This is a genomic window from Amphritea atlantica, from assembly GCF_018860855.1.
Classification (GTDB): Bacteria; Pseudomonadota; Gammaproteobacteria; order Pseudomonadales; family Balneatricaceae; genus Amphritea; species Amphritea atlantica_A.
Window position 1 is genome coordinate 1 of the sequence record NZ_JAHKQE010000044.1, and the last position, 185234, is coordinate 185234.

Genomic DNA, 185234 nt, shown 5'->3' on the forward strand with positions numbered 1-185234 from the left:
TTGTTAACTGATCGCTTACCAAACTGTTAGAACAGCACCAGCTAAAAGAATGCAGTAAATTATTCCCAAATTTAATCATAGAGCAGCTTTCATTTCATGGATCGAAAGGTAAAGAAGCTGATTACGTCATTGTTCTAGGGCTGGAACGTGGAAAGCATGGATTCCCCTCCCGAAAGGTGACTCACCCCTTGCTAGACGCATTGCTGCCCCAGTTAGAAAAGTTTCCTGATGCTGAAGAGCGGCGATTGTTTTATGTAGCCCTTACTCGCGCTAAAGATAGAAGTTATCTTCTCACGGACATGACAAATACTTCGGATTTTGTGAAAGAACTGATAAACGATACCTACCCGATAGGAACAGATGCCTTTGACGTAAGCACCACACAGGTCTCAGCTTTAGAGAGACATTGTCCTAGTTGCAAGACGGGAACAGTCATAAAAAGAACAGGGCCTTATGGCGTGTTTCTATCCTGTAATAATTACCCATTGTGTAGCTATAAAGACAAGGCGTGCCCAGCCTGCCAAAGTGAGATGAAAACAGAGGGCCGCTTTAAAATTTGTATAAATGACCAATGCCAAAAATGGGTGCCTATATGCCCTTCGTGTAAAGGAGAGCTAAGATTGCGAGATGGGCGAAACGGTCAGTTTTGGGGATGTATAAATTACAGGCGTAGTGGTCAAAGCTGTAGTCATACAGAAAATTATATAGAACCTCCGGTGAAACAGACGTTTCAGACCGCTGGCTTTCAGCAAGCAGCCGAACTGTGATTCGGTATGTATTGGCAACGTTTTCGTATGGGCGAGTTATGCTTACGTTGTTCACTTATAGTGTTCACTAGCGAATAAGTGGACACTGTCATGACGCCTGTAGTACCAGGCTCAAGATGGGGTTACCGGACGCTACGGATTATCCACCTTCAATTGGTCAGGATTACCGGTATTATTACCTTCGAGATGGACAGACATCATCCTGTAGGCGGTACATGAGCGAGGTGTCGAAAACTCGACAGGTATCACTTTTCTCAGCGGCCTGTCCGACCATGAATAGGGTGTCGAAAACTCGACAGGTATCACTTTTCTCCGCAGACTATCTGGCAATGAATGGGGGTGTCGAAAACTCGACAGGTATCACTTCTCTCCGCAGCCTATCTGGCAATGAATGGGGGTGTCGAAAACTCGACAGGTATCACTTTTCTCCGCAGCCTATCCGGCAATGAATGGGGGTGTCGAAAACTCGACAGGTATCACTTCTCTCCGCAGCCTATCCGGCAATGAATAGGATTCGAAACCTCTTAGAGCCGTTTATACTGCTTTATTTCACGCCATAAAACATTCTCATAAAAACCATAAAATCCATAAAATCCATAAAATCCATAAAATCCATAAAATCCATAAAATCTATAAAAAACAATTATTTATAACTTTAAAAGAAAGACTGAAATGATATTAGCTGATTATAAAGAACTACTACTATTTATATTACACTGACACGGGCTAGTCGTGGTTTTTACATCCCAAGTAATCAACAACGCCCATCTTTTGAATAGGCATACGGATCCATAACTTATCGCGGAAAACATCGACCCCATCAATAATAATCAGCCTGTTTTCTCTCGATATTTCTTAAAATTCTCCGCCTGTTCCAAGATCTCTTTGTAAGCATCATCGTTGGCCACCGGTGGATAACCGTATTTGGCCAGTAGCAAGATCAGCTTCACTTGCAGCTCGGCTTTGATATCTTCTCGTTGGTTCCATGCGGGGAAGCTGGCAACGCTATCAACCTCTTCCTTGGCGTGTTTCGCCAGTTCGATCATCTTATCTTCGGGATAGGTGAAGTCATACTTAATCGACAGGGATTTCAAGATGTCGTAAAACGCTTTCTCTTCAAAATCGATGCCCATATCGGCAAACGAGGTCATTTCGTTTTTTAGGTCATGGTACAGGTCGATAATTTCATTAGAGAAGTCTTCCAGCACGCTACTGACAAGCACATCGTCTTCTTTACGTTCGTTGTATTTATCCACCAGCGCTTTGAATTTTTTAGAGAAATCGACCCCTTGCATCTTGTTGGTTTTCGAGACTTCGCCAATGGCTTTTTCCAACAGCTTTTGCAACAGCTTAATCTTGGTATTCGGTAGTTTAATCTTGTCGATTTTAGCTAAATAATCTTCATCAAAAATATCAATCGCGCCCTCTTCAGCTTCATCACCCAATTTGAAGATCTCTTCGACACCATCGCTTTTAATCGCTTCGGCGATCATATCGCGCACTTTGGCGTTCATCTGTGCCGTATCCGGTGCTACACCTCGGGTTAGCTTGTGGATAATAGAGCGGATCGCCATATAAAAGTGAATATGGTCACGCTCATCTTTGCTGATCTGCTCGTTACCACAGCAGATGTCATAGGCAGCCTTTAAGCGCTTGGTAATATCCATGAAGCGCTTTTCGGTTTTTTCCGTTTGCATTGCATATTCAGCGGCTTCGTTGAGACAGTTTAACTGGCCAACAGGATCACCGGTGAAATAATCTGAGCTATCAAAATGATAAAAAGCCTTGTTGAGTAGGTCTAAGTGGTTACGTACCTCAACAATCGAGGCGGCAATATCTTCAAAATTATCACTGCCACTGCCACCAAACTGTTTTAGCGCTTTGTTCATCTGGGTTTTAATGCCGATGTAATCCACCACCAGCCCTTTGCTCTTGCCAGCAAACTTGCGGTTTACCCGTGAGATCGTTTGTATCAAGTTATGTTGTGAAACAGGTTTATCTATATACATAGTATCGAGAAACGGTACATCAAAGCCGGTCAGCCACATATCCACCACAATGGCGATTTTAAAGTTAGACTTAGCTTGCTTAAATTGGCGATCCAGCTCTTTGCGATCATCTTTACTACCAAGCAGATCCCACAGCGCTTTCTCATCATCTTTATTGCGCGTCATCACCATGCGCACCCGCGCAGAGGCTTTTATCTCCTTACGCTCTTTGTCACTAAGTGATTCACCCTTGGCGCACTCCAGCACCTCAAACCATTCAGGGCGTAAGACCTGTAACTCCTGATACAATTGATAGGCAATTTGGCGAGAGCTACTGACAAACATCGCCTTGCCCGCCACAGTAGCGCCTTCAGCCACGCGATCTTCATAGTGCGCTACAAAGTCCTTGGCTAAGGCATGTATACGGTCAGGATCGCCTAGAATCGCCCCCATGCTGGCCATCGCTTTTTTACTATCGTCTATCTGGTAATCGCTCGCGCCATCGTCGGCACATTGTTGATAGTACGCTTCAATCTCTTTCAGCTTACTGTTATCAAGAACCACTTTTGCCGCACGGCCTTCATAGACAATGCGCACGGTAATCTCATCCTTAACGGACTCGTTCATAGTGTAGCTATCAACCACCTTGCCAAACACATCCAAGGTGGCATCAATGGGTGTGCCGGTAAAACCCACATAGGTGGCGTTCGGTAGAGAGTCATGCAGATATTTAGCAAAGCCGTAGGTTTTCTTAACCCCTCGGTTTTTGCCTTCAGTCACCACCGAGATTTTTTGATCGAGGTTAACTTGGCTACGGTGGGCCTCATCGGAAATGCAGATCACATTACAGCGATCCGTTAACAGCGCCACATCTTCAGTAAACTTATGAATCGTGGTTAAGAACACACCGCCACTCTGGCGGCCCTGCAATTTAGCGCGCAGATCAGTACGGGAGGTCACTGTTTCAACAATCTGATCGCCAATATAGGTTTTGGCATTGGTAAACTGCTTAGAGAGTTGATCGTCTAAATCGGTACGGTCGGTAATCAACACAATGGTGGGGCTGGCAAAGTCCACGCTCTTCATCAACAGGCGCACTAAAAATTGCATGGTAAAACTTTTACCGCAACCGGTGGCGCCAAAATAGGTGCCGCCCTTACCGTCGCCGATAATATCACCTGCACTGTTAGGCCGTTTCTGATGCGCTTTAATGCTTTGGTAGAGTTTAGTGGCCGCATAATACTGCGGATAACGACAAACGATTTTGATCTCTTGATGGCTCTTATCAGGAAAATAGATAAAGTGCCGGATCACCTCACGTAAACGCTGCTGATCAAACAGCCCTTGCAGCATACTGGTGAGCGAGCTGATACCGTCCTTTTCCGCCGTCTCATTGCCGTTGACCTTGCGCCAGCCATAATAAAACTCATAAGGCGCAAACAGTGTACCCATCTTATTGTTGACGCCATCACTGATCACACAGAGAGCGTTATAAATAAATAACTGGGGAATATCACGCCGGTAGCGAGTGCAGATTTGCACGTAAGCATCGTGGATGGTGGCCTCTTCACGGATAGCGCTTTTAAACTCAAACAACACCAGCGGCAAACCATTAATATATAAAATACCATCGGGAATACGCAGCTCCCCACCACTGGCCGAGGCTACGCCTTCAATCTCTAGCTGATTAACGATTTTAAAAAGGTTATTGGTGTGCGGCTGAGCCTGATAGTCTGCGCCTTTTTCGGTAACAATGGATAGCTGATCCACCTCATCTACCGTTGGCACACGCATCGCCGCAAGATCGCTGTAATCGATCAGCTGTATGTAAATGTCTTTATCATTAGGGTCTTCGCGCTTGAGTAAAAACCCATCACTCAACCACTTACAGAAGGTCTTGTTACTCTCATACAGATCACTCGCCGAGAGCAACTCTAACTGACGGATAATGCCGTCGATCTCATTATCGGTGATACCTTCACTGGCATATTGCTGACTTAAAAAAGCACGCAGATCCGATTTGATCAATACCTCAGTGGTTCCCCGCGAAAGATCACTGCCCAACACATGGGGATAACCCTGCTCCCCCAGTAGTTGGATAATGGCACTTTCTAATTGGGCTTCGGTAAATTTCACGGCACGACATCCTGTTGTGTTTTATCAGCGTTGTAGTCTTCGCTGTTGCTTCAATGTAATTGGGTAATACAGGGTTTAATCACTGCTGGGCAAGTTTTTCAGCATACGATCAAAGTCAGATTCGATAGGCTGCCGTTTATTAAACTTCTCGTATTCAGCATGAGCCTTTTCTTTCGCTTGATCCCGTGTAACCGTACCATAGCCTTCCAGCACTTCGTATTCGTTAAAGCTTAAAAATTTCTCCACACTGAGGGCAAAATTTTGCATCGTAAAGCTATTACGTCGTTCAATAATACGTTCAATATAATCAAAAAAGCCCGCCACGGCGGCCTCTAACTGTTTGATCTCTTTTTCACTTAAATAGTTTTTACCCACCGTAGTATCAGACTTTAAAATACGGCCTTCAGGCGCATGTTTAAACGTATTCATCCCCATCAATGGCTGAGTGCTATCGGCTTTATTGTAGATAAGCTCGCTAGATGTATTACCCGTAATCGCAAAATGAAACTGATCTTGCACATGAGCATAGAACTGACGGGTGGTATCTGATTTCGGGTCATAATCAATACTGCACTCCGCAAAAATATCCGTGATTTGCTGGTAGATACGTCGTTCGCTCGCGCGAATAGAGCGAACCCGTTCCAACAACTCACGAAAATAGTCTTTACCAAAGTAGCGACCATTTTTAAGGCGCTCATCATCCATGGCAAAGCCTTTGATGATGTACTCTTTAATTAGTGCCGTCGCCCAAATTCTAAACTGAGTGGCTTGTACCGAATTGACCCGATAGCCGACCGAGATCACCGCATCGAGGTTATAGTATTTTGTGGTGGTTTTTTGTGTTTTGCCCGCTATAGCGCCATGGGCAGTGGTGTTTTCCAAAAAGGAAACAACCACTTTTTCATCTAACTCACCGCTTTCAAAAATATTTTTTAAGTGCTTTGAAATAGCAGGCACACCCACGGCAAACAGCTCTGACATTCGTTTTTGTGTCAGCCACAGGGTTTCGTTATTCAACAACACCTCTACCTTCACATCACCACTCGGGGCGGTGTAAAGTAGAAACTCAGTGCTTTGATCTTGCAGGCTGAGGGATTTATCACTCATAAGCAGTCTCAGGCGGGTTGGTTTCGCTATCGAGCAGAGACTCTGGCAGGCGCAGTTCGCCGGAGATCAGTTTAGGGAGAAGGGTGTTACGGAGTTTAGACAAGCTTTCACCCTCAGAGTAATTCACACCTAACTTCTTTAAATAACTCCCCGTTATTAACTGAAATGAATCAAGAATCTCACTTGAAGGAACCAAACAACAGAAATTTGTTACTACTTCAGGCTTGATCGCAGGGTAGGCTGCGCCATCTGCTAACCGCGCAAACTCATCAATAACTTCATCTCTAGTAAGATGAAAGTAAAGGTATGCTCTCAAATTTTCACTCTTAGGACTCATCACAACGAAACCGGTACTGCCAGTTAAGCCGCATCTATGAACATAAGCAAATGACCTGTTACCCGGCCTCACAAGGCCAACAATAGTATCATTGGCATTCATTATACGTTTTGCTCGGCTTGGAGCTTCCGTATATTTATAACGTTGAAATTCGTTAATTCGTCCATTTTTAGCGTTTCCCAAATCAACATATTCAACAAAGTCAGGTGCGTTTTTTTTAGACCAAGAGTTAAGGTTTGTATCTGCAATAAATGCCGTCGTTTCGCACCTCCACCCCTTCGGCACCCAGCCTAGCGCTTCGGTTTCTTCAAACTCACTGGGGAATAACTGGCGCACATCATCGGGCAAGGGTTGGTGATCCGGTTTGGCGAGTTGCTGCTGGCGGCGTTGGGCGCGTGCTTGCAGTTCCTCGGGAATAGGATTACCCGCGGCTAAGGCGTTGTCGATCACGGGGTCGAAATCCACAAACCAGCTTTTAAACAGGGCTTGCGCCATCTGCTCTAGGGTTTGGTTGGTTTGGCGGTTGAGTTCGATTTTGTTGTCAAATATCTCAAGCGAATGCCCAATATACTTTTGAACCTCAAAAGGTGGTAAACAAAAAGAAAATTCACCTAATTTTTTCACAGGAAGTCGGGCTTGATTTGCACTCCCTCCTGCATTATTTGAGGTATGCCATGAAAAATCTTCCAGCTTCAGCCTGTAATAAAGAAACTGGTTGTCCAAAACACCGTCATTAGGGAGGATACTGCACGTATTTTGATTTTGTATAGATCCTTTAGCATCAAATGGAACCCGAACAACTTTACCAACAACCGAAGCCCAATTAGGAGGCCAAGAACCAACTGTAGAAACAATTACATCACCTTCATCAAGAAAGTGCTCTTTCCACCTTTCAGCATGAGTTTCCTCAACATATTTACAATCTGTAATATCGATTGAATCCTGAGTAAAATCAGATACTCTAATTAAAGGTATCCCCACATCTGAGAAAAATTGTTGTTTTACTCCTGCTCCATTCCTAAGAGTTGCAACATCACTTAAAACTACAACAGGCCACTCACTCCCCATAACCCAGCACCTCCAAGTTCTGACGAATGGTTTTATCCAGCGCTTCGGCTTCTTTCATCTGGCGATACAGGGTTTGGCTGAGTTCGCGCATCTTATCTTCAAAGGGGATGCCATCGTCTTCGATATCCGCCGCGCCCACATAGCGACCGGGGGTGAGTACATAATCGTTCTTTTGAATATCCGCTAAGCTGGCCGCTTTGCAATAACCGGCCACATCTTCGTATTGCGCCAGTGTGCCACTGCCATCCTGCGTTTCACCGCGCCATGCGTGGTAGGTGCCGGCAATTTTAGCCAGATCATCCGGTGTCAGCTCTTTATGAATACGGCTGGCCATGGTGCCCATCTGACGGGCATCGATAAACAGGGTTTCCCCTTTGCGGTTACGATAGCCTCGGGTTTTATCTTCACCTTTGTTTTTGGTAAGGAACCATAAACACACGGGGATCTGGGTGGTGTAGAACAGCTGCCCCGGTAGCGCGATCATGCAATCCACATGGTCGTTGTCGATAATCTCTTGGCGAATAGTGCCTTCGCCACTGGTGTTAGAGCTCATGGAGCCATTGGCCAAGACAAAACCGGCGGTGCCGCTTTCGCTGAGTTTACTGAGTATATGCAGTATCCACGCATAGTTGGCATTACCGGTGGGCGGTACGGTGTAACCGGCCCAGCGTGGATCATCCACCAGCTCATTGTCGGCGCGCCACTGTTTTTGGTTAAACGGCGGGTTAGCCATAATGTAATCGGCTTTCAAATCAGGGTGCTGATCTTTAAAGAAGGTATTGCCTGCAACATCCCCCAAGTTGCCGTTAATCCCCCGAATCGCGAGGTTCATTTTGGCGAGCTTATAGGTTGCGCTGGTGTATTCCTGCCCGTAGATCGAGATCTCTTTTTGGTTGCCGTTGTGACTGTTCACAAACTTGACCGATTGCACAAACATGCCGCCCGAACCACAGCAAGGGTCGTAGATTTTACCTTTGTAGGGTTCCAGCATTTCGGCCAATAGTGCCACTACCGATTTAGGCGTATAGAACTCGCCCCCGCCTTTACCTTCACTGGCGGCAAATTTACCGAGGAAGTATTCATACACCCGACCCACCAGATCTTCTTCGCTCATCTGGCATTCGTTGGCCAGCGTATCAATATTGTTAATGGTATCGAGCAACGCCGCCAGCTTGCTGCTTTCTAAGCCTAAACGTGAGAAGTAGTTATCCGGCAAGGCACCCGCCAGCGATTTGTTGGTTTTCTCAATGGTGTGCAGGGCGGTATCGATTTTAAGGGCGATATCATCCTGCTTGCTGTGTTTGATCAACGTCGCCCAACGCGCCTCTTCACTCAGGTAGAACACATTGCTCTGAGCATAAAACGGCACCATATCAACAAACTGTTCTTTACCATCATCAATGAGCGCTTGGCGATGGGCTTCAAACTTGTCACTAATGAATTTAAGAAAGATCAAACTCAACACGATGTGTTTGTATTCAGATGACTCTACGCTGCCACGTAGTTTATTGGCGCTGTCCCAAAGGGATTCTTCAAAGGAGGTGTTTTGTTTTTTTAATGATTTAGATTTTGTGGGTGCTTTAGCCATTGCAGAAACGATTCCATTGTATGAATGCCTTACCCATCCGGGGTATTATTGTGTGGGTAAGGTCGAACTTATGATCCTAATTTTGGCAGAAATGAGTGTCCCTGTCGTCGGTGATTTTACACGTCAGCACTTGGGCGTGACTTGCATTATTTTTTTTAGTGGCAAAATCCCTTTATCAACCTGATAAAGAGGTTCTCAATATGAAATCACTTTACATTCACTTACTAACAACAGCATCTGTTTCAGCAACTGCTTTGATGCTCTACCTCATAACTACCCTGCAACTTATTCCCATATCGTTCAATGATGTTTTACAGGGACTCAGCATCCTCATTCTGACGAGCGACACCAAGAAGCTTTTTTTTCCTGATTAAAGGTACATTGCCGCGTCGTTTGCATTTTTTAATCGCCTCACGCGCAATCGCCTTACACACAGCTGATAAGTTAAGTGTGTTATTAGCAATCAATGGAGACGTAACATGAACTCAAACCCTACTGTGCTTCCTAAATGGGTTAAATCCTGCCTATACACAAAGATCTCTGGGCTAACCGTTGATGCCCTAAAGGGAAAAAGGGTCAGTGGAGCTTGGCAAGAAGGTCTGCACTGGCAAAAAGCACCTGATGGCAATATCTACTATAACTGGCAAGCCATTGATAAGTGGATTGAAAATGGCAACCCATAATCAACCAACAGGAATTGAGGTTCGTGCTGACACGATACGTATCACATTTACGTATCGTGGTCAGCGCTGCCGAGAATCCCTAAAAGGACTCAAGGTTACAAAAGCGAATATTAAGTTTGCCGCCAATAAACGTGCAAGTATTCTTCACGATATAGCCATCGGCAGCTTTGATTATGCTGAACACTTTCCCGATTCACCTAAAGCAAGGTTGTTCTCTGGCCGTGCCAATGAAAGACGACTCGTCAAAGATGCCATTAAGCATTGGCTGGCCATTAAAGAAGCCACCTTAGCGCACAGCACCTTTGTCAATTATCGATCAAAAGCCAACACACATATTCTGCCGGCCTTCGGTCACCGCCCTATCCGCTCTATTACTAAAACAGAGGTTGAGCAATGGGCGGCGGTCTATCTGAACAACCTTAAAAATAAAACCATTAATGAAGTAATGATCGTGTTTAGAGGCATTTTTAAAGATGCTGTAGCCGATGGCGTTATTACCACCAATCCACTCTCACTCATTGAAAACCGCAAGGTAATGAAGCAGGAGCCCGATCCTTTTCTTAAATCTGAGATTACCAAGATACTCTCAACCCCAACCCAGCGTTATCAGGAAGTCACTATGATGAAGTTTGCTTTCTGGACCGGCGTGCGCGTCTCGGAACTCATTGCGCTCGGTTGGGATGATATAGATTTCGATAGAGGCGTTGCCAAAATACGCCGAGCGCGGGTTAAAGGCTATTTCAAAGTGCCTAAAACTCGCGGTTCGGTGCGTGAAGTCGAGCTGTTAAAACCGGCACTTGAAGCGCTACAGGAGCAACAACCACATACCTATCAAACCCCGCCCGAGGAGATTCAAGTGACTCAGGAAGATAATCGTACCGTGAATAACGAAATCTGGCGCCCCATCTGGAGAAATAGCCAATCCGGTGTACCGCATGTGAGTGATGGTACCGTGCGCGACCGATTCTGGAAGCACCATTTGATCAAAGCGGGAGTACGCTATCGCGGCCCTAACCATGCACGACATACATTTGCATCGCAGCTATTATCAACAGGTATGATATCGAAAGATTGGATCGCGCAACAAATGGGACATACCAGCACTAAAATGCTAGATGATCACTATGCTAAATGGATACCAGAGGATGCTCCGCCGATGGCGAATATGATTAACAAGATAATGGGGTTTTCAAATCAGACTGCCCCACAGATGCCCCAAAAAAAGAAAGAAACACTGTAAGTCATTGAAATATAAGATAAAAAATGGCGGTGAGGGAGGGATTCGAACCCTCGATACCTTGCGGTATACACACTTTCCAGGCGTGCTCCTTCGGCCACTCGGACACCTCACCACGTTTGATGTTTACACTCTGCTTGCTGTAAACGCTCTGAGAGCCGATCTCAGAGGTCGCGTACTTTAATAGAAATCAGGGGTTAAATCAAACATATAGATGGCTTTTTAACGACTTTTTTCGGATTCCGTCAAAAACGAGCCTAGTGATGATAAACGAAGCAAAAAAGACATCCGCCGAGGAAGGGCTCCATCAGCGGGGTCTGTTTAGTGCTTTTAAAAACAAGGGACGGGACAAATCCCTCTAGGCGATTTATTAGTCAGCCTGACGACGTAAAAATGCTGGGATATCCAGAAATTCCATATCATCGGTGCCGGTTTTACGTGAATCCGCAACAGGCTCTGACTCAACGACAGGGTTGTCCTGTGCACGTACAGAGTCATTACGATTACGCATCACTGTCGGCAATTCTAACTGACTATAGTCGCTGACTTTCGTCGCTGCACGACGGGAGCCGGCCACGGATGCGCCATTGCTAACAACCCGAATATCTTGTGGTTCAGCACTATCCAAGCCAGTTGCAACAACAGTCACTTTGATCTCATCGGTCATTTCAGGATCAATAACGGTACCGATAACGACCGTAGCGCTATCAGAGGCAAACTCTTCGATCACCTGGCCCACATCACTAAATTCACCCAAGCCTAAATCCAGACCCGCCGTGATATTAACCAAGATACCGCGAGCGCCCATCAGATCGACATCTTCCAATAGCGGGCTACGAACAGCCGCTTCAGCCGCTTCGACGGCACGGTTTTCACCCCGAGCAGAGCCCGTACCCATCATCGATGTGCCCATTTCTGACATCACGGTGCGCACATCGGCGAAATCGACGTTGATCATGCCGGGACGGATAATCAGGTCAGAAATACCCTGTACCGCGCCTTTCAGCACATTATTAGCTTCATCAAACGCTTTCATCAGGGTGCAGTTTTTACCCAACACCTGTAGCAGTTTTTCGTTAGGCACGATAATCAATGAGTCAACATGTTCAGACAACTCTTTGATCCCTTGCTCGGCGATCAACATGCGTTTCTTGCCTTCAAATGGGAATGGCTTAGTCACCACGGCAACCGTCAAAATGCCGAGTTCTTTAGCCACTTCAGCCACAATTGGTGCCGCACCGGTACCTGTACCACCGCCCATACCCGCGGTAATAAAGACCATATCAGCACCGCTAAGCATCTCGATGATCTGATCACGATCTTCGAGCGCCGCATCGCGACCGATATCGGGATTCGCGCCAGCCCCTAGCCCCTTAGTGATCTCGCCACCAAGCTGCAGAACATTGCGTGAGCCCATATTATTCAGTGCCTGTGCATCGGTATTCGCACAGATAAATTCAACCCCGTCTACTTCTGACGAGACCATGTGTTGAACAGCGTTACCGCCGCCACCACCAACGCCAATCACCTTAATGACAGCGCTCTGTGCAATATTATTAACTAATTCAAACATGTCCCTTCCTCCAGGTTCAGTGCCCAACCCGCACCTGTTGTATTGCGTATTATTACGTTCGATTTATTATCTATCACATCCTGTGAACATCTAGGTCTCAATTAGGCAGACCTTTAACCTAGCACAGGAGCGCTTCTTAAAAATTCCCCTGAAACCAGGTTTTCATCCGTTTCAATATATGGGGTTGCTCACTGCTATCCTTAACAGGCACTGCTTCAGTCAGATGCTGATTATCCTGTTTGGCGTATTGCAGCAAACCAATGCCGGTGGCATAGATGGGACTATTCAGTATATCCCCCATCCCGCGCACACCTTTTGGCAAAGCTAACCGTACCGGCATATGAAAAATCTCTTCGGCCAACTCGACCGCGCCTTCCATCTTCGCCGTGCCGCCGGTCAGGACGATACCTGCCGCGACTAAATCTTCAAATCCGCTGCGCCGCAACTCCGACTGTATCAATGTAAACAGTTCGTCATAGCGAGGTTCCACCACCTCTGCCAGTGCTTGGCGAGATAGGTCTCGAGAGGGTCTATCACCGACACTCGGCACCTTAATGGTATCGTCCGCACTCGCCAATTGAGCCAGTGCGCAAGCATACTTAATTTTAATCTCTTCTGCGTACGGTGTCGGTGTGCGTAACGCCATGGCGATATCATTGGTCACCTGATCGCCAGCAATCGGGATAACCGCTGTATGTCGAATAGAGCCGCCGGTAAAGATAGCGATATCCGTCGTGCCGCCCCCCATATCGACCATGCAAACACCGAGTTCTTTTTCATCTTCCGTCAATACGGAAAAACTAGATGCTAACTGCTCTAACACCGAGTTATCCACCGCTAAACCGCAGCGTTGGACGCATTTTTCAATATTCTGTACCGCGTTCACCGCACCAGTGACCAGATGAACCTTGGCTTCCAAGCGTACACCGGACATACCTAGTGGCTCGCGGATACCTTCCTGATTATCGATCACATATTCTTGCGGCAGGATATGCAGAATCTTTTGATCAGCGGGTATGGCCACGGCTCGGGCAGCATCGATGACCCGATCTAAGTCATGCTCCATCACTTCACCCTCGCGAACCGCAACAATGCCGTGAGAGTTCATACTTCTAATATGGCTACCCGCAATACCCACCGTCACCGAATGAATCTTGCAACCGGCCATCAGTTCGGCTTCTTCCACCGCCCGTTGAATGGAATGTACCGTAGATTCAATATTCACCACGACGCCCCGCTTGAGGCCGCGGGATTCATGGGAGCCAATGCCAACGATATCGATCGTGCCGTCTAGGCCAACCTCGCCTACCAGACACACCACTTTCGAGGTGCCTATATCCAGAGCTACGATCATATTGCTCGCCATTGCTATATCCAGTTACATTTTAAAATCTGTTGTTCTGTTACAGAACAGACTCAAGTTATCAGGCTGATGTTTATAACCGTCCTGAACAGTATTCAACCAACTCCGGTTTTTTTTGGCCCGGTTAAACCATTCTTTTTACAACGGTCGCCATTATTGTTATCTACAACAAAAAATAAACCCAACAATGACTAAAAATGAGTATTTTCTTACGAATAAATTCACAACAACAAAATACCAGCCATAAAAACGGTCTATTTATCTATATCGGCAGTCTTATGACAACTTTAGTAGCAAAAACCTTGCTACAACGGCTATTTCAGCAAATATAGCACTTATTAGACAACCTCTCTATTTTTATCATAGATCGCCTCTTTTTTGTACAAAAAATATACAAAAATCAAAATTAAGTTTTGATCAAAAACATAGCAATCATTATTTAATCTTGATGATTTTAAGAATTTTCAATATTTAATATTGACGATTTAGAGAAATTTCAAAATTAAGTTTTGATTTTTCAACAGAAATCAAAATAACATTTTGATATAAAACCAAGTGCTAACAATGACGATATAAACTCGGATTTAATAGCTCAACACTATCACTCATTACCTGTGCGGTAGTTATAACCCGTATTAACGTTGCGCCAATCCTGCAGTTCCTCAGACTGCTGTAGATAGGTTCTAATCGACGTTGTGCCATCAGCAAGAAAGCTGCTATCAAGAAAATTATCCAACACCGCTTGGCCCTGAGAAGCTACGGCTTGTAGGCAGAATGCCAGATAACGGGGAAACGGTAGAATATCATCACGCCAGAGAGGGCCATGATAAAAAGCTCCAACTCGGCGCTCATACTCCTGCGGAGTAATACACTTATTCAGCCGGTAATCGAGATCATTATAAGCGGTACACATGCGTCCCACACGGGGCTCTGCAGGATTTATCAAACCATCAAGCCGAGAGGTCTTTACTTCGACCCACCGAAATCGGTGTTCCCGTTCATAAAGCGCAGTAAAGTCATCGACCGAACACTCAAACTGGCTGCAGATAATCTCTCCGGTTTTTACGGCCTGTGTAGAACAGGATGCTAATTGTAGGCTCGCGGGGTCGGCACCAAAGCGACTGATAAAAACGACACCGACTTTATTAAAAATACGCCGATAACCGGGCACCCGCACTAGCCGAAAATTTTGCAGCGCAGGCACGGTTTGCAAAGCCGACCGCTCGGATAAGAGCGAGCCATAACCCACCACCGACATCATCACTCAAGAATTTCCAACTGTTCAGCATCGGGATCAGAATCGAGGGCTTTATCGGCCAGCTTTTTATCCAACGCTTTCTTACTCTTAACCCCAAGTTTCTGCAGTGAAGCTGCTTGGCTAACCAAATTACCCCGTCCAGTGCTGAGCCGTTTATGGGCCGTTTCATAGGCTGCCTGTGTACGCCCCAAGTGACGCCCCACATCATCTAACGATTCCACAAAACCAACAAACTTATCATGCAGCTCACCACCCCGTTGGGCGATCTCTTGAGCGAAACGGTTTTGTCGTTCATAGCGCCAAATATTATTGATGGTGCGCAGCGTCACTAACAGGGTTGAAGGGCTGACTAAAATAATATTGCGTTCATAAGCGAAGCTGAAAAGCTCTTTATCCTGTTGCAGCGCCAGCAAAAAAGCCCCTTCCACAGGGATAAACATCAAAACAAAATCTAAGGAGCGCACCCCTTCGAGGCTTTGGTAAGCTTTATCACTTAAGCCTCGTACATGGTTGCGAATGGATTGCAGATGCGCGGCTAATGCCTGCTCCTGCACCCGGGCCTCATCGCTGGAACAATATTTTTCATAGGCCGTTAGTGACACCTTAGCATCGACAATGACATCTTTATCATCCGGTAAACGGATAATCACATCGGGCATATAACGCTGCCCCTCTTCGTTCAGAGAGACCTGTGTTTCGTATTCATACCCTTTGCGCAGCCCCGATTGTTCCAATACCCGTTCAAGGATAACTTCGCCCCAGTTCCCCTGGGTTTTACTTTCACCTTTAAGGGCATTGGTTAGATTGACCGCATCGGCACTCATTTGCTGATTTAACTCCTTCAGCTGGGTAATCTGCTCATATAACGAACGCCGATCTTTAGCTTCTTTGTCGTAAACATCATCAACACGCCGTTTAAACTCGCCAAGCTGATCTCTTAAAGGCGTCAGCAAAGAGCCAAGAGAATCTTTATTAGCAGTGGTGAATTTAGCCGATTTCTCTTCGAAGATTTTATTCGCTAGATTCTGAAATTCACTTTTCAGCTGATCCCGCGCTTCGGTGAGCAACTGTAGCTTTTCAGATTGCGATTCTCGCTCGCTTTCAAGCCGACTTTCTAATTCTGCAATTCGAGCCTGCCGTTGACTCAGTAAGCGCTGCAGATTATCCACCTGCTCATGTTGTTCGGCCAACTCATCGTCTTGATGGTACTTTTGCGCTTCAACCTGTTGCAGCCGCACTTGATCTAACTCTAACTCTCGTACTCTGGCTCGACTCTGTTGTTGCTCTCGCTCAAGCAACTGGGCGCGTTCAGCCGAGCTATTCAGTTCAACCTGAAGACGCTCAAGTTGCTCCTGGGCTTTAAGTCTCTCGGTTTCGTAAGCCTGTAACTGCTGATTAAAAAGTCCTTTGAGTTTCACTTTGTTTAACTGAAACAACAGCACACCCAAGAATAAGCCAAACCCGAGGCCAATAATCGCAGTGACCAAGGGATCGTTGAGTAATGCAGTGAGAGTCGGTGCCATTGTTGCTCCTTAATAATCGGCGATGAGAAGCGGGTTTACCAAAAATAATACAACAGACCGGCAGACACGAGCGTCAGCGGCAACATAATAGACAGATTGAGCTTGTCACCGAACAGACGTTGAGTAATGCCCACTGAGATCGCTGGAAAAGAGATAAAGATACTACTCAGGGGTATCCACCATTCTAATAATCGAAAACCATAAGCCAGTGAGCCAATCAGCGTCAACGCCGCCACATTACCCGCCATAACAACCATCACAGCCCCGTTTCGACTCTGCAGGAAAGCTGATTTCTCGGCCTCTGGTAATTTATTCAGTTGACCGGCGCTGAGTGCGGCAGACATTGATACAAAACCGGTAATAAGAAACAGGATCAGGGGTTCCAAAGGACTACTCCACTATGACAGATATTTAAGAAGCCCATTGTAAGGGATTTTTCCTCTTCAACCTATGGTCACGCGGTCCTGACAGTGGAAAAACAACTGATTAACAGCCTAGCGACAGCGTCACAATGCAATTATCCCTAAAGCCTCTGAAAGTGATATTATGCACCGCCTATTTTACTCCGCAGCGGATGGCATCGACGCCAGTAAGCTTCGGCCCTGACCCGCCATATTGAGAGACGCAGAATGACCCAGTATCTGGTTGATGAAGCCATTGAAGATTACGCCTTTATCCATACCGGTGAAGAGCCGCCCCTACTTCGGGAGCTCATCGACCAAACCAACGAGAATATGGGCTGGCCACAGAAATTATCAGGCCGATTAGTGGGTCGCACGTTGAAGCTGCTCAGCGCTATCCACCAGCCTAAAGTCGCTTTAGAGATCGGTATGTTCACCGGTTATTCCGCCCTCTCGATTGCTGAAGGGATGCCCGATGACGGACGCCTCATCTGCTGCGAGACCAACCCTCGGGCGATTGAATTCGCGCAAACATTTTATGATCGCAGTGAGCACGGCCATAAAATTGAAGTCATCTTTGGCCGAGCACTGGAAACCATCGAGAAACTCGATCTCGAACTCGATTTCACCTTTATCGATGCCGATAAACGTAATTACCTCAACTATTACAACCGCGTCAAAGAGATGACTCGTCCCGGTGGCCTGATCGTACTCGACAATGTGCTCTGGTCCGGTAAGGTGGTACAACCGGAATCTGACATCGATGATGTGTTGGTAGAAACGAACCGCGTTATCGCTGAAGACCCGAATGTGGAAAACGTTTTCCTTACTGTGCGTGATGGTCTCAACATTGTGCGCAAAATTCGCTAATACTGCCCTGAAAAAATAAATTCACAGGACACCATGACTATGCGTTTTATCATTCGCACCGATGGCAGTGATGTCAGCGTTGAACATTCAGACCAACAACTAAGCCTAATGAATAAAGAGGCAACAGCGGTCAGCGCCACGGCAACAGAACAGCGGATAGATAGTGCTGACCAGCTACTCAGGCTTTATGTCGCAACGGATCGTGACGCGTCACTGTATCCAGCGCTACAACAGCTTAGAAACTATTTTTTGAATGACCTTGATGCCATTGAATCCCCAGCAGAGATCTACGGTCTGATACACTGGCTATTGGGCGATCATGGTATTCGAACCGACGGCTCATCCCTAGAAGAAACCGCTGATCGACTCAGTGATATTGATATTGCCGCCGACAGTGATCAATATACACAGGTCATTTTTCATCTGAAGGATGCGATCGACCGGCTCTACGAAATGGAACTGGATGATATTTAACTTAGATACGTATTAATCAACCCTAGGAGAACCGAATGCGTAAGCTACTGATTGCAACCGTTCTCCTCGTCTTTCTTATCACCGGTTTATATCTCGCCCTGCCGGCCATTGCCGAATACAGTGTCCGCCAAGCCCTGACCGAACAGCAGATCGATGCCAGCTTTGTACTGCAACGTCCGAGCTTCAACCGCGTCGAAGTACGTGAACTTAAGCTGAAAAAAAACACCGCCGAACAAGCCTTTACACTCACCGCCGATTCCATCAGCCTCGAATTTAACCCTTGGCAACTGTTCAATACCGGTCGCATTAACACTGTGGATATTGAGACCCTAACACTGAATCTGACCCTTAACCCACACAGCAGCGATACGGATCAAGCCAGCACACCGATACAGCTAGGCTTCCTACCGTTACCCTCTTATATCCTCAGCCAGATTCCCGCAGAAAAGATCAACCTATCTCACTACAGTGCGATAATCGAAACCAGTGGTAACCAATCAACCCAGCTCGCGTTTTCAGGTAACGCCAGCGCAAGCAATGAACAGCTCTCGATAACCGTCGACAAACTCGACAATGCTCCCGGAATGCGCCTCTCGCTGACACTGGATCAAAAGGACCAAGCCGCATTATCGATTTACACAGATGAAGCCACCGCCCTGCAAACAGAAGCATCGCTGTCATATCAACAGCAACAGTTGAAAATTGAGAGCCAGAGCACCTTACATCCAGAACAATGGCATTCACTACTTCAGCAGCCACTGTTACAAGCTTTCGTGGAATGGCCAGAGATCCCAACAATGATATCCGGCACCGTCATGCTGACAGGTGTTAGCCAAATCCCTCTTGATGATTTAAGCAGCGCCTTTCATCAATACCACCTGAATAGCCAACTCTCCACTACCCAACTGACTGACCTAAGCCGCCTGTATTTCCCTCAATTAAACTTAGCTGAACTGAATCTACAGCAGGATGCGAACCTGACACTGAACGGCGATGATCTGACATTCACGTTGAATAATTTATCGGTCGAAGGACAACAACTCCATCTTGATCCAGAACCCAAGACAGCCCAGATCAACACAGCAGCCATGCGCGTTAAACTACTCAAACCTCTGACATTAACAACGCGTATCGAACAGTTCAATCAATCGGGCCTTAACGCGATCCAACTTCCGGATACACCGTTGCAGATAGACCTAGAGCCGATTACTGTTCAGATAACCGACCAACCAACGATATTACTGCAACCGGAGCCGCTTAAACTGGCGCTTTCGCAGATCAATCTTAATGAGGTCGGCTTTCAGGTTAACCTCACGACAAACAACCTCAAAGGATTTTACGACGGCCAAGCACTACCCCAGATATCATTAAGCAACCTCGCCTCGGTCTCCCTCAACAAGATCACCAACCGTTTTAATATCCAGCTTAAAGACCCTTTACTCGCGGGTGATACTCAGGTTAAGGGCTCAACCACCACGGATACACAAACAGGCGTTACCACTGGATCTTGGCAAGCGTCTCTCCCTCTCAACGGGATAGAAAAACTGATTCGCCGCTTTACTAAAACACTGCCTCCTGAATTAGTCTTCACGGGTGGCACCTTAAAACAGCAAGGCTGGTTGGATATAAATAAGACAGGTACCGCGCTGCGATTATTAAATCAGACAGCGCAAGCGAACCTCAGTTATGATCAGACCCACCTATACGATATCAACTGGCATTCAGAAACCATTAAGAACCACCGCGGTAAATTAGAAGATGACGGCGAACTAAAGGTTGCCTTTATTGATGTCGGTGTGCCACTAGAGAACTTCTCAGGTCGCTATCGCTTTGAACGCAGTACTGCTGGACAATCGACAGTTCATTTAAGTAGTAACACGGTTGATCTATTAGGCGGCACTGTGACTACCTTGCCTCTGACGCTATCACTGGACGATCCTAATTTCACAACCGCAGTTGCCGTTACAGGGATCGATCTAGCCCAGCTAATCGCGCTGGAGCAACAGGAAGGGTTGAGCGGTACCGGTACTCTGAACGGTCAGATGCCCATTCAGGTCTCTAACGGTGAATTTAGTATTACGGGAGGGCAGATCATCAGTACCTCAGAAGGGGGCTGGATTCGGTATGAACCAGAGCCTGAACTGCTGGCACTGACCAAAACCAATCAAGCACTGGGCGTCGCCTTTGATGCTCTGCGTAATATGCAATATGACAGTTTAGGTATTGAGCTTGATTATCACCCCGATGGTGAAGCCCTGTTGAAAACTCATCTTAAGGGCCGAAACCCCAGTTGGAATAGTGCTCAGCCGGTAGATTTCACGATTAATATTGAGGAGAATATCCCCAAATTGTTACAAGCACTTCAATTTACAGACAAATTAACGAAATCCTTAGAGAAACGGTACCGTTGACGGGTTACAATCACCTAATACAGCTACAACAACGGCATCACAAACATGCTTACTATTGACGGAGAACAGCATATGGCTATGCCAAAAATACTACAATCGCTGGTCTTCAGCAGCCTAATGGCCATGGTGGTGGCTTGTACACCAACGGTACAGGTTGCTGTTCCCAATGAACCGATCACCATCAACCTTAATGTTAAGATTAAACATGAGATACTGATTAAAGTTGATAAAGAGATTGATAACCTGTTCGAAGAAAACAGTGAACTATTCTGAGGTGTAGCAACATGAAACAGATAAAAACTATCCTGACCTTCGCCACCCTTCTGCTAAGCTTAGTTTTCACCTCTGCTTGGGCTATCAGCCTAGACGATGCCAAACAACAGGGCATGGTCGGTGAACAACTAAACGGTTACCTTGGCGTTGTAAAAAGCTCCTCTGATGTTAACGCCTTAGTTAAAAAAATTAATAGCAAGCGACGTGAAGCGTATGCCGAGACCGCCCGAAATGCCGGCGTTGATATTAATATTATTGAGCTACGCATTGGTGAGCGGTTGATTAAACGCGCCCCTGCTGGACAATACATCCAAACACCTAATGGGCAATGGTCCAAAAAGTAAACACACAATAAGAGCAGGATATTCATGTGAGCAACTTTGGCGTATCAGGTAAACCCTCATATCGTTCAAACAACGCATTAGGCTTTTTTATCTGTGTCGCCAGCCTTGCGGTCGCACAAGCCTATATCGATCCACTGATAGCACAGAGCGACTGCGCGCTGTGCTCTGTCATCCGTATCATTCTGCTGCTGATGTCTGGCTTATTTTTAATTAGCTTTCTCATTAATCGCAGCGTTTATTTTCAACGATTTGTCGCCGTTATCCACCTGTTATTAATTACCGGTGGCGTCATCACGACCCTACGTAGTCTATTTGTTGATCCCGACAACCTATCGTCGAGTTGTGAGCTCAGCACCTCATCGCTGTTAGAGCAAGGCAGCTTTAATTCATTCTTAACCACGCTAAACAATGCCGCCACCTGCCCCTATCCCGACTGGCAAGTTTATCAACTAAGCGTGGCCCACCTATCACTGATTCTCATGCTCGTTTTACTTGTCATCGTATGGAAAATTGTGATCAAAAAACCACAGAGAAACCTATTCTTCTGATGAAAAAACCAGCCATCCTACTTTCCACAGGGCTTTTGCTGTCGACGCCTCTACAAGCCCTTGAGCTACCTCAGGGCGACAAAAGAAATCCGGGCACATCGACCTTCTATCTAGAAAACGATCTCTTCGCCGAAACCGATCAACAATACACCAACGGTATTCGCTTTTCGTGGACATCACCGGACCTAACCAGTTATCTCAATGATGAAAGCCTACCGACGTGGTCCAGACGCTATAACCGCTTTATCACATCACCCCTAGGACTATTTGACGACACACCGCCAAAACAAAGTGAGATAGTACGTAATCTAGTGATCACACTGGGGCAGCAAATGTTTACCCCTCAAGATAACACGCGCACCACCGTTGATCCCGATGATCGGCCTTATGCCGGCTGGCTCTATCTTGGTATGGGCTACCACCTGAGATATAAACAACGCATGGATTCCGCCATTCTTAATATCGGCGTCATCGGACCGGCATCAATGGCCAAAGAAGCTCAAGATCTGATCCATGATATACGGGGTATCGATAAGTTTGAGGGTTGGGATAATCAACTCAATAATGAATTGGGACTGCAACTGGTTTATGAGCGTAAATACCGCACCCCCTCTCGACCGCTTAAAAGCGGCCTCGAATACGACATTATCTGGCATGGCGGCGCTAGCTTAGGTAATGTTGCGACCTATCTAAACACCGGCGCAGAGCTTCGCCTTGGCTGGTTCCTACCGGATGATTTTGGCACTTCAGCCCTACGCCCCGGCGGTGATAATAGTGCACCCGGCAGCCAAGACCCACGCACTCAAAGCGCGACGGGGTATAGCAGTGCGCAAAACTTCGGCCTGCACGGTTTTATCGCCCTCGATGCACGCTGGGTACTCAGAGACATCTTTCTCGACGGTAACACCTTCAGTAACAGCCACTCGGTGGATAAGAAAAATCTGGTCGGTGACTTCAGCATCGGCGCCAGCATGCTAGTTGAGGATTGGAAGTTCTCTTACGCACGGGTATTCCGAAGTAAAGAGTTTGATACACAGGACGGCACCCATAGTTTCGGCTCGTTCTCCGCATCCTATAGTTTCTAAGCCTTCTCTAAAGGCAAATCAGAGCATGCTCTGTCTGCCTATTTCAGACCAAAGCCGGACCTCTCAATCCGGCAAAATAAGAGCCTTAACCCGATAAATCAGAATGACTGGCTCACCCGAATCCAAGCACTACGGCCAGGTTCAGCCACTTGGAATGGATCAGGATTGACTGAATCATCACGGCTTTCGTGTACGGTATAGGCTTTATCCATCAGGTTATCCACACCGGCTAACAGACTCAAACCATTGTTAAACTCATATTGAGCGTGCACATTAACCACGCCATAACCCGGTGATTGACGTACATCCTGACCACCGCAGTTAGAACTGCCTGACAGGCAGATATCATTCTGACTAGCCACCAGTTGCCACTCGACGCCCATCTGTAACCGGTCTTGCTGATAATCCAGCGAAGTGTTCAGCTCTAATGGGGCGATACGGGATAGGCTGGTATCATCATCCAAATTATTACCCACGGTCCATGCCAGTGCGCTGCTCAACTGCCAGTTGGCATTTAACGGATAACTCACATCCACCTCAGCGCCATACAGCTCGGCATCGACATTACGATAGATATCACGGCTTTTCGAGCCTGCCGCAACCGTCTGACGCAGAATATAATCGCTTACTCGGTTATACCAACCGGTCGCCGACCAGTTCAGGGAATCAAGATCCCCCTGCAAACTCACCTCTAACTGATGATGCTTTTCCGGTTCCAACAAGGGGTTACCGATCCAGTCGCTCGTCATCGTCATCCGCGCCATATACCGTTCAGTGGCATCGGCCGTCCGCACACTACGGGATAGGGTTGTTTCAACACTATATTGATCATTTAAACGGTGGGTCCAGCCAACAAAACCACCGACGTTATCTTCACTGCGCTGTTCTCCCGCATCGGTAGGTGCACCCGTCATCGACCAAATGGCCGCAGGCGTCATACCACCTACAATCTCATTCGCGCGGGTCGCTTCAGCGGTAACGTGATCATAACGTGCACCGGCACGTACAACATCATCGCTGTTTAATACCTTTTCTCCTTCAACAAACAACCCTGTTTGATCAATTTCAACACCTGGCCAAAGCAGACGACTGGCCACACCGGTACTGTCCTGAAGTTCTGCATCACGATCATTGTTCTGCACATCTACACCAAAGGTCCAGGCGATATCCGCGGCATGGGCATCAAAAATCAGCCGACCACCTTCGGTGTCTGAGGTCGAAGGAGCCTGCATTTTCATCATGCCTGCAGGGCGAAGACTGTAATTATCCATATTGTGTTTAACGTCTGATTTATACAGTTGCAACTGCACTTGCTGTAACGCACCGCGCTCAAATTCATGAGTCAATTTCAAGCGCGTAGTATCGGCATCCGCATAGGGTGAATCCATTCCCGCACCGGCAAATAGCACATCATCCTCTTCTTGCTTTTCATAGCTAGCTTCGATGGTTGTCAGATCGGTTAGGCGATAACCCACTAGAATAGATTTAGACAAACTTTCAAATGATGAACGCACCTCGTTACCATCGCCATCATCATAATTATCAGCTTCGGTTTTATGGCCGATGATGCGAATATAGCCCTCATCAGAACCGGCCGCGACATCCGCCCCCAGCTCATAGCGGTTACCGTTACCCTGATAGCCTGCGCTTAATTCTCCGGTGTAGTTTTTTTCATCAAATTGCGGCCATTGACGTTCAAATAGAACGGTACCACCGGGCCCTCCACCGCCGTAAACGACGGTTCGATTACCCTTAATGACGGTCACGCTATCGTAGCTATCGACTGAGGTGTAAGACGTCGGTGGATCCATGCGGTTAGGGCAGCCACCGTGTATATAGGCGCCATCGAGTAAGATATTCAGTTGCGTTTGACTCTGACCGCGAATCACCGGATCAATTGCACGTCCACCCATGCGGATACCCGACACGCCACTCAGACTCTGTAGCAGCTCACCGCCATCCGTTGTCGGTGAGGCCTGAACAGTGGCCGTCTCACTGTGCACGGTATTTTCAACCTGAGGCAAACCTGACGTTATTTCGATCACCAGCGTTTTATCATCATGGCCAGCGAATGCCTGAGCCGAAATAGTCGCAGCAATAGCCAGCGATAGCGTTGTTTTGATCATACAGCGTTCCTTAGCAGCAGAGAGTTGTAAAAACTGCGGCTATTGTAAAGAGACGGCCCGCTGCTGGGGTGTGACAGGATGCCGCAGAAACCGTGACATAATGACGCACCTATTTAAGGGAACTTCTTAATAGAGCTTATTAATAGAGCCTCGTTGATGGCTCAGAGCGTTCAGTCGCGATCAAGCAGGCGATTGTACGATAACGCTTCTCGCTTGACCGCCGCGACCGGATTCTATTAGTTCATCACGCGATACCGGCTCTCCAGTTCACTGACCCCCAGCCCGCTCTTTTTAATCACTCTCAGCTGCGCGGGGATACGCTCTTTCATCGCTTCAATATGGCTGATCACACCAATCATCTTGCCTGAAGCATTCAGGTTATCCAGCGCATCGAGGGCAATATCCAAGGTTTCGCTATCCAATGTACCGAACCCCTCATCCAAAAATAACGAATCGATACTGGTTTTATGACTCACTAGGTCGGAAAGCGCTAATGCCAATGCCAAACTCACCAGAAAGCTTTCGCCTCCGGACAACGTTTTAGTATCCCGTTCGGTATCCCCCTGCCAAGTATCCAGCACACTGAGTTCCAGACCGGCATTTTCTTTTCGCTTCAGCAGATAGCGACCATGAAGCCGTTCCAACTGCTGATTGGCCAGATGGACTAGGTTATCGAGGGTTAGCCCCTGCGCAAACTTACGAAACTTATCCCCTTTCAGTGAACCGATCAGCGAGTGTAGATATTGAATATCATCATACTGCTCGGTATACGCTTCAATCTTATCAAACAGGGCCCGCTGACTTTCACGACGCATCCCATCGGAGGTCAACTCGTTATTGATCTCGCCCCCTCTTTTAACCAGCTGCTCAACCCTTGTATTCAGTTCACTGATCTGAGCTTCGATAGCCGTTTGTGGCACTTGCTGATACGCCCCAGAAAGAGGGTTTGCCAGCACCTCTGTCAGTGACTGCTCGGCACTTTCGAGCAATGCTTTGGCACGCTCCAATTCGCTGTCTAGCTTTTGCTTCTTATCAAGAAGAGTCTTACGTTCGGACTCGGGTAACAAGGCTTGCTGGAATGCCGTTTCGGTAGCAAATGGGCTTTCAGCCAACACTGCTAGCCAATCAGTCTTCAGCTCTTCCTGCCTATCTTGCAACTCCTTCAATCCTTGCTGCTGGCTTCCTAACTCGGCCAGCAGCTTAGTATGAACGCTGGACAATTTCTGACTACGATCCTGCGCTGCGTTACAATCTGCCTCTACCGATTGAAGATGCTGTAAACTCCTTTGACGCTCTTCACTAACCTGTCGGCCAGCAAAAATACCTCGCCGTTGCTCTTGCAGTGAGAGCAATGACTGGCTGAGCTGTTGCTGTTCATTCTGTTGTTTAATCAGTTGCGATGCCAACTCGTTCAGTTGCTGTTGGCAATGCGCCTGTTCGATCTCGAGGCGATTCAGGTCACTACTAAGTTGCTCTTTTTGACGACTGTAGCTATCCCACTGTTTCGCATCCGACTGTTTAGCCTCCAGCCAGACGTGCAATGTGTCTGGCTCAGGTGATGGATAGCCCTGCTCGGTAAGTTGCGCGGCGAACGCACTTCGTAGCTCGCTAATCCGCTCTAAAAGCTTGTTTTTTTCCTCTTGCACGGCAATCAGACGGGTAGAGCTATTAATCAATGCCTGTTCGTTCAACGTTAGTTTGTTTTTCAGCTGTTCCGCATCACGTTCTACAGAATCCCAGCGCTGTTTCGCCTCATCGCTGTGTTGATGCAACGTTTTAAGTTGCTGAATCGCCGCTAAACACTGTTGCCGTTTGCCTTCTTCAGCGACTTCATACTGCTGTAAACCTTGCTGATCCCCAATCGGGAACGGAAGTTTAAGATCGTTCGATTGCCACTGCTGTTCGAGATGAGACTGTTCATTGCGGATCGCACTGAAGCGCTGCACTAATTCCTGCAGGTGACGTCCAAGCGACTCCAGCGTATTTGCAGCGTTCCGCCCCTGCTCGGTTATCGTGGTCAACGTCTGTTCAGCTAAATCTCTCTCTTTAATGGCCTGAGATGGATCCGAGAAGTTATTTCCCTGTCCGTGATCGAGCTTGGGATGCTCATGGGCACCACACAGAGGACACTCATCCCCGGCTTGTAGAGCAGCACGGAACTGGGCGAGTTGTTCATCCTGACTGACGAGTTGACTCAACACCTTCACTAGCTGCTTCTGTTGTTCATACTGTTCTCGCAGTTGCTCACGCGTCTCTGTTAACGCTGTCTGCTGTGTTTGCTTATCCTTGTGCTCTGCTTGTTTCGTAAGCCGTTCAGTTTCGAGATCTCGCCAGCGGCGACTAAGTGACTGCAACGCCAGTAACCGAGTGTAATCGGCATTATGTTGTTCCCGCTGCTGCTCTAGTGTGTCTAAATCGCCCCGTTCACTGGCTTTCAAATAGTCGCTATTGGCCTGCTGCCAGAGCTGTTCGAGTTTGCCGGCCTCTGTCACCACAGCTTGATACTGTTGCTTTTGCGCTGCATGTGAAAGCTGTTGTTGGTTCAGTTGTTGCTGCAGCTGAATCTCTGTTTCACACTGGGCCTTTAATAAGCGTTCATCGGTGAGAATCTGCTGGGCCTGATACTGCCACTGCCCTAAATACTGTTTTAACGATCCATCCGCCTGATGCTGCTGTAGGTATTGTTCAATGCCACTCAGCGTCTCAGCCTGAGTTGTTATCTGTGCATTGAGTGTCGTTAATTGCTGCTGGCTGCTATCCCTCTTCGCAACAAGCTCGGTAAGCTGCTGGTCTTTATCCTTGAGTTTGGCCTGTTCAGCACTGATCTGTTGATCCAGCGGCACAACCTGTTCATTGATGAGACGTTCTTGCTGTTCGTGGCGCTCTTTAGCCTCATTTAACAAAGCCTGTTGTTGGCTTAAAGCGGCCACGGCGGCGTCCTTTTGCGCTTTGGCTTGCGGCTCTAAGGCCTGTTTTTCGCTATAGCGTGCCTGAGCGGTTGTATATTGCGATAGCGCTTCCTGCCATAGAGTAAAGGGCGTTCTAAGCTGCTCCGCCGGTTTACTCTGCTCTAACCGCTCGAGGTCGGGTTGCGCTTGACGCAGTTGTTGTTTGACCGCCTGCAGCCGTTCGGTGTTAACAATGATCGCCTGTTGTCCGCGATCATGCTGTCGCCACCACTGTAGATGGGCGTCGACCGCGACAACTTTAGCTTTATGCGCTGACTGTTGCTGCTGTAACTGGGTTAATTCCTCCTGAAGCCGCTGCTTATCTTCGTCGGAGAGTAGCTGCACCCCTTTCGCTTGAGAATTAAGCTCTGCCAACGTTTGCTTTGCCTCACTAAAATGCAGATGCACCCGCTCAGATATTTGACCGTAAATTTCGGTGCCGGTTAACTCTTCTAACAACTCAGCACGTTCGGCTTCTCGGGCATTCAAAAAGGCGGCAAACTCTCCCTGAGACAGCAGCATTGATTTGGTAAAGCGAGAGAAATCTAGGCCGGTGATCCGTTCGATCTCATCACTTTTTTGTCGAATCTGCGTGGCTAATACATTACCAGTCACGACTTCTGCCAACTCAACATCCGCCTGCTGCAAATTACCATCAGCTTTACCGCGAGAACGACGCATACTCCAATGAGCGCGATACGCCTTACCTTTCACTTCAAATTGAACTTCCGCCGAACAATCAGCGGTGCCTCGGGTCATAATTTCATTCGTTGATGATGAGACCTGACCTAACCTCGGCGTCTGATGATAAAGCGCCAAGCAGATCGCATCGAGCAGTGTCGTTTTACCCGCTCCGGTAGGGCCGGTAATAGCAAATAAACCATTGTCGATAAAAGGCGATTGAGTGAAGTCGATCTTCCACTCACCCTTCAGAGAGTTCAGGTTTTTAAACTGGAGGCTTAAGATCTTCATGCGTTTTGCTCTCCATCCTGAACTTCCGCCAAGATTTGCCGAAACTGTATTTTTATTCTCTCCAATCGCTGCTGCTCCACCTCTCCTTCAAAGCTCTCTAACTCCAATCGTTTGGCAAAGACATCTTGGGGTGTTAGCTCGGCTAAGGTTTCCCGAGCGGTCTGTGTTAACCCCTGTTTAGCCGTATGACGTGAACGTCGCAGCTGCAATACCTCAACGGGAAGCCCTTCGGTCAGGCTTTGAATCCGTTGCGGTAGATCGGTTAGATAATCTTCGACCTCAACCTCAATACAGAGCCATACCGATGACGCCCCTTCACCAGCACCACTGTTCGCCAAAGTATTCAACTGTGTTTCGATCGAACTAAGATTCCCTTTGATTATCGCCATCGGCTGAAACATCGGCACATCAAGCGGTGTAATCGCGACTCTTTCAGCGCCATTAAACGTCACCATTATCACTTGTTTGGTCGTTTTTAACTCATCAAAGCTCAATGGGATGGGCGAGCCGCTGTAACGAATATGCTCTGATTTAGCGACAATTTGCGGTCTATGAATATGGCCTAAGGCGATATAATCAGCCGGTGGAAATCCATCCGCAGCAAAACCATCTAACGTACCGATATAGATATCCCGCACCGAGTCGGACTGACTCACCCCCAACGCCGTCAGATGTCCCGTAGCGATAATAGGCACATCGAGCTGCTTCGCCTGTCGGTCAGCCAACGCGGCTTGATAGAGCTGATGGTAATGCTCTTTAATCGCCTCACCCAGTGCTTGGCGTTTTTCCAAGCCCGATTCACCCGCCCGACTCTGAACTACATCGCGGGGGCGAATAAAAGGGATCGCACATAAAATAGCGCCTATCTTCCCCCCACGATCCTGCAGTTCAATAATCTGAGGATGCATCTCATCCGGCGCGGCGCTATCGGCGGCGTTATTTAGCGCCCCATTTAGTTCAGCGTTTAACGGACTATTCGGCACCACCTGAGCAACAACATGGGTATTAAGACAGGCCACCAGTTGCTTCGATTCATTCAGGGTAGAAACCGAATCATGATTACCACCCAACACCACCAGCGTACAATTTAGCTGACTTATGTCTACGATAAACCGGTTATACATCTCTCGGGCATAGCTGGGCGGCGTGCCTGTATCAAAAATATCTCCAGCCACAATCACCGCATCGATATCATGGGCGGCCACCTGCGCCAATAACCAGTTAAGAAACGACTGATGCTCAGCTTTACGACTTTTAGTAAAAAAACTCTGACCTAGATGCCAGTCAGAAGTATGAAGAATTTTCATTACGGTCGCCCATCACTATCAAAAAGATCCATAGATTATCACAACGGCCTCGCGCGCAAGATCGATTTTTAGTTAACCTAAGAAACTTTGTGTAAAATCAAATCCTCGTGGATATTTCTGTTTCAGAGGCAGCGCTTATGCCTTAAGATTGCAACATTATTCATGCAAATTCACAGGCCTATTGTCCCAGCCCAACAACCGACCTCAGGAATTTCTCCATGGCATTTGATATTACCGCAGCAGTCAACATCATGGGTCTTTCCGCTGTGGCGGTATTTGCCATTTCCGGTGCGCTTGATGCAGCCCGCCAGAAGATGGATATTCTCGGTTTTCTACTGATCGGTACGGTCACAGGGCTCGGCGGCGGCACTGTGCGCGATCTGTTGCTTGGCAAGTTACCGGTGTTATGGATACGAGAACCTGTTTGGATCATTGTCTGTCTAACCGCCTCGGCCATCACCTACTTTATCGCCCCCAAATTGGCATCGCGAACGCGTGCCCTACTCTGGATGGATGCCGTAGGGATTGCCCTATTCGCAGTGGTCGGCACCGAGATAGGGCTTAAGTTTGGTACCTCTCCTCTCATTGCTGTCTGTATGGGCGTGATGACTGCAAGCTTCGGCGGTATCGCCCGTGACCTACTCTGTGGTAGTAACCTAACACTGATGAATGAAGAGCTCTATATCACCACGATGCTGGCAGGCTCAGTAACCTATCTGACACTCAATTGGCTCCAGCTGCCCAATAACTACGACTTGATCGGTGGTTTTCTAGTCGCCTTTATTTTGCGAGCCTTAGCTATTATGTTTAAGGTCAAACTACCCAATATTTATCGCTAATAGCCCTTCCGATATTCACAAAATCATCTCCACAACATTGGCCAAAAGCCAAACGGACAGGCGAATAATAGAAAATACATTTAACTAAAAAAAACCAGCGATAGTGACATCGGATTAACGATTTAGGAGAACGATATGGATTTCATTCAAACTCAACACCCAGACTTTAAACTCCGGCACGGTACCCCTGATGATGCTGCCTTAGTGGTCGACTATATGAAGAAATTGGGTGCCTATCAAAAAATGCTGGATAAGATCACCGCCACCGAAGCAAGCATTCGCCAGTTGTTAAGTGATGGCAAGGGAGAAGCTATTTTTGGTGAACTGGATGGCGAAACCGTCGGCTTTATCTATTTCTATCAAAACTCTTCTGCGTTTACCGGCCAATCCGGCCTGTATATAGACGGTTTTTTTATTGATCAACAGGTTCAATCAAAAGGACTGGGTCAGATCATGATCACTTACATGGCAAAACTGGCGCTACAGCGTGGCTGCCAACGCTTAGAGTGGGGCTGTCTCGACTGGAATGAACCCGCCATCAATTTCTATCGAAAAATGGGGGCTTACAGCGTTGATGAGATGACTATTTATCGCTTCTTACCCGACCAACTAGAGGAGAACGCAGCCCAGTTTTAAGCGGGCTGCGTGACACATCCTTTAGATCGGCCTAAAACACTAATCTAAACGTAAAACTTAAGCGCCTGATCTTAGCAACTACTGTTTTTCCGCCTGAGCTAACTGCTCGGCCATCTGGTTTTTAATCAACGCCACCTGCTGTTTAAAGGCGCCGCGCTTATTACGGGGAATCGTCTGTACTACCGGAATCGGTGCCGTCATCGCATTCACCGGACGACCATTAACATGCAATTCGTAATGCAGATGCGCACCGGTCGAGCGGCCAGAATTACCCGATGCGGCTATCTTTTGCCCACGGGAGACTTTCTGCCCTTTACGCACATAGGCTTTGCTCAGGTGCAGATAGCGGGTTTTATATTTACGGTTATGCTGAATCTCAATATATAGGCCAGCATAGCGATGCTTAATCACCCGACTGACTACGCCATCACCGGCGGCCAGCACCGGCGTACCAACACCCACAGCAAAGTCGGTGCCGTTATGGGGTCGGATCAACTTGGTGATAGGGTGCCTGCGTTTAGGGTTAAAACCTGACGAAATACGATAGCGTTTTGCCAAAGGAATCCGCTGAAAGGCTTTTTCTAGACTCTCGCCATCCGCATCAAAGTAGTTATCATCAAACAGAAACGCTGATTGTTTACGTATCGCTCCATCGTAAACAAAGCCCTCAATAATACTGCTGCCGGTGTATTCACCGTTAACATACTGACGCGAGACCGCCAACTGGAACTTATCACCCGCCCGCAGGTGGCTTCTGAAGTTCATCCGTTCTTTGAGGAGGTTAGTCACCTGATAGGCTTCAGCAATCCGCGCACCGGCCCGTTTCATCGACCTTGGCAGATCGCCTTCTACCGTACCGCTAATAATCTCCCGACGATAACCACCCTTCTCAATATACTCTTTAAATTCAAAATCGCCTTTTTCTCCGCGATCAAAGACCACTTTATAGGTTAAGCCTGAGCGAAAGATAAACTGTTTCAGTCCATTTTCATCAAAATTGAAGCCTAACTGATGGCCTGGCTGAATAGTATCCAACGCCAGCAAGTTAAGATCGGCTTCCATTAATTTATAAAGGGTTGTTTGGGAAATATGTAAAAGACTAAAAATCGTGCTCAGCATATCCCCTTTTTGCACCACATAACTAATGGCAGGGTTCTCATCTGAGCGAGGGCCTTGATGGGTTTCGGTTTGCTCATCAAAGGTAACCGCTGGCAACTCATCGAGCTCAAGGGGAAGCGTACTTCTGAATTGACCCGGAGGAACAGGCACCGCAGAGCTATTTTCCGATAGCATCACAGACACCAACACAATAAAAAAAACACTTCCCAATACAATACGATGAGGAGTAGGAAGGTGACTCAACAAAATTTTGGCTGAGCTAACAAGCGACTTAAGTCGCGCAATAATATTACCAATTTTCAAACGCTGTCACTCTAACTCAATGCTGCTTAATTATAATCTTCATCCCACGCTGATGGTCAGACCATCAATGCCGGTGATTGTTCCATGAATTATGCCTGAAATATGGCAGAATTTCCCCCGCCCGATAGTGGTATGAACGCTTTCTGCTACAATAGCCCCTTGATATCCAGAGTTTCGGAGAAAGTTCTTTGACCCAGTTTCGCCCCTGTATCGACCTGCACCAAGGTCAGGTAAAACAGATTGTTGGTGGTAGCCTGAATGATCAAGGCGCAAAGACCAATTTTGTCAGTCAACATGATGCAGAATACTACGCAACGCTGTATCACAAACATAACCTGACTGGAGGCCATGTCATCGCGCTAGGGCCAGGGAATAAAGAGCAGGCGCTCAAAGCGTTGGCCGCCTGGCCTAAGGGTTTACAGTTTGGCGGTGGCGTTAATAACAGTAATGCCGCGGAGTTTATTGAGGCCGGTGCATCTCATGTCATCGTCACCTCCTACCTCTTTGATGGTGGGCAGTTCAGTTGGCATAAGCTCGATAAGATCAAAGCGGAAACCGGTGCTGAGCACCTGATTTTAGATCTTAGTTGCCGCCGTACCGATAACGGCTGGCATATCGCTACCGACCGTTGGCAAACAGTGACCGAAACGCCGGTTAATGCTGAAACACTGGCAGAGCTAAGCCAGCACTGTGCTGAGTTTCTCATCCATGCCGCGGATGTCGAAGGTCTGCAAGGCGGCATTGATGAAGAGTTAGTAAAACTACTGGGTGAAGCTTGCCCTATACCAGTGACCTATGCGGGCGGTGCGCGTTCACTTGACGATTTAAAACTGGTAGACCGATTATCCGCAGGACATGTCGACCTAACCATCGGCAGTGCACTGGACATTTTTGGAGGCACAGGCGTCACACTGGAGCAATGCATTGCTTGGAACAACCGTTAAAGCCGCATTCATTATACTGCTGCTGACTATCAGCGGTTGTAGTGATCAAACCGAGCTGAAATATATCCCACCGGAGGGCGTGATTCTCGCCTTTGGCGATAGTCTGACACAGGGGGTTGGCAGTTCCACTGGCGGTGACTATCCAGCCCAACTCCAACAGCTCATCGGTCGCACCGTCATTAATGCTGGGATCTCGGGTGAACTCAGTGCCGAAGGCTTACAGCGTCTGCCCGCACTGCTGCAACAACACCAACCCAACCTTTTAATACTCTTAGAAGGCGGTAACGATATCCTCCGTAATCTGGATCAGGCCAAACTGAAACGCAATTTGGCACAGATGATCTCCTTGGCACAACAGCAGCATATCGAGGTTGTTCTCGTCGCCGTACCGGAGAAAAAACTCTTTTCCGATAGTGCACCGTTATATAGAGAATTAGCTGAAGAATACGCCTTGGTCTGGGAATCTGAGATCATTGCCAACCTGCTACGCAGCCCACAATATAAATCTGACGCGGTGCATTTCAATAATCAAGGTTATCAGGCACTATCTCAGCGCCTAGCCTCGCTGCTAAAAGAGCATAACGCTTTATAATTTATGGAATTTTTCTGTAATTATAGGGTCTGACTCTGAAGTTCACGTCTATTCAAACCACTATTTAAAACCGGACTGTTGTAAAATCTATGTTGCTACGAACATCGTCAATTATGCTGTGCGCTATACTGACCGGCCAGTGCTATTCAGCCACACAAACGAGTCAAGAAAACCTGCAGGTAACTCACGCAACCCTCGCTGACTTTCGTCAGCTATCTATCCGAGTGCTCGCCGCGTATAAATCGCCTCCCCGCTATATCGGCTCAACCGCTAAATGGCATCTGTTTTTAAAAAAAGAAACTCGCCAGGCTGTTGATAAACAGTTCAGCAGCATCTTTGGCTATAAAATTCCGCGCAATAACAACGATATTGAGAATGGCTGGGACCTATCACTTCCGATCCGCATTAATCCGGATCGGTGTCCCAATGTAAGCCACTATAGCGATGACAAACGTCGTTTTAGTCTGCCATCAAATGACGAGGTTGCAAACCGCTGCATTAGCCCTGATTTAAATTAACAGCCGAACCCAGTTAGCCTTTAAGCCACATAAGTGATGAATCAACACTCAACCATATAATAAAAAAGCCGCGTCTCGCGGCTTTTGATCCCCTTCAAATCCAGCATTGTTAACTCAACTAAGAATTAACAACCCCGCTGAATCATTTAAGACACCTTACGTCCTAGCATCCGTTGCATCGTGCTATCTTTAGTGAATAACCAAAGCTTAACCGCCGCAGCGACATGTAACAGAATAGCCGCGATCATTATTTTACCTCCCAGCCCATGCAAGAGATGCCCGAGGTCACCCATCCATTCAATCTCACCCTGAGCCGGAATCACTTCCAAACCAAATACCGCCACTGAATGGCCGCCACCAACCGACATAAAAATACCTGAGATAGGCATAAGTACCGTGCCTGCCAACAGAATAAGATGCACTAGCGTTGCTGCTTTTTCCTGCCAGTCGGCCACTGGCGTTAAACGTTGAGGAAAACCGTTGCGGATACGCCAGTAGATTCGATACAGCGCCACCACTAGAATTAAAACACCAATCGATTTATGAATACCGATCAATGCGCCCTTATCTGGGCTGCCCGGCAGGTCTTCTAGGTAAAGCCCGAAACCAAGACTACCGATGATCGCCAATGCAATAATCCAATGTAGAAACACCGTTGTTTTGGTGAGCTGAGCACGACTGTCCATGATGAAGTACACCCTCAAACTAATAATGCGGATACTTTAAAACTTATCAGTAGAAAAAATAAGACAGGCTAGCGTTAAGAAAGGTAAAGTTTTGATCTGTAGACTTATAACCGTTAATTTTCACCTTCATCAGCATCCTCTGCCATAATTGTTAAGGTTATTTTAAGTATTAGTGATTAAACTGAAACAAATTATTAGTCATCCCGTACGGAGTACACATTATGCGTAAAGCAACTCTCGGCAAAGTCGGCATTACACTGCTTTCTTGCAGCATCACAGCCACCGCCTTTGGCGGCTTTGGAGATTTACTCAAAAAAGTAGAAGAAAGTGGCAAGCAGCTCATCGAACAACAAGATACGTCCTCTTCGTCCTCCTCAACCAGTATGGCTGACAGCAACCTCGACTATGACACCATCATTGCGGGCCTAAAAGAAGCACTCGAAGTCGGTAGCCGGCAGGCCATTGAATCAGTGAGCCAAGAAGATGGCTACTTTAGCAATGATCTGATAAAAATCCCGTTACCCGACCAGTTAGAACAGGCAAGCAGCCTGTTGAAAAAATTCGGCCTCGGCTCACAGGTGGAAGCATTTGAACTCAGCATGAACCGCGCGGCAGAACAAGCGGCACCCGAAGCAACCGAAATATTGGTCGGTGCGATTAAAGAGATGAGTATTGAGGATGCCCGTACCATTTTGAACGGCTCGGATGACGCTGCAACCGAGTACTTCCGCGAGAAAACCTCAAGTAGTCTAGAAGCACTCTTTCGCCCATCAGTCAAAAGCTCTATGGATCAAGTAGGCGTTACCAAGTCCTATAGCGACTTAACTAAGCAAGCAGCACAGGTACCGATGGTTGGCGATTTTGCTGAAGACTATAATCTTGAAGACTATGTGACTGAAGGCGCATTAGATGGCTTGTTCACTATGTTAGCAGCAGAAGAGAAAAAGATTCGCGAAAACCCTGCCGCACGTACCACTGATCTACTGAAACAAGTATTCGACTTTTAAGGAATCATAATGTTTAAGAAATACCTACTATCGATGTTACTCAGCGTAACGCTTTTCAGCCCAGCGTTTGCCGATGATCTCAACCCTGTCGTGGTAATGACCACCAGCGCGGGCGTTATCGAGCTAGAGTTGATGCCTGAACAAGCACCGTTAACCGTCGCGAATTTTCTGCGCTATGTTGATAGTGGCTTCTTTACCGATACCATTTTTCATCGGGTTATCGACAACTTCATGATTCAGGGCGGCGGCTTTAGCGCTGATTTAGAGCGTAAGGACACACTGCCACCGGTCCGTAATGAGTCGGCTAATGGTCTGCCCAATATGCGCGGCACCATTGCCATGGCCCGTACTAACGATCCTGACAGTGCAACATCACAGTTCTTCATCAACCTGAAAAACAACGATTTCCTGAATGCAAAAGGCCCTCGTCCTGGTTATGCGGTGTTTGGTAAGGTCATCAACGGTATGAATATCATCACTCAAATCGGCCATGTGCAAACCGGTCGCCAAGGGCCATACAGCGACGTACCTGTTGAGCCTATCGTAATTCAGAATATGGCTTTGAAATAAAAGCAGCTATCCGAGGTCCGAACGCTTCGTTTGTTTGGACTTCGGACTTCGGACTTCGGACTTCGGACTTCGGACTTCGGACTTCGGACTTCGGACTTCGGACTTCGGACTTCGGACTTCGGACTTCGGACTTCGGACTTCAAACAAGTCTCTCTTTCTATAACCTTTAAGCAACACTCTACGACAGTCTTTCCACCGCCACATAAGCACCGGCAAGCGTCATAGCCACCGTATCTCCCTGACGAATCTCAACATTAAGGTTAAGGCGACCACGACCTTTAGCCTCTAAATAACTCATAAAGAGATCCAACTCCGCTTGCTCAGGTAATACCGTTACAGCGGTAAAATCACCGGTCACTGGCGCTAAATATTTCAACTGACTATCGCGGATCATCACATCACAATCCCGTCCCTGCTCACGCAGATACAGAGTCACTATCGCCCAGCCACACAACGTTGCTAATGTCGCCAATGAACCACCAAAGCCGGTGCCTTTATCATTCACATTAGGCGCCAGCGCTGCCCGCAAGGTCAGAGATCGACCGTCATAAACAGGCTCACCTATTCCCATATGGCTAATCAACGGAATTTGATCTTTAAGCCAGACTTGGAAGGTTTCTGCGGTCTGCTGGTGATTCATTGGCTTGGTCATGTCTGTCACTGATCGATTAACCCCAATCGCTAACAAATTTATCAATTTCAGGCTGAGGGGCGGTGCGCTGTCGCATTGGCGTTCCTACATATAGGTAACCGACGATCTCCTCTCCCTCCTGCAAGCCGAGGCCATCCATCACGACCGGATGATAAGCCAGTTCACCGGTACGCCAAATAGCACCTAACCCCTGAGCATGAGCCGCCAATAACATATTCTGCACAGCACAACTGGCCGCGATAACTTGTTCAGAACGAGGCACTTTAGGGTGATCTTTAGTCGATGCTATCGCCACAATAATCAGTGGCGCTCGTAAGGGCATGTTTCTAAATTTAGTTTGCTGTTCGGGAGAAAGTTCCTGATCCGTGGCCATTGCACGCAGATACAACTCACCCAATTTTTGACGCGCATCACCGGCAATATTAAGAAAACGCCATGGCTGGATAGCCCCATGATCAGGGGCCCGCAATGCGGCACGATACATATTATCCAATTGCTGTGAAGTCGGCCCTGGGGCTTCCAGCGCAGCGATAGAAACTCGCTGATGCAGGTTACTCAATGCGTCCATGTTAACTCCTGTTATTGGCGGCTTAAACGAAGATTAACAGGCTGCCCTGCTTCACTGCTACGCCATGGATTAATATCCAGTCCACCCCGTCGTAAATAACGCGCATAGACCGTTAGCTTTTCTGGCTGGCAACGCTGCCAAATATCCATAAAGATCGATTCGACACACTGCTCATGAAAATCACCGTGCTCACGGTAGGAGATTAGGTATTGTAACAACCCCGCCCTATCGATCATGGGTCCACGATACTCAATCGAGATACTCGCCCAGTCCGGCTGTCCCGTGACGGGGCAATTAGATTTCAACAAATGACTGTATAAGGCCTCTTCGATTACTGCCCCCGTAGCGCTAAGACGCTGTGGTGCAGGGCTATAATCACTGACCTCAACATCCAACTCATCCAGACACTCACCATCAAAATGGCTGATCGCATCACTGTTATCCACGGACCGTAATAATACCTCTACAGGCCCACCAGCCCTCGCGGAAAGGTCTGCAACCATCCGCGATTTCACCTCAGCTTCCGTCGCAAAACGCGTTAGATTAAAAGAGTTAAGGTAGAGTTTGAACGATTTTGACTCAATAATATGAGTACTGCTCGCTGGAATCCGAAACTCTGCCAACCTGACAACCGGTTTCCCCCGACTATTCAGCCAAGACACCTCATACGCATTCCAAATATCACAGCCTTGAAATGGTAATGCGGTACGTTCAATCCCTTGTGCCTGCCAGTTCAGGTCTCGGGCAATAGGGTATAACAGTGATGCATCATATTGGTTTACATACTCGGTATCCGCGCCTAGAGGGGCATGATCCAGAGCACTATGTTGATCTTTCATCTGACGACCTCTCTATTGTCGTATACCTTTACCGGTATTGAGCAAATACATGGAATAACTAAACAGTACTACAATCACACCGATGATCATGGCATAAGCCAGACCGATATTAATATCACTCACACCTAGAATGCCATAACGGAAGGTGTTGACCATATACAGTATCGGGTTCAACTTAGAAACGCCCTGCCAGAAATCAGGCAATAAATTAATGGAGTAAAACACCCCCCCCAGATAGGTCAACGGCGTTAATACAAAGGTCGGTATGATCGATATATGATCAAAGCTGTTGGCAAAAACAGCATTAATAAAACCACCCAATGAAAACAGAATCGCCGTTAAAAAGACAACCGAAGTAATAACCCAAAAGTTATGTATATGTAGGTCGGTAAAAAACAACGATAGGGTCGTCACGATCAAGCCCACTAACAGTCCGCGCACTGAGCCACCCAGCACATACCCTGCCAGAATAATCCAATTAGGCGTCGGTGACACCAGCAACTCTTCGATATGACGCTGAAACTTAGTACTGTAGAAAGATGACACCACATTACTGTATGAGTTGGTGATGACCGACATCATAATCAAGCCGGGCACAATAAACTGCATATAGTCAAAGCCACCCATCTCACCAATGCGTGAGCCGATCAGATTACCGAAAATAATAAAATAGAGCGTCATGGTGATCGCAGGTGGCAGCAGTGTCTGTGCCCAAATACGGGTAAAACGACGCACCTCTTTTACCAGAAGTGTCCAGAAGGCGATAAATAGTTGCTTGTTACTCATTGTTTTCACCCGCCTTAGCTTTCTCGGGAAGGGTTTTATCCACCAACGAAACAAACAACTCTTCCAACCGATTACTCTTGTTACGCATACTGGTCACTTCGATCCCCTGCTCACTTAACTGGCTGAATAAGCGATTCATCCCCTGAGATTTTTCCACATCGACCTGCAATGTATTACCCCCTTGAATAGTGACCGCATAATCCTCCAGTACCGGACATTGGCTCTGTGACGGGCTAATATCAAGAATGAAAGTTTCAGTATTTAGCTGTTGTAGCAGATCTCGCATACTGGAGTTTTTAACAATCACACCCCGATCGATAATACCGATATTACGGCAAAGGCTTTCCGCTTCTTCAAGATAGTGGGTAGTAAGAATAATGGTGGTCCCGCTGGCATTAAGTTCCTGCAAGAACTCCCACATGGAACGTCGCAGTTCAATATCAACCCCCGCTGTCGGCTCATCCAAAATGAGCAAGCGAGGCTGATGCACCAATGCTCGGGCAATCATCAAGCGCCGTTTCATACCACCAGAAAGGCTTCTCGATGGCTCATCTCGCTTATCCCACAACCCTAATTTACGTAGATAAAATTCGCTGCGTTGTTTAGCTTCAGCGGCCGGAATACCGTAATAACCAGCCTGAGTAACCAAAATATCTTCAACTTTTTCAAACATATTGAAGTTAAATTCTTGGGGTACAACACCTAACTCACACTTCGCTTTATCGGCCTGACTATCGAGGTTATAACCAAATACCTCGACCTGACCGCTGGTTTTATTCACCAGAGAAGAAACGATACCAAGGGTCGTGGATTTTCCTGCCCCATTGGGTCCTAGTAGGGCAAAAAAATCACCTTCCTGTACATCAAAAGAGATACCTTTCAGTGCTTCAAAGCCATTACTGTAAACCTTGCGCAGGTCTTTAATGGAGAGTGCAGTTGTCATGCAGTGTCCTGTGGAATATCTATAGGAGGGAAATACTTGAAACGACTAAACAGCATAGATTGGGGCAAGTATCGATAATTTCAACGGTTACTGCCACTTAAATTCTGGGTTAAAATGGCGCTTTGCAATCGCCTATAACAGCACCGGACCACTATGACACCCTATCAGTTTCATCACCTTAATTTTCTCAAAATTGCTTACAACAATTTTATCCGCCAAGAACCTTTCACCCTTGAGGAGATCTCGGCAGAAGAGGAACAGTTCATTCTTGATTTCCAGCAGTTGATCCACAATTTTGAGCAAGGCGATGTACAGGTATATGAAGAGGGCGAGCTATTTCTCGACCGCGCATTTCGTATGTACCCTCAACTAGCACACCTTATCGCCCGCGACCTGCTGTGGTTTTTCGGTGGCAGCTGCTTACATAATATGGCAGATATCGAATTAGAAAAATTTCAACGTCTCGACGAACTGCGCTTTACCGCCGAAGAACAGGGCGAGGAGTTTGACTACATCAACACCCGTGCCAGTATTTTCGGGCAAAACTAATCAAGGCCTGCCATCCATCGTGACCCGACCGCCTTCGCTGTTAACGGATATCTGTTAAATCAGATACCCTTCAACTGCTTCGCGTGAGAGATATATTGCCAAAAGTCCTCGGGAGGCAGAGGCTTACTAAAATAATATCCTTGAATAATCTGACAGTTATTATCTCTCAGGAAGTCTAACTGTTCACTCGTCTCAACCCCTTCCGCTACAACCTCTAGCCCCAGTGTATGACACATCGCCAGCGTTGCTTTAATGATTGATTCATCGCTGCGATCGATCCCAATATCTTTAACGAAACTCCGGTCAATTTTCAACCGATCAATCGGTAGCTTTTTCAGATAACTAAGCGACGAGTAACCCGTACCGAAATCATCCATCGCCAGTGTAATACCCTGCTCCCGCAGATAGGTTAGCTTACCGATCGCCACTTCGGGCTGACGAATCACAAAGTTTTCAGTCACTTCTAACTCAAGACACTCGGGACTCAACCCTGAGGCCTCTAGCGCCTCTTCAACACTTTTAATCAAACGTTCATGGGCTATCTGTTGGCCGGCCAGATTAACCGAGACTCGCATGTCGGGAAGACCCACCTCTATCCAAGCCTGCATCTGTCGACAAGCTTCGCGTAATACCCACTCACCCAGCGGAACAATCAAATCTAACTCTTCTGCCAACGGAATAAAGCGGTCAGGGGGCAACAAGCCAGCAGTAGGGTGCTGCCAACGAACCAACGCTTCAACGCCCATCACCCGATGCGTAATAGCATCGACCTGTGGCTGGTAATGCAGCACCAATTCATTATTCTGAATCGCCTTGCGCAGATCAGTCCCCAGTGAGAACCGCTCAAAACGTTGATGATCTTTCTCAACATCGTAGATGTAATAGCAGTTTTTACCCGCATCTTTAGCCTGAAACATCGCCACATCGGCATGTTTAATCAGCGTTGCGCCATCGACTCCGTGATCGGGGAATAGACTGATACCGATACTCACCGTCACCACGATCTCATACTCACCGATCCAGAAGGGTTGCTGAAACGCCTGAAGCACTTTACTGGCAACTACTTCAGCGCCTTCAAGATCGCGGATACTGGTCAGCAAGACACTAAACTCATCGCCCCCTTGCCGAGCCAACAAGTCAGTATCGCGAATACACTCACTGATACGTCGGGTTGCCACTTTTAGCAACTTATCACCCACCGTATGACCCAATGAATCATTCACCTCTTTAAACCGGTCTAGGTCGATAAATAGCACCCCGACATGACTTTCCGGTCCGCGTTTCTTTTCAATCGCATCATTCAGGCAGCTGAGAAAGAACAACCGGTTGGGCCGCTCGGTCAGAGGGTCATGATTAACCAGCCACTGAAGACGGCGTTCAGCCAACTTACGGTCGCTAATATCCACCCCGATACTCAACATCAGCGGCTCATCATGGGATTTTCTCAGCCGCACATGCAGCCAAGAAAGATCATGCCGAGTACCACTACTGTCCAACAACACACTATCGGTGCGAACTTCGGTTTCCAACCCTTTCATCAACCGCTCAGTGTTGGCCAGAAAGTCGAGGCGTTCATCTTCACGTTGTAACGTATCGATAAAGGTCGCTTTACGGAAAGAGTGACTATCCAAATCCATCAGCTGCAAACCAAAGTGATTAACGCTGCGCAGCTGCCCCTTACTGTTCTGGGTGATGATAACCAGCGGTGCCGTTTCCAGCAGCCCAAACAGAAAATCACGCTCTTGCGTTAAGGCTTGTCGGCTTTTCTCAAGGCTATCCGTACGCTCAGCGACTTCATCTTCAAGCCTTTCAAGCTGTTCACTCAGCTGTATCGAACTACGAACTAACAGATCCCGCTCATCTTCACCGAAAATTTTATCTCGATGTCGAAATTGCGCCAGCGTCTTACGAAATTCACTAAACTCCCCCTGGCTTAGCAACGACATTTCGTTCGCTAACTCGGTAAAAAACTGAATCGGCTTTTGCAACAGCCATGACAACAACACCAGCGCCGTTAAAATCCCCCCTACCCCAAGCAGTAGATAATTCAGCAAACTCTGGCGAATACTGAGTAGATGGCCGGAGATATCATCCAGAACGACCCAATAAGCACGCCCTTCACTCACACCTTTCAACGGTGAAAAAAGCACTTCAAAATAACGGTCGTTATGCTCTAAAACATAACTACCACCGGCTGGGTTAAAGGTTTGCTGCAGACTTAGTTGCTCTAATAGCTCTTGATTTTGTGACCGATTGGTCAAGGAGTTGATCAGCAATCCCCAATTACCTAACTCACCGACCCCCTCAGGGGCTCCTAAGGCTAAACCAATGTCCAGTTTGGTCTGCTGCTTGATATCATAAATCACATCGTAGAGAAAACGGCCCACCATCAGCACGCCTAGCTTTTCTCCGCCCATCTGAATAGGGATAGCCACATAGCGTAAACATACCGACGTACAAACCAGTTTTCTCAGCGGCCGCTCTGTATCGTAGACCGTTTGAATATCGGCCGTGTCGATACTCACCCGCTCCCCCCACATCCCGACTGTACGAGCCTGGCTATCAAAAAGGTAAGCGGCATTAACGGAACCGGTCAATTGAAAGGCGTCGAATTTAAGATCAATCAACTCAGTCAACTGCGCTAACGGATCACTGTAGTATTCTTGCCGACGACTATCGATCAGAGGTAATAGCTCTGCGACTTCGAGCAAACGCTGATAAGAGGCATCAACGGAACCATCTAGGCGGGCGACTTCAGACAGGTTAATTTGTTCACGTTGTAACTTGAACTGATCATTGAGTTGCGATAACGAAAAAAAAGCGTACATCCCTTGCACCCCAACCAGTACGACCACTAGTAGGATGAAAATTTTCCATCGGATGCTTAAAAACTTTCTGCGGGCGCCGACCATCATGTTATCCCTCACAATACCATTGCTTAAAAACGGTAGGTCGCTTGCAAAGCAAAGATATTCCAGTATTTGCGTAACGCATACGAATCAGGATTATCCTGCTCCGCTGCCCAACCTGTGCCCTCCACATTGTGAAGTTCTGCCCGAAACAGCCAGTCAGCGTTGGGGCGCCAACCCACACCGAGGGTAATGTCTTTACTATAGAAATTATGCGCCTGACGGAAAGGAAACAGCCGACTGTTAATTTTTCCTTGAGGGTCATCGCCATCTAACATCAAATCATCATAGCGTAGTAGCAAGTCCCAATTATAGTTCAGACGGTATTGGAGCTGCAGATAATACGATGTTAAAGGGGTTTTGGGGCGTGCAGCGTAAATACCGCCTAATTCCGTCCAATCAATATCATGCACCATATACTCACCGGTTAAGCTCCAGTGCTCGGTATTGTACTGTGCTGACAGCATCGCCACGTTTAGCTTCAAATCACCTTTATTGAACTCAAAGGGATATGAACCACCGCCAGGCTCATAGCCCAAACGATATTCAGAAACCGTAGCACCAACCCTGACCCGTCCGTTATCTGTATTATAGACAATACGGCCCATTAAGCCTTCTGATTCTTCGAACTTCCCCGCAGCATCCATCGCTAAATAAGCATACTCAACATTGGTATCCTTTTGTGGGCTACCATACAGCAGATCGATATCAAGCCAACCACCCGGCACCGATAAGGATCCATACAGAATCGCACCATCAATCGAGAGCTCTAAATCCCGTGCCTGATCAAAGTAAAGCGACTGCGGTAAAATAATGCTGGGGCGAGTAAAGGCTACATCACGGGTTTCATTATAAAAACCAAAGGGGACTTTCAGCCGACCAACCCGCACACCAATCGCATGTTCGATGGAATCGGTGAAACGATAGTCAAGCAATGCATAATCGATCTTAGGCTCTCCGTTATCGACCTCACCGGCTTGACGTGACATCAACTGAACCGCGCCACGTAGCTTTGGGGTAAAACGATAAGCCGTATTTAAGCCGATCTCATGAAAGTCAAAGCTGCCGTGATCGCTACTTTCACCATAGACATTATTGTGATCGGTGTAAAAAAAGCCTTGCGTGATAAAGCCATTAACCGAAAAATCATGATCTGAATCATCCGCATAACCGACGGAACAAAATGCACTAAGCCCTGACACAATAAGGGCGGGGAGATATTTAAAACTCATCGACCACCCTCACTTTCTCAAGATTTAAATTAAATGACTCTTCAATATAGCCAATTGCTCCCTTATTTTGGCTGACTTTGCGATACATCTCTTCCATGGTATCCACCTGTTCAGGTTCAGAGCCGGCACCAGTAAAAACCTGGCGATCCCACTTATTTCTTAACTGATAAGGAAAAATTTGCAGATGCTGCTTAACAAACAAACGATGTAGGGGGTTTCTGTCAGGTAACACAAAGACCCGGATTGGCCTTCCATCTGGCCAACGGGTAACACGCATTGAAAAAACTGCGAAAAGAAAATTTCTGTTGAGTGTTTGCTCTTTAACGTCTTGAGAGACGATCACCGAATGCGCTGAAACATTTCCTACCGAAAAGCTCAGTACGACAACGAAAAGCAGTGATATCCTTATCAGCCAGACCATTAAATGATTACCCATTAAATCATTAAGCTACTGAGTATATACGAAGCTCATAGGACAAAAAATATTCTGCATCAAAAAGCTGGATATAATTAGATAAAACTAGGGGATAAAACAAGAAAGATAAAAAAGTGGCGTCCCATAGGGGGTTCGAACCCCTGTTACCGCCGTGAAAGGGCGGTGTCCTAGACCACTAGACGAATGGGACGCATATGATGAACTGTATATTGGAGCGGAATATCGGGCTCGAACCGACGACCTGAACCTTGGCAAGGTTCCGCTCTACCAACTGAGCTAATTCCGCGTTACAAAAGGTGGCGTCCCATAGGGGGTTCGAACCCCTGTTACCGCCGTGAAAGGGCGGTGTCCTAGGCCACTAGACGAATGGGACAAAACACTTTTTGCTTCTCTCCTCGTCATCAGAGGAGGCGCGTATATTAATGACTAACCCCACCTTCGTCAAGAAAAAATATACAAAAAATTCATTCAATCGACACAACTGCAGCACGATAAATAGTTGAGGCTAACGCGGGCAAAAATAATCACGATAGCGAGAAACGTGCAGCCATGCACTGAGTGTAAAACTCAGCCACTAAAGCAAACGTAGATGATGATTAAACATTAAAGAGGGAACCGAGGCGTTCGCTGTTAATCGCAAGACATTGAGCAATAAAGATATGAATAGAATCGGTATGCTAAAAGCTAAAACAATAAAGAGAGGATGATATCGAGAATGGAGCGGAATATCGGGCTCGAACCGACGACCTGAACCTTGGCAAGGTTCCGCTCTACCAACTGAGCTAATTCCGCGTCATAAAAAGTGGCGTCCCATAGGGGGTTCGAACCCCTGTTACCGCCGTGAAAGGGCGGTGTCCTAGGCCACTAGACGAATGGGACGCTGTGGCTCTGTTTCCAGAAGACGGGGCGTATCTTATTGATCTGACCCGTTTCGGTCAACCCCTTTCCAGCAATTTTGTAATATTTTTTCAGTATTTCTGAAAAATAAAGGCCCACGTCTTCAGCCCTGTTAATTCAGCGCGCCTAAGCCGTTGCTATATCAGCCTCAGCGCCGTTAAGTGGCTATCAATCGCACTGTTTAAAGCACTATTAAGAAGCGCTACTAAAAAGTACCAAACAAAAGCACCGTACAAAAATTCACCACTTTCAAACTCGCTATTTACAACGGAATCGCAGTACTAAACTTATCCCGCCGTAGTGAAATCAGTGTCCGGAACTTACTCAGGTTGGCATCAGTTGAGAGATATTGCCGAGTAAAGCGCTCATAACTCTCCATATCCTCCACCATCAGTATCAACATAAAATCGACTTCACCGGTCACCTGATAGCATTGGGTCACTTCAGGAATAGTATCCATCTTACGCTTGAAAGCATCATAGATATCCAGCTGATCACGGACCATCTCCACTTCGACAATGACATTAATATAGCGTCCCACCAGCCGAGGGTTAATCAGCGCTACTTCCGCCATAATGACCTCCTCTCTCAAGCGACGAACCCGACGCAAGCAGGCGGGCGGAGATAAACCGACTTTTTCGGCCAATGCCTGATTACTGATCCGGCTATCTTGCTGCAGGAGATTGAGTATGCGTCGATCGGTGCGATCAAGATCAAATGACATAAAAACAGCCTATAGATTAATTTATAAGAACATTTAGCTTAAAATTTGCAATATTATTTCGTTTTAACCCATTCATTGAAATCATAAGACAAGATTCTCATTTAGACTAGCGTCTATTATTCAGGCTGATCGGAACTCTCTAATGCAACGCGTGCTCAATTCTTTTATCTACCAGACACTGCCCCAGCTAGCGCGGGAGATCTATGAGGTCTGCTTGCTACTGTTTAAGCTGATGATTCCAATATTAGTGGTCGTCAAAGTGTTGGAAGAGATCGGCGCGATTCCCTATATCAGTCGAGCGCTGGAACCGGTCATGCAACTGGTCGGCCTACCGGACTCGATGGGGTTAGTCTGGACCACCACTCTATTAACCAATATCTATGGCGGCATGCTGATCTTTTTTCAGCTAGCCCCACAGGAAAACCTCACTGTCGCCCAAGTCACCGTTATTAGCACGATGATGCTAATCGCCCACAGCCTGCCACTCGAGCTGCGCATTGTACAAAAAGCGGGCGTTAAGTTGATGGTCGCCCTGCTCATCCGCATTCTCTCCGCCTTAGTGCTCGGAGCTCTGCTGCATTACAGCTATAGCTGGGGAAACTGGCTACAACAGCCGGTCGTACTTATGTGGCAACAACCCATTATTGATGACAGCTTATTAAGCTGGGGAATCAATCAACTGCAAAGCTTCGGGATGATTATTCTCATTATCACCGCCTTGATGAGTTTGCTGCGTTTTCTGCGCTGGATACATATAGAACGGCTAATGATCTGGCTACTACAACCCCTGCTCAAGTTGCTGGGCATTAGTACCCAAGCAACCTCGTTAACCATTATCGGTGTCACGCTAGGGCTGTCTTTTGGCGGCGGCTTATTGATCAGAGAAGCGCAGAGTGGCAAGATCAGCGCGAAAGATTGTTTTTCCGCCCTCTGCCTACTCAGCCTGAGCCATAGCATTATCGAAGATACCTTACTGGTGATGACACTGGGGGCTGATCTATCCGGTGTACTCTGGGCACGACTGGCCTTCAGTTTTATATTTGTGGCCATCATGACCCGGCTATTAAACCAAACCTCTGAACACACACAACAACGCTGGTTACTTCACCCAGTGGCTAAAGATTAAGGATAGCTGTATGACCATCGATACCGGCGAGCAACGCAAAGGAATATTGTTCGCACTCGCCGCCTATGGCATGTGGGGCTTAATCCCCATTTACTTTAAATTAGTGGATAGCGTTAGCCCCTTTGAGATAGTCGCTCACCGGGTCATCTGGTCGGTTATTTTTCTGGCTATATTTATGGCGGTAACGGGACGCTGGCAAACACTGATGCACAATCTTGGGCAGAAAAAACTCTTAGTCAGCCTCAGCGTTTCGGCCGTGATTATCTCGCTTAATTGGTTGGTGTTTATCTGGGCTGTCGGAGAGGGGCGGATTCTGGAAGCCTCGCTAGGCTATTATATCAATCCCTTAATCAGCCTGCTGTTAGGCATGATCTTTCTTGGCGAGCGACTACGTAAAGTCCAATGGCTAGCCATTCTTATCGCGGCCGCAGGCGTTGCCTATCAGCTGATATTACTCGGCAGTTTGCCTTGGGTTGCCCTAGCATTGGCCTTCAGCTTTGGCATCTATGGTCTATTACGTAAGAGCATCGTCGTCGATCCCTTTTCTGGCTTGCTGATAGAAACGCTGATTCTCAGCCCTATAGCCCTGTTTTACCTACTTTGGCTCAACCAGCAGGATCAACTCGCCTTGCTGAATAACGGCAGCGATATCATGTTATTGCTCATCGCCTCCGGCATTGTTACCAGCTTACCCCTTATCTGCTTTGCTGCCGGTGCCCGTCGACTCACGCTCACCATGAATGGATTACTGCAATATGTCGCACCCAGCATCGCCTTTATCTTGGCCGTATTTGTTTATCATGAGCCGCTTAACAGCGATCGCCTGATCACCTTCGCACTCATCTGGTTAGGTTTAATTCTGTTCTCATCGGAAGGCCTCTGGCGCAACCGTAAAGCCCGTCTGAAACCCGTCGCCTTAAATCCATAGCCGGCTAGCCCCCACAATCAAAAAAGCATCGTCAATAGCGATGCTTTTTTGATTTATCGAGGCCAGGCTGACAACCTCAACGCTGCGATAACCGAGCAAGCAACGAATCCGATTGAACACTTGGGTAGCCTGAAACCCCAGTCGTTAGTATGAACTTCCACAAATCTCTTTCTTGCCTTAAGACGTGAAAAACATACACGATCGCTTGCTCAACCAGATAGAAAAATCGACCAAGATTAATCACGACTTCTCGGCAGTTCAGCGCCTCAATCTCTTCAGGAACGCTTCCCGACTCAGATAACCGTTAAACATTGACTACACGTATTTACTACACGTTGCACCACCAAGCCTGTCTAACGAAAACGAGAACCGCTATTGCGCTTGATACAGTTTCTCTAAGTTAGGGATATTGCGCTCCCAACGGGGAATGGGGTCGCCGATATAGTGACGAGCAGCATCCAAAAACAACCGCGTACGCACCGGCAAATCACGATGTGGATAGACCGCATATACCGATTTATATTCCGGCAACTGCACATGAGGAAGTAGAGGTACAAGCTGATCAATATCGATATTATCAGCAAATAGAAAGGTCGGCGCCGTAAAGAAAGCCGTATGAGAAAGCACTTTATCAATCAATATTTCAGCATCATTGGCGCGAAACACCGGTTTGATCGTCTGCTCCTGAGGCTCTCCATTTTCATCAATATAGTGGATAGATTCATGACGAAAGTGTGCGCTACTATAGGCAGCGGCGGGCAGATTGGCCAAATCAGCCATCGTTTTTGGCTCGCCATAGGTGTCGATAAATTGCTGTGTGGCCAGTAGTAACATCCGGTTGCGTCCCACTTTACGTGCGATCAATGATGAATCTCGCGGCTCACCCACCCGAAACGCCAAATCAAACCCTTCGGCAATCATATCCACCAAGCGGTCATCGAGGCGCAGCTCCACACTCACCTGCGGAAAACGCTTTTGAAAATCATTAATCACCGGCAATAAATAATGCTTACCAATAAAACTGGCGGCGGTGATACGCAACAGACCACGCGGCTCTTGATGGTAGTTCTCGGCCAGCTGCACCGTATCTTGTAAAAGCAGGCGCAGTTCCGCGGCCTTCTTGACCATTTCGGCCCCTGCAGCGGTGAGCGAAAACGAGCGAGTGGTGCGGTTTAACAAGCGCACCCCTAGATCATCTTCAAGTTTACTAATCTGCTTTGATATCACCGAGCGATCGAGATGCCTTAACTCCGCAGCCTTGGCAAATGACCCCTGCTCGACCACGTCTAACAACATGATTAACCGACTCGTTGTATCCACACGCTACTCCCAATTGACCCACCTGCTCATTGGTGCAATTTTGGCATTAATATAATCCAAAACATACTATTTTTATCTTCAATGACAGTGCGTAGGATTCACGTAACTCACTTTGATTGGAAATCGTCATGAAGAAAATTAGCTATACACTCGGCGCTGTTGCACTGACCGTGCTATTGACCGGCTGTGACCAGTCAAGCGCACAACAGGGACAAAAACCGCCACCACTGACCATCGATGTGACGGAAGTGCAGCTTAAAGAGGTGCAGTCTTGGCATACCTTTACCACACGTCTCGAAGCCCCCCACCGGGTGGTGTTAAAGCCTAGAGTCTCAGGTCAAATCGATAATGTGTTGTTCAAAGAGGGCGAATACGTTCAGCAAGGCCAGGTGCTATTTAGTATCGACCCACGCCCATTTAACAGCCAAGTTGCCAATCTTGAAGCACAGCGAGTAAGCGCCGAAGCCGCACTCGAACAAGCCCGCGGTGAAGCGCAACGGGCTAAACGTTTGCTGGCTAAAAAAGCCATGTCGACAGAACAAGCGGATCAACGGGCCGCCGCCTTACGCCAAGCCATTGCCGGTCGTAACGCTATCGCTGCGCAGCTGCAATCAGCCAAACTCGATTTAGAGTTTAGCCAGGTAGCAGCGCCCATTTCTGGAGTGATCTCCCGCGCTATCGCCACCCAAGGTAACTTTGTCACCGCAGGACAAACCACACTCACAACCCTTGTTTCCAACGAGAAAGTGTACGCGTATTTCGATGTTGATGAACGCACTTGGAATCAAGCTTTTTCTACTGTCGAAGCCAAGGATAGCACCCCAATCATTTTAACCCGCATCAGTGATAACCAACCCGTACCCGGTTATGTGGATTTCATTGATAACGAAATCAATCCCACTACAGGCACCCTGCGTGTACGTGGTGTGTTTGATGCACAACGCTATCACCTTAAGCCGGGGGCATTTGCCCGTATATCACTGGCGGCGAACGATGCTAAAGCCATGGCCATTGTGCCAGAGCGCGCGATCGGCACCGACCTCAAAAACCGCTTTGTGTTAGTGGTCGATAGCAATAACACCCTGCAATACCGTCTTGTCACACTCGGGGAACGTTACGGTGCTTACCGAGCAATCACCTCTGGACTGGAACAACATGACCGCATTGCCGCTAATGGACCTGCCCGCGTTGGCCCCGGCATGCCTATTACGCCTAACGAAGTGAGCTTTGATTTTGACAGCACCCAGTTTGTACTCAATCAAGACCCGCAAAGTGACACTCTATTGAGCGTGGCACCATAAGAGACCCCTATGAACTTTTCACATTTTTTCATTAGCCGGCCCATATTTGCAGCGATGCTATCACTGGTGTTTGTGATCACCGGTGCGATCTCCCTGTTTCAATTGCCTGTCAGCGAATACCCAGAAGTGGTGCCGCCGACCGTGGTCGTTAGCGCCACTTACCCCGGCGCTAACCCCAAGGTTATCGCTGAAACAGTTGCCACTCCGCTTGAGCAAGAGATGAACGGCTTGGAAAACATGCTGTATCACTCATCACAGGCTACCAGCGATGGTCGGCTAACGCTCACCGTCACCTTTGCCTTGGGCACCGATCTAGACCAAGCTCAGGTGCAGGTGCAAAACCGCGTCAGCAATGCCCTGCCACGCCTGCCCGAAGAGGTACAGCGACTCGGCGTCACGGCGGAAAAATCATCGCCTAATTTGGCCTTGGTGGTACACCTATTCTCACCGGATGACAGCCAAGATACATCCTATATGGCCAACTATGCCGACTTATACGTCCAAGATGAGCTAAAACGCTTACCCGGCGTAGGTGATATTCGTCTGTTTGGTGGCTCAAAATATTCCATGCGTGTTTGGCTTAATCCGGATGCCCTCGCGGAACGCAACCTCACCGCCAGCGATGTGGTTGCCGCCTTGAGCGAGCAAAACCAACAGGTTGCCGCAGGCTCACTGGGTGCTCAACCATCGTCATTAGACAACCAATTCCAGATACTCCTGAATGTTAAAGGCCGTCTATCCAGCATCGAAGAGTTTGAAGATGTGGTGTTGCGCGTCGGTGCTGATCGACAAATTACCCGTCTCAAGGATGTAGCTCGTATTGAACTTGGCCAGGAAAGCTATGCCTTACGGGCGATGCTGGATAACAAAGCCGCACTCGCCATACCGGTTTTTCAACGCCCCGGCTCTAACGCCATTGAGCTTTCCAATAGCGTGCGTGACACCATGCAACGACTGTCGGAAAAATTCCCCGAGGGCATGGAATATGAGATCGCTTATGATCCAACCGTCTTCGTACAGGGATCGATCGATGCAGTCATCAAAACCCTGATTGAAGCGATTCTCTTGGTAGTCGTTGTGGTGGTGCTGTTCTTGCAGACATGGCGCGCCTCCATCATCCCCTTGATTGCCGTGCCGGTATCATTGATCGGTACCTTCGCCGTGATGCAACTGCTCGGGGTTTCGATCAACACTCTGTCACTATTCGGTTTGATACTCGCGATCGGCATCGTTGTCGATGACGCCATCGTGGTAGTAGAAAACGTAGAACGTAATATCCGTGAGGGTCATAGCCCCATTGAGGCGACTAAAATCGCCATGAGTGAAGTCACTGGGCCAATTATTGCTATCGCCTTCGTGCTGTGTGCGGTCTTTATTCCAACGGCCTTTATCACTGGACTTTCTGGTCAATTTTATAAGCAGTTTGCCTTAACCATTACCATTTCAACACTGATCTCAGCGTTTAACTCGTTGACCCTATCACCGGCGCTATCGGCTATCTTGCTGAAGCCCCATGATGCGCCCGACGACTGGCTCACCAAGGTACTCAATAAGCTCTTCGGTAACTGGTTATTCAAACCCTTTAACCGCCTGTTTGATAACAGCGCGAAAGGCTATGAAGCGTTAGTCAAAAAGCTGATCCGCCTGAGTGTTGTGGTTGGCGTGGTCTACCTTGGCATAGTGGGATCAACCGTCGGTTTATTCAACGCGGTGCCCGGTGGCTTTATTCCACAACAGGATAAGCAATATCTGGTCGCCGTGGTACAGCTACCCGATGCCGCCAGCCTTGATAGAACGCAATCGGTTGTCGAACAGATCCAAGAGATCGCCCTAGATGTACCGGGTGTAGCACATACCGTCGCGTTCCCCGGCTTATCTGTTAATGGATTCGCCAACAGCACCAACAGCGCGGTGATGTTTACACCGTTGGATGATTTCTCGCAACGCACCGATCCATCGATGTCAGCGAACGCTATTGCTATGCAGCTCAACCAGCGCTTCAGCGTCATTGATGAAGCCTTTGTCGCGGTATTTCCACCACCGCCTATTTTAGGCCTTGGCACTACCGGTGGGTTTAAGCTACAGCTAGAAGATCGAGGCAACAAAGGCTTTGAAGCCCTGTTTAGCGCCTTACAAGGGACCATCGGAGCGGCACAGCAAAATCCGGCCTTAACCGGTTTATTCTCGAGCTACCGTATCCAAGTGCCACAAATGGATATCAACATCGACCGTGAACAAGCACTGATTCAAGGCATCGCCCTGAATGATGTATTCACAACGTTGCAGGTGTATCTCGGCTCCGCGTATATCAATGATATTAACCTGTTTGGTCGCACCTATCAGGTGAACGCTCAGGCCGATGCTCAATATCGTAGCAAGCGCGCGCAAATCTTAAACCTTAAACTGCGTAACGCGGCCGGCGAAATGGTGCCGCTAGGCTCGGTGGTCACTGTCGAACCAACCACCGGCCCCGATCGCGTTCAGCACTACAATGGTTATGTCACCGCTGAACTTAACGGTAGCCCTGCACCGGGCTACAGCTCAGATCAAGCAAAACAGGCCATTGAACAGGTGCTAGCTCAAGCGTTGCCCGACGGTATCACCTATGAGTGGACCGAAGTCACCTATCAACAGATCCTAGCCGGTAACACTATGGTGTATGTGTTCCCTCTGGTTGTGCTGCTGGTGTTTATGGTGCTGGCTGCCCAATATGAAAGCCTACGCTTGCCGCTGGCGATCATACTGATCGTGCCGATGACGATTTTCTCCGCCTTAGCCGGGGTCTATATGCTTGGAGGGGATAACAACATCTTCACCCAAGTTGCCCTGATTGTATTAGTGGCGTTGGCCTCGAAAAATGCCATTTTGATGGTTGAGTTTGCCCGCGACAAACACCTCAAGGGAGCCAGCCATATGGAAGCCATTATTGAGGCCTGCCGCTTGCGCCTACGCCCCATTTTGATGACGTCAATCGCCTTTACTGCCGGTGTCATACCGCTTGTGCTCGCCACCGGAGCGGGAGCCGAAATGCGCCAAGCGATGGGTAACGCGGTGTTCTTCGGCATGATAGGTGTCACCCTATTCGGGTTGCTGTTTACCCCTGTATTTTACCGAATGCTCACGCCTAAGGAGCTGTCACATGAAGACCGTTAAACTGGCGTTATCGTCGTTAACACTGGCCGTTCTAGCAGGATGCGCCAGTACCCCGCTAGAACAGGAAAAGGCACAAGCCACGCAACAGTTCATCGCTCAGGTGCAGCAACATCAGAGAGTCCAATCGATTGTGCAACAAAGCGAATTAGACTGGTGGCAACAACTAGGCGATGAGCAACTGAATCGTTTAGTGCAACAAACCTTAACCCGTAACCAAAACCTCCAAGTCTCGGCAGCACGCTTGCGTGCTTCCCTGGCGCAGTTAACGGAGCAACAACGGGCACAATGGCTGCAAGGCAGTGTGGATATTACTGGCGTTCGTGGGAATACCATCAGCACGCAAAATCCAAACGGTGAAACCAGTAGCTACACCACCGGCAATGGGAATTTCACTTGGCAACTGGATCTATCTGGCCGTCTTCAGGCGCTAAGCTTAGCGGCAGAAGCCGTCGCACAGGACCAGCAGGGGCAGTATCAAACCCTCGTGGCTGAACTCGTTAGCAGCACGGTACGCAGCTATCTACAGTGGCAGAATCAAAGTTTGCGCCTTGAACTGACCCAGCGACAACTGGCCGCCCTAGAAGACACCATGACCATCTTACAGGTGCAACTTCAAGAGGGCATTGCCACCGAACTCGAACTCAACCGCACCCAGTCACAATACTACGAGCTCAAACAGCAGTTACCACAGATTGCCACTGAACAAGCGCAAGTAGAGCAAACGCTAGCTGTACTGCTTGATACACAAGCGGGCGAATTAACGCTCAGCCCGATAAGCGCCAATCAATACGATCAGCAAAGTATTAACGTCGCAGTGCAATCCCCCGAGGATGCATTAATGACCCGTGGCGATGTACAATCAGCGGTAGCGCAGCTCACGCAACAAAGCCAACTGGCTAACAGCGCAGCACGGGCACTGTATCCGGACATCAGCCTAGCAGCATTTGCCGGTGTGCTCAGTGCACCCGGTTTGAACTTCGATAATAGTCAGTCAAACTGGCAGATAGCTCCGACGCTAAGCTGGTCACTGTTCAGTTATCCACAGCTGTTAGCCCAACTGGATGCACAAACAGCACTCAGCGAGGCAAGCTACCATGCGTATAAACAGACCTTGACCCAGGTCTTGTCAAAAACGGAGTTATCTCTGCGTGCCTTGGTTCAGGCTAAACAACAGCTAAGCTATGCTCAGGCGCGGGTCAATGCTGCACAGCAGGCCTATCGACAAGCGAACCATGAATATCAAGAGGGGCAGTTAGCCTATCTCGATTTACTCGATGCCCGACAAGATGTTTTAGCCGCAGAACAAGCGCAAATGACGATTCACAACCAATGGTTAAGCGCAGCCGTCAGCGTTTACAGCGAACTCAATGGACAGTGGTCGCAGGCATTATTGGCGAGTCGTTAATGCTCGCCCTTTAACGCACAAGCGAAGAACAAGGAGCCAACATGTCAACAGCCATCATGAACGCCATCGAGCTACGCCAGTGCGGCGCCGAGTTTGACTTGCACATGTCACAACGGCCGATACCGATACTCGGTGATAACGAGCTATTGATCGCCATCGAATATGTAGCGATCAATCATCTCGATGCACGTCTTGCCAGAGATGGTTTTTGCCAATGGCAATATCCTCATATATTAGGCTCAGATGCTATCGGCACGGTGGTGGATGCCCCCAAAGGTGTGTTTCCAAGCAAGGGCTCTCGGGTGCTATTTAATAGCAGCTTAGCCGAGCAAGGGATGCTTAAAGAGTATGCGGTGGTTCCCAACTTCGCGGTCTCTGAAGTACCCGACAGCATTGCCAGTGAGATCGCCGTAGCCCTGCCTAATGCCGGCATGACCGCCTTATTAGCCCTTGAAAAACTACAATTACATGAAGGCCAATCATTTGCGATTAACAGTGCTCAGGGGGCCGTCGCGCACTTTGCCGTACAATACGCTAAACGCAGAGGCGCGCAGGTGTTTGCCGTAGCCGAAAAAGCGCACCACAAGCGCCTTACCAAATTAGGCGCTGATTTTGCGTTTGACTGTCATGCCGACAACATCTGCAACCAGATTAAACGCGAACTCGGGCCAGGTGGCTTTGATTGCATACTCAATACTCAGGGCGGAGATAGCTTTATCGACGACCTCAAACGCTTACGTTTTTGCGGTCATATTGCCTGCCTCAATGGCTTTAGCGATATCAGCGAAGCGTTATTATTTGAAAAAGCACCTCAGATCGGGGTGGTCTCACTCAGTGGCGCATGGTTGGCCAATAGCTTATGTGCGCAGCAGCACTTGAGTTTTATGGGGTCACAGCTATTACAGGATGTCGCCAGTGGAGACATTATCCCCCCTGAAGTGATACAGATCCCCTTTTCAGTGGATGCCGTGCGGGATGTGTTAACCCTTATGACCCAGCACACCTGCCCCAAACGACCGGTGGTGAAAATCCAGTCCTAGTTTGAACTCACTGGGCTCTCCCTAACCCCTTAATTTAAGCATTTTAAAGATGGCACAGAACAGCGCACGAGTTGATATCAAGGATGAATCCTAGCGAAAAAAAATCCCTCTTGGTACTGTCGTCATCTTTCCAACATCGTAGGTTAAACATGAGAGGAATCATCCTATTAAGCCTGCAAACAACAGGCTCAATCTATGCTAAGCGAAACCGAAGGGGAGCGCAGCATGAGTAAAAATAGTGACCATCATTGTTACGACTAATGACCAGCGACAATCAATAAAGGGGCCGAAGCCCCTTATATTTTACCCAAGCATACGTTAGCGAGCACTTCGACCAAGCATATGCTTGATATCGTCGTTGATAGGCAGTTTAAAGTCATGAGAGCCAAGCACAATATTGTCAGTGCTTCTAACGATCCGAACATTAACATAGAGGTTCTTACCACCAACAGCGTAAGTACCTAAAATAACCGCTTGAGCATTATGAGCTTTCGAAATGCTTTTAACCTGACGAGAAAGCATGAATTCACCAGCTCCCTGCTTTATAAAAAGGCTATCTCTCATCTTAACTTCGATAACTTGATATCCCCTTTCAGTAAGCCCGGCAGATATAATCTCAGAAGCCATTCGACCGAAAGTAGAAGATTCTGATAGGTTATCAATGTTCGCAAAGCTTGCCGCGATGAGAGGCTGATCCTTCTCAAGCGGGCTAATCAAATGATCTAGAAGTGGTTTTCGAGCCTGTTTGAGCTCAGCGACGACATCCACCTGAGGATCTTTGTCTGCTCTATAGGAGTTAGAGCCATTATTAGCGCAGCCTGCTGTTACTAACACGACACCAATAATTAAACTTATAAAAAACTTATTCATTTACGCGTCCTCAACCAGTAACTTTAATATTTTTAGTCGTTTCAGGGGAAGGGGCGTAATGATCAGAATCTCCGCCGTTTATATAATAGATATTAGATGATGAATGTAATATCCGATCATTTTTAATAACTTTAGTCGTGATAATGACTTCAAAATCACTATTTTTAACCCAACTTCCACTTAAGAAATCCGCACCGATCGCCGCGGGAATAAGAAGTCTTGAAGTCTCGCCCCAGTAGTTAGCAGCGTGAGCCGCTACAGCAATTCCTCCGGCCAAAACAGTCCATGTGCCAGGCGCTTTTCGTATAGCATCACGATCTTTGTGTTTAACGACTTCAACATCATAGGAAACAGTCGCCGCATTATATTCGGTCGATTTTACAACGGCCCCTTGTTTAACCAGTTGGCTCGTAAGCAGGCTATTAAAGCCTCGATCAAAAGGCGTTTCTAAATGTTCATCGCTAACATGTAGAGCCGTTGAGTAACCTGCCAGTGAATTTGATATTAACTTAGCTTCATGCTCTGCAAGCACATCCCAGTGATGCGCTGATTGCATCTTTTGCTGATCAGAAATAGGGTAAGTAGTCGTAAGCGGGGCTTGCGATGTATTTACTTGGAAACAGCCAGACAGAAGGCCTACGCATGTTCCGCACAGTATAAGTTGTTTAACCATTGTGATCTCCTTGTCTGGCATCCAATGCAGACTCAATATTGACTCTAAACTATTTCTTAAAACAAGCTAGTAAAAAATGAATCGGATAATAACATAACTCCTATCACTGTCCTATCACTGGGCATTACCGGTATCTTTCGTCATGGGTATATTAAAGATATTCTAGGTTCAATCCTAGAGCCCCGCATCAATAGTCATTGACGATGGTCATCCGTCCTATCAAACACAGTGATGTAAGCTTGATGCGTCATAATTTTCAAGCCAGTCGAATAACAGCTGACAATCTTCGGTAATTGACTTCGTCTCGTTTAATACCAACCAGTAATTACGACCCGATAAAACACTGAAGTCTGAAACCCGACACAGCTGCCCATCCTGCAGTTTACTATCGATCAGATGACGGGTGCCCAAGGTAATCCCCTGACCTCGTTTTGCAGCATCAATCAACATAATATAGTTATTAAAACGGCTGCTAATGCTTAACCCTTCGGTATCAACTGAAAGCGCTTCGAACCAGACCTTCCAGTTAATCCAGTTCGGCTCGATACGATCAAAATCCAACAATCGGTGATTGAGAAACTCAGCAGGACTATCCCCGATAAAAGGAAAAGCTTTCAAATACTCAGGGCTGGCCACCGGAAACATCTCCTCTGTAAACAAGGTCTTCATTTTCCAACCGGTACGTTCTCCTGGTTCGTAGGCTATAGCGATGTTGACCTCATCACTAAACAGATCCTGAGTATTGTCAGAAGTAATCACCCGAATATTCAACACTCGATTACCATACGCCCGATGAAAACCATTGATCGCATGACTTAACCAGTAGTGGGATACCGCCGTATTAGCTGAGACGGTAATAGAGGTGGTGGTCACTGAGGCCACCTGTTCATCCACTGCATCAGCTAAATAATAAAGTGAAGCACCAACCTTTGCATACAGCTGCTCTCCCCGCGAAGACAAAGTAACACGACGGCCATGGCGCTCAAATAGAGGAAAGCCAAGATACTCTTCTAAATACTTAATCTGCTTACTAATAGCCGCTTGGGATACATGCAGTTCCTGCGCAGCCCGAGTGAAGTTAAGCGTTCGCCCCGCAGCTTCAAATACCATCAAACTTTTAAGCGCAGGCAATCGATGTCTTAGACTCTTCATAACTTTGAGTTATCAATATCCATAAGATTTTAATGGATGTACGGCCAAAAAAGCACAACCTATACTGGAATTAAGCAAGTTTAGCAGGAATTAGACGTTTTTCCGATCGAGAAGCCCTCTAATTATTACTTTTACATGAGCACAAGTAATAAGCAGAAACCCTAACTGCTTCAACAAAAATCAATAATATAAGGTAAACATATGACCACTTTGGATTGGCATGCCGAAAGAGCCGACTTATCAGGCCTAACACTCCTAGACCAAGCACCGGAAAGCCTAGGCATCGATCTAAAAGCCGTTCGAGAATATCGCCTTGGTCGCGTTCGCGGCGAGATGGAAAAAAGCAATATTGATGCGTTGATCATTTCGGACCCCGTCAATATTCGTTACACCTGCGGCGCACGCAACATGCAGATATTCTGTGCTCGCAACACCCCTTCTCGCTATTTACTCGTTACGGCACAAAAAACGATTCTATTTGAGTTTACTGGCTGTGAGCACCTTGGCCAAGGCTTCGAAACTATCGATGAAGTCCGTCCTTCGATAACCGCCAGCTTTGTTGCTGCAGGCTTGGACATTAAGCTGCGAGAACACCGGTGGGCACAGGAGATGAGCGCACTCATTACAGAGTTAGTCGGCCCTCATGCCCGGGTAGGTATCGAACGGATGAATGCTGGCACAGCAATCGCCATGTCAAAACAGGGACTGGATATCGTTGATGCTCAACAACCTATCGAGCTTGCCCGCTGCATCAAGTCTGACGAAGAACTAAAATGTGTGATTGCTTCACTGCGTATGACCGAACGCGCCGTCGGACAACTACGAGCGGCTATTCAGCCAGGTATAACAGAGAATGAACTCTGGTCGGTATTGCACCAATCAGTCATCGCAGGCAATGGTGATTATTGTGAAACCCGTTTATTAAGCTCTGGCAACCGCACCAACCCTTGGTTTCAAGAAACCGCCACTAAACGAATTGGTGAAAACGAACTGATCGCACTTGATACCGACGTTGTCGGCTGCCATGGCTATTACGCCGATTTCTCACGCACGTTTCACTCAGGCCCAAAAAAACCGACAGAGCAACAGCGCACGTTATATAAAGTTGCCTACGAACAGGTGCAGAACAATCTCGATATTATTCGTCCCGGCATGACCTTTAAGGAGTATTCCGATAAAGCTTGGAATATCCCCGAAAAGTATTATGCCAACCGTTATTACCTCTCATCCCACGGAGTCGGCATGACAGGGGAGTATCCCTATCTCTATCATCATGCCGACTACGCGGATGCCGGCTATGACGGTGTCATTCTTCCCGGCATGACGCTCTGCGTTGAAAGCTATATCGGCGAACAAGGTGGGGTTGAAGGGGTGAAGCTGGAGGAGCAAATATTGGTGACGGAAACAGGTATTGAGATCCTTTCCCAATTTCCTTTTGAAGAAACGCTTTTGAACTAACCGAAGCTGCCCTGTTTATCAGGGCAGCTTTTTTCTATTCAATTAAAAAACAGTGCTAACACTGATACAGGAGGTATAAAACTTACTTTATTTCCGTTGTACAGGCCAACACTCAAGACCCGATAAAAGTGGAAATCTAAAAATAAAGATGAGGTGAAAAATGCAAGATAGTACAAAATTAAAGATCGGGCTTTCAAGCTCTGGCTTCTACTCAGGACTCAATCCCATAGTAACCATTGTCAGTAAAATAATTATTGCGCTTCTGGTTATCTATACGGTTAGTTTTCCTGAAAAAGCGGTCACAATTCTGGGTGAACTTAATAGTGAATTATTATCGACGTTTAACTCCTACTACATCTACGTAGTTGCGCTGTTTCTCGGTTTCTGCATCCTTGTTTGCTTTGGCCGTTTTGGTCGAATAAAACTTGGCACAGATAATGAGAAACCAGAGTTTTCATTCTTTTCATGGTTTTCCATGATGTTCAGTGCTGGCATGGGCATAGGACTGATGTTCTACTCCATTGGTGAGCCTCTATATCACTTTCAGAACAATCCGGCTCTCATGCAGAGCGGTGCTGAAGGCGCCAATGCAGCGGCAGTACCCAGTGCTATGAGCTACACATTATTACATTGGGGATTACATGCCTGGGCGGTATATGCAACCGCCGGCTTAGCAATGGCGTACTTTTCTTATCGCAAAGGACTGCCACTAACCATTCGCTCAACGCTGCAACCACTATTTGGCGATAAGCTGAACGGCCCTATGGGGCACCTAGTTGATATCATAGCTGTAGTGGCGACAACTCTCGGGGTCGCAACAACGATGGGCGCGGGCGTCACTCAGTTAGTAGCCGGAATGGAGTTCATCACGGCGACTGGCAGCCTGATTAATAGCGACGGCACACCCACGGCCACAGCGTTGATTGTTACTCTACTGGTGGTCATGGGGCTGTCGATTATATCGGCGTTAACCGGCGTCGCCCGTGGCGTAAAATGGCTCAGCCAAATCAACATTATCCTATCCATTGCGCTATTAGGCTTCTTCATTCTGTTTGGCTCGACACTTTATGGCTTAGAACTGTTTGGCAGTAGCCTTGTGGATTATGGCCTAAACTTAATTCCGTTAACGTTCTCTGTTTGGGGCAGCGATACCGAAATTGGTAGCTGGCAAACCGGTTGGACCATTCTCTACTGGGCTTGGTGGATCGCATTTGCTCCTTTTGTCGGGCTATTTTTGGCACGCATATCACGCGGCCGCACAATCCGTGAATTCGTTCTTGGCTGTGTACTGGTACCAACACTAGCCTGCTTTGTCTGGATGGCATTCCTTGGAGGAACAGGGCTCGATCTTGAACTGAGCGGTGTGGCGCAGGGCGCTATTACTTCAGCGGTGAATGAAAATATCGCGTCGGTTTTGTTTGTCACGATCGATCTGATTAACTCAGGCTTTTTTGGCAGCATTATTAAAGGCGCCAGCATCATCCTGATTATTACTTACCTGGTTACCTCGGCAGATTCCGGAGTACTCGTATTAAATACCATTATGGCCGGCGGAAATGATAACCCTCAACCGATGCACCGTATTATTTGGGGCAGCATCCTCACGCTTGTGGTGGGGTCATTACTGTTAGCGGGTGGAATGGCGGCCATTCAGAAAGCGATGATTATCGGTGCCTTACCATTTTCAATGGTGATGGTCTTGATGTGCGTGTCTATGGCTAAGTCTCTTCTCAAATCCGAAACACCACAGCCTGTACCAGAACCCATAACCTAATCAACCAACAGGGTGCTGTCACGCAGCGCCCAAACCACCAACAGCCAGATTTACATTAACAACACTTTCATTAGTTGTGCTGATGGCATGTAGTGGTCAACTAAAACTGGCCACCGCTTTAGAGTTTTTTTATATTCCTGTTCTGCTACTAGTGGCCATATAGCTGATGTTTATTGATACTCACTTGAGCCCACTGGGTAATCACCTCCTCTAACTAGAAAGATTTACGAATTTCAGATTCCGAACGAGTAGCTTTCATATTAATGATCCTAGAGCGTATCTCCTGAACCATATAGAAAACGCCTTCCCTCTTCCAAACTAGCCGAGAGTAGGAACACTTTTTCTTATCGAAAACGTGACATGTTTTGTCGCTAGTCACTCTGTATTGAGGACTACCCCACTGGTCATAGATTCGAGACAGATGGTCGCCAACCCGAACATACTGACCATTAACATTCATTGAAGAAGCGCAAGCTAGTGTTGTCATAAACAGCAAAGATAATGCCAATAACATTTTTTGCATTGAAGAATTCCATTTCATATAGAAGTACAAGTACAAGTACAAGTACAAGTACAGCACTGTAACAAACCAGAGTGATAACAAGCAATTAGCAGGCTCGCATTATTGGGTTAATAAACCATTAAACTATTTTTAACTGACTCTTAATTATCTAATTTATTTTTCAATAAAAACCCTTTTTTATCAAAAAAATTAGATCAGCAAACATGAAAAATTTTCCATAGCACTTTGAGCTGTACTATCGCAATAATCCATTGAAGTTTTCACTCAACCCTCGCTCCCATGATGAATCGGGATGTGCGAAGTAAAAATCTATATTGAGCGCATCAGCTATCGCTTTGTGTTCGACAAACTCCGAGCCATTATCGGCAGTGATTGTTCGCACCGATGCAGCATAAGGCTTGAGCATATCTATCACGGCATCCCGTACGTCAACCGCTCTCTTAGCATCCACCTTTCGAACCAGATACATGCGACTTTTACGTTCCGCTAATGTCACCAACGCCCCAGTTCCTTGCTTACCCAGCACGGTATCGACTTCCCAATCGCCAAAGCGTTCTCGATTATCAACAACCTCTGGTCGTTCATCTATAGAGCGTGGGTCAGGTATTACGCAGCGTTTGGTATTCACGCCCAGCCCATAGCGTTTATGCCCTTGGCGTAACGCTTTGTAGAGCTTGCCGCCAGCGACTTCATCCGCTGCAATATGGCGGTATATCCACTCATGGCCTGCCTGCATATCGATCAAGCGACCAACACCACTGATCTGTTCAGGGCTCCAGTGAAGCGATAATCCTAGCTCAACATACTCAATGGTTAGCGTCGAAACTTTGTACTTGGTGGCAGCAGCCCTCCGCGCCATAGCTTGCTGCTGAGCCTGTTCTGGATGGTAATCATCATTCAATCCGTTTCGATCTAGCTCTCGATAAACCGTCGAACGATGAACATTAATTGTTTTAGCGATGTCGGCAGGCCGATAACCCTGCCCAAGAAGAACCGATATTTGGTATCGTTTCCCTTCGGTCAACTGTTGATATGTCATAGTGATACACTTTGTCTTTGGCGAGAAGAAGCGTACCACTGTCAGCAGTTGACCACCTCTCTCCCTTTAACAAAAAGTGTCGCACTTATTATATGAATCCCCAGCCCCCTACTGATAACGCTTTGCTAAGCGGATAAAAATGGTCGGCTATCACCGCGAAGCGATGACAATATTACCACCTACGCTGGTGTCCGGAATCATTACCCCACTACACTAAGCCAAGTTTAAATAAGAATACTCGTTTATGCTTCCCTCGGGTATTGCATGGATACCCATAACTATTTCATAGGATTTATTTCTTCAGCGTCGCTTGAAGTCGATCCTCTTTAACTTTTAATGCCCTTGGGGGTTAATTAGGTTTACTTTCGTAAAACGACTCCGCTTTATTTTCTTCGATTACCCTGCTTTTTAGGTAAGGCTAATCTTAGCTCCGTTCAAACGCAGCTTTGACCACTGGACATTTTCTCAACGCGCTAAACCTAGCAAGAGCACAGCACCTATCAGCATAAAATAACCAAGACATTCATATAAAAAGCCCATATAAAATAAGACGCTGCAGTGTTACCCCTAACGATTCTTAGGTACTATATGAATAACCTCTAATGTTTACTATCCAGCGTCAAGGTGCGAATAAAAAGAGAGCCGCTCACACTAAAGACTATTGGCTGCTATGGCCTACACCAGCTAAGCAAAGCAGGCAAAATAACACCGACCGAGGTTTACATGCGCATTATTTATGGAATCATCATTGTCATCGTGAGCATGGCGTCATTAATCGGCATGCAAAAGTGGCTAGGGCCTGTTTTGCCCGCCTTAACCGTCGAAACGCTTCCGCTTGAATTACGCATTGTGGCCAGCGGTGAAGTCCGCTATCAATCGCTTGCGCGCATAGGCAGTGAAATAACCGGAACCGTTGTGGCGCGTCATGTCCGCGAAGGTGATCAGGTAAAAAAAGGGGATTTACTCATAGAGCTAAACCCTAAAGAGCTGCAATCTCGCTTATCCCAAGCCAAAACTTTACTCGAGCAACTGCAAAAAAATAGTCGACCACAAGCACAAGCCGCATTAGTTGAAGCCAAGGAGAACTTACAACAAGCGAGCCGTGAAGCCCGACGCCGTGAAGCGTTAGCCAAAAAAGGCATGCTCCCTGCCGAGCAAGTTGAGCAAGCTCAACGCATAGAAAAAAACGTCAAAACGGCCTTAACCCGTGCGCAACTGGCCGCCGATGCCCTCGCCCCAAACAACACAGAAGAACACTTATTGCAGCAACGTGTGGCCAGCGCAGAAGCTGAATTAGCAAAAACACGGCTTTACGCCCCTTTTGCTGGGCGTGTACAAACACGCAATGTTGAGCCAGGTGATCTGGTTCAGCCTGGCAAGGTATTACTAGAGATCGCTCGCAGCGACGGTCTTGAAGTAGTGGTAGCCTTAGATGAAAAAAACTTTGCCCCAGTTAAATCAGACCAGTCTGTACAATTAATCGCAGATGCTTGGCCACAAATAACTATCCCTGGGATCGTCAGCTTTATCGCTCCAGCCGTAGACAGCGAACGCGGTACCATAGACGTTCACATTGACGTCCTACCCAATGACTCAAATGAAAAATACGCCCTGCTACAAGGCATGACAGTTTCGGCGAATATCATTACCGCAGAACGCGAACGCACTCTTGTCCTTCCCAATGACTACATCTTATTTAACTCTAATGGCAAAGCCCAAGTGGCACGCTGGCAAGGTGGCAAGGTGAACTTAGTGGATGTCACACTGGGACTACAAAATGCCACCCACAGTGAAATAACCTCTGGTTTAAAACAAGATGATGTGGTCGTACAAGCGGCTAATCCCAATGATAAGCTAACGAACGGTCAACGTGCCCGCGTGCATTTTGAGCAGGTGCAACATGTCATTCTTTAATGCCATTACCCGTTTGCGTAATTCACTTTGGATTGAATGGCGCATTGCCATACGTTTTCTGGCCGAAAGCCCATTACAAACCTTATTAATCAGTGTGGCTATTTCTGTTGGCGCGGCGGTAATTGTTTTTATTACGGCATTAATCATGGGTCTTCAAACTAATCTTATCAACAAAACCCTTGGCACTCAGGCTCATATTCGAATTGAAGCCACCCAACAGCACAATAACTTTTCAGAATTTCCAGATGGCAAATACGTTTGGATATTTGAAAACCCAAGAGATCAGCGTTTACAAACTATCAATAACTGGCAAGAAGTACGGGACACACTGGATCAATACTCAGCATTCAATACCGTCTCCCCATTAATTTCTGGGCCCGCCTTTGCAACAAAAGGCTCCGCACGGGCCTCGGTTGCATTAATGGGCATCGACCCTAAGCGTTATACAGGCATTATCAACCTTAAAGAATACTTAACCGAAGGACAGTTCAGCATTGAGGCCAGCGATATATTAATCGGTTACCAACTGGCGAAAGACTTAGGTCTACGTACCGGTGACAAGCTACGCATTGATGCAGGTGATAATCACCAATCTGTTATGAATGTTGCCGGAATTTTTGAATTAGGCGTACGCGAATTAGACCGCCGCTATGTTTACACCAGTCTAAAGCAAGCACAAACCCTGCTAAACTTGCCCGGTGGCATCACCATTTTAGAAATCAAAATCTTGGATGTTTTCAGCGCCGAATACTGGGCACAACGCATTCAAAAACTAACCGGTTTGTATGTACAAAGCTGGATGGAAAGTAATGGCCAGTTACTCAATGCACTCAACTCACAAAGCATGACCACTCAAATAATTCGCGTCTTTGTTGCCATGTCGGTCATCTTTGGTATTGCCAGTGTGCTAGCGGTCAGCGTGGTACAGCGCACCCGAGAAATTGGTATCTTGCGTGCCATGGGAAGCTCCCAGCAACAAATTTTACGGGTCTTCTTATTGCAAGGCGGTCTACTGGGGTTAACCGGTTCGTTATTAGGCGTACTCATGGGTTACACCTTAATTCAGATATTCAACGCGATCGACACCAAGTTATTTGTTATTGAGCTTGAGACATCCATGATGCTATCTGCCATCTTCATTGCCACCCTTGCCGGTGTACTAGCGGCCATGGTGCCAGCCCGTCGAGCAGCGAAGTACGACCCAGCCGTGGCCATACGTTATGTCTAATTCGCCAGTATTAATCACCCCAGATAATCAGCAAATCGTCTTACAACTCGATAAGATCAATAAGGTTTTTAATGAAGGCACGCCCTTAGCCAATCATGTTTTGCATGATGTCTCTTTACAGGTTAGTCGTGGTGAACTGGTGGCCTTAGTGGGCACCTCCGGTTCAGGCAAAAGCACCCTATTGAATATTATGGGGTTATTGGATCTGTATTCATCGGGCAAGTTGCGCATTCAAGGGCACCTCACCCAAGGCCTAAGCGAGCAACAACGCACCCAATTGCGCAGCGAATCCATTGGTTTTGTGTTTCAGTTTCATCACCTAATCAACGCATTTAGCACCATCGACAATGTGCTTATGCCCTTAATGCTGCGCTACGGCAAACCCAACCAAGAACAAACGGAATACGCACAATATTTACTAAACGAAGTGGGACTCGCTAACTACGCGCACACCGCCACCAACCGTTTGTCCGGCGGACAGCAGCAACGAGTCGCCATTGCCCGCGCATTGGTCACACGCCCAGCATTAATTTTAGCGGACGAACCCACGGGCAACTTAGACACCCAAACCGCCGACGAAGTCTTCGACTTGTTTGAACGCTTTAACCTCGAACATCAGTGCGCTATCGTCATCGTCACTCACGACCCGCGCTTAAGCGCACGCTGCCCACGCACTATAAGACTCACCGACGGGCGTATTGTCTATGATGGTGCGTCTGCAAACTTACCTAATGCATTTACAAAGGCGGTGTGAGGCGGCATAAGGAGCTCTTAGCAATTGAATTCGCGGGCTCAATAGAAAACGCCCTTTGAACAGAGGCGATTGGTAAGTGGTCACTTCAGCGTTGAGACACTGAATTCAACTCAAGTACAAAATGAAGCTATGCACCCAAGCTTAAGCGAAGCGTTCGAGCTTCAAGGCTCTATCAATGCATTTTGAGAGATCGACATAAACGGCTCGAACAGGTAACTAATCACCGTGCGGGAACCGACCAATATCGACACCTGTACGCGCACTCTGGGAATCAAACGGAACGACTGTGCGCCACGCAGAAACTCATACGAGTCCGGCTTCACCCTCACCTTATAGAAAGGCATGCCATCATTATCAACCATGCGGTCGGCACTGATCGAAACTACTTCACCGGTAAACCGATTTCAATCACATAGATGAAACTAGACAATGGGACAGCCTTGCAGGAGATACAAAAAAGCCTGCAGAAAGCAGGCTTTATCGATATAAGTGGTCGGGACAGCGGGATTCGAACCCACGACCCCTACTCCCCCAGAGTAGTGCGCTACCAGGCTGCGCTATGTCCCGACGATGAGCACTAAACACCTAAAGCGTTCAGCACTGCAACAGAGGTGGCTATATTACGCCAACCCACTGCTTCTGAAAAGCGATTTTAAAAAGTTTTTACTCTTTTATCTCACTGATTTCAGTAGCTTACGAATATCTTCAAGCTCTGCAATCGTCTGACGGATCAACTGCTTATATCGGGCAGTATCATCAACCGCCTGATCACCATTGAGCCACTGACGGGCTCCGTTGATGGTATAACCTTGATCATGTAACAAGCCTTGAATCTGCCGAATAATAAGCACATCCTGACGCTGATAATAACGCCGGCCACTGCGTTTAACCGGACGAATCTGCGGAAACTCCTGCTCCCAATATCTTAAAACATGTGCTTTAAGATCACACAACCGCGCTACTTCACCAATGGTAAAATAGCGCTTAGTTGGAATATTGGGCAGTTCATCCGAGACTGAATCAGTCTCCTTCATAAGCTTCTACACGTTCCTTAAGCTTCTGACCTGGACGAAAAGTGACCACTCGGCGTGCAGAGATAGGCACCTCTTCACCGGTTTTAGGATTTCGCCCCGGGCGTTCACGTTTATCACGCAGATCAAAATTACCAAAACCTGAGAGCTTTACCTGCTCGTTTTCAGCAAGGCTCATACGAATCTCATCAAAGAAGGCTTCCACCATCTCTTTTGCTTCGCGCTTATTCAGCCCCAGATCTTCATACAGGCGCTCAGCCATATCTGCTTTAGTCAAAGAGCCCATCAGAATACCCCTGTCGATTACACTCTTAATGTTGCACCGAACTCATTTTTCAGTGCAGACACAACAAAATCAATGACTTCGTTGATCTCTTCATCGTTAAGAGTGCGCGAAGGATGCTGCCAGGTCAAGCCCAAAGCGATGCTTTTTTGACCAGGTTCGACACCTTTACCCTGATAAACATCGAACAGGGTCACTGCTTGAAGATATTCACCACCGTGTTTCAGCGCAACAGTGCGAAGATCTTCAAAGGCAACAGACTCATTCACTAGCAAAGCTAGATCACGACGACTCTCTGGGAACTTAGACAAGCTGGTGAAACGTGGTAGACCACCATCCAATAGCTCGGACTGAACAATCTCAAACAGGAACACAGGACCGGTCAGACCAAGGCTCTTAACCAGCTCAGGGTGCAACGCGCCCATCAAGCCAACCGTCTTACCATTACGCTTAATTGCAGCCGATTGACCCGGATGCAGTGCCACATGACGCTCAGCTACAAAGCTGAACTGATCGGCACAACCGCCCAACGCTAACAGAGACTCAACATCCCCTTTCAGATCATAGTAATCCACTGGGGTGTTATCAGCACTCCAACCTTCAGACTGCCGTGGGCCACAAATCAGACCCGCAACAACATTCTCCTGAATGAGCTGATCACCTTCAGGCAAGAAACGTTGACCGGTTTCAAACAACCGCACCCGCGCTTGCTGACGGTTTTGGTTATACTGCAACGCTTTGGCTAGACCAGGCCAGATTGAGGTACGCATCACGGCCATCTCAGCAGAGATCGGATTAGCCAGTGCTTTCGCCTCATGCTTATCATCGAACTGAGCCGCTAAACCCTTTTCGATGAAGCTGTAGGTGATCGCTTCTTGATAACCCCGTCCGACTAACTGAGCCCGAACGCGATTCAGGGTCACTTTAGACTCATCATTAGCGATCATATTCAGTTCAGCAGTGGGCACTTTAACCGGCAGATTGTTATAACCATAAACACGCGCCAGCTCTTCAATCAGATCGACTTCAATACTGATATCAAAACGGTAAGACGGTACTGCGACAGACCACTGGCCTTCACCGCTACGTTCAATCGTCATACCTAAGCGGGTTAGAATCTCTTCGATCTCAAGCGCAGGCATCTCAAATGCCAATACCTGATTTACTTTACTTTGACGCAACGTTACCGTGCTTGCTGTTGGTAGGTGCTCTTCTGACACCGCCTCAACCACAGGGCCAACCTCACCGCCAACGATGTCCAGCAATAGCTGGGTCGCGCGCTCAGTGGCTTTACGTTGCAACTGCCAATCAACACCACGCTCATAGCGATGGGATGCATCGGTATGCAAACCATAGGAACGTGCCCGACCGGCAATATTAATGGGATTGAAATAAGCGCATTCAAGGAAAATATCTTTCGATTCTGCCGTTACACCGGTTGCTTCACCACCAAAAATACCGGCCATCGCAACTGCTTTTTCTTGATCAGCAATCACTAGCGTATTGTCGGTCAATGTAACTTCATTACCATCCAACAAGGTTAACTTTTCAGCGGGCTTGGCTTTACGTACGACGATGCCACCGCTGAGCTTATTCAGATCGAAGGCATGCATCGGCTGACCCAGCTCAAGCAGCACGTAGTTGGTCACATCAACAACAGGGTCAATAGAGCGGATACCACAGCGACGCAGCTTCTCAACCATCCACAGAGGCGTTTTCGCGGTCATATCGACATTGCGAATCACTCGACCCTGATAACGAGGACACCCTTCTGGGTCTTCCAGCGTGATCGGCAAGGTATCATCGATCGTCGGTACAACAAACTCAACATCGACATAGTTAACCGGCGCTTTATTTAGCACACCCACTTCACGAGCTAAGCCCGCAATGGACAAGCAATCACCGCGGTTAGGCGTCAGATCCACATCAATAACAGAATCATCTAAGCCTAAATAATCACGCAGATCAGTACCGACCGGCGCATCAGCGGCCAGCTCCATAATACCGGCGTGATTGTCGGAAATACCCAGCTCGTCATCCGCACAAAGCATACCGAACGATTCAACCTGACGCAGCTTAGCTTTTTTGATTTTGAAACTGCTACCATCTGGAGAGCCCAGTACTGCACCGACCTTAGCAAAGGCGGTTTTCAGTCCACCGCGGGCATTCGGCGCACCACAGACGATTTGGAATGTTTCATTGCCATCGGTTACCTGACATACCTGCAACTTATCGGCATTAGGGTGCGGCCCAGCGGAGAGGATTTCACCCACAACAACACCGCTAAATTGACCCGCAACCGGAATAATCTCATCGACCTCAAGACCGGCCATCGTGATCTGATCGGCAATTCCCTGTGTATCCGTTGCCGGATCAACCAGTTCACGTAACCACTTTTCACTGAATTTCATAATTCTGTTTCCGAAAATTCTTTATCTACTTTTAAACGACGTCGTTCTTTCTAAGACTCAACTCAACTGATTGCTCAGTTAAATTGGCCAAGGAAACGCAGATCGTTTTCAAAGAACAGGCGCAGGTCATTAACGCCATACCGCAGCATCGCCAGACGCTCTACCCCCATACCGAAGGCAAAACCGGTGTACTGCTCCGGATCGATATTGGAAGACTCAAATACTTTCGGATGTACGATGCCGCAACCGAGCACTTCCATCCACTTACCATCACCGCGGTCGATATCGACTTCGATAGATGGCTCAGTGAACGGAAAGTAAGAGGGACGGAAACGCACTTTGACATCTTCTTCAAAGAATTCGCGCAGGAACTGCTCCAACGTGCCCTTGAGGTCGGCAAAGCTGATATCTTTATCAACGATCAAGCCTTCAACCTGATGGAACATCGGCGAGTGAGTCTGATCATAGTCACAGCGATACACACGGCCCGGACAGATAATCCGAATCGGTGGTTGCTGGCTTTCCATTGTGCGCACTTGAACACCCGAAGTGTGGGTGCGCAGCAATGTATTCGCATTGAAATAGAATGTATCGTGCATCGCCCGTGCCGGGTGATGAGACGGAATATTCAGTGCTTCAAAGTTATGATAGTCATCTTCGATTTCAGGCCCTTCCGCCACGGAATAACCGATGCGAGCAAAGAACTCTTCAATCCGCTGTAACGTTTTAGTGACAGGATGCAAACCACCCAGTGACTGTCCACGCCCGGGCAAAGTGACATCAATCGTCTCTTCCGCCAGTTTCGCATCTAATGCGGCGGATTCTAAGCTAGTGCGACGTGCATTAAGCACATCCTGCAACGCCTGCTTTGCTTCATTAATTTTTGCACCCGCCTGAGGGCGTTCTTCAGCACTCAGTGCGCCCAGACCCTTCAATAGCTGGGTAAGATGACCTTTCTTACCCAGATACTGAACCCGCACCTGATCAAGATCCTGCGCGCTTGTTGCCTGTTCTGCAGCCTGTTTACCTTCAGCCAACAGGATTTGAATGTTTTCCATTTACCGCTCCAGATAAAAATAGGGGAAGAGTTTGCACCCTTCCCCTATCACAACGATCAATACTTACCAGAAGGTAAGGGTGTCTTACAGTGCAGCTTTTGCTTTTTCAACGATAGCAGCAAAAACTTGCGCTTCGTGAACAGCCAAATCAGCCAGCACCTTACGATCGATCTCGATAGATGCTTTCTTCAGGCCAGCAATGAAGCGGCTGTAGGACAAACCATTAATGCGGGCTGCAGCATTGATACGTGCAATCCACAGCGCGCGGAATTGACGCTTACGCTGACGACGGTCACGGTACGCATACTGACCTGCTTTAATTACTGCCTGTTTAGCTACACGGAATACACGGCTACGAGCGCCGTAGTAACCTTTAGCTTTTTTCAGGATCTTTTTGTGACGACGGTGTGCGATGACACCACGTTTTACACGTGCCATATTACTTTCTTCCTAACTTAGAATTTGTGGTTACTACGACTTAGATGTAAGGCAGCATACGACGGATCAGTTTCTGATCAGCCGCTGCAACTTGCAGCATTGGGCGAAGCTGACGCTTACGCTTAGTCGTTTTCTTAGTCAGGATGTGGCTTGTGTAAGACTGTTTGTGCTTAAAGCCCTTAGCAGTCTTTTTAAAACGTTTCGCAGCACCGCTGCAAGATTTCATTTTAGGCATTACTAAATCCCCACGCATTCGTTAATTATCTTTCACCCGAACAAACAACAAAACCCGTATCTGGCTCACAATGAGTCAGCACGGGTTTTACGCTGATGTCAGACTACTTTTTCTTTTTCGGAGCTATGACCATGATCAATTGGCGGCCTTCCATTTTTGGACGCTGCTCAACGACACCCAACTCTTCCAAATCTTTTTCGATCCGGTTTAATAGCTGCATGCCTAACTCCTGGTGTGCCATTTCACGGCCGCGGTAACGTAGTGTTACCTTGACCTTATCGCCACCTTCAAGGAAACGTATCAGGTTGCGTAGTTTTACCTGATAATCCCCTACTTCCGTATTTGGACGGAATTTTACTTCCTTAACCTGCATCTGCGTCTGCTTCTTCTTAGCAGCATTCGCTTCTTTTTTCTTTTCGTACAAAAACTTACCGTAATCCATCACCTTACAGACGATAGGATCAGAATCAGAAATTTGTACCAGGTCAAGGCCAACTTCTTGAGCCGCCTCTAGGGCGTCTTTGATAGGTACAACACCTATCTGCGTTCCATCTGGACCAATCAACCGACACTCGCGGGCGCTGATATTCTCATTTATAGGCGGCTTATTCCGCTCATTACGCCCTCTTCTGTTATCTCGCTTGATAGCTGTATCTCCAATCTATTAATTATTCTTTGCGGCCTTTCTGAGCAACGTCCTGCTTCAGATGCTCGCAAAACTCTTCAATCGACAATGTGCCGAGATCTTCTCCGGTACGGGTACGTACTGCCACGGTACCGGTCTCTACTTCCTTATCGCCAACAACCAGCAAATAAGGAACTTTCTGAATTGTGTGCTCGCGGATTTTAAAGCCGATCTTCTCATTTCTCAAGTCCGCAGATGCAAAGAATCCAAGTTCTGTCAGTTTTTCTTCAAGTTCACGGCAATAATCGGCTTGTTTATCGGTAATATTCAAAATAGACACCTGATTAGGTGCCAACCAAGTCGGCAAAGCGCCGGCAAAGTTTTCAATCAGAATACCGATAAAGCGTTCAAATGACCCCAAAATAGCGCGGTGAAGCATAACAGGTGTTTCACGATCACCGGATTCATTAACATATTGCGCGCCCAAGCGACCAGGCATTGAGAAATCTACCTGTATAGTACCGCACTGCCAGACTCGGCCCAAACAATCTTTCAGAGAAAACTCAACTTTAGGGCCGTAGAAAGCACCTTCACCCGGTAACTCATCCCAATCCAAGCCCGCCGCGTCGAGCGCATCGCCCAAAGCTTTTTCCGCTTTGTCCCAAACCTCATCGGAGCCCACCCGTTTTTCAGGGCGAGTCGATAGTTTGTAAATGATTTCGCTGAAACCAAAGTCGGCATAAACTTCATGCAAGAAATTGATAAACAACGCCACTTCATTCTGAATATCATCTTCAGCACAGAAGATATGTGCATCATCCTGTACAAAACCACGCACCCGCATAATACCGTGCAGTGCGCCGGAAGGCTCATTCCGGTGACAGCAACCAAACTCAGCCAAACGCAACGGCAGATCGCGATAAGAGCGCAGCCCCTGATTAAACACTTGCACATGACATGGGCAGTTCATGGGCTTGATAGCGAAATCACGGTTTTCAGAGTGGGTGGTAAACATCTCTTCTGAGAATTTATCCCAGTGACCGGATTTTTCCCACAGGGTACGTTCAACCACCTGTGGCGTTTTAATCTCATTATAACTATGCTGACGCTGTTTCGTCCGCATATATTGCTCGATTGTTTGATACAGCTTCCAGCCATCAGCGTGCCAGAACACCATACCCGGCGCTTCTTCCTGCAAATGGAACAGATTTAACTGTTTACCCAGTTTACGGTGATCACGCTTTTCTGCTTCTTCTAAACGGTGCAGATACTCTTTAAGGTCCTTCTTATCGCCCCAAGCCGTACCATAGATACGCTGCAACATCTCATTATTTGAATCACCACGCCAATAAGCACCGGCGAGCTTCATCAGTTTGAATACTTTGATGTGCCCCGTAGAGGGTACATGAGGGCCACGACAGAGGTCGATAAACTCACCCTGAGAATAGAATGACAACTCCTGATCCGCCGGAATCGCTTCCAGCAACTCAACCTTATATTTCTCACCCTTCTCTTCAAATAGCTGTACCGCTTCGTCACGGCTCATTACCGAACGGGAAACCGGGTAGTTGGCTTTGACTAGCTCTTTCATCTTCGCTTCGATCTTCTGTAGATCATCCGGCGTAAATGGGCGTTCGTAAGCGAAGTCATAATAGAAGCCGTCGTCGATCACAGGACCAATGGTCACTTGTGCCGTCGGAAACAGCTGTTGCACAGCCATCGCCATGAGGTGCGCACAAGAGTGACGAATCACTTCAAGGCCTTCATCATCACGAGGGGTAATAATGGCTAAGTCAGCGTCTTCGGTAATGGTGTAGGAGGTATCCACCAATTCACCATTAACTTTACCGGCTAAAGCAACTTTAGCCAGACCGGCGCCAATATCAGCGGCAACATCAAATACAGTAACGGCATTAGCAAACTCGCGCTTGCTACCATCAGGAAGGGTAATTACAGGCATTGTCTATTCCTATCTTTTGCTCAGGGCTGACCAGTACCACAGGCCACACTGAAAGTTATCTCGCTGCTACAAACCAAGTAGCAACATTCAAGGCGGCGTATTTTACCGGAAATGACGTCACAAAGCTATTTTGAAACGGTTAAATGAACTACGGCGAGGGTGATGTTTTTTTAGAAGGCGCACCCTACCCAACGGAATTTGGTTGGTAGCGGTAAATCGCGATAAAGGTGTCGCTCGCTACAAAAAATTCAGACCTGTGGGAGGCACTTCTAAGGGCGATTAAGCCTAATCAAAGATCAAAATGAGGCTTTATTTAAAATTTTATTCCGCGATCAACTAGTTAGTCGTTATCCAGATGCCGTCGGGTATAGAGGATATGTTCACTGGCGGCATGTCGGGCCGCCTCGGCATCTCGGTTCATGATGGCCTGATGAATAGCGCCGTGCTGCGCACGAATCCCTTCTGGGTAACGACCCGAGGTTTTCAGCGTCCGCGAGAGTACCCCGTAGATGGCATTAAAAAAACGGGTATAGAACAACTGACTAAAAGCGATAATCAGTAGGTGGTGGGAGGATTCCGCAATCATCATATGAAAGCGCAGATCCTCTTTCGCTTTCGCTAACGTCGTTTCCCGCTGTCCCCGCTGCTGCATCTTGCGGTATTCCGCATCCAACGCCTTTAGTTGATCATCGGTAGCACGCTGAGCTGTATAGAATGCAGCTTCTCCTTCCAGCATCGCCCTAACATCCAATACCTGCCGTTGAAATTCAGGATTATCCCCCAACGCTTTGCCTTCACCGAGGGGCATATTGAAATGAGGCTCAAGTAGATTTTTTACCCGCGTTTTCCCGCCATGTCGAACATCAACATAGCCTTGCGCTTCCATCTGCCCTACGGCTTCTCGTACTGTTGATCGAGACACGCCAAAAGACTCCGACATCCGCCGCTGAGACATTAGCTCAGCCCCCGGCAGTAACGCGCCGGTGAACAAACTTTCTTTCAATTGCTGCAACAGATCGTCACTCAAATTCGGCTTCATACAGAGATAATCCCAGGCTTTTGGTCAGACCAGTTTTGAGTGTAGCATTTCTTTCCTGCGCTTCATTAACTATCTTGAGTAGCAGCAACGCAATAATAAGACTTAGGCGCTGAGCAAATTTATCCTGCCCTTAAGTCAATAACGATAAAAAACGGTAACAACAAATGCCAAATACATCTTCGGGCCCCCGTGTCGGCCTGTTTGTCACCTGTCTAGCGGATATGTTTCGCCCATCAGTCGCTTTCGCCACCGTCAAACTCCTAGAACAAGCAGGTTGCACCGTCGAGGTGCCTGAACGACAAACCTGCTGTGGCCAACCCGCCTTCAATTCCGGCGATCGCAAAACCACGGCAGAGATTGCCCGGCAAACGATCGATGCCTTTGATGGTTATGAGTACGTGGTCGGCCCGTCGGGTTCCTGTATCGGAATGCTGCATCAATATCCCGATCTATTTGATCCTACCGACCCCTATTTCCTACAAGCCACAGCACTGGCCGCACGATCCCACGAAATCACGTCATTCCTATTTGATGTGTTGCGTTCCGATGCCCTTGAAGCACAATTAAAACAACTACAATTTGACCATAAGGTCACCTATCACGATTCCTGTGCTGGGCTGCGAGAGCTGGGGATTAAACAGCAGCCGCGACAACTGCTCAGTCATGTGCAGGGTGTCGAACTCGAAGAGATGGATGAAGCGGAAACCTGTTGTGGCTTTGGTGGCACCTTCTGTGTCAAATATCCCGAAGTATCCAACCGCATGGTCTCAAATAAAACCGATAACATCAGCAACACCGGTGCCCACACCGTGCTCGGTGGTGATCTAGGTTGCCTACTAAACATGGCGGGCAAACTCAAACGAGAAGGTAAACCCGTTGAAGCTCGGCATATTGTTGAGGTATTAGCCGGTATGACCGACACCCCCGCTATTGGCGAAGCCGATTACAATCTGGCACAACAGCTTTAAGGAGCGAGACCATGCAAATCAATACCCCGTTCTTTAAGCAGCGCGCCCATGATGCGTTAGCGGATGAAAACCTACAAAAAGCGTTAGCCAAGCTGAAAACAGGCTTCCCGGAAAAACGCGCCATTGCCGTCGACCGCATGCCTGAATTTGAACAGTTACGCGATGAGGGACGTGACCTCAAAAATCATATCTTGGAACATCTCGACCTCTACCTAGAACAGTTCGAAAGTAAAGTGATCGAAAATGGCGGTCATGTTCATTGGGCCAGAACCACTGACGATGCTAATCAGATCATTCTCGACATCTGCAAGCAGGTTGATGCCAAGACCGTGACCAAAGGTAAATCAATGGTCACCGAAGAGATCGGCTTGAATGATTTTCTTGAACAAAACGGTGTGCAGCCGATTGAAACCGACCTAGGTGAATATATCCTGCAACTGCGCCATGATCACCCCAGCCATATCATTGCCCCAGCCATTCATCTTAATTTAGAAGATGTATCCGAAGCCTTTCATGCAAATCATAACCGCCCGAAATCCAGTGATCCAGCGGTACTCATGCAGGAAGCTCGTGAGGTTTTACGGGAAAAGTTTGTTGCCGCCGATGTCGGCATCACCGGCGCTAACTTCTGTGTCGCCGAAACCGGTTCGACCATTATTGTCACCAACGAAGGCAACGGCGATTTAACGCAAACCCTGCCAAAAACTCATATCGTCGTCACCTCAATCGAAAAAGTCGTGCCGACACTAGAGGATATGACGCTATTTCTGCGATTACTGGCACGCTCCGCCACTGGGCAGGAGTTTTCAGTCTACAACACGCTATCGACTGGCCCCCGTCGCGAAGGTGATCAGGACGGTCCTGAAAACTTCCATGTGGTTTTAGTCGATAACGGTCGTAGCGAAATGATCGGCACCGAATTTCAGGATATGCTGCGCTGTATCCGCTGCTCGGCCTGCATGAATCACTGCCCAGTCTATGGTGCTGTGGGTGGGCATAGTTATGGCTGGGTCTATCCAGGCCCGATGGGCTCGGTACTCACGCCGCAAATGATCGGTATTGAGAAAGGCGGCATGTTACCTAACGCTTCTACGTTTTGCGGTAAATGCGAATCCGTCTGTCCGGTGAAAATCCCACTCCCCAAATTAATGCGCCACTGGCGTGAAGATGAGTTTGAAAAACACCTACAGCCGAAAGCCGCTCGTTATGGCTTAGCGAGCTGGGCCTTTTTGGCTAAACGTCCGGCTTTGTATAAACCCTATACCCGCATGGCCAGTTGGTTAATGAAAACCTGGGCCGGTAAAAATGGACGACTTAAAAAACTCCCCCTAGCCAGTGGCTGGACGGATTGGCGCGATATGCCTGCACCGCAAGGAAAAACGTTTATGCAAACGTGGAAAGAACAACAAAAAGCAAAAGCGGGAGAACAGCGATGAGCTCAAACAAACGGTCTCAAACCAGCCGCGCCGATATTTTCGCTAACATCCGTCGAGGGCTTAAACATGACATTTCAGAATCGCAGCGACAACAGGCGGTGGCCAATCGACTCTCCGACAAAGCTGACAACCTGATTCCGGCACGCTCACAACTCCCCGCCACCGAGCAGGTTGAGCTATTCAAAGTCATGGCGATAGAAGCCGCGGCAGAACTGATCGAGCTGGAGAGTATTGAGCAGGTACCTCAGGCCTGTGCCGACTGGTTGGCCGACAATCAGCTCAACGAACTGAACAGTGCCAGCAATGCTGAACTTAGCGCACTCGATTGGAGTCCGTTGGCACAGCAGCAGATCACCCGAAGCGAACGAGTCGCGCAGGCGGGTGATATTGCCAGCCTAACCTCCAGCTTTGCCGGTATCGCTGAAACCGGCACGCTAATGTTGCATTCCAGTGCACAAAGTCCGACTACACTCAACTTTCTGCCGGATAATCACCTCGTAGTGCTGCACCGTTCGGCCATTGTCGGTTGCTATGAAGAAGCATGGAAAAAACTGAGACAAACATTTGCTGCGGCACTGCCCAGAACCGTCAACATGATTACCGGCCCATCCCGTAGCGCCGATATCGAACAAACATTACAGATGGGCGCCCATGGCCCGAAAAAACTGATTATCTTACTGATAAAGGATTAACCCCTTCTCTCGCTGGCCAGCACTTGGTCAGCGAGTCACGCATCACAGCATTCGCCACTGTGTGCCTCATCTCAACCGCACGTTAAACGCTCACTTTAAACCTCTAGCCTCTCTTTAAACTAAAAAAATTGAAATGGCCATTGTAATAATCCCTTCCTGTTTAAAACAATTCTGAACAACAACAGCCTTAGCTAGATTTATAAAAAACAGCGAAATTCAAACAAAAAAACCTCTAAATTAGTGTTTCTAGCACACAGATCATGGTTAGCACTCTAAAAATACGTTAAAAAGGCCCTTCGTATTCAAACTAACGACCTGACCAAAAGGATGCCTAGATGCAGGCATTGCAGCAGTACAATCGGGCCATTATTCCCCGTCTGAATTTGAAGAGTATAGCGGTCACACTGTTGCTGCTACATACAACGGTGTCTGCAAGAGATCTCAGCTCAGAACCGATCACGCCTATCTTGCCGGTCAGCAGCCTTAATCAGGCAAAGCTTAATTTGGGTAAAGTTCTGTTCAATGATACTCGGCTATCGAGTGATAACAGTATCAGCTGCGCCAGTTGCCACGACCTGAGTTCTGGCGGGGCAGATAAAGGCGCGTTCTCCTTTGGAGTTAACGGTGCAAAGGGTGCAACCAATACGCCCACGGTATACAACACCGGCCTTAACTTTGTGCAGTTCTGGAATGGCCGAGCAGCGAATCTGCACGAGCAGATTGATGGTCCGGTTCAGAACCCTGTAGAGATGAATACCCACTGGCCGGAAGTGATTAAAAAACTTAACCAAGACACCCCATTAACACAGGCTTTTGAAACACTGTATCCCGATGGCTTAAATGCAGAGAATGTCCGTGATGCTATTGCCGAATTTGAACGTTCGTTGATCACCCTGAACGCCCCCTTCGATCGTTGGTTAAGCGGTGATGAAACCGCGCTCACTGAAGAGCAGCAACAGGGTTATCGTCTATTTAAATCCTACGGTTGTATCAGCTGCCACCAAGGCGCGAATGTGGGTGGGAATATGTATGCCTATTTTGGCGCGGTTAACGATATCTCGGCGTATTTTGACCGTCGAGGAACCCCATTGAGTGAAGCCGATCTGGGCCGTTATGCCGTCACCCATGAACCTATCGACCAATACTTGTTTAAAGTACCGAGCCTGCGAATGGCGGCTCATACAGCCCCCTATTTCCATGACGGCGCCGTTCAAGATTTAAACTCGGCGATCGAAATCATGGGCCGTTTCCAGCTTGGCAGAGAGATTCCAGAAAAACATATCGCATCCATTAGCGCCTTTATCCGCTCCCTGGCCGGAGAACATCCGGAGTTATCTGAATGATCTGGTTCAAAGCCCGTCTCTATCTGACGTCATTACTGGCCATCATATTACTTGGCTGCCTGTTTTTTTTAGTCCACGACGAACACTCAGAGCCCAACCAACAACGTTCAGAAATATTATTACAACTGCAAGCCTTTGATAATGCGCTGGATTTAGAAGTCTTAATCATCAGCTCGATGAGACAACAAAACTACGATGGCATCGTCAAACTCACCCAACAACTACAACAACAGGAAAACAATCCCAAAACGGCCGCTCTGTTTAATGACCTACCAACCGGTCTGAGCAATAAATTGCAGCAATACCGCAATACCCTGCATCAGCGAATGCAACTGGCCGAGCAGATCAAAACCCTTGCCGCCAAGGTCCGTAATGGATTGAACTATATTCCCATGTTGGTCAGCGGCATCGCCGAGAATGACAGCCAATACTTGCTCCCTACCCGAGAGATCGTCAGCCGCCTGTACCATTACCATATATTCAAAAGCGACCTAGATGCGGTCGCGTTAAAGAACGAGCTGAAACAGCTAACGAGCCAGTCCGCTAGCGTACAAGCACTTAAATTTCATATTAGTTCAAATCTAACTGCCCAAACGCAATTGAATCAGCTGTTGAATGACTATAAACAGATACCGAATAAAACCGCTTTCAATCAACTCTATAGCGCTTATCTCAGCCACCGAAATAACGCCACCCAGCAAACAAGCTATTTCAACTCTGCACTCATCGCGCTAACAACCATGCTGATATTACTGCTCACCTTTCTCTATCTACATTTGATTCGTTCCCACAACCAAACAGAGCAGGCACAGAGACGACTAAAAGACGGAGTCGATAATATTCGTGAGGCTTTTGCTCTGTTTGATGCCAACCAGAAACTTATTCTCAGTAACCGTAACTTTACCCATTATTACCCTTGGGTTAGCGAACTACTGCAACCCGGCACGCCAAAGGCGATTATTAAAGCGGCAATCGATGCCCAATGTCATTTCCAGAAAGACACCGATGCTGATCAACGTGTTATCCAGCAAACCGACGATGGCCATTATTTTCTGTGTAGCGATAGCCCCACTAACGAAGGTGGCGAAGTATGGGTACGGGTTGATATCAGCGAAACCCGGCGTAAAGAACAGGAGCTACGCAAGTTCTCTAGAGCGCTGACACAAAGCCCAGCTGCGGTCGTCATCACTGATATCAATGGCGTCATTGAATATATCAACCCGAAAGCTGAAGAGGTGAGTGGTTACTCACTTAGCGAAGTCATCGGAAAGCGCCCTAGCCTATTCAGCTCGGGAGATCTGTCCCCTGTTAATTATCAGGATATGTGGCAACAGATGCTCTCGGGTCAGGCTTGGCAAGGGAATTTTCTTAATCGACGTAAAAATGGCTCGCTTTATTGGGAAGCCGCAACGATCTCGGCGGTTAGAGACGCTCTCGGGGACATCACCCACTTTGTTGCCGTCAAAGAAGATATTACCGAACGACGCGCCACCGAGGAGCAGTTACGCATGAATGCGGCCGTCTTTGAAACCACCAATGAAGGGATCATGATCACCGGCCCAGATACCAAGATTATATCGGTTAACCCCGCCTTTACAGCGATAACCGGTTATACACAGGACGATGTGGTTGGTAAAACACCCAGCATGTTTCAATCTGGCCAACAGCCCAAGACGTTTTATGAAAACCTGTGGTTATCGTTACGAAAAGACGGTAGCTGGTCGGGAGAAATATGGAATAAACGCAAAGACGGCAGTCTTTATCCCCAATGGCTATCGATTGCGGCCGTGCAAAACCACGATGGTCTGCTAGAACAATATGTTGCTGTTTTTTCCGATATGACCCAGCGTAAAAATGATGAGGAGCAGATTCGTCAGCAGGCCAATTTTGATGCCCTTACCTCATTGCCCAACCGCACCATGCTCAAACGGGAGCTGACACAGATACAGAAACGTTGTGATCAGAAAGGTAGCCTGTGCGCTCTGTTATTCATCGACCTCGACCGCTTTAAATCGGTTAACGATACCCTCGGTCATTCAGTGGGCGATCAGATGCTACAACAGGTTAGCCTAAGGTTAAGCTCCGTTATCCGTGAACAGGACCTAATCTGTCGTTTCGGCGGCGATGAATTTGTTATTGTGCTGCAGGATCTCGTCGATGGCGAAGAGGCTGCCATCACGGCTCAACGGGTGATTGATATCTTACTACCGCCATTCCAACTGGCCGGCCGAACACTCTATATTGGTGCCAGTGTTGGTATATCCTGCTATCCCTTTGATAGCGACAGCGGTGAAGTGATGTTGCGCCATGCCGATATGGCGATGTACCTAGCCAAAGACAATGGCCGCAATCAGTATCAGTTTTTTAATGCACAGATGCGCGAAGAGGTGAAAAATCGTTCTGAGCTAGAACAAGCCATGCGGCAGGCGATCAATAACCATGAGTTTGAGCTTTACTACCAGCCGATCAGTAATTGCCAGCAACACAAAGTTGTCGCCGCCGAAGCACTGATCCGCTGGCACCATCCAGAGAAAGGACTGATCAGCCCCGCTAAATTCATTCCATTGGCGGAAGAGACCGGATTAATCCAGCCCATCGGGCTTTGGGTGCTTCGACAGAGCTGTGAACAGATTGTCAAATGGCAACAACAAGGTATCAACGATCTATCGATCTCCGTCAACGTTTCCAGCAATCAGCGCCTGCTCGGCTTTGATGCCAAGGTCGCCGCCGAGATCATGCAAAGCGTGGGTGTCGCCCCCAGTAAGATAATCTTCGAAATCACCGAAAATATGTTCCTGGAAAATTCAATGGAAGCCATTACTTGGCTCAGGGAATTTAAGGCACTCGGCTCTAAGCTTGCCATTGATGACTTTGGCACCGGTTATTCATCCCTAAGTTATCTGAAGCAGTTCCCCATCGATAAGTTAAAGATTGATCAAGCATTTATTCGCGACCTGCCCGATAATCAGGAAGACGCTACCCTCGTTCATGCCATTATTGCGATGTCTAAAAGCCTTGGGCTCGAATTGATCGCCGAAGGGGTAGAAACCGTTGAGCAGTTACACTACCTACATCAGCTAAACTGCCCCAACATTCAGGGTTTTCTCTTCAGTAAACCGGTGACAGCAGATCAGCTTCCGGCGGTTATCCAGCAGATAAAAGCAGACTTTCCTCGGCTGCTTCCCTACGATTATGAAATTTAATCTCAGCCATAAAAAAACCGCCCGAAGGCGGTTTAGAGATCAGATATCGTCCATCAAACGCTGACGTCGATGTTCAGCCCCAACGGGGAACTTGGATCGACCGGCACCACGGCAGCGCTTTCCAGCAGCTGCAATACCATATCACCTTGCAGATCGATATTGTCTTTCGCTTTGCCAGCCACCGCTAATGCAACATCCTGTTGTACCGAAGCTTGCTGATATGCCGACGCTGATGCAGCTGTTAATTCCATAAAACTCATCTCCAACGGGTTTATTCAAACAGGCATAAACTATATATCGGCCAGCACTGCTCAATGTTTACCTTTATCACGCTCAGCAGTCGATACTCTTCTCTTTTTAGCAAACAAAGTCACTCTTATTCGATGAATCTGCGAACGGCAAAAAAGCCAATAAGGGTACCGTTTTGAAATGAAGGATAATGGCTACTCTCTTAACATCACTTCGAAAAAACGTCCGATATTAGTCTTCGCTATCGTTGAAACCACGGCAGTAGCATTTACATGATAAAATACAGCTATTGTTAGCTGTATTTAAAACGCTGTAATAACACCATTTAGCCCACTCTTATTGCTTGTAGGGGTTGTATGTTTACTTCTTTAACGTTCAGCATGATTGCTTTCGGTGTTGCTGCCTTGGTGATTATCATGGCAGGTAGCAAGTTAGCGAAGCTCTCCGATTCATTGGCCGATCAAACCGGTTTAGGTGAGGCTTTATTTGGCGTTTTCCTCTTGGCCGGCGTGACCTCGCTGCCTGATTTTGCAGCGACATTGACGGCGGCAATAGACAACCGCCCTAATTTGGCCATGAGTAATGTTATGGGGAGTATGGCCGTTAATCTGGTGTTTCTTGCTGTGGCGGATATTGTTTATCGCAAAGCTAACTTGGAACATGCGGCAGCCTCTACGGTTAACCTTATGCTCGCAGGTCTGCTCATTGTTTTGTTAACGTTACCCTTGCTGGCGGTCTTTAGCCCCGCGATGACTTTTTTTAATATTCACCCCGTCACACCGGTGATTATTGTCGCTTATATCTCTGGTTTTCACTTGGTTCTTCGTACTAAAGCAAAGCCTATGTGGTTTCCTCGACAAACATGTCAAACCGTTGCAGACCAACCCGATGAGCATCATCAGGGTAACCTACCCTCGGTGTGGATAACGTTTACCTCCATGGCGGCTTTAACGGGGATTGCGGGTTGGGTTTTAATGGAATCAGCAAAACATATTGCAGATCAGACGGGTATTTCTGAAACGCTGATGGGTGGTTTTTTCACTGCACTGGCCACCTCGACACCGGAGTTAGTCACCACCATTGTCGCCATACGTATTAGTGCTTTAACCCTCGCCGTCAGCAATATTTTTGGCACTAACTGCTTTAATATGTTGGTGGTTGCCGCTGCAGATGTGGGTTATACCCAAGGTTCTATCTATCATGATATGGCGCCAGTTCAAGTCACATGGGCTTTGGTGAGTATCTTAATGACAGCGACATTACTGTTAGGCATGTTAAGACGCGAGACGTATGGGATTGGTAAAATAGGCTTTGAGAGCGCTCTTATTTTGGCTATCTATGGTATTACGCTGAGTGTGATCATACTGAATGATTAAAACGAAGACATAACCATGACGCCGTCTATACACTTATAACAAACTAGAATTCACTCACCTCTGACAGAGCGCCACAGCGCTGCTCCAACGCCAACTGAATAAATTCACGAATCCCCGGTAGGCTGCGGCGGTTTTTCATCCACACCACATGCTCAATCACCTCATCGGTCGCCTCAATAATCGGCACCACGATTAAACGTGGGTCGGGACGGATATCCTGCTCCAGCGAAAAACCGATGCCTAACCCATGACTTACCGCTTCAGACATATCCAGACGGCCATCCACCACCACATTACCCGAGACGGTTAGTTGCTGACGACCAAACAACTCTTCTAATAGCTGCTGGGTACAGGCTTCCGGCTTATAGATAATCAATGGCTCATCAGCCAATTCGCTGACCGAGACACAGGATTTCTCTGCTAATGCGTGGTCAGGCCGTAATACCGCCATTAGCCGGTGGGACGAAAATGCCAAACGAGAAAGCTCGCTACTTTCATCCTGCAGCGGAAACAGGCCAATATCCACATCCCGATTAAGCACTAACGCCCGACATTCCGAGGTCGTTACCGAGATGATTTTCAGGGTCGTTTGTGGAAAACGGCGACTATACTCGGCAATCAATGGCATGAAGATAATCGACGAGGCATTCGCGACTTTTAGTGTCATTTTTCCGGGCGATAGGGTCGGGTTCGATAATACCTCGATGGCCGCTTCAAGATCATGATACTGCCGAGTAATCTGATACAGCTGCCGACCTAAATCAGTGGCCTTTACCCCTTTGCTGAAACGTTCTAACAGAGGGGCGCTAAAGCGGGACTCTAATTTACGAATCTGTGCTGTGATGGCTGGCTGACTCACCGAGAGCAGCTCGGCTGCTCGGGTGAAGTTACCGGTTTTAAAAGTGGCATTAAAAGCGCGAATTTCCGCCATCGAATAATCCATATCAGACACCCTGCAACTGACACGCATTGACCGAGTCTTCGGCGATTTGCAGCAGGTCGGGTAAGCGTTGCTGACGCCCCTCGGATGAATGCAGCAGCGGAATTGAGGCAATCAGCTTTTGAGTATAAGCCTGTTGAGGTGCGAGGAATATCTGTCGCACAGTGCCCTGCTCCACCAGCTCTCCCTGTTTCATCACACAAACCCAATCACACAGGTTGGCTATGACACTTAAATCGTGAGAGATAAACATAATGGTCAAACCCAGTTCATCTTTTAGCTCTTTGAGCAGTTTTAAAATTTCGGCTTGGATCGATACATCCAGCGCCGCAACCGATTCATCTGCCACGATGAATTCCGGTTTACACACCAGTGCCCGAGCAATGCTGATACGCTGCCGCTGGCCACCGGAAAATGCATGGGGGAAGCGGCGTAGATGTTCCACCTCAATATGACAACGCTTAGCCACCTCAATCACTCGTTGGTCGGTCTCTTCGCGGCTTTTGGTCAGCTTCATCGCCTCTAACGGTTCGGCAATAATATCCCGCACCGTCATACGGGGGTTCAGTGAGCTATATGGATCTTGAAACACCAACTGGGCGGTGCGTGCCAACCGTTTACGTTTAATCGCCTTACCCGCACCAAATTTCACTTTCTTTTTAGTGTGATGATACTCAACCGTACCGGATGTAATCGGCGCCGCCCCCAACATCGCCTTACCCAGCGAGGTTTTACCAGAACCACTCTCGCCAACGAGTCCGATAATCTGTCCTTCAGGCAGATCCAAACTGATATTTTTAACGGCGGTATACATTTCACGCTTACGACCACTGCCCATGGTTGGGTAGCTAATCGACAGATCGGTCACCGACAACAGCGGCTCCGGTGTGTGCGCCGGCGCTTCCGGTAAATTATCGAGATTAGGTAGAGCATCCAGCAAACGGCGAGTATATGGATGTTCCGGCTGAAACAGTACCTGATCAGCTATACCAGCCTCAACCACCTTACCCCGTTGCATCACCGTCACGTTATCAGCAATTTTGGACACCACACCTAGATCATGGGTGATAAACAGCATCGCCATCCCTAACTGCTCTCGCAGTTCCATCATCAGATCCAGCACTTGTGCCTGTATGGTGACATCCAGCGCAGTGGTTGGCTCATCGGCAATCAAGAGCTTGGGCTGGGTCGATAACGCCATCGCAATCATCGCCCGCTGGCGCATACCGCCGGAAAGTTCAAATACATACTGATCAAAACGCTTCGCTGGATCAACAATCCCAACGCGGTCAAACAGCTCAATCCCCGCCCGCCGAGCTTGATCTTTGTCATAACCGAGATGGATCTGCATGGTTTGAATAATCTGATCGCTAATCGGAATCGCTGGCGCGAAACTCGCCATAGGCTCCTGAAAGATCATCGACACTGCATCGCCACGGACTAAACGTAGATCTCGGCCACGTAGCTTCAAAACATTAACCGCTTGGCCCCGATGATTCAGGGTAATCTGACTGGGGTGCTGAATGATGGCATTCCCCGGCGCTAACCGCATAATGCTCTTCGCCGTGATCGACTTACCGGAACCACTCTCACCAACCAATCCCATTACCTCACCGGGACGGATACTCAGGCTCAAGTTATCCACCGCCCGAACGAGACCCTCATCGGTATTAAAATCGATACTCAGATCGCGGATCTCAAGTAGGTTCTCACTGATTCTCTGATTAATCATCATGTTACTTTTTCTCCGAATAAGGGTCAGCCGCATCGCGTAAAGCATCACCGACAAACACAAACGCCATAATCAACACCACAAACACCAACACCGGAAAAAACTGCCAGACCATATTCTGCTGAATATCGGGGTCTTGCGCTTTCTGCAATAAAACGCCCAAACTATTAACCGGTTCCGTCAACCCTAACCCCAAAAAGCTGAGACTGGTTTCGGCCAAAATCACATAGGGAAAGTTAATCAGCGTGTCGACAATAATATAACTGGTGAAACTGGGGATCAGGTGCCGCCAGATAATCCGCCAGGTACTCGAACCGCACAGTTGCGCTGCCAAGACATAATCCTGATTTCGCTCGGTTAGGATATGGGTGCGCAGACGTCGCCCAAGGGTGGCGAAATCTAACGCACCAATGACCACCGCAATGGCAAAATATCGCTGTATCGGTGTCAGATCAATCTGCGACAATGCCACCGCACAAGCAAGGTAGATCGGAATCGGAGGAATCACTCGCACCGCTTCGGTAATACTCATCATAATGGTATCCACCCGACCGCCAAAATAGCCACTCACCCCGCCGACAAATAGCGAAACGACCAACTTCACCACCAGCGCTACAATCGCAATACTGATGGTCACCCAGATCGCATGCAGAGTACGGCTAAAGATATCTTTGCCATCTTCATCGGTGCCCATCAGATGGATCTGCCCTTGCTCAACCCCAAACAGATGACGGTCCCAACGGATATCCAGATCCAAACCGGCAACACTCAAATCGATCAGACTGTATTCCCAACCCTGAACAAAAAACTGTAGATAACGCCGCTGGGTTTTATCCACCGTAAATTTATTTTGACTCGATGAACTCAACGCGCCGCTGGAGGTTAATGCATCCAGCGCATCCAGCCCGCCTCCCGCCAGTGCTTTAAGATCAATCTTGCTCGTCGCTTTTTCATAGCTATAGCTAAAAGGCCGTAGAGAAAACCCCTGATCATCCCAGAAGAACACGACCTGAGGTTCACCCCGTCGATACTCCCCATCAGCTCCGCCAATAGTGGGGTCGGCCGGCGAGAAAAACGGGGCAAAAAAGCCCATCAACACTAGAGTGCCAAGAATCCAAGCCGCTACCACCCCAGAGGTTTTGCGTTTAAACCGCGCCTTGATTAACGCCAGTTGTCCCGCCGTATAATAAGACTCTTCATTTTTTGCTGGCTTCGCTTTACGCCCGAAGCGGGCTAATAGTGCATTCATCATCAGCTCCCTAACACACTCTTACGTACCCGTGGATCAATCGCGGCCAAGACAACATCGGTGATAAAGTTCATGCTGATCACCACCAATGCCACTAGAAACAGTATTCCCGCCGCCAATTCCTGATCATTCGTCATCGATAACGCTTCGATCAGTAGCGCGGCAGAGTCGGTGAGGCCGATCACCACCGCCACAATGGGTAGATCATTAAACACTCGCTGAAAATCAAAACCGATGGAGTTAAATAGCGGACTGATCGAATGGCGCACCGGATAACCGGCCCAGAGCGCCACCCCATCAACGCCTCGAGCACGGGCGGCATCGACATACAGCTTACTGGACTCATCCACGACCAATGCCCTTACCGTTTGCAACTGTAGAGCCGTTGCGGACCAACCAATAACAAAGATCGGTAACCAGATATGCCCCAAAAAGTCATACAGTTTTTCCATCTCAAACCCGTTAGGCCCAAACCAAGGAACACTGGCCCATTGGTCTGAAAACAACCCGGTGGGCATAGGTTCACCGGCAAACACGTACAACAGAATAATGGTCAACGCCAACAGAAAGTTGGGAAGTGCTAATCCTAAATAACTGATAATCCGTAGTAGTAGATCAAGCACTTTTTGCCCACTGAGCATCACCGTACCAATCCACTGTTCCACTTTGCTATGTTGCGGATTTTTATCTTTCCAAGGTTTATTGATGGTAAAAGCGGACAAAATACCAAATGGCACCGCGATCAGATAAGCAAACAGCAAACCGGCGATACAGAACATAAAGCTCATCCAGAAACGGTCGCCCAACGCCAAATTGACTGATTGGCGTTTAGCGCAACTGAATCCTAGATCACCCCTAAGCGTCAGATTCATTACCCAGCGGCCCCAGCGTTCAGGTAATGATTTATCCAGCCCCATGCGCACTCGTTCCGCTTGAATATCCGCCTGGGTGATGGTTTCACCCTGAGTATTTTTATAGGCGATATACTTTTCGGCACAATCGCCCGGCAACACCTCCATCAGCGAAAAGACAATGCCACTGACCAATAATAAAGTCGCCAGTGCCAGCCAATAACGGTTAAAAACATAGTGGAAATACTGGTTATCACGGCCACGCCACCAGAGCAGACCACCAATACTGAGAAGAATCCACAGCAACCAGGTATTCGAGAAAAATTGAGTGATCACAAACAAGCCCGCCCCAAAACTTACGCTAAAAATAATTAATCAGAACTGGTTAGCCGCGCCACAACCTCTGCTAGCCAGTGCTTACGAAAAATGTTTTGCCTATTGATTAACCCAATATCCAGCACTGGAGATTGGGTTAATCAACGGCGATAAACGACTAAAAAAGAGAGAGACATCGCCCCTCTCTTTTCGTTATCTGTGTTAATTATTTAGTGAGGTACCACTGCGATGGCAGGTAAGGGTACATCCGGTAAAATTCATACGAAGAGGTTTTAGGCACTTCAAAATTTTCCAGTGACTTACTGCGATAGACAGGGGAAACCGCTTTCACCGTACCGATGATAAACAGGTCATCAACCACCTTTTCAGCGATTTGTAGGCCCACTTTATTCGACGCGGCGGTGCCGGCTTTCAGCGTGACAAACTTATCGGTCAGCTTTTTCATCTCGGCAACGGTGGCCGGTGGCGCAACACCCTCAGCACCATTGGTCTCAAGATATTGTCCCCACAGCATCCCAGTACGCAGATCAAAGAAGCTGCCGTACGGTGGCACCAAGGTTTCAGTATTACTGGCGATATTGGCCAATGGACGGCCCATTACCCAACTCAGTACACTCAGATCGTTAGCGGTCTGGGAGTTACGATATTCATCGGAAGTGACCTCTTTGATGGTGGTTTTAACCCCGACATCGCTCCAGCTCTTAGCAACAATCTCGACCACTTCAGACGGTGTTCCTTGGGTCGCGTATTGAATAGTCAGCTCAAATTTCTTACCGGAGGGCAGATCACGTAGACCATCACCGTTCTTATCCACAACACCGGCTTTATCCAGTAACTCAACGGCCAGTTTCTGGTCAAACTGAATCCAGCTATTTTTCAGCTTCTCGGTGATAAACGGCGTAGTATCCGCATCAAAGGCGGTGTACTGAGTTGGCGTACCCAAACCAAAGTAAGCGATCTCGTTGATCTTGTTACGATCCATCGCAACGGACATCGCCCGACGGAAGTTCACATCATTAAAGACAGCCCGTTTTTCGACATCTTTATCCGTCAGGTTGAAGGCAAAGGTGGTTTGAGCGATCGTTGGACGCAGCGCTATCTCGTAATTACCCTGCTCTTTATTTTCCAACAGTACCGGTGCTTGAGGCAGGTTAACCGCTTGAGCCTTGTAATCAACTTCGCCAGAGATCAGCTTAGCGGTTTGAATATCCTCATCACCGATATACACCTCATTGATCTCATTGATATAAGGTAACTGATTGCCCGCAGTATCCACTTGGAAGAAATAAGGGTTAGCCACCAGATGACGTTTTTCCAGAGACTCTTCAACCACTAAATGTGATTCGAGGGTTGGCATAATCGCAGTGTAACCGGCTTTAACCAATCGCTCGCTGGCCGCTTTATCTTTCAGCAACGGTGTTGGAATATCTTTCCAGTCAGATTGACCATAGTAGAAATTAACCAGCGCATAACCGTCATCAAAGCCCAGTGACTTAGCTAGCTTATCGGCATCTTTATTAAAGGCTGGGTGAAACGTTTCTAACAGGTGCTTAGGTAGAAATGGCTGAGCATAATCCTGAGCAAAGTTATCTAGAAAGCCTGGGGCTGGCTCATTCATGGTGAACTGAACCGTGGTGTCATCCAGCACTTCTACTTTAATCGGCTTGCCGCCAGACAGGAAACGGTCCTTAGGCTTTTCGATAACATGGCTATCCATTAGGATATTGTTATACCAGAAGGCGATATCAGCGGCGGTAAACGGCGCACCATCAGACCACTTATGACCTTGACGCAGGTTCACTTTCAACACGGTATAATCCGCATTCCACTCCCAAGATTTAGCGACGTTAGGTACCACTGTCGCCAGATCGTCGCTGAAACGAACTAAATTGACATGGCGTATAGACAAGAAATCCGAGGTACCGGACTCCGTTGCTTTAGAGATGCCATCCAACACACCACCGTACTGACCAATACTCTGATAAGGCGCAATCACCAATGGCTCTTGCGGCAAACGCTGTGCCAGAGGTAGCAATTTAGGATTGCCAGCAATACGGCTATTCAGCTGACCGATCGACGGATTTTCATTGAAGCTCAGAGTACAACCCTGCTTCGATTCAAATTCAGTTTTTTCAAACAGGTGTGGATAAACACCACCTGCTTCAGGTCCGGTAACGGGCAGGCATGATGCCGCCATTACATTACCCGCCATCAATGCCGCAGCACCGGCGATGAAAAGTTTAGACATGGTTTAGCTCCTGTCGTGTTAAAGGTTGGTCTTGGGTTGGGGTGTTGTTCGTCGGCACACGCCATTGCAGTACCGGCCAGCGTCGCTCGATGGCAATTGCCATTAACCGAGAGTCGGGGTTAGCCGCCACTGGGTATTCAACCTGCTCTAACAGCGGCAGATCATTAATTGAATCACTGTAGAAAAAAGCCCCGTCTAGGCTTTCTTGCTGTTCGGTCAGCCAATGCTTTAACCGGCTCACCTTGCCTTCACGGAAGGTCGGTATGCCGTGGATATCGCCGTTATAAAACTGCCCTTCCGTGGCCAGCTGAATGGCAAGTAGGTCATCCACTCCCAGCGCCTCGGCAACCGCCTTAACAATAAATTCAGAGGTGGCAGAAATAATCAGCGGGCGCACTCCTTGCTGCTGATAGTTCGCCAATATTTGCTGCGCCTGTGGATAAATACGCGGGCTGATATAACGCTGCACAAAACGGGGCATTAGCGCATCAATCTCGGTGATCGATAGATGCATCACCGGCCCCGTCAGAAAGCGGATATATTCAGACAGCACCAGTGTTTGGGCGTGATAACGCGTCATCATCTGCGCGTCTTGTTGCAAAAAGTCTGGCGCAGCAATCCCTTCATCCACTAGGAACTGGCAAAACAGGGTGCAGCTATCACCGGCAATTAGGGTTTCATCCAAATCAAAAATAGCCAGACTCATGCGCCCGCGCTCCCGTTATCCAGATGCTCTATCTGCGTCCCGCCACTTAATAACGAGGTAGCCACCGGTTTTGCGTGATCCTTCAATCCCAACAGCTGGCAAACGGTACCGCAGAGTTCTAGTTGCGTCGGTTGCGCCGTGGGATCATGTGAAAAGCCCTCGCCGATTACAAACAGGGGGACATCTCGCTCTTCGGCCAATGTGCCGCCATGGCTTTTATCCACATTCATACCGTGATCGGCGGTTACCAAAACCTGATAACCTTGCTTTATCCACTGTTGCAGATGGGTCGACAGATGAGTGTCAGAATGGCGCGTCGTATTTCGGTAATGGGCACTATCGAGGCCTGCGCGATGGCCAGCATCATCGATATTCATCGGGTGAACCAACAAAAAGTCAGGATCATGCTGCACACGCAACCATTCAGCATCGAGGTAGAGATGGCTATCGGGGTAGTTATCTTGATGATAAAAGATGCCGTGCTGAATCAGCTGTTCTGGATCGTGGGTAAAACGATCCCGTACCGCGTCATAAGGGCTACGGTTATAGAGCTCACTAAACCAATGGTAGGCAGCCGCCGCGGTGGTTAAACCTGCTTGACGGGCCAAGCTGAAAACACTCTGCTGATTGGAATTACGGATAATATGATTATGAACAATGCCACTGTCGACTGGCGCAACCCCGGTTAGAATCGCCTCATACAGTGGTCGCGACATCGACGGCAACTCACATTGCACTTTATAAAGCGTTGCGCGCCCTTGCTCAGCCAGCCCTTGTAAAAAACCCATACACTGCTGTGCGGTCTCATAAGCCAGACCATCGAGCACCACCAGTATCACTTTATTTGACATACCATCCTGCCAGCTAATAATTTCGAATCATGGCTGAACAGATTACGTCCTCAATATGACTACCAGAGGACAGATAAAAGATATTTTTATTACAACTCGATAGAAACAACTGTGAGACAAAGTTTTAGTTATGGCTTTTCATAGAAATCAGAGCGGTGCAGGTCTGGTTTGAGCAGCCAGACTTGCTTCGGGATAGCCGATATTAACAACTGCAATATATTTAACTGAAAACGGCGAGCCTTTTTCAGATACTCTTTTCGGCAAAAGCTTAACGAACAAACACGAATAAACACGAATAAACACGAATAAACAGACATTAACGAACAGGGCTTAACATTGGATGGTTCAGCCATCATTCGTCCAACGTCCATGCACTATGCTAAGTGCCTGTACATATAGTGATTTAGAAGTAGTACGCAGAAGTACAGTTAAGCAGCTCTGGGCTCTCTGGTTTAAAATTGCAGAAATCGAGATGCGACTAAAAGAGGATAATTATCTAATTGAGGTATAGGTCTTCGACGATGACGGAAGAAAGGGTCATCCATATAAAGGAAAAATGATTAAATAAAGCCTATAAACCTAGTTTAGTATGATCGAAATACAAAAAAGCCCCCATCACATCGGTGATGGGGGCTTTTTTAATGTAGCTGGAATTATGCAGCTTCTTTCTTAGCAGGCGCTTTAGCAGGTGCTTTGGCAGCAGGAGTCGCTACAGATTTTTGAGCGGCAGTCAGGATAGCCTGAACTTCATCAAAGTAAGCTTTAGAGCTTTCTGCAGCTACTTTAGCTTCAGCTTGCATCTCTTCGATCTGAGCTTTAGCTTCTTCAGATTTAGCGGTTACAAAAGCAGTGAAAGCTTCAGCATCTTTAATTGAAGAGAAGGCTTTAAAATCAGCTTGTGCTTGAGCAACTTGCTTTTCGATTGCAGCTTTCTGCAATTCAAAAGCTTTTGTGAAAGTTGCAGTGTTTAGTTCGATCAGCTTCTGGATAGGAGCGCCAAAAGCAGAAAAGTCAGCAGTAGGAAGGTTCTTAAACATGATGTATACCCATCTATAAATGTGGTTGATGAAGTGATATTACATTCCGCTATGCTGCAGTGCAACAATTATATTTTAGGTTTTACTAATATTTCGATTAAGCTACTAATTTATAACACTATATATTTAAAAATAATTCTTGTGCGTATGCTAAATACGCCGATTTCAACAGTTTCTTAGCCAACAGCAATCTTGGCCTCTCTTCACGGTCGCGGTTACACCCATGCTGGGGACGAAACCGATCTAGAGCAAACGACTTATCTGATTCAAGCTTATCTGATTCAGACTAAAACCTATTTCTTTGCATAACGCTTTCGCGAATTCAACGCCTATAACGCCCCTTGCCATGATTATTTTTCGCCACTAGGGATCAAACTATCTCAACAACGACGCTAAAAGTTCGCAACGAGGCAATGGTTAAATTTCGCATCTGTCAGACTTCGATTTTATGGGGTAGCACCCTAAGTGGTTAGCCAATAAAGATCATTGTTGAGGCTACTCAACTGGACCTCATCAATTCAACGATAAGCCGGCAGTGAGCCGCCATTCAATCGGTATGGAGCCTGTGTAATGCGAATGACAGCCACTTTCGGCATAAATCAGATTATCAGCCACGGTTTTGGGGTGTTTTTATTTGCCGCACTGGTGCCCTTGATGCAGGAATCAATCGCCATCAGCCATTGGTATCTAGCAACCATAGGCGCGCTGACCCAGCTAGCCTATCTCGGTGGAGCGATGTTACTGGGACTCATTGGGCACCGTATTGATTCGGGCCGCTTAGTGCTGATAACCGGTGCTCTCACCAGTACATTACTGCTGATCATGGCCACCTTGGATGACCCTATGCTGGTGTTACTGGTATTAATCGCTCTGGCGGCCAGTGCCGCCATTAGCTGGGGAGCCATCGTTGAATTGATCACCCGCTATGCCCATCCCACATTTTGTTCCACCAGTTTATCCAGTGCCTCAAGCGGGACGGCGTGGGGTTATGGACTCAATGGCTTACTGATTCTACTCATCGTGCCACTGTTCGGCTGGCGCAGTGGCTGGTTATTGGCGGGAATGCTTGGCTGTACATCCGTCATCTTGACGATATTTCTCTTACGCCACCTTAAACAGCGCACCACCACATCATCAGGTGGTATTCAGGCGGCCCTGCCTGCGGGGCAACTGTTTCGTATTATTGCCAAAGAACGTGCGGCTTTTTTCGCTTGTTTAATCTGCTTTATGATTGGCTTTGCCACGATGCCATTCTCAACCTGGCTAAATACCTATCTGGCAGAATTAACCTTGCCTCCTGCGCTGGGAGGCTATACCTGGACGGTGTCGGGTATCACCGGCATGGTCGCAGGCTTCTTCTCGGGTAAACTGGCCGACAGTAAAGGCCATGGCATCGCATTATTAATTATTTTTAGTGGCTTCTGCCTAGGGCAGCTCGCCTTTATCTACGATCCCGCCTCTTTTGCCGTATTCGCCGGTTTTGGTTATGGCCTAATGTATTTCCCCATGTGGGGCATTATTGCTGGCTGGGTAAATCAACATTACTCATCCACCGCCACCATGCAGATCAGTGGTATAGGTATGGTCACCTTTGGCCTCGGTGGCGCACTGGGGAACCTGTTGGCAGGCTTTATCCAAAGCGCTAGCGGCAGCCTAGCAGGCGTCTATTGGATCATCAGCATTGATGCCGTCTTGTTGGTCGGGGTCGCTATCTATATTTGTCTGACAGAGCTGCCAGCCGTAAACCTAACGGCGCAAAACGATTTTCCCCAACGTCTTCCCGACTGACGGATGTCGACCTCCCACATCATAAACGCCTCCAGACGAATAGAGCGGGTAGACATATATAGACACATACGGGATCGCACAAAATATATGACGAGAAAGAGTAAAGTGTGAGCCCGCCATCGCTGAGCGCATACTGCTAGTAGGGTTTTAAATCGGCACTGGATACTGCTGATTTAACCTCCGCTGCTATTAAACGGAGCCATCGGCTTTTACTGGTAATAAGTGCCGTATTTGTACCGGATGATTCATCGATGAAGTAAATATAGCACCTGATACAATGCCCCTATATATTCTCTGTATGCAGACGATGCCTACGCAGTCTGTGCGCTTAGCGATGGGTTTATGCGGGTACATAGCTCCACTAAGAAAAGAGCTCCACCAAGAAAAGAGTTCCACTAAGAAAAGAACTCCACCAAGAAAACAGTTGAACGGAAAAATCTATGACGAAGAAAATAGTGACCTTTGAATATGAGAAAGAAACTAAAAATAGTGTGCGTTATAAAGAAGTGCCAGACGAGGGCACGGCACCTATCATTGGCTCTCTATATATTCAGAAATGGTTTGCTGGCAATAGTAAATCGATCGAGATAACCATTAATAAAAAGGATTAGGTGCCTTACGAGCACGACTATTGAGTCAGTATGGAAAATTACCAGCGCGTGCAACGGTGTTCGTCAGGCGCGCTGTAAAGCCGTATCACCCAGAGCAACTCCAGTAAAAACGAGCTTCATCATTGTGAACCAAAGCAGTTAATCGCACGTTATAACAAGCCGTTATCCCCTCGGTGGTGCCGGCTCGTAGCAAGAAAAAACAGAATCTTCGCACCCGCTAGCCGGTCAGACCAAGTAAGATAGCAACACTATCGTCCATTCGAGCTAGCTCCCTACTTGAGAAGCACTACCCGCGAAATACCACACACAACAGAGTACCGTTCATTTTTTTGCAAAAAGAACCGCTTCAACAAAACGAAAATAACTTCACTAAAAAACCAATTAAAACACAACAAAAACAGACTAAAATCTACAAAAATCAACTTTAATCGCCGTTGAACTCTCTCTGCAATCCAGCCAAAATCGGCTATTTTTGCCTCACCTTTTTCATCACCATCACCGGCAAGCCTAGACAATAAATTCCACGATAAATTCAATTTTTTTCAAAAAACACCTTGAAAAACAGAAGCACATAAAACTACAATGCGAATCATTCTCACTAACATTCATATTTAGGTTATGCTTTGAACACATCTTCTGACAACAGTCCCGTAGAGCAAACAACCGCAACACCCGACAATCCTGCTCTCCCAGAAACATCGACTGATACAGATGCCGTGACACAACAGATCGCTGATGCGGCCACCGACTTAAACCCGCCACTAGCCACTGTTTCAGGTGCTCAAGCCAATGGAGATATCCTCGCCAACGCCGCCACGGGAAGCAATACCCTCGGCCAAGAGATGAGTCAAAACCTAGCCAGCAACCATCTCGATCAGGTGATTAAAATGATCGAAGTTGGTGGTCCTGTCGTGTGGATATTGATCGCACTGTCGGTATTCTCTCTCAGCATCATTTTTCTCAAACTGTGGCAGTTTTCGGTTACCAAACCAGAAAGCACTGCAGACATTACCGAGAGTCTAAAAAAATGGCGCAACCATGATCCTGCCGGTGCAGTCACAGCACTAAAGACGAACCGCCCAGTATCACAGATCATCGCTTACGCCATGCAAGGGGTAACAGAACAACAAACCCCAGCGCTGCTTCAAGAAGAATTATCTCGCCAAGCTAACCAGTTGATCAATCAACTCAAAGCACTGCTTCGTCCACTGGAGGTCATCGCTAGCCTCAGCCCACTACTCGGCCTGATGGGCACCGTCCTCGGTATGATCGTTGCCTTTCAACAGATGGAAGCGGCCGGTAACAGTGTTAATCCTTCTGTGTTGTCGGGTGGTATTTGGCAGGCACTGCTGACGACCGCTGTTGGACTCGCCGTCGCCATTCCGGTGGCAACCGCTCACAGTATTTTAGAACGTAAAGTCGAGCGGACCGCCAACCTAATCAATGATTATGTGACTCAGGTGTTCACCTGCCCTCTGTATCAAGCCAAACCGGCTCCTGTAACACTGAAGGAACATCAACGTGCTGCTTGAGGTAACCCCACGCACATCACAATCGATCAGCATAACACCGCTGATTGATGTGGTGTTTATTCTCTTGCTGTTTTTTATGCTGTCTTCAACCTTCAGCAAAACCAAGCAACTAGAACTTGAAACAGCGGCCCCCGGCAGTCTGCAGAGCAGTGCGGTCCAACACAGCAAAATACTCTTGTTGGCGGATAATCAAGTTGAGCTAAATGGCGAGCATTACCCGCTGCATAGCGAGCATTTTGCTCAACAGCTGCAACGCATCGTGACAAACAAAGAGTCGGTGACGCTGGCTGCCATCGCAACGGTTAAGGTTCAAGACACCATTCAATTGATCGATATGCTCCGTGCTGCCGGTATTACCCAGCTGAATTTAAGCCCATCAGTGACGCCATGAATATTGTTACCACACACAACCGTTCATCACAGCGGAATAATCTCGATAACAGCATGATTCCGGCGATCAATATCGTGTTCCTGCTACTGATCTTTTTCATGTTAGCAGGGCATATTGAAGCGCAGGATGCACAGCTGAAGATTCCAGCATCAAGCAGCGAGAGTGAGCTAAAGACTTCCGAGCTAGAGATCAATATTTCTGCCTCGGGCAACGTCACTCTCAATGGCCAGCCCAGTCATCAAGACCTAAAGACCGCGCTGCGCAGCCTGACACTGACACCTGAAACGGTGGTGATCTGCCGTATTCACCGGGACCTGCCCTCCTCCGCACTCGATCCGGTACTGCAAGCCGTACAGCAATTCGGTATCAAAACACTGTCGATTGCAACGGAGCAGAGTTAATGATCACGCGCCGCAAAGTCACTGTCAGTATCGTGGCAGCCATCGCCGTACACCTAGGCGCATTAATGATCTGGATGAAGCCACTGGACACCGAAGGTGCCATCGCTGAAGGTCAAGATGGTCTTCAAGTCAGCGTTGGCTTGGCAGGTAGTTTCATGGAAACGCCAAATCAACCCAAAAAAGTCACCGACGAGACGCCTGTAGAAAAACCGTTAACTGAACCGGAATCAGAGCCCGAGCAGGAGCCTGAGCCAAAAACAGAACCCGAATTAAAACCAGAACAGGAGCAGAAACCCGAACCAAAAAGCGAAGTGCAAGTCGTACCGCTGCCTAAACCAAAACCAAAACCCGTGCAGCCAGCAAAACCAGAGCCCAAGCCTGTGCCAAAAACAGAGCCGAAGCCGGAAACAAAACAAAAAACGAAATCTGAGGCAGTATCGACCCAGTCTGAAACAACCCCTGAGTCAGACCAGGAACCGACTCCCTCGCAATCCCAAACAAGAGCAACAGGTGTGGGCGAACGTGTCGAAACTGGCGGCAATCCTGCCGCTCGGCAGAGCTATCTGACCCGAGTAATGGCCAGAATCGCACGTTTCAAACGCTACCCCCGCAGCGCCCGAAAAGACGGTGTTACCGGAGTAGTTGTCGTGAAATTCATTATCAGGAAGAACGGAAAAGTAGCATCATCCGAAATCATCAACAGTTCTGGTGACGCCCGCCTTGATCAGGAAGCGATTGATATGCTGGTGCGTTCCAGCCCCTTCGCATCGATTCCTGATGAGTTAAGCAATAGTCATTTAGAGCTAACTCTTCCCGTGGAATTTTCATTAAATCCAACCCGCAAATTGTTTTAAGGAACATAGATGAACAACGTCACTATGAATAATTCAGTGGTAGCACATGAGGCTATCGTGACAACGCCCAACCAGTCGATACGAAGAAGTAGAACCTCAGGTTTTGCTCCCAGTACCCTAGCACTGGCAATTTCGGGCGCCCTCATGGCAAACGTGGCAACCGCCGATGAAAACAGTATTGCGTTGGATAAGCTTAAGATTGAAGAGTCGGTCACCCCCGACACCAATCCTTATGCTGTTCCCGGTGCTCCTTATTTAGCAGAGCGAGTATCTGACCCTCGCCGAACTCGCTCTTTGGCTGAAACACCACAAACCATTACCGTCTTGACCGCGTCTGAGATTACTGATTCTGGCCGGACTGACCTACGGGACATTCTTGATGGTCAGCCGGGTATCACCCTAGGTACCGGTGAAAATGGTAACGCCTTCGGTGACCGCTATATTATCCGTGGACATGAAGCACGTAGTGATATCTTCGTCGATGGTTTAAGTGACCCCGGCATGACCACCCGTGAAAGTTTCGCCGTAGAACAGATCGAAATCAGTAAAGGGCCAAGTTCCACCTTTGCAGGTCGAGGCACCACCGGTGGCGCCGTCAACTCCGCCACCAAACGTGCCAGCACCGAATATGATTTCAGTAAACTGTCTGTCGGCGTCGGGACTGACAACTATCATCGAGTCACCATCGACACTAACCAGGTGATTAACTACGACACTGCTTTCCGTGCCAACATCCTGCATGCGGAAGAGGATGTACCCGATCGTGATCCGGCTGACAGAGAGCGTATCGGTGCGGCACTGTCGTTAACCCACCAAGCAACCGATAAATTAGAGATCACCGCCGATTACTATCACTTCGAAGGCACTGATAGCCCAGACTTGGGAACCTATATTGACCGTAGCACCGGTAAGGTTGTGAAAGATACTCCCGCCTATGTACAGGATGAAGACTTCCTCGAATCAACGGTTGATACCTTTACCGTACGTATGGGTTATGAGATCGATCCTAAGACCCGTATCGTTAACATGACCCGTTATGGCACCACCGATAATGGTTATGTCACCACCGGTGCCAGCGGCACGACGGCTTATCCAACAGATGCCGATGCCACTGCTGACACAAATGGTTACTCCTCTGTGAGCTTAAACAATCACCAAGGCTGGCAAGAAGTGGAATACTTCGCCAACCAATTAAACCTGATCACCACTCAGGAGATCGGTGGGTTGGACCATGAACTGGTCATCGGTGCAGAATACAGTAACCAAAGCGTTCTCAACGGAGTTTATGACACCACCAACACCGGTGCGACCAACTGCTCAACGAATGGCCGCGGCGGTGTCGGCGGCGCTTACTGTCTAACCGATGCTAGCGGCAACAGCGTGGGTGACATCAATAACCTGATGCAACGGGATATCAGTAAAGGGGATTCGGATTCCGACTGGAATGTTGAAACCATCTCCCTGTCATTGATGGATACCGTTGATCTGACAGATAAGTGGACCGTTTTTGGTGGTATTCGTCACGATTACTACGACTACAGCAACACTGCCAACTTCGATTTTGGCGATGGTAACGGCAGAGTACCGTACGAGTTCAAAGACGATGGCGGTTACTGGAACGGGCATGTCGGCGCTAGTTACGATATTACCCCTCGAGCGAATGTCTATCTCAGCTACTCCACCGCAACCAACCTCAACGGCGGTGAATCCGATGTGGGTACCAGCTGTGGTTATGGCGGCATCTGTGTCGATGACAGCGATCCAACTTTAGGTGATCCAGAACGTACCGAAAGCTGGGAACTGGGTACCAAATGGCGTCTACAAGATGATCGTTTGCTCGCCACCGCAGCATTGTTCCAGATCACCAAGCATGATGTTATAGAAAGCTCGAGTGGTGATTCATACAGCACCGAAGGCAGCTTGAATACCGGTAAAAACCGAGTTGAAGGTATTGAACTAGGGCTGGCCGGTAATTTGACTGATCGCTTAAGCGTGCAAGCGGGTCTTGCCATCATGAATGCTGAGGTGCTGGATTCAGTCATAGCGTCTAACGAAGGTAAAACGTTGGCTAACTTCGCTGATAAATCGGCATCTCTGCAGCTGAGATATCAAGCAACATCGGCCTTTTCCTTCGGCGGTACCGCCACCTACGAGAGTGCCCGCTATGTTGGCCAGCCGGATACCGCTGCCAATGAAGACTTAGGCGTTCCTTCCTACACAGTATACGATGCCTTTGCGACTTATCAGGTCAATCGTGATCTTAAGTTCCGTGCTAACATTAGCAACCTGTTTAACAAAGATTATTATCTGGCCGCCTATCGTTCAGGTTCCTTTGTTTACATCGGTGACAAACGTAGTGCACAACTGACTATGGAGTACAGTTTCTAAAGCAGCCACGGACATCCGTAACAGGGCGGCTTCGGCTGCCCTGATTTGCGTTTAGAAATCCCACAAAGACCATGAATAAGCCCAACAAAAGTCGAGCACCACTGGATTATATTCCGCCGGATATCGCCTGCGCCGCTGATTATGAAGCCTTAGCCCAAGCCTTTATTCCGGCTGACACATTGGCCTATCTTGCCGGTGGTAGTGGTCACGATATCACCCAGCGGAGCAACCAAGCCGCGTTTCAACACTGGGCTATGACACCCCGTATTCTAGCGGATCTTAAAGACGCGAATACCGCGCTACAACTGTTGGGACAGCATTTCCAACACCCTATTTTTATGGCACCGGTGGCCTATCAATCACTGGTGCACCCGCAGGGCGAACTCGATACCGCCCGGGCTGCTGAAGCCACCGATAGCTGTATGCTAACGAGCACCCTATCATCCGTCACCTTAGAGCAGATTGCTGCACGGGCCAACCCGTCACGCTGGTTTCAACTCTATTTTCAAACCCGTCCAGAGGACACATCCGCCCTCGTTCATCGCGCCATCGCCGCGGGTTATCAGGCCATTGTCGTCACCCTTGATGCTGCAGTACAGGCACCAGGTATTCGAGCCATCCGCGCCGGCTTTAAACTGCCCGACTCGGTTAAAGCGGCTAACCTTATCCACCAACGCCCTGACGCGCCCATCCCCCGTAACGGTCAAAGCGCTATTTTTAATCATTACCGACAGCACGCGCCCTCTTTGCAACAGTTACAACAGCTGATCAGCGAAAGCCCCGTGCCAGTCATTATCAAAGGGGTTATGCACCCCGATGATGCCCTGCAACTCAAAGCATTAGGCGCTGCCGGTATCATTGTGTCTAATCATGGCGGGCGTTCCCTCGATGGTGCCCCCGCAAGCCTATCGGTCCTGCCCGCTATTCGTCGCGCCATAGGCGATGATTACCCACTGCTGTTTGATAGCGGTATTCGCAGCGGCAGTGATATTTTCAAAGCGATCGCCCTCGGTGCCGATGCGGTGCTGATTGGACGGCTGCAACTCTATAGCCTCAGCGTCGCCGGTGCCTTAGGTGTTGCCCATATGATCAAACTGCTACGGGAAGAACTCGAACTCTGCATGGCCATGACCGGCTGTGCATCACTCGCGGCAATCAGAGCGACCAAGCTGCAGACTACGTTATCAGGATATTAATATGCTCATTACACTGCCTCAGATTTTAACGCCCGACGAAGTTAGGCAGTTCCGCGAACACCTCGATCACGCGGACTGGCAGGACGGCGTGAACACAGCAGGCACTATCGCCCGTAACGTCAAACAAAATCAGCAACTCGACGATACCCAGGAACCGGCCATTAGCCTCGGCAACCATATCCTAAGGGCATTATCCCGTACCCCCGCCTTTATCTCAGCGGCGCTGCCGGATCGTATCTATCCACCTAAATTTAACCGTTATGCAGAACGGGAAACCTATGGTGCACATATCGATGGCTCGCTGATGCAGATACCCGGCACCAACTTAACCCTGCGGACGGACCTCTCCGCCACTTTGTTTCTCGCTGACCCCGATGAATATGATGGCGGTGAACTCAGCATCGAAACCCAGTATGGCACTCAAACCGTCAAGCTGGCCGCCGGTGATATGGTGCTCTACCCATCCACCAGCCTGCACTCGGTATCACCGGTGACACGTGGGGCTCGAGTAGCCTCCTTTTTCTGGATACAAAGCATGGTACGGGATAGTCAACAACGGGAGATGTTATTTGATCTGGACACCTCGGTACAAAAACTCACCGCAGAACTGGGCGCGGCACACCCTGAAGTCGTCAATCTAAGTGGCATCTACCACAACCTGCTACGCCAATGGGCTAGCCCTTCCTAATCGCTATTCGTTTAATAGGTAACTATATGAAATCTCTAACCCGTACACTTAGCTTCTTATTGGCCACGACACTCTGTACTCCGCTGCAAGCGGCTTCAGAGATCATGGTTTATTCCACCAAAAATGCCACGTACCTCGCACCATTACTGGATCGCTATTCAGCAGAAACAGGCACACCGGTGGGTTATCTAGTAGCCCCCGCTACAGAACTAATCACCCGCTTAGAAGCGGAAGGCGAACAGACAAAAGCCGACCTATTGCTCACCACCGGTGCCGCCTCCTTATGGCTGGCCACCCAGAAAGACCTAACCGCCGCCGTTGATTCAACCACTTTAATCGATACCATCCCTGCCCATCTACGTTCACCCGATAACCACTGGTTTGGTTTCTCAAAGCGAGCACAAACGCTGATATATAACAGTGCGACGCTGGATAAAGATGAATTAAAGGGCTTTAGTGATCTAGCCAACCCCAAATGGGACGGCAGCCTCTGCCTGCGAACTTCACAACAACCCTATACTCAGTCATTGGTCGCGATGATGATTGATCGAGATGGCGAGCAGAAAACCCTAACCACACTTCAGGGTTGGGTGAATAATCTATCGGTTAGACCCTTCGCAGAAGATGCGCAGATATTTCCCGCATTGGAGCAAAACATCTGCGATGTTAGCATCGTCAATGCTTACTACTTTTCCCGCTATCAATATGAAAACCCCGAGACCCCATTGAAATTATTTTGGGCCGATCAAGATAGCAGCGGTGTTCATGTGGATATTACCGGTGCAGCCGTCACCGCCCATGCTCCGAATAAAAGTGGCGCAATAGATCTACTCGAGTGGCTGACTCGCAAAGAAACCCAAGCCCAATACGCCAAGCTGAGTCTCGAGTATCCGGTGAATAAAAAGGTCTACCCTGCCCGTATCGTCGGTCGTCACGGAAAGTTTATTGAAGACCAACACAATATCTCGGCCAGTGGCCGCTATCGTGACCAAGCCATTGCCTTATTAAAACAAGCCGGCTATCGCTAAAGGCAAAAAGATAAAGCAGGACGAGTGAATAACCGCTAAAACAGATCGATCTGAGGAGCGTGCAGCGCTTCGAAACTATCATCTAAAAACATCAGAATACTATCGGCCACCGGTGCGAGCTGCCGGTCAAGATAGTGTTGGTAGTCGATCGGAGAAGAGGCAAACAGCAACGGCTCTGGCCCATTCACGGTGATCAGATATTCGATAAACATCCCCGCTGAAAACGTCCGAGTCTTGCCCTCACGGCTAAACTGCTGACGCGCCTTCAACGCTGACTGAACATGAGGCGGCTTATTTTTACTATAGTCATCTAACGGCCGACGCAAGCGTTTACGGTAAACCAACTCAGCATCTAACTGCCCCGCTTTCAACTGCGCCACAATCTGTTTGAGATAATCCACATAGGGCGCATCGCTGAAGATCAGCCGATAAAGCTCCCGTTGCACTCGGCGAGCCAGCGGTGTCCAATCGGAACGTACCGATTCAAGCCCTTTGAATATCAACTCTTCTTGCCCATCGGGAAAGTGACGGATACCGGCATAACGCTTTTTAGTGCCTTTTTCTGAGTGGCGCATGGTTGGCATCAAAAAACGGCGGTAGTGGGTTTCATACTCCAACTCTAGATGACAGACTAAGCCAAAACGCTGTTGCACCTCATCCTGCCACCACTGATTGAGATACTGTTCTAGCTTGCGCCCCTCTGCGGGGGCGTCTTCAATTGGAAATTCATCTCCTAACCAGACAAACACCGAGTCGGTATCCCCATAAATCACCTGATAGCCAAACTGCTCCTCTATCTTCTCTTTAGTACGGGTAAGAATTTCATGACCGCGCAAGGTAATTGAGCCCGATAATCGCTGATCGAAAAAACGGCACACATCCGAGCCCAACACGCCATAAAAGCTGTTCATGATGATCTTAATCGCTTGGGATAACGGCGCATTATGCTCCGCCTTTGCCCGATCCCTAGCGGCCCATAAACGTTCAATAATCTCCGGCAGAATCGCCCGTTTACGACTAAAAATAGCGTGATTAAAACCCGGTACTAAATCATCTGCGGGACATTCAGTCCCCGTACCTTCAGCAAGTGCATAAGGGTCGACCATAAAGGTGCGAATAATGCTCGGATACAGACTTTTGAAATCCAACACCAAGACCTGCTGGTATAAACCTGGGCGAGATTCCATCACATAGCCGCCCGGCGCCCCCATCTGGGATTCACCGGAGGCATACACGGGAGCAACATAACCTTGACGGTGCAACCGAGGCAGGTATTGGTTATCGAACGAAGCGGCCGAACCACCCACCTTATCCAGTGGCAAGCCGGTTAAACGGCTGCGTTCGACTAAATAATGCAGTAGCTGAGCCTTTTCAAAGATATCCCACACCAGCTTACAATCTTCAAGGTTGTATTCCGCCAGCTTGCGGGGGTCTTCACGGTAAACCTGCTGAATCTCCTCACCGCGGTTCAGCCCTTCATCCATCTGGTGACCTAACAGCTTGCCACGGTCCAGCATCTGATGAGAGACATATTCCAACGAAAAACTTTCGAACTGATAGGTCGCGCCCTTAAGCGTATCAATACCATCCAATACAACCCGACCCGCCATCCGACAAAACCATTTACCATTAGCCGACTGAATCACCTGTATACGGCTACCATCACGGCCTAGATTCAGCGGAACCTGCAACCGCTTGGCACGTTCTTGTAATACTCGAAAATCAAAACCGACCACATTCCAGCCAATAAAAATATCTGGATCACAGCGTTCAACTTCACGTACAAACGCCTGTAACAGTGCCCGTTCATCGTTAACATACTCAAGCCAAGGTTCATTCGGCCCCTCACCGACGATCAATACCTTGCTTAGCTGAGCAGAATAGAGGCCGATAGAGAAAATACGATCCGCACGCATGGTGGTTTCAATGTCCACCGACAACATCGTTAATTGAGGCTCACAGATAATCGGTTGTAACTGGGCGGAATGCTGACTAAAACGCACACGAGCACTATCCTGAATAAAGCGTTCCATCAGGAAACGATCGACGGGACGGATATCCTCTTCAATCATGGGAATGGCGTAAGTCTGTAACAGATCGATCAGTTGACGATAGATCGCCAAGGATTGGCTGTATAAACCGTAAACCGGACGTTGTTGTAGGTCCTTCAGTGGCAATGATTGCAATCGCCATCCCGCTTTAGGTGATGACTCGGCGCCAGCCCCTGACTGTTTTTTTAATGCAGGAATAACCTGAGAGTCGAGTAACGATTCAATCCGTGGAACATCTTCTTCAAGGACAAAGAATACGCTTTCTTGACCCGTCACCGACACCGGAAAAGCCCCAGCCGTCGACTTAAGCCAGAATTGAAAACAGATCCCCTCAGGCGTATCAAGCTGCTGTCGCGTCAGCAGAAAGCCACTGGCTTCGGAGTGCTGACCCGCCTGATCCGGCGGATTGAAGCCCGTTGTCTCAACCAAAGGGAGCAATAACGTCCATATCGGGAAAGTATTGTTTTACGGCGGCTTCATTATCTGCCGTAAAGAGCAGCTTAAGGTTCGGCCCAGCATCCATCGTGAAATAAACCTCAACGCCTTCGGCCCGCGCTTGCCAAATACGCTGCATCGCGGCGACAGAATCGGGCTGCCAATACAATAACGGCGGCCACGCTGCAATCATAGTGGCATGCATCGATAGGGCGTTCTGTTCGGCGGTTTCACCCAGCTTCGTAAAGTTTTTATCGGCAATCGCTCGATGCAAACGCTCAAGATCCGCTGCCGCCTGTAAAGGCCAGCTCTGATACAGATGCGCGGTTTCCACCGTCCGGTTCATTCCCGAACGGGAATCGACTGCTTTTTCCGCCACACTGACCTTAACGAGACCGATACGCAACGCGTCCCAGTGACTATCGAGCGGTAACGCAACACTGTCCATTCCATCTTCCCGAACCCCCATCTGCCACTCAACAAAGCCGGTATAGAGTGAACGACTCGCGCTGCCACTGCCCATACGGGCAAACGCCGACAACAACTGAGGCTCAAGTTTCAGCCCATAAAAGCTATCGATGGCTAACATCAAGGCTGCAAAGCCGGATGCGGAAGACGCCAACCCAGCAGCGGTGGGAATATTATTTTGCGTATCGACTCTAACCGGCAGGCCATTAGCGCCTCGAAACAGGTCGATAAAGGCGATCACCTTACAGGCAAACTTATTATCCGCGGCCACCCGTTGGTCATTGAGCCAAACCTGATCTTCATCGCTGACCGAAATAGCGGTGTGACTACCTAGGTGTGCCAATGAGATCGACAGGCTACTGTTAATCGGCAGATTCAACTCGACATCACGCTTGCCCCAATATTTACACAGGGCAATATTACTCGGCGCAAAGACCGCATCGATACGCTCTGCGATTGGGGCTACTACGGTGGGCAGATAGTTCGCAATGACACTCTGTTTTGTTATCGACTCAGACATACTCAACGGTTACCCCCTGCGCGGACACGGCCACTGGAATCTGTTCATAATACTGTTCATCCGCGCCCTCATACGAACGCTTATAAGAGAGCGGAAGCTGCGTTGGGACACCCAGCGCCAAGACGCAATCCCCCAGTCCCGAGCCAGAAATTTTAGCCCCCAGCACATCGGGTGAACTGCGCAGCGAATAGATAATCTCGGCCAGGCAGGCGTCATTCACACCCAGTGCATCCATCAAACCCTGATAGATATTCATCAGACGACCGAGCTGCGTCCAGTCCGAGTTATCCACAGCACGTTCAGCTTGCTCACAGGTTTGCCCCATAAGCTGATATAAACCAGCATAGAGTTCGGGCGACTGTGCCGCAAACCCTTCCACTCGTTTAAGAACATCTGGGGTTTTCATTTTATAGCCTACGTAATACAAACTAATCGTCGGCAAGCCCTGTAATCGTCGGATCTGCGGCGCCATCTCAGTTGAGGCGATGGTATAACCCACCACACCGCCATAAACAGCCGCGACTAAATCGGTGCCTGACCCACGGCCATCCTGTACCTGATGCACCACCGCCAAAGCTTCCGCAAACAAGGCTTGCGGATCATGATCCCGTTCCGCTCCGCTAATCAACGCCTGCAATGCAGCCACCACGGCCGCCGTCACTGCGGCAGAAGAACCTAAGCCAACCGTATGGGAAAACTCAGAACGAATCCGCAGATCAAATCCCTGAGTTAAGCGTGGTAACTGACGCTCGATGGCCGCTAAAACAAAATTCAAAGCGGGTTCGGGAGGTAGCTGGTCGAGATTGGCAGAGTATTGTGCCAATGCCGAATCAATATTCACTATCCGATCAGCACGAGGGGTTAATAACACGCTGATGCGTTTATCCACCGCACATGCTAATGCCCGCTGACCAAACAGCACCGCATGCTCACCCATCAACATGAGACTACCGGGGGCGGTCACCTTAATCTTCAAGCCGAGCTCCTTGTTTATCTTCCTCAATCGCCATATAGCGATAGCCTGATTGCTGACACAGTTCGGCTAGATCAATATCAGGCAGATAGGCGATTAAGGCACCGCCGGTATCGCCAGCAACAGCACCGGCACCACTGACTTTAGCTGCACCACCAAGGCTTTCCAAATGCGTAATGAAGCGTTGCACCGGCGCCGGAACCACCCCAATATCACTCAGTAAACGGTGATTCTCCTGTATCAACTCGCGCGGATCTACCCCCGCGATAATCGCCGCCCGTAGCTGCTCGGTCAGCTTAGAAAACCCTTGCCAAATCCCTGTGTCACCGCAGCGACGGCGCACATCATCTACGCATTCACCGGTACCCACCGTCGGCGCACCCGTATGAATATAGTACCAATGGTCACCCAACTGCACCGGTAACTGAGCGACCTGCCCCTCTTCAACCTGCACCATACCGCCATAGCTGACGGTGGCTGCATCAATCAACCCACCGCGCCCATGACACAAACGCTCGCAATAGCGAACCCGTTGAAACATGTCGAAAGTATTTAGGGGAGTGGAAAAAAGATTTTGTGCCAAGCTCGTTACCGCAGCACTCAATGCTGCCGAGGAGCCCATACCTGAGCCAAGCGGTAACTCCGAATGGATCTCGAGGACAAGGCCGGTATCCGGATCCGTCTCAGACAAACATTGAGACAGTGCGTATAACGCTAATTGATGGGGAGCTTCAAGGATATCGCCAGCCCCAAGAAGGCCTTGTTCGAATTGCTGAAAGCGCTGATCTAGATGATCATTCAGATAACGTAGCTCCGACCAACCAAGCTGAACCTGCCAATTAAATTCCGGCAGTATTAGAGTCAGATCATGAGTAGAGGTAAATGAACTGTGACAACGAATATAGCGGTTGACCGCCAAAGCGATAGCCGGCGCCCCGTATACGGCTGAATGTTCTCCACTGAGAATCAGTTTACCGGGGGCACAAGCCTTCATGAAAGGAGTTCCTTAGCAGGCGATATATTCACGCTTATGATGGGAGATGCCAGCTAAGCGAAAACGACCGGTGGTACCTTCCGCTTTGGGATGAACCCCACCATCAATAGGATCGACATCGTTATACAGTGCTAGGTACTCATCGTAAGAGACTTCACTACGGGCATCCAGCATCGAGCGATGTTTATCCACGTGAAGGCATTTTTCATAACCATCAACGATTTTACCAGAGAAAAACTCAGCCACCGAGCCGGAGCCATAACTGAAAAAGCCTACCCGGTGACCGGACAAGTTATCCTGACAGTTTTCCAACAGCGAGGCTAAACCGATATACATCGACGCCGTATAGCTGTTACCGATAATACGGTTATAACGCAGAGTATCTTCAACTTGTAGATCGAGCATTTCTGGCGTCAATACACTCTGATTTACCCGCGCTAAATGCTTATGCGCTTTTTGCGCCATACGGGTAAACGGTAGGTGATAACAGAAATGCTGAAAGTCATTGAAAGCAAGAGAGCTGACTTCGCGGAAGTGTTCCCACGCATGTTTCAAAGATTGAAGATAGATTTTGGTGGAGTACTTACCATCCACCAAGGCGGTAGAACGATAATTAGGGCGCCAAAAGTCCATCACATCTTCGGTGTGATTTCCCACTTCAGGATCCAGTTCAACCAAACGGGGATTCGCCGAGATAAGCATCGCGACAGCACCGCAGCCTTGGGTCGCTTCACCAGACGTACCCAAGTCATAACGGGCCACATCCGAAGCGATCACCAGCACCTTCTTTTCCGGTTGGCGGGCCACGAGTCCACAAGCCATCTGAATAGCCGCCGTAGCGCTATAACAGGCCTGTTTCAGTTCGACGACACGACACTTAGACGTCAAGCCAAGCAAGCGATGTACATAAACACCGGCTGATTTGGATTGGTCTATCCCCGTTTCAGTAGCGAACATCACCGTACTGATAGCATCAGTGCCAACCCGCTCAATCAGAGGCAGGGCCGCATTTGCCGCCATCGTTACGATATCTTCATCCGGGGCAGGCATTCCCATTTTCTCCTGCCCGATACCCTGATAATATTTCCCAACATCAATCTCCTGGACCATAGCCAGGTTTTTTAGATCCAAAAAATAGTTGGAAGTGTAAAAGCTGATTTCATCAATACCGACGGACATACGTACTTAAAATCCTCAACGCTCGCCCAGAATGAGAGCCCGATTCATAAATAAACTGTTTACATCCGGCATTCCCAGCAAAAACATCGCTGTGGTGAATTCGCGCCGGCGTTGCTCTATTACCCTGACCACTGAATCGGCGGATTCCATTGCCGGTTTCAGGAACGGTGCGGCCATGCCGCAGAGCGAGGCGCCGAGTATAACAGATTTAACCATATCAATCCCATCCCTGAGACCACCACTGGCAATGAAAGCCGCACTATTTTGATACGGCTGAGCTAATTTTAATGCCTGAGGTGTTGGAATCCCCCAATCTTGGAAGCAAATACCGAGGTCATCACCGCTCTTTTCGCTGCGATGATGTTCGATACGACTCCATGAGGTGCCGCCGCATCCGGCGAGATCAAACCACTGAATACCCGCGACAATACCCGCTTCTATATCCGGCGGTGACAAGCCTGCACCGACCTCTTTCAGCAAGACCGGTTGCTTCAACTGTGCCGCCAAGGAGGCAATCTTCGCCTGTAAACCGACAAAATTGGTATCACCTTCCGGCTGGACCGCTTCCTGCAGTGGGTTCAGATGAAGATACAAACCATCAGCGTCCAACACATCCGCCGCTTGCTGACATTGCTCCAGTGAGAAACCATAGTTCAACTGCACCGCACCGATATTACCCAATAACACCGTGTTCGGTGCATAGGCTCGCAGATCAAAGCTTTCTCGTGCCGAAGGCTGAGTGAACATCACCCGCTGAGAACCCACCGCCAATGCCACACCGGTCCGCTCTGCTGCTTCCGCCAAATTTCGGTTAATGGTTTTGATTAAGGCGTGATCGCCACCGGTCATCGATGAAATCAGCAACGGGAAACTCAGCTTTTTACCGAGAAACTCGACCGAGGTATCAATCTGCTCCAGTGCTCTATCGGGCAACGCCCGGTGACAGAGTTGAATCTGATCAAAGAAACGACCGTCACGATCGGTTAAGGGATCTTTTTCGATGGCTCGAATATGTTCAATTTTACGATCGTTGGTCTGATCAGACATCAGCGTTCCAATTTAAGATGAGATTCCATCAACTCGCCCGGATTGGTCTGCGCCGCCATCAAGGATAACTCGCCACACAACACCGTCGCCGCACAGATCGCAGCCAAACGGCGTGCATTCGCTGCCGGCTCACGATCTTCTTTACACCCTAAGGCCGCTAAATTCTGCTCCACAAAATCGATCCCTTTACCATTACCCACGCTGCCAACAATCAGATTAGGTAGGGTGCAGGAGAAATACAGATCGCCATTACGCACTTCCGCATGAACGATCCCCTGAGAGCCTTCAATAATATTGGCGGCATCCTGTCCCGTGGCAAGATAGAAAGCCAGCAGCATATTGGCATAGTGAGCATTAGCACTGCGCAGGCCACCGGCCAGCATGGTACCGATCAGGTTTTTCTTAATATTCAGATCGACTATTTTTTCCGGCGTGGTTTTCAGGCGACGTTCACACAGGTCGCGGGGGATCAGAATTTCACTGATCACATACTTGCCTCGTCCCAGAATACCGTTAACCGCGGTAGCTTTTTTATCTGAACAGTAATTGGCCGAGATCGAGGAATAACGCAACTGAGGATATTCATTCAGAATCCATGGGATCAGCTTATCCGCCGCATTGGTCACCATGTTATGACCCGAGGCATCCCCGGTGGTAAATTCAAGCCGTAGATAGATCAAGTTAGCCACGATCTGGCTGTTCATATCGATCAGTTTGGCAAACCGGCTCGAGGTGGCGACAATCTCATTCAGCTCATCTTTTCGAGCTTTGATCGACTCCAGCGCTTTATAGGCTTCAAACGCATCATCGGCTTCCAACAGGATGGAACGGCTCATCCGCTCGTCGACCACCGTGGTTTTAATACCCTCTTCAGTCAATACGGAAACCCGAGCGCCGCGCCCTACTGATGGCCACAAAGGCGTTTCATAGGTGGCCAGTGGCACTGAAACTTTCTCATTCAGTATATGCCCACTGATTTTAATGGGCCCAACGGTACGCATTGGAATCGGTGCTTGATGAATTTTATGGGATTTCATAATCTCTCGGCACAATAAAAAAGGGCTGCCGCGATCATAAAAGCATGATCTGCATTGCAACCCTTTAGGAAGCTCGTTTAAGGGGTGGATTTTATATAGCCACTCAGCATTATGCAATCCAAGGGCCATCACCAAACCACTAGCAAAGAAAATCAATTAACGGCATTTGTACCCAAACTGCCAGCCCACACTTGACCCACCCAAAGAATCGCCGCCATACTTAGCTTTATTCAAATTATAATCTGTGGAAGTTTGGCTTATGTTGTATGCAATCAGAAATGAACAGGGACAGGTCACTTCATTGTCCGCACACCCAGCTGAACACGCGACGGTCGCCGATATTTCAGACCCTGATGTGATTCGTTTTCTATCCAGTAATAACAGTACGGAAAGCCCACAGGAGATTCTCGACAAGTCGGACACCGAAGTTAGCCGGATTGTTGAGGATTTGATCGATCTACTGATTGCCAAACAAACAATTCTATTTACGGATCTGCCGGAACCGGCACAACAGAAACTACTCTCACGGAAACTGGCACGCTCGGCCTACCAATCCGATGAAAACAGCTCACTCTCGGATAACTCCATTTTAAGCGATGACGATTCAATTTTACTCTGAAACCAACACAGTGCAGCCGGCATAGCTTAGATCGCCGGCACTCTCTACTACTCTTTTCCGTTTCTCGTTTCCACCATCACCCGAACCATATCAGCGCAGCGCTCCGACAACGAGAGATAACGTTTTTGCTGACGCAGACTCAGTGCACCATAGTTAATACCATAGAGAGCATTATCACAGCGCAACAATAACTCAAACCGCTCTTCACTCGGTGTCCGCGCCTGTTCAAGCGCAGCCTGAACAAGATTCAGCGTCAAACTAGGATTAGCCGGCAAAATGCCATCGGCCTGGACAAAAAAGCCCAACGCCTTTGCATAATTCTTCTTGCGATAGGCCAGCATCCCTTGCAGGTTTAAGCGTCCCCACTCGAGGGAGGCGCTGTCGCGATTAACACGCTGCTTCAATGCCTGAGCATCGGCTTCGACCGCCATCCCCTCCATACCCTCTAGGAAAAACTCAACCCACTCCGCTTTTTCCGTTAACTCCAACTCACAGAATAGATCAAAGGCATTACGGGCAGCTAAGTCGGCCCGATCTTGAGCACCGGCGCGCCGATAAACCTGCGCCACCATTAACCGAGATTTAAACTGCACAATCGCGGCATTAGGAAATGCCTGTATCACATCCTCCAGCGTTCTAATGGCACTCTCTTCAACCTCCCGATCAAAACTATCCCGCGCCAATAACGCCGCCACCAAACTGAAATAATAATCTTCTGACTGAAAGCAGCTTTGCCGAGCATACTGTATCGCCTTGCTATAGGCCTCTACGGCAACATTCCATTCCTGATTCTGAGCCGCGAGGCTACCTAAAGTACCCAGTAACTCCGGCACCGTTGGCTGCAACATAACTGCCTTGCGTAGCAAACTGATCGCCTCACCCCGTTCTCCTAATGAGCGGAATGTGCGCGCTAACCAGGTATAGGCTTCAACACAAAAATGGGATTCATCGATGACGTGCTGCAATACCTCACGCGCATTCAGATAATCACCTTGATGACACAAGGCTGCGCCTAAACCGACCCGCGCCCAAGGCTGATCCCGCTGTGTCACAATCGAGCTAAACAACTGCCCCGCTTTACTAAACAAGCCCTCTTGCAACAGAATAATCCCGCGAAACCGATTCACGTAAAGCCTTAACGCTGGATAGTTCTGTATTAACTGCGCGCACATCTGTAAAGCATCTTGCGACCGTCCCTGATCGAGCAGTTCATCCAACGGTTTTATAACCTGCTTTACCCGCATAATTTTTTCTAACCGAAAGCGCACCCTCGGTTCAGAATAGGGTTTGGAAATATACGTATCGGGTGAACTATCTAGAGAGCCAAATAGCAACTTAGAACGATCGGGATCGACGACCAGCGTAAAAATAGTGGTGAATTGACGGATCTGCTCAACCGTCGCTTCCTGAATTAACTGCAATCCATTCTTACTGTCTTTACCCAAATCGAAGACAACGAAACAGAGATCATATGATGTCTCACGCAACAGCGCCAACGCCATATTGACCGATGAGGCCACCTGAATGTCAGATACGCCCATATTGCCCAAAATCATCTTTAATTCGGCAAGATCTTCTAGGCGGTTATCAACAATCAGTACTTTTTTATCCGAGTAACTGATTTCCATAGGCTTTACATCAGAATAGAATTTATCAAAGTATCATATAAATCAGACAATTATCAAAGTACGACAGGCATAAAAAAGCCCCGATATGGGTACCATATCGGGGCTTTTCCAATAAAGACTACTTAATCGTTAAGCAGATCACGTCCTTTACTGGCTGCAATACGCATCCGTAGGGCGTTCAGCTTGATAAATCCAGCCGCATCTTTCTGATCGTAAGAACCTGCATCATCTTCAAACGTAGCGATACTCTCATCGAAAAGACTGTTCTCAGAGCGACGGCCAACAACGATGACATTACCCTTATAAAGCTTCAGGCGCACATCGCCATTCACATTACGCTGAGAGAAATCAATCATCTGCTGCATCATCTTACGTTCTTCAGACCACCAGAAACCATTGTAGATAGTCTTCGCATAACGAGGCATCAACTCATCTTTCAGGTGAGTAACTTCACGATCAAGTGTAATTGATTCAATCGCCCGGTGTGCACGTAACATAATGGTGCCCCCCGGAGTCTCATAACAACCGCGAGACTTCATACCAACAAAACGGTTTTCAACGATATCCAAACGACCAATGCCGTTTTCGCCACCCACTTTGTTCAGGTATTCCAGTACGGTTGCTGGGCTCATCTCTTTGCCGTCGATCGCAACAATATCACCCTTATCATAAGTCAGCTCAAGATAGGTCGCCTCATCTGGAGCCTCTTCAGGGGATACAGACCAACGCCACATATCCGCTTCAGCTTCAGCCCATGGATCTTCCAGAATGTCACCCTCATAAGAGATGTGCAGTAGGTTAGCATCCATAGAGTAAGGTGATTTCTTCTTATTGCTGGAGAAATCAACTGGGATATTATGTTCTTTACAGTAGTTCATCAGAGTTTCGCGGGAGGTCAGATCCCACTCACGCCATGGTGCGATAACCTGAACACCCGGTTTCAGTGCATAAGCACCTAGCTCGAAACGTACCTGATCGTTACCTTTACCCGTCGCACCGTGGGAAATAGCATCGGCGCCGGTTTCATTGGCAATCTCAATCAAACGCTTAGCAATCAACGGACGGGCAATGGAGGTACCCAGCAGGTATTCACCTTCGTAAATTGTATTGGCACGGAACATTGGGAAAACAAAGTCACGGACAAACTCTTCACGGAGATCTTCAATATAGATCTCTTTCACACCCAGCGCTTCGGCTTTGGCACGAGCAGGTTCAACCTCTTCACCCTGACCTAAGTCAGCGGTAAAGGTAACAACTTCACAGTTATAAGTATCTTGTAACCAACGAACGATTACAGAAGTATCAAGGCCGCCTGAGTAGGCCAGCACAACCTTTTTAATATCGGACATAATAGAGAGGCTCCAACGCAAATCAGCCCATTAAAGAGCGTCGTCGTCTCTAACGGGTACCTAAAAAAAGGAAAGGGCGCAATTGTACCACGATTACGACAGAGTAACAGAGGCAGAAAATCATCAAATCCCCTCTCCGTCGGCGATCATTAATTACGGTCTAAACGGATGGTCACTCGACGGCTTCGATCACGGGTCTGACGATCATTTTTCTGCGCAACAGGGTAACGTTCACCATGATAACGGGTCGTTATACGATCAGGGCTAATCCCTTTTTTCTCTAGATAAGCGGTTACCGCTTCTGCCCGTTTTTTCGACAGGTCTCGGTTAGCCAACCGCCGCCCTTGTGCATCAGAGTGACCATCGACAAAGACCGACTTCACCGAATCATCATTATTGACATAGATGGCAATCAGATCGAGACGCTCTTTAGTGGAGTCAGACAACTGCCACTGCGCTGACGGAAACAGCACCGCTGTTCGGGCAATCTGTCGATAATTCACCGGCAACAGATCAGATATGCAGTCGGTATAAGCGGCATAAGCGGGTGGAAAGTTCGCAGCTGACAGCGCGATACGCACAGACTCGCCGGTATCTGCCCAGTTCTGAGCTAGAAAGGTCGGCATTCGCCCCCGAAACAGACTCCCCAACATCTGTTGCGAATAACCGGTAGGCACCGCTATCGTGCCGTTTGAAGCAAACTTAACCTCACCTATGTGGCGCGGCGCAATACCCGGCTGCCAAGGCGACGCACCTTCCAGTATTCGCACCTGCCCCTTGAGTCCATGTCCCTGCAAGGGCTTCAGCGTAAAGCGAACCGTTTCACCCGCCTCTTGGTTAAACTCACCCTCCCCAAACAGTGGAATTCGCTGCGATAAGCGGCAACTAAATTTAGAGGCTTCCAGTTCCCATTTAGACTGATCAATAGACGCAGAGTAACCTACCGCAAAAACCGGCAGAGAGAACAATAATAGAAGAGAGAAGACAGTTACACGCATAAACGATCGGAATCCAGAAAAATTAAGGGGCTCACTGACCTCCTGTATCGGCCACCACCAAAAGAGCTTTAGTTTATCACCCTAACCACGATGTAACGACAGAGTTATTTGTGAAAACCAGAGCAAGTCTTTACACTAAGCCTAGCTAATTACCAACCTAGGCTGTCGAAATCAGCCATTAAGGATATGCATTGAACAGAAGCGCTCAGTACCAGCACCCAATGTCGAATCGTTTTCGCGGTTATCTGCCCGTTGTTATCGACGTGGAAACCGCCGGATTTAATTCCCAGACCGATGCTCTGTTGGAGATCGCAGCCGTCACCCTCACCATGGATGATGATGGCAACATGCTGATCGACGAAAGCTACGAATACAATGTCGAGCCATTCGAAGGTGCAAATTTAGAACAAGCCGCCCTAGACTTCACCGGCATTGACCCGTTTAATCCATTGCGTGGCGCCATCGCTGAAGCAGAAGCGATGGAAAAAATCTTCAAGCCAATTCGCAAGGCCGTTAAATCCCACAACTGTAAGCGCGCTATCTTAGTCGGTCACAATGCCTCTTTTGACCACGGTTTTGTCACCGCAGCAGCAGAACGTTGTGATATCAAACGCAATCCTTTTCACCCATTCTCAACCTTCGATACCGCGACACTCGCAGGCTTGGCTTTTGGTCATACCGTACTGGCTAAATCCTGTGAACTCGCCGATATCGACTTTGATGGCAAACAAGCTCACTCTGCACTGTACGATACGATGAAAACAGCCGAGCTATTCTGCACTATCGTCAATCGTTGGAAAGATCTTGGTGGCTGGCAGATGGCAGAATCACGCTTCGAATAATCAACTTAACGCTGGATAATCAAGGCTAATCACCTATCGGTCCACCGTTAAACGCAAGCCATAAAAAAACGCGCCCTTAGGCGCGTTTTTAGTTTTAGCACTAGTGCTAAATATTACAGAGTGTCAGCATTTTCGCTCAGGTAAGCAGCAACGCCTGCAGGAGATGCGTCCATACCTTTGTCGCCTTCAGTCCAGCCTGCTGGGCAAACTTCGCCATTTTTCTGGTGGAATGCCAGTGCATCAACCATACGCAGCATTTCATCAACGTTACGACCCAGTGGCAGATCGTTAACAACTTGGTGACGTACCAGACCATCTTCGTCGATCAGGAAAGAACCACGGAAAGCCATGCCGCCTTCAGATTCAACATCGTAAGACTGGCAGATGCTGTGAGTCATATCAGCAACCAGGGTGTACTTAACAGGACCGATACCGCCCTGATCAACAGGGGTGTTGCGCCATGCATTATGAGAGAAGTGGGAATCGATAGAAACACCAATCACTTCAACATTACGCTTTGTGAACTCTTCGATGCGGTGATCAAAAGCCAGCAGCTCAGACGGACAAACAAAGGTGAAATCCAATGGGTAAAAGAAAACAACCGCTTTCTTACCTTTAATGGCTTCAGACAGAGTGAAAGAATCAACGATGTCGCCATTACCCAGTACCGCAGCAGCTGTGAAATCCGGAGCTTGCTTACCTACTAATACGCCCATTTTATATCTCCATGGTTAAATAGTGTGTTAAAGCATTATGTAAATAAAGTATTTACATAATGTGAAAAAATCAAAAGTAGAAGCAGCTTAGTGTCAGTCGCAATAGAAGACTAATTAAAGACAACTATGGAAACGATAAACTGCGTCTATCAGAACCTTGACCCATTTAGAACACTCCAGAGGATATGTTCTAAATGCTTACAGTCTGTTTCAGCTGGCAGCAGAATCGTCTTCAGAAGCAACCGAATCGATCAACTCTTTCAGCTCGCCGTTAGCCGCCATCTCAGCAATGATGTCGCAACCACCGACCAATTCGCCTTTAATCCACAGCTGTGGAAAAGTAGGCCAGTTAGCATATTTAGGCAGCTCGGCACGGATTTCAGGGCTTTCCAGAATATTAACAAATGCAAAACGAGCGCCACAGGACATGATCGCTTCAGACGCACGGGATGAAAATCCGCACTGAGGAAAACGTGGAGTACCCTTCATATATAAGAGGATATCATTAGCTTCAAGTTGCTCTTTAATCGTATCTACAACGCTCATAAACTTACCTATGCTTTAACTGGTCGCCAGATCTCTGGCATTAATCAATATTTGATGAAGAAATCCTAGCATAAACCCGATCAATTTACTCAGGTATTACGTAAAAATAATCAACAAGCTTGCTCGCCATTATCATAAACGCTGATTAGAAAAACGTCATATAAAACTATATGGGGTCAGCTCGTTTAATCTCAAGTAATTTCAACTTTGATTGCCTATCTTGCTTATTGCCGAGCAAGTACATAGAATGGCTGGTTTTTCCGTTCGACGGCCCCATACAGACAGGCGATTTGCGTTGTGTAGAGGGACTGGCAGAGAGACTAACCAGAGGGACTTAAATGTCTACACAGCCCGTTATGAATACTTACACGCGTCTTTCCGTTGCATTTAGTCACGGACAAGGCTGCTGGCTGTTTGATACAGATGGCAACAAATATCTAGATGCGCTGAGCGGCATTGCCGTTTGCGGCCTAGGTCATGCCCATCCAGCTGTTACGACGGCTATCAGTGAACAGGCCAGCCAACTGATTCATACGTCTAACCTGTACACCATCCCTAATCAGGAACGACTAGCTGAACGCCTGACCCAGATTTCCGGAATGGACAATGTCTTTTTCGGTAATTCAGGGGCCGAAGCCAATGAAGCGGCAATTAAGATCGCCCGTAAATACGGTCACTCCAAAGGAATCGAAACGCCTACAACGATCGTCTTTGAAGGTTCATTCCACGGCCGCACCATGGCGACATTGAGCGCCACTGGGAACCGCTCTGCTCAAGCGGGCTTTGAGCCATTGGTTAGTGGTTTTGTCCGCGCTCCGTACAATGATGTTGAAGCGGTTAAAAACATTATTGCCAACAATAGCAACGTGGTTGCCATTTTAGTTGAGCCGATTCAAGGCGAAGGCGGTATTGTTATTCCAGCGGATGATTACCTCAATCAACTGCGAGACATCTGTGATGCTAACGATCTGCTGTTAATGCTCGATGAAGTACAAACCGGTAACGGTCGCTCCGGCACCTACTTTGCCTATCAGCAAAAAGGTATCCTGCCTGATGTGGTCACCACCGCGAAAGGGCTAGGTAACGGCGTTCCTATCGGCGCCTGTCTTGCTCGCGGTAAAGCAGCCGAAGTATTTGTACCCGGTAACCACGGATCAACCTACGGAGGTAACCCTCTGTGTTGCGCCGCCGCATTAGCCGTTGTTAATACCATTACCGATGAAAAACTAGCACAGCGCGCTGCTGAATTAGGCGATAAGATCGCTGATGGCTTTCGTGCCCAGCTAGGTGACGCTGCCTATGTAAAAGAAATTCGACATCAAGGCCTATTATTGGCCATTGAGTTGACCGAGGCCGGTACCGAGTTGGCAGTTCTCTGTAAAGTAAAAGGAGTGCTGCTCAACATCACCGGCGGTGGTAAGGTTGTACGTATGTTACCACCTCTAATTATGAGCGATACCGAAGCGGAATTACTGGTTAACACCGTATCCCGTATCATCAAAGTCTATATGGCTGACGAATAACTGACTCTGAGCAAAAGCTTGCTTAGGCGGACTTTCTAAATTATGACTACACGACATTTTCTCACCCTACTCGACCTGACGTCTGAAGAGCTAAATAAGCTGATTCGCCGCGCAGTTGAACTAAAACAGATCCGCAACAACGGCGAGATTTACGCGCCTTTGTCCAATCAAGTCATGGCGATGATTTTTGAAAAATCATCCACCCGTACTCGAGTTTCATTTGAAGCGGGGATGGCTCAATTAGGAGGCCATGCCCTGTTCCTCTCATCAAGAGATACCCAATTGGGTCGTGGTGAGCCGGTCGAAGACAGTGCACGCGTCATCTCCAGCATGTGTGATGTGGTAATGATTCGTACCTTTGAGCACGAAATTGTGACCAATTTTGCCGCTAATTCCCGCGTGCCTGTCATCAACGCACTGACCGATGAGTACCATCCATGTCAGCTGCTAGCCGATATGCAGACATTCCTTGAACACCGTGGCGACATTAAAGGCAAAACCGTCAGCTGGATCGGCGATGGCAATAATATGTGTCATTCATATATCAATGCCGCTCGACGATTTGACTTCAACCTGCAGATCGCTTGCCCTGAAGGGTTTGATCCTAATCCAGAACTGGTTGCTGCCAATAGCGATCGGGTCAGTATTTTCCGTACACCGGAAGAAGCCGTTAAAGGTAGTCACCTTATCGTCACCGATGTCTGGGCTTCAATGGGCCAAGAAGAAGAGCAGAAAGAACGCGAACGGGAATTCAAAGGCTTTCAGGTAACGCCTGCCTTGATGGATCAGGCCGATCCCGACGCAATCTTCATGCACTGTTTACCCGCCCACCGTGGTGAAGAGGTCAGTGCTGAAATGATGGACGATCCTCGTTCCGTGGTGTTTGACGAAGCAGAAAACCGCTTACACGCACAAAAAGCGCTGTTGGAATTCTTACTGGTTAAACCCGCTCAATAGGATGAGAGCCGGTATTCTTACTGGCCAAACCGCCTCTTCTTGTTATAAGGCTCACCTCTAGGTGGGCCTTATTTCATTCAAATCTGCCGTATGAGCGCAATTCATACTATACTCTGGTTCACATCATAAACTCTGAGGTCTGCCAGCATGATCGAACTTCGACACCTGAAAACCCTTTCTGCACTGAGAGATGCGGGCAGTCTGGTTGAAGCTGCCGAACGTATCCACCTGACACAGTCCGCACTTTCTCATCAGATTAAAGACCTCGAAGACCGATTAGACTGCTCTCTTTTCATTCGTAAAACCAAACCCATCTGCTTTACCAGCGCCGGACAGCGCATTCTAACCCTCGCGGAAGAAGTGCTGCCGATGATCCGTAACGCAGAACGAGATATCGCCCGACTCGCAGGCGGTGAGGCCGGTCGTCTAAATATCTGTATCGAATGTCACAGCTGCTTTGACTGGCTGATGCCCACCATCGATCATTTCCGTCAAAACTGGCCCGAAGTCGAGATGGACCTGACCACTGGTTTTAGCTTTCAACCCTTACCAGCACTAGCCCGAGGGGATATTGACCTAGTTATCACTGCGGCCCCAGAAGAGCGCAATGGTATCGCCTACATTCCCTTATTCACTTACGAATCCGTGCTGGCCATGAGTAAACAGCATCAACTGGTGGCCCGTAAAGTGATTCAACCTCAGGACTTAGAGCACCAAACGCTGATCACCTATCCGGTAGAACAGCACCGCCTTGATGTTTTTAAATACTTTCTTGACCCATCAGGCGTTGAACCCGAAGAGGTTCGCACCTCTGAACTCACCGTAATGATTATGCAACTCGTCGCTAGCGGACGTGGCGTCTCAGCACTTCCCAACTGGGCGATTCATCAGTATATCGAGCAGGAATACATCACCTCTCGCCCTCTCGGTGAAAAAGGTGTCTGGTGTACCCTGTATGCAGCGATTCGTGAGGATCAGAAAGATGCCGACTTTATGGTCGATTTTCTTAACACCGCCAAAGAGATCACCTTTCGCAACTTGAGCGGAATTAAATCAGCCTAATGTGCGCTACGCTTAACTCTGTACAACCAAACACCTCAAGCGGCATGCTGACCGGTGAAGTATTAAAGGGCCAAACACTGGGTAATGTCGATACCGCCACCACATTGCTCTACCTGCCCACACCGCCCATCATCGATCCACAGCACCCGCTGGATTACGAGCGGCTATGCACCTTAAACGGTAATCACTGGCGTAAGATCCTAATTATTCTGGCAAAGCTACAAGCGCCAAACCAGCACTGGCGTACCTATCGAGATCAACAACTACTAAAGCAGCAGGAAGCGATCTGCTTTGGTGACCAATTGCTCGACCATCAACAACTACAGCTCGTCGCAGGCAAAGCCAGCTGGCAAAGATTAGGACTAAACCCACAAGACTTTACCGCTATAGAAACCAGTGGCCGATTATTACAGCGGGATAACATCATTCTCACGCCCTACCCTGATTACCGGCAGTTTCCAAACCAGCTAATCGATCAACTCAGACCGATCATACAAGCCTTTGAATCGGCCTAACCAGTCCCTAGCCCTGCCACTCATCTAACACCTCTTGCGCAGCACGAAACGCCTCCTGTGCCGCTGGCGCGCCACAATACACCACAGAATGCAGTAGCACCTCCTGAATCTCCGCGGGGGTACAGCCATTATTAAGCGCACCCCGAACATGCCCTTTCAGCTCTGCAGGGGCTTTCAACGCGGCCAACATGGCAATGGTGACCAAACTTCGGGTAGAACGAGGCAAACCTGGACGCTGCCAGGTCGATCCCCAAGCATGTTCGTTAATCCAGTCCTGCAGCGGCTCGGTTAATTCAGTGGTATTGGCTTGTGCACGGGCAACAAAGGCTTCGCCCATCACTTGAGTGCGAACCTCTAATCCGTTCTGTTTATCCTGTTCTGACATGATCTCTCACTTCTTATCATCTATCTGCTTAATTTTATAAGGCGTTGATTTTACCAACTTCACTGAAATCTGCGGCCCATCAATAGTCTTATGCCCAACGCCGACGCCTTATCCAAGCATTTTTATCCGATAGCCTTTAGTTAAGTGCTTTTATTTAAGCGCTTTTATCTAACCCAATAAGCCACGCACCCCGCTATTTAACGACACAGGAGCCTCACTCATAGGCCAATCACAGCCCAAAATACGGCATCATTTCAAACAACTCTATTGTGCAATGCAAAGCCAAACCCATAAGATTATGCGGCCATCCCCCACCGCCAACCCATTTTTCCTTAAAATGCCTCACAGCAGTTAACCAAAAGCCCGTAATTTCTCCGTTCAGCCCTTACCTGAAAAGGCGAACAGCGCTAAACTACCCCCTATAGAAGCCCCTTAAATAGTCTCCTTTCAACTTGGTATTTTTTTGATGGATAACTGGTCTCCAGAAAGCTGGAAAAGCAAACCCATTCTGCAACAGCCTGAATATCAGGATAGTGATGCGGTCAAACAGGTCGAAACTGAACTCGCACAACTACCGCCCTTGGTATTTGCCGGTGAAGTACGCTCACTGCACCAACAACTAGGCGATGTCGCGGAAGGTAAAGCGTTTCTACTGCAAGGTGGCGACTGCGCTGAAAGTTTTGCCGAATTCAGTGCCACCAATATCCGCAATACCTTCCAAGTATTATTACAGATGGCGGTTGTCATGACCTTTGCCGGCGGTTGCCCTGTGGTCAAGTTGGCCCGTATCGCAGGACAGTATGCTAAACCCCGCTCTGCCGGAACCGAGGTGATCGGCGGTATTGAGTTACCTAGCTACCGTGGCGATATTATTAACGACATCGCATTTAATGCTGCCGCCCGTCAGCCAGACCCTCAGCGATTGATTCGTGCCTACAACCAGTCCACATCAACACTTAACTTGATGCGTGCCTTTGCTCAAGGCGGCTTTGCCGATCTGCATAAAGTACATCAGTGGAACCTTGGCTTCGTACAAAAAAGCCCGCTGCGGGAAAAATACCAGCATCTATCTAACCAGATAGATGACACCTTGGCCTTTATGCAAGCCTGCGGCATCAGCAGCAACAGTGTTCCACAACTGAAAGAAACCACCGTGTATACCTCACACGAAGCGCTGCTGCTCAACTATGAACAGGCGCTTACCCGCCAAGACAGTTTGACTAACCGCTGGTATGACTGTTCTGCCCACATGCTTTGGATTGGCGATCGTACTCGTCAACTAGACGGCGCACATATTGAATTCCTGCGCGGTGTAGAAAACCCGATCGGCGTTAAAGTCGGCCCATCCATGAAGCCTGATGAGCTGATCCGCCTGATTGATGCACTCAACCCTGATAACCTTCCCGGCCGATTAACCCTGATTAGCCGTATGGGTGCCGACAACATTACCGAACTGCTGCCACCGCTAGCACGCAAAGTAAAAGAGGAAGGTCGCAACGTGGTCTGGAGTTCAGATCCAATGCATGGCAATACTGTTAAAGCCAGCAGTGGCTACAAAACCCGTAGCGTGAGTAATATTCTTAAAGAGGTCAAAGGCTTCTTTGAAGTTCATCGCGCGGAAGGCACTTACGCCGGTGGTGTTCACTTTGAGATGACCGGCCAAAATGTTACCGAATGTGTTGGCGGCGCCTACCAGATCACTGAAGAAGGTTTGGCCGACCGTTACCACACCCATTGTGACCCTCGCTTGAACGCGGATCAGGCTCTGGAACTCGCTTTCTTGATTGCCGACACACTGAAACAGGCTCGTCAACGTTAATGACCGTCTACGCAGAGCTACAACAGCTATTATTAGAGATAGAAGCGGAGATGCGGGCTTGGTCAGTCTGGACCGCCACTCCGCCATCTGCGTCAGCTCTGCAAAGCATTCAACCGTTCGCCATTGACACCCTCAGCTTCTGGCAGTGGGTGCAGTGGATAATGGTTCCACGCTTTCAGCAGATCATCGAACAGCGCCAATCTTTACCACCGAGCAGCAACATGGCACCCATGGCACAAGAAGCGGTCGTCAGTAGTGGCATTAAAAGCAGTAAGCTGATCGACTATTTCACCAGTCTCGATCAACTGTTAACCAACAGCCAATCAATAATCGAATAACGGCTCACACTCTAGCAAGTGCTATTAATCGGTAAGCAAACCATCCAAAACAATCTGATTATAACCGACCAACCCCATCACCTCTCCGCAGCTTAAAACCGGCGCCATCGACAGCCCAAAGTTATCAAATAAACGGGCGCAGTAACGCACATCCATCTGTGGATCGACACCGATCACCGGCTTAGTCATCACCTCATACACATTCACGCGGGCAGGCTCTCTATCCTTAGCTAACACCTTTTTGGCGATATCCGATAACAACAAAATGCCATACTCATCACCCTCATAACGCTTGTTCACCAATAATGCGGCCACTTTTCTCTCTTTATAGATATGAATCGCATCTTTAATCGTGATCAAACCATCAACCATGGCAAAGTTATGTGTCATCACATCCTCCACCCGAATAACAAGACGTTCATTCATAACTCACCCTCAACGACATTGGTCAGGGTTTTAATCTGATGAGCAACACCCACTGCATCTTCAATATCTAACTGAATAGCGATCCCTTGACTGGGTTTTTCATCAAAATCAGCGACCGTCGCAATCGTTTCTAGAATCTTGCGACTCAGATGCTCCTCAACAATAAATAACACGACATCGCGAGGCGTTTCCAACGATAAACCGAAGAATGTTTTCGTTTTATTTACACCTTCACCGCGTGCTTTATTAATCACCGTAGCGCCCGTTGCACCCGCTTCACGGGCTGCTTTCATCACTTGTTCGGTTTTAGAATCTTCAACAAATACTAACAACAGTTTGAAGTGCATCTTTCCGTCCTATTCTTCGTTAAGCTTTTCATCACGTTCCCGCCTACGCTTGTCTCGGGCGGTCACCATCTCAGTCATCTGTGCATACCCCATCACCGTGATCATCGGAAACAGACTGGCAAACGCTATCAAACCAAAACCGTCGATCAACGGACTCCGCCCGGGTACCGTACTCGCTAAACCTAACCCCAGCGCTGCCACTAACGGCACCGTCACCGTTGACGTAGTTACTCCACCGGAATCATAGGCCAGCGGCACAATCAATTTAGGTGCAAAAAAAGTCTGAATCACGACAAAAATATAACCTGGAATAATAAACCAGTGTAATGGATAACCAGTGATAATCCGCCACGTTCCCAGACTGATACCTATCGCAACACCGAAGGCCACGGCGAGACGTAAACCCAATACACCAATCGCACCACCGGAGACCTCATTCGCCTTAATCGCCACCGCAATCAATGAGGGTTCCGCAATTGTAGTACTGGCCCCCACCGTGAAAGCAAAAATATATACCCAGTAATAATCGCCCCAATGTATCGACCCACTAACACCGGTGCCTCGGATAAAATCAGGATCGGTCAGCTGTTGTGCCATCAAGCGGCCAATGGGAAACAGCGCTTTTTCCAATCCCAATAGAAACAGCGCCAGACCGATAATCACATAAATAAAACCAAACAATACCCGCTTCAAATTAGGCACGGGGCGGCGAATCACTAGCAATTGGAAACCAAAGATAATCGCCATTATCGGTATCACATCTTTGATGGTAGACAGTAAAATAACCAGCCACTGCGATAATGTTTCCATCAGATCACCATGCCGTAGGCCATCACAAAAATCATCGGTGTCAGTGAGGCAAACGCGACCAAACCAAAACCATCAATCATCGGATTACGACCTTCAATGGATGATGCCAACCCCACGCCTAACGCGGTCACTAATGGCACGGTAATCGTCGACGTGGTTACACCTCCCGAATCATAGGCAATACCGATAATTTCGCGGGGGGCGAAGCCTGTCATAATAACCACCAACAGATAGCCGATGGCAATCATATAGTGAATTGGCCAACCTTTAAGTATGCGGATAACCCCCACCACAATCGCTAACCCAACAGCAAAAGCGACCGTATAACGAAGCCCGGCGGCATAACTCGATTGCGCGGCATCAGTCGCCTCTATCATGCCCCCTTCCGCCGCCACCGACGCCGCCTCTGCCGCTACAGCAATCAGCGCGGGCTCAGCCACCGTGGTGCCAAACCCTAAACAAAACGCAAATACCAGCAACCATAACAAACTGCCCTTGCGAGCAAAGGCATTCGCTAGCACTTCACCGACAGGAAACAGCCCCATCTCTAAGCCGTAGATAAAGAACGTTAGCCCCGCAACCACACACAGCAAACCGGTCAGCAAACCAACTAGATCAGGCATCGGTTGATGTAAAACCACTAACTGAAAGAAAGCGATAACCAATACGATAGGCAGGAGATCACGTAAACTGCCGGCCATCGAGCGCCCAAGAGCGATAAAAAAATTACTCAATGAAACTCCCTTAAAATGGACAAACAATGACAACACCACAGATTCATTCCTTCAGAATCACTTCTTCAAAATCATCCTGGCAGCGTCATATACCGATTATGATGAGCATGGCCTGATAAGCCTGAGTCCACCTATCACCCGATTAGCGGATATTTAAAGACCAATATCATTATTTAAACATCAATTTAAAATTGCCGTATTGACCCGCGGCACACAAAACGAATAGCGACCGACAAAACTAACGTTATAGATCGTTATTAAGAAATATATATCGTTTTGCACATCCTAAAGCAGATTTTTCGCGCAGCCCTGATGTCAGCCTAGACGTCATTAATAACCGATATTGGTCATCAGCGCTGCTGTATCTGCACTGCTCACACTGTTAAAATAGCAGGCGTTTTTACCTTATCAGGCAGCAGCATGGCACATTTTGAAACACTGACCGATTTTATTCGTCAAACTGAAGCACAGTTCCGTATCTTCGATATGGGCCGCTGTATTAGCAAATTATCTCCCGATACTTTCCGTCAAATTGAAATGGGGCATATCCCTTACCCCAAACCTTTTCTACATCAGGCCTGGATCGCTATTCTGATGTGGAACCCAAAACAGGCGGATGAAAATGTGGTCTGGTTTCTCAAGCTCCCACTGGATGAGCAGGGATTCTTAGTGCAGGCGGCACGGGATGATTTTCTCAATCGACTATTACAGAACCTGAGCAACACCATGGGCAAAGGCCCACTGGATCAGCCAACAGACGCGACAGAATATCGTGATGCCTTAAAGGATAACCCTTTTAGCTTCACCCCTGATCAGGAAAAAATGGCGGCCTTCCACGCCACCGCTAAACTGACAACCCGACAACCCGCATCTTCATACTATGATGCGGCGAAACAGTATTTTCATGGAAAAACAAAGCTTAGTGGCTGGGATACATTGGGTTATCAAGGCATTGCCGATTATGTAATACGTCATCAGCAGGGTAATAATGAGCAAAAACTTGCAGAGATTTTTCCTCAGCTACCGGATGTTCCGCTAGAGGCTGCCTGTACCTTTATCGAACATATCCAACCCGGTGAGGCATTAAGTGCCGCCATTCGTCAACGACTAGACAACACCGTAACCGAAGGCAGCGCATCAGCCAACCAGATCGGCGCCCTATTACGCGCCATCTCACAAACGCCAGAATGTGAACAAAAGGTTTCGGTGCTGAGTGATGTACTGAAAAGCCCCTATGGCCGCGAAGCCGAAGTCATTGCCGCCCTCGCCAGCCGCTGCTGGGCCAGCTTACAGTATCCACAACTACTGCAACTATTTTTAGAAACGCTGGCAAACAATAACGCCGGTCAAGCCTGTTTTAACCGCGTCATGGCCGATTTGATGTTTATTCCTACGTTACGAGCACTCAGTCTGCAACAGTTTCGCTCGCCTGAGCGTAGTGAAGCTCTTAGCAAAGCAATTGGCGGGATGTTTGGTGATGGTTTTCTCTAAAAGCCTGAACTTAAAAATCAGACATAAAAAACCGACATCTCCGGTTAGCAGAACGCTCCCGGTTGATGTCGGTTATCACTGAATGGTTATCCCACCCAGCGCTAAGACATAAAATGCGCCGCACAGATTTTATTATCAGATGGGTCGCGCAAATACGCCAAATATATTTTTTTATCGCCGCCAGCTCGAACACCAGGAGGCTCTTCACAACTAACACCTCCAGCCGCCACACCGGCAGCATGCCAAGCTTCAACCAACTCAGGAGAGCTAGCAGCAAATCCTGTGGTCATACCATTACCGTGAAAAGCAGCTTCCCCATTAATGGGTTTGGTAATAATAAAAATACCACCATCGCTAAGATACAGATAACGCCCCTTTGCATCTAATACGCCGGGCCCATACCCCAACACCCCCAGTATCGCATCATAAAAAACCTTAGATTTTTCAAGATCATTCGCACCCAGCATGACATGGCTAAACATAACTAAAACCTTTTTTATTAGAGGAAGACTAGAATGTGCTTTATTCCATTGAGTTTGTCTAGCTTGAAATCATCTAGGGAAGCAATGAGGCCCAAACAAGCAATCTTATCTCCGTTTGCTTGAGTGTGCCGACGGTAAAAGAGATGGATTACACAAACGAACACAGCGGATAACAAAGGCCCTCTGAGTAGAGGGCCAGCGATGCATCTATAAACAGCAGCAGTGATTTAATGCCAAAAGAACAGCGTTTACTATTGATAATCATCCGGCAGTTTAACCGTTAACCCCCAACTTTCAGCCCGTTGCTGACTGGCCTGACGGAAGCGCTCACGCACATCGGTTCCTGCAGGTTTGGTGAGGTAGAACAGCAGTGTGCTGGCTTTTTCAGGGCTGATATTTTGCTCTTCGCCCCAGCGTTGCATAAAAGCGACTAGGGTATTATCACTTTTATTTTCCAGTGCCACCGGCACCTCAACACTCAGGTCTTCACCGGCACGCACCCGACGACAGATAACCTGATAGTTATAACGGAAGTCAGGATAGACTCGGTCTTCGGTTTCGCTTCTTAGACGGAACCAACCGGTGGCTTTGCCTGCATGATAGAGCGCAATGTGAGTCCACTCATGCTGAGTTGGATGATCCGCATAACGGCACACCTCCTCATAGGCGATTTTCGCGGGCGGCAAACCGAAATCACCACTCTGCTCGTTCAGAATAGTGATAAATTCAGAAATAGTCGGCATCCACGCCAGCGTTTCTTTGCAGCGATTGATCGCCGACACCAGTTCCGCTTCGCTGTAGCCCTGCATACTCAGTGCCCACTCGCGTTTAGCGATGCGGATCTCATCCTGAGTTTCAAAACAGCTTTTAAACTTATGCCCGTAAATCGCCATAAAGCGAGCGAACAGCATATTGATCAGCGTTTTAGTGTCGTTGCTGATTACCGTGGATTCTGTCGGCTCACCAGTCGGTGTCCTTGATGTCCATGATGGCTGCGGTAACCCGCTTGCGCTTTTCCCGATTATCTGGGCGGGTGTTTTCATGGTTTACACCTTTATTTGCTTCGTCTGCCCGCTGTTTGCGCGCATCTCGTGTCTGTTTATTAATCCATTCCCGCTTAACCCAAGCAAGGAATTTTTGATCCCAGTTGGATTCTTTGCGGTCTTTATCCAACCAATAGAGAATAAACTCATCTAGTAACTGTTCCGCAAAAGGCTCGGGGATGCTGTGGCGCGGCAACATATCGAGCAGCGTCCGTGACGGCTTCCACCCCAAAAACATCGCGTGTAGTTTTTGGTTTTTCTCTTCAATCTCATTTAAGCGGCTAGCAAAATCATTCTCAGGCGTGGTCTGGCGACTCGGGGTTACCTGACGGCTTTTCGACCAGCCAATGCTGCCACCAAAAGTGGGCGCGGGGCCGAGCCGGCGCGGTTGTGCCTGCTGTACTCGACGGCTGATTTCATTCCGTTCGGGTGGCTGTTCAACCACCGGTAACGCCTGAACAGTAACCGTTTCAGGGGCCGAGGCCTCTGCTGAAAAATCGGGAGCGGAGGGCTGAGCCATGGTCTGATCAGTATCGACCAGCGCTAACTTAATAGCCCGCCCATGACCAAAGGACGCTTGAATATAACCCTGAGAAACGAGACTGCTGGTTACCATCGCCAACTTATCTTCATCCCAGAAACTGGTCAGTGATAGCCACTCTGAACGACTCAATACCGCGGAGGGTACACCTGATTTATCAGGCAAGCCGTGTAGTTGAATATAATCGTGATATATCGCCAGAAGGATCGCTTCATCAGAGCCTACCGTACGTGCTAACGACGGATAAAACAGTACGGGTTTTTCCGGAAAACGGAAACTCATAATGATTCCAATAATCTAACGCAGAAAATAACAACAGGGCCGCTTTTATAGCCAGTACAGAAGCGTTTCAGCAAAAGTTTCATTCACAAAAGCGTCACTCAACTCAAGTATATGGCAACGTTTCACTCAGTCACGGGTACCCGCGAATACCAGCTAATCAACAACCCTGATACGAAGCAGATCAACCATCTTGAGCAAACTGCCCAACCGCACGTAACACATCGCGGCGACTGATCTGGCCGATCAGTTTACCATTTTTTAGCACCGGCAAGCGACGTCTTTTGTTGGTAATAAACTCTTCTGCCACCGAAATAATGTCGGCATCATGGTTGATGGTAAAGACTTCTGCTGACATATGATCACCAACTCGACCACCCACCTCTTCTTCATGATAGGTCAGTGTCAGAATCGCTTTCAGACAGTCCGCCTCAGACAGCAGCCCAACTAATTCTCCTTCTTGACTCAACACTGGGGCACCGGTAATCCGATGCTCTAATAACTGATCTATCGCTTCAAACAGATCGGTGTCGGGAGTAAAGGTAATCAGTTGTTTCGCCATGTAGTCACTGGCTTTAACAGATCGCAACATCAAGAATCCTCCAACTGGATATCAGATAGTCGTACAGGCCGGTTATGCCGGCGCTTATAGTGACTTAATCTTAGCCTGAGGAATGTAATAAAACACTGTTCGAGATCTATCAATTAGGCGAATATCGATGCATTAGACTAAAAAAAGAGCTTTTCAGGCCCGTTAACGATCAGTTAAAGACAACCGTTTTATTGCCATGCACCAGCACCCGATCATCCAGATGCCAGCGTAATCCTCGTGCCAACACAGTCTTCTCGACGTCTTTACCCAAGCGAATCATCTCCTGCGGTTGATCCCGATGACTAATCCGAACGACATCCTGATCAATAATAGGGCCAGCATCCAGCTCTTCGGTCACATAATGACAGGTAGCACCGATCAATTTTACGCCACGCTCATGGGCTTGATGATAGGGTTTAGCGCCCGCAAAGGAGGGTAAGAAACTGTGATGAATATTAATAATGCGATGTCGATAAATATCGCACACGCTGCTCGGCAAAATTTGCATATAGCGCGCAAGCACGATGGTATCCGCTTCATGCTCAACAATCAGCTGATGCACGCGCTCGAAGTGCGGTTGCTTATTGTCTTTATCCACCGGCACATGGTGATAGGGAATACCGTGCCACTCGACCATGTCACGCAGATCATTATGGTTGGAAATCACACAAGGGATCTCACAATCCAGTTCGCCTTCATGATGGCGATACAGAAGGTCGGCAAGGCAATGGGAATCACGGCTGGCCATCAATACCACTTTCTTCGGTATTGTCATGTCGTTTATCTCCCAGCGCATCTGAAAGGACTGCGCAATCGGCGTAAACTGCTCGATCAGTTGTTCGCGATCGAAGCTTCCTGCTGCGATAACAATTTCAACCCGCATAAAAAAACAACCGGTCGAATTATCAGAATGCTGATTGGCGTCGGCAATAGAACCGCCATGGCTAGATATAAAGTTACTTACCATTGCCACAATACCCAGTCGATCTGGGCAGGCCAATATCAGTGTGAATCTACGTTCCATGGTATCCTGCTTTGTCTGTCTATGTTGAAATGGCAATATTCTATCAGCTATCTAACAACTCGCCACCGTGTAAATTAAGATGTTTACTGCACATCAATAAAAGTGGCAATGGCATGTACAGGCGCTAATATTCTCTGTTATAAACAGACTAAAAAACCATATTCAATGGGCAGCCAGACAGTCACTTATCCGTCTGGATTGGAGCAAAGCAAAGATGATATCTACCCCTGAACGAGCGACCACATTACAGGCACGCCGGCTGGGTATCGACACCCGCCAGGAACCCATTATCTACCTCAGAGCAGACAGTCCAGTATGCCGCTCAGAAGGTTTTTCCGCTCTGTCACGGGTTTTGGTTCACACCGAACACTGTAAAATTATTGCCACCCTTAATATCATTACTGGCGAAATGCTACGTAGAGGCCAGATCGGTTTTTCCGAGTCAGCTTGGCTGAGACTACAGCTGAATAACGATGACAATGTCTGGTTATCTCACCCCAGACCAGTGCAATCCTTGTCGCATGTCCGTGCAAAGGTCTATGGTCATGCGCTGAATAAGCAGCAATTCCAAGAGATCATTAACGATATCGTTGATGGGCGCTATGCCGATGTTCATATCGCCTCCTTTATCACGGCTTGTGGTGATGACAAACTCAGTGATGCGGAAATTATCGCCCTCACCCGTGCGATGATCGATTCCGGTAGCCGGATCGACTGGGGCCAACCTATGGTGATCGATAAACACTGTGTCGGCGGCTTACCGGGCAACCGCACCACGCCGATTGTGGTCTCGATTCTAGCGGCCAGTGGCCTCACCATGCCGAAGACCTCATCTCGCGCGATCACCTCTCCTGCCGGCACCGCTGACACCATGGAAACCATGACTGAAGTCAGCCTGTCACTCGAACGGATGAAACAGGTGGTGAAACAGGAAGGCGCCTGCCTAGCATGGGGTGGATCAGTACGCTTAAGCCCCTCAGATGATATCTTGATACAGGTCGAAAGAGCGCTTGATATCGACAGCGAAGGACAGTTGATCGCCTCAGTACTGTCGAAAAAAATAGCCGCCGGCGCAACCCATGTTTTGATCGATATTCCAGTCGGCCCTACCGCTAAAGTAAGAACACAACAAGCCGCGGATAAACTGGCGGCGTCTTTTATGAAAGTTGGCGAACAGCTGGGGATTAAAATTCAAATCCTCTACACCGATGGCACTCAACCGGTGGGCAACGGTATTGGCCCAGCCCTTGAGGCCAAGGATGTGATGGCGGTATTACAAAATGATACCCATGCGCCTCAGGACCTCAAACAGAGAGCCCTAACGATGGCCGCCACTATGTTGGAAATGGCTGGCGTTGTCGACCCTCATTGCGGTCTCAAACAAGCCACCACGGTGCTTGAAAGCGGCCTCGCATGGAAAAAATTTGTCGCTATCTGTATTGCCCAAGGCGGCATGAAACAACCCGGTGAAGCCCCTTACCGATTTAAGCTCATGGCCGACAAAGCTGGGCTCGTCACACAGGTGGATAATCGTCGCCTTGCACAGGTGGCAAAACTGGCGGGGGCACCTATCGATCCAACGGCGGGCTTAGTGATCCATGTCAAAGTCGGTCAGCAGGTACAACTGCACGACCCACTACTGACGATTCATGCCGAAAGTTCCGGTGAACTCAATTATGCTGTCGAATATCTGGAAAGCCATCCTGACATCATCAGACTGAATACCGAGGAGAGCGTCATTGAAAACCATTCTGATTAACTTAGAATCCGATCCCGCACTCGCCGCCCAGTTGTGCCAAGCCCTCGATGCGCAGCCCGGTGAAATTGAGTTACGTCGCTTTCCCGATGATGAGAGTTACCTGCGGGTACTCACCGACTGCCAAAACCATAGCGTCGTGATCTTCTGCAACCTCTATCAGCCGGACAACAAGATACTCAGGCTACTGCTGCTCAGTTATACACTGCGGCAAATGGGCGCGTTAAAAGTTGGCTTAATCACCCCCTATCTCGCCTATATGCGGCAAGATAAGCAGTTTCATGCCGGTGAATGTGTCAGTTCACGGCCATTTGCCAAATTGATCTCGGACTCCCTCGACTTTATGGTTACCGTCGACCCTCATCTACACCGTTACGACTCGCTAGATGAGATCTACAGCATCCCTTCTCGAGTCGTGCATGCTGCACCGCTCATTGCCGACTGGATTAAAACCCATATCCCTAAGCCCCTGCTCATTGGCCCCGATAGTGAAAGCGAACAGTGGGTATCGCAAGTAGCCGAACTGGCCGACGCACCTTTTCAGGTACTCAATAAAATCCGCCGCGGCGACTATGACGTCGAAGTAACCCTGCCGGAAATCGAACGTTGGCGTCAGCATACGCCGGTGTTAGTCGATGACATCATCTCGAGTGGCCGTACCATGCTGGAAACCATTAACCACCTCGAACAGGCTGGAATGCCTCGTACCACCTGTATTGCAGTGCATGGCATCTTTGCCGCCGATGCCTACCCACAGCTGCAAGCCGTTGCCGAGGTTATCACCAGCCGTACGATTCCCCATCCCAGCAACCAAATTGAAATCGCCTCAGCCATTGCGCTGGCAACCCTGGAACTGCTGCAGGCATGAACAAAACGCATCTGCCACAGGGGGAGCTACAATTCGAGCCGGCATTTATCCACCTTGATGCGGCTCAACAGCTTTACCAGACCTTACTTAAGGAGCTACATTGGCAGCAACCCGAAATCCGCATGTTTGGCCGTGTGGTTAGCATTCCCCGGTTGCAGTGTTTTCAAGGCGAGCCGGGCATACATTACCAATATTCAGGCCTCTCACTACAGACAGAACCCTGGCACCCGCAGATAAAGGCCATCAAAGACCGTATCGAAACACTCAGCCAACAGCCCTTTAATACCGTGTTGATTAACTACTATCGTCACGGCCAAGACAGCATGGGTTGGCATAGCGACGACGAGCCCGAACTCGGCAAAAACCCAGTGATCGCCTCCATCAGCCTAGGGCAGACAAGACGTTTTCTGCTGCGGCACCGTTATAATAAAAATATTGCCCGACAAGAACACTTGCTCAATAGCGGCTCTCTGCTGATAATGTCAGGTCAGTTACAACATTACTGGCATCACAGTGTGCCAAAAACCAGTCGGCAGCTGGAGGGACGTATCAACTTGACCTTCCGGCAGACCTTCGCCACCGATACCCAAATGGAATAACCGATGAACGCCGTTATCGAACTATTAAACAGTCACCGATCAATCCGCAAATTTACCGATCAGCCTATTCCACAGGACACTCTGAACACCCTGATACAAGCCGGACAAGCGGCTGCTACGTCCAGCTTCATTCAGGCCTGCACCGTTATTCAGGTCAATGATCAGGACAAGCGTAACCAACTGGTGGAGTGCTCTGGCGGTCAAGCTTATATCAGTCAGGCACCGGTCTTTCTGGTTTTCTGTGCCGATATGCAGCGACTGAAACTCGCCTGTGATATGAATGATGCCGACATCAACTCAGGCTTCACTGAGCAGTTTATTACCGCCACTGTTGATGTTGGCCTATTTGCGCAAAACGTGACCGTTGCAGCGGAATCCCTTGGTCTCGGCATCTGCTATATCGGCGGTATTCGCAACCAGATCGCCCGCGTCTCAGAACTGCTCGACCTGCCTGAGCTGGTTTATCCGGTATTTGGCCTTTGCCTCGGTCATCCTGACCAGAACCCAGAAGTTAAACCGCGCCTGCCGGTTGATGTCGTGCTCAAACAAGATAGCTATAACGACAACGGCAATCAGGAAACCATCGCCGATTACGACAAATCAGTGCGCGAATATTACCAAACCCGCACCGGTGGCAATAAAGAGATGACGTGGAGCGAACAGATGTCCGGCATGCTGGTTAAAGAAGCACGGCCACACATGCTCGCATTCCTGAAAGAAAAAGGCTTTTTGCTGAAATAATCACGGCGTAAAAACCTTCACTAAAGCGGCCAGTCGTTAACTACGACTGTGCCGCTCGTTAACCGCTCGCACCACCCTTCTAATCCCGCTTTTTAAACAATCTTCGCTCACCTAACACCAGCAAGCAGGGCGTTAAGAACAACGTCAGTATAGTGGCAAACGACAACCCACCGGCAATCGCACTGGCGAGCTGAGTCCACCACTGGGTTGATGGCGCACCAAAACTGATATCCCGATTCAGCAGGTCGATATTCATCGACAACACCATCGGCAGCAAACCAAGCACCGTGGTGATAGCCGTCAGCATGACTGGACGTAAACGCAAGCTACCGGTTTGCAACGCCGCATCATAAGGCGAGCGTCCCTGCTTACGTAGGTCGTTATAGCAGTCGATCAGCACGATATTATTATTCACAACAATACCGGCTAAGGCGATGATGCCCACGCCCACCATAACAACCCCAAATGTTTGCCCCGCCACCATCAAACCGATCAACACCCCGGCGGTAGAAAAAACGATGGCAGATAACACTAACCCGGCTTGGTATAAGCTGTTGAATTGAGTGACCAGTATCAAGGCCATCAAAAACAGCGCGGTACCAAACGCACTGACCAAAAAGTCACCGGTCTCTTTCTGCTGTTCATCTTCACCTTTAAAGGTTAAACGCACCTGAGGATCAAAGGTATGCTGGGCGAAACGTTTTTGCATCGCGACCACTAGATCATTAACCAGATAGCCATCTTGCGCATCCGCCTGAATAGTAATCACTCGGCGGCTATCGACCCGTTTCAACATCCCTGTTTTTGGTGCAGGCTCAAGCGCAATAAAGTTAGACATCGGCACCATGCCAAAACTGGTGCTCAGTTGCATCTGTCTCAACTGATCAATATTGCGCTTATCTTCAGGAAAACGGATCATGATATCCACCTCATCGTCAGAGGTGTCGGGGCGGTAATCCGTGACTTTAATACCGTTAGTAATCAAACGAACCGCCTGCCCGACAAGGGCAATGCTAGCACCATAACGACCGGCTTCTTCCCGATCAACGAGAATCCGCCACTCAATCCCCGGCAATGGCCGATCATCTTCTGCTCCGGAAAAGCCGCCCATCTCCGTCATCATCTGACGAATATCCGCGACCGTTTGGTAGAGCACTTCGCTGTCATAACCACTGACCAATAGCTTAATCGGCTTACCCGAATTCGGGCCACTTTCTGCTTTGCGCGTTTCGACCTTAATACCCGGCAGATCCGCCGTTCGCTTATGTAACAGAGCCAAAATCTCAGACGCTTTTGGCCGCTTATCCCAATCATCTAACTGAAACTGAATCACCCCAATAACATCTTCAGCGGTATCATTAGCGGCCTGATTAAAGCTGCGGGCATAAATCGACTTAAGACCGGGAACATCCATCACTCGGGCTTCGACCTGCTTTAACAGTGCATCTTTTTCATAGATGGATAAATCGCCCCGCGCATGTAAATTAATCAACACCATTTCAGGCTCAACATCAGGGAAAAACTCCACCCCTTTGCCAAACACGGCATAGGCGACATAGCTGCTGCCGAGCGCCATCAAGACCACCAGCAGCACCGTAATTGGATAGTGCAGCAGCTTAGCCATCAATCGTGTATAAACACGGTTCACGGGAGTTTGCGGCAGTTCGTATTCATCACTGGCAATAGTGCCCGCCTGTTTGCGTACACTGATGGCGCCGAGCACCGGAAGAAAAATCAATGCCATAAAGAGGGATGCCGTGAGACACACCACCACGGTCGCCGGTAAGTATTTCATAAACTCACCGATCACCCCCGGCCAAAACATCAACGGCATGAATACCACCAGCGTGGTTGCCGTCCCGGCAATTACCGGCCATGCCATCCGCGATGCCGCATAACGAAAAGACTCTCGGGCACTCAACCCATGACTCATGCGACGCTCGGCCAATTCGGCAACGACAATAGCGCCATCGACCAACATACCAACCACCAGAATCAGGCTGAATAACACCACGATATTAAGCGTAAAACCGATCAAATTCAGCACCATCATACTGGCCAGAAAGGAGCCTGGAATCGCCAACCCCACCAGCAATGAGGTGCGCAGCCCCATCACCGCTAAGACCACGATCATAACCAACACAATGCCACTTAAGACATTATTCATCAGATCTCTCAGCATGGTGCGTGTCTGAGTGGATTGATCCAAAATATAGGAATACTGCAAACCCTGCGGCCAAAACTGGCTCCGCTCTGCCACAATCGCCTGCACCGATTCGATTGTTTCGATAATATTGGCACCGACTTTTTTCTTAACTTCTAGCACCATGGCATCACCGCCACCCACGCGAGCAAAGCCTTCAGGGTCTTTATAGGTTTTACGGATAGTGGCCACATCGCCAACCGTCACAACGGTGCCAGCGTCTGACTTTATCGGCATATTGAGCATATCGTCCAAATCGGAGACCACCCCCGGCACCTTCAATACTTGCCGGCCACTGCCCGTATCAACCGCACCCGCGGCGACCAACTGGTTATTCTGAGCCACAACGTTCAGTACCGTTTCAAAGTTCAGCTGATAGCTTTCGAGCAACTGAGGCTCAATCAGAATCTCCATTAACTCTTCACGCTCGCCGCCAATATCGACTTCAAGCACCCCTGCAACCCCTTCAATTTCATCTTTCAGGTCTTTAGCAACTTTAAGTTTTAGACGCTCAGAAACGGGGCCAGAAATAGCAATATTCAGCACCGGAAACAGCGCGACGTTAACCTCATGAATTTGCGGTTCATCGGCACCGGAAGGTAACTTACCCTTGGCAATATCGACTTTTTCACGCACATCCTGCAGTGCCGTATCACTATCGAACCCGGCATCAAACTCAAGGGTAACGGAAGCATGCCCTTCGGAGCCGACCGAACGCATCTCTTTAATGCCCTCGATCGATTTCAGTTCTTTCTCCATCGGCCGCACCAACAAGCGCACCGCATCATCCGGCGAAATGCCTTCATAACCAATAGAGACATAAATAATAGGAATAGCGACATCGGGCTCGGCTTCTTTAGGGATGCTCTGAAACGCGGCCAGCCCACCAATAAGGAAGAACAGCAGAATAAGAATAGTGGTGCGACTACGGTCTATCGCTGCGGCGATCAAAGCGGCAATCATTGATCAACCCTCCTGCGTCGGCGCTGTATTGGCAGATGTCGGCACCAATTCAGTATCGCTAACCGGTTCAACCTCTTCCCCGACGGCAACGAAGTCTTGCCCGATGGTGATAATACGCACCTCATTATCTAAGCCACTCAGCCAGAAGCCTTCCGTATCGGTGCGGATAATCTCGACCGGCACGATAACGACTCGATTATTATCATCAACCAACTTTACTTGCAGATTACCCGCAGCATCTAATCCTAAGACCGAACCGGGTAACAGGTGACCGAGCGCTTCACCAGCAGGCAGTTGCAAACTTGCCGACAAACCAATAATGCGCTGGTGCGATGGGTTCGGAATTTGCACTTCAACCCGGTAACTACGGGTAACGGCATCGGCAACAGGCGCAATAAAACTTAACGTGCCAGTCATCTCCTGACCATTACTCAGAACTATCTGAACTGTTTGATTTTCGACCAAACGCCCGACACTATGCTGCGGTACTTGGGCGGTCACTTTAACCGTGCCATCGTCAACCAACTCGCCCAGTACATCACCGACTTTCATATAGTCCCCGAGCTCAACCATGCGCTTATTTAGCACCCCCGCAAAAGGGGCCTCGAGGCGTGTCCCCTGAGACTCATAACGTGCTTTTGCCAGCTGCGCTTCGGCTGCCTGCACCGCGGCCTCATCGGCAAACAGTTTACTCTCTGATTGTAAGCCGCGGGTTTTCAACTGGCGACTAGCGGCCAAATCACTCTTACGCTGTGCTAATACCGCTTTGGCTTCGGCCAACTGAGCGGTACGATAATCAGCCGATAATTGCATCAGCTGATCCCCGGCCTTTACGCGTTGTCCCTCATCGACCATCAGTGCCGCAACTCGGCCATCGACCTCGACTTTAAGTTCAATCGTCCGATTCGCCTCGACATGGCCTTGCACCAAAACGAACTGTTGCACTCGACTCGCGCTCGAATGTTCAACTTTAACCTTCATCAACGACTTATCTTGGTCTGATGGCGCTTGTACCACAGGCTCTGCTTCTTTTTGCATACCCGATGCCATCCAAACAGCTATCACGATAGCAACAATAACGGCCATTAAGACTGATTTATTCATCTTCATTTCTGCTCACCGATCGGCTGACGGATAAGGGCGGCGATCATGTAATCAACCACATATTTCATATAGATATTTTGCTGCTCTCTGGTCTGTACCGACGGCTGATAACAACCGCTATCTTCTTGTAGCATGATCATGGCGCCCTCAAACGTCGCTTTCATACCCGCCATCATGACATCGAGTGGCATATCTGGATTAACATCGCCCTCGGCAATGCCTTGCTTAATCGCTTGGCCAAAGGCTGCGGTAAAGTGTTGCTCATTCTCAATGAGTTGTTGTTGATAAGTACGGCTAAGACGTTCACGAAACGCATTCTGAATAAAATGCACGTGCATACGCTGCTCAGCAATATTATCCCGATGATGCTCAAATGCGTATATCAGCATACGACGCACCTGTTGCACCCCCGTTAAGCTTTTATCCGCCGCTATCTGTTGAAAGTGCATCAATATGCGTTGGTAATTATCCAATAATAACCGGGCGTAGATGTCATCTTTACAGCCAAAGTGCTTGTAAACGGTGCCTTTACCAATCCCCGTATGCCGTGCAATTTTATCGACACTGAGGGTTTCCCACTGCTCACCCAATAATAACGCCAGCGTTGCATCGAGAATATCCTGTTCACGGCGCGCAAACTCTCTCGCTTTACGATCATTCATACGCTTTACACATCTATAGACAGAACTAATAGTCAGATTATGACCGATAGTCACAAAACATAATAGGCGTGTTATTAGGCTTTTATTGCTTATGTTTGACGGCTAAAACAGCCCTAAACAACGAGGAAATCGACGTAAAAAATAGGAGGTAATATGAAAGATTTGCACCAAACAACGCCCGATACTCAAAGCGATCACCGATAAAGCGTTAATCACAACAACCCTATTCCAGAGGGGCCGGTCTAGAAATGCAGTAACCCTGCGCGAAATCGACGCCCATCTCTCTTAGATGTTCGAGTATTTCGTCGTTCTCAACAAACTCGGCAATAGTACGCTTACCCATAACATGACCCACTTCGTGGATCGATGCCACCATGGTGCGGCTGGTCTTATCGTGGACGATATCTTTGACAAACATGCCATCAATTTTCAGATAATCGACCGGCAGGATTTTCAAATAGCCAAAGGAAGACATGCCACTACCAAAATCATCCAAGGCGAACAGACATCCCTTCTGCTTGAGCCGCTGGATAAAGTTGAGCGCCAACGCTAAGTTCGACACCGCAGCGGTTTCTGTAAGTTCAAAACAGAACTTACTGGCATCAATTTCGGGCGAATCAAGCTGCGCTTCGATGTAGCGAAGTAATGCATCATCCGACAGCGATTTACCCGATAGATTGATGTTGCACAGCACTAAGGCCTTCATTTTTTCTGGATTGCGCCTAAACCAGTCCATCGTGTGACTCACAACCCAATGATCGACCTTAGGCATCAGCCCATAGCGCTCGGCAGCGGGAATAAAGGCACAAGGAAGCACCACGCTACCATCGGGTTCAATCAGGCGAACCAAGATTTCGATATGGTTTTCACTACTACCTCCCTCTTGCAACGGTAAGATGGTTTGCTGATATAACACGAACCGGTCTTCAGCTAGCGCCGCATTTACTTTACCCAACCAGTTCATCTCACCTTGGCGACCGATCACCTGGTCATCTTTATAGGTGTACACATGATATCGATTCCGGCCTAGTTCCTTCGCCGAATAACAGGCTTCATCAGCCTGTTCAAGCAGGCGCTCAGCATCGGCCGATGTCGGAGTGATTGCCACTATGCCGATACTCGTACCGATGGAAAAGCCAATACCATTCCAAACAAACCTGAAGCGCTCGACCGATCGACGGATCGATTCCGCAATCTCGATACCGAACGACAGCGGACACTCGTTGAGCAAAATACCAAATTCGTCACCGCCAAGCCGAGCAAAAATATCTCCCCGACGAAGCTCGTTGCCGATAAGCTGTGACAACTGCTGCAATAATGCGTCTCCGGCCGCATGACCACAGGTATCATTCACAATTTTAAATTGATCAAGGTCGATATATAACAGCGTATGCTGCTGATCCTTGTGACGCAGGTCTTCCCGATACTGAAACAGTTGCCGATCAAACTCTTTACGATTGATCAGATCCGTCAGACTATCGTGAGCGGCTTGATATTGCAGCTCCCGGGTCATATTTCGGGACGCGGTCACATCATGAAATATCATCACCGCTCCGATGATCTCGCCACTGCGACTACGAATAGGAGAACCGGCCTTATCGATTGCTGATTCCTGCCCGTTCCTGCCGATAAGTAGTGGGTGACTCTCAGGCACGACGGTGTCAATGCCGTCTAAACAGTTACGAATAGTACAGGGTAAAGGCTCTCGGCTAACTTCATCAATCAACCTAAAGACCCTAGCGATAGGCTGACCACAGGCTTCGTTGCTACTCCAGCCAGTTAAGCGCTCACTTACCGGGTTGAGATACTGCACATTGCCATCAACATCGGTGGAGATAACACCATCGCCGATAGAGTGCAGGGTAACTTCGGCAGCTTCTTTAGCCTCGAATAACTCTTCCCGAGCAGACTCAAGTTCCGCTTCCCGCAGCCTCTGCAGCACCAGCGCGTCCGTAAGGTCATTGACCGCATTACTCAGCAACGACAGTTCACGTGAACTGTGGATATCGATACGGCTTTTTAAATTACCTTTATTGAGGGCTAACAGGTGTTGATGAATTTTACCGATCGGGCGAACAGCAAAGAAATGGATCAACACAAGGATAATCAGGGTCAATATTAGCAGTGATGCAATCACCCAGTAACGCATCATATTAATATGTCGCATCACCTCATTATCGAGGCGCTCGGTGCTCCAATCGATTGATAAGACCCCGAACACTTCAGATTCAAAGCTTAACGTCTTGGAAAAGCTGACCAAGTTCTGATCCTCTCTGCCGGAACCTCTAGACAATGATGCCAGTAAAACCCCCTCTTCATTCATGATACGGATCGCATGAATATCGGGTTGGAGCCGAGCGGTTTCGTTAACAATACTGCGAAGTTGCGGAATATCTTCGCTAATAACCGGCTCTAAAGCCGCGGCCGTCAGTAACAGAAAGGTATCTTCGCTGGTTTTGCGTAGACTTGCTGAATAATCTGCCTGAAGCTGTAGGCGCATTAGTTCACCGGCGACCATCACCACGATAATCAACGCCAGCAACAGCGAAAGCATGATTTTGATCCATAGCGGCGGCCGTTTAAGAAAGATCGTCACTTTCTCTAGCATGCTTTGAGGTTGCAACCTTTGCGTAGCAACAGCAATCTTCTGCTGAGACTTAGCCTCTAAAAGATTCATGCTAATAGCCCGTTCGCAGGGAAATAAGGCTACTCAAAAAACTGTGGATTTTGGTCAATAGCTCTCCTTATAATCGCATAGTCGTTATCACTTCCTTCAACAAAACCATCTTTTTGTAGCGCTTCGAGCGCCATAGGGTCTGTTATTTCAAGCAAGCACTCCTTGAGCGCAGACACTATTTGCTCATCAAGTCCCGCACGCGCTATCCAAGGTTTAGTCACATTGTTAAAGGTGGCTAAAACCCGTAATGCGGCACCGTTATCGACTAAGCGCTTATAGGTACTTTGCTTCAGCGCTCCCGCATCAAACTGCCCTGATGCGACCGCTGCGCCAACTTTATCGTGCCGCCCGAGATACTCGTAATAGGCAAGATCACCCGCCCGCAGCTGCTGCTCAAATAGATGCTGTTGTGCCAAATAGCGACCAATGGTGGATCGTTCATCGCCAAAAGCAAAACGCTTGCCTTTTAGATCGGCGATATCGCTGACCGAGCTATTCGTCCCGACAGCAATCACGCCACTAAAAAGCTTTTGCCCATTTTTTGCTTCAAGTGCGAGAATATGGATATCCGGTTGTAGACTCTTTGCTTTGATATAGGAAGCGGGACCTAGACGCGAAAAATCAACTTTCCCTGTACTAATATCATCGATACCACCCGCGTAGGTACTGGCGACTTGCAGTTTAATTTTCACCGGCTCTCCGAGCGACTTCGCCACAGAGCGCTCCAACAGTTTAAGCAATGGTTTGAATGTCTTTACTACAACCGTCGGTTTATCTGCGGTATAAACACCGAAACTCAATTTGATCTCAGCAGAAGCCGTTGTGGACCAGCCTAATAGCCCAAGCAGCAGGCCTATACTCAAGCTCTTCAACATAGCCCGTTGGGGTTTATTCATCTCACACCTGTTCGGAGTAAAGTTTCCCTATACCTGCACCACAATCACATTCATAAACGACGAATATTAGAGAAGAGAATATTAACGAGGGAACCACTTAAACTTAGGTCAATACAATGCCAGTGCAATTTCTGCCCATTCATCAGCAGCGCAAATACTCGCCTTCTGCCTATACCATATGTCTTTATTCCCAACCCCGCCATGACGGCAGCGGCCTAACAGAGTATTAAAGCCCTATTATTGAGGCGAATTTATTGTTTAATAGAAGAGTGAAATACAATACAAGCGCTATCGCGTGATCAATATTCAACCACTTTTCTTTTTAAAAATAGATACAAAACAACGTCTTGATAAATGATAGCGGGGAAAGGTTAAACACATTCGGGAAGGGATTTTATCTTCAGTCACAACGCAAAAAACTTACTACTTAAAATGGTGTATTGGTGATCAGAAAAAAGTGCAAGCTAGACTTAAAGCCATCAGACGGTATTTATCTAGCCTGCTTATTCAATATCGGTTAGAGTTTTTTCGACCATTGATCGATCCAGCTAGCTGCCGCTTCATCCGGATCAGGGGTTTCACAACTATCAATAAACAACGCCTGACCAACCGATTTCGCTCCTAGGTCATGCATCAGTTCATTCATCTGCTTACCGCCTTCAGCAAAGGTTTCATAGGAGCTATCACCGAGTGCGATCAAGCCAAAGCGCACCGCAGAAAAGTCAGGCTTGCGGCTGCTCAAATCATCATAGAGTGGCTGTAGATTAACGGGTACTTCGCCCTGTCCAATTGTCGCCGTGCAGATAAGAATCACATCGGGATTATTAGTAACCTGCTCATAGGTCGGCTCATTCAATAATGTTGCCTGATGGCCAAGCCGCTTTAATTGATCAGTACAATCGTCTGCTATCAGGCTCGCATTACCATATGTTGAACCCACTACCACCCGAATCTCGGCCATTTTTTCCTCTCTATTAATTCAAACATTCAGTTTAAAGTCATAATGCCGCTATATAGTAATGAAAACCAACTGCCGGTAATACGTTGATTTTTTTGAATTCAGCATTTACCCAACTATTTCTGTCAACTATCTTACATAGGACAGTATTAAAAGGGGAACAAGACCATGCCAAACAACCATGTGGCCCATCTTCTGAACACACTGGAAGAACAATCAACCGAAAAACGCAAATTGGTGGATTGTAATTTTGCGATCAATGAAGAGGACAAACTCAAAGTACAGGCATTAGCTGAGCTGTTTCACCTATCTGAAGAAGAACTGGTTGCGGAGCTACTGCATACCGTTTTACTGGATGTCGAAGAAAAAATGCCGTACCGAGCAGGTACTAAAATCATACGAGTTGAAGAAGGCGATCCCGTTTACGAAGACATTGGCCCAATGCCTCGTTATATGGCGATCAAAAGCCGCCTCAGCAAAACCACCAAGTGCGCCTAACCATTACCGATAAGCGTCAATTGAGGGGGTTAAAAACAGCGGGAATCGCTCCCGCTGTACTGATGACTATAACGTCTTCAGGTAAGCGATCAGATAATCCTGTTCTGCTGGGTCGGTTATGGATACATGTCGCATCCGAGTGCCCGGCACCAACTTAGTATTATCGGCCACCCATTGGCGCAATTTATCTTCAGTCCAAGTGATACCAGACTTTTTCAGCCCTTCAGAATAGGCGAAACGAGGCAGTGAAGCTGCCTGCCTGCCGACCACACCGGTTAGACTCGGGCCAAAGGCATTTTTGCTGCTATCAGCAGAGTGACAAGCCTGACAGCGTTTAAAAACCTCTGCACCGGCAGCAGCCATTGCGGCTTCATCTGCCTGTACAGAAGAGACCATCACGCCAGCCATTGCGGCGGCAGATAGCAACTTGAGCATTACTTTCTTCATTTTCAGGTACTCTCATCGTAATTTATACGGGTCTGAAAAGTATACGATTGGAGAGTCCGTAATGACCTACTACTTGTGTGCCCTTTTTTCACGACTAACGGTCTACTTTACGACCTGTCGGACACAAAAAACGCGGCCGAAGCCGCGTTTCATCATGCAGATTAAAGATCAGACCTGTTCGGCGATGATCTTCTTCCACTTAGCAGGGCCCGTGTTGTGAACCGAAATACCGTTAGTGTCTACAGCGACAGTAACCGGCATATCTTTCACTTCGAACTCATAGATCGCTTCCATACCCATCTCTGGGAATGCTAACACCTTGGCACTGGTGATCGCTTTAGATACCAAATAAGCAGCACCACCCACGGCCATCAGATAAACCGCTTTGTTATCGCGGATAGCATCAATCGCCACCGGACCACGCTCGGATTTACCGATCATACCGAGCAGCCCCGTGCTTTCGATAATCTGACGGGTGAATTTATCCATCCGCGTCGCCGTTGTCGGCCCTGCAGGCCCAACAATTTCGTCACGTACAGGATCAACAGGTCCCACGTAATAGATAAAGCGACCTTTAAGATCAACCGGCAGAGTTTCACCCTTGTTAAGCATCTCAACCATACGCTTATGCGCCGCATCACGACCGGTCAGCATTTTACCGTTGAGCAGTACAGTTTCACCGGGCTCCCAGCTCAATACATCTTCAGGGGTGATGGTGTCCAGATCAACACGACGAGTATTTGAACCCACCTCAAAGGTCACTTCTGGCCACTGATCAAGGCTTGGTGGCGTAAGTACCGCAGGGCCATTACCGTTGAGTTTAAAATGCGTATGGCGAGTCGCTGCACAGTTCGGGATCATACACACCGGCAATGATGCCGCATGAGTTGGATAATCCATGATCTTCACATCCAATACGGTTGTCAGACCACCAAGCCCTTGAGCACCAATACCGAGGCCGTTAACCGCATCCATGATTTCCAGACGCAACTCTTCAACACGGTTTTGCGGACCACGTTCACGCAGCTCATGGATATCGATAGGATCCATCAGGGACTCTTTCGCCATCACCGCGGCTTTTTCAGCCGTACCACCAATACCAATACCCAACATACCCGGCGGACACCAGCCAGCGCCCATGGTTGGTACGGTTTTCACGATCCAATCAACAATGCTATCCGACGGATTCAACATCGCCATCTTAGATTTGTTTTCCGAGCCGCCACCCTTCGCTGCCACATGTACTTCAACTTCATCGCCTTCAACGATTTCGTAATGAATGACCGCTGGCGTGTTGTCTTTTGTGTTCTGACGCTTACCGGCAGGATCGGCCAGAATAGACGCACGCAATACGTTATCGGGGTTGGTATACGCACGACGAACACCTTCGTTAACCATATCGGTCACGTTCATCTGCGCGTCCCACGTCACATTCATACCGACCTTCAGGAACACAGTAACGATACCGGTATCTTGACAGATAGGACGTTTGCCTTCGGCACACATGCGAGAGTTAATCAGAATCTGAGCCATCGCGTCTTTTGCCGCGGGGTTCTCTTCCTTCAGGTAGGCTTCATGCACGCCCTGAATAAAATCGATCGGGTGATAGTAGGAGATAAACTGCAGCGAATCTGCAATGCTACTGATGAAATCGTCTTGGCGAATTACGCTCATTATTGACTCCGCAATTTCAGGCTCTTGTCTTGGCCGAGGGCTATCTGCGTAACCCTTAACCCTGTTGAGTAAAACTTATGATATAACACGAAACATAAGCTCTTTATTCGTTGTTCTAGCTATCGTTCGGTAAAACTGTGCACGCCGATCTGTAAACTTCTACATACCGCGCTATAAAGTTGCTGCGAAATTATACACTAATTTAACTGACAGGCATTGTCCGGCCTTAGTATTAAGCCTAGCGCACAGTTAGGCGAGAGGAGAAACAAACCCCAGACGGCTTAGCCGACTATAAGCTAAGGCAATAAAGCAGGCCGAACAGCATAAAAAATCGACCACTGGCGGGCGGCAACATTGCCCTGCCGATATCATCCTGTTGCTTTTTATAGAGTAGCCAGATCATCGGTACACTCGCCAACCACCAGAAACCCGATATAGCCCCAACACTCCAGAGCACAGCGGCGAGAACCACCACACTCACCAGTAACGCCAAATACAACATCCGCGCACGGCGCAGACCTAATCTCACGGTTAAAGTACGAATCCCTTCATCGCGATCACTGGTGACATCCCGAATCTCATTGGCCAGCAACAGCAGTGAACTGATCAGACTGACCGGCACCGAGCGCCAAAAGATCAGCCAATTGATCTCCCCGGCGAGAATATAGTAGCTGCCACACACCATCAGCACACCCATCAGCCAAAACACTAACACCACCGCCAATCCGCGGCGCTTAAAGTTAACCGGCTCAACCGTATAGCCCAGCGCTCCCGCTAAGCCAACCAAGAGCAACGCTAATAAGCCCAGCCCCGCATAACTGATCAGATAGATGCCTATCGCTGCCGCCGCCAGCAAACAGCCTAATCCTAGCCTAAAATTGCGCACGATCTTTGCGCGCACCACCCTATCCGTCAGGTACTGCAGATCAGCATGATCATTAATCAGGTTAACCGAGGCTTGCAGCAACAATGCCCCCAGTAGAATAAGAGAGGCCACCGGGTAGTTAAAGCCAGCTGTATCCGCCGCACTCACAATACCGACCAAACAAGTAATCAGTGCTACCGAAAAAGAAAAAGGCCGCAATGCCCGACCCAGTGAGTACTTATCGTATTTCATCAACCCCAACCGTACTCAAATAAACGATCATCAATGCTATAAAAAATAACGTAAAAAAAAGGTATCTTCGGATACCTTTTCATAATCAAATTTCACTCTTTACTGGCCATTTTCATGGGCAGGCGCATTCGGCAGATCCCGCATCAACAGCGCATATTCCAGATCAACGTCAACATCCAATGGTAAGCGCACTTTATGTCCAGAGCCCGGCGCGCAATCTCGCACCTCGCCCTTAAGGTTTTCCAAGTGTTCCAGTTTGAATTTGCGATTACCCGACGGCGTCATCAATTCCAGCGTGTCTCCCACCATAAAGCGGTTCTTCACTTCGATATCCAAGGTGCCCTTTTGCTTATCTTGGCCGATCACCTCACCAACAAACTGTTGATGCACACCGACAGAGTTGCCGGTTTCATAGTTCTGATATTCATCGTGCACATGGCGACGATAGAAACCTTCGGTATAACCTCGGTTCGCAAGGTTCTCTAAAGTATCCATCAAGCCCATATCAAACGGTCGGCCTGCGACTGCATCATCAATCGCCTTACGATAGGCCTGTGCGGTACGCGCCACATAATAATGGGACTTAGTCCGTCCTTCGATTTTAAGTGAGTGTATACCCATCTCTGTCAGCCTGTGGACATGCTGAATCGCCCGCAGATCTTTTGAGTTCATGATATAGGTGCCGTGCTCATCTTCAAACGCGGGCATAAACTCACCGGGGCGGGTTTCTTCCTGTAACAGATACATCTTGTTGGTCGGCTCGCCTTCACCCAACGCCGGCTGTGGCGCTTCGTTAGGGTCGAAACTCTGTACCGGAATCAAATCACCATTGTCGCCCTGAGTCGCTTCATGGGCGTCATATTTCCAACGACAGGAATTAGTACAGGTGCCTTGGTTTGGATCACGGTGATTGATATAACCGGATAACAAGCAACGGCCAGAATAGGCAATACAGAGTGAGCCGTGAACAAATACTTCCAATTCGATCTCGGGACACTTCTCACGAATCTCGGCGATCTCATCGAGGGACAATTCGCGGGACATAATAATCCGCTCAATGCCCGCCTGATGCCAAAACTTAACACTGGCCCAGTTCATGGTATTACTCTGCACCGACAGATGAATAGGCACATCCGGCCACTGCTCTTTCACCATCAAGATTAAACCAGGATCAGACATAATCAGCGCATCCGGCTCCATCTCTATCACTGGGCGCAGATCATCAATATAGGTCTTCAACTTACTGTTATGGGGCATAATGTTACTAGCCACATACAGTTTTTTACCCTGCGCGTGAGCGATATTAATCCCGTCACGTAGGTTATCCAGATTGAAATCATTATTGCGCACCCGCAGACTATAACGAGGCTGACCGGCATAGACCGCATCGGCACCGTAAGCAAAGGCGTACTTCATATTGCGCAGCGTTCCTGCTGGCGAGAGGAGTTCTGGTTTAAACATGATTCACTACGTTGATAATTTAGATTTTGCAGCTGGCTTAGGCCATATCCTGCAAGGGAATTTCAAACAGCGGTGTGTATATCGAACCGCGTTCGCCCGGCCTACTCTGAAACAGGATCACCGAATCAGCCAGACTGAAAAGATCCAGTGACGGCCATTCCGGTGGCGGTATGAACTTATTTTTAGCGGGTAATCGTCCTAAGGTGATATGAGGTTTAAAGTCTTCCTCTTCAAACTCGATACCCGCTTCCAAAGCGATCTCCATCATCGCCCGGTTAAGACTATTCAGCTCTTCATCTTCATGGCCCATGGCCGCAATCACCGATAATTGCTGGCTTACCGCATAATAGCCAGCCGTATCAATGTGCACCTGAAATGAACGAACATCAGATAACTTACGACGGGTAATGTTTTCCAACTGATCAATTTGCGCTAAGGAGATCTCTCCCAAGAAGCAAAGCGTCAAGTGATAGGATTCAGCATCCACCCAGTTTACTTCAATCTGCTTGTCATACTGACACAGGGTATCAGCGTAATCTGCCAACCATCGAGCCACAGAGCCCGGCAGGGCCAGCGCAAAAAATGCACGAATTTCCATTAAAGCGCTGTCTTCCTCGTAAAAAATGACTGACTATTTTGCCCGTCTCGCGAATGGATCGCAATCTCTAACCCGTATAAAAAAAGCCCTTTTTTTATACGGAGTGATAACACCATCCTTTGCGACACGAGTAATCCCTGTATTCATTGATCGGTTTAGCTAATACTAGGGTACGCTGAATCACCACCCCACGCCATTTTCGCTGAAAATATAGCCTCGCAACATAAAAACCTACGATCAACTTATTCCCTAACCGCTATCCCTACTCTTTAAATAAGCCTTTGATACGAGCACTAACACTCTCTACAGCTTTTCGACCTTAAGCTGTAAGTTATTCAGTTTCTGTCTTATTTGCAGTAATTCTTTATTCATCTGTAAACGAGAGCCATCAATCGCTTTCACTGCTTGCTCATTCACTCTGATGCGTCGTTCAAGCCCTGCAGCACTGCCTTGATCACTCTTCAACGCCTTCACCTGCTGAGCCAATGCAGCCATCTCTTTGCTCTGCTCCGCTTGTTGACGTTCAATCGATTCCGTCAGTATCTGAAACTCAGTACTCAACGCAGAAGCACTCTGCCTAACAGCGACAACCTGCTTACTATTGTCACTCTCTTTTGCTGTTGCGACTTTTAACTGCTTTTCTAACTGCGCCACATGGCTACTGACATCGCTCAGTGCTTTCGTTTGCGTATCAACTTGAGCTAGAGCGCCTTTTAACTGAGTTTCTAACTTAGCCAACTTGGGCGTGTTCTGTTGATGTGCAACCACCCACAACTTCGCAATTTCAGACTGAGACTTAGCCACATCGGCATTCAACTTAACAAACTGCTCTTGGTTTGTTACAGCCTGTTTTTCAACCTGACTCTGCAGTGTTTCACCGGTTTGAGCTGCGCTATTACCCGCGACCAAAAATAACTTTTGCAACTCAATGATTTTCTCATCAACCACAACCCGCTCCGCTTCAAGCGCCAGCAGCTGCTGATGTTGCAGAAAGCTCCAATAGGCTAAACCACCAACGGCCACCGCTAATAACAGAATAATCAGATAACTAAGCGCGTTACCGCCTGAGGACTTCTTCTGCGAATCAGCCTTGGCAGTAGGATGACCACTGTTAGCCGATGGCTCAGGCTGGGCATGCTCGCCAGGAGCATTAATATGTAATTCCCGTTCCGCCGGGCCAAAACTCGGAAGCTCCAGATCTTTATCCTGATCGCGCATGTGAAACTCTCTATAAGGCCATTATTTCAGTTCAGAAATGTCGATATTACACTATCTAAGCACTTTTTTGCCAAAAGAAAAGCCCCGTGCAGAACACGGGGCTTTCTTATAAGCGAGGCTTAATTAGGTGGGGAGGATCACATCATTCCGCCCATGCCACCCATACCGCCCATGCCGCCCATATCAGGCATACCAGCACCGCCTTCAGATGGCTCATCAGCGATCATCGCTTCAGTGGTAATCATCAGACCAGCAACCGATGCTGCAGCTTGCAGTGCAGAACGAGTTACTTTAGCTGGATCAAGAATACCCATCTCGATCATATCGCCGTATTCACCGGTAGCAGCATTGTAACCAAAGTTACCTGTACCTTTTTCACGAATGTTAGCAACGATAACTGAACCTTCTTCACCAGCGTTTCCAACGATCTGACGCAGTGGCGCTTCGAGAGCACGGAAAGCCAGCTCGATACCAACAGTCTGATCATGGTTGTCGCCTTGCAGCGTGCCAACATTGTCCATTGCGCGGATCAGTGCAACACCGCCCCCAGGTACAACGCCTTCTTCAACAGCAGCACGAGTCGCATGCAGCGCATCTTCAACACGCGCTTTCTTCTCTTTCATCTCAACTTCGGTAGCAGCACCGACTTTGATCACAGCAACACCGCCGGCCAATTTAGCCACACGCTCTTGCAGTTTTTCACGGTCGTAGTCAGAAGACGTTTCTTCCATCTGCGCACGGATTTGAGAAACACGCGCTTCGATACCGGCATGTTCACCAACACCGTCAACAACAGTCGTGCTTTCTTTAGTGATCGTAACGCGCTTAGCCTGACCCAGCTGCTCAAGCGTTGCAGTATCCAGACTCAGACCAACCTCTTCAGAGATCACAGTACCGCCAGTCAGGATAGCAATATCTTCCAGCATCGCTTTACGACGATCACCGAAACCAGGTGCTTTAACCGCAGCCACTTTAACGATACCGCGCATGTTGTTAACAACCAGTGTTGCCAACGCTTCGCCTTCAACATCTTCAGCAATAATCAGCAGCGGACGAGAAGTCTTAGCCACTTGCTCCAGAATTGGCAGCAGGTCACGGATGTTAGATACTTTTTTATCAACGATCAGCATGTATGGGCTTTCCAGCTCAACACTCATGCTTTCTTGGTTGTTGATGAAGTAAGGAGACAGGTAGCCACGATCGAACTGCATACCTTCAACAACGTCCAGTTCGTTTTCCAGACCTGAACCTTCTTCAACAGTAATGACACCCTCTTTACCAACTTTTTCCATCGCTTCCGCGATGATGTCACCCACGTGGGCATCAGAGTTAGCAGAGATAGTACCGACCTGAGCGATCGCTTTACCATCAGCACAAGGAACAGACATCAGTCGCAGCTGCTCAACAACCGCAGCGGATGCTTTATCGATGCCGCGTTTCAGATCCATTGGGTTCATGCCAGCAGCAACAGACTTCAGGCCTTCATTAACAATAGCCTGAGCCAGTACAGTTGCAGTGGTGGTGCCGTCACCGGCAACATCGTTGGCCTGGGAAGCAACTTCCTTAACCATCTGTGCGCCCATATTCTCGAACTTATCTTTCAGTTCGATCTCTTTCGCAACAGATACACCATCTTTAGTGACAGTAGGAGAGCCGAATGATTTGTCCAAAACAACGTTACGACCTTTTGGTCCCAATGTGGTTTTAACTGCATCAGCCAGAATGTTTACACCCGCTAGCATACGTACGCGAGCATCGTTACCAAACAGTACTTCTTTAGCCATTTTTAAAAATCCTGTGTCTAAAAAAATTCAATCAGAAATTCTTACCAGAAGCTTTAACTCAGCTTTCCAGTACACCGTAAATATCGCTTTCGTTCATGATCAGCAGCTCTTCACCGTCAACTTTAACGGTGTTAGAACCTGCGTACTGACCAAACAGCACAGTGTCGCCAACCTTAACATCCAGAGCCTGAACCTCGCCGGTACTGGTAATACGACCAGTCCCTACAGCAAGAACTTCACCCTGATTAGGCTTTTCAGCAGCAGAACCTGGCAGCACAATACCACTGGCAGTAGTTGCTTCTTCTTCTTTACGGCGAACAACCACACGGTCGTGAAGCGGACGAATTTTCATTGAATCTCTCTCCTGATCCGTTGATCAAAAAAAGTCAGTTTTGTTTTATAAAATGTAGCAACACAGCGTTGCTACAAATCCTTGGATGACACACTAAGTGGGGGCGCCGAAAGACATTTCAACACCCAGAGTGAAAATATTTTTAGTCTTCGCGACGAAAATCACCATCAATAATATCGCCAGACTTACCCGTATCCGAGTGATGCGACGGGTACTGACGATGATCCAGTGCATCGTCCACGTCAGGATTCTCTTGCCGATGCGACATCGCTACGATGGTAAAACGACTCATGGCCTGACGAGCAAGCCATTGACGAGTGAAGGGAATCAAACAAAAAAAGCCGATAACATCGGTAACAAACCCTGGTGTCAGTAATAAAGCACCACCCACCGCCAGCACGAGGCCTTCAACCATTTCGTTACCGGGTACCTGCCCAGCATTCATTCGCTCCTGCGCCCGAGCAAGAGTAGACAATCCCTGATAACGCAGCATATTCACCCCGATAAAGGCGGATAACAGCACCAGTCCAACGGTATACCAAGCCCCTATCGCTTGGCCGACATTAATCAGAACCGTTATCTCAATCACCGGAATTACAATAAAAAGCAGTAGAAGAAAGCGCATAATGCTCCAATCCTGTGTCTGCTAAAGGTAAGGTGAAGCAGTAGAAAGCCCATTGCGTCTACAAAAAGCTATCAATCTTACGCTTCACACCGCCTTAGGCAGTCCATCACAGATAAAAAAGACCCCAGCGATAATTTCAACCGGATGAGGCAATCAGAAAAAACACTGAACATTCAACATAGTTAGGGACTCTTGCTGTTTTTTCAACCCATAAAAACCAATCGCATTTGCAGCATTACGACTAAAAAACCATACAAAAACACTTGCAAAAGCGCATACTTTTACACCTAAGAAACTGACGCCTAACCAAAATGGGACATAAATTTGACATTATAAGCCATTGTTTATTAAAGACTTTAGACTTATCAAAGCTTATTCCAGTAGACTTTTTTGCAGAAGCGTTATAAGTTCTTATTCAAAGCATTTTGCATCGCACAAAAAGAGCCATAATAAAAAAGAAAATAAAATATAGAAGATAAGGTAGTAAAACTGATGGAACTGAAAGATAAAGTAATTGTTATTACCGGCGGCGGCCGCGGTTTAGGTCGCGCCATGGCACTGGAACTCGCAGAAAAAGGCGCGAAGTTAGCCCTCGCTGATCTTGATCAAGAAGGTCTTGATGAAACTATTGCTCTGTGCGCGGAGTTTGGTGTAGAAGCCCGTGGCTACATAGCTAATGTCTCTGACGAAGATTCTGTTGTTAAACTATTCAATGATGTAGCTGCTGATTTTGGCGCTTTGAATGGACTGGTTAACAACGCTGGTATTACCCGTGATGGTCTGTTTGTCAAAGTAAAAGAAGGCAAAGTTGTCAGCAAAATGAGTCTGGACAACTGGAACTTGGTCATGGATGTTAACTTGACCGGTACCTTCCTTTGCGGCCGTGAAGCTGCAATCAAGATGATTGAACTAGGCAACCAAGGTTGCATTATCAATATCTCGTCTATCTCACGCAGTGGTAACATGGGCCAGACCAACTACACGGCGACTAAAGCCGGTGTTCAGGCGATGGCCGTTACATGGTCAAAAGAACTGGCCCGTTATGGTATCCGTGCAGCCTCGATTGCTCCAGGCTTTATCGGTACCGAGATGGTGCTAAGCATGAAGCCAGAAGCGCTAGCAAAAGTCGAAGCGACTATCCCGGCTAAACGCCTAGGTAAGCCTCAAGAGATTGCCAACACCGTTGCCTTCATCCTGCAAAATGACTATGTAAATGGTCGTTGCATCGAAGTTGATGGCGCGCTACGTCTCTAATAGACTCCGTGTTCAGTGTTAACAAAAGCCAGCAGCAATGCTGGCTTTTTTCTTTTTATTAAAACTTAACAAACTATAACGATAGTGCTAAACGAACCTATTTTTAGCCGAACCTACTAAAAAAGATTGAGGCTGACTTAATCTGCATCAACTTATCGATAAGTTCTCGTATTTTAGGTTCTGAATCAATAAATTTACTCAAATTCACCCCTCCCCTTGATGAATCATACTCAGCCACACCATCAAGGCTTCCTCTATGAAATACTTTTATTTCTGCATATGACATGTATAAAGCTAAGTCCCACTTCCAATAAGCAACATAAGTAGACGTCCACTCACAAGACTCAGGTACAGCTCTTTGATTAATAATTCGATACGGAATGTCTTTACTTGTTAGTACAGATTCAAATTCATGTAAAAAACCAGCACGCACATCTGTATTCTCAATAATACAAAGTTCACTTCCATTGGTAAGTTCAGCAGGTTCCACACTCTGTGTAATAGAGCAGCCAGCAACAGTTAGCGCAAGTAAAGCAGTTGTTAATTCCTTAAACATTGTAATGTCCTAATAGTTTTAGAGTGACAGCTACGAAAATATTATTCCCAGCGTTTAAAAATGAGAGAGGTATTAATTCCGCCAAACGCAAAGTTATTGCTCATAACATAGTCGGTATGGATGCTTCGGCCTTCAGCCATTATGTAATCAAGGGTGGCACATTCAGGGTCTACATGGGTGAGGTTTGCCGTTGGACAAAACCAATCATCATTCATCATTTCAATGGCTGTCCAAGCTTCCAATGCACCACAGGCGCCCAAGGTATGCCCGGTATAACTCTTTAATGAACTAATCGGTGTCGTATCACTAAAGACGGCAGCGGTTGCATGGCTTTCGGCGACATCTCCACGATTGGTTGCGGTACCGTGGGCGCTGATATAACCGATATCGCTGGCAGATAGCTTAGCATCGCTGAGTGCCAACCGAATGGAGGTTTCCATTGTTTCAGCATTCGGCTGGGTTACATGCTGGCCATCCGAGTTTGTACCAAAACCTACCACCTCAGCATGAATATTGGCCCCCCGGTTCAAGGCATGTTCCAGCTCTTCAAGAATAAGAGCGCCACCACCCTCTCCGATCACGAGGCCATCACGGTCTTTATCAAACGGGCGAGGTGAATTTTCCGGCGTATCATTCGCAACGCTGGTCGCAAAAAGCGTATCAAAAACAGCCGCCTCGGTTGCACACAACCCTTCGCTGCCGCCCGCCACCATGACCTGCTGCAGCCCATGTTTAATCGCTTCATACGCGTACCCGATTCCCTGACTTCCTGATGTGCAGGCACTTGACGTGGTAATAACACGGCCACGAATACCAAAATAGACGCCAATATTAACTGGGGCAGTATGTGCCATCATTTTGACATAGGAGTTTGCATTTAAACCATCTGACGATTGGTTTATCAGCATTCTACCGAAATCGACAAAAGCATTTGTATCTCCGGCAGACGAACCAAACGCGACTCCGACTTGTCCCTGGCCCAACTCTGAAGAGCCCAACAAACCAGCATCAGTCAACGCTAACTCAGTACTGTAGACGCCAAATTGAGCAACCCGCCCCATACTTCGTAGATCTTTACGTTTATAGTGGGTGGGCATGGAAAAATCGGTAACTGGGCCCGCAAGACGAGTATTTAGGCCATCATAGATATCCCATTCATCCATTCTGACAATACCGGTTTTCAAGCCTTGTAGGTTTTCCTTAATTGTTTGCCAGTCATTCCCTACGGGAGAAAAACCCGCCATTCCCGTTACAACAACACGCTTCATCAATGCATCCCACCATTAACCGAAATCACCTGCCGAGTGATATACCCAGCATCTTCAGACATTAAAAAACTGACGGTACCCGCCACCTCGCTGATACTCCCAACCCGCTGCATTGGAATCATCTTCATCGCTTCATCCAACACCAGTTGCTCGGTCATTTCGGTTTCAATGAGGCCTGGGGCAACACAATTAACTGTGATTTTACGTTTTGCCAACTCAACCGCTAGGGCTTTGGTTGCACCGATAATACCAGCCTTTGCGGCACTGTAATTAACCTGACCACGATTGCCCATTTCACCAGACACCGACGACATCGTCACAATCCGGCCGGGCTTACGCCGTCGAATCATCGACATAATCACCGGATGAAGCACATTATAAAAACCATCTAGATTAGTTCTCAGCACCTCATCCCACTCATCCCCAGGAATCGCAGGAAAGGCATTATCTCGAGCAACACCAGCATTACAGACAACCCCGTAATAGCCTCCAAATGCCTCGGTATCCTGCTCGAGGATTTCCCGCGTTTGATCACGGTTAGCGATATCAAACTGCAACACTCTAACTTGTCGCCCTAACGCTCTAATGTGAGTTGCCACATCTTCGGCATCCTCACGCTGGGTTCGACAATGTAGCACAATATCGTAACCATCTTCAGCGAGTCGCAGAGCGATTCCCTTACCAATACCTCGGCTTGAACCTGTTACTAATACTGTGCCCTTCATTGATTCGCATCCTTTAAAAACTGTTCACCATCCTCAGGCTGAAACACATTCAAGCTCGCACTCGCGCTAACATCATTGCCTTGTAAAAAGCATTCAAATGCACTCAAGCCATTTTCAGCCTGCATATTCCTAATCACTTTCAGCGCTACTCGATCACCCAACAGAAAATAATCAGCACTACACCGATACTTACGGGTGCCCAATAAAAAACCCAACTTAGGCGCTTCGCCTTTAAGCCTTTCTTGTAGACCGGCAAAAGCACCAATAGCCTGAGCTAGGTATTCCAGACCAACCCATGCAGGCACCCCTCGGGAATCTGCAAACATACTGTCTGCATTGATGGCGACCTCTGCGCTCAGCCAATCATCCCCATAACCCGTTATCTCTGTTAACAGACTCATCCTCCCAGAATGGGGCACAAGATCAGCGACCTGATAGCCAGATTTCATCACAACCCTCTCAATATCAGCGATATATTATTGCCACCAAAAGCAAACGAATTACTCAACATATACACAGGCATCTCAGCAAAGCCTGCCTCTGTTACAAGATTGATCGGTGGTAACTCAGGATCGTAAACACCATCCCAATGATGCACTGGCATAAAACCTTCCTGCAGTGCCAGCCAACAGATTGCCGCTTCAAGTGCACCGGCCGCCCCCAACGTATGCCCAGTAAAAGGTTTAGTTGAACTGCAATGAACCGCGGCCCCAAACACCGCGGCGACAGCCCGCGACTCCATCTGATCGTTCAAGGCTGTCGCCGTACCGTGCAGATTGATATAACTAATCTCTTCTGCAGTAATATCCGCATCGGCCAATGCAGCCGACATGCAGCGTACAGCACCGCCACCTAAAGGATCAGGTGCAGAAATATGATGTGCATCCGAACTTTCACCAACTCCAACTAGCTCAACCCCCTGTGCCTCTGTTGTTACCAGAAATAGGGCGGCAGCTTCACCAATATTGATGCCATTTCGGTTGGCGCTAAACGGGGTACAGGGCTGATCACTCACCGCCTCTAGGGACGAAAAGCCCTGCACGGTCAAATGGCACAATGTATCAACACCACCAGCGATCACGGCATCACAAAGACCCGAGCGAAGTAGTCGTCGAGCAGACGCCAGTGCTTTACTACCGGATGAGCAGGCGGTCGATATACCAAAGATTGGCCCGCTCACATTCAATTGCTTTGCCACAAAAGCGGCGGTGGCCCCCATTTCCTGAAGTCCGTAATCATATTCATCTGGCACTTGGCCTGTCTGCGCCCGCAGACTAAGAAACGCTTCACTATCGCCAATACCCGATGTCGAAGTACCTATAACGACACCCACACGGTCCGCACCATAGCACTTAACCGCGGCGTCAATATCACTGCCAATCTGACGCAGAGCAGCTAAAGCAAAACGATTATTGCGACTCTGCCATTTCGCGTCACTAAATGAAACCTCTGGTAATACCCCCTCATACAAGCCGAGCGGAAGAGGTTGGCCAGGGCTGAACCGATCAGTGAACGTTAACTCAGGCAGACCTGATGTCAGGCGCTCACAAACCTGTGCAGGTGAATCACCCAAAGCACTGAGCATCGCCATTGAATTGAGGTAACATCGTTTCAAAGTTGCAATTCCTTCTGTTCTAAGGTCTCAATAAAGACCCTATATCCAGCCAACCGATTATCTATACTCACCTGCTGTCCCGTATACACGACATCCAGCCAAAGCTGACCGTTGTAGGTTAATTGCCGATGATCATCCGCTAATGCGACAGTCCAGCCCTGCTCAGAGCGATAACTACGCTGTAATGCATCATCCGGCCAAAGGGCAAACTGAATTAGCGCCAGTATATCGTTACCCGGCAACTCAATCGAGGGAGCCGCTCGCTGCACTAATTCCTGACCATCAAATTCAAGATAGAGCAGCTGCTGCCCCGTTGGCAGAAGCGCCACCAGTTGAGTCTGTGCATAGGTAAACCGACCGATTGCGATAAACTGCTGTTGCTGCCCTCTGCTGTCTAATGTCACCCGCTGCGTCAGTAATACTGAGGGCGGCCCATCGACGGGTTGAAGCAGTATCATCTCGGCTGAACGGTTGTTAGTACCGATCATACTGCACCCCGCTATCAATAAGAGGATGAGCATCGATACGAATAACGCCCTTATTTTCGACATAACTCAGCCAAGGTTGTCAGGCGACTAGGATCGCGCACATAGGGGTTTTCCTCATCCCAAGCATAACCAGCAAGGATCGAACTGATCATCGCCTTAATCTGTTCACTTTTATCCGCCGCAAAAATAACATCCTGCAACCGACCATCGTACCAGCCTTCCACAAAGGCTCTAAAAGTATTAACCCCTTGCATCAGCGGATCAGCATATTCTGCTTGCCAATCAGGCTTCAACCCTTGCAACTGTCGATGTACCACCTCAGCGGCAAGTGATGCAGATTTCAAGGCAATAGTAACGCCCGATGAGAATACCGGATCAAGAAACTCACCAGCATTACCTAGCAAAGCAAAGTTGTCACCATAGAGACTTTCCACATTACAGGAATAGCCATCGATCATACCGACACGGGTATCAAATTTAGCATCTACCAGACAGTCATTAAGCAACCCACTTTCCGTGATAAAACGCTGAAGTATTTCACCTTCAGTCCCCTCAGCCGCGGCATAGATCTCTCTCGGTAATACCACCCCAACCGATGCCCGGCCATTACTAAAAGGAATTAACCAATACCATACGGCAGGGTGATGCGGGTGAACCGTAATCAAAATTTTATTTCGATCAAAACGGCTATCACTGATATGGTCCTCAATATGAGTAAACAGCGAAACCCGTGAAGCAAGGCTAGAGGACTTTTCCAACTGCATTAGCCGTGGTAAGACTCGGCCAAAACCGCTGCCGTCAAGAACAAAGCCAGCACTCACCTGAAAAATGGAGCCATCATCAGACACAACATCAATTTGCATCCCCTTTTCAATTGAACTAACGGCAACCACTGTTTGCCCATAGCGAATCTCAACTCCCCTCGCACTGGCACAATCGGCTAACACCTTATCAAATCGCTCTCGCTGCACCTGATAGGTCGTCCCCCAACCCGAGGTGAATTTTTCACGAAAATCAAAACAATCATATTCATCAGCACGGGAAAAAGCAGCGCCATTCTTATATTGAAAACCAGCCTCAATGACCGCCTGCAACATCCCTGCTCGCTCAAGGAAATCCATACTTTGAGGCAGCAGGCTCTCGCCGATTGAAAAACGTGGAAAATGCTCTTTTTCCAGCACCAACACACGATAGCCATAATCAGCCAATAGTGTTGAAGCCACGGCCCCAGATGGGCCAGCACCAATAACAACGACGTCGAAACATCCCTGTGAAACAGTCATTCTTTAATCTCCGGTTGTAACCTGCGCATCAGTGGTGCAATTAGCCAGACCAAACAGAGTCCGGGCAGCACAATAACGCCAAAATGATAAAGTACGGGGGTTTGGCTAAAGGTTAATAAACCGAACGCCAATAAACTTGTGATGGCCGATAGGCTAACAGCTAGCCAAGTATGCTCACTGTCTGCGGCTTCATACAGAAAAATACCCATATCAAGGCCGATACCCAACACCAACATTAAAGCAATCAAATTAAACAGATTATAACCACCATCACTCAGTATCAAAGCGGCGAAGGTGATTAAAGAAGCCATCAGTGGTGGCAGAATAATCCGCCATAAATCATAACGATATCGCACAGCTAATAGCGCGATCACCAAACCGTACGCGACCAACAACCACTGAACGATCTGTTGTCGATAATCTGACAATAGGTCAGTGATGTTAGCAACACGATCAACCCAATAAACCCCTGATTCAGCATCAGCCAATAACGTTAGCTGTGCTTTGAGAGCCGGGTTCAACGTGCCCGTAAAACGAATAACACTCGCTGCAGCACCGGAAGAATCACTGACAAGCAGTTGACGCCAGCCTTCGCTGGTCGCTAAATGCCGCCATACCGATGGCGTTAACGGCTGGCTCAGCCCTTGCCTTAGTGCGGCTTCGGTCGCCTCCAGCTGAGTTTCAGAAAAATGTAGCACCGTGGCAAGTTCAGGTAGATGTTGTCGATATAATTCGCGAGCTAATTGACTGTTTTCAACTTGTCGTTGGCGCGAAGGTAGCATTTGCGATAACGCCTGATAGCCGTCTAGCTCAGAAGTATTAACCATGCCATCAAGGTGAGACCGTAACCGCTCTTCAGTTTGCAATACCGCTTCCACGCTGTTTGCTGTAATCAACAAAAACGTAGCACTACTACTGTTACCGAGTAACTGCTGCACCCGACGATCTTCATTTAAGAGTTCAGCCGAAGAGGTTTGCAGCAGTCTAACATCATCCTGAGGCTGTCCATGTCCGATGATAATTAAGCTAATTAGCCCGACAATGACAAAGCCGGCCACCAGTAAAGGCTGAGACTCTAAATGGGGATATCGTTTTCGCCATCGATTTAACAGTGCAGCACAGGGCAACGTTTGATGGGATGCGCCACGGTTAATCAACGGCAACCACAGCAACACCGTCAACCAAGCAGCGATTAACCCCGTCACTGAAAACACCGCCATCTGACGTAAACCGGGGAAAGGCGCTAAGGCCAGACCAGCATAAGCAATCACACTGGATGCCAAGCCCAAAAATAATCCAGCAAATAGCTTTTTCACCACCTTATCAGCAGGCTGCACCTGCCTTTCGCACATAAAATGCAGCGCATAATCGACAGACACCCCCACCAGCCCTGCACCAAAGGCCAGTGTTATTAGGTGGATATTCGCAAAACTTAATAACGTCACAGCGCTGGCCATCAGACAGCCGATTAAGACCGGCAGTAAAACCGCCCCTAAGGCGCTAAAACGTCTAAAAACCAACAATATCAATAAGGTAATACCGAGGATAGATCCCAGTCCAATCGTCGATATTTCACTTTTGGCCTGCTGAGCACCGGCAGCCGCATGCCAGATTAGACCAGAACGGAAAAGCTGAGCGCCAAGCGATGTTAATGCTTGATCAAGCGGATCTACCACTGCTAATACACGCTGCTGTATAGGCAGAGAGAAGGGATCGGGATGTAGATCAAGACGAATCAGATACGCTGGTTTGTCACTGGCGGTTAACCGAAACAATCCCTGTTCTAAGGTTATCTGTAAACTCGATTGACGGCTCATTTGTAGATCGGCATAGAGCGCAAAAGGATCACCAATAGGATCCAGAGCTCGGCCCGATAAAGGGCTGAACAGTTGCTGCAAGGCGGCTTGATATTGCTGCTGCCCCTGCCCCACCAACAGTCTATTACGGACAGCTTCACTTAATACAGTAAAGCGAAAAGGATAGAGTTCATTGCTGACCATCGCTGAATCATTCAAGCGCCAATCAATACTGGCGATATCCGACAGACCCTCCAATCGCTCTGCTGCTATGGCTACAGCTTGACGGGCGGTGTCCCGATCATCAGCCGAAACGACCAATAAAACCTGTCCCGAAAACTCAGCGCTCAGTTGGTCGACTGCCTGACGAATCTCCGGCCGCTGTTCGGTAGCAGGTAACAATGCCATTAGGCTGGTATCAAAGGCGGGCCCTTGCCTTACCGCTGCCAATGTAACCCCTAGCACAACGATGAGCCATAGCAGTGCCATTAACCGTTGCTGCCCCCATCTAATCATGGCTGTAAGTCGAGAAATTTAATCTGCGTTTGATCCCCTGTCGCTTCGAAAAGCAACACCTCTCTCAGCAACTCATCACCCCGCAACTCAACCTTAGCGACGACCTGCTCGACACTGCTATCAATGGGTATTAACGTCACTGTCCAATATTGTTTAGAGCCCTCAACATTCATTTCAAAGTATTCGGCGAGGGTCTGCCACTGAGCGGTCATTACACCAAAAAAGATATCACTGAAAACAGCCACCACTGGATTCTGTTGGCTATCAAGCTTGGATAACACCGTAGTACCTTGCTGATTAGAAATAGTCTGAGGGGTCAAGGTAAGTAAATTATCGATGGGCTCGAGTGTATGCCAGCGGATCGAGCTATCCCGTTGATAGTCAAAATGGCCGGACGATTCAAACCGAGCATCCAAGGCTTTAACCAACTTAACTTGGGTAAACCGTCCTTGTAATGTTTGCGGGGCACTCGTGAGGGATTCCAATAACGTAAAATCCGCAGCTTGTCCAATCATTGACCAGCCCAATAATAACCCTAACACCCAGCCTCGTATCACGATGTCACCCCCAACTTTTGCAACACAATGTCTGGCGAGACATAAAGCATTTCACCACTATTCATATCCACCGCAACTTGAACGGTATAGGCTTTCGTCAGCCTTTTTCCGGTTTCGGCATCACTGATCAGGTAGTTCACTTTCAATCGATGTTCCCACTCGACCAACGTTGCCTTTACCTTAACTTTCTGTTGAAAACGTAATGGCTGAGCATAACGAATACGCATATCGATCACAGGCCATGCATAACCTGATGCTTCCATCTGCGGAACGTTATAGTCAAACTGCTCGAACAACTCACAACGGGCGATTTCCAAATATTTAGCGTAGTGCCCGTGCCAAGCAACCCGCATCACATCAACATCATGAAACGGGATCTCAATGCTAACCTCTGTTTCAATCATACGATTTCCTAAACGACTCTCGTTGCATAAAACCATTAATCCTGGGATTCATTAGCGGGCGACACTACTTGCCAAAAAGGAAAGAAATTAAACCACTGCAGGGGCGCTAGCTGGCAATAATGTTCCAGCCGTTTGGCATATGTCTGTACTGAACTCTGAACTTGTTCACTGCGATTACGCCGATTGAAGCGTATTTGCGCCGCAAAGGGTTCCAAGTAAAGATGATATTGTTGCTCATGCTTCAAGCAAAACAACAAATAAACGGGGCAACCCAGTAATCCAGCAAGAATAAAAGCCCCTTGTGGAAAGTTTGCTTTGGCCCCTAAAAAATCGACCATCGAAGTACGGTCCGCGCCACTCACCGGTGTACGATCTGCGGCAATAACCACATACTCGCCAGCTGCAACGCGCTCGGATAAAAGCATCGCCGTGGCTGGCGTCATATCGGTCACTTGCATCAAATTAATACAAGCATTGCTATTGGTTTGCTGCATCAAAGTATTAAACTTTTCCGCATGGCGAGTATGCACCAGCATAGTGATTTTGATATTAGGAAGTTGGTGAGCCAACGCACTACATACTTCGGTATTTCCCAGATGAGACACCAAAATCACACCACCACGGGTACTTCGGTCAACCTCTTCAAAAGCGTCAGGTGTTGCAAACACAACGTCTTCACGATGAATGCGCCCCATCCAAACCAATAGTTTATCCAGTAATATTTCACCAAAGCACCAAAAGTGCCGAACAGTGCTCAAACCCGCCTGGTGACTCTGGGGGAAAGTCTTTGATAACCGAGCTAAATATTCAGCCGACGCCTGCCTTGCTTGACGCCGAGTAAGATAAAAATAACTTATCACCGGCAGCAAAATCAGCCTAAATCCCCAGCGCCCAAATAACCGATAAACCAGCAGCAAAAATCGCATTCCAAACAAGGAACCTGCCTCTGCGACGCCTGACCAATGTTTTTTCGCATCAGTCATTTAACTTATTCCGTAGTAGTCGTGGGAGGCGCAGTAACATGCCAAAAAATAATCCTGCATGCATCCGCGAAATAAGTATATTGTCTTTTACCGCATTAAAATGGGAGACACCATCAATCGGATAATGCACTTTTGTCGGCAGGTTTTCGACCGCCAGCCCCTGCCACACCCATCTCACAACAACTTCAGTATCGAACTCCATGCGGTCACCACAACCATCTTCTCGCAATAACGACACTACTGGCGCTAACGGATAAACTCGAAAACCACACATCGTATCTTTCACGGAAAATGACAAGGTATTAATCCACACCCAAACATGGGTTAGGTAGCGAGCTAAATAACGGTGCGTTGGTACTGACTCATCATATCGGGGATAACCGATAACCAACGCCTCAGGTGAGGCCTGAGCGGTATCCATAAACAGTGGCATATCCTCTAGATCATGCTGCCCATCGGCATCGACCTGCACCGCATGGCTATAACCAGCTTCAAGAGCCTGCTGAAGCCCAACCTTCACTGCAGCTCCTTTGCCACTGTTGCGGGGTAGCCGTATCAAACTGACCCGCTCAGCATACTGATCACATAGTTTCACCAGCACATCACGACAGATAGCCGAACTACCATCATCCACCAGCATAACGGGATAGCCGAAACGTAAAACATCCACCAACGTAACGCCAATAGCGTCTTCATGGTTATACACCGGAATAACCACTACCGGCTTGAAATCATCTTCAACTAAAACAGATCCGGCCACTGGAGTGGACTCCTTTGTCGGAATAGAAACGAAAATTGAGTTTCCCTTTTTCAGGTTGATATTCAAGCGTCAGATTAATAGTCGATTCAGGAAATATAACCTGCTGAAACTTAACAACCTCTAACCGATCAAATCGCCCTACCAGCGACAGCAACTGACGACCATAATGCTCCGCCCAATGCACCTGCACGATACCAGGCAAGATAGGATTCCCGGCAAAATGCCCATCAAAATAAATAAGGTTGGCGGGTATTTGGCAAACCAGTTCGGCACAATTTCCTGTCATCACCTGACTCGTCAAATCGGGCCATTTAACCTCTTGCGATATAAACATGGCTTGTAGATTATCCATGGGTAACTTCCCTTGCGCGTTATAGGGCATCTGTTGGACAAAACGCCAACGTCGGGGCAACAATACAGGTTCGAAAAAGTTTTGTAGATGCTGTTTGAGTTGCTGCTGCAGTTTTCGCTTGCCTGACAAGCTTAATAGCTGCTCGCCCGCTTCAGTCAGTTCTATCACTAAAGCAACCTCAACTCGCTTACGGTTAAGTGTCAAAGCTTTAGCCTGCTCAACCAGATTGGACTGCTGAACAATCCGTTCCACTTCGGTCAGAGAAACACGCTTGCCTTCTACTTTAACAATCCGATCAACTCGTCCGCGTAAGTGAAACAGCCCTTCAGCAATAAATTCTACTTGATCCGACATTTCAAACGCATTGCCAGCCAACTGATCAGCAGTCACCAGCAATAGCGCGTTATCCGTCTGTGATAGCTGTACGCCAGGTAATGCTTGCCAAGGCTCATCCCCGCTATTGGACTGCTGCCGCCACGCAATGGCTCCGGTTTCAGAACTACCATAAATCTCACGCACCGGCGCTTGTAGTAACTGAGCAACCTGCACACTATCTTTTTGTTTCAAAGGCGCTGCAGATGAAAGCACCGAGCAGCAACGATCAGCCACCTCAGCCCATGCGACAGCAGTATTAAAGCGCCCTAGGTGTGATGGGGTCGATACCAACGCAAACGAGGGATAACGTAACCCGCGGCTAAACAGGTCTTCGGTGTATTGCCACTGCTCCGTTTCAAAACGTTGCCCTCTAGCAAGTGGCCATAATAAACGAAAAATCAAACCATAAAAATGCTGATGCGTCGCGGTTGAAATCACCACAGCCTCATGATCAGTTGGCCATAGGGCTTCCAACGCCATCAACTCACTGTCGAGCTGAGCTACGGTTTTCTGTATTGCTTTAGGTTCACCGGTCGAACCTGATGTATAAATTTCAAGCGCGGGGAAATCTTTAGAAAGAGTTTGCCAAGCAATCCTTGCCCCATCATTATCAGCCGCTGATCCCTGTTTACTGTGAACAACATCATCCAGAAAATCAGCGACAAATCCCTGCACTTGAAGCCGCAACCGCTCTCGGGTCGCAGGCCGATCATCACCGGGTACACAGGCGGTACAACCGAGCTGCCAAAGCGCTAGTAACATCGCTAGGAATTCCGCTGAATCCTGATGATAGAGCGCCCAACGCTGACCTCTTTTAGCCGGCAGCACATTGATCCAATGGAGAATTCGGCTTTCCAAATCAGATTTACTGACCGAGCTATTCGCCGTATAGGCAATAGTGCCGGCTGGAGCTGTGTTTAACCAATCCGCCAGTGATAATAATCTGCTCATCAATTCCGTTTAACTCTTTGCCGGACAACCCATTCAACTACCATCAGTAAACCGATGAGAATGTAAGCGATAAAACCGTTATACAGCATCCATATCTGTTCCGATGCCCAGACCGCCGTCACTGCAGACACCGTGCCATTGAACACAAAAAAGGCGCACCAAACCTGGGTAACATTACGGGTATAGGCAACTCCCTGTGGCGATAAGTCAGGCTCTTTCAGCCGAGCCATTTTTTCAACCACCGTTTGCCGGGCATACAGGCTGCTGGCAAAAATAACCAACATACTGAAATTCACCAACACAGGGTAAAACTTCAAACCCTGCTGTATCCCCCCGATAATAGCGATCAAAGTCACGCCTATCGCACTGGCGACAATCACCTTACGTTCGCTACGCTGCTCCCCCGCCAGCCATCGCAAGGCCAACACCATCGCGAGCAACGGTAACAGTAGAGCAGCGTTAAAACGCTGTAATCCCCAATAAACGATAAAGGGGTACCCTAGTGTCAGCAGCAGAACCCCAGCCTTGAAAGCTATCGACATCAGCCAAGCAGCTTTTCAACTTCGGTTACCACATCCTGCACAGTCCGAACCGATTTAAAGTCTTCAGGTTTAATCTTCTTGCCGGTCATCTTTTTTAACTCGACCACCAGATCAACCGCATCGATACTGTCAATATCGAGATCCTGATACAGATTAGCGCCAGGATGTATCGCCGCCGGATCGATCTCAAACAGCTCAACAAGCACCGCCGAGATTTTCTGATAAATTTGTTCTTGATCAGTCATACCAACCTCTTAACTCGTGCGTTGAGATTCAATTAAAACGGCCAACGCATTGACGCTGGCAAAATGCTCCCGGGTATCTTCCGAGTCCGCCTTAAGCTTAATGCCATAACGCTTTTGCAATGCTAAACCGATCTCTAGTGCATCAATCGAATCAAGCCCAAGACCATCAACAAACAATGGTTCATCATCAATGATCTCATCTGGCTCAATGTCTTCGAGATCCAATATTTCAATGATCATCTGTTTAATTTCCAGCTGCAGATTGCTCATACAGTACCAACTCCTTATTAAAATACTCTGTCAAATCCGCTGTCAGCTTCCGAGCAGCAACCGACGGTGCACTCTCAGCTAGATAAGGTGCCACCGGAATTTCTGCACAGACTTTGATCCGAAAATGAACCTTTTGGGACGGCACATCATACCATCGATTTTCTTTGCTTAATGTCGTCGGAATACACTCGATAAGAACGGGAGTGATGTCGGCAGCGGCTCTAATAGCCACATTCGCAGCGCCACGCTTAAGGCTTAGTGATTGTTGTGGCGTAGTGCGTGTACCTTCCGGAAAAATAATGAGGGCATCATTCTTAGCAAACGCCTCTGACGCAGCAAGAATAACCGCTTCACTATTTTCATTAATGATATAGCCCGCCGTCTTAATCGGCCCCCGTGTAAAAGGGTTGCGCACTAATCCACCTTTCACAACACAGTTGGCATTAGGCACTAAAGCGATCAGAAAAATGACATCAATCAGGGAAGGATGGTTAGCCAAAATCAATTTAGCCTGACGCAACTTATCCACATCTTCTAGTTCATAACTTAAAACACCTAAGCACTTCATCATGCCAATATAAAAACGAAACGAATAATGAATAATGCCCTGAGCTCGACGTTCTCGCTGGCGTTTGGTGCCGGGTATAAGGTACAGCACAGGAACCGCAAGTAATGGCAGAAGAATTCCGCCAAGACCGAAGACAAAAAAACTAAACGCGGTACCGAACCAACGCCAAATATGATTGATACGATTCGCCAAGCACCTCATCCGCGACTGACCCGCCAACCGCTGGAATCTGAAACGAAGCTGGCACTCGCCTCTAAGCCAGACAAAATCCTTAGCAGTCCGGTAAAATCATCGAGGTGAGTGGTATCATTCCGACTGTTTTCACGTTGTATGACAAAATCATCGCCTTCATCTAGCGTTAAAATCATCGCCACCGCACAAGGAAAATCAACAGAATCACTGTAGGCCTGATAAAGCTCAGGCAGCGGCACATCATAAATGACACAGAGCACACGAGGTCGCTCCTGTAATTGGGTGGCCGCTTCAATAAGCGCATTAGGAATAAGATTTTCCGTTGCCGCAATCGCCGTCACTTCGCTCACATCTTTTCGCGCAATCGACAGCAAGCCACTCAGCGCATTATGTACGGCGAGGCTAAAACCCGTTGGCGACATCGACTCACCGTTAGCAATACCTTCAAGCAGAGACAGCGTTAAAGGGGTATCACCATGGCGAGAAGCAAACACCCCGGGAATCGCATCGATATCGCTCAACACAGGTAAAGCGGCACCAGCGGCACATCGGCCCAACGGGGTAAAGCGCCGTCTCAGCATGGGTGGAATTTGCTTAAGTGATGTTTTCCCCAACTCTAAGGGAAGCTCCGATGGATGTAACAGCCATTCGCGCCAAGCATGATGACTCTCAAGTCCTGGGGCAAATGCATTCCATGATTGCAATTTAAAACGTAACAAGCGACTTACTCCGTCAACGACCGTAGCATTAGCCATTTAATCGCATATGTTAAAATATTATCCCTAATTTTCAGGCTGGAATTTTACCTGCTCACCTCAGTGATGCAACCTAAAGATTATTGAAGCGGATCATTTATCTCCCTATAATCCATGCACTTAATGGAAACCACCTTCAAGGAAAAACCTGTGAAACTGTTTATAGCATTGCTAACCTCGACTCTTCTACTGCTCGCCCCAGAGGCTTACAGCCGTGATTCAAAGCTGATGTTCTCAATTGAAGACGCGATGCAATCTGCTGATTTTAAAGAACGCTTAGATCCCACTATTCGATTGTATTTCGGCCACCAAAAACACGCTAAAAAACTAAGCTCTTTCGGTAACTTCACCACCAACAAAAAAACCAATGCTTTTGGCAAAAGTGATGGAGAAGCATGTCGTTGGGTATTCCTATCAGCGCTACTGGCATTACAAGAAAGAGCCAAAGCCGAAGGGGGTAATGCCGTTATTAATATTGTCAGCTATTACAAAAAACAGAAAAACAGCAGTAACAGTGAATTCGAATGCCATGCGGGTGCCATCATGGCCGGTGTTGCACTGAACGGCGACGTCGTTAAACTTGCCCGCTAGCGAAACAAAGAGTGCGCTGCAGTTCTGGTATTCCAGAATCGCAGCGCATCATGACAAAGAAACACAACAATACCTTTCTCTACTGCCTCTCGCGCAACAACGTTATTACAAACAGCTGCAACATCCTCGCAGAGCGCAACAATACCTATTCAGTCGATTGCTGATCTGCACGGCTCTGAGCGAGCGATTTAATCAACCCCTTAACTACTGGCAAATAGAGGAACGGCGTCACTCTACACCGCTTATCCACAATCTTCCAACCGGCTACATTAGTCTGACCCATAGCAAATCACTCATCGGCTTTGCACTGAGCGACAATAACGTTGGAATCGATCTGGAATATAAAAAAAGCACCAGAGATTTTATCTCTGCAGCTGAGCTATTTATGAGCCCTGATGAAATAAGTGCGATGCCTAAAGCAACGTTAGCCAGAAAAAACTATTTTTACCAATTGTGGTGTGCCAAAGAAGCGCTCTATAAAGCGCTTCCCGCTGCACAGCAATCTCAAGCGACTCTTGCCTCACTGTGTTATCAAGATCTGAAAATGGAAAATACCCCGTGGTACCTTTACGAAGCGACCATCGATCAATATCAACTCGCGATTATCGCCAACAGCATATACCCAGAGTCCCTTCACATCAGCGAACTGAAACTTTAGCCCTTAACACCAGCGACACAGTACTCAGCCTATGGTTTTTATTAAATCATTAGGCCTATCAGCCAATTTACACTGTAAGTTAGATCAAATACCGATATTATCTCTATAGAACAGCCGCAAAATCAGCCGCTTAATCATACTTTCACTCCCATATTATTTGGAAACACCATGACAATATACAAATCAACTGACGGTGAGCACGCGGTCAAACAGTGCTATAACGAGGTGCTTAAACTCTGGCCGGTTGCTTTTGAATCGTTAACCTTGCCCACTCGTCACGGTGAAACCCATGTGCTGGCCTGTGGTGATGCTGCTCTGCCACCGCTGTTGCTCATGCACGGCGCTATGTCCAACGCCAGCGCTTGGCTACAAAATATCGAGGAGTGGTCGAAGCATTTTCACATCTATGCGATCGATATGATTGGCGAGCCAGGCTTAAGCGCACAGGTTCGTCTACCCATGGCCGGTGATGCCTACGCTTTATGGTTGGATGAGGTGATGCAAGGGTTATCGCTGTCTCATGTTGCTATCGTTGGTGAATCATTAGGTGGTTGGTTGGCACTGGATTATGCCAACCGTCGACCAGAGAAGGTCAACCGACTCGCGCTTTTAGTACCCGGTGGCGTTGGCCCACAACGGAAATTCCTTCTCAAAGCCCTACCACTGATGTTGTTAGGCAAATGGGGCAAACGAAAAGTACGTGAGATGATCTTCGGCCCTGAAGAAAAAAACCCATCGGCAACCATGCTGAAACTTCGTCAGTTGTTTGCCTTGATTACCCGGCATGTTATCCCCCGCTTTGATAGACTACCGATCTTCAATGATCAAGCTCTACAGGCTATCACAGCCCCGACGCTGGCGATCGTTGCGGGAAAAGATGTATTACTCAACTCAAAAGCGACCCAAGCAAGGCTTGAAGCGAACGTTGCCGATATTAAGGTAATCTACCAACCGGAAGCCCCTCACCTGATTCGGGATAGGGGTGCTATTTTAGAATTCTTATTAAAAACGACAACCTAAAGCATGCCTCGACGGCATACTTACTGTGTTGCCGTCGAAAAGCGATCTAACGCCGCTATCAACTCTGCCTTTCGCTCGGGTGTAGCGAAGCTATATTTGAAGCTGTTACGCGCTAGTTGTATCGCCTGTTCTCGGGTCATACCTAAACCCTTTTCGAGGGCGATAAAATTTTCGGTTAAGTAGCCACCAAAATAAGCAGGATCATCGGAATTGACGGTGACTTTCACCCCCTGCGCCAACATCTGCAAAATATTGTGCTGACTCATATCATCAAAAACCCGCAGCCGAGTATTCGACAATGGACAGACGGTCAATGCGATATTTTCCTCGGCTAAACGCTGCATTAAAGCGGCGTCATCTATAGCACGTACACCATGATCAATACGATCGACTTTAAGTATATCCAGAGCATCAATGACGTTTTGCGCGGGGCCTTCTTCACCGGCATGAGCCACCGTCAGTAGACCTAACTCACGCGCCTTGGCAAACACTCGGGCAAACTTAGCCGGTGGGTGTCCCAGCTCAGAACTGTCCAATCCGACACCGATAATCTTATCCAGAAAAGGGGTTGCCTGTTGCAATGTTTCGAAAGCATCCGCTTCGCTCAGATGACGAAGAAAACACATAATCAACCCTGAGCTAATACCATACTCATGTTCAGCGTCTTCGAGCGCCCGGCTAATACCATTAATCACCGTTTCAAAAGCGATGCCTCGAGCGGTATGGGTTTGAGGATCGAAAAATGGTTCGATATGGATAACATGCTGCGCTTGGCAGTGTTCAATATACGCCCACGTCAGGTCATAGAAGTCCTGTTCGGTTTGTAACACTGCGGCCCCTTGATAATAAAGGTCCAGAAAGTCCTGCAGATTGCCAAAATCATAGGCTTTACGCAGTTGCTCTACCGAGCTGTAGGGCAAGACAACGCCATTGCGCTCCGCCAGCATAAACATCAGTTCAGGCTCCAGCGAACCCTCAAGGTGAAGGTGTAATTCAGCCTTTGGTAAGGCATTCAAAAACTGATCCATTCGACACTCCCCTATTATTTACACTCTCAGATAACGTCAATACGTTTCAAGTAATATAAAGCGTTTTCAAATAGTCAACTAACGCTCGCCAACTTCACATCAATTGCTCTGTGATTTTTGACAGTAAAAATGAAATCTAGCGCTTTTTCAATAGCCTAGCACGGGATTCGTTGCCTAAGAACACTTCTTAAGCAATAGGTTCTTTCGCCGTAGATTCACTCCACGGAGCGACTTTTAATAACAACAGCATCCCCGGTATCGCCAACAGCGCACAGAGATAAAAGAACATATTCCAACCAACGGCATCGACAATATAACCCGTCAGGGCATTAACAAAGGTTCTAGGTAAGGCGGCTAATGCGGTAAACAGCGCAAATTGGGTTGCCGCAAAAGTGATACTGGTCGTACGGGCGATAAACGCGGTAAACGCGGCCGTGCCGAGTCCAACGCCTAGATATTCGAAGCTAATCACTACCGCCAGCACCAGCTTATCTGGGCCTATTTCGGCCAGCAGTGCAAACCCGAGAATCGTCACGACCTGAACAACCCCAAAGATCCACAATGCCCGATTGATACCCAGTTTAATCATCCATAGGCCACCGAGAATTCCCCCAACCACGGATGCCCATAATGCTGACGCTTTGGCGATAACACCTATTTCCGTCAGACTGAAACCCATATCAATATAAAACGGTGTCGACAAAGCGGTGGCCATATTGTCGCCGAGCTTGTAAAGAAACATAAAACTGAGAATTTGCAGCGCACCTGCCCAACCCAACCGGGTGATAAATTCATTAAACGGTTCGACCACCGCTTCTTTCAACGTTTTAGGAGCGCGAGGTGCGGTAATGGGCTCTTTGACGATGAGAGTCATCAACACCCCCACTATCATAAAGCCCGCCACGATCATAAAAACAGTGCTCCAGGGCATCATATCCGCCAGAATAAGCCCCAAAGCACCAGGTACTATTCCTGAGATTCGATAAGCCTGCACATGCACCGAATTGCCCCAGCCCAGCTCCTGCTCGGGTAATAACTCCCGGCGATAAGCATCCAGCACAATATCCTGACTGGCACTGAATAGAGCAACAGCGGTGGCGAGATAGGCAATAGTCATGATCGACATGCCCGGGTCAAACAGCCCCAAACAGGCAATCGAGCCGAGCAACGCCAACTGCATCAACAACATCCACCCCCGGCGACGGCCAAGAAAAGGTGGAATATAGCGATCCATCAGCGGTGCCCACATAAACTTCCATGTGTAAGGAAAGGTCACCAAGGCAAATAAACCGATCTCTTTCAGCCCAACCCCTTCCGCGCGCAGATAGGCCGGTAGTAATTGAAACAATACATAAAGAGGCATACCGGAAGAAAATCCAGTGAAAATACAGATCAGGGTGCGACGGTTTAAGACCGCATCCGACCAGTGCTGTTTGTTCTCAGTAACGTTTACTGGGTCCACTTAATATCCTTGAATGAAGTCTAAACCTGCGTCAGCCTAGCCGATATAAAGTAACGGCAGCTGAACGCTGCCGTGTATAGGAAAGATTAATCCCGAAAGTTGGTATATTGCAGCGGCAGTTCTAGGTCAGCCTCTCGCAACATCGCCATCACACCTTGCAGATCATCACGTTTCTTACCGGTCACCCGTACCTGATCCCCCTGAACCTGAGCCTGCACTTTCAGTTTTTTATCTTTGATCATCTTGATAATTTTTTTACTCAACGGCTGATCAAGCCCCTGCTTTAGGGTAACCAACTGGCGGGCACGCATGTTGACCGTTTGCGCCTCACCGATATCCAGACTTTTCGTATCTATCTTACGTCCCACCAGCTTGTTGCGCAGAATCTCCATCATCTGCTGCAACTGAAAATCTACTTCAGCCTGCAGGGTAATCACCTCACCGGCCAGTTCAAATTTGGCATCGACTTTATTAAAATCATAGCGAGTGCTCAGTTCCCGATTCGCCTGGTCGACAGCATTCGTCACTTCATGCATATCCAGTTCAGAAACAATATCAAATGATGGCATCCAAAATACTCCTTAAAACACTGCGACCGCCCCGCTGGCGGTAAATTCGTTTGATCCTGCCTATCATACCGTTATGATGGTCAGACACATACCCCAATTCAGTACAGGATTCTGACCTATGCACTGGCATATTCTGGGCGCTGGCGCTATCGGGTTGCTCTGGGCAGCTAAATTAGAAAAAGCAGGCCACCGAGTCTCGTTAATTCTGCACACCCCTGAAAAACTAACGCAATACACCGATACAGGTGGCTTTGCTCTTACCGAGAACAACCACACCGAGAGGTTTACCCCATCAGCACAGCTTGCCAACCAGTCTGACCCTATCTCTCATCTATTGATCACCACAAAATCATTTGCCGTTACCGAAGCCTTTGCCTCGATCCAACACCGTCTATCGAGTCATGCCCGAGTACTATTACTGCATAATGGTATGGGGCCTCAGCAGCAACTGACCGAAGCCAACCCACAATTAGAGATCTGGGCCGGCAGTACTACTGACGGAGCTTATTTTGAGCGCCCTTGGCATCTCATCCGTGCAGGCATCGGTACCACACAGGTTGGCCGCCTATCGAACGCGGGTAACGATCAATTATTTGCAGCACTCCGCAGTACCGATGATCAACTCACACTGGCCGAAGATATTCAAAACGTTTTATGGCGCAAACTCGCTATTAATTGCGCGATCAACCCACTCACGGCGCTATATAACTGCCGTAACGGTGAACTACTCAAATACACCGATCGACGGGCAGCCATGGCTCAGTTATGTAAAGAGATCGACGATGTGGCCCACACATTGGGGATCACGCTATTTGAACGAAAGTTAATGGAACAAGCATGGGATGTGGCCGAATTGACCAGCGACAACTACTCCTCCATGCAGCAGGATGTGAGCCACCAGCGGCCCAACGAGATTGAAACAATCACCGGTTATTTTTGCGCAATAGCTGATCAGGCTCATATTGCAACACCGGCGAACCATCTAGTATTAGAGGCTATAAGAGGCTTGAGCACGACAGGCGATCATTAACACCCTGTTTGGTCTACCACGTTTTAATTTTCAACAATGACGAGACTCACAAGGATATTAGTATGGGTAAGAATAAACAGGAGATGAACGCATCTGAAAAACGCCAATCACTGGGCCTAGGGGAGGATTACCCCTACGACAAAAAAATGTCCCGTGATGAGTATGAAAAAGAGAAAAGAAGGCTGCAAATAGAGCTGCTGCAAATGCAGAACTGGATTAAAAAAACCGGTCAGAAAGTGATTATTATCTTTGAAGGCCGAGATGCCGCCGGTAAAGGTGGCGCGATTCAGCGTTTCACCGAGCACCTAAATCCGCGGGGCGCGCGTATCGTCGCACTCGACAAGCCCTCTAGCGTTGAACAAGGTCAATGGTATTACCAGCGCTATATGCAGGAGCTACCCAACGCTGGTGAAATCGTCCTGTTTGACCGTTCTTGGTATAACCGCGCAGGTGTTGAGCGGGTCATGGAGTTCTGTACAGAA

Annotated in this window: 167 protein-coding genes, 7 tRNA genes and 2 pseudogenes; 65 read left to right on the plus strand and 111 right to left on the minus strand. The window is 48.1% G+C overall.

The window, feature by feature from the left end; translation table 11 throughout:
* Nucleotides 1-23 precede the first annotated feature (23 nt).
* The gene (locus tag KO512_RS20565) at nt 24-767 is read left to right on the plus strand and encodes a topoisomerase DNA-binding C4 zinc finger domain-containing protein (RefSeq protein ID WP_354667753.1); all 744 of its coding nucleotides are present in this window, start codon (nt 24-26) and stop codon (nt 765-767) included.
* 830 nt (nt 768-1597) lie between these two features.
* Here KO512_RS20565 and KO512_RS17935 read toward each other — a convergent pair.
* From KO512_RS17935 to KO512_RS17950, 4 genes are all read right to left on the minus strand, one after another.
* On the minus strand, nt 1598-4891 hold the full coding sequence (locus KO512_RS17935) for a type I restriction endonuclease subunit R (RefSeq protein WP_215953701.1): 3294 nt from the start codon (nt 4889-4891) through the stop codon (nt 1598-1600).
* A 75-nt stretch (nt 4892-4966) separates the two neighbouring features.
* The gene (locus KO512_RS17940; RefSeq protein ID WP_215953702.1) at nt 4967-5998 is read right to left on the minus strand and encodes a virulence RhuM family protein; all 1032 of its coding nucleotides are present in this window, start codon (nt 5996-5998) and stop codon (nt 4967-4969) included.
* Nucleotides 5991-7403: a restriction endonuclease subunit S gene (locus KO512_RS17945; RefSeq protein ID WP_215953703.1), complete on the minus strand. Its 1413-nt coding sequence runs from the start codon at nt 7401-7403 to the stop codon at nt 5991-5993. Before KO512_RS17945 ends, KO512_RS17940 begins: the two co-directional genes overlap by 8 nt.
* Nucleotides 7393-8991, minus strand: coding sequence for a type I restriction-modification system subunit M (locus KO512_RS17950; protein WP_215953704.1), 1599 nt, complete (start codon nt 8989-8991; stop codon nt 7393-7395). Before KO512_RS17950 ends, KO512_RS17945 begins: the two co-directional genes overlap by 11 nt.
* A 479-nt stretch (nt 8992-9470) precedes the next feature.
* Here KO512_RS17950 and xisR point away from each other — a divergent pair, with 479 nt between their 5' ends.
* Both xisR and KO512_RS17960 read left to right on the plus strand, forming a co-directional pair.
* Nucleotides 9471-9674, plus strand: coding sequence for an excisionase family protein (xisR, locus tag KO512_RS17955; protein WP_215953705.1), 204 nt, complete (start codon nt 9471-9473; stop codon nt 9672-9674).
* Nucleotides 9661-10914 carry a site-specific integrase gene (locus KO512_RS17960; protein WP_215953706.1) on the plus strand — a complete coding sequence of 418 codons (1254 nt, stop codon included), beginning with the start codon at nt 9661-9663 and terminating at the stop codon, nt 10912-10914. The genes xisR and KO512_RS17960 overlap by 14 nt, the downstream gene beginning before the upstream one ends.
* Nucleotides 10915-10938: 24 nt before the next feature.
* Here KO512_RS17960 and KO512_RS17965 read toward each other — a convergent pair.
* From KO512_RS17965 to KO512_RS20640, 6 genes are all read right to left on the minus strand, one after another.
* Nucleotides 10939-11026 (minus strand) — tRNA-Ser (locus KO512_RS17965).
* Nucleotides 11027-11281: 255 nt separating this feature from the next.
* Complete coding sequence (ftsZ, locus tag KO512_RS17970) at nt 11282-12484, minus strand: cell division protein FtsZ (RefSeq protein WP_215953707.1); 1203 nt, start codon at nt 12482-12484, stop codon at nt 11282-11284.
* 136 nt (nt 12485-12620) lie between these two features.
* A complete protein-coding gene (gene ftsA / locus KO512_RS17975) occupies nt 12621-13850 on the minus strand; it encodes a cell division protein FtsA (RefSeq protein WP_215953708.1) in 1230 nt (409 codons plus the stop codon).
* A 598-nt stretch (nt 13851-14448) separates the two neighbouring features.
* A complete protein-coding gene (locus KO512_RS17980) occupies nt 14449-15108 on the minus strand; it encodes a gamma-glutamylcyclotransferase (RefSeq protein ID WP_215953853.1) in 660 nt (219 codons plus the stop codon).
* Nucleotides 15108-16628 carry a DNA recombination protein RmuC gene (rmuC, locus tag KO512_RS17985; protein ID WP_215953709.1) on the minus strand — a complete coding sequence of 507 codons (1521 nt, stop codon included), beginning with the start codon at nt 16626-16628 and terminating at the stop codon, nt 15108-15110. The genes KO512_RS17980 and rmuC overlap by 1 nt, the downstream gene beginning before the upstream one ends.
* 35 nt (nt 16629-16663) lie before the next feature.
* Nucleotides 16664-17014, minus strand: a complete 351-nt coding sequence (locus KO512_RS20640) for a hypothetical protein (RefSeq protein WP_252735110.1) — start codon at nt 17012-17014, stop codon at nt 16664-16666.
* Between the two features lie 243 nt (nt 17015-17257).
* Between KO512_RS20640 and KO512_RS17995 the strand changes: the two genes are divergently transcribed.
* From KO512_RS17995 to KO512_RS18025, 7 genes are all read left to right on the plus strand, one after another.
* Nucleotides 17258-17899 carry an O-methyltransferase gene (locus KO512_RS17995; RefSeq protein WP_215953710.1) on the plus strand — a complete coding sequence of 214 codons (642 nt, stop codon included), beginning with the start codon at nt 17258-17260 and terminating at the stop codon, nt 17897-17899.
* A 39-nt stretch (nt 17900-17938) separates the two neighbouring features.
* On the plus strand, nt 17939-18373 hold the full coding sequence (locus KO512_RS18000; protein ID WP_215953711.1) for a hypothetical protein: 435 nt from the start codon (nt 17939-17941) through the stop codon (nt 18371-18373).
* 35 nt (nt 18374-18408) lie between these two features.
* Nucleotides 18409-20784, plus strand: a complete 2376-nt coding sequence (locus KO512_RS18005) for a YdbH domain-containing protein (RefSeq protein WP_215953712.1) — start codon at nt 18409-18411, stop codon at nt 20782-20784.
* Between the two features lie 117 nt (nt 20785-20901).
* Entirely contained in the window at nt 20902-21057 is a 156-nt protein-coding gene (locus tag KO512_RS18010) for a YnbE family lipoprotein (protein ID WP_436792283.1), read from the plus strand.
* An 11-nt stretch (nt 21058-21068) separates the two neighbouring features.
* The gene (locus KO512_RS18015) at nt 21069-21401 is read left to right on the plus strand and encodes a YdbL family protein (protein ID WP_215953713.1); all 333 of its coding nucleotides are present in this window, start codon (nt 21069-21071) and stop codon (nt 21399-21401) included.
* 26 nt (nt 21402-21427) lie between these two features.
* Nucleotides 21428-21949: a disulfide bond formation protein B gene (locus KO512_RS18020; RefSeq protein WP_215953714.1), complete on the plus strand. Its 522-nt coding sequence runs from the start codon at nt 21428-21430 to the stop codon at nt 21947-21949.
* On the plus strand, nt 21949-23034 hold the full coding sequence (locus KO512_RS18025; RefSeq protein WP_215953715.1) for a lipid A deacylase LpxR family protein: 1086 nt from the start codon (nt 21949-21951) through the stop codon (nt 23032-23034). Before KO512_RS18020 ends, KO512_RS18025 begins: the two co-directional genes overlap by 1 nt.
* A gap of 98 nt (nt 23035-23132) precedes the next feature.
* Here KO512_RS18025 and KO512_RS18030 read toward each other — a convergent pair whose 3' ends face one another.
* From KO512_RS18030 to sbcD, 3 genes are all read right to left on the minus strand, one after another.
* Entirely contained in the window at nt 23133-25160 is a 2028-nt protein-coding gene (locus KO512_RS18030) for a TonB-dependent copper receptor (protein WP_215953716.1), read from the minus strand.
* 236 nt (nt 25161-25396) lie between these two features.
* A complete protein-coding gene (locus KO512_RS18035) occupies nt 25397-29080 on the minus strand; it encodes an SbcC/MukB-like Walker B domain-containing protein (protein WP_215953717.1) in 3684 nt (1227 codons plus the stop codon).
* Nucleotides 29077-30387 carry an exonuclease subunit SbcD gene (gene sbcD / locus KO512_RS18040; RefSeq protein ID WP_215953718.1) on the minus strand — a complete coding sequence of 437 codons (1311 nt, stop codon included), beginning with the start codon at nt 30385-30387 and terminating at the stop codon, nt 29077-29079. Before sbcD ends, KO512_RS18035 begins: the two co-directional genes overlap by 4 nt.
* 218 nt (nt 30388-30605) lie before the next feature.
* On the opposite strand from sbcD, the gene KO512_RS18045 reads away from it, so the two are divergent.
* Both KO512_RS18045 and KO512_RS18050 read left to right on the plus strand, forming a co-directional pair.
* Nucleotides 30606-31226: a trimeric intracellular cation channel family protein gene (locus KO512_RS18045; RefSeq protein WP_215953719.1), complete on the plus strand. Its 621-nt coding sequence runs from the start codon at nt 30606-30608 to the stop codon at nt 31224-31226.
* 135 nt (nt 31227-31361) lie between these two features.
* Nucleotides 31362-31862 (plus strand): GNAT family N-acetyltransferase, encoded by a 501-nt coding sequence (locus tag KO512_RS18050; RefSeq protein WP_215953720.1) that lies wholly within the window; start codon nt 31362-31364, stop codon nt 31860-31862.
* 78 nt (nt 31863-31940) lie between these two features.
* Here KO512_RS18050 and KO512_RS18055 read toward each other — a convergent pair whose 3' ends face one another.
* Nucleotides 31941-33155, minus strand: coding sequence for a peptidoglycan DD-metalloendopeptidase family protein (locus KO512_RS18055; RefSeq protein WP_215953721.1), 1215 nt, complete (start codon nt 33153-33155; stop codon nt 31941-31943).
* A gap of 317 nt (nt 33156-33472) precedes the next feature.
* On the opposite strand from KO512_RS18055, the gene hisA reads away from it, so the two are divergent.
* The 3 genes from hisA (at nt 33473) to KO512_RS18070 (ending at nt 35338) form a co-directional block, all read left to right on the plus strand.
* Nucleotides 33473-34228: a phosphoribosylformimino-5-aminoimidazole carboxamide ribotide isomerase gene (gene hisA / locus KO512_RS18060; RefSeq protein ID WP_215953722.1), complete on the plus strand. Its 756-nt coding sequence runs from the start codon at nt 33473-33475 to the stop codon at nt 34226-34228.
* Nucleotides 34209-34820 (plus strand): GDSL-type esterase/lipase family protein, encoded by a 612-nt coding sequence (locus tag KO512_RS18065; protein ID WP_215953723.1) that lies wholly within the window; start codon nt 34209-34211, stop codon nt 34818-34820. The genes hisA and KO512_RS18065 overlap by 20 nt, the downstream gene beginning before the upstream one ends.
* An 89-nt stretch (nt 34821-34909) precedes the next feature.
* Nucleotides 34910-35338: a hypothetical protein gene (locus KO512_RS18070; protein ID WP_215953724.1), complete on the plus strand. Its 429-nt coding sequence runs from the start codon at nt 34910-34912 to the stop codon at nt 35336-35338.
* Between the two features lie 146 nt (nt 35339-35484).
* On the opposite strand, the gene KO512_RS18075 is transcribed toward KO512_RS18070, so the two are convergent.
* Nucleotides 35485-36024: a cytochrome b gene (locus KO512_RS18075; protein ID WP_215953725.1), complete on the minus strand. Its 540-nt coding sequence runs from the start codon at nt 36022-36024 to the stop codon at nt 35485-35487.
* Nucleotides 36025-36245: 221 nt separating this feature from the next.
* Between KO512_RS18075 and KO512_RS18080 the strand changes: the two genes are divergently transcribed.
* Together KO512_RS18080 and KO512_RS18085 are read left to right on the plus strand one after the other, a co-directional pair.
* Entirely contained in the window at nt 36246-37031 is a 786-nt protein-coding gene (locus KO512_RS18080; protein WP_215953726.1) for a DUF4197 domain-containing protein, read from the plus strand.
* 9 nt (nt 37032-37040) lie between these two features.
* Nucleotides 37041-37601 (plus strand): peptidylprolyl isomerase, encoded by a 561-nt coding sequence (locus KO512_RS18085; RefSeq protein WP_215953727.1) that lies wholly within the window; start codon nt 37041-37043, stop codon nt 37599-37601.
* Nucleotides 37602-37779: 178 nt separating this feature from the next.
* Here the strand turns inward: KO512_RS18085 and KO512_RS18090 are convergent, their stop codons facing one another.
* From KO512_RS18090 to KO512_RS18110, 5 genes are read right to left on the minus strand one after another with little or no spacing between them, the layout of a single operon-like run.
* Entirely contained in the window at nt 37780-38253 is a 474-nt protein-coding gene (locus KO512_RS18090) for a YiiD C-terminal domain-containing protein (RefSeq protein ID WP_215953728.1), read from the minus strand.
* Nucleotides 38254-38269: 16 nt separating this feature from the next.
* Complete coding sequence (locus tag KO512_RS18095; protein ID WP_215953729.1) at nt 38270-38821, minus strand: nitroreductase family protein; 552 nt, start codon at nt 38819-38821, stop codon at nt 38270-38272.
* 11 nt (nt 38822-38832) lie between these two features.
* Nucleotides 38833-39660 (minus strand): NADPH-dependent 7-cyano-7-deazaguanine reductase QueF, encoded by an 828-nt coding sequence (gene queF, locus KO512_RS18100; protein ID WP_215953730.1) that lies wholly within the window; start codon nt 39658-39660, stop codon nt 38833-38835.
* 12 nt (nt 39661-39672) lie between these two features.
* Nucleotides 39673-40446 carry an ABC transporter permease gene (locus KO512_RS18105; protein ID WP_215953731.1) on the minus strand — a complete coding sequence of 258 codons (774 nt, stop codon included), beginning with the start codon at nt 40444-40446 and terminating at the stop codon, nt 39673-39675.
* On the minus strand, nt 40439-41389 hold the full coding sequence (locus KO512_RS18110) for an ABC transporter ATP-binding protein (protein WP_215953732.1): 951 nt from the start codon (nt 41387-41389) through the stop codon (nt 40439-40441). The genes KO512_RS18105 and KO512_RS18110 overlap by 8 nt, the downstream gene beginning before the upstream one ends.
* A 153-nt stretch (nt 41390-41542) precedes the next feature.
* On the opposite strand from KO512_RS18110, the gene KO512_RS18115 reads away from it, so the two are divergent.
* Nucleotides 41543-41938 (plus strand): PA2817 family protein, encoded by a 396-nt coding sequence (locus KO512_RS18115; RefSeq protein WP_215953733.1) that lies wholly within the window; start codon nt 41543-41545, stop codon nt 41936-41938.
* A 59-nt stretch (nt 41939-41997) separates the two neighbouring features.
* On the opposite strand, the gene KO512_RS18120 is transcribed toward KO512_RS18115, so the two are convergent.
* The 9 genes from KO512_RS18120 to KO512_RS18160 all read right to left on the minus strand — a co-directional run bounded on the left by KO512_RS18120 (nt 41998) and on the right by KO512_RS18160 (nt 48136).
* Nucleotides 41998-44853, minus strand: a complete 2856-nt coding sequence (locus KO512_RS18120; protein ID WP_215953734.1) for a bifunctional diguanylate cyclase/phosphodiesterase — start codon at nt 44851-44853, stop codon at nt 41998-42000.
* A 23-nt stretch (nt 44854-44876) separates the two neighbouring features.
* Nucleotides 44877-46079: an OprO/OprP family phosphate-selective porin gene (locus tag KO512_RS18125; protein WP_215953735.1), complete on the minus strand. Its 1203-nt coding sequence runs from the start codon at nt 46077-46079 to the stop codon at nt 44877-44879.
* A complete protein-coding gene (locus KO512_RS18130) occupies nt 46069-46500 on the minus strand; it encodes a substrate-binding domain-containing protein (protein ID WP_215953736.1) in 432 nt (143 codons plus the stop codon). The genes KO512_RS18125 and KO512_RS18130 overlap by 11 nt, the downstream gene beginning before the upstream one ends.
* A 129-nt stretch (nt 46501-46629) precedes the next feature.
* Nucleotides 46630-46705: transfer RNA gene (locus tag KO512_RS18135), tRNA-Glu, on the minus strand.
* 20 nt (nt 46706-46725) lie between these two features.
* Nucleotides 46726-46801, minus strand: a tRNA-Gly gene (locus tag KO512_RS18140).
* Nucleotides 46802-46812: 11 nt separating this feature from the next.
* A tRNA-Glu gene (locus KO512_RS18145) sits at nt 46813-46888 on the minus strand.
* 343 nt (nt 46889-47231) lie between these two features.
* A tRNA-Gly gene (locus KO512_RS18150) sits at nt 47232-47307 on the minus strand.
* Between the two features lie 11 nt (nt 47308-47318).
* Nucleotides 47319-47394 (minus strand) — tRNA-Glu (locus tag KO512_RS18155).
* Between the two features lie 280 nt (nt 47395-47674).
* Nucleotides 47675-48136 (minus strand): Lrp/AsnC family transcriptional regulator, encoded by a 462-nt coding sequence (locus KO512_RS18160; protein WP_215953737.1) that lies wholly within the window; start codon nt 48134-48136, stop codon nt 47675-47677.
* Between the two features lie 142 nt (nt 48137-48278).
* Here KO512_RS18160 and KO512_RS18165 point away from each other — a divergent pair, with 142 nt between their 5' ends.
* Entirely contained in the window at nt 48279-49262 is a 984-nt protein-coding gene (locus tag KO512_RS18165; protein ID WP_215953738.1) for a nucleoside recognition domain-containing protein, read from the plus strand.
* A 10-nt stretch (nt 49263-49272) separates the two neighbouring features.
* Nucleotides 49273-50190, plus strand: coding sequence for an EamA family transporter RarD (gene rarD, locus KO512_RS18170; RefSeq protein ID WP_215953739.1), 918 nt, complete (start codon nt 49273-49275; stop codon nt 50188-50190).
* A 372-nt stretch (nt 50191-50562) separates the two neighbouring features.
* Here rarD and KO512_RS18175 read toward each other — a convergent pair whose 3' ends face one another.
* A complete protein-coding gene (locus tag KO512_RS18175) occupies nt 50563-51510 on the minus strand; it encodes a LysR family transcriptional regulator (RefSeq protein WP_215953740.1) in 948 nt (315 codons plus the stop codon).
* Between the two features lie 128 nt (nt 51511-51638).
* On the opposite strand from KO512_RS18175, the gene KO512_RS18180 reads away from it, so the two are divergent.
* Genes KO512_RS18180 through KO512_RS18195 form a run of 4 tightly spaced genes read left to right on the plus strand, consistent with a single transcriptional unit; the run spans nt 51639 to nt 58409 of the window.
* A complete protein-coding gene (locus KO512_RS18180) occupies nt 51639-52811 on the plus strand; it encodes an efflux RND transporter periplasmic adaptor subunit (RefSeq protein ID WP_215953741.1) in 1173 nt (390 codons plus the stop codon).
* Nucleotides 52812-52820: 9 nt separating this feature from the next.
* A complete protein-coding gene (locus tag KO512_RS18185) occupies nt 52821-55964 on the plus strand; it encodes an efflux RND transporter permease subunit (RefSeq protein ID WP_215953742.1) in 3144 nt (1047 codons plus the stop codon).
* Entirely contained in the window at nt 55951-57369 is a 1419-nt protein-coding gene (locus tag KO512_RS18190) for a TolC family protein (protein WP_215953743.1), read from the plus strand. Before KO512_RS18185 ends, KO512_RS18190 begins: the two co-directional genes overlap by 14 nt.
* A gap of 41 nt (nt 57370-57410) precedes the next feature.
* Nucleotides 57411-58409, plus strand: coding sequence for a zinc-binding dehydrogenase (locus KO512_RS18195; protein WP_215953744.1), 999 nt, complete (start codon nt 57411-57413; stop codon nt 58407-58409).
* Nucleotides 58410-58727: 318 nt separating this feature from the next.
* On the opposite strand, the gene KO512_RS18200 is transcribed toward KO512_RS18195, so the two are convergent.
* The 3 genes from KO512_RS18200 to KO512_RS18210 all read right to left on the minus strand — a co-directional run bounded on the left by KO512_RS18200 (nt 58728) and on the right by KO512_RS18210 (nt 61104).
* Entirely contained in the window at nt 58728-59279 is a 552-nt protein-coding gene (locus KO512_RS18200; RefSeq protein ID WP_215953745.1) for a FlgO family outer membrane protein, read from the minus strand.
* A 10-nt stretch (nt 59280-59289) separates the two neighbouring features.
* Complete coding sequence (locus KO512_RS18205; RefSeq protein ID WP_215953746.1) at nt 59290-59952, minus strand: hypothetical protein; 663 nt, start codon at nt 59950-59952, stop codon at nt 59290-59292.
* A 219-nt stretch (nt 59953-60171) separates the two neighbouring features.
* Nucleotides 60172-61104 carry a LysR substrate-binding domain-containing protein gene (locus KO512_RS18210; RefSeq protein WP_215953747.1) on the minus strand — a complete coding sequence of 311 codons (933 nt, stop codon included), beginning with the start codon at nt 61102-61104 and terminating at the stop codon, nt 60172-60174.
* Between the two features lie 201 nt (nt 61105-61305).
* On the opposite strand from KO512_RS18210, the gene KO512_RS18215 reads away from it, so the two are divergent.
* Together KO512_RS18215 and KO512_RS18220 are read left to right on the plus strand one after the other, a co-directional pair.
* Nucleotides 61306-62562 carry a M24 family metallopeptidase gene (locus KO512_RS18215; protein WP_215953748.1) on the plus strand — a complete coding sequence of 419 codons (1257 nt, stop codon included), beginning with the start codon at nt 61306-61308 and terminating at the stop codon, nt 62560-62562.
* A gap of 160 nt (nt 62563-62722) precedes the next feature.
* Nucleotides 62723-64336 (plus strand): BCCT family transporter, encoded by a 1614-nt coding sequence (locus tag KO512_RS18220; protein WP_215953749.1) that lies wholly within the window; start codon nt 62723-62725, stop codon nt 64334-64336.
* Nucleotides 64337-65097: 761 nt separating this feature from the next.
* On the opposite strand, the pseudogene KO512_RS18225 reads toward KO512_RS18220, so the two are convergent.
* A pseudogene (locus tag KO512_RS18225) lies at nt 65098-65898 on the minus strand (IS30 family transposase); the annotation flags it as partial.
* A 723-nt stretch (nt 65899-66621) separates the two neighbouring features.
* Between KO512_RS18225 and KO512_RS18230 the strand changes: the two are divergent.
* The 3 genes from KO512_RS18230 to KO512_RS18240 are packed head-to-tail and all read left to right on the plus strand — an operon-like array spanning nt 66622 to nt 69794.
* Complete coding sequence (locus tag KO512_RS18230) at nt 66622-67812, plus strand: efflux RND transporter periplasmic adaptor subunit (protein WP_215953750.1); 1191 nt, start codon at nt 66622-66624, stop codon at nt 67810-67812.
* Nucleotides 67799-69040, plus strand: coding sequence for an ABC transporter permease (locus KO512_RS18235; protein ID WP_215953751.1), 1242 nt, complete (start codon nt 67799-67801; stop codon nt 69038-69040). Before KO512_RS18230 ends, KO512_RS18235 begins: the two co-directional genes overlap by 14 nt.
* Entirely contained in the window at nt 69033-69794 is a 762-nt protein-coding gene (locus KO512_RS18240) for an ABC transporter ATP-binding protein (RefSeq protein WP_215953752.1), read from the plus strand. Before KO512_RS18235 ends, KO512_RS18240 begins: the two co-directional genes overlap by 8 nt.
* 490 nt (nt 69795-70284) lie before the next feature.
* Here the strand turns inward: KO512_RS18240 and KO512_RS18245 are convergent.
* The 10 genes from KO512_RS18245 to KO512_RS18290 form a co-directional block, all read right to left on the minus strand.
* Nucleotides 70285-70361: transfer RNA gene (locus KO512_RS18245), tRNA-Pro, on the minus strand.
* 104 nt (nt 70362-70465) lie between these two features.
* On the minus strand, nt 70466-70828 hold the full coding sequence (locus tag KO512_RS18250; RefSeq protein WP_215953753.1) for a MerR family transcriptional regulator: 363 nt from the start codon (nt 70826-70828) through the stop codon (nt 70466-70468).
* A complete protein-coding gene (gene ihfA, locus KO512_RS18255) occupies nt 70815-71111 on the minus strand; it encodes an integration host factor subunit alpha (RefSeq protein WP_091357359.1) in 297 nt (98 codons plus the stop codon). Before ihfA ends, KO512_RS18250 begins: the two co-directional genes overlap by 14 nt.
* Nucleotides 71112-71128: 17 nt before the next feature.
* Entirely contained in the window at nt 71129-73519 is a 2391-nt protein-coding gene (gene pheT, locus KO512_RS18260) for a phenylalanine--tRNA ligase subunit beta (RefSeq protein WP_215953754.1), read from the minus strand.
* A 74-nt stretch (nt 73520-73593) separates the two neighbouring features.
* On the minus strand, nt 73594-74577 hold the full coding sequence (gene pheS, locus KO512_RS18265) for a phenylalanine--tRNA ligase subunit alpha (protein ID WP_215953755.1): 984 nt from the start codon (nt 74575-74577) through the stop codon (nt 73594-73596).
* Nucleotides 74578-74661: 84 nt separating this feature from the next.
* The gene (gene rplT, locus KO512_RS18270) at nt 74662-75015 is read right to left on the minus strand and encodes a 50S ribosomal protein L20 (protein ID WP_019619998.1); all 354 of its coding nucleotides are present in this window, start codon (nt 75013-75015) and stop codon (nt 74662-74664) included.
* Nucleotides 75016-75055: 40 nt separating this feature from the next.
* Nucleotides 75056-75250, minus strand: coding sequence for a 50S ribosomal protein L35 (gene rpmI, locus KO512_RS18275; protein ID WP_091357366.1), 195 nt, complete (start codon nt 75248-75250; stop codon nt 75056-75058).
* A 103-nt stretch (nt 75251-75353) separates the two neighbouring features.
* Nucleotides 75354-75911 (minus strand): translation initiation factor IF-3, encoded by a 558-nt coding sequence (gene infC / locus KO512_RS18280; RefSeq protein WP_436792284.1) that lies wholly within the window; start codon nt 75909-75911, stop codon nt 75354-75356.
* Between the two features lie 7 nt (nt 75912-75918).
* Entirely contained in the window at nt 75919-77835 is a 1917-nt protein-coding gene (gene thrS / locus KO512_RS18285) for a threonine--tRNA ligase (protein WP_215953756.1), read from the minus strand.
* A 340-nt stretch (nt 77836-78175) separates the two neighbouring features.
* The gene (locus KO512_RS18290) at nt 78176-78874 is read right to left on the minus strand and encodes a FadR/GntR family transcriptional regulator (protein ID WP_215953757.1); all 699 of its coding nucleotides are present in this window, start codon (nt 78872-78874) and stop codon (nt 78176-78178) included.
* A gap of 164 nt (nt 78875-79038) precedes the next feature.
* Here KO512_RS18290 and KO512_RS18295 point away from each other — a divergent pair, with 164 nt between their 5' ends.
* The 5 genes from KO512_RS18295 to KO512_RS18315 all read left to right on the plus strand — a co-directional run bounded on the left by KO512_RS18295 (nt 79039) and on the right by KO512_RS18315 (nt 86516).
* The gene (locus tag KO512_RS18295; RefSeq protein ID WP_215953758.1) at nt 79039-79842 is read left to right on the plus strand and encodes a (Fe-S)-binding protein; all 804 of its coding nucleotides are present in this window, start codon (nt 79039-79041) and stop codon (nt 79840-79842) included.
* Between the two features lie 11 nt (nt 79843-79853).
* Complete coding sequence (locus tag KO512_RS18300) at nt 79854-81278, plus strand: LutB/LldF family L-lactate oxidation iron-sulfur protein (RefSeq protein WP_215953759.1); 1425 nt, start codon at nt 79854-79856, stop codon at nt 81276-81278.
* The gene (locus KO512_RS18305) at nt 81275-81970 is read left to right on the plus strand and encodes a LutC/YkgG family protein (RefSeq protein WP_215953760.1); all 696 of its coding nucleotides are present in this window, start codon (nt 81275-81277) and stop codon (nt 81968-81970) included. The genes KO512_RS18300 and KO512_RS18305 overlap by 4 nt, the downstream gene beginning before the upstream one ends.
* Before the next feature lie 335 nt (nt 81971-82305).
* Nucleotides 82306-83313, plus strand: a complete 1008-nt coding sequence (locus KO512_RS18310) for a cytochrome-c peroxidase (protein ID WP_215953761.1) — start codon at nt 82306-82308, stop codon at nt 83311-83313.
* Nucleotides 83310-86516 carry an EAL domain-containing protein gene (locus tag KO512_RS18315; RefSeq protein WP_215953762.1) on the plus strand — a complete coding sequence of 1069 codons (3207 nt, stop codon included), beginning with the start codon at nt 83310-83312 and terminating at the stop codon, nt 86514-86516. The genes KO512_RS18310 and KO512_RS18315 overlap by 4 nt, the downstream gene beginning before the upstream one ends.
* 53 nt (nt 86517-86569) lie before the next feature.
* Here KO512_RS18315 and KO512_RS18320 read toward each other — a convergent pair whose 3' ends face one another.
* Nucleotides 86570-86767: a putative motility protein gene (locus KO512_RS18320; RefSeq protein WP_215953763.1), complete on the minus strand. Its 198-nt coding sequence runs from the start codon at nt 86765-86767 to the stop codon at nt 86570-86572.
* A gap of 354 nt (nt 86768-87121) precedes the next feature.
* Between KO512_RS18320 and KO512_RS18325 the strand changes: the two genes are divergently transcribed.
* On the plus strand, nt 87122-88141 hold the full coding sequence (locus KO512_RS18325; protein ID WP_215953764.1) for a sodium:calcium antiporter: 1020 nt from the start codon (nt 87122-87124) through the stop codon (nt 88139-88141).
* Nucleotides 88142-88184: 43 nt separating this feature from the next.
* Here the strand turns inward: KO512_RS18325 and KO512_RS18330 are convergent, their stop codons facing one another.
* The 8 genes from KO512_RS18330 to KO512_RS18365 form a co-directional block, all read right to left on the minus strand.
* Nucleotides 88185-89084: a LysR family transcriptional regulator gene (locus KO512_RS18330; protein WP_215953765.1), complete on the minus strand. Its 900-nt coding sequence runs from the start codon at nt 89082-89084 to the stop codon at nt 88185-88187.
* Nucleotide 89085: 1 nt separating this feature from the next.
* Nucleotides 89086-90816, minus strand: a complete 1731-nt coding sequence (locus KO512_RS18335) for a dipeptide ABC transporter ATP-binding protein (protein ID WP_215953766.1) — start codon at nt 90814-90816, stop codon at nt 89086-89088.
* A 1-nt stretch (nt 90817) separates the two neighbouring features.
* On the minus strand, nt 90818-92062 hold the full coding sequence (locus KO512_RS18340; RefSeq protein ID WP_252735112.1) for an ABC transporter permease: 1245 nt from the start codon (nt 92060-92062) through the stop codon (nt 90818-90820).
* A gap of 2 nt (nt 92063-92064) precedes the next feature.
* On the minus strand, nt 92065-93249 hold the full coding sequence (locus KO512_RS18345) for an ABC transporter permease (protein ID WP_303492683.1): 1185 nt from the start codon (nt 93247-93249) through the stop codon (nt 92065-92067).
* A gap of 205 nt (nt 93250-93454) precedes the next feature.
* On the minus strand, nt 93455-95497 hold the full coding sequence (locus KO512_RS18350) for an ABC transporter substrate-binding protein (protein ID WP_215953769.1): 2043 nt from the start codon (nt 95495-95497) through the stop codon (nt 93455-93457).
* Nucleotides 95490-96203, minus strand: a complete 714-nt coding sequence (locus KO512_RS18355) for an HAD family hydrolase (protein WP_215953770.1) — start codon at nt 96201-96203, stop codon at nt 95490-95492. Before KO512_RS18355 ends, KO512_RS18350 begins: the two co-directional genes overlap by 8 nt.
* Nucleotides 96200-97054, minus strand: coding sequence for an alkaline phosphatase family protein (locus KO512_RS18360; protein ID WP_215953771.1), 855 nt, complete (start codon nt 97052-97054; stop codon nt 96200-96202). Before KO512_RS18360 ends, KO512_RS18355 begins: the two co-directional genes overlap by 4 nt.
* 653 nt (nt 97055-97707) lie before the next feature.
* A complete protein-coding gene (locus tag KO512_RS18365) occupies nt 97708-98091 on the minus strand; it encodes a hypothetical protein (protein WP_215953772.1) in 384 nt (127 codons plus the stop codon).
* A gap of 570 nt (nt 98092-98661) precedes the next feature.
* Here KO512_RS18365 and KO512_RS18370 point away from each other — a divergent pair.
* The 10 genes from KO512_RS18370 to KO512_RS18415 all read left to right on the plus strand — a co-directional run bounded on the left by KO512_RS18370 (nt 98662) and on the right by KO512_RS18415 (nt 108968).
* The gene (locus KO512_RS18370) at nt 98662-99879 is read left to right on the plus strand and encodes an MFS transporter (RefSeq protein ID WP_215953773.1); all 1218 of its coding nucleotides are present in this window, start codon (nt 98662-98664) and stop codon (nt 99877-99879) included.
* Between the two features lie 440 nt (nt 99880-100319).
* Nucleotides 100320-100490, plus strand: a complete 171-nt coding sequence (locus KO512_RS18375) for a hypothetical protein (RefSeq protein WP_215953774.1) — start codon at nt 100320-100322, stop codon at nt 100488-100490.
* Nucleotides 100491-101113: 623 nt separating this feature from the next.
* Entirely contained in the window at nt 101114-102022 is a 909-nt protein-coding gene (locus KO512_RS18380) for a MotA/TolQ/ExbB proton channel family protein (protein WP_252735113.1), read from the plus strand.
* Nucleotides 102012-102413 carry an ExbD/TolR family protein gene (locus KO512_RS18385; protein ID WP_215953775.1) on the plus strand — a complete coding sequence of 134 codons (402 nt, stop codon included), beginning with the start codon at nt 102012-102014 and terminating at the stop codon, nt 102411-102413. The genes KO512_RS18380 and KO512_RS18385 overlap by 11 nt, the downstream gene beginning before the upstream one ends.
* Entirely contained in the window at nt 102410-102814 is a 405-nt protein-coding gene (locus tag KO512_RS18390; RefSeq protein WP_215953776.1) for an ExbD/TolR family protein, read from the plus strand. Before KO512_RS18385 ends, KO512_RS18390 begins: the two co-directional genes overlap by 4 nt.
* Entirely contained in the window at nt 102814-103668 is an 855-nt protein-coding gene (locus tag KO512_RS18395) for an energy transducer TonB (RefSeq protein WP_215953777.1), read from the plus strand. The genes KO512_RS18390 and KO512_RS18395 overlap by 1 nt, the downstream gene beginning before the upstream one ends.
* Before the next feature lie 9 nt (nt 103669-103677).
* Nucleotides 103678-106056 (plus strand): TonB-dependent receptor, encoded by a 2379-nt coding sequence (locus KO512_RS18400; RefSeq protein WP_215953778.1) that lies wholly within the window; start codon nt 103678-103680, stop codon nt 106054-106056.
* A gap of 71 nt (nt 106057-106127) precedes the next feature.
* Nucleotides 106128-107252 carry an alpha-hydroxy acid oxidase gene (locus tag KO512_RS18405; protein WP_215953779.1) on the plus strand — a complete coding sequence of 375 codons (1125 nt, stop codon included), beginning with the start codon at nt 106128-106130 and terminating at the stop codon, nt 107250-107252.
* Nucleotide 107253: 1 nt separating this feature from the next.
* A complete protein-coding gene (locus tag KO512_RS18410; protein ID WP_215953780.1) occupies nt 107254-107940 on the plus strand; it encodes a Fe2+-dependent dioxygenase in 687 nt (228 codons plus the stop codon).
* 26 nt (nt 107941-107966) lie between these two features.
* Entirely contained in the window at nt 107967-108968 is a 1002-nt protein-coding gene (locus tag KO512_RS18415; protein WP_215953781.1) for an extracellular solute-binding protein, read from the plus strand.
* 35 nt (nt 108969-109003) lie between these two features.
* On the opposite strand, the gene KO512_RS18420 is transcribed toward KO512_RS18415, so the two are convergent.
* The 7 genes from KO512_RS18420 to KO512_RS18450 are packed head-to-tail and all read right to left on the minus strand — an operon-like array spanning nt 109004 to nt 117672.
* The gene (locus tag KO512_RS18420; RefSeq protein WP_215953782.1) at nt 109004-111448 is read right to left on the minus strand and encodes a DNA polymerase II; all 2445 of its coding nucleotides are present in this window, start codon (nt 111446-111448) and stop codon (nt 109004-109006) included.
* Nucleotides 111441-112442 (minus strand): diphosphomevalonate decarboxylase, encoded by a 1002-nt coding sequence (mvaD, locus tag KO512_RS18425; RefSeq protein ID WP_215953783.1) that lies wholly within the window; start codon nt 112440-112442, stop codon nt 111441-111443. Before mvaD ends, KO512_RS18420 begins: the two co-directional genes overlap by 8 nt.
* Nucleotides 112435-113418 carry a mevalonate kinase family protein gene (locus KO512_RS18430; RefSeq protein ID WP_252735114.1) on the minus strand — a complete coding sequence of 328 codons (984 nt, stop codon included), beginning with the start codon at nt 113416-113418 and terminating at the stop codon, nt 112435-112437. The genes mvaD and KO512_RS18430 overlap by 8 nt, the downstream gene beginning before the upstream one ends.
* Entirely contained in the window at nt 113408-114409 is a 1002-nt protein-coding gene (locus KO512_RS18435) for a mevalonate kinase family protein (protein ID WP_215953784.1), read from the minus strand. The genes KO512_RS18430 and KO512_RS18435 overlap by 11 nt, the downstream gene beginning before the upstream one ends.
* A gap of 12 nt (nt 114410-114421) precedes the next feature.
* Nucleotides 114422-115588 carry a hydroxymethylglutaryl-CoA synthase gene (locus KO512_RS18440; RefSeq protein WP_215953785.1) on the minus strand — a complete coding sequence of 389 codons (1167 nt, stop codon included), beginning with the start codon at nt 115586-115588 and terminating at the stop codon, nt 114422-114424.
* Between the two features lie 15 nt (nt 115589-115603).
* Nucleotides 115604-116635: a type 2 isopentenyl-diphosphate Delta-isomerase gene (fni, locus tag KO512_RS18445; RefSeq protein ID WP_215953786.1), complete on the minus strand. Its 1032-nt coding sequence runs from the start codon at nt 116633-116635 to the stop codon at nt 115604-115606.
* The gene (locus KO512_RS18450; RefSeq protein ID WP_215953787.1) at nt 116635-117672 is read right to left on the minus strand and encodes a hydroxymethylglutaryl-CoA reductase; all 1038 of its coding nucleotides are present in this window, start codon (nt 117670-117672) and stop codon (nt 116635-116637) included. The genes fni and KO512_RS18450 overlap by 1 nt, the downstream gene beginning before the upstream one ends.
* A 259-nt stretch (nt 117673-117931) precedes the next feature.
* Between KO512_RS18450 and KO512_RS18455 the strand changes: the two genes are divergently transcribed.
* A complete protein-coding gene (locus KO512_RS18455; RefSeq protein ID WP_215953788.1) occupies nt 117932-118291 on the plus strand; it encodes a hypothetical protein in 360 nt (119 codons plus the stop codon).
* Between the two features lie 47 nt (nt 118292-118338).
* Here the strand turns inward: KO512_RS18455 and KO512_RS18460 are convergent, their stop codons facing one another.
* The 3 genes from KO512_RS18460 to KO512_RS18470 form a co-directional block, all read right to left on the minus strand.
* Nucleotides 118339-119919 (minus strand): tetratricopeptide repeat protein, encoded by a 1581-nt coding sequence (locus KO512_RS18460; RefSeq protein ID WP_215953789.1) that lies wholly within the window; start codon nt 119917-119919, stop codon nt 118339-118341.
* 122 nt (nt 119920-120041) lie between these two features.
* A complete protein-coding gene (locus KO512_RS18465) occupies nt 120042-121268 on the minus strand; it encodes an argininosuccinate synthase (protein ID WP_126158512.1) in 1227 nt (408 codons plus the stop codon).
* 149 nt (nt 121269-121417) lie between these two features.
* Nucleotides 121418-122266, minus strand: a complete 849-nt coding sequence (locus tag KO512_RS18470) for an OmpA family protein (protein ID WP_215953790.1) — start codon at nt 122264-122266, stop codon at nt 121418-121420.
* A 221-nt stretch (nt 122267-122487) separates the two neighbouring features.
* Between KO512_RS18470 and rnt the strand changes: the two genes are divergently transcribed.
* Nucleotides 122488-123108, plus strand: a complete 621-nt coding sequence (gene rnt, locus KO512_RS18475) for a ribonuclease T (RefSeq protein WP_215953857.1) — start codon at nt 122488-122490, stop codon at nt 123106-123108.
* Nucleotides 123109-123221: 113 nt separating this feature from the next.
* On the opposite strand, the gene KO512_RS18480 is transcribed toward rnt, so the two are convergent.
* Both KO512_RS18480 and grxD read right to left on the minus strand, forming a co-directional pair.
* Nucleotides 123222-123824, minus strand: a complete 603-nt coding sequence (locus KO512_RS18480) for a peroxiredoxin (RefSeq protein WP_215953791.1) — start codon at nt 123822-123824, stop codon at nt 123222-123224.
* A 210-nt stretch (nt 123825-124034) separates the two neighbouring features.
* Nucleotides 124035-124370, minus strand: a complete 336-nt coding sequence (grxD, locus tag KO512_RS18485) for a Grx4 family monothiol glutaredoxin (RefSeq protein WP_215953792.1) — start codon at nt 124368-124370, stop codon at nt 124035-124037.
* Nucleotides 124371-124708: 338 nt separating this feature from the next.
* Between grxD and KO512_RS18490 the strand changes: the two genes are divergently transcribed.
* The 4 genes from KO512_RS18490 to KO512_RS18505 all read left to right on the plus strand — a co-directional run bounded on the left by KO512_RS18490 (nt 124709) and on the right by KO512_RS18505 (nt 128427).
* Entirely contained in the window at nt 124709-125893 is a 1185-nt protein-coding gene (locus KO512_RS18490) for an aspartate aminotransferase family protein (RefSeq protein ID WP_215953793.1), read from the plus strand.
* A gap of 42 nt (nt 125894-125935) precedes the next feature.
* On the plus strand, nt 125936-126850 hold the full coding sequence (gene argF / locus KO512_RS18495; RefSeq protein WP_215953794.1) for an ornithine carbamoyltransferase: 915 nt from the start codon (nt 125936-125938) through the stop codon (nt 126848-126850).
* A gap of 147 nt (nt 126851-126997) precedes the next feature.
* Nucleotides 126998-127912, plus strand: a complete 915-nt coding sequence (locus KO512_RS18500; protein WP_215953795.1) for a LysR family transcriptional regulator — start codon at nt 126998-127000, stop codon at nt 127910-127912.
* Nucleotides 127912-128427: a DUF6942 family protein gene (locus KO512_RS18505; protein WP_215953796.1), complete on the plus strand. Its 516-nt coding sequence runs from the start codon at nt 127912-127914 to the stop codon at nt 128425-128427. The genes KO512_RS18500 and KO512_RS18505 overlap by 1 nt, the downstream gene beginning before the upstream one ends.
* Nucleotides 128428-128434: 7 nt before the next feature.
* On the opposite strand, the gene KO512_RS18510 is transcribed toward KO512_RS18505, so the two are convergent.
* Nucleotides 128435-128812 carry a carboxymuconolactone decarboxylase family protein gene (locus tag KO512_RS18510; RefSeq protein WP_215953797.1) on the minus strand — a complete coding sequence of 126 codons (378 nt, stop codon included), beginning with the start codon at nt 128810-128812 and terminating at the stop codon, nt 128435-128437.
* Nucleotides 128813-129278: 466 nt separating this feature from the next.
* Between KO512_RS18510 and KO512_RS18515 the strand changes: the two genes are divergently transcribed.
* Complete coding sequence (locus KO512_RS18515; protein ID WP_215953798.1) at nt 129279-130631, plus strand: class II 3-deoxy-7-phosphoheptulonate synthase; 1353 nt, start codon at nt 129279-129281, stop codon at nt 130629-130631.
* A complete protein-coding gene (locus KO512_RS18520) occupies nt 130631-130969 on the plus strand; it encodes a YqcC family protein (protein WP_215953799.1) in 339 nt (112 codons plus the stop codon). Before KO512_RS18515 ends, KO512_RS18520 begins: the two co-directional genes overlap by 1 nt.
* A 24-nt stretch (nt 130970-130993) precedes the next feature.
* On the opposite strand, the gene KO512_RS18525 is transcribed toward KO512_RS18520, so the two are convergent.
* Genes KO512_RS18525 through KO512_RS18540 form a run of 4 tightly spaced genes read right to left on the minus strand, consistent with a single transcriptional unit; the run spans nt 130994 to nt 133253 of the window.
* Nucleotides 130994-131395: a CBS domain-containing protein gene (locus KO512_RS18525; RefSeq protein WP_215953800.1), complete on the minus strand. Its 402-nt coding sequence runs from the start codon at nt 131393-131395 to the stop codon at nt 130994-130996.
* Nucleotides 131392-131742, minus strand: coding sequence for a P-II family nitrogen regulator (locus KO512_RS18530; RefSeq protein ID WP_215953801.1), 351 nt, complete (start codon nt 131740-131742; stop codon nt 131392-131394). Before KO512_RS18530 ends, KO512_RS18525 begins: the two co-directional genes overlap by 4 nt.
* 9 nt (nt 131743-131751) lie before the next feature.
* A complete protein-coding gene (locus KO512_RS18535) occupies nt 131752-132552 on the minus strand; it encodes a DUF1538 domain-containing protein (RefSeq protein WP_215953802.1) in 801 nt (266 codons plus the stop codon).
* Nucleotides 132552-133253, minus strand: coding sequence for a DUF1538 domain-containing protein (locus tag KO512_RS18540; RefSeq protein WP_215953858.1), 702 nt, complete (start codon nt 133251-133253; stop codon nt 132552-132554). The genes KO512_RS18535 and KO512_RS18540 overlap by 1 nt, the downstream gene beginning before the upstream one ends.
* A 453-nt stretch (nt 133254-133706) precedes the next feature.
* Between KO512_RS18540 and KO512_RS18545 the strand changes: the two genes are divergently transcribed.
* Nucleotides 133707-134777, plus strand: a complete 1071-nt coding sequence (locus KO512_RS18545; protein WP_215953803.1) for a DUF3549 family protein — start codon at nt 133707-133709, stop codon at nt 134775-134777.
* Between the two features lie 101 nt (nt 134778-134878).
* Here the strand turns inward: KO512_RS18545 and KO512_RS18550 are convergent, their stop codons facing one another.
* From KO512_RS18550 to purU, 5 genes are all read right to left on the minus strand, one after another.
* A complete protein-coding gene (locus KO512_RS18550) occupies nt 134879-135259 on the minus strand; it encodes a VOC family protein (RefSeq protein ID WP_215953804.1) in 381 nt (126 codons plus the stop codon).
* A gap of 251 nt (nt 135260-135510) precedes the next feature.
* Nucleotides 135511-136302: a replication protein P gene (locus KO512_RS18555; RefSeq protein ID WP_252735115.1), complete on the minus strand. Its 792-nt coding sequence runs from the start codon at nt 136300-136302 to the stop codon at nt 135511-135513.
* Nucleotides 136220-137125 (minus strand): DnaT-like ssDNA-binding domain-containing protein, encoded by a 906-nt coding sequence (locus KO512_RS18560; protein WP_215953805.1) that lies wholly within the window; start codon nt 137123-137125, stop codon nt 136220-136222. Before KO512_RS18560 ends, KO512_RS18555 begins: the two co-directional genes overlap by 83 nt.
* Nucleotides 137126-137306: 181 nt before the next feature.
* Nucleotides 137307-137714 carry a CBS domain-containing protein gene (locus KO512_RS18565; RefSeq protein WP_215953806.1) on the minus strand — a complete coding sequence of 136 codons (408 nt, stop codon included), beginning with the start codon at nt 137712-137714 and terminating at the stop codon, nt 137307-137309.
* 169 nt (nt 137715-137883) lie between these two features.
* Nucleotides 137884-138738, minus strand: a complete 855-nt coding sequence (purU, locus tag KO512_RS18570; protein WP_215953807.1) for a formyltetrahydrofolate deformylase — start codon at nt 138736-138738, stop codon at nt 137884-137886.
* Nucleotides 138739-138952: 214 nt separating this feature from the next.
* Between purU and KO512_RS18575 the strand changes: the two genes are divergently transcribed.
* Genes KO512_RS18575 through nfsA form a run of 4 tightly spaced genes read left to right on the plus strand, consistent with a single transcriptional unit; the run spans nt 138953 to nt 142702 of the window.
* Nucleotides 138953-140497, plus strand: a complete 1545-nt coding sequence (locus KO512_RS18575; protein ID WP_215953808.1) for a thymidine phosphorylase family protein — start codon at nt 138953-138955, stop codon at nt 140495-140497.
* Complete coding sequence (locus tag KO512_RS18580; protein WP_215953809.1) at nt 140478-141362, plus strand: ribose-phosphate pyrophosphokinase; 885 nt, start codon at nt 140478-140480, stop codon at nt 141360-141362. Before KO512_RS18575 ends, KO512_RS18580 begins: the two co-directional genes overlap by 20 nt.
* On the plus strand, nt 141359-141961 hold the full coding sequence (locus KO512_RS18585) for an alpha-ketoglutarate-dependent dioxygenase AlkB family protein (RefSeq protein ID WP_215953810.1): 603 nt from the start codon (nt 141359-141361) through the stop codon (nt 141959-141961). Before KO512_RS18580 ends, KO512_RS18585 begins: the two co-directional genes overlap by 4 nt.
* A 3-nt stretch (nt 141962-141964) precedes the next feature.
* A complete protein-coding gene (gene nfsA / locus KO512_RS18590; RefSeq protein WP_215953811.1) occupies nt 141965-142702 on the plus strand; it encodes an oxygen-insensitive NADPH nitroreductase in 738 nt (245 codons plus the stop codon).
* A gap of 79 nt (nt 142703-142781) precedes the next feature.
* Here nfsA and KO512_RS18595 read toward each other — a convergent pair whose 3' ends face one another.
* The 6 genes from KO512_RS18595 to KO512_RS18620 all read right to left on the minus strand — a co-directional run bounded on the left by KO512_RS18595 (nt 142782) and on the right by KO512_RS18620 (nt 152168).
* On the minus strand, nt 142782-145868 hold the full coding sequence (locus KO512_RS18595) for an efflux RND transporter permease subunit (RefSeq protein ID WP_215953812.1): 3087 nt from the start codon (nt 145866-145868) through the stop codon (nt 142782-142784).
* Nucleotides 145869-145871: 3 nt separating this feature from the next.
* Nucleotides 145872-146972, minus strand: coding sequence for an efflux RND transporter periplasmic adaptor subunit (locus KO512_RS18600; RefSeq protein WP_215953813.1), 1101 nt, complete (start codon nt 146970-146972; stop codon nt 145872-145874).
* A gap of 2 nt (nt 146973-146974) precedes the next feature.
* Entirely contained in the window at nt 146975-147634 is a 660-nt protein-coding gene (locus tag KO512_RS18605; protein ID WP_215953814.1) for a TetR/AcrR family transcriptional regulator, read from the minus strand.
* A 223-nt stretch (nt 147635-147857) separates the two neighbouring features.
* On the minus strand, nt 147858-150311 hold the full coding sequence (locus KO512_RS18610) for an EAL domain-containing protein (RefSeq protein WP_215953815.1): 2454 nt from the start codon (nt 150309-150311) through the stop codon (nt 147858-147860).
* 29 nt (nt 150312-150340) lie between these two features.
* Nucleotides 150341-151207, minus strand: coding sequence for a PhnD/SsuA/transferrin family substrate-binding protein (locus KO512_RS18615; RefSeq protein ID WP_215953816.1), 867 nt, complete (start codon nt 151205-151207; stop codon nt 150341-150343).
* A 517-nt stretch (nt 151208-151724) separates the two neighbouring features.
* Nucleotides 151725-152168 (minus strand): flavodoxin domain-containing protein, encoded by a 444-nt coding sequence (locus KO512_RS18620; protein WP_215953817.1) that lies wholly within the window; start codon nt 152166-152168, stop codon nt 151725-151727.
* Nucleotides 152169-152333: 165 nt separating this feature from the next.
* On the opposite strand from KO512_RS18620, the gene KO512_RS18625 reads away from it, so the two are divergent.
* Complete coding sequence (locus KO512_RS18625; RefSeq protein WP_215953818.1) at nt 152334-152663, plus strand: hypothetical protein; 330 nt, start codon at nt 152334-152336, stop codon at nt 152661-152663.
* Nucleotides 152664-152729: 66 nt separating this feature from the next.
* Here the strand turns inward: KO512_RS18625 and KO512_RS18630 are convergent, their stop codons facing one another.
* The 9 genes from KO512_RS18630 to KO512_RS18670 form a co-directional block, all read right to left on the minus strand.
* Nucleotides 152730-153110 (minus strand): c-type cytochrome, encoded by a 381-nt coding sequence (locus KO512_RS18630; protein ID WP_215953819.1) that lies wholly within the window; start codon nt 153108-153110, stop codon nt 152730-152732.
* A gap of 168 nt (nt 153111-153278) precedes the next feature.
* Nucleotides 153279-154784 (minus strand): fumarate hydratase, encoded by a 1506-nt coding sequence (locus tag KO512_RS18635; protein ID WP_215953820.1) that lies wholly within the window; start codon nt 154782-154784, stop codon nt 153279-153281.
* Nucleotides 154785-155073: 289 nt separating this feature from the next.
* A complete protein-coding gene (locus KO512_RS18640) occupies nt 155074-155901 on the minus strand; it encodes a prenyltransferase (protein ID WP_215953821.1) in 828 nt (275 codons plus the stop codon).
* 99 nt (nt 155902-156000) lie between these two features.
* Nucleotides 156001-157362, minus strand: a complete 1362-nt coding sequence (trhP, locus tag KO512_RS18645) for a prephenate-dependent tRNA uridine(34) hydroxylase TrhP (protein ID WP_215953822.1) — start codon at nt 157360-157362, stop codon at nt 156001-156003.
* A gap of 37 nt (nt 157363-157399) precedes the next feature.
* On the minus strand, nt 157400-157960 hold the full coding sequence (thpR, locus tag KO512_RS18650; RefSeq protein WP_215953823.1) for an RNA 2',3'-cyclic phosphodiesterase: 561 nt from the start codon (nt 157958-157960) through the stop codon (nt 157400-157402).
* A 303-nt stretch (nt 157961-158263) separates the two neighbouring features.
* Nucleotides 158264-159178: a hypothetical protein gene (locus KO512_RS18655; RefSeq protein ID WP_215953824.1), complete on the minus strand. Its 915-nt coding sequence runs from the start codon at nt 159176-159178 to the stop codon at nt 158264-158266.
* A 137-nt stretch (nt 159179-159315) separates the two neighbouring features.
* Nucleotides 159316-160962, minus strand: a complete 1647-nt coding sequence (gene groL / locus KO512_RS18660) for a chaperonin GroEL (protein WP_215953825.1) — start codon at nt 160960-160962, stop codon at nt 159316-159318.
* Between the two features lie 58 nt (nt 160963-161020).
* Complete coding sequence (locus KO512_RS18665; protein WP_215953826.1) at nt 161021-161314, minus strand: co-chaperone GroES; 294 nt, start codon at nt 161312-161314, stop codon at nt 161021-161023.
* Between the two features lie 142 nt (nt 161315-161456).
* On the minus strand, nt 161457-161939 hold the full coding sequence (locus KO512_RS18670) for an FxsA family protein (protein ID WP_215953827.1): 483 nt from the start codon (nt 161937-161939) through the stop codon (nt 161457-161459).
* A gap of 492 nt (nt 161940-162431) precedes the next feature.
* Between KO512_RS18670 and KO512_RS18675 the strand changes: the two genes are divergently transcribed.
* Nucleotides 162432-163193 (plus strand): SDR family oxidoreductase, encoded by a 762-nt coding sequence (locus tag KO512_RS18675; RefSeq protein ID WP_215953828.1) that lies wholly within the window; start codon nt 162432-162434, stop codon nt 163191-163193.
* 103 nt (nt 163194-163296) lie between these two features.
* Here KO512_RS18675 and KO512_RS18680 read toward each other — a convergent pair whose 3' ends face one another.
* The 18 genes from KO512_RS18680 to KO512_RS18765 are packed head-to-tail and all read right to left on the minus strand — an operon-like array spanning nt 163297 to nt 178394.
* Nucleotides 163297-163749, minus strand: a complete 453-nt coding sequence (locus KO512_RS18680) for an Sbal_3080 family lipoprotein (RefSeq protein ID WP_215953829.1) — start codon at nt 163747-163749, stop codon at nt 163297-163299.
* Nucleotides 163750-163790: 41 nt separating this feature from the next.
* Nucleotides 163791-165017: a beta-ketoacyl-ACP synthase gene (locus KO512_RS18685; RefSeq protein WP_215953830.1), complete on the minus strand. Its 1227-nt coding sequence runs from the start codon at nt 165015-165017 to the stop codon at nt 163791-163793.
* The gene (locus tag KO512_RS18690) at nt 165017-165742 is read right to left on the minus strand and encodes a 3-ketoacyl-ACP reductase FabG2 (RefSeq protein ID WP_215953831.1); all 726 of its coding nucleotides are present in this window, start codon (nt 165740-165742) and stop codon (nt 165017-165019) included. The genes KO512_RS18685 and KO512_RS18690 overlap by 1 nt, the downstream gene beginning before the upstream one ends.
* Complete coding sequence (locus tag KO512_RS18695) at nt 165739-166191, minus strand: ApeP family dehydratase (RefSeq protein WP_215953832.1); 453 nt, start codon at nt 166189-166191, stop codon at nt 165739-165741. Before KO512_RS18695 ends, KO512_RS18690 begins: the two co-directional genes overlap by 4 nt.
* On the minus strand, nt 166191-167357 hold the full coding sequence (locus KO512_RS18700; protein WP_215953833.1) for a beta-ketoacyl-ACP synthase: 1167 nt from the start codon (nt 167355-167357) through the stop codon (nt 166191-166193). The genes KO512_RS18695 and KO512_RS18700 overlap by 1 nt, the downstream gene beginning before the upstream one ends.
* Nucleotides 167354-167845 (minus strand): DUF3261 domain-containing protein, encoded by a 492-nt coding sequence (locus KO512_RS18705; RefSeq protein WP_215953834.1) that lies wholly within the window; start codon nt 167843-167845, stop codon nt 167354-167356. The genes KO512_RS18700 and KO512_RS18705 overlap by 4 nt, the downstream gene beginning before the upstream one ends.
* Nucleotides 167846-167895: 50 nt before the next feature.
* The gene (locus KO512_RS18710; RefSeq protein ID WP_215953835.1) at nt 167896-169128 is read right to left on the minus strand and encodes an NAD(P)/FAD-dependent oxidoreductase; all 1233 of its coding nucleotides are present in this window, start codon (nt 169126-169128) and stop codon (nt 167896-167898) included.
* Complete coding sequence (locus KO512_RS18715) at nt 169125-171413, minus strand: MMPL family transporter (RefSeq protein WP_215953836.1); 2289 nt, start codon at nt 171411-171413, stop codon at nt 169125-169127. Before KO512_RS18715 ends, KO512_RS18710 begins: the two co-directional genes overlap by 4 nt.
* A 23-nt stretch (nt 171414-171436) precedes the next feature.
* The gene (locus KO512_RS18720) at nt 171437-171955 is read right to left on the minus strand and encodes an outer membrane lipoprotein carrier protein LolA (RefSeq protein WP_215953837.1); all 519 of its coding nucleotides are present in this window, start codon (nt 171953-171955) and stop codon (nt 171437-171439) included.
* Nucleotides 171956-171993: 38 nt separating this feature from the next.
* Entirely contained in the window at nt 171994-172401 is a 408-nt protein-coding gene (locus KO512_RS18725; RefSeq protein WP_215953838.1) for an acyl-CoA thioesterase, read from the minus strand.
* Between the two features lie 35 nt (nt 172402-172436).
* Nucleotides 172437-173384, minus strand: a complete 948-nt coding sequence (locus tag KO512_RS18730) for an LpxL/LpxP family acyltransferase (RefSeq protein WP_215953839.1) — start codon at nt 173382-173384, stop codon at nt 172437-172439.
* Nucleotides 173377-174144 carry a glycosyltransferase family 2 protein gene (locus KO512_RS18735; RefSeq protein WP_215953840.1) on the minus strand — a complete coding sequence of 256 codons (768 nt, stop codon included), beginning with the start codon at nt 174142-174144 and terminating at the stop codon, nt 173377-173379. Before KO512_RS18735 ends, KO512_RS18730 begins: the two co-directional genes overlap by 8 nt.
* Nucleotides 174122-175822, minus strand: coding sequence for an AMP-binding protein (locus KO512_RS18740; protein ID WP_215953841.1), 1701 nt, complete (start codon nt 175820-175822; stop codon nt 174122-174124). Before KO512_RS18740 ends, KO512_RS18735 begins: the two co-directional genes overlap by 23 nt.
* On the minus strand, nt 175822-176364 hold the full coding sequence (locus KO512_RS18745; RefSeq protein WP_215953842.1) for a hypothetical protein: 543 nt from the start codon (nt 176362-176364) through the stop codon (nt 175822-175824). The genes KO512_RS18740 and KO512_RS18745 overlap by 1 nt, the downstream gene beginning before the upstream one ends.
* On the minus strand, nt 176364-176609 hold the full coding sequence (locus tag KO512_RS18750; protein WP_215953843.1) for an acyl carrier protein: 246 nt from the start codon (nt 176607-176609) through the stop codon (nt 176364-176366). The genes KO512_RS18745 and KO512_RS18750 overlap by 1 nt, the downstream gene beginning before the upstream one ends.
* Nucleotides 176610-176618: 9 nt before the next feature.
* Nucleotides 176619-176879: a phosphopantetheine-binding protein gene (locus KO512_RS18755; protein ID WP_215953844.1), complete on the minus strand. Its 261-nt coding sequence runs from the start codon at nt 176877-176879 to the stop codon at nt 176619-176621.
* Entirely contained in the window at nt 176854-177639 is a 786-nt protein-coding gene (locus KO512_RS18760; protein WP_252735117.1) for a lysophospholipid acyltransferase family protein, read from the minus strand. Before KO512_RS18760 ends, KO512_RS18755 begins: the two co-directional genes overlap by 26 nt.
* 5 nt (nt 177640-177644) lie before the next feature.
* Nucleotides 177645-178394 (minus strand): beta-ketoacyl synthase chain length factor, encoded by a 750-nt coding sequence (locus KO512_RS18765; RefSeq protein ID WP_215953846.1) that lies wholly within the window; start codon nt 178392-178394, stop codon nt 177645-177647.
* Between the two features lie 150 nt (nt 178395-178544).
* Between KO512_RS18765 and KO512_RS18770 the strand changes: the two genes are divergently transcribed.
* The 3 genes from KO512_RS18770 to KO512_RS18780 all read left to right on the plus strand — a co-directional run bounded on the left by KO512_RS18770 (nt 178545) and on the right by KO512_RS18780 (nt 180663).
* A complete protein-coding gene (locus KO512_RS18770) occupies nt 178545-178985 on the plus strand; it encodes an excinuclease ATPase subunit (RefSeq protein ID WP_215953847.1) in 441 nt (146 codons plus the stop codon).
* Complete coding sequence (locus KO512_RS18775; protein WP_215953848.1) at nt 178975-179643, plus strand: 4'-phosphopantetheinyl transferase family protein; 669 nt, start codon at nt 178975-178977, stop codon at nt 179641-179643. Before KO512_RS18770 ends, KO512_RS18775 begins: the two co-directional genes overlap by 11 nt.
* Before the next feature lie 168 nt (nt 179644-179811).
* Nucleotides 179812-180663: an alpha/beta fold hydrolase gene (locus KO512_RS18780; RefSeq protein WP_215953849.1), complete on the plus strand. Its 852-nt coding sequence runs from the start codon at nt 179812-179814 to the stop codon at nt 180661-180663.
* Nucleotides 180664-180683: 20 nt separating this feature from the next.
* Here the strand turns inward: KO512_RS18780 and KO512_RS18785 are convergent, their stop codons facing one another.
* The 3 genes from KO512_RS18785 to KO512_RS18795 form a co-directional block, all read right to left on the minus strand.
* The gene (locus KO512_RS18785) at nt 180684-181691 is read right to left on the minus strand and encodes an adenosine deaminase (RefSeq protein WP_215953850.1); all 1008 of its coding nucleotides are present in this window, start codon (nt 181689-181691) and stop codon (nt 180684-180686) included.
* A gap of 187 nt (nt 181692-181878) precedes the next feature.
* Nucleotides 181879-183153, minus strand: a complete 1275-nt coding sequence (locus tag KO512_RS18790) for an AmpG family muropeptide MFS transporter (RefSeq protein WP_303492650.1) — start codon at nt 183151-183153, stop codon at nt 181879-181881.
* An 86-nt stretch (nt 183154-183239) separates the two neighbouring features.
* On the minus strand, nt 183240-183722 hold the full coding sequence (locus KO512_RS18795) for a YajQ family cyclic di-GMP-binding protein (protein ID WP_215953851.1): 483 nt from the start codon (nt 183720-183722) through the stop codon (nt 183240-183242).
* Nucleotides 183723-183840: 118 nt separating this feature from the next.
* On the opposite strand from KO512_RS18795, the gene KO512_RS18800 reads away from it, so the two are divergent.
* Together KO512_RS18800 and KO512_RS18805 are read left to right on the plus strand one after the other, a co-directional pair.
* Nucleotides 183841-184752 (plus strand): ketopantoate reductase family protein, encoded by a 912-nt coding sequence (locus KO512_RS18800; protein ID WP_215953852.1) that lies wholly within the window; start codon nt 183841-183843, stop codon nt 184750-184752.
* A gap of 62 nt (nt 184753-184814) precedes the next feature.
* Nucleotides 184815-185234: pseudogene (locus KO512_RS18805) on the plus strand (polyphosphate kinase 2); the annotation flags it as partial.

Coding starts and splice junctions, on each gene's coding strand:
- KO512_RS17940 (WP_215953702.1), bottom strand. CDS start 5,998: ATGAGTGATAAATCCCTCAGCCTGCAAGATCAAAGCACTGAGTTTCTA.
- KO512_RS17945 (WP_215953703.1), bottom strand. CDS start 7,403: ATGGGGAGTGAGTGGCCTGTTGTAGTTTTAAGTGATGTTGCAACTCTT.
- KO512_RS17950 (WP_215953704.1), bottom strand. CDS start 8,991: ATGGCTAAAGCACCCACAAAATCTAAATCATTAAAAAAACAAAACACC.
- xisR (WP_215953705.1), top strand. CDS start 9,471: ATGAACTCAAACCCTACTGTGCTTCCTAAATGGGTTAAATCCTGCCTA.
- KO512_RS17960 (WP_215953706.1), top strand. CDS start 9,661: ATGGCAACCCATAATCAACCAACAGGAATTGAGGTTCGTGCTGACACG.
- ftsZ (WP_215953707.1), bottom strand. CDS start 12,484: ATGTTTGAATTAGTTAATAATATTGCACAGAGCGCTGTCATTAAGGTG.
- ftsA (WP_215953708.1), bottom strand. CDS start 13,850: ATGGCGAGCAATATGATCGTAGCTCTGGATATAGGCACCTCGAAAGTG.
- KO512_RS17980 (WP_215953853.1), bottom strand. CDS start 15,108: ATGATGTCGGTGGTGGGTTATGGCTCGCTCTTATCCGAGCGGTCGGCT.
- rmuC (WP_215953709.1), bottom strand. CDS start 16,628: ATGGCACCGACTCTCACTGCATTACTCAACGATCCCTTGGTCACTGCG.
- KO512_RS17995 (WP_215953710.1), top strand. CDS start 17,258: ATGACCCAGTATCTGGTTGATGAAGCCATTGAAGATTACGCCTTTATC.
- KO512_RS18000 (WP_215953711.1), top strand. CDS start 17,939: ATGCGTTTTATCATTCGCACCGATGGCAGTGATGTCAGCGTTGAACAT.
- KO512_RS18005 (WP_215953712.1), top strand. CDS start 18,409: ATGCGTAAGCTACTGATTGCAACCGTTCTCCTCGTCTTTCTTATCACC.
- KO512_RS18010 (WP_436792283.1), top strand. CDS start 20,902: ATGGCCATGGTGGTGGCTTGTACACCAACGGTACAGGTTGCTGTTCCC.
- KO512_RS18015 (WP_215953713.1), top strand. CDS start 21,069: ATGAAACAGATAAAAACTATCCTGACCTTCGCCACCCTTCTGCTAAGC.
- KO512_RS18025 (WP_215953715.1), top strand. CDS start 21,949: ATGAAAAAACCAGCCATCCTACTTTCCACAGGGCTTTTGCTGTCGACG.
- KO512_RS18030 (WP_215953716.1), bottom strand. CDS start 25,160: ATGATCAAAACAACGCTATCGCTGGCTATTGCTGCGACTATTTCGGCT.
- KO512_RS18035 (WP_215953717.1), bottom strand. CDS start 29,080: ATGAAGATCTTAAGCCTCCAGTTTAAAAACCTGAACTCTCTGAAGGGT.
- sbcD (WP_215953718.1), bottom strand. CDS start 30,387: ATGAAAATTCTTCATACTTCTGACTGGCATCTAGGTCAGAGTTTTTTT.
- KO512_RS18045 (WP_215953719.1), top strand. CDS start 30,606: ATGGCATTTGATATTACCGCAGCAGTCAACATCATGGGTCTTTCCGCT.
- KO512_RS18050 (WP_215953720.1), top strand. CDS start 31,362: ATGGATTTCATTCAAACTCAACACCCAGACTTTAAACTCCGGCACGGT.
- KO512_RS18055 (WP_215953721.1), bottom strand. CDS start 33,155: ATGCTATCGGAAAATAGCTCTGCGGTGCCTGTTCCTCCGGGTCAATTC.
- KO512_RS18070 (WP_215953724.1), top strand. CDS start 34,910: ATGTTGCTACGAACATCGTCAATTATGCTGTGCGCTATACTGACCGGC.
- KO512_RS18075 (WP_215953725.1), bottom strand. CDS start 36,024: ATGGACAGTCGTGCTCAGCTCACCAAAACAACGGTGTTTCTACATTGG.
- KO512_RS18080 (WP_215953726.1), top strand. CDS start 36,246: ATGCGTAAAGCAACTCTCGGCAAAGTCGGCATTACACTGCTTTCTTGC.
- KO512_RS18085 (WP_215953727.1), top strand. CDS start 37,041: ATGTTTAAGAAATACCTACTATCGATGTTACTCAGCGTAACGCTTTTC.
- KO512_RS18090 (WP_215953728.1), bottom strand. CDS start 38,253: ATGACCAAGCCAATGAATCACCAGCAGACCGCAGAAACCTTCCAAGTC.
- KO512_RS18095 (WP_215953729.1), bottom strand. CDS start 38,821: ATGGACGCATTGAGTAACCTGCATCAGCGAGTTTCTATCGCTGCGCTG.
- queF (WP_215953730.1), bottom strand. CDS start 39,660: ATGAAAGATCAACATAGTGCTCTGGATCATGCCCCTCTAGGCGCGGAT.
- KO512_RS18105 (WP_215953731.1), bottom strand. CDS start 40,446: ATGAGTAACAAGCAACTATTTATCGCCTTCTGGACACTTCTGGTAAAA.
- KO512_RS18110 (WP_215953732.1), bottom strand. CDS start 41,389: ATGACAACTGCACTCTCCATTAAAGACCTGCGCAAGGTTTACAGTAAT.
- KO512_RS18115 (WP_215953733.1), top strand. CDS start 41,543: ATGACACCCTATCAGTTTCATCACCTTAATTTTCTCAAAATTGCTTAC.
- KO512_RS18120 (WP_215953734.1), bottom strand. CDS start 44,853: ATGATGGTCGGCGCCCGCAGAAAGTTTTTAAGCATCCGATGGAAAATT.
- KO512_RS18125 (WP_215953735.1), bottom strand. CDS start 46,079: ATGAGTTTTAAATATCTCCCCGCCCTTATTGTGTCAGGGCTTAGTGCA.
- KO512_RS18130 (WP_215953736.1), bottom strand. CDS start 46,500: ATGGTCTGGCTGATAAGGATATCACTGCTTTTCGTTGTCGTACTGAGC.
- KO512_RS18160 (WP_215953737.1), bottom strand. CDS start 48,136: ATGTCATTTGATCTTGATCGCACCGATCGACGCATACTCAATCTCCTG.
- KO512_RS18165 (WP_215953738.1), top strand. CDS start 48,279: ATGCAACGCGTGCTCAATTCTTTTATCTACCAGACACTGCCCCAGCTA.
- rarD (WP_215953739.1), top strand. CDS start 49,273: ATGACCATCGATACCGGCGAGCAACGCAAAGGAATATTGTTCGCACTC.
- KO512_RS18180 (WP_215953741.1), top strand. CDS start 51,639: ATGAAGAAAATTAGCTATACACTCGGCGCTGTTGCACTGACCGTGCTA.
- KO512_RS18185 (WP_215953742.1), top strand. CDS start 52,821: ATGAACTTTTCACATTTTTTCATTAGCCGGCCCATATTTGCAGCGATG.
- KO512_RS18190 (WP_215953743.1), top strand. CDS start 55,951: ATGAAGACCGTTAAACTGGCGTTATCGTCGTTAACACTGGCCGTTCTA.
- KO512_RS18195 (WP_215953744.1), top strand. CDS start 57,411: ATGTCAACAGCCATCATGAACGCCATCGAGCTACGCCAGTGCGGCGCC.
- KO512_RS18200 (WP_215953745.1), bottom strand. CDS start 59,279: ATGAATAAGTTTTTTATAAGTTTAATTATTGGTGTCGTGTTAGTAACA.
- KO512_RS18205 (WP_215953746.1), bottom strand. CDS start 59,952: ATGGTTAAACAACTTATACTGTGCGGAACATGCGTAGGCCTTCTGTCT.
- KO512_RS18210 (WP_215953747.1), bottom strand. CDS start 61,104: ATGAAGAGTCTAAGACATCGATTGCCTGCGCTTAAAAGTTTGATGGTA.
- KO512_RS18215 (WP_215953748.1), top strand. CDS start 61,306: ATGACCACTTTGGATTGGCATGCCGAAAGAGCCGACTTATCAGGCCTA.
- KO512_RS18220 (WP_215953749.1), top strand. CDS start 62,723: ATGCAAGATAGTACAAAATTAAAGATCGGGCTTTCAAGCTCTGGCTTC.
- KO512_RS18230 (WP_215953750.1), top strand. CDS start 66,622: ATGCGCATTATTTATGGAATCATCATTGTCATCGTGAGCATGGCGTCA.
- KO512_RS18235 (WP_215953751.1), top strand. CDS start 67,799: ATGTCATTCTTTAATGCCATTACCCGTTTGCGTAATTCACTTTGGATT.
- KO512_RS18240 (WP_215953752.1), top strand. CDS start 69,033: ATGTCTAATTCGCCAGTATTAATCACCCCAGATAATCAGCAAATCGTC.
- KO512_RS18250 (WP_215953753.1), bottom strand. CDS start 70,828: ATGAAGGAGACTGATTCAGTCTCGGATGAACTGCCCAATATTCCAACT.
- ihfA (WP_091357359.1), bottom strand. CDS start 71,111: ATGGGCTCTTTGACTAAAGCAGATATGGCTGAGCGCCTGTATGAAGAT.
- pheT (WP_215953754.1), bottom strand. CDS start 73,519: ATGAAATTCAGTGAAAAGTGGTTACGTGAACTGGTTGATCCGGCAACG.
- pheS (WP_215953755.1), bottom strand. CDS start 74,577: ATGGAAAACATTCAAATCCTGTTGGCTGAAGGTAAACAGGCTGCAGAA.
- rplT (WP_019619998.1), bottom strand. CDS start 75,015: ATGGCACGTGTAAAACGTGGTGTCATCGCACACCGTCGTCACAAAAAG.
- rpmI (WP_091357366.1), bottom strand. CDS start 75,250: ATGCCTAAAATGAAATCTTGCAGCGGTGCTGCGAAACGTTTTAAAAAG.
- thrS (WP_215953756.1), bottom strand. CDS start 77,835: ATGCCTGTAATTACCCTTCCTGATGGTAGCAAGCGCGAGTTTGCTAAT.
- KO512_RS18290 (WP_215953757.1), bottom strand. CDS start 78,874: ATGAAGCCGAATTTGAGTGACGATCTGTTGCAGCAATTGAAAGAAAGT.
- KO512_RS18295 (WP_215953758.1), top strand. CDS start 79,039: ATGCCAAATACATCTTCGGGCCCCCGTGTCGGCCTGTTTGTCACCTGT.
- KO512_RS18300 (WP_215953759.1), top strand. CDS start 79,854: ATGCAAATCAATACCCCGTTCTTTAAGCAGCGCGCCCATGATGCGTTA.
- KO512_RS18305 (WP_215953760.1), top strand. CDS start 81,275: ATGAGCTCAAACAAACGGTCTCAAACCAGCCGCGCCGATATTTTCGCT.
- KO512_RS18310 (WP_215953761.1), top strand. CDS start 82,306: ATGCAGGCATTGCAGCAGTACAATCGGGCCATTATTCCCCGTCTGAAT.
- KO512_RS18315 (WP_215953762.1), top strand. CDS start 83,310: ATGATCTGGTTCAAAGCCCGTCTCTATCTGACGTCATTACTGGCCATC.
- KO512_RS18320 (WP_215953763.1), bottom strand. CDS start 86,767: ATGGAATTAACAGCTGCATCAGCGTCGGCATATCAGCAAGCTTCGGTA.
- KO512_RS18325 (WP_215953764.1), top strand. CDS start 87,122: ATGTTTACTTCTTTAACGTTCAGCATGATTGCTTTCGGTGTTGCTGCC.
- KO512_RS18330 (WP_215953765.1), bottom strand. CDS start 89,084: ATGGATTATTCGATGGCGGAAATTCGCGCTTTTAATGCCACTTTTAAA.
- KO512_RS18335 (WP_215953766.1), bottom strand. CDS start 90,816: ATGATGATTAATCAGAGAATCAGTGAGAACCTACTTGAGATCCGCGAT.
- KO512_RS18340 (WP_252735112.1), bottom strand. CDS start 92,062: ATGAATGCACTATTAGCCCGCTTCGGGCGTAAAGCGAAGCCAGCAAAA.
- KO512_RS18350 (WP_215953769.1), bottom strand. CDS start 95,497: ATGTCTAAACTTTTCATCGCCGGTGCTGCGGCATTGATGGCGGGTAAT.
- KO512_RS18355 (WP_215953770.1), bottom strand. CDS start 96,203: ATGAGTCTGGCTATTTTTGATTTGGATGAAACCCTAATTGCCGGTGAT.
- KO512_RS18360 (WP_215953771.1), bottom strand. CDS start 97,054: ATGTCAAATAAAGTGATACTGGTGGTGCTCGATGGTCTGGCTTATGAG.
- KO512_RS18365 (WP_215953772.1), bottom strand. CDS start 98,091: ATGTTTAAGAACCTTCCTACTGCTGACTTTTCTGCTTTTGGCGCTCCT.
- KO512_RS18370 (WP_215953773.1), top strand. CDS start 98,662: ATGCGAATGACAGCCACTTTCGGCATAAATCAGATTATCAGCCACGGT.
- KO512_RS18375 (WP_215953774.1), top strand. CDS start 100,320: ATGACGAAGAAAATAGTGACCTTTGAATATGAGAAAGAAACTAAAAAT.
- KO512_RS18390 (WP_215953776.1), top strand. CDS start 102,410: ATGAATATTGTTACCACACACAACCGTTCATCACAGCGGAATAATCTC.
- KO512_RS18395 (WP_215953777.1), top strand. CDS start 102,814: ATGATCACGCGCCGCAAAGTCACTGTCAGTATCGTGGCAGCCATCGCC.
- KO512_RS18400 (WP_215953778.1), top strand. CDS start 103,678: ATGAACAACGTCACTATGAATAATTCAGTGGTAGCACATGAGGCTATC.
- KO512_RS18405 (WP_215953779.1), top strand. CDS start 106,128: ATGAATAAGCCCAACAAAAGTCGAGCACCACTGGATTATATTCCGCCG.
- KO512_RS18410 (WP_215953780.1), top strand. CDS start 107,254: ATGCTCATTACACTGCCTCAGATTTTAACGCCCGACGAAGTTAGGCAG.
- KO512_RS18415 (WP_215953781.1), top strand. CDS start 107,967: ATGAAATCTCTAACCCGTACACTTAGCTTCTTATTGGCCACGACACTC.
- mvaD (WP_215953783.1), bottom strand. CDS start 112,442: ATGTCTGAGTCGATAACAAAACAGAGTGTCATTGCGAACTATCTGCCC.
- KO512_RS18435 (WP_215953784.1), bottom strand. CDS start 114,409: ATGAAGGCTTGTGCCCCCGGTAAACTGATTCTCAGTGGAGAACATTCA.
- KO512_RS18440 (WP_215953785.1), bottom strand. CDS start 115,588: ATGTCCGTCGGTATTGATGAAATCAGCTTTTACACTTCCAACTATTTT.
- fni (WP_215953786.1), bottom strand. CDS start 116,635: ATGTCTGATCAGACCAACGATCGTAAAATTGAACATATTCGAGCCATC.
- KO512_RS18450 (WP_215953787.1), bottom strand. CDS start 117,672: ATGAAATCCCATAAAATTCATCAAGCACCGATTCCAATGCGTACCGTT.
- KO512_RS18455 (WP_215953788.1), top strand. CDS start 117,932: ATGTTGTATGCAATCAGAAATGAACAGGGACAGGTCACTTCATTGTCC.
- KO512_RS18460 (WP_215953789.1), bottom strand. CDS start 119,919: ATGGAAATCAGTTACTCGGATAAAAAAGTACTGATTGTTGATAACCGC.
- KO512_RS18465 (WP_126158512.1), bottom strand. CDS start 121,268: ATGTCCGATATTAAAAAGGTTGTGCTGGCCTACTCAGGCGGCCTTGAT.
- KO512_RS18470 (WP_215953790.1), bottom strand. CDS start 122,266: ATGCGTGTAACTGTCTTCTCTCTTCTATTATTGTTCTCTCTGCCGGTT.
- rnt (WP_215953857.1), top strand. CDS start 122,488: ATGTCGAATCGTTTTCGCGGTTATCTGCCCGTTGTTATCGACGTGGAA.
- KO512_RS18480 (WP_215953791.1), bottom strand. CDS start 123,824: ATGGGCGTATTAGTAGGTAAGCAAGCTCCGGATTTCACAGCTGCTGCG.
- grxD (WP_215953792.1), bottom strand. CDS start 124,370: ATGAGCGTTGTAGATACGATTAAAGAGCAACTTGAAGCTAATGATATC.
- KO512_RS18490 (WP_215953793.1), top strand. CDS start 124,709: ATGTCTACACAGCCCGTTATGAATACTTACACGCGTCTTTCCGTTGCA.
- argF (WP_215953794.1), top strand. CDS start 125,936: ATGACTACACGACATTTTCTCACCCTACTCGACCTGACGTCTGAAGAG.
- KO512_RS18500 (WP_215953795.1), top strand. CDS start 126,998: ATGATCGAACTTCGACACCTGAAAACCCTTTCTGCACTGAGAGATGCG.
- KO512_RS18505 (WP_215953796.1), top strand. CDS start 127,912: ATGTGCGCTACGCTTAACTCTGTACAACCAAACACCTCAAGCGGCATG.
- KO512_RS18510 (WP_215953797.1), bottom strand. CDS start 128,812: ATGTCAGAACAGGATAAACAGAACGGATTAGAGGTTCGCACTCAAGTG.
- KO512_RS18515 (WP_215953798.1), top strand. CDS start 129,279: ATGGATAACTGGTCTCCAGAAAGCTGGAAAAGCAAACCCATTCTGCAA.
- KO512_RS18520 (WP_215953799.1), top strand. CDS start 130,631: ATGACCGTCTACGCAGAGCTACAACAGCTATTATTAGAGATAGAAGCG.
- KO512_RS18525 (WP_215953800.1), bottom strand. CDS start 131,395: ATGAATGAACGTCTTGTTATTCGGGTGGAGGATGTGATGACACATAAC.
- KO512_RS18530 (WP_215953801.1), bottom strand. CDS start 131,742: ATGCACTTCAAACTGTTGTTAGTATTTGTTGAAGATTCTAAAACCGAA.
- KO512_RS18535 (WP_215953802.1), bottom strand. CDS start 132,552: ATGGAAACATTATCGCAGTGGCTGGTTATTTTACTGTCTACCATCAAA.
- KO512_RS18540 (WP_215953858.1), bottom strand. CDS start 133,253: ATGGCCGGCAGTTTACGTGATCTCCTGCCTATCGTATTGGTTATCGCT.
- KO512_RS18545 (WP_215953803.1), top strand. CDS start 133,707: ATGGCACATTTTGAAACACTGACCGATTTTATTCGTCAAACTGAAGCA.
- KO512_RS18550 (WP_215953804.1), bottom strand. CDS start 135,259: ATGTTTAGCCATGTCATGCTGGGTGCGAATGATCTTGAAAAATCTAAG.
- KO512_RS18555 (WP_252735115.1), bottom strand. CDS start 136,302: ATGAAAACACCCGCCCAGATAATCGGGAAAAGCGCAAGCGGGTTACCG.
- KO512_RS18560 (WP_215953805.1), bottom strand. CDS start 137,125: ATGAGTTTCCGTTTTCCGGAAAAACCCGTACTGTTTTATCCGTCGTTA.
- KO512_RS18565 (WP_215953806.1), bottom strand. CDS start 137,714: ATGTTGCGATCTGTTAAAGCCAGTGACTACATGGCGAAACAACTGATT.
- purU (WP_215953807.1), bottom strand. CDS start 138,738: ATGGAACGTAGATTCACACTGATATTGGCCTGCCCAGATCGACTGGGT.
- KO512_RS18575 (WP_215953808.1), top strand. CDS start 138,953: ATGATATCTACCCCTGAACGAGCGACCACATTACAGGCACGCCGGCTG.
- KO512_RS18585 (WP_215953810.1), top strand. CDS start 141,359: ATGAACAAAACGCATCTGCCACAGGGGGAGCTACAATTCGAGCCGGCA.
- nfsA (WP_215953811.1), top strand. CDS start 141,965: ATGAACGCCGTTATCGAACTATTAAACAGTCACCGATCAATCCGCAAA.
- KO512_RS18595 (WP_215953812.1), bottom strand. CDS start 145,868: ATGATTGCCGCTTTGATCGCCGCAGCGATAGACCGTAGTCGCACCACT.
- KO512_RS18600 (WP_215953813.1), bottom strand. CDS start 146,972: ATGAATAAATCAGTCTTAATGGCCGTTATTGTTGCTATCGTGATAGCT.
- KO512_RS18605 (WP_215953814.1), bottom strand. CDS start 147,634: ATGAATGATCGTAAAGCGAGAGAGTTTGCGCGCCGTGAACAGGATATT.
- KO512_RS18610 (WP_215953815.1), bottom strand. CDS start 150,311: ATGAATCTTTTAGAGGCTAAGTCTCAGCAGAAGATTGCTGTTGCTACG.
- KO512_RS18615 (WP_215953816.1), bottom strand. CDS start 151,207: ATGAATAAACCCCAACGGGCTATGTTGAAGAGCTTGAGTATAGGCCTG.
- KO512_RS18620 (WP_215953817.1), bottom strand. CDS start 152,168: ATGGCCGAGATTCGGGTGGTAGTGGGTTCAACATATGGTAATGCGAGC.
- KO512_RS18625 (WP_215953818.1), top strand. CDS start 152,334: ATGCCAAACAACCATGTGGCCCATCTTCTGAACACACTGGAAGAACAA.
- KO512_RS18630 (WP_215953819.1), bottom strand. CDS start 153,110: ATGAAGAAAGTAATGCTCAAGTTGCTATCTGCCGCCGCAATGGCTGGC.
- KO512_RS18635 (WP_215953820.1), bottom strand. CDS start 154,784: ATGAGCGTAATTCGCCAAGACGATTTCATCAGTAGCATTGCAGATTCG.
- KO512_RS18640 (WP_215953821.1), bottom strand. CDS start 155,901: ATGAAATACGATAAGTACTCACTGGGTCGGGCATTGCGGCCTTTTTCT.
- trhP (WP_215953822.1), bottom strand. CDS start 157,362: ATGTTTAAACCAGAACTCCTCTCGCCAGCAGGAACGCTGCGCAATATG.
- thpR (WP_215953823.1), bottom strand. CDS start 157,960: ATGGAAATTCGTGCATTTTTTGCGCTGGCCCTGCCGGGCTCTGTGGCT.
- KO512_RS18655 (WP_215953824.1), bottom strand. CDS start 159,178: ATGCGCGATCAGGATAAAGATCTGGAGCTTCCGAGTTTTGGCCCGGCG.
- groL (WP_215953825.1), bottom strand. CDS start 160,962: ATGGCTAAAGAAGTACTGTTTGGTAACGATGCTCGCGTACGTATGCTA.
- KO512_RS18665 (WP_215953826.1), bottom strand. CDS start 161,314: ATGAAAATTCGTCCGCTTCACGACCGTGTGGTTGTTCGCCGTAAAGAA.
- KO512_RS18670 (WP_215953827.1), bottom strand. CDS start 161,939: ATGCGCTTTCTTCTACTGCTTTTTATTGTAATTCCGGTGATTGAGATA.
- KO512_RS18675 (WP_215953828.1), top strand. CDS start 162,432: ATGGAACTGAAAGATAAAGTAATTGTTATTACCGGCGGCGGCCGCGGT.
- KO512_RS18680 (WP_215953829.1), bottom strand. CDS start 163,749: ATGTTTAAGGAATTAACAACTGCTTTACTTGCGCTAACTGTTGCTGGC.
- KO512_RS18685 (WP_215953830.1), bottom strand. CDS start 165,017: ATGAAGCGTGTTGTTGTAACGGGAATGGCGGGTTTTTCTCCCGTAGGG.
- KO512_RS18690 (WP_215953831.1), bottom strand. CDS start 165,742: ATGAAGGGCACAGTATTAGTAACAGGTTCAAGCCGAGGTATTGGTAAG.
- KO512_RS18695 (WP_215953832.1), bottom strand. CDS start 166,191: ATGAAATCTGGCTATCAGGTCGCTGATCTTGTGCCCCATTCTGGGAGG.
- KO512_RS18705 (WP_215953834.1), bottom strand. CDS start 167,845: ATGATCGGTACTAACAACCGTTCAGCCGAGATGATACTGCTTCAACCC.
- KO512_RS18710 (WP_215953835.1), bottom strand. CDS start 169,128: ATGACTGTTTCACAGGGATGTTTCGACGTCGTTGTTATTGGTGCTGGC.
- KO512_RS18715 (WP_215953836.1), bottom strand. CDS start 171,413: ATGGCACTGCTATGGCTCATCGTTGTGCTAGGGGTTACATTGGCAGCG.
- KO512_RS18720 (WP_215953837.1), bottom strand. CDS start 171,955: ATGATTGGACAAGCTGCGGATTTTACGTTATTGGAATCCCTCACGAGT.
- KO512_RS18725 (WP_215953838.1), bottom strand. CDS start 172,401: ATGATTGAAACAGAGGTTAGCATTGAGATCCCGTTTCATGATGTTGAT.
- KO512_RS18730 (WP_215953839.1), bottom strand. CDS start 173,384: ATGACTGATGCGAAAAAACATTGGTCAGGCGTCGCAGAGGCAGGTTCC.
- KO512_RS18740 (WP_215953841.1), bottom strand. CDS start 175,822: ATGAGCAGATTATTATCACTGGCGGATTGGTTAAACACAGCTCCAGCC.
- KO512_RS18745 (WP_215953842.1), bottom strand. CDS start 176,364: ATGTCGATAGCTTTCAAGGCTGGGGTTCTGCTGCTGACACTAGGGTAC.
- KO512_RS18750 (WP_215953843.1), bottom strand. CDS start 176,609: ATGACTGATCAAGAACAAATTTATCAGAAAATCTCGGCGGTGCTTGTT.
- KO512_RS18755 (WP_215953844.1), bottom strand. CDS start 176,879: ATGAGCAATCTGCAGCTGGAAATTAAACAGATGATCATTGAAATATTG.
- KO512_RS18765 (WP_215953846.1), bottom strand. CDS start 178,394: ATGGCTAATGCTACGGTCGTTGACGGAGTAAGTCGCTTGTTACGTTTT.
- KO512_RS18780 (WP_215953849.1), top strand. CDS start 179,812: ATGACAATATACAAATCAACTGACGGTGAGCACGCGGTCAAACAGTGC.
- KO512_RS18785 (WP_215953850.1), bottom strand. CDS start 181,691: ATGGATCAGTTTTTGAATGCCTTACCAAAGGCTGAATTACACCTTCAC.
- KO512_RS18795 (WP_215953851.1), bottom strand. CDS start 183,722: ATGCCATCATTTGATATTGTTTCTGAACTGGATATGCATGAAGTGACG.
- KO512_RS18800 (WP_215953852.1), top strand. CDS start 183,841: ATGCACTGGCATATTCTGGGCGCTGGCGCTATCGGGTTGCTCTGGGCA.